This window comes from Mycobacterium cookii (genome assembly GCF_010727945.1).
Classification (GTDB): domain Bacteria; phylum Actinomycetota; class Actinomycetes; order Mycobacteriales; family Mycobacteriaceae; genus Mycobacterium; species Mycobacterium cookii.
The window spans coordinates 172,023-400,505 of sequence record NZ_AP022569.1 but is presented as its reverse complement, the minus strand read 5'-3'; the positions used below and the strand labels follow the sequence as shown (position 1 = coordinate 400,505).

Below are 228,483 nucleotides of genomic sequence, written 5' to 3'. Positions count from 1 at the left end.
GGACCTTTGTCAGCAAACGCGGTGCCTGCCACCTCGGATGATTTCAACCACGCTCCTCCGCCGGAGGGATTGATGCGACTTTTGGCTTCATCGACGATAGCTCGATAAGCAGGATGTAAAGTAGTGTTTTGGTCAAGTTGAGCGATATGCTGCTGGATCTCGTTAATGGCCTGGTCAACAGTGCCGAACGCTCTGGCCATAACCTCTTTGTCGGTGAATGAAGTCTTGCCGGGCTTAAACCACTCTTCGCTGCACGCCCCTTTTCCATCAGCGTAAAGCAGCGCGACTTTTTCCGCGTTATAGAAGTTGGTGTTATAATTGCCATCACCGGCGCTATTCAGCAGCTCGATAATCCTCAGGTATTCTCGCTCGCGGTTATCCATGCCAGCGAGATTCCTGCTCACCACCAAACTCAAGTGCGCAAGTCCAAACGCAGAGGTGCCGCTGTATGTGACACTTCCGTTTAAGTTTATGGTGACCACACCCATGGCCCGTATCGTGGCCCGTCGCTCATCGTAGATAGCATTGATAGACCTGACCCTCTGTGCGTGGTCAGGTCCAAGAGAGGCCAGCCACGATGCATTCATCAGACGCTGCTGTGCCACATAGGGCGCAGGGGTGAGTGCCATAAGTTTGTGCTCCTTGCCTTGAGTGAATTGCGTGTAGCTGTGCCCCGTACCATCACCGCTCGGCTCTGGTGTCCTCTAGTTCTCGTCGCTTTTGCTCAAGATCTTCGAGTTCCGCCTGCTGGCGGGCCTCCCGCTCCGCGAGTGTCTTGGCTTGCTGATCCTCAAGCTTCTGGACCGCGTCATCTCTTATCTTGTCGAATTTCTTCTCAGCCGCGTCTTTTTCCTCCGGGCTCAGATCAGGATGCTTCTCGAAATATTTCTCCTCATTCTTGTCAAGTTTGCTCTCAAGTTTCTGGCGGTCTTCAGCAAAGTTCTGCTTAAGCTTCGCTTCCGCCGCTGGTGCGAAAGCATCCTGCAGCGTCATTTCCTGGTTTATTTCATCGGTCGCTTTCTCGATGGCATTCGCCGCGAGCTCTGCATCCGTCTTGATAGGCTCCTGCGCCTGTTCCGGAGAGGCCAGTTCAGTCATCCGCTCCTTAACATCCTCGATGATCTTCTCGGTGCCCTCTTTGAACTGGTCCCACACACCCGCGAGGCTGGCGCCAATTTCCTCGACCATTTTCTCGACATAAGGAGATTCGATCGAATCGTTAATTTTCTGCAGCACATCAAATGTGTCATTCAAATTTTTGACAACTGTGAAGAGCATGATGACACCCGTTAGGGGATCGTTCGGAAATGCGGCGGAGCCGGAAATCTGGTCGTGCGAATACTCATGGTGCGATGTGCCGACCTGCGTCAGGTGGTGGGTCGTAGTCGCTTCCTGAGAATGACCGGACTCGTTTAGCGCGTCACTGAAATCTTCGATCACGTTGGGGAGAGCATCGGCTACTTGACCGCTACGCCAATGATCTTGACGCTTTTCAAGCTTGCGCAGAAATTGCCCCACCTGCTCCTGGACGCGGAGGAAATCCTGCCGTTCTTCCCGGCGTTCATCTGGCTGGCCAGGGTCGTCAAGGCTGCTCATCGCGAATCCGATCTCCCGCAGTCCGTGCCCGTGTTGCAGCGTTGAGCGTCATCAGTGTCGGCCCGCGCCAGGTCCACGCTAGCCCGACACTCGAAGGGCCGAATTTGGTTCATTCATTGCCTCAACCTTCGGGCCCGTTGCAGCGCGACAGACTGCCCCACTAGCCGTGATGGAAGAGATCCGACGATTCGCGGGATTTCTTAGGTTGCAATTTAGGCCGTGCACGCTCGTCATGGCGCTGTTTGGAGTGCCGACTTTGTCGGACTTGGAGAGCAGCAGGATCAAGTCAAGACAACACGTTGAGCCGATCCCTGGAACAGGCGCTCCATCGGCCGAGTCGGTTAGCTCAGCCCTTTATAACTTGCGTCCCGCCGGCCAGCTGGTCGTGCTTGCCCTGTTTGGTAGGACTCCCTTGGATCGTGGCCGCGATGACGATGATGGCGGTCACCGCCAGCACGCCGCCGATCCACGGAAGGATCGACAGCAAGGTGAAGGCATTGCGGGTAGCGGACTGCTTCGCAGTCGGCTTGATCGCATCCGCCGGACCGTGGACGCTCAGGCCAAGCATCTTCTTGCCCGGCGTCCAGCCAAGGCTTACTTCGAACGCGACGAAATAGGTGAACATCAAGAGACCCGACAGCAGCCCGGTGAAAGCAATATCGGTCGGCCAATCGAACATCCCTATGAGCACACCCCCCACGATCGTTACCAGGACGCCGTCGATAAACCGCGCTACGAACCGCGACCCCAACCCTGCGGGATAACTGACAGATGAGGACGGAACTGGGGAGGAGAAGCCGCCGGGTTGAACGGAGGTGCCGGGCGCCGGCGGTGAGGGAAAGACCCCGGCTTGACCGGACGCGCTGGGCGCCGGCGGTGAGGGAAAGACGCCGGCTTGACCGGACGCGCTGGGCGCCGGCGGTGAGGGAAAGACGCCGGCTTGACCAGAAGGGCTCGGCGGGGGCGGTGAGGGAAAGCTGCCAGGTTGACCCGACGCGTTGGGATCGGAGTCACGTGTGGTCATCTGTTGCTCCTCCGCCGAGGTGGGTGGAGACACTTTACCGCGCCAACCAATCGCTTGGCATCTCCTTGCCAAAAGTCAAGTCATTCGCGGCGGCTCCTATCATTCTCACAGCAGAACTGCAACACTTTGTTACCACGTCAGCAACCGTCGAACGGAGGCGCAGAACAGTTATAGAGAATGCTTTTCAGCTCCACTGGCGGGGATCAGCCTTTACTGTCTGCTAGTGGTGAGCGGTACCAACGGCAACAGCTAAACCTGCGGCGCATAGAGAAAAGGAATGCCAATGAAACGACTATTGTTCGCCTCAGTAATGGCCCTGGGCGCCCTGTTCATCTGTCCGTCTGCTCACGCAGACGGCGACCCGATTTGCCATTCGGAAATATCTCCCGACGGTTCCATGCCGCTGTGCAACTCGTGCCGGAATGCCATCCACAACCCAAACCTCGCCCAACAAGTGGCTTTCGACTGTGGCGTAGGGGGCGGGGTCAACCTGACGGGCGGCAAGCCGCACTGCAAGGTGGGTGGGGTGAGCACGGGCCGCATACCCCCCGCCTGTGACGGCGATCTGCAAGAAAACGGCTCAGTAACCCCAACTCAGTAACACCCATCGATTACAAAGACTGTGAAGAAAATCCTGCTCATCGTTGCGGTGCCCGTATCCGCCCAGGGGCGCCGTTGCAGGACGCCCCACCGCCTGGGCGTCGGCCCGATACCGCCCGTCCGCAGCGGCATCTGCGAGTAGGTGGACACAACGGTGACGCAAGGGATTACACCTCGTGGTGCGGCGACTCCAGAACCCCACGTGCATAGGCGTTAGGGCTGCCATTGACGCCGCGGTGGCGTCGGCCATCCCGCAAAGATAGTTGGTAAGCCGCGACATCAGTACCGACCGCTGGCGAAAGGGAGGTCGTTTGGTTTGATCCCCTTATCCGACGGCATTACGGCACGCAGGTTCCCGGTCGTCGCCAACTTCGCGGTTTTTTGCTCTACGAGTTACCGAACGGAGACGCGGCGATTAATCAGACGTCGTTCTATCCATGTGATGTCACAAGTGCACGCCATTTGGGCTTCCCGTGGGGCGCTGGCTGAATCACGGCGATATTTATACTTGCCAATTGGCATCATACCTTGGGCAACATGCTGTCTTGGCGACCTTCGGCAACAACGTGGAGGACGCTTTCGGGCGGCTTAGTTATGTTGTCACACTCAGCGAACGCACCATGACGCCGAATTTGTTTGGGCGCTTCTGGACGTGGCAGCGGGTCGTCCGGCCGGCAGATGTGTTGGGATTTTGGAGGTTACGGCTGTAGCAGCTGAATACGCGGCCTCCATGCCCGTGGGCTCAGCACAGCGTCGGCGATCCCAGGAAGCAGTGCCAGTGGTGCGCCGCGCTAGCCACGCCTGCGTCGAATGATCGCCCGAAGTCGTTCGAGTCGACTCGCGATCTCCCGCTCGGCCCCGTGGCTGGTCGGCCGGTAGTAGTCGACGCCGACCAGATCGTCCGGCGGATACTGTTGCGGCACAACACCATCCGGATCGTCGTGCGCGTACCGGTAGCCCTGGGCGTTGCCGAGTGCGGCGGCACCCGAGTAGTGGCCGTCGCGCAGGTGCGGCGGGACCAGCCCGGCCTTGCCGGCGCTGATGTCCTGCATCGCCGCGCCGATCGCGGTGGTGACGGCGTTCGACTTCGGCGCGGTGGCCAGGTGGATGGTGGCGTGCGCCAGGGTCAGCTTGGCTTCGGGCATGCCGATCAGCGCGACGGTCTGCGCCGCGGCGACCGCGGTCTGCAGCGCAGTCGGGTCAGCCATCCCGATGTCCTCACTGGCCAGGATCATCAGCCGCCGCGAGATGAATCGCGGATCCTCGCCGGCGACCAGCATCCGGGCCAGGTAGTGCAGCGCGGCGTCCACGTCGGAGCCGCGTACCGACTTGATGAACGCGCTGACCACGTCATAGTGCTGATCGCCGTCACGGTCGTAGCGGACCGCGGCCTTGTCGAGCGATTGCTCGATGACCTCGACGGTGACCTGCTCCCCCGCCTCGGCCGCCACTTCCAGCGCGGTCAACGCGCGACGGGCGTCACCGGCAGCCAGCCGGACCAGCAGGTCGACGGCCTCAGCTGTCACCGTGACCCGGCCGCCCAGGCCGCGCTCGTCGTCGATCGCACGCTGTACCACGGCGCGAATGTCATCGGCCGACAGCGGCTGCAGCTGTAGGATCAATGACCGCGAAAGCAACGGCGCGACAACAGAGAACGACGGATTTTCAGTCGTCGCGGCGACCAGCAACACCACCCGGTTCTCCACAGCAGACAAGAGCGCGTCCTGCTGAGTCTTGGAGAACCGGTGCACCTCGTCGATGAACAACACGGTCTGCTCGCCGTACGCGGCGGCACGACGGGCCACATCGATGACGGCGCGGACTTCTTTGACCCCCGCCGACAACGCCGACAGCGCTTCGAAACGGCGTCCGGTGGCCTGCGAGATCAGCGATGCCAGCGTCGTTTTACCGCTACCGGGCGGGCCGTAGAGGATCGCCGACGCCATGCCTGATCCTTCGACCAGACGCCGCAGCGGCGAGCCGGGCTGCAGCAGGTGGTCCTGACCGACGACCTCGTCGAGACTGGCCGGGCGCATCCGCACGGCCAACGGCGCGGCGGCGGAACCGAATTGCTCACGCACGCCACGGTCGGTCTCATCGGGGACGTCGAACAGACCGTCGGGCACGGTGTCAGGCATACCACGTCGATTCGACACGTCGGCGGGCAGTGTGAGGTCGCAGCGGGGCAGGTGGATACTTGCTAAGTTCGCGGAGCACGCCTGCACAACTCCCCGACGACGACGCAGGAGCGGTCATGAGCCAACCTCCGGAGTATCCCGGCAACCCGAGCGAGCCGTGGAGCGACAACCCGCACCCGGGCAACTACCCGCGACCCGGGTACGGCCCTCCCCCAGGACCGCCGCCGGGCTACGGACCACCGCCGGGGCCGCCGCCGGGTTACGGTCCGCCTCCGGGTCCGCCCCCGGGCTACGGCCCGCCGCCTCAGCCCGGCTACGGACCGCCGCCCGGTTATCCCCCGCCGCCCGGCTACGGGCCGCCGCCCGGCTACGGGCCCCCGGGCTATGGCCCTCCCCCCGGGCAGGGGTTCGACATCGGTCAGGCGTTCAGCTGGGCGTGGAATAAGTTCACTCAGAATCTTGGGCCGCTGATCCTGGCGATGCTGGTCTATGCGGTCGTGGGGATTGTCGTGCACGGCCTGGTATTCGTGCTCCTCGGCGGCGCCACGGCCGAGAACCCTGGTACAGACGGAAATTACGCCGCATCGTTCTCCGCGGGCCTGGGCACCGTCGGCACGCTGGTCCTGTCGATCGTGTCGTTCGTCTTCGGCATTTTCGTCCAGGCGGCGTTCCTGTCCGGAGGGCTCGATCTCGCCGACGGGCGGCCGGTCAGCGTCGGCTCGTTCTTCAAGCCGCGCAATTTCGGCAGCGTGGTCCTGGCTGGCGCACTGCTCAGTGTGATCAGCGCCGTCCTGGACCTGCCCGCACTGCTGCCCAATTTCCTGTTCGCGTTCCTGTCGTTCGTGGCGATCATCGTCTTCACGTTTTTCGCGCTGTTCACCATCGCGTTCGCAACGGACCGTGGTTTGTCGCCCATCGATGCGCTGAAGGCCAGCGTCAGCACGGTCAGATCGCACATCGGCGACACGCTGCTGTCGTTCCTGGTCCAGGGCCTGGTGCTGTTCCTCGGCTTTTTGGCCTGCGGCGTCGGCATCCTGGTCGCCGCGCCGGTGGCGCTGCTCATCCAGGTCTATACCTACCGGAAACTCTCCGGCGGCCCGGTCGCGCCCTAGCCGGTCACGGCCGGGTGACGAAGTCGATCAGCTCTTCCACCCGGCCGATCAACGCGGCGTCCAGGTCGGTCCAGTCGCGGACCCGGCCGCGGATGCGGCGCCAGGCCGCGGCGATATCGGCCTGGTCTGCGTGCGGCCAGCCCAGCGCGTCGCAGATGCCGTGCTTCCACTCGGTTCCGCGCGGAATCACCGGCCACTGCGCCAGGCCGAGGCGGGCCGGTTTGACGGCTTGCCAGATGTCGACGAACGGGTGCCCGACGACGAGCGTGTCCGCGCCGCCCGGGCCCCGGCGCACCGCGTCGGCCAGCCGCGACTCCTTCGACCCGGGCACCAGATGATCGACCAGCACACCCAACCGTCGCTGCGGGCCGGGCCGGAACTGCTCCACAATGCCGACGAGATCGTCGACGCCGCCGAGGTATTCGACCACCACGCCTTCGATCCGCAGATCGTCGCCCCACACCTGCTCGACGAGTTCGGCGTCGTGGCGTCCCTCGACATAGATCCGTCCGGTCCGGGCCACCCGGGCACGGGCGCCGGTCACCGCCACCGAGCCGGATGCGGTGCGAGCGGCGCTTTTCGGCGCTGGACGACGCGGGGCGGTCAGGATCACCGGTTTGCCGTCCACCAGGTACCCGGGCCCGACCGGGAAGGATTTGGTGGCCCCGCGGCGGTCCTCAAGTTGCATCCGGCCGTACTCGACGCGAACCACCGCGCCGACGTAGCCGGTTTGCGCGTCCTCGACGACCATGCCGAGTTCTATTGGCACTTCGACCGATCGGGGCTTGCGCGAGCCGTGCGGGTCGCGTGCCAGTACGTCGGAGCCGTAACGATCGTCCACCCGAGCGATCCTAGGAACAGCAGCCCGCCAAATCCGGTTGCGCCACTCCGCGATATCCGATCGCCGACAGCGTCAATCGCGAAGGGTGCGCCCCTGCGCGTCAGGCATCTTGCCGGTGAGGATCAGGATGGCGTCGATCAACGGCCATATCCACCCGGCAAGTCCCAGGGTGAAAACGGTGATCGCGAGTTGCGCAAAGCCGATCCCGATGTAGCCGAGGTAGAAGCGTCCGATGCCGATGCCTCCGAGGAAAAGCTGCAGGAGACCGGCCACCAGCTTGCTTTTGTCCGACAGCGGCCGCCCGCTCGCATCCACGCCGTGGTAGCCCACTCCGCCGAAGGGCGCGACGGCCGGAGCTGGAACGGGCGGTGCCGCAACCCATTGCCGGCCATCCCAGAACCGTTGTCCTGGCCCGCCGCTCGGATCCGGGTACCAGCCTGCAGCCGGTTGTTGAAACGTCATTTCGCTGGCCCTTTCTAGGCGTTGACAGGGGATCTTGCACGGCGACGGCGTTGGACAGCCGGCGTCATCATCGCATTCGAGCCGGAATTGCGTCACGTGATCCGCCCGCGGAGACCGACCGCGCCGACACTGAGTGTTGCCGCGCTGCGGCACTCAGGCTGGCGTGATGAGATGAGCGGTTATGACCATCAAAGTGGCACTGGAGCACCGCACCAGTTACACCTTTGACCGGCCGGTCCGGGTCTTCCCGCACGTCGTGCGGCTGCGCCCGGCACCTCACTCGCGCACGCCGATCGAGGCCTACTCGCTGCGGGTCGAGCCCGCCGACCACTTCGTCAACTGGCAACAGGACGCGGTCGGCAACTTCGTCTACCGGCTGACCTTCCCGAATCCGACGAGCCAGCTGACCATCACCGTCGGGCTCATCGCCGACCTCAAGGTGATCAACCCCTTCGACTTCTTCATCGAGGACTGGGCCGAGACGTGGCCGTCATCCGGCATATTCAGCTACCCCGAGCCGTTGGCGGAAGACCTCAAGCCATATCTGCGACCCGTCGACGAGGAGGGCCCCGGCTCCGGGCCCGGCGAACTCGTGCAGGCCTGGGTGCGTAACTTCGCGGTGCCGGAGGGCACCCGCACGATCAACTTCCTGGTGGAGCTGAACCGGCGGATCAACCACGACCTCAGCTACAGCGTCCGGATGGAACACGGCGTCCAGACGCCGGACTTCACGCTGCGAACCGGGGTCGGCTCCTGTCGCGACTTCGCCTGGCTGCTGGTGTCGATCGCGCGCCAGATGGGGCTGGCCGCCCGTTTCGTGTCCGGCTACCTGGTCCAGCTGACCTCCGACGTCAAGGCGCTCGACGGGCCCTCGGGTCCGGCGGCCGACTTCACCGACCTGCACGCCTGGGCCGAGGTGTACATCCCCGGTGCGGGCTGGATCGGGCTGGACCCGACGTCGGGGCTGTTCGCCGGCGAGGGCCACATCCCGCTGGCAGCCACCCCGCATCCGTCGGGCGCGGCGCCGATCACCGGCGGGATCGAGCCGTGCGAGTCGGTGCTGGAGTTCTCCAACACGGTCACCCGCATCCACGAAGACCCCCGCGTGACGCTGCCCTACACCGACGAAGCGTGGGCGACCATTCAGGACGTCGCCCGCGGTGTCGACGAGCGACTGACCGCCGCCGACGTGCGGCTCACCGTCGGCGGCGAACCGACGTTCGTCTCGGTGGACAACCAGGTCGACGACGAGTGGACCACCGCCGCCGACGGCCCGCACAAGCGGCAACGCGCATCCGACCTGGCCGCGCGGCTCAAAGCGCAGTGGGCCCCGCACGGGCTGGTGCACCGCGGGCAGGGCCGCTGGTACCCCGGAGAACCGTTGCCGCGCTGGCAGATCGGCCTGTATTGGCGCACCGACGGCCAGCCCCTGTGGCCGGATGCCACGCTGCTCGCCGACCCCTGGGCCGTCGAGGCGGTCGGCCCGCCGGCGGCCGACTCGGCCGCCCACGACTTGCTGGCCGCCATCGCCGACGGGCTGGGCCTGCCGCTGTCGCAGGTGCGGCCCGCTTACGAGGATCCGCTGTCCCGGGTGGCTGCCAAAGCCCGTCTGCCCGAAGGTGACCCGGTGGCGTCGGATGACGACTTGGACCCCGAAACCGGCGGGGACACCGCCGCGACACGCGCCGCGTTGCTGGCGCGCCTCGACGAATCCACCGACGAGCCAGCGGCATTCGTGTTGCCGCTGCACCGCCGCGACGATGGCTCCGGCTGGGCCAGCGCCGACTGGCGGCTGCGTCGCGGCCGCGTCGTGCTGGTGGACGGCGACTCGCCGGCGGGTCTTCGGCTGCCGCTCGACGCGATCAGCTGGAAGCCGCCGCGACCGACCTTTGACACCGACCCGACCACTGTCGGCGACGAACTGCACCCCTCCACGGCGAAGGCCGACGTCGACGATGACGAGACCGCACCGACCACCGCAATGGTCGCCGAGGTCCGCGACGGGCTGCTCTATGTGTTCATGCCGCCGAGCGAGGCGCTGGACCACTTCGTCGACCTGATCGGCCGGGTGCACGACGCGGCGGCGGCGATCGGCTGTCCGGTCGTCATCGAGGGTTACGAGCCGCCGCCCGACCCACGGCTGACGTCGACGACGATCACCCCCGACCCGGGCGTCATCGAAGTCAACGTCGCGCCCACCGCCAGTTTCGCCGAGCAGAGCCGACAGCTCGAAACCCTCTACGAGCAAGCCAGATTAGCGCGGTTGTCCACCGAGTCGTTCGACGTCGACGGCAGCCACGGCGGCACCGGCGGCGGAAACCACATCACGCTGGGCGGCATCACCCCGAAGGATTCGCCGCTGCTGCGCCGGCCGGACCTGCTGGTCTCGCTGCTGACGTATTGGCAGCGACACCCGTCGTTGTCCTACCTGTTCGCCGGCCGCTTCGTCGGCACCACCTCGCAGGCACCGCGGGTGGACGAGGGCCGCGCCGAGGCGCTCTACGAACTCGAGATCGCATTCGCCGAAATCGACCGGCTCACTTCGCTTTCCGAGGACGCCCAGCCCAAGCCATGGTTGACCGACCGGGCACTGCGGCATCTGCTGACCGACATCACCGGCAACACGCACCGCGCCGAATTCTGCATCGACAAGCTCTACAGCCCGGACAGCCCGCGCGGCCGACTCGGCCTGTTGGAGCTGCGTGGCTTCGAGATGCCACCGCATCTGCGGATGGCGATGGTGCAGTCACTGCTGGTGCGTTCACTCGTGGCCTGGTTCTGGGACGAGCCGCTGCGGGCTCCGCTGATCCGGCACGGCTCCAACCTGCACGGGCGATACCTGTTGCCGCACTTCCTGATCCACGACATCGCCGACGTCGCTGCGGACCTGCGCGCGCACGGGATCGCGTTCGAGACCAACTGGCTGGACCCGTTCACCGAATTCCGCTTCCCGCGCATCGGCACCGCGGTGTTCGACGGCGTCGAGATCGAGCTTCGCGGGGCGATCGAGCCGTGGAACACGCTCGGCGAGGAGTCCACCGCCACCGGCACGGCCCGCTATGTCGACTCGTCGGTAGAGCGCCTGCAGGTGCGCGTCATCGGCGCCGACCGCCACCGTTACCTGTTGACCTGCAACGGCTTTCCGGTTCCGCTGCTGGCCACCGACAACCCCGACATCCACGTCGGCGGTGTGCGGTTCCGGGCCTGGCAACCGCCCAGCGCGCTGCACCCCAGCATCACCGTCGACGGCCCGCTGCAGTTCGAGCTCGTCGACCTCACCACGTCGACGTCACGCGGCGGCTGCACCTACCACATCGCCCACCCCGGCGGGCGCGCCTACGACGAGCCGCCCGTCAACGCCGTGGAAGCCGAATCCCGTCGCGCCCGCCGCTTCGAGGCCACCGGTTTCACCTCGGGCAAGCTCGACCTGTCCGACGTCCGTGAAATGCAAGCGCGAATTTCCACAGACATCGGCGCGCCGGGCATCCTCGACCTGCGACGCGTGCGTACCGTCCTGCGGTAATGGCTTCGTCAGAGATGACAGTTCACTCCAGCGAGTCGTCGGCGGTTGCTCACCACCGCACCGACGTCGATCAGCTGCTGGCCGGGTATCGCGCCGCGCGGTCCCAGGAGGCCCTGTTCGATCTGCGACCACCCGGCCTGCGCGGACCGGTCAGCGGTTACGACGAATTCGTCGACCGGGCCGGGAACGTCCAACCCGGGTGGACCGAGTTGGCCGACGTTGTCGGCGACCGCGGGCGGGCCGGGCTCAGCCGGCTCAGCGCCGCGGTGCGCCAACTGGTCGACAACGACGACATCACCTATACCGGCGTCGATCCCGCCAAGGAACCCCATGCCGAGCCGCGGCCGTGGCGCCTGGACCCGCTGCCACTGGTGGTGTCGGCCTCCGACTGGGATGTGCTCGAGGCCGGGCTGGTGCAGCGGTCGCGGGTGCTCAACGCGGTGCTCGCCGATCTGTACGGTGCCCGTCGCGCGCTCACCGAAGGTGTGCTGCCGCCGGAGTTGCTGTTCGCCCACCCCGGTTACGTGCGCGCGGCCAACGGAATCGACGTACCGGGCCACCACCAACTGTTCATGCATGCCTGCGATGTCAGCCGGCTGCCCGACGGTGGATTTCAGGTCAACGCCGACTGGACGCAGGCCCCGTCGGGTGCCGGGTACGCGCTGGCCGACCGCCGCGTTCTGACCCAGGCTCTCCCGGACCTCTACGAGCGGGTGGGGCCGCGGCCCACGACACCGTTCGCGCAGGCGCTGCGGTTGGCGTTGATCGACGCGGCGGCCGACGGCGTCCAGGACCCGGTCGTGGTGGTGCTCAGCCCGGGCATCTACTCCGAGACCGCGTTCGATCAGGCCTATCTCGCGACGCTGCTGGGTTTCCCGCTGGTGGAGAGCGCCGATCTGGTGGTGCGCGACGGCAGGCTGTGGATGCGCTCGCTGGGCACCCTCAAGCGCGTCGACGTGGTGTTCCGTCGGGTCGACGCGACGTACACCGACCCACTGGATCTGCGCGCCGATTCGCGGTTGGGGGTGGCCGGCCTGATCGAGGCGCAGCGCCGCGGGACGGTCACCGTGGTCAACACCGTTGGCAGCGGGATATTGGAAAGTGCTGGGCTGCAACGCTTTCTACCCGAGCTGGCCAAGCGGTTACTCGGCGAGGCGCCGTTACTGGCCGTCGCGCCGAGCTACTGGGGTGGCATCGACAGCGAACGTTCGCATCTACTGGCAAACCTTTCGTCGCTGTTGATCCGGCCCACTATCGGCGGACAAACCCTTGTCGGCCCGACGCTTTCGTCGGCGCGGCTGGCCGAGCTGGCGTCGTGCATCGAGGCGATGCCGTGGCAATGGGTCGGCCAGGAGCTGCCGCAGTTCTCGTCGGCGCCCACCAGCTACGGCGGCGAATTCTCCCCCGGCGGAGTGGGCCTGCGGTTGTTCACGGTGGCCCAGCGCGGCGGCTACGCGCCGATGCTGGGCGGTTTGGGCTACGTACTCGCGTCGGGGCCATCCGCCTACACGTTGAAAACTATTGCGGCCAAAGATGTCTGGGTGCGTCCCACCGAGCGTTCGCGCACCGAGACGGCGACCCTGCCGGCACCCGAGACGCCCGTGAAGACCGGTGCCGGCACGCTGGGCGTCAGCTCTCCGCGCGTGTTGTCCGACCTGTTCTGGATGGGACGTTACGGCGAACGGGCCGAGAACATGGCCCGGTTGTTGATCGTGGCACGCAGGCGTTACTACGAATTCCGGCATCGCCAGGAGACCTCGGAAAGCGATTGCGTGCCGGTGCTGATGGCCGCACTCGGCCGCATCACCGGCACCGACATCCAGGCCGACGACGCGGCCGAGATCATCGCGATCGCGCCGTCGACGCTGTGGTCGCTGACCATGGACCGTGAGCGCCCCGGGTCGTTGGTGCATTCCGTCGACCGCCTGGCGCTGGCCGCCAGGGCGGTGCGTGACCAGTTGTCCAGCGACACCTGGGTGGTGCTGGCCGGGGTCGAACGCGCGCTGGCGCACAAATCCGAACCACCGGACTCGCTGGCCGAGGCCGACGCCGTGCTCGCGACGGCGCAGTCGCAGACCCTGGTCGGGATGCTCACGTTGGCCGGCGTAGCCGGTGAGTCGATGGTGCACGATGTCGGCTGGACCCTGATGGACATCGGCAAGCGCATCGAGCGTGGGCTTGGCCTGACCGCGTTGCTCAACGCCACGCTGACCACCGTGCGGGACCCGGCCGCCGAGCGGACCGTCATCGAATCCGCACTCACCGCAGCCGAATCCGCGGTGATCTACCGCCGCCGCACCGCCGGCATGGTGAGCGTGGCGGCACTGGCCGAATTGATGCTCTTCGACCCGACGAACCCGCGGTCGCTGGTGTACCAGCTGGAGCGGCTGCGGGCCGACCTCGGCGACCTGCCCGGCTCGTCGGGGTCGTCGCGACCGGAACGGATGGTCGCCGAGATGAGCACCCTGCTGCGACGATCGCATCCCGCCGAGCTCGAAGCAGTCGCCGGTGGCCGGCGAAAACAGCTGACCGACCTGTTGACCTCCGTGCATGTCGCGTTGCGCGAGCTGGCCGAGGTGATCGCCGCGACGCAGCTCGCGCTGCCCAGCGACATGCAGCCGCTGTGGGGCCCCGGCGAGAGCCGCGTGCTGCCGTGACCTGCGTCTAGGCGCGCACCGGATCACGCTTGCCGCTGGGCGCGGTCACCTCGTCGACGACGCCGTGGATGAACTTCATCTTCTCCAGCACCGCGACCGGCAGGACGAACGGATAGAGATCGTCGTGACCCATCGACCGGTTCACCATGTTCAGCGACCACGACACCGGCAGCCACATGTCGATGATGGTGGCAAAAGCGCTGGGCCCCAACACCGGCCGGTCGAACGTCGCCGTCGCCGGAGCGAAGCCCGACCACGCCGCGGTGTCCAGAGTGTCGCGGATGTGCAGGTAGTGCGCGAACGTCTCCGCCCAGTCCTCGGCCGGATGCATGGTCGCGTACGACGACACGAAGGTCTTCTCCCAGCCCTCCGGCGCACCTTCGCTGTAATGCCGGTCCAGCGCCTCCTGATAGTCGGCGTTCGCGTCACCGAACAACTCGTTGAACCTGGCCACGTACTCGCTGGACGGGGCGATCAGCCGGTAGTAGTAGTAGTGGCCGATCTCGTGGCGGAAGTGCCCTAGCAAAGTGCGGTACGGCTCGTCCATCTCGACCCGTAATTGCTCGCGGTGCACATCGTCGCCCTCGGCGAGATCGATGGTGATGACGCCGTTCTCGTGTCCGGTCATCACCTTCTCGTGCGCGCTGGACAGCAACCGGAACGCCAGCCCGTAATCGGGATCCTGCTGACGTCCGACGATCGGCAGCTTCAGCTCGCGCAGTTCGACGACCAGGCGGCGCTTGGCCGCCTCGGCGCTCGCGAACTCGGCAAGACCCTCCTTGTCGGCATCGTTGGGCCGTTCGATCGTCAGCTGGCAGGACTCGCACAGCCCGCCGGACATGATCGGCACCAGCCAATTGCATTCGGCGACATAGCGGTTGGCGCACAGCTCGTATTCGCTCGCGCTGACGAAGCCGGCGTGGTCGGCGTCGTCGCCGGTGGTGATCACCAGCAGGGCCATCTGTGCGAGGGAGAAACCCAGCGCACTGCCGCAGACCAGGCAGGTCGAATTCTCGAAGGTGAGGCGCTGACCGCAGTTCGGGCAATGGAAGTCACGCATTGAGTTCGCCACCCTCATCGGGCACGACGTCGACGGCGACATCGATCTTGCTGTCCTTGGCATTGGTGTAGATGATGCCGCGCAACGGCGGCACGTCCGCGTAGTCGCGGCCTCGCCCGACGATGACGTACCGCTCGTCGACCATCTGATCGTTGGTGGGATCCAAGCCGAGCCACTCGAACTGGCCGGGTGGCTGCGGTGTCCACACGGCGGTCCAGGCGTGGGTTGCGTCAATACCGATCATGCGGTCCTTTCCGGGGGGAGGACTGGTGGCCAAGTAGCCGGACACGTAACTGGCCGCCAAACCGTTGGCGCGCAGGCAAGCTATCGCCAGCCGTGCGAAATCCTGACATACCCCTTCGCGGGCCGTCAGAACCTCATTGACGCCGGTGGATACCGTGGTCGATCCGGACCGGTAGGTGAAGTCGGTGTAGATCCGCGTCGTGAGGTCGCGCAGCACCTCGACCAGCGGACGTTCGGGGATGAAGCTCGGCGCCGCGTAATCGCGTACGGCGTCGGTGATCTCGGGTGGATTCAGGTCGAGGGTGAATTCGGTGGCCAGTGCGCCGCGCACTCCGCGCGGCCGGGCGTGTTCCCATGGTGCGAGCGCCGGCCCGGCGCCCCAGCGTTCCGGCGGCGACGGGTACACCTCGACAACCGACTCGCTGGTGACGGTCAGCGTCCGGTGCGGCTCGGTGACATGGAAGTAGGAGCTGGTGTTGCCGTAAGAGTCGCGGCTGGTCGAACTGTCCGCCGGGGCGGGCGAGATTCGCAGCTCGTGGAACAGGCAACGTTGCCGCAGCAGATCGCGCGGGGTCAGGAACCCGCGACCGTAGGAACTGGTGACCACGTCCGAATAGCGGTACTCGGTGCGGTGGGTGATCCGGTAGCGGGCCCCTGTGCCCGGCGGATGCTGATCCGGTGACCGCGGCTCGGGCTCGCTGGCCTGGGTCGACGACGTCACGCTGCAACACTAGTGAGCGGCGACATCGCGCGCAGCGGCGGAGCGCGATCGTCCCCTAAGCCCTTGAACGAAGAGCACAATGAGGCATGGCCACGTGGGACGACGTCGCCAGTGTCGTCGGAGTGCTTCCGCTCGGCGAGGAAAGTTCGCCGCGCGAATGGCGGGTCGGGAAGAAGCTGATCGCCTGGGAACGCCCGCTGCGCAAGTCGGACCACGAGGCGTTCACCGCTCTCGGAATCGACCCTCCCCGGGGCGACATCCTCGGCGTTCGAGTCTCCGACGAGGGCGTCAAGTTCGCGCTGATCGCCGACGAACCCGACGTGTACTTCACCACCCCGCACTTCGACGGCTACCCGGCGGTGCTGGTCAGGCTCGCGGAGATCGGCGAGCCCGAATTACGGGAGCTGATCGTCGATGCCTGGTTGGCGCAGGCCCCAAAACGCCTGGTCCAGGAGTTCCTCGACGACACCAAGTGACATGTCGAGCGCACCCCACCCAGGCATCAGATATCACTTGAGTAACAGAAGTAACACAAGTCACTCTAATCACTCAATCACGACTAGATAACTTTTGTCACTTAATTCACTTCAGTATAAAAATGCATCACTAAGCTAATTTTCTCCCTCTAATTACCTCTAGCAACATAAAACCCTAATTAAACAATAATCTCATTAATTACTAAAACCCCACTCATTGACTCCTTTCACGTGCGTTCGTTAGAACTGTTAAATGAGTCATTTAGGTGGACTACTGAGCACGATGTGCAAGCACCTGGTGATAGCCGCGTTGGTCGTCCTGGGTATGACCCTCGTCGTGTCCCCGACCACTGGCGTGGCATACGCGGACGGTATGGACTGGGACGCCGTCGCGCAGTGCGAATCGGGTGGCAACTGGCACGCCAACACCGGCAACGGGTTCTACGGCGGCCTGCAGTTCAAGCCGTCGACGTGGGCCGCGAACGGCGGAGTCGGCGACCCGGCCACCGCTCCACGCGAAGAGCAGATCGCGGTGGCGAACCGGGTTCTTGCGACCCAAGGCCCGGGTGCCTGGCCTAAGTGCGGCGGTAACGGCCAGCTCTTCCCGATCCAGATCGTCAACATCTTGCTGCACCCGGTCCGCGGGACATTGCAGACGCTCTGGTCGATGGTCCCGCATTAACCACATCGAGGGCTACGAAATCAGCCCGTGATGGGTGACGTGATTGCCCCGTGACCCGGTGCAGCGACCCGCCGGTCGCCGGTCGAGCTAATCCGCCGGCTGCAGCTCGAAGACCGGGATCACCCGGGACGTCTTCGCCTGATACTCGGCGAAGCCTGGAGCAGCCGCGGTGATCTTGCCGAACAGCTCGTCACGTTCGTCCGGCGGCAATTCCCGCGCGGTGACTTCCGAGGGTTCGTTACCGACCTCGATGTGCGCCGACGGGTTGGCGCGCAAGTTGTGCACCCAAGCGGGGTTCACGTCCGCGCCGGCGAACGACCCGATGATGAGCAGCTTCCCGTCGACGCGGAAATAGGCCAGCGGCGAGACGCGCGGCTGACCGGACTTGGCCCCGGTGGTGGTCAGCAGGAGCAGGTCGGCGCCCTCGAACTGGCCGCCTACCTTGCCGTCGTTGGCCCGGAACTCGTCGGTGATGGCCTCGTTGAACGCTTTGAGGGACTCGGTGTCAGGCATCTGTTGCGACATGCCTGGCTCAACCCCGGCGGGTCGGTGCCCTATTCCGTGTCGGCGGGAGCGGGCTTGCGACGTGCGTCCTCGGGCTTCGCGTCGATGCCCGATTCCTTACGCTGCTGGGCGGTGATCGGCGCCGGGGCGTCGGTCAGCGGATCGACGCCGCCGCCGGACTTCGGGAACGCGATCACCTCGCGGATCGAATCCGCGCCGGAAAGCAGCTGGACGATCCGGTCCCAGCCGAACGCGATCCCGCCGTGCGGCGGCGCACCAAATGTGAACGCGTCCAGCAGGAATCCGAATTTAGCCTCGGCTTCATCCTTGTCGATGCCCATCATCGCGAAGACGCGCTCCTGGATGTCGCGGCGATGGATACGGATCGAGCCGCCACCGATTTCGTTGCCGTTGCAGACGATGTCGTAGGCATCGGCCAGCGCCCTGCCCGGGTCGCTGTCAAAGGTGGCTTCCGACTCGGGCTTGGGTGAGGTGAACGCGTGGTGCACCGCGGTCCACGCGCCGCTGCCCACTGCGACGTCGCCGGCGGCGGTGGCCTCGTCAGCCGGCTCGAACAGCGGGAAGTCCACCACCCAGGTGAACGCCCAGGCATCCGGGGCGATCAGGTTGAGCCGCTTTGCGATCTCGTCACGCGCGGCACCCAGCAGCGCGCGCGACGCCTTCGCCGGACCCGCGGAGAAGAAGATGCAGTCGCCGGGCTGCGCACCGACATGTGCGGCAAGCCCGTCGCGTTCGGTGTCGGACAGATTCTTGGCCACCGGGCCACTCAGGGTGCCGTCGTCACCGACCAGCACGTAGGCCAGACCCCGGTGGCCGCGCTGCTTCGCGAACTCCTGCCAGCCGTCCAGCGTTCGACGCGGCTGCGACGCCCCTCCGGCCATCACGACCGCGCCGACGTAGGGTGCCTGGAACACCCGAAACGTGGTGTCGGAGAAGAACTCTGTGCATTCGACGAGTTCGACGCCGAATCGCAGGTCGGGTCGGTCCGTGCCGTAACGCTTCATCGCCTCGGCGTAGGTGATGCGCGGCACCGGGGTGGGGAGGTCGTAGCCGATCAACGCCCACACCGCCTTGAGCACCTGCTCGGAGATCGCGATGACGTCCTCGGCGTCGACGAAGCTCAGCTCCATGTCGAGCTGAGTGAACTCCGGCTGACGGTCGGCGCGGAAATCCTCGTCGCGATAGCAGCGCGCGATCTGGTAGTAGCGTTCCATTCCGGCCACCATCAGCAGCTGTTTGAACAGCTGCGGGCTTTGCGGCAGCGCGTAGAACGAGCCGGGTTGCAGACGGGCCGGCACCAGAAAATCGCGTGCGCCTTCGGGTGTCGACCGCGTCATCGTCGGCGTCTCGATCTCGACGAAGTTGTGTGCGGCCAGCACGCCGCGGGCGGCGGCGTTGACTTTGGAGCGCAACCGGATCGCGCCGCCGGGGCCTTCGCGGCGCAGGTCGAGATAGCGGTATTTGAGGCGGGTCTCCTCGCCGGCGGGCTCGTCGAGCTGGAACGGCAGCGGCGCGCACTCCCCCAGCACCCGCAGCGACGTCGCGTTGACCTCGATCTCGCCGGTGGCGATCTCCGGGTTGGTGTTGCCCTCCGGCCGGATTTCCACCACGCCTTCGACGGCGACACAGAATTCGGAGCGCAGGCGATGGGCCTGAGCCAGCACGTCATCGGCGCGGAACACCACTTGGGACACCCCGGAGGCGTCGCGCAGGTCGATGAAGATCACCCCGCCGTGGTCGCGCCGACGAGCGACCCAGCCGGCCAGCGTCACCTTCTGACCGGCGTCGCCGGCCCGCAACGAACCGGCGGTGTGACTGCGCAGCACGAAATACTCCTCGCAACGGTGGAAACGACAGCCCAGTCTAGAGGCGGTAGTTTCGGAGACCGTCATGGATATTGCAGTGGTCGGTCCCGGAGCTGTCGGTACGACGGCCGCGGCGTACCTGTCCGCCGCCGGCAACCGGGTGCTGGTCTGCGGGCGGACGCCGAGACCGCGCACCGAATTGCGTCCCGACGAGGGCGATCCGATCGTGGTGCCCGGCCCGGTCACCACCGATCCCGCCGTCATCACCAAGCCGGTTGGGGTGGTGTTGCTGGCGGTCAAGACGACCCAGAACGCCGACGCGGCCCGGTGGCTGGCCCGGCTGTGCGACGAACACACCATCGTCGTGGTGCTGCAGAACGGTGTCGAGCAGGTGGAGATGGTGCAGCCACACTGCCCGTCGTCGACCGTCATCCCCGGCATTGTCTGGTTTTCGGCCGAGACCCAGCCCGACGGCTGGGTGCGACTGCGCGGCGAGGCCCGGCTGGCGCTGCCCACCGGGCCTGCGGCAACCACGTTCGCCGACCTGTGGCGCCACGCCGGCGGTACCGCCGACTGCGATCCCGACTTCGTCACGGCCGCGTGGCGCAAGTTGTTGGTCAACGCGGTCGCCGGCCTGATGGTGCTCACCGGACGCCGATCCGGCATGTTCCGCCGCGACGACGTCGCCGAACTCGCAAGGCGGTATGCCGGCGAATGTCTGGAGGTCGCCCGCGCGGAGGGAGCTCAGCTGGGCGACGACGTCGCCGACGGCACCGTGCAGATGTTCCGTTCGGCGCCAACCGATATGGGCACGTCGATGCTGGCCGATCGCGAGGCCGGCCGCCCGCTGGAGTGGGACATCCGCAACGGGGTGATCATCCGAAAAGCGCGCTCGCATGGAATCGCCACGCCGATCAGCGACATCCTCGTGCCACTGCTGGCCGCGGCCGGCGACGGCCCCGGCTGATGAGGATGGCCAGCTCTCTAGACTGCGAGCCCAGGAGGATCGCCGATGACCACGTTGTTTCCCTGCGAACGCGTCGACGTGAGCTTCACCGAGAGCGCGCCGTACCGCTTCACCAACAGCGTCGATCTCGCCATCACGCCCGAGCAGGTGTTCGAAGTACTCGCCGACGCGGGGTCCTGGCCGCGCTGGGCGAGCGTGATCACCAACGTCACCTGGACCAGCCCTGAGCCCCGGGGTGTGGGCACCACAAGGACTGTCGACATGCGCGGCGGCATTGTCGGCGATGAGGAGTATCTTGTCTGGGAACCGTTCACGCGCATGGCTTTTCGGTTCAACAGCTGCTCAACGAAGGCCGTCGGCGCTTTCGCCGAAGACTACCGGGTCGAGGTCATTCCCGGCGGCTGCCGACTGACCTGGACACTGGCGCAAAAACCGTTGGGGCCGGCCAAGATTGCGATGTTCGTGGTCCGGCCGGTGTTGAATCTGGCCTTCCGTCGCTTTCTGGCCAACCTGCGCCGCTACACCGACGAGCGGTTCGCGGTGACGCCGCAGGGTTAGCGTCGGCCTACAGCGCTCCGCCGCCGGCGAAGACGCTGAACATATCGCTGAAGAGACCCGCCGCGGCGTCGAACGGTGGCGGAAGGCTGATGTCACCCAACGGGGTCACCAGTGTCTCGGTGATCACGTTCTGGCCGCCCGCCGAGGCGATATCGGAGTAGAGACTCTCAAATCCGTAGCCGAAGTTGACGATCTCGAACTCCGAGCCCACCGGTAGGACGGCCGGGTCCGATGATTGAGTGACCAATATCGCCTCGGTTTGGTCGTTGAAATCGTCCAACGTGTTGGTGACGTCAGCGGTGAACGTGCCGGAGCCGAGCGTGCCGTCGGTGAAACTGAAGTCCTGGCCGCCCTGAATACCCACGTCCACCGGCGGAAGTCCGTTGATACCAGTGAAATTCAACGCATCGGTCGGGGTAAAGGTCATCCCGTTCGAGAATGAGACCGGCGAATTGCTGATGGTTTCGGCTTTGGCCGCGTCGAAAGCGACGGGGATGATGAAGGTGCCCATGCTGGTCTGAAGGGTGTCCGTGAAGTGGTTCCCACTCGGCGTGACGATGTCGGAATAGATGTTGTCGGAGCCGTAGAAATCGATGGTGTTGTAAATCGATCCGGCCGCCGGGATGTCGGCCCCGGTGGCACCGACTGTGCCGGAGAGGTCGTTTGTCACCAGGACGGCCTCGGTGAAGGTGCCGGCGCCGTCCGACGTCGTCGTGTCGACCGTGCCAACTGTGCCGACCAGTGTCCCGGCCGAGTTGAAGAAGCTGAAATCCTGGGTGCCCTGCAGCGCCGCCGTCAGCGGCGGTATCCCGCTGATCGACGTAACCGTTTGGGAGCCAATGGCTTGCATGGTGCCGCTGTTACCGATGATCACCGGGGCGGCATAGACGGCCGGCCCGTCGGCCGCGTCAAACGTGGTCGGGGCGCTGACGTTCCCGGTGGAGCTGACCAGCGTGTCTGTCACGGTGGCTGTGCCGTGGCCGTCGGGTATCGCGGAGTACACGCTGGTACCGGCGCCGTTGCCGTAGCTGTACGAGTCGAAGACCGACCCGACCGGCGGTGCGTCAGTGCCTCCCGCACCGCTGTAGTAACCCGTCTCGGGCGTCGGTGCGACGTACACCTCGGTGTTGATGTCACCCAACCCATCGTTGGAGACGCTCTCGAATCCGTAGAACGTCCCGGTGGCGTTGGTCGTGGTGTCGGTGTAGCTGAACAGTTGCTCACCCTGAATGCTCCCGGTCACCGCGGGCGGCGCGGTGTCGGCGCCGTCGAATCCGTGTCCGTAGAGGCCGGTGATCGTTTCAACTGAAGTAGCGTCGGGCAAGATTATGTAGTTGTCGGCGTTGGCGACCGCCAACGGCAGCAACGCCAGCCCCAGCAGTCCGCCGGCCGCGGCGCCGATATTGCGCACGGTCCAACGTCGACTCGACGCGGACGTCGCCTGGCCCGCAGCCAAGTGGAGTCGTACGTCGACAGGTGTGGGCGCCAAAGGCGTGTGAGGACTCGTCACTGAGTGCTTACCCATGGTTGGCCCCGCTTTCAGGTCTGCGATTCTGGGATTTCTGTGGTCGATGCCGATACGTGAGGGGATTCATTCGACAAGCCGTAGGCGTCGTATACGAAGGCAAGGTCGGCGCGGATGCGCTCGGGGTCGAGTCCGAATTTGTCCGGCGAGTGCTGGTGACGACTTGTGTAGCCACGCTGCTTTTCCGCCTGTTGGCGCACCTCGTCTTCGAATTCGGCGCTGGGCTTGATTTCGATGAAGTCGAGAATTCGGGCCATTGTGGGCTCGAGATTCTGGAGCAGGTCCTCATAGCGAACCACGCACACGTTCTTCTCCGGGATGCGTCCGGCAACCTCGGCGTCACGAAAGTAGCGAAGCATATCGCCGGACGCCTGGTAGAGGTTTTCCAGCCATTTGTCTTGGTCTTTTTTACTGGTGCGGTTCCAGATGTCGAAACCGTTCTCCAGCACGCTGGCCAGCAGCGACATTCCCGAAGGGATCACCTCGACCGGATCGCGCACAATGTAAACCAGTCGGGCGTCGGGATAGCGCCGCAATAGCGCGTCCAGACGGAACACCAGCATGCTCGACTTCACCAGGATCCGGTTCGCGCCTTTGGCGGTCAGGTTCCTTCGCCAGATCGCCTCGTAATACTTGAAGAAGTGGTTCTCTTCCTTAGCCGACACACCATCGATCCCGAAGTTACGCCGAGAGAACTCGCTCCCCCAGGTGTCGCGCCAAGCCAGAAAATACGCCCACGCGAACGGGCCGTCCATCGTGCGGAAGAACCACGCCACGTCATCGGTTTCGATGCCACGCAAGCTGGTGTCATGAACGTCCGACGGGTGATACTGCGCGGGATTGAGCTTGTCCAGCCGCGGCACGATGCCGCCGAGCAGCTTGCGCGCGGTAATCGCGGGAAACAGCATCTCCCACAATTCCAACGCCGCCATGTCGCCGGCCCCCAACAGGAAGCGATGCAGGAATGTCGTGCCACTCCGCGGGTTGCCGATGATGAAGATCGGGCGGTCGATCGCCTGCTTGCGGTGCCGCGGGAAGAAGATGTGGTCGAGCCCCAGCGTCGTCGCCGAGATGACCTGCCGCACCTGCAGGAGCGTGAACACGCCCAAGGGCTTGAACCACGACCCGAACGTCTTGCCGATCACCGCATAGACGCGCAGGTAACGACCCATTTAGCTCTCCCAGACTGCCGAGGCACACACGATCGTGAAGCCGGATGCTGCACTTGCGATGACAAGTTTGTCACCGTTGTTGACCGTTCCGTGCTTCAGGCGGTGATTGAGGGCGACCGCCCACGAGGTGCTGGCGGTGTTCCCGTACAGGGAGTGGGTGTGCACGCACGCCTCGGGCCGCGCGCCGATCGCACCGAATACGCGCTCCAGGATGGCCTGGCTCGGCTGATGGAAAATGTAGTGGTCGACGTCTTCGGCTGCCCAACCGGCGGACCCGAGAAGGCGCTGAATCTCCCCCGGGACGTGCACCGCAAGTGCGAACAGTTCCTTCGAGCGCGACACGAAGTGGCCGTCGACCGGCGCCGTGCACAGGTCGTAGTACTCGGCCAGCGTCTTGTGCTGGAAGCCCATCAGCCGCGCGCTGCCCGCCGGCAGCGCGTTGCGAGTCACCAGGAATGCGGTGGCGGCGTTGCCCAGTGTCAGGCCGGCAGCCAGGTTGGCCACGTCCTCCAGCGACTGCAGGTCATAGCTGACACGGTCACGCCAGAGTTCGCCGGCGCAAACCAGCGCCGTCTCGATCTCGGGATGTAGAGCGAAGTAACCCGCGACCACGTGCAGCGCCTCGACAAGTCCGGCGCAGGCGCACGTCACGTCGAACGCGTGCAGGGGTGTCGCCCCCAGCCGTCCGGCAACTTCGGACGCAGTCGCCGGTTCGAAGGCCTCGCGGGCGATCCCCCCATAGACCAGAAGGTCGATGTCGGACGCTTCAACGCCGTTCTCGAATAGACAGGCGGTCGCCGCGCGAGACGCAAACTCACCGGGCGAGAGCGTCTGGTCCGGGTCGACGTAGCGGACCTTGGTGTTACACCGCCCGAGTACGTACTCGATGCCCTGTGCGATCGCATCCCACTCCGATGCTGGACCACGGAAGTTCTCCCGGACCCGCGACAGAACCATCTCGTTGTCTAGGGCGGTCTCTGGCATCACGACCGCAGGCCTGGACATGTACATACACGGAAGCTGAGATTCCCCGCTGGATTTCTGAGACATTTCGGCTCCCATCCCCTAGAACCACTCTGATTTTATCTTCGTTAGGGCCCCAAAATACGCCCTGCGACGTGTTTGTTCCACCGGTATTGGCCAAAACGCCTCGTTTCGGCTGCTCTCAGCCGAAACTTAGCTCGAGTCACGAGATTTCGTGCCATGCCGAGCGACGTCCGACGTCCGGATCTGCGCTGAGGACGTCGCCGAAGGACCCGATGACGCGGGTCAACCGCTGCGGGATTTCGTAACGGGGCCAGTCTTTCGACCAAAATGGTTCGTTACACGTATGTGCAGTAGCGAATTTCGACCACGTGCGCTGCATACGGCGACCCACCGATGGCGTCAGCCATGTGCCCAAGGGGTGCAGCCGTCGGCCCAAATGCGAGTCATAGCTATGCAACACGTGAATAATCTCGCTGCCGTGCACCGCGCCTAGACGCGTCGCACGCAGAGTGCAAGACGCGTGATCGAACCGATAGACGTACGTCGGCGCGTGTGCGCTGTAGGCGTCGGCGAACGCCCACATGGGCGCAACAAACATCACGTCGGCGCCAACCGCTTCCCGTGCCCGGCGTCGCGGATAGCCGGGGTAGGCCTGGAGCATCCGGTCCCGCGAATCCCGTTCCACCCGTGCGAAATAGCGGTCGATGGTAGCCGGCGTCGTCGGCAACATCGGGGGCTTGTCTCTGGCGAAGAGCGCGGCCTCGTGCCGATTTGTACCGATTATCAACGGAATTCGGGGCATGGCGCCCAGTTGCGCCGCCTCGATCGGATGCCGCGGCAACAGATCGACCCCGTAGGTCAACCCGTGCGCCAGCGTCGGCGTCGATGCAACACTTGCGAGTTGCAATTCCCCTGCCGCACGTCGCAATTCACGCTGCGGCAGTCCCTTGAGCAGATGCGCCTCCGCCGTGGTCACACCGAGTCGACGCAGAAACTCGTGGGACTGCTCGGCACGCGTAGCGCGGTCAGCGATTAACGGCAGTGCGGGGCTCTGCGCAATCGCTCGGGTGAACAACCCCGCTGCGGCCGGGCTGGCCATCAGTGCCAAAACTGAAGTAGCGCCTGCGGATTCACCGAATACGGTCACCCGGTTGGCATCGCCGCCGAACGCGGCGATGTTGTCACGCACCCAAGTCAGCGCGGCGATCTGGTCGCGCAGGCACAGGTTGTCATCGAAGCCGTCGCCGAGGTCGCCGAGCTCGAAGCCGCCGAACACCCCGACCCGGTAGGTGACGTTGACCACGACGACATTGCCGTTGGCAGCCAACCGCGCGCCGTTGTAGAGCTGGAGTTGGCCCGCGCCGTTGAGAAATGCTCCGCCCGGAATCCATACCATCACCGGCAGCGAGCCGGACACATCCGGCGACCACACCGTCACCGTCAGGCAGGCCTCGTCGCGGACTTTCGGGTCCCTGCGGTCGCCTGCCACCATCGAGCGACTCTGCAGCGGCAACGGCGCGTGTTCGACGGCGTCGCGCACACCCGACCACGGCGACAGCGGCGCCGGCGCCGCGAAACGCCGCTCGCCGACCGGTTGCTCGGCGTATGGCACGCCACGCCACACCGCTACGCCGCCTTCGACCGTGCCCCGCAGATCGCCCCCCACCGTCCGCGCGAGAGCGGGAACTTCGGCAACCCGGGGCACGCCTGAATCGTAGTGTGAAAAGCTGATCTCGCCGGGCCGGCAGCCGCGACAGACACGCAACGGAGAGTGCGATGACCTTCAACGAGGGTATGCAGATCGACACCAGCACGACGTCGGCGTCCGGCGGCGGCGGACGGGGAATCGCCATCGGCGGTGGGCTCGGCGGCCTGCTGTTTCTTGTAGTGGCCCTGCTGCTCGGGGTCGATCCCGGCAAGGTGGTGAATCAGCTGCCGACGAACACCACCCAGGACGTCGCGCCCGGATTCGATCTGAGCAAGTGCAAGACCGGCGCGGACGCCAACCAGTACGCCCAGTGCCGCGTCATCGCCACCGGTAACTCGGTGGACGCGGTATGGAAGCAGCTGATGCGCGGGTACACCCGCCCGCATGTCCGGTTGTTCAGCGGTCAGGTCAACACCGGCTGCGGTCCGGCCAGCACCGAGGTCGGGCCCTTCTACTGCCCGGTGGATCAAACCGCCTACTTCGACACCGGCTTCTTCGATGTGCTGCGTACGCAATTCGGTTCCAGCGGCGGACCATTGGCACAGGAGTACGTGGTCGCCCACGAGTTCGGACACCACGTTCAGGACCTGCAGGGATCACTGGGCCGCGCCCAGCAGGGTGCGCAGGGCGCGGGCGGCAACGGCGTACGCACCGAGCTACAGGCCGACTGCTACGCCGGGGTGTGGGCGCATTACGCCTCGACGACCAAGCAGGAAAGCACCGGGGTGCCCTTCCTGGAACCGCTGAGCGACAAGGACATTGCCGACGCGCTGTCGGCTGCGGCGTCGGTGGGCGATGACCGCATCCAAAAGGCCGCCACCGGCCGCACCAATCCCGAGTCGTGGACGCACGGATCTTCAGAGCAGCGCCAGCACTGGTTTACCGTCGGCTACCAGACCGGTGATCCCAACCAGTGCGATACGTTCCGCGATCCGAATCTGAACTGAGTCAAAACAGCGTCGGCTGATACGTTTCGGCGACTCGCTGAGGTGCAGCGGCGCCGAATCGCCGCTCCCCGCCGGCGAGGCCGTGTTCGGCGATGAGCGGAGCCGCCCTTGCCCTGAGCTCGTCACGATATGACGGCGGCAAATACGCTCCTCGCCGGTACAACTCGCGGTACGGGCCCACCAACCGGGGGTGGACCCGCGTCAGCCACGACATGAACCAGCCTCGCGTCGACCCGCGCAAATGCAGGCCGAACACCGTGACGCCATTTGCTCCGGCCGCTGCGATCTGACGAAGCAGTGCATCGAGTTGCTCCGTGGAATCAGTCAGGTACGGCAGCACCGGCGCCACCATCACGTGACAGCTCAGCCCGGCCTCACGGATCGCGGCGATCAGTCCGAGGCGGGCCTGCGGGCTGGGTGTGCCCGGCTCGACCTGCTTGTGTAGTACTGGATCACCGACAGCGAGCGAGACGGCAAGGCTGATCGGGACCTGGCCGGCAGCGTCGGCGATCAACGGCAGATCGCGGTGTAACAGCGTGCCTTTGGTCAGGATCGACAGCGGTGTGCCCGATTCCGCGAGCGCACCGATAATCCCCGGCATCAAGGCATATCGCCCTTCGGCCCGCTGATAAGGATCGGTATTGGTGCCCAGCGCCACCGTCTGGCGTTGCCACGCCGGTCGGCTCAGTTCGTGGCGCAGCACGTCCACGACATTGGTTTTCACCACCACTTGCGTGTCGAAATCGTTGCCACAGTCCATATTCAGGTATTCGTGGGTTGGCCGAGCGAAACAATATCGGCAGGCGTGCGAGCAACCGCGATAGCCGTTGACGGTGTACTGGAACGGAAGTGTCGCTGCGCGCGGAATCTTGTTCAGCGCGGACTTGCACAGCACCTCGTGAAATGTGATGCCGTCGAACTGCGGCGTGCGCACGCTCCGAACGAGGCCAATGCGCGCCAATCCGGGCAGTGCGCCGTCGTCGAGCTTGACGCTTTGCCCGTCCCACCGCATGTCCACTATTCGAACTCTTGTTCGAAGAAATGTCAAGCCTGTTAAGGGCCTGAGAAATGACCCCGCGACCTATCCTCCCGTCGCCAATATGCCTGCGCTGTCGGGGTTGTCATTTAAGCTGAACCACCGTGACGTCTGACATCGACGCCCCCAGCGATAACAAAACTCTGAAGTGGGCCATGGGTGGGGTGGCTGTGGTGGCAGTGCTGGCGACGATCGTCGCCGCGGTGCTGCTTTTCGGAGGCGGGGGGTCGGGAGGGCCGCAAGGTGCGGGCTCCGACAGCGCCAACCAGGAGGCCGCCGCCGGAGTAGCCAGCGCAAAAGACACCGGGCCCATCAGCGTGATCACCGAAGATCCCAGTTGCGCGGCGTGGACGTCGATTAACAACGATCTCGCCAATAGCGGCCAGGGGCTGTGGAACGACCGCGATCGATCGGTCCCAGCGTCGGCCTGGACCCAAAAACAGAAGGCGCAGTTCGTTGCGGCCGGGCAGTCGATGCGCGGCGCCGCGGCGCAGACGGTCGGTTTGGTCAAGCTGACGCCTCACCGGGTGATGCGCGAGCTCTATCAGCAGTTCATTGCATACGCGCGTGCCTACTCCGACCGCATCCCGAAATACACGCCGGCCGACAACAATTTGGCTGGCGCCGCGAACAGCGCCTCGTCAGCGCTGGGGTCGATCTGCGCTGCCATCACCGACGGGCCTGCCGCGGCCAGGGGGCCGCTGGTACCGCCGTCCGCCCCGCCGTCCGACATCGCGCCGGTAGGCAACCTTGCGAGCCCGCAGCCCTTCCTCACCAGTAGTAATAGCGTTTGCTCCCAATGGAATTCAGCGCTGGACCAGTTCGGCAAGCAGACCGCCGCGTGGCAGCAGATCGACCCCAACATCCCGTCGATCTACTGGAACCGCGAGCAGAAAGCCGTCAACTATCAGGTCGGGCCGATCATGAACTCCTTTGCGACCAAGCTCGAACAGCTTGGGCGACAGAGTGATAACGCCATCTGGCAGGATTTTGCCAATCTTTCGGCGCAATACCGGCGGGCTTTCGTCACCGCCCTTCCTACCTACACCCCGAACGACAACCATCTGGCCAACGCGGCCAACTACGCCTCCACGACCATCCTCGGTGCGTGCGCAGCGGTAGCCGAGTAGGCACTGGTAGCGGCGCCTGATCGCTCACGCTCGATCGACTGGCGTTAAGGCAGCAGCCAGGTGGTATCCGCTAAGGCATTGGGATTGAGCAGATTGTCGCCCGCACATGAAAAACACACCGGGCATTGATGCCCGGTGTGTCTTTACCCCCTGCCCGATGGAAGCGCTCAGGCCCAGCTGGAGCCGACCGCGGAGTCGGTGCTGCTCATGTTGTTGCCGGCGGTCTGCACCTTCTGGCCGTGGGAGTTGGCTTGTTCGTAGATGACCTGGAAGTTGCGACCCAACTGGGTGATGAACTCCTGGCAGGCCACCGAACCCGAGCCACCCCAGAAATCACCGGCAGCCAGCACATCGCGCACGATGGCTTGGTGCTCGGCCTCCAGGGAGGCGGCCTGGGCGCGGATCAGCGCGCCGTGGGCGTCGACATCGCCGAACTGGTAATTGATCGACATAACGTTCTCCTTTTACAAAGTCTGGTCGGTGGTGGGCTAGCTGGACAGGATCTGCTGAGAGGCCTGCTCTTGGCTCTCGTAGTTGTTGGCGTCGCGGATCAGCCCGTCGCGCACCCCGTGCAGCATGTTGACGATGTTGCGGAACGCGGTGTTCATCTGGCCCATGGTGTCGTAGGAGGTGGCCTGAGCGGTACCGCTCCAGCCGGCCCCGGCGATGTTCTGGCTCGATGCCCACATCTTGCGGGCCTCGTCCTCCACCGTTTGGGCGTGCACGTCGAAACGGCCCGCCATCGACCGCATCTCGTGCGGGTCAGTCATAAAACGAGTAGGCATATCTCTCTCCTTAGTTCGATGTCAGTTCGAGTTCGAATGTGTTGTGTAACAAAGGCATCCCCCGCTTCTCATCCGCCGGCCGGCGTACGAGTCTCTACCTTCACGGACGCCGTCTTGGCGGCCTGGGTGCCCATGCCGCGCCCGTTCATCGCGCCCATGAGGGCCTGGGTGTAGGGGCTGTTGGGCAGCGCCGCCGATGGGTTCAACGGCGCGACGCTGTTGGCCGGCAGCACTGGAGCCGCGCGCACCATCTCCGGCGCATTCGATGCCCAGCCGTTCGGTATCGACAACCCACCGAGCCGCTGCGCAGACGCCAGCTGAGCAGTGAGCGACGATCCAAAGCCGCGCATCTGGCCGGAGATGCCGCCCATCAGGGCCTTCAACTTGGCATCGACCAGCGACGACACGTCGGCGAGCATCGCCTGTTGGCCCGCCTGCAACGCCTGGCTCGCGTTCATCGAATTCGCCATGCTCATCAGCATCTTGACCGGCATGCTGGCGAACATGGTCGCGTAATACGCGCCCTGGATTGGAAGCAGGGAGCTCGTCGCCGAGCCCACAGCCGGCGCAGTCGCCGCCGTGCTAGCGCCCGACGTGGCGGCGGCGGAGTGAGCAGTCGAACTGGCACCCGTCAGATTGGTCACTGCGGACGACAGCGCAGACGACAGCCCGTTGGTGGAAGTCGTACCCGCAGTGGAGTTTCCACTCAGCAATCCTTGCAGTGTGGTGCTCAGATTGTTCAGAGCGGTGGTGATCGAGTTCTCGATGGACTGAGCCGCCGCGGCTAGATCGGAGGACAGACCGCCGTCGCTGGTCGCCGGTGCCGGGGTCTGCTGAGGCAACACGACGGCCTGCTCGGAGGCGGCGGCGTAGGTGTCCATCGACAGCCCGTCCTGGAACCACATCTCCATGTAGTGCGCTTCAGTGGCGGCGATCGCCGGGGTGTTCTGGCCGAGGAAGTTGGTGGCGACCAGCGCGGCCAACAACGCCCGGTTGGCCGCGATCACCGCCGGCGGGACGGTTCCCGCAAAAGCGCTCTCGTAGGCGGCGGCAGCCATCCTGGCCTGGATTCCGGTTTGGGCGGCTTGGCCCGCGGTGCCGGCCAGCCAGTCCACATACGGCGTGGTCGCCGAGACCATTCGCATTGAGGACGGCCCCAACCAGGATGATCCGGTCAGCTCCGAGACGATCGCCTGAAAAGAACCAGCGGCGGCCTCCAGATCAGCGGCCAACATGTCCCACGCCGAGGCGGCCGCCATCAGCGGCCCCGAACCCGCCCCGCTGTACATCAACGCGGAGTTCAGCTCCGGCGGGAATATCATGAAACTCATCGGCCCAGGCCCCCCTTAGCCAGCAGCAGCTGCATTCTCCGCCTCTGTCAGCGCATACGCCCCGGACCCGGACCGCAGCGCAGCTACTAGTTGTTGGTGTATTGCTGCCGCATGGGCGGCGATCTGCTGATATGTCACGCCGTGACCGGCGAACTGGGCCGCCGCCATCGCGGACACAATATCTGACGCCGCGGGCGCCAAGCCGGTTGTCGGTGCCGCAGCGGCCGCGTTTCGCGCCACCAGTGCGTCGCCGATGCCCGCCAAGCTGCCCGCTGCGCCGGACAACGCTTCCGGCTGAGCAGTTACGAACGACACCCTCGGATCCTCCTAACGCGACATCGGACCCCGGTGCGACCAGCTGGATAAGTTAATGAGATTAACTTGTCACGAAGAGCCGCTGTCGAGGTCTGACGGTTGCGCAATCTTAAATCACAAACGGACTCGCTGTGCTGAGAAATGGCAAAGAGACAATCCACTTCGGACAATTCTTGAACAGCCGTATACAGCGACTTCCCAGGAAGCCGTGAGGGCCCGAAAGCACCTCGTAGTCGGTACCCTTATTGGATACGAGTCAATAGCCTCCGCGGCCCAAAACCGGGTATGGGCGTCGAGCGGCGGGCGCGGTCGGCAGGCACCGCCGTCGACCGTGTCGCCCAGCGAAGCCCGACACGCTCCGCGACCACCCATCACCACGCTGCCGCGAGTTCGCTGAGCACGGTAATTGTATTGATTACTTAACGATTCGCTCGCCTCGAAGCTCCGCTGCGTGCGCGATGAGCGGGTCTGACGGGCCCAGGCCGCCGACCGGCGCGCCCTCCGTCGGCGGAACCCACCGCGCCGCTCGGGCGGCGACGAGTTGGGCGATAACCCGCGCCCGCCGAAAGGCCGTCGAGAAGTTCGCCGCCATTGTGAGTCGTCGATGGTAGAAAACATCTCCACTCTTTGTGCGGTTTTTATGGGTTCGTCGGTCACCGGACTGCGCTAGATCATGATCGGAATTCAGCAGCCCGCCAATGCTGAGAAAATGCTGAAAAATTTGGTGCACCGAAACCTTGGAATCGTCCGAGGGGTGACGGAAGGGTGAATCGGATGCGAAGTACGTCAGTAGCGAACCGTTGTTCTCCCCAGGGACGCTGCGCCGACGGGAAGTCCAACTTGCCACGTTCGGCTGCACCCTAGGTCTACCGCCGGTTGGCGTTCAGAGGCGCGCCAACCGCCGAACGGTACAAATGAGAAGTGGTCGAGGAGTCGCAATCGGCAGGTGAGGTAGCGCCGCCGTCCGGCATAAGTCGCCGCAAGCTGCTCGCGACCAGCGCTGCGACCACGATCGTCGGCGCCGGCCTGGGCGCCACGGGCATCGCGTTGCTCGGATCACCCGGCCATGGCCCCAGCCTGTGGACCCGACCAACTCAGAGCGGGGCCCAACCGGTCGGCGGACTGCATCTGCAATTCGGTAAGGATGCGTCCAGCGAGGTCGTCGTCTCGTGGCACACCACCGAGGCGGTCGGCAACCCACGAGTCATGCTGGGCACGCCGACCTCCGGCCTGGGCCGCACCGTCGCGGCCGAGACGCGCACCTACCGCGACGCGAAATCGAACACCGACGTCCGCGTCCACCACGCGCGGCTCGACAATCTGATGCCCGACACCGACTACGTGTACGCAGCGATGCACGACGGCGCCGATCCCGAACTGGGGACGGTCCGCACCGCACCGTCAGGGCGGAAGCCGTTGTGCTTCACAAGCTTTGGCGATCAGGCAACGCCGACCCTGGGCCGGCTCGGCAAGGACGGGTACCGCAGCGACAACCTGGGATCACCGGCGGCCGGTGATATCACCACCGCGATCGAACGCATCGGTCCATTGTTCAACCTGGTCAACGGCGACTTGTGCTACGCCAACCTCGCTCACGACCGGATCCGCACCTGGTCGGACTGGTTCGACAACAACACGCGTTCCGCACGCTATCGACCGTGGATGCCCGCCGCAGGAAACCACGAGAACGAATCCGGCAATGGCCCGGTGGGTTACGCCGCCTACCAGACGTATTTCGCGCTGCCCGACTCCGGCGCCGACGGCGAACTGCGCGGCCTGTGGTACTCGTTCACGGCCGGTTCGGTGCGCATCGTCAGCCTTGCCAACGACGACATCTGCTACCAGGACGGCGGCAACACCTACGTGCACGGCTACTCCGGTGGCGCCCAGAAGCGTTGGCTGGAAAGGGAACTCGCCGACGCCCGCGCAGACAATCGGGTCGACTGGGTGGTCGTGTGCATGCACCAGACCGCAGTATCCACCGCTGACCGGACCAACGGCGCCGACCTGGGCATCCGGCAGGAATGGCTGCCGCTGTTCGACCGCTACCAGGTCGACCTGGTGGTGTGCGGCCACGAACACCACTACGAGCGCTCACATCCGATCCGCGGCGCACAGGACAGCGAAACCAGGACGCCCATCCCGGTCGCCGATCACGGCGACGTCATCGACACCACGAAGGGGACGGTGCACGTCGTCATCGGCGGCGGCGGAACCTCGGCGCCGTCGAACACGATGTTCTTTCCGCAGCCACGGTGTCGCGTGGTGACCGGCATCGGCACGTCTCAGGATGCGATCGGCCGCCGAGTTCCCATCTACGTGGTGGAGGACGCGCCGTGGTCGGCTTTCCGCGATAGCCAAAACCCTTATGGCTTCGTCGCTTTCGACGTCGATCCGGGCACGCCGGGCGGGCACACATCGATCAAGGCGACCCATTACGCGGTCACCGGTCCGTACGGAGCGATCAGCGTGGTGGAGCAGTTCACGCTCACTCGGCCTCGCCGCGGCTGAGCCGGCGATCCATCGCTGGTAATGTCATTACCACTTTTGGTCAATGATCCTCTCGGAAGGCGGCATGACGGCTTCTACGCGCACCGCGGAATCGGTCACTGAATTCGCCGAGCGGGCCCGCAAGTGGCTCGCCGACAACATGCCGCGCATCGCGGATCCAGACAATCCGCCCTACGCCGACCGGGGTGAAGAGGACTCCTGGCAGCACGTCCGTCAACTCCAGCGGAAGCTGTACGACGGCGGCTTCGCCGGCATCTGCTTTCCCACCGAGTACGGCGGCCTCGGGCTCGACATCGCCTACCAGAAGGCGTTCGACCTCGAGAGCATCGGCTATGAGTTGCCGCTGATCCTGAACGTCCCGACCTTCACCATCTGCTGCGCGACGATCCTCGACACCGGTAGCGAAGAGCAGAAGCGGCAACACATTTCGGCGGCGCTGCGCGGCGACGAGGTGCTCGTCCAGCTGCTCTCCGAGCCGAGCGGCGGCTCCGACCTGGCCGGCGTGATCACCCGCGCCGAGCGGCGCGGCGACAAGTGGATCGTCAACGGCGCCAAGACGTGGAGCACCGGCGCCTTCGCCGCCGACTACGGCCTGCTGCTGGCCAGAACCAACTGGGATGTGCCGAAGCACGAAGGGCTGACCCTGTTCCTGGTCCGCCTGGACAGCCCCGGCATCACGCTGCGCCGCATCAAACAGGTCAACGGCTCGACGGAGTTCTGTGAAGAGTTCTTCGACGACCTGGAACTCAGCGACGACGACGTGGTCGGCGAAGTCGACAAGGGTTGGGATGTGGCGACGCGCCAACTGCACCACGAGCGACGCGCGGTGGGCGGCGGCTCGGAGTTCGCCAGTGGCAGCGGCGCAGAGAACAACCAGGAACAGCCGCCGGACTATGTCGCGATCCTTCGCGCCGCCGGACTCAGCGACAACGAGCGGGCACTCGAGGCCGCCGGCCGGGCGCTGACGCATCGCGCGGTGTGGGAGCAGTTGATCGACCACGTCTATCGGGGTGTACTGGACGGATCACTGCCCCCGACCGGCGGCACGCTGATTCGGCTCTTCCAGGCTGAGGAGGTGGCGCTCGAGATCGACACCGCGCTGGCGATCGCCGGTGACGCCGGAGTCGTCGACGGGCCGGCCAGTCTGCTCGCGATCGGCGAGCGCTACCTGTCGCGCCAGACCGCGGCACTCGGCGGCGGCACGACCGAGATGGCCCGCAATGTCATCGGCGAACGGATACTCGGCTTCCCGCGCGAGTTCGCCGCCGACCGGGGCGTGCCGTTCAACCAGGTCAAGCACGGCCGCAGCTGACTTGCCAGGGAAGCCGTCGCGGGTAGCACCCAGATCGACGGCAGCGTGGGGCCCTCTCGCGATTTGTCGCGCTCGCGTCGATCTCGGTGCAGCTAAAAGTTGAGCCGCGAAAGCACCTCGGCGACAACGGAATCCGTCGCGACGTTGACCTGCTCCCCCGTCGTCAGGTCTTTCACCCCGATGGTGCCGGCGTCGATATCCCGGTCGCCGGCCACCAGCGCCACCCGCGCTCCTGAGCGGTCGGCGGCCCGCATCGCGCCCTTCAGCCCGCGATCGCCGTAAGCCAAGTCCACCCGCACGCCGCCCGCGCGCAGCTGGCCGGCCAGCACCGCCAGGCGCAGTTTGGCCTGCCCGCCCAGCGGAACCCCGAACACGTCGCAGCGCGCGGCCGGTCCGGCGTCCTTACCCTCGGCCTGCAACGCCAGCAGCGTGCGGTCCACCCCGAGCCCGAACCCAATGCCCGACAGATCCTGGCCGCCGAGCTGATGCATCAGCCCGTCGTATCGCCCACCGCCGCCGATGCCCGATTGCGCGCCCAACCCGTCGTGCACGAATTCGAACGTGGTCTTGGTGTAGTAGTCCAACCCGCGCACCATCCGCGGGTTGATCACATACGGCACACTCAGACCGTCGAGGTGCGCGAGCACGGTCTCGAAGTGCTGCTTGGCGACATCGGAGAGGTGGTCGAGCATCACCGGCGCCTCAGCCGTCATCGCCTTGACGTCCGGGCGCTTGTCGTCGAGCACCCGTAGCGGGTTGATCTCGGCACGCTTGCGGGTCTCCGCATCGAGATCGAGCTGTAACAGGTAGTCCTGCAACAGTTCCCGATACTGCGGACGACAGCTGTCATCGCCCAGCGAGGTGATCTCCAGCCGGAAATCGTCCAACCCCAGCGAGCGGAAGCCGGCGTCGGCAACCGCGATCACCTCGGCATCCAGTGCCGGATCGTCGACGCCGATCGCTTCGACCCCGACCTGCTGCAGTTGGCGATAGCGGCCGGCCTGCGGGCGTTCGTAGCGGAAGAACGGGCCCGCGTAACACAGCTTGACCGGCAGCGCGCCGCGGTCCAGACCGTGCTCGATCACCGCGCGCACCACTCCGGCGGTGCCCTCGGGCCGCAGCGTCACCGAACGGTCGCCGCGGTCGTTGAAGGTGTACATCTCCTTGGACACCACATCGGTGGACTCGCCCACCCCGCGGGCGAACAGCGCAGTGTCCTCGAAGATCGGCAACTCGATGTCGCCGTATCCGGCGCGGCGGGCGGCGTCCAGCAGACCCGACCGCACCGCGACGAAGCCTGCCGAATCCGGCGGGTAGTAGTCCGGCACGCCTTTCGGCGCGGCGAAGGGGCTCACCGGCTCAGCCCTTCGAGGAACGGGTTGGACCGGCGCTCGTCGCCGATGGTGGTGGAGTTGCCGTGCCCGGGCAGGACCACCGTCTTGTCGTCGAGGACCAGCAGCTTGTCGACGATCGAGCGCAGCAGGTCACGCCCGCTGCCGCCGAACAGGTCGGTGCGGCCGATCGAGCGCTCGAACAGCGTGTCGCCGGTGAAGGCCAGGTCTTTGTCGCCTGACACCCGGAACACCACCGAGCCCCGGGTGTGGCCCGGTGTGTGGTCGACGGTGACGCTGATCCCGCCCAGGTCGATCTTGTCGCCGTCCCGGTCGAGTTCCACCACCTGCTTGGGTTCGCGAAAGATCGCCGCCAGCAGCAGCTGACCGATCTTGGGCCCGAAGTCCTTGATCGGATCGGTCAGCATGAACCGGTCCTCGGGGTGGATATAGGTCGGGCAGCCGAAGGTATCGGACACCTTCTGCGCTGACCAGATGTGATCGATGTGGCCGTGCGTGAGCAGCACCGCCGCAGGTGTCAACCGATTCTCGTCCAGGATGCGCCGCAGTTGACCCATCGCGCGTTGGCCGGGATCGACGATGACGGCGTCGGCTCCGGGGTGCGGCGCCAACACGTAGCAGTTGCACTGCAGCAATCCGGCGGGGAATCCGGTGATGAACACGTCCTCCAGTTTCCCATCTGAACAATCGTGGACGGGTCGCGCCACCCTTATCCAGCGTGGGCTGGCACACTCTTCCCCGAGACCCAGCCCGCGAACATGGAGGAATAGCGGCGGTGCCGACCAACGAACAGCGACGAGCGTCAGCCAAGCGCAAACTGGAGCGGCAGCTGGAACGCCGCGCCCAGCAGGCCAAGCGTCGCCGGCTGCTGACCATCATCGGAGGCTCGGTGGCGGCCGTCGCCGTCGTCGCGATCGCGGCGTACAGCATCATCGCGAGCAATCAGAACCACAGCGACAAGCAGGCGTCGTCGAGCGGCAGCTCCTCGGCGAGCAACGGTTCGACCCCCGAAGCCGGGGCGCTGCCGCCCTTCAAGCCGGCGGCCGACCTGGGCGCCAACTGCCAGTACCCGCCCGCGCCGGAGCCCGCCAGCAAGCAGGTCAAGCCGCCCCGGACCGGCAAAGTGCCCACCGACCCCGCACAGGTCAGCGTCAGCATGGTGACCAACCAGGGCCACATCGGCCTGTTGCTCGCAAACAACGAATCCCCCTGCACGGTCAACAGTTTCGCGAGTCTGGCACAGCAGAAGTTCTTCGATGACACCAAATGCCACCGGCTGACGGCCGCCCCGACATCCGCGGTTCTGCAATGCGGCGACCCCGGCGGCGACGGCACTGGCGGGCCGGGCTACCAGTTCGCCAACGAGTACCCGACGGACCAGTACAAGCCGGGCGACCCCGCCATCCACGACCCGGTGACGTATCCGCGGGGAACCCTGGCGATGGCCAACAGCGGGCCGAACACCAACGGCAGCCAGTTCTTCCTGGTCTACAAGGACACCCAATTGCCGCCTCAATACACCATTTTCGGCAAGATTCAGCAGGACGGGCTGGCGACTCTGGACAAGATCGCGAAGGGCGGCGTCGCCGGCGGCGGCGCGGACGGGCCACCCGCCACCGAAGTCACCATCAAGTCCGTGATGCTGGACTGATGACGATGACACGAATCCGACTGCTCGGCCTGCTCGTGCTGGCGATCACCGTGATGTCCTGCAGCCACCACTCGACGGGACCATCGGCCTCGACCACGACGAGCAGCGCCCCGGCGTCGGCAACCTCCACCCGTCCTCCGGTCGCGCCGGTGACGGGCCCGAAACTGCCACCGTTCATTCCGTCGGCCGCGGTGGGCGCCAACTGCCAGTACCCGCCATCCGCCGATGCCGCCAGTAAATCGGCGGCCAAACCGCAGAACGGCAAGATCGCGACCGAGCCTGCCATGGTCGGCCTGACCATCGTCACCAACCAGGGCAGGATCGGTCTACAGCTCGCTAACAACGAATCACCGTGCACCGTAAACAGTTTCGTCACCCTGGCGCAGAAGTCCTTCTTCGACAACACCGAATGCCACCGGCTAACCACGGCACGCGCCTTATCGGTGTTGCAGTGCGGCGACCCCAAGGGTGACGGCACCGGAGGACCGGGCTATCAGTTCGTCAACGAGTTCCCGACCGACCAGTACCCGCCTGGTGAACCTGCGCTGCAGGTACCCGTCGTCTATCCGCGGGGAACGCTGGCGATGGCCAACGCCGGACCGGGCACCAACGGCAGCCAGTTCTTCATGGTGTACCGCGATTCGCTGCTGCCGCCGAATTACACCATCTTCGGCACGATCAACGACGCGGGCCTGGCCGTGATCGACAAGATCGCGGCGGCAGGCGTCGCCGGGGGCAAGGACGACGGTCAGCCCGCTACCGAGGTGACGATCACCTCAGCGCGCCGGGATTGAGCGCTCGACGTAGCTGCGGGCCGCCCGCCGGATGAATTCTTCGGTCGGCGTTGGGTGCCAACCGAGTTCACGGGTGGCCTTGTCGTGGCTGGCCGGCGAGGTCAGTTCGACGAGCTTGGCACTCTGCCTGCTCATCGGGAAGTCTCGCCGCAACAGCGCCCCCATCGCGTCGTTGACCCAACCGATTCCGTACATCACCGCCATCGGGATGCCCACCCGGGGCGGTCGTGCGCCGACGGCCTGCGCGGCGGTGGTGACCAGTTCGCGCTGGCTCATGTAGCGCTCAGAAATGATGTAGCGCTGCCCGATTCGCCCGCGTTCGGCGGCCAACAGCATCGCGTCGGCGACATCGTCGATGCCGACTACTTCGGCACCGACGCCGCGGACATAGAACGGTAGCTTTCCCTGCGCAGCGAACTTGACCAACATCCCCTGCCGCGGTTGCCAATCGGGCGGGCCGTACGGATTCGACACGTTGCACACCACCGCGGGCAGCCCGTGCGCGGACACGTAGGACAGCACCACATCCTCGGCCGCACGCCGCGACGCGATGTAGCCGCCGGCCTCCTCAGCCCAGTTGAACGGGGTGTCCTCGTCGACGGTTTCACCGTTCCGGCCGACGGCGACCGTCCCGATCGTGCTGAGGAAGACGAACCGCCGCAGATTCGCCTGCACCGCCACGTCAAGGACATTGCGAAGTCCCTCAACGTTGGTCTTGAACAGCGGTGCGGGATCTCGCAGCTCGGCCCGGGTGTCGACGACGCAGTAGTAGACGACGTCGCGGTCGGCCATCGCGGCGGCCACCTCGGCGGTGTCGAAGATGTCGCCGTAGTGCCGTTCGACGTTCAGGCCGTCGATGCCCTTGGTGGAACTGGACTTTCGCAGCAGCACCCGCACGTCGGCGCCGGCGGCGACCAGGTGACGGGTCACGCAAGCACCGACGTTGCCGCTGGCGCCCATCACGAGAGCCTTCTGGGGTGTCACGCCGCGGAGGTCACCCGGTACACATCGAAAACGCCTTCGACGTTGCGAACCACATCAAGCAGGTGACCCAGATGCTTGGGATCGCCCATCTCAAAGGTGAAGCGGCTCACCGCCACTCGGTCACCCGAGGTGGTCACCGACGCCGACAGAATGTTCACCCGCTCATCGGCCAGCACCCGGGTGACGTCGGACAGCAGCCGGTGCCTGTCCAGTGCCTCGACCTGAATGGCCACCAGGAACACCGACGACGGCGACGGCGCCCAGTGCACCTCGATGATGCGCTCGGCCTGCTGTTGCAGCGACGTGGCGTTGGTGCAGTCGGTGCGGTGCACGCTGACTCCCCCGCCGCGGGTGACGAAGCCCAAGATCTGATCGCCGGGCACCGGCGTGCAGCACTTGGCCAGCTTGGTCAGCACGCCGGGAGCACCCGGCACCGCCACGCCGACGTCCTCGGTGCTGCGCGGGCGGCGCGGAATCGTCGTCGGGGTGGCTCGCTCGGCCAGATCCTCTTCGGCCTGGTCGATCCCGCCGAGTTCGACCAGTAGCCGTTGCACCACGTGCTTGGCCGAGACGTGGCCCTCGCCGACCGCGGTGTAGAGCCCCGACACGTCGGTGTAGTGCAACTCGTTGGCCACCGCCGCCATCGATCCGCCATTCACCAAGCGCTGCAAGGGAAGTCCGCCACGGCGAACTTCGCGGGTGATCGCGTCCTTGCCGGTCTCCAGCGCCTCCTCACGGCGCTCCTTGGCGAACCACTGCCGGATCTTGGCCTTCGCGCGCGGCGACACCACGAACTGCTGCCAGTCCCGCGACGGGCCGGCGGTCGCCGCCTTGGAGGTGAACACCTCGACGACTTCGCCGTTTTCCAGTTTGCGCTCCAGTGCGACGAGCCGGCCGTTGACTCGTGCACCGATGCAGCGGTGGCCGACCTCGGTGTGCACGGCGTAGGCGAAGTCCACCGGGGTCGAGCCCGCGGGCAGTGTGATCACATCGCCCTTCGGGGTGAACACGAAGATCTCTTGGACTGCAAGGTCATAGCGCAGCGATTCGAGGAATTCACCGGGGTCGGCGGCCTCCCGCTGCCAGTCGAGAAGTTGGCGCATCCAGGCCATGTCATCAATCTCGGCGGAGGTGTGTGAATGTGGCACGCCGTTGCGGCCCTTGGTTTCTTTGTAGCGCCAGTGCGCCGCGATGCCGTACTCCGCGGTGCGGTGCATGTCGCGGGTGCGGATCTGGATCTCCAGCGGTTTGCCTTCCGGGCCGACGACCGTGGTGTGTAGCGACTGGTACACGCTGTAGCGCGGCTGCGCGATGTAGTCCTTGAACCGGCCGGCCATCGGCTGCCACAGTGAATGCACCACGCCCACAGCGGCATAACAGTCGCGGATCTCGTCGCACAGGATGCGGACGCCGACCAGGTCGTGGATGTCGTCGAAGTCGCGGCCCTTGACGATCATCTTCTGGTAGATCGACCAGTAGTGCTTGGGACGTCCCTCGACCACCGCGTTGATCTTCGACGCGTTGAGCGTGGCGATGATCTCGGCGCGGACCTTGGACAGGTAAGTGTCGCGCGACGGCGCCCGGCCGGCGACGAGCCGCACGATCTCCTCGTATTTCTTGGGGTGCAGGATCGCGAAGGACAGATCCTCCAGCTCCCACTTGACGGTCGCCATCCCCAGCCGATGTGCAAGCGGCGCAATCACTTCCAGCGTCTCACGGGCCTTGCGGGCCTGCTTCTCCGGCGGCAGGAAGCGCATGGTGCGCATGTTGTGCAGCCGGTCGGCCACCTTGATCACCAGCACCCGCGGGTCGCGCGCCATCGCGGTGATCATCTTGCGGATGGTCTCGCCCTCGGCGGCGCTGCCCAGCACCACCCGGTCCAGCTTGGTCACCCCGTCGACGAGGTGGCCGACTTCGTCGCCGAAATCGTTCGACAGCTCCTCCAGCGTGTAGCCGGTGTCCTCGACCGTGTCGTGCAGCAGGGCAGCCACCAAGGTTGTGGTGTCCATGCCCAACTCGGCGAGGATGTTGGCCACTGCCAGTGGGTGCGTGATGTAGGGATCGCCCGAATGCCGCATCTGGGTGGCGTGTCGCCGCTCGGCGACTTCGTAGGCCCGCTGCAGCAAAGCCAGGTCGGCCTTGGGGTAGATCTCACGGTGCACCGCCACCAGCGGCTCGAGCACCGGGCTGATGGTGCTGCGCTGCGCGGTCATCCGCCGCGCCAGCCGCGCCCGGACTCGCCGCGAGGCACTGCTGGGCGCCTTGAGGCCGATACCGGGCTCGGACGAGGGAGAAATGTCGGCGAGCTGGAGCGGCTCAGTAGGCGGTTGAACCGCCGTACCCTTGTCTTCCGCCACTCATCTCACCTCCGGAGCCTCAAGGATATCGTCCGCCGGGCCGTGCGCTAGAGAACGACGATGCTGTGCACCGGCAGCGGCGCGACCAGGTCACGGCCGCCCAGCCCGGCCAGCTCGATCACCACCGCGGCGGCGGTCACCCGCGCACCGGCGTGCTCGAGCAGCCGGTGCGCGGCGGCCAGCGTCCCGCCGGTGGCCAGCACGTCGTCCACGACGACAACGTTGCGGCCGTCCACATTGATCCCGTCGGCGGGCAACTCCAGGCTCGCGGTGCCGTACTCGAGTTGGTAGTGCTCAGTGCGCACCGGCGGCGGCAGCTTGCCGCCCTTGCGGATCGCCAGCACGCCGGTGTTCAGCCGGGCGGCGACGGCGCCGCCGATGAGAAAGCCACGCGCATCCAGGCCGGCGATCAAGTCGGCACCAGAGGCGAGTTCCGCAATGGCATCGGTGACCGCGGCCAGCCCCCGCGGGTCGGCGAATACCGGGGTCAGGTCCTTGAACTGGATTCCCGGCGAAGGGAAGTCGGCGACCTGACGGGCCAACGCGGCGATCAGGTCGGCGGCCGATGGGCTGTCATTCACCGCACCAGGACCCATCGGTCCATGTTCCAGCCCGCCCCCCAGCGGCTCGGGTTGGTGCCGACGGCATACATCTTCTTCGACGCCAGCAAGGTCCGCTGCTGGCGGTACAGCGGCAGCGTCGGCATATCGGCCCACAGCACCGGCGCGCTCTCGGCCAGCAGCCGAACCAGGTCTCCCGGATCGGCCGACACCGCCAAAGATCCGATGATCCCGTCGATTTGGCCGTTGCCGTAGCCGGACAGGTTGTTGCCGTTGCCGGTGTGCAGATCGTAGGCGTCCATCGCCGACGACCCCGTCGAACCACTGCCGGCGGCGCCGCCGGTGCTGGCCAGCAGCACGTCGATCTTGCCGTCCTTCAGGGTTTGCGGCCCAATTGAATCGGAGGTGACATCGGACACCGAGATACCGGCCGGACCACAGGCCTTGGCGATCGCGCCGACGATGGCGGCCAACCGGGCGTTGGGCCCGCGGTAGCCGATTCGTACCGCCAGCGGCTTTCCGACCAGCGCCGCGCGCGCGGCCTCGGGGTTCGCCTTGACGTATTGGCCTGCGGCCGGGACGTTTTCGGCTTGCCCGATCGCGTCGTCGGTCGTCGTATGCAGTCGCGCGTTGGCGATCGGCGCCATGGCGTCGCGCGCGATGACGTCACGCGGCGTGCACGCCGCAACCGCTCGGCGGGCCGCGACGTCAGCGAGCGGCCCGTGCGGGGCGAAGATCAGCTGCTCGATGCCATCCGACGGCGCATCGGTACGGCGGTAGTTGTCGGGTGTGGCCAATGCACCTGAGGAGCCGGCGGCGACGTCGACGACGTCGGCGCTCTTGTCGTTCACCCGGTCCTGGATGTCGGCTTTCTGCGGCCACACGGTGACTCGTCTGGTCATCGGCTTGGCGCCCCACCAGCGGTCGTTCGCGACGAGCACCACTCCGCCGCCGTCCAGCACCGATTCGATCTTGTACGGCCCCGACGACGGGAAGTGCTTGGCGACGGTGGCTGAGTCGATGCCGGGCTTGAGGTCCCAGGTGGTGTTCCACGTTTGCGCGATGCGCCCGATCACCGCGGTGTCGTTGCGCAGCAGCGCGCCGGTGGTGTCGACGCCGAGTTCTTCGGCGATGACGTGCGACGGCATCACCGTGGTGGCGGTGAACAGCTGGTTGTAGTCGACGATGTTGCGGTCCGGGACGAACGACACCCTTGCTTTCTTCTGGCCCGGTTGGCAGTCGATGGAGGTGACGTCGACGTAGCCGGCCTGGCTGGCGGCGTTGAAGCCCGGATACCGGCCGGACTGGGCCGCCCACGCCAGGACCAGGTCGTCGCAGGTCACTGGTTTGCCGTCGGAATAGACCGCGTTGTCGGCGATCTGGTAGTCGAGCACCAACGGTGATCCGCCGACGATCGACAGGCTGCCGAAGTCGTGGTCGGCGACGACCTGACCGTCAGGGCCGTGGTAGCCGAAGCCGGTCAGGGTGCGGGCGAAGGCCTGCGCCCCGGCCGAGGCCGCTCCGCTGACAGTGTTGCCGTTGTAGGTGTCCAGCGAGCCGTCGACAACGTAGTCGACCTGCCCTGCAGCGCTGCCGGAGCACGCCGACAAAGAGCCCACGACTATCGCAAGCGTGGCCACCAGCCAGCTGGCGGTAGCACGCCGACGCCAGGCAACCATGGGGCTAGCGTTTGTCCCGCTTGCCGCTCGGGCGCGCGTGACGACCGGCGGATTGCCGCACCGGCCGCGCGCCCGGCGCCGGCTTGCTCGGCGGGGGGTCACCCGCGGCCGCGAACGACGCCCGGGTCTTCGCCGGCGGCTCGGAGTCATCGGAGCCCTCGACGGACTCCTCGGCGGCCGAATCGCCGCGAGCCTGACCCTTGTCCGGGTCCGGGCCGCGGCGTCGGGCCACCCGATGGTTGTGCGTCCGCACCAACTCGGTTCGTTCGCGCAGGGTGACCAGCAGCGGCGTGGCGAAGAAGATCGACGAATAGGTGCCGACGATGATGCCGACCAGCTGTACCAGCGCCAGGTCTTTGAGCGTGCCCACGCCGAGTAGCCAGACGGCCACCACCATCAGTGCCAGCACCGGCAGCACCGAGATCAGGCTGGTGTTGATCGAGCGCATGAAGGTCTGGTTGATCGCGAGGTTGGCCTCCTCGGCGAAGGTCCGCCGGGCGGTGTGCTGGAAGCCATGGGTGTTCTCTTCGACCTTGTCGAAGACGATCACGGTGTCGTAGAGCGAGAAACCCAGGATCGTCAGCAGACCGATCACGGTGGCCGGGGTGACTTCGAATCCCACCAGCGAATAGACCCCGGCGGTGACGGCCAGGTCGAAACACATCGTCGTCAGCGCCGCGACCGCCATGTAGCGCTCATAGCGGACGGTGATGTACAGGCTGACCAGCACCAAGAACACCACCAGGGCGATCACCGCTTTCTTGGTGATCTGGCCGCCCCAAGTCGAGGACACCGCGGAATCGGATATGGCCTTCTTGCTGGCCTGACCGTCGGGACCCTTGGGTTGGAATTTGTCGAAGAGTACGTTGCGCAGCTTCTCGGTCTTGTCGTTGGACAACGCCTCGGAACGGATCTGCACGGTCGCCGCCGAGCCGCTGCCGACGATCACGACCGTCTCCGGGCCATGGCCCAGCGCCTGGCTAAAAGCTTCCTCGACCTGGCTGACGGTGGCGTCTCCACGAGGCATCGACACCGTGGTGCCGCCCTTGAAGTCGATGCCGAATGTGAAGCCGCGCACCAGGATGCTGATGATCGCGATCGCGACGATCACCCCGCTGATCCCGTACCACAACTTGCGCCGGCCAATGACTTCGAAAGCCCCGGTGCCGGTGTAGAGGCGGGACAGGAAACTGTGATGCGGTTGAACGGAGCCGGTCGCGCGAACGACTTTGTCTGTGCCCGTGCCGATTTCGACGGCAGTCGTGTCGTCGGTTCCGGTCGTGTTCGCCTTGGACGCCATTTTCGCTACCCCCGTCCCGTCGAATAGGCCTTGGGCTTCAATGCCGCCCGTTCGCGGGCAACCTGCTGGACCGCACCCAAGCCGTTGAGGGCCGGCTTGGCCATCCTCGACGATCGCGATGCCAGATACACCAGCGGCCAGGTCACCAGGAACACCACGACGATGTCGAGGATTGTGGTGAGGCCCAGCGTGAATGCGAAGCCCTTCACCTGGCCGATCGCCAGGAAGTACAGCACGGCGGCGGCCAGGAACGTCACCGCGTTACCGGACACGATCGTCTTGCGGGCCCGTCCCCAACCACGCGGAACCGCCGAGCGGAACGTCTTACCCTCGCGGATCTCGTCCTTGATGCGTTCGAAGAACACCACGAACGAGTCGGCGGTGGTGCCGATACCGATGATCAAACCGGCGATGCCGGCCAGGTCCAGCGTGTAGTTGATATAGCGGCCAAGCAACACCAGAATGGCGAAAACCATTGCGCCAGAAGCCACCAACGACAGTGCCGTCAGCAATCCCAGCACCCGGTAGTAGAGCAACGAGTACACCAGCACCAACGCCAGCCCGATGGCACCGGCCATTAAACCCGCTCTCAGCGACGTCAAACCCAGTGTCGCAGAAACAGTTTGGGCTTCTGATGACTCGAACGACAACGGCAGCGAGCCGTATTTAAGGACGTTGGCGAGTGCCTTAGCCGAACTCGCGGTGAACGGCGGGTCACCACCGGTGATCTGGGTGCGGCCACCGGGAATGGCCTCGCGGATCTGCGGCGCGCTGACCACCTGCGAGTCCAGTGTGAACGCGGTCTGCGTACCGATGTGCGCGGCGGTGAAGTCCGCCCAGGTGTTCGCTGCCCCACTCTTGAACTGCAGATCGACGGTGTAACCGATGCCGTGCGGATCCATGCTCGACGAGGCGTTGGAAATCTGGTCACCGCTGATGATCGACGGCGCCAGCAGGTATGCCTGCTTGTGCTGCGTGTCGCAGGTCACCAGCGGAAGGTTCGGATCGTCGTTGCCGGCCAGGATGTCTTCCTGCAAGCAGCGGGTTGCCTCGTACTGCAGCGCAAGGAACTGCACACCCTTGTTGGTGCTCTGCCGCCATTCGCGTTCCTTGTAAATGCGCTCGGCGAGGTCCTTGCGCGGATCGGGCGGACCCGGCTGGACCGGAGCGGGAGCAGGAGGCGCGGGTGGCGGCGGCGGGTCCTGCGGGTAGGGCCGGGGCTGCGGCGGCGGCTGGTCGGGGTATGCGGGGAACGCGGGCGCTCCCCCGGCTCCGGGCTGTGGAGCGGACGGAACCTGGCCCGGCTGACCACCGGGCGCAGCGGGTGCACCGGGAGCCCCGCCGGGCGCGGGTTGCCCGGGCTGGCCACCCTGCGGCAGCTTCGGCCGCCCTTGCGGCGGCGCGGGCAGTCGCGGAGCATTCGGCATACCGCTGTTGTCGGCGGGCAGCGCGTTGATCACCGGGCGGATGTACAGCCGGGCGGTCTGCCCCAGGTTGCGCGCCTCGCTGCCGTCGGTGCCGGGGACCGTGATGACCAGATTGTCGCCGTCGACGATGACCTCAGAACCCGAGACGCCCAGACCGTTGACCCTGGCGTTGATGATCTGCTGCGCCTGCGAGAGGGCCTCGCGCGAGGGCTTAGAACCATCGGGAGTCCGCGCGGTCAATGTCACGCGGGTGCCACCCTGCAGGTCGATGCCGAGCTTCGGGTCAGCGTGCTTGTTGCCGGTGAGGAAGACGAGCAGGTAGACCCCGATCAGCAGAGTCAGGAATACCGCCAGATAGCGGGAGGGGTGCTCCGGCGCCGAAGGCGATGCCACGTGATGAATCTCCTATGCTCATGCGCGATCCGCTGTGTGCGGCGCCGATCAGTTCGCCTGCACCCGCAAAGGGTACGTGCCAGGTCGTCGTCCTCAGTCTCTGGGCAGGCGCTCCGGGTCATCGGCGAGATCGTCGGCCTCGTCGGCACCACTGTCCAGGATCTCCGGCTCGACGCGGTCCCGTATCGCCAGCTTCATCCAGGTTGTGACCACACCCGGCGCGATCTCGAGGTCCACGTCGTCGTCGGTGATGCGCGTGATGGTGCCATGTAAGCCGGAGGTGGTGTGCACCCGATCGCCGACCCGCAGCGACTCGTGCAGATCGATGGTGGCTTGCATCGCGCGCTTCTGGCGCCGGGAGGCGAAATACATGAACGCCCCCATGACGACCAGCAGCGGCAAGAAGACGACCGTTTGATTCATGACGGCCAGTGTGCCATCACGCCGTCGCAGTGCTGAATCATTGACCGATGGAACTCATCGAAGCGCTGCGCACCACGGGGGCGGTCCGCGACTTCACCGACCGGGCCGTCGATGACGCCGTGCTGGCCCGGGTGCTCGACACCGCCCGTTTCGCGCCCAGCGGCGCCAACGCTCAAGCCTGGCGGGTGGTTGTCGTCAAAGACTTCGTGAAGCGTCAGCGGCTGCGGGATTGCTACGTCAAAGGCTCACAGGAATACCTGAGCCTGACCGCCGCCGGTTTGCGGCCGTGGTCGCCGACCAGCGACCGCCAAGCCGAGGCGCGCGCATTGGCCGACGGAAAGTCCTCCGCCGTGGGTGATTTCGCGGACAAGTTCGACGAAGTGCCGGCATTGCTCGCGGTGTTCGCCGACCTGTCGATGCTCGCGGCGGTGGATCGCGACGCAGATCGGTACACGTTCGCCGGCGGCGCGTCGCTCTATCCGTTCGCGTGGAACATCCTGTTGGCGGCACGCGACGAGGGCCTGGGCGGCGTCATCACGACGATCGCCATCCGAGAGGAACACGAGGTGAAAGTCATCCTCGGAGCGCCCGACCCGCTTGCCCTGGCTGCGGTGATCGCCCTGGGCTATCCGGTCCGACAGCCGCGCAGACTCCGCCGCCAACCGGTCAGCTCCTTTGCTACGGTCGATTCGCTCGACGGCCCGGTCTTCGGCGTTTAGACAAGGCCGGAACGTGGCAAGGTGAATAATTGCTCTTCAGCGAATTCACATTGGCTATCGAGGAGGTCAGCATGAGAAACCTTATCGGGCGATTGGCAGGTGCCTCGCTGCTCGCGGCCGGGGCCCTAGCGTTCGCGACGCCGTCCGCAAGTTGGGCCGACCCAGCCAACTGCGACCCCGGCCAGTGGTGGGACCCCACGAGCAATGTGTGCCGGCCATTGGGTCAGGGTCCGCAGCCACTTAACTGTCCCGCCGGCCAGTGGTGGGACCCGAACGGAAATGTCTGCCGCGACTTGGGCCACACCGCAGCGGGCTGATTTCGGGGTCGTAGCCGGGGTCAGACACAGCTGGGTCTGATTGGCCCGACTCCTCAGCGAGCCTCGCGGCTCGCATCGTCGCCGGGCTAGGCTGCTTCATGTGTCCGCTGTGGAGCAAAGCCGCCACCTTCTCACCGAAATCCCCGGTCCCGCATCACTGGAGCTGACCAAGCGCCGTGCTGCGGCGGTGTCTGCCGGCGTAGGTAAGACCATGCCGATCTTCGCGGCCCGCGCGGCCGGCGGCATCGTCGAGGACGTCGACGGCAACCGGCTGATCGACCTGGGTTCGGGCATCGCCGTCACCACTATCGGCAGCTCCGCGCCCCGGGTCGTCGACGCGGTTCGTGCCCAGGTCGCGGAGTTCACCCACACCTGCTTCATGGTGACGCCGTATGAGCAGTACGTCGCTGTCGCCGAACAGCTCAACCGGCTGACCCCGGGCTCGGGCGAGAAACGCTCGGTCTTGTTCAACTCTGGCGCCGAAGCCGTCGAGAACGCGGTCAAGATCGCGCGGTCGTATACCCGCAAGCAGGCAGTGGTGGCTTTCGACCACGCCTATCACGGTCGCACCAACATGACCATGGCGCTGACCGCGAAATCCATACCCTACAAAAGCGGATTCGGGCCGTTCGCACCGGAGATCTACCGGGCGCCGCTGTCCTATCCCTACCGGGACGGCCTGATCGACAAGGAGATGGCCACCGACGGCGAGCTCGCTGCCCGCCGCGCGATCGACGTGATCGCCAAGCAGGTCGGCGCGGAAAACCTGGCCGCCGTCATCATCGAGCCCATCCAGGGTGAAGGCGGCTTCATCGTCCCGGCCGAGGGGTTTTTGCCCGCACTGCTGGACTGGTGTCGGCGGAACGACGTGGTCTTCGTCGCCGACGAGGTGCAGACCGGATTCGCCCGAACCGGCGCGATGTTCGCCTGCGAACACGAGGGCATCGAACCCGACCTCATCTGCATCGCGAAGGGCATCGCCGACGGGCTGCCGCTGGCCGCGGTCACCGGTCGCGCCGAGATCATGGACGCGCCGCACCCCAGCGGGATCGGCGGCACGTTCGGTGGCAATCCGGTCGCCTGCGCGGCCGCGCTGGCCACCATCGACACCATCGAAGCCGACGGGCTCATCGAGCGGGCCGGTCAGATAGAACGTCTGATGAAGGACCGGCTGCTGGCGTTGCAGGCTGCTGACGAGCGCATCGGTGACGTGCGAGGCCGCGGTGCGATGATCGCCGTCGAATTCGTCAAACCCGACACCGCCGAGCCCGACGCGGGATTGACCAGCGCGCTGGCCACCGCCGCCCACGCGGCGGGCGTCATCGTGCTGACGGCCGGCACCTTCGGCAACGTGGTGCGCTTCCTGCCGCCGTTGACGATCAGCGACGAACTGCTGACCGAAGGCCTCGACGTGCTTGCCGGTCTGCTGGCCGACCTCTGACGGTTACTCCTCGTCGGCGGGCGGATCGGCGTTGAACACGACCAACGACCCGTCCAGTTGCTCCTCGATGGCCCTGCGAAGCGGCACGAGGTTGACTTCGTCGCGATTGGGCGAAACCAGCAGTACGGAGGCATTCTCGTAGCGCGACAACGCCTCTCGAAGTGGGACCAAGTTAATCGGCATGGAGAGCTGCCGGTCGGTCGTGCCGGCGGTGAACGGGATACGAAGTGTGCCGGGCCTTGACTCCAGCCAGCCGAATTCGACGAGCAGACTCACCCAACCGTTGTCGCCCAACCCGTAGTATTCGGCGACCTGCCGCAGTTCTTCGGAATTCGGGAAGGTGTCGTCGAAGCCGCGGCCGGTGCCGCTCGGCTCGCCGTAGTAACTGGCTCGCGTCAGCCCGCAGGCTTTGCGCATCTCTTCGACGGTCACGTCCCCCCGGGCGATCTCGGCTTGCAGAAACGCTTTGAGGGGCCTGCCACGCCGGTCCGTCCGGGTCATGACGGACAACCGCGTTTCAATTTCATGCCGACGACCGGCCGGTGAGGAGCTGTTTTACCGCTCGAGTCGTCATGAATCGACTCTGTGCGGCTCAGATGTGGTCCAGGTGAACCCCGCATCAAAAACGGGTACCCGGTCTTTCACGGTCCAAGACCACGAGGCGCCCAAATTTCGTGTAATCAATGCCACCTTCCCGCGCTTAGGGGAATATCGTTACCTTTGCTAACGTAGTACCTGTGAGTGCAGCGTCGCACCCCCCAAATTTCCCCAAATTCGCAAGTTGTGAGGTTCGGTTATGTCGACAGACACCCAAGAAGAACGTCAGGAACAACGCACCGCGGAGTTGGCCGCCAACGACCCGGAGTTCGCCGCCGCCGGGCCCGACCAGGCCGTCAGCGACGCCATCGAAGCGGCCGCGCCGCACCTCCCCCAGGTGGTCAAGGCCGTTCTGGAGGGTTACGCCGAACGGCCCGCATTGGCTCAACGCGCCTACGAACTCGTCGAAGATCCGCAAACCGGGCGCACAACCGCCAAGCTGCTGCCCTGGTTCTCTCACGTCACCTACGGCGAGCTTGCCGAGCGTGTCGATGAGTTGTCCCGCGCGCTGACCGACGGGCTGATCGAAGCCGGCGACCGGGTCTGCGTGCTCGGCTTCACCAGCGTCGACTACACCACGATCGACATCGCACTGGGTCTGGCAGGCGCCATCTCCGTGCCGCTGCAGACCAGCGCGGCGATCACCCAGCTGCAGCCCATCGTCCTCGAGACCGAACCCGCCGTCTTCGCCGCCAGTGTCGACTACTTGTCCGACGGCGTGGACGTAATCGTCGCGGCCGCCGAGGCAGGCCACACGCCCGGACGGCTGGTGGTCTTCGACTACCGCGACGAAGTCGACGACAACCGCGAGGCGCTGCAGGCCGCTCGCGAACGCCTGGCCGGCCTTTCGCTGACCGTCGAAACCCTCGACGAGGTTCGCGAGCGCGGCGCCAAACTGCCTGCGGCACAAGCCGTCCAAGCTGGCCAAGCCGACAATGACCCGCTGGCGCTGCTGATCTACACCTCTGGCAGCACCGGAGCACCCAAGGGCGCCATGTACCCGCAGAGCAACGTCGCGAAGATGTGGAACCGCTCGACCAAAAACTGGTTCGGTCCCAGCGCCGCGTCGATCAGCCTGAACTTCATGCCGATGAGCCACGTGATGGGTCGCGGCACCCTTTACGGGACGCTCGGCAACGGCGGCACCGCCTACTTCGCCGCCAGGAGCGACCTGTCGACGCTGCTGGAAGACCTGCGTCTGGTCCGGCCCACCGAGCTGAACTTCGTGCCGCGCATCTGGGAGATGCTCTACAGCGAGTTCCACAATGAGGTCGGTCGTCGGACCGCCGAAGGTGTGGACCGTCAGACCGCCGAGTCGCAGGTGCTGACCGAGTTGCGCAATGAGCAGCTGGGTGGGCGCTTCATCTTCGCAATGACCGGATCGGCCCCGATCTCTCCCGAACTGCGCGCCTGGGTCGAGTCGCTGCTCGACATGCACCTGCTCGACGGCTATGGCTCCACCGAGGCCGGCATGGTCCTGTTCGACGGCGTCATCCAGCGTCCGCCAGTGCTCGACTACAAGCTGGTCGACGTCCCGGATCTGGGCTACTTCAACACCGACCGGCCGTATCCGCGCGGCGAGCTTGTGCTCAAGACCGGCAACATGTTCCCCGGCTACTACAAGCGAGCCGAGACGACTGCCAACGTCTTCGACGATGACGGCTACTACCGCACCGGCGACGTGTTCGCCGAGGTTGCACGCGACACGTTGAAGTACGTCGACCGGCGCAACAACGTGCTGAAGCTGGCGCAGGGCGAATTCGTCACGCTGGCCAAGCTGGAAGCGGAGTTCGGCAACAGCCCGCTGGTCCGCCAGATCTACGTCTACGGAAACAGCTCTCAGCCTTATCTTTTGGCGGTCGTCGTGCCGAGCGATGCGAACGCGTCGAAGTCGGCGATCGCCGAGTCGCTGCAGACCGTTGCACGACAAGCGAATCTGCAGTCCTATGAGGTGCCGCGCGACTTCATCGTCGAGACAACGCCTTTCAGCCTGGAAAACGGTCTGCTGACCGGTATCCGCAAGCTGGCGTGGCCGAAGCTCAAGCAGCACTACGGCGAGCGCCTCGAACAGCTGTACGCCGACTTGGCCGAAGGCCAGGCGAATGAACTGTCCGAGTTGCGGCGCAGCGGCGCCGGTGCGCCGGTGCTACAGACCGTCAGCCGCGCCGCGGCGGCGATGCTCGGCGCAGCGAAGTCCGATCTGACGCCCGACGCGCACTTCACCGATCTTGGCGGAGATTCGTTGTCCGCGTTGACATTCGGCAATCTCCTGCACGAGATCTTCGACGTCGATGTGCCGGTCGGCGTGATCGTCAGCCCCGCCAACGACCTGCAGGCCATCGCCGACTACATCGAGGGCGAGCGCCAGGGCAGCAAGCGGCCGAGCTTCGCCTCGGTGCACGGGCGCGGCGCGGTCGAGGTGCACGCCAGTGACCTGACGCTGGACAAGTTCATCGACGCGGCAACCCTGGCCGCCGCCCCCGAGCTGCCCGGGCCCGCCACCGAGGTGCGCACCGTGCTATTGACCGGATCCACTGGTTTTCTAGGCCGCTACCTGGCGCTGGACTGGCTGGAGCGGATGGACCTGGTCGACGGCAAGGTGATCGCGCTGGTAAGGGCCAAGACTGACGGAGAAGCGCGCGCCCGGTTGGACAGCACGTTCGACAGCGGCGACCCGAAGCTGCTGGAGCACTACCGGGCGCTGGCCGCCGACCACTTGGAGGTCATCGCCGGTGACAAGGGCGAGGCCAACCTCGGCCTGGACGCCACGACCTGGCAGCGGCTGGCCGACACCGTCGACCTGATCGTCGACCCGGCAGCCCTGGTCAACCACGTGCTGCCGTACAGCGAGTTGTTCGGCCCCAACGCGGTGGGCACCGCGGAGCTGCTGCGGATCGCGTTGACCAGCAAGCTGAAGGCGTACACCTACGTGTCGACGATTGGTGTGGGTGACCAGATCCAGCCCGGCGCCTTCATCGAGGACGCCGACATCCGGCAGATCAGCGCCACCCGCAAGATCAACGACGGGTACGCCAACGGATACGGCAACAGCAAGTGGGCCGGCGAGGTGTTGTTGCGCGAAGCGCACGACCTGTGTGGCCTGCCGGTCGCGGTGTTCCGCTGCGACATGATCCTGGCCGACACCACGTACGCGGGCCAGCTCAACCTGCCGGACATGTTCACCCGGATGATGCTCAGCCTGGTCGCCACCGGCGTCGCACCCGGGTCGTTCTACGAACTCGACGCGGACGGCAACCGGCAACGCGCCCACTACGACGGGCTTCCCGTCGAATTCATCGCCGAGGCGGTCTCGACCTTGGGCCCAACGGTGGCCGATGAGGCGGCCGGGTTCCAGACCTACCACGTGATGAACCCCTACGACGACGGCATCGGCCTCGACGAGTACGTCGACTGGCTGATCGACGCCGGGTATTCGATCCAGCGGGTCGGCGACTACGCCGCCTGGCTGCAGCGATTCGAGACGACGCTGCGGGGCCTGCCCGAACGCCAGCGGCAGTACTCGCTGTTGCCGCTGCTGCACAACTACCAGCGGCCGCAGGCTCCGATCAACGGGTCGATGGCACCTACCGATCGGTTCCGCGCCGCGGTGCAAGATGCGAAAATCGGTCCGGACAAAGACATTCCGCATGTCTCGCAGCCGATGATCGTCAAGTACATCACCGATCTGCACTTGCTCGGACTGCTCTGACACGAAACTGAGGCCGATCGTCGGCTGTCCGGCGGCGGTGGGCCTCAGTGTGTCGGGGCCGAAAGTCAGTGGCTGGGCGCCCGACGGAACAGGCTGCCCTTGTTCTCGTGCCGGTGCTTGCTCCGCGCCGACGGGGCGAGCACCGTGGTGGCCGCGTTTTCCCTGAAGGCGTCATACGTATCGGCGCCGGGCAACGGCTCGGCATCGGGAGCGAATTCCAGGTCGCGAACCATTCGGGCCGAGACCCGGGCCAGCACCGCTCCCGCGAGAAAGACGATCAGCGCACCGAGCCCGGAGAAGGACGCGATCTCGATCGCCGCGCGCTTGGCGTCCGTCGCACCGATCGGGTGACCGATGTCGCCGAGCCGCAGCGTCGATGCCAGCGTGCGGCCGACGACGAACCACGCGCCGCTGATCACCGCCAGCCAGCCACCGAACATCGCAATGGCGCGGTTTCCCGACACCAGCAGAAGGAAGCCTCCCACCGCGGTGATCGCGCCGGGGAACACTTCCAGCCACGCACGTGCCGTGCTCCACACCCACACGCCTCCGGGCGTGTACGCGAAGTGGAAGAAAGGCCCGACGAACGGGACGACAGCCCCCCATATGCCGAGAATGATCAACAGCAAACCGCTTACCGCGCCACGGCTGCGCGGCATGTGCAGGGTGCCGAAACCTGACCGCGAGTCATTCATTACGAGTTCTCCTCACACAGTGAAGACCTGGGTGGCGAGCGCATGCTGAGTACTCGTACGCGCTGGCCAAGTAACTCGGGTACCCGTCAACGCCGAGCGACTGTAGCCCGCGATGTTGAGACTTACCTGGGTGCTGGACCGCTCGAGCGCCGATCAGCAACCATGTTCACTGTGCTAGGCGTCGGCTGTTCCGCGACCGATACCGAGACCTGTCCCCCGCAGCAACAGCCGGGAATTATCAGGTTCAGTGGGAGGAGAGACCGATCACCAAGAGCACGACGGCGATCGCCGGAAATGTGCCCTGCGTCAGCGCGGCGCGGGCCTTGTCCGGGGCCGACGCCAGCAACACAACTGCGGCCGCGAGCATGGACCCGACGCCGGCGAAAATAAGCGCTGCACCGACACCGTGATGCCCCAGTTCGCAGGCGCCGATCCCAACGCCGGTGACGATCGCCAGGAAGAGGTTGTAGAAGCCCTGGTTGAAGGCCAGCAGCTTGGTGGTTTCGGCCTCCTCCGGCGTCGTGCCGAATGCGGCGCGAGTGCGCTTGCTGGTCCAGGTCAGCGACTCCATGGTGAAGATGTAGACGTGCAGCAAACCGGCCAGACCGGCGAACACCAATGCGGCGGCGATCATTGCGGCTCCTTTCCCGATGGCGGCGAACCGCTATTCGAACAGTCCCGGCTGCCCTAACCCGCTGGCCCGCGGGGGCGGCGTCATTCCCAGATGCATCCACGCCTGCGGGGTGGCCACCCGGCCGCGCGGCGTGCGCGCGATCATCCCGGCGCGCACCAGGAAAGGCTCGCACACCTCCTCCACGGTGGTGGCCTCTTCGCCGACTGCGACCGCAAGCGTCGACACCCCCACCGGACCGCCGCCGAAGCTGCGGGTCAGCGCCGTCAGCACCGCCCGGTCCAGCCGGTCGAGACCGAGCTCGTCGACGTCGTAGACCTCCAGAGCGGACTTGGCGACGTCGCGGGTGATCACGCCGTCGGCGCGGACCTCGGCGAAGTCACGAACCCGTCGCAACAGCCGGTTGGCGATCCGCGGCGTGCCCCGCGAGCGGCGAGCGATCTCCGCGCCGGCCTCCGCGCCGAGCTCGATGCCCAAAATGCCCGCCGACCGGCCCAGCACCCGCTCCAGTTCGGCGGGCTCGTAGAAATCCATGTGCGCAGTGAACCCGAAGCGGTCGCGCAGCGGTCCGGTCAGAGCCCCGGACCGAGTGGTCGCACCGACCAACGTGAAAGGAGCTACGTCGAGCGGAATCGACGTTGCCCCAGGGCCTTTGCCGACGACGACGTCCACCCGGAAGTCCTCCATCGCCAGATACAGCATCTCCTCGGCGGGCCGGGCGATCCGATGAATCTCGTCGATGAACAACACATCGTGGTCGACGAGGTTGGACAGCATCGCGGCCAGGTCGCCGGCGCGTTCCAACGCCGGACCGGACGTCACTCGGAGCGATGTTCCCAGCTCGGCGGCGATGATCATCGCCAGCGACGTCTTGCCCAGCCCGGGCGGACCGGACAGCAGGATGTGATCCGGTGTGCCGCCACGGTTCTTGGCGCCTTCGAGAACAAGCTGCAGCTGTTCGCGCACCCGCGGCTGGCCGATGAACTCCCGCAACGAACGCGGCCGCAAACTCGCGTCGACATCACCTTCACCGACCGTCAGCGCCGCCGAGACCTCTCGGTCTTCAAGTTCGTCGTCGTCGTGACTCATTGGCGCCACTCCTCAATCCCGGCTACGCCGGAATCATCGTCGTCGGCGTGACTCACTTCGTCTTCCCCAGCAATGACAGTGCGGACCGCAGCGCCGTCGATGTGGTGGCGTGGGCGTCGGCCGCCAGTACCTTATCGGTGGCCTCTTCGGCCTGTTTGGCCGCAAAGCCAAGTCCCACAAGGGCTTCCACCACGGGACCGCGAACGCTGTGGCCGTTCAACGACGGAGCCGCCCCGCCCGTTCCTACCGGGCCGATCTTGTCGCGCAATTCCAGCACCAGCCGCTCGGCGCTGCGCTTGCCGATGCCCGGCACCCGGGTGAGTGCGTTCACGTCGCCGTCCGCGAGCGCTTGCCGCAAGGCCGTGGCGTCATAGACCGCCAAAGTGGCCAGCGCGATCTTCGGTCCGACACCTGACACGCCCAGCAACGTCATGAACAGATCGCGGGCGTCACCGTCGGGAAAGCCGTAGAGCGTCATCGAGTCTTCGCGCACGATCATCGCTGTGATCAGGCGCGCTTCGTTACCGCGGCGAAGCGTCGCCAGCGTGGACGGGGTGGCCATCAGCTTGTAGCCGACGCCCGAGGCCTCGATGACGACGTGGTCGAGCGCGATGTCGAGGACCTCACCGCGAACTGACGAGATCATCTGGCCGCCTTCACTTTTGCGGCGAATTTCATCCGTTGCGCGGCGACCTTGGCCTCGGCTTCGGCCATCCGCGCGATCATCGGCGCACGCCAGCAGTGGCAGATTGCCAGCGCCAATGCATCCGCGGCGTCGGCGGGCGTCGGTTTGGCTTGCAGCCCAAGGATTCTGGTGACCATCGTGGTGACCTGGGCTTTATCGGCACGCCCGTTGCCCGTCACCGCGGCCTTGACCTCGCTGGGGGTGTGGAAATGCACGTCGATGTCGCGTTTGGCGGCCGCGAGCGCGATCACACCGCCGGCCTGCGCGGTCCCCATCGCGGTGTTCGCGTTCTGGTTGGCGAACACCCGCTCGATCGCGATGACGTCCGGCAGATGAGTGTCCATCCAGTGCTCGACGGTGTCGCTGATCGCCAGCAAGCGGCGGTGCAGCGGATCATCGGCCGGGGTCCGGACGACGTCGACGTCCACGGCGATGACCTGCCGGCCCAACCCGTTCTCCACGACCGACAGCCCACATCGCGTCAAACCCGGATCGACGCCCATCACCCGCACGCGCGCCTCCTACTTTTACCGAACGGTTGTTCGATAGCGTAGCGGGGGTCGTTGACCGGATCAGATACGACACGCGGTGAAGTCGACGCACTGCGCGGGAGACTCAGCCGCGATCGTCTCTCGGCTCGTTGTACGCGACGACGACAACCTGGGCGCGCGATTTGCCTACCGCCCGGAGGTCATGGTTGACCGACGCGTCAAAGTAGGCGCTGTCGCCGGCGGCGAGAGTGACGATGTTCTCGCCGTACTGAAGCTCAACTGTTCCCGCATGCACGAACAGGAATTCCTGACCCGGGTGGGCCGGAAAGTGATCGTCTTCACCCTGGAACGGCCGAACGATGAACGGCGACATAGCTTTTCCGAGCATATTGGGAGCCAGTAGTTGGTAGTGACCGGCATCCCGGCTGCGGTCGTCGGCGCGATCGACCTCGATCGTCAACTCTGCCGATTTGTCGCAGAACAATTGCGCGACGTCGACATCGAGGGCACGGGCAACCTTGAGTGCCACCGCGATCGACGGTGTGCTCTGTTGGCGCTCAATTTTCGAAAGGTAGCTCTTCGTCAGTCCGGTCCGCTCGGCGAGGATCGCCAGTGTGAGGCCGCGCTCCCTGCGGACGGCACGCAGCAGCCCCGTCATCGGGTCTTCTCAGCTTTGAGAGGTCTCGCCATCCCGTTGAACCCTTCAAGATCGTATGACACAAGGTGTCCGATATTAATAGGATGTGTCATATAGAGCATGGAGTCTCCGCCATATTAACCACATGAAGCCGACAGATGAGTGCTTAATCTTCTGAACGTTTAAGTTAGCTCGTACCTCGATGTTCGGGTGATCGCCAGGTTGAGCCCGGACAGGCCACCCGAGTGGCAATTATTTACATTGCTAATCAATTCATTGACCTTTAGTTTGGCTTAGCAATTACGTCGGGTGATGTGGCGACCGGTCAGCAGCCTCGCTATATCCGCAGTTCCAGACCATGTTTAATGCGCTCGGTAGCCGTCGGAGGGTGCCAAGGACCAACGCCAATAGACACGGGACTTTAGACCCTAGACCCGGTGCGGGAGCAAGAGTAGCGCCGCACCGAGTGGCGAGACCTGGACGACAAATGGGTGACGGGCACGTCAATACCGGCGGCCTGACTCTGTTAACTGAAGCTGCCCTAATACAGGGTGATGCCCCTCGGAGCGCCCATGAGAAAGCGTGGGAAAAAAAATCGAAGTTTTTTGCGCGTTTCTATTTCGCTTGGGTAACGCAGGAGGTAGCTTAACGGCACCTGAGAGAATCTCAGTTCATGCTTAGCTTACGGAAAGGCCGGGAGATGTCTGGTCAGCACTCTAAGAAGAATCGGCGGGCGGCGAAGAGCAAGGCTCGTCGTGCGGCGTTCGGCCTCGGTGGTTCCGCCGGGGCGTTTTTGGCGTTTGGGTTGAGCCCGTTGGCGGCGGCGCCGCAGGCTCGTGCGGATGGTCTGGATGTGATCATCGACCCGATCATCAACTCCGTCCTGCATTCGGTGACGAGCTTTGACGCCCTGCTCGGCATCGACCCGACCGCCGGTCTGACGTCCGCCACCGATGCGGCATCTGCTGCCCCCGGTGGGTGGGAGACGCTGTTTGCGGACCTGGGCAACAACTTCACCAACCCGGTCAGTGACGCCGGCACGGCGGCCTCGGCGACCGATACTTCTTTGAACTCTTTCTGGCAGGGCCTTGAGCAGGACTGGATCAACTCCTCGTTCGGCTCTCACATCGACGCCTCCCTGAACTCCTACTACGACCAGGTCGACCCGGCGGCATCGTCGGCCTCGGGCGCGTGTGGCCTTATCTGCAACGGCTCCGATGGTGTCGGTGGTGGATCGCTGACCGCGGCCGACGGCCAAGGCGGCGGCATCTTCTTCGGTAACGGCGGTAACGGCGCCACCGACGCCTTGGGCCAGGGTGGTACCGGTGGTGACGCCGGCGCCTGGGGCAACGGCGGTGACGGCGGTGCCGGCGCCAACGGCGGTGACGGCGGCGCCGGCGGTAACGCCGGTACGTTCTTCGGCAACGCCGGTAGCGGCGGCAACGGCGGGGCTGGCGTGGCCGGCGGCATCGGTCAGGTCGGCGGCGACGGCGGCGCCGGTGGTAACGCCGGCACCGTGGGCGCATTGAACTTCTTCGGCCACGGCGGCGACGGCGGCCACGGCGGGGTCGGCGGTGCCGGCGGTGCCGGGGCCACCGGGACGGCCGGGTCCAACGGCGTGGCCGGGATCAGCGACGGCGCCGGCGGCAACGGCGGCCAGGGCGGCATCGGCGAAAACGGTGGCCATGGTGGCGACGGCGGCAACGCAAGCAAGGGCGGCCTGTTCGGCGCCAGCGGGGTCAACGGCAGCGGCGGTAACGGCGGGGCCGGCGGTAACGCCGGAGCCGGCGGTAACGGCGGCAACGGCGCCACCGGCGTCTGGGGCCTCGACGGCGCTAACGGCGTCAACGGCGCCGGCGGCGACGGCGGCAACGGCGGTGCCCCGGGCACCGTGGGCGGCTCCGGCGGAGCTGGCGGTGCTGCCGGCACCGGCGGCACCGGCGGTACTGCCGGCACCACGGGCGGCCACGGCGGCGCCAGCACCATCGGCGGCAACGGCGGCACCGGTGGTGACGGCGCCAAGGGCGACTTCTCGGTGGCGGCCAGCGCCGGCAACGGCGGCAACGGTGGTGACGGCGGCAACGGCGCGGCCGGCTTCACCGACAACGGCGGTAACGCCGGTAACGGCGGCGTCGGCGCCCAAGGCGTGGCAGCCCACCCGAGCGGCGGCAACGGCGGCCAGGGCGGTATCGGCGGTAACGCGGGCGCCAACGGCACCGGCGGCACCGGCGGCAACGGCGGCAACGGCGGCCAGGGCATCAACGGCGTCAACGGGGTCACCGGCGCGACCGGCGACGGCAGTGACGGCACCGGCGGCGGCGACGGCGGCAACGGCGGCAACGCCGGCGTCGGCGGTCTAGGCGGCACGGTCTCCGGTAACGGCGGCGCCGGCGGCAACGGCGGCATCGGCGGCGCCGGTGGCACCGGCGGCACCGGCGGCAACGGTGGTCCCGGCGTGATCGGCAACCCGAACGGCGGCACCGGCGGTGACGGCGGCGTTGCTGGTAACGGCGGCACTGGTGGTAACGGTGCAGCCGGCGGGGCAGCGCTCGGTTCCGGCAGCACCGGCGCCGCGGGCAACGGCGGCCAGGGCGGCAACGCCGGCACCGCGGGCAACGGCGGCAACGGCGGTCAGGGCTTCACCTACACCAGCGGCAACCACGTCGGCGGTGACGGCGGCGACGGCGGCTCTGGTGGTGACGCGGGTGCGGCCGGCAACGGCGGCGCCGCGGGCGGCGCGACCGGCCATGCGGGTGGAACCGGCAACACCGGTACCGGCGGCACCGGCGGTAACGGCGGCGCCGGCGGTAACGCCATCGGCACCAACCTCGTCACCGGTGCGGGCTTGGCCGGCGGCGTCGGCGGTGACGGCGGCTCCGGCGGTGACGGCGGTAGCGCCATCGGCCAAGGTGGCGTCGGCGGCAACGGTGGCCTGGGCGGCAACGCCAGCGCCGGGCTCAACGGCCCCAACATCGCCTTCCCCGGCGGCTACAGCGGCGGCGCCGGCGGTGACGGTGGTTACGGCGGCTCCGGCGGTGACGGCGGCGCGCTCGGCGGCAACGGCGGTCTGGGCGGCAACGGCGCCAACGGTGGTCTGGGCGGCAACGGCGGCAACGCCTTCCAGGTCAGCAGCAACGTCTCCAACCAGCCCGGGGCCGACGGCGGCCACGGTGGCGTCGGTGGTGACGGCGGTGGCGCCGGCTCCGGTGGCGATGCGCTCGGCGGCAACGGCAACGGCGGTGGCGCTGGGACCGCGGGTGTCGGTGGCCAGGGCGGCAACGGCGGAGCGGCGGCCAACGCCAACTCCAACCCGAGTGCCATCATCCTCTCGCCCAACCAGCCCGGCGGCGACGGCGGCGGCGGCGGCACCGGTGGTGCCGGCGGTAGCGGCGGTGACGGCGGTGCCGGCCACGGCACCGGCAACGGCGGCAACGCCAGCGCTGGCGGAGCGGGAGGCCAGGGTGGCACCGGCGCCAACGGCGGGTTCGCCACCGGCACAGGCACCGGCGGTGACGGCGGCAACGCCGGCTGGGGCGGTGCCGGCGGTAGCGGCGGTGACGGCGGCGGCAGCGGCTCGCTTGGCGGCAACGGCGGCACCGGTGGTGCCGGCGGCGTCGGCGGCAACACCGGCACATCGGCGGGCACCGGCGGCTACGGCGCTAATGGCAACGGCGGCACCGGCGGTTACGGCGGCCGGGCCGGCGACGGTGGCTCCGGCGGTGACGGCGGCACGGCAAACGGGCCCACCGGTAACGGCGGCGCCGCGGGCGCGGGTGGCAACGGCGGCAGCAGCGTCGTCGGCGGTAACGGCGGTAACGGCGGGGCAGCCACCGCCAGCCTCTCCGGCGGTGACGGCGGTAACGGCGGAACGGGCGGCGCCGGCGGCGTCGGCGGCTCCGGCGGCACCGGTGGTGACGCCCTCGGCAATGGCAACGGCGGCGCTGGCGGAGCCGGCGGTAACGACGGGTCCAACGCCATCGGCGGCACCGGCGGCACGGGCGGCGCGGCCAGCGCCACCCAAAACGGCGGCGACGGCGGCAACGGCGGTCAAGGCAACTGGAACGGCGGGTTCGTCCACACCGGCAGCGGTGGCGACGGCGGCAACGCGTCCGGTTCGGGCACCGGCGGCAACGGCGGAGCCGGCGGCAACGCCGCCAACCAAAGTGCCGGCGGTAGCGGCGGAGCCGGTGGTGCGGGCAGCAGCGCGGTCGGCGGCGGTAACGGCGGCGACGGCGGTACCGGTGGCAACGGCGGTCTCAGCAGCACTGGCGACTCCACTCCCGGCGGCTCCGGCGGTGACGGCGGCAGCGCCGGACCCGGCGGCCACGGCGGTAACGGCGCCAACGGCGGCACTGCGGGCACCGGCGGCAACGGCGGTAACGGCGGAGCTGCTGGGGCGGCGGGCAACGGTGTCGGGGCCGGCCATGCCGGCACGGCCGGATCCGGCGGCAATGGTTCCGGCGGCAGCGACGGCGGCAGCGGTGGTGACGGCGGCAGCGCCGGCACCGCAGGCACCGGCGGCTCCGGCGGCAACGGCACCAACGGCTCGGTCGGCGGCAACGGCGGGGCAAACGGCGCCGGTGTCCACGGCACCACAGCCCCCGGGCTGGGCACCGCAGGCGGCCCGACGGCTGGCACTCCGGGCAGCCCGAACAGTGGCGAAACCGGCGGCGGAGGCGGCGGCGGCGGAACCGGTGGCACCGCTGGCACGGGTGCGCCCTAGCCGACAGGAGGCAACACAACAGAGAGGCCCGCTACGGCGGGCCTCTCTTTTGTTCGCCGATGCCGGGCCTAACGCTGTCGGCGGGCGATCCGATTGTCAGGCTGAAAAACCGTTGACACGCATCGCAATTCGTCCTGGCCGATTGCCCACGCCCAGCATCTGCGGTCGGCTACTATTTGCCGACACAAGCGGGCTTCATTGCGCAAAAGCCACGAAGCTAACAGGGAGCGTCCATGCCAGCCATCCACTTCATCTCGGGCTTGCCGCGTTCCGGCTCAACTCTGCTGGCCGCGTTGCTGCGACAAAATCCGCGTTTCGAGGCCGGTATGTCTGGCCCGCTGGCCGGTCTGTTCGGCGCCCTGCTGACTGAGATGAGCGCGCGCAACGAGTTTTCGATTTTCATTGACGACGCCAAGCGCGAGCGCATCCTGCACGGGTTGTTCGACAGCTACTACGGCGACTCCGACGCCCAGGTGGTCGTTGACACCAACCGTTTCTGGTGCGCGTGGATGCCCGCGATCGCGAAACTGTTTCCCGAGGCGAAAGTGATTGCCTGCGTGCGCGAAGTGCCGTGGGTGATCGACAGCATCGAGCGGTTGGTTCAGCGCAACGTCTTCAGCCCGTCGTCGATCTTCAACTACAGTTCCGGCGGAACCGTCTACACCCGCGCCAACGGTGTGTCGGGGGCCGATGGAATGGTCGGCGCTCCTTACGACGCGCTCAAACAGGCGTGCTATGGCGCGCAACGGGATCGGCTGCTGCTGGTCCAGTACGAAACCTTGACCACAGACCCTGCCAAGACGATGCACGCTATCTACGCATTCATCGGTGAGCCGGCTTTCGAGCACGATTTCGATCACATCGAGTACGACGTCACCGAATTCGACGACCGGGCCGGCACGCCCGGCCTGCACACCGTGCGCGGCAAGGTCAAGGCCGAACCGCGTGCGAGCTTATTGCCGCCGGACCTGTTCAGCCGCTTCGTCAACGACGCCTTTTGGCGCGACCCGCAGAAAGTTCCCGAGGGATTGCAGGTCGTCTAGAGCCAGTCTGGTCGTGACTGAAGGGTCGGTGGCGTCACGCCCATTCCGCGCTTGCGGCGAAAGCCACTGCAGCACAGCCGATCTCGGCGCAACTGACCTCACACTAGAGATGCGATGGATAAGCTCAGCGTGATTGGCGATGTGCATGAGCGCCTGACTGCAAAGGAGCCCGCGCCGAGTGAACGATGATCCGCGTACCGACGTTGTCTCCCGCCATTACGAGCGTTACCGGTACCCCCAGCCGATACAGGACCTGAAGGCATGGCTCGCCGCCAACTGGCAATGGTTCGACCCCAGCCACGCACACCGAATCTTGTGGCCGGAGCGAGAGTACAAACCCGACCTCGATATTTTGATTGCGGGCTGTGGCACTAACCAGGCGGCAGTTTTCGCGTTCACGAACCCCGACGCCAAAGTGGTGGCAGTCGATGTCAGCCAGCCGTCGCTGGATCATCACCAATACCTCAAGGACAAGTACGGGCTGAACAACTTGGAGTTGCATCGGCTTCCGATCGAGGAATTGCCAACGCTTGGCCTCGATTTCGACCTGATCGTGTCGACCGGCGTACTGCATCACTTGGCCGATCCGCAAGCCGGGATGAATGCTTTGGCTCGTTGTCTGCGGCCTGATGGCGTAGTCGGTGTGATGTTGTATGCGAAGTACGGCCGGTTCGGGATCGAGCTGCTGCAGTCGGTCTTTCGTGACTTGGGGCTGGGTCAAAACGAGTCGTCGATCGCGCTGGTGCGCCAGACGCTTTCGTTACTGCCGGCCGATCACCCGGTGCAACCGTATCTGAGGAGCGCTCGCGAGTTGCAGTTCGATGAGGCACTGGTGGACACGTTTCTACCGGGCCGCGAGCACAGTCACACCGTGGACGACTGCATCGACCTTGTTACCTCGGCCGGACTCGCGTTTCAGGGCTGGTTTCACAAGTCGCCGTACTATCCGCACGAGATTGTCGTAGCACCCAACGACGTGTATCCGGCGATCAATGCTTTGCCAGAGCCGACGCTGTGGTCGGCGAAGGAGCGTCTCCAACCCGTCAACGCGTGCCACTTCTTTATGGCGTGCCGTCCGGACCGGCCGAAAGAGTGCTACACGATTGACTTTTCGACGCGAGATTCCCTGGATTACGTTCCGTTGATGCGGATGCGGTGCGGGGTGTCCGGCGAGGAAATTTTCCGCCCGGACTGGCGAATCCCCCTTGACTCGGCCCAGTTGCCCTTTGTGCAACGGGTCGATGGACAACGCACGATTCGAGAGATTGCCGCGTCGGTGCGCAGCGAGAACAGGTCACGCGGCAGCGTTGCCGACAACGATAAATTCGCTCGCGAGCTGTTCCGGGCGCTGTGGCGCCTGGATTTCGTGGCGATGGCCCTAAACCCGGACACGCACCGTCGCTGAATGCATAATGTCTCCCCAACAGCGCCCTACTCAGCATCTTCCGGCGCTGATCTGCGGCAGACCCGATGCGGCCGAAGTGATTTGAGCAATGCCTTACCAGCGTCACTGATGCGCGATATCCTCGCCCAATGACTGACAGACCTCTCAGTGATTCCACCCAGGAAAGTCCGAAGCAGTCCTCTGCCAGCGAAGTGTCTTCGTCCAGAAGACCAGTGCCCTCGCCGGGCGGGTCGGACGCGTCGCGGTGGCCGGTGTACGCCGCCCTGGCACTCGCCGTGGTCGCCACTGCCCTTGCCGCACTGGCGTATTTCCACCCGGCACACCACCAAGCTTCAGTACCCCAACAAGACGGCGATGCCAAAGCAAACGTCTGTTCGGCCTACAAAAGCGCCCACAAGGCGGTAGTTATCAATACCCACATGCAAAGCCGCGACCCGAATAATGCGGTTGCCGAACTTTCGGTGGCCACCAGCGCACGGTTGTCCCTCGTCGGCAGTGGCGCATACCTGAAAGACCGGCTCGAAGCTAACACCGCTGCTCCAGCTGATCTCGCCAACGCCGCCAACTCGTTCGCAGTCACCATTGAACAGCTCGGTATCAACTACCTGGCGGGGGCGGAGGCCGATGCTCAGGATCCGCTGCGGCACGACCTGGATACCCAAATCGCGCAACTCGATAAGTTGTGCGCCTAGCGACAATCCACCATTTGTCGACCTAAGTTGAGATCGCCGGCGCCGGCTACCACTAGCCGGTGCCGGCCTTTTGGTAGACGAGCCAACGCATCTCGATCGGGGATGTCTCACGCTCGCCGTCGAACGCGTCAAGGCCGCTAACCCAAGCGGCATACCAGCTGGTGGGTGGCCAGGCGCCGTCGGGAAGATGGTCCTTCTCGTAGTCATAAACCGAGTCATCGCCTATGAGCGTGAACGGCAGCAGGCCAGCCGCGGACGCTAGTTCTTGTCTGGTGAAGATCGCGGTATAGACCTGTTGCCCGAGTTCTCGCGCAGCGTCATCGGGGAAGTACCCCGGACGGGCGAGGAAGGCGTTGAACACCAAGCGTCCGCCGGGAACCAAGCACCGGTCAGCGAGTTCGAACACGCCGCGTAGCTGTTGTGTCGTGCGGAAGTCGGACACCACCTCCGAGAGCACGATCAGGCGATAGTCCGAGCGCAGGTCCTCCGTGGTCGCAAAGACGTCGCCCTGGATGACACGGACATTCAGCGCCTGCCGTTCGGCCTCCGCGCGAATGATGTCGGCGAATGTGGAGGTCATCTCGACGGCGTCTACCGGATGCCCGCGTCGCGCCAAGGCCAAGGTGTTACGCCCGGTCCCTGCGCCGATGTCGAGCACCCGATGAGTGCTTGGGTCAGCGGTTTCACCGGCCAGGCCCCACACCCGCGCGTCCGGCTCGGTGCCGAATAGTGGCGGCTGGCGAGTGGCAACCCAATGGTCGTAGGCGCTCTCGATCGTCGACCATTCGGCTTTGACGTGGTAGTTCAGGATTCGGCCCACAGGACAGTCGTACGAGATGACGATTCTCGACCGCGGGGAGGCCTCGAAAGCAACGGCCAACTCACCCTCGAGCACCGTTTTGAGACGAGCAAGCTCCTCGGCAGAAAACCGAACGCCCACTCCGGCAAAGACGGTGTCACACATGTTGACGTATTCGTCGATCATCGCAGGGACCGCCGCCACCGTGATCTGCCCGGTGACCACCGCTCCGCGATACAGCCGCCGAGCCATCCCTTCGCGCAACGTTGCGGGGTCGATCGGCCTGAGGGGCGGAACCTCCATCAGACCCTTTTACACGACCCAACTCCTCGGCACGGCTAATCAGACGGAACATGCTGTGAACAAAGATTTTTGCCGTCGGCAATGCGTGTGGGGCTTTAGGCGATGCTGCGAAAGCCGTTGAATGCGACGCGAACCCCCGGGACCGGCGAGGTCTCCTGAATCGACCAACCGCAACATCCCAATTGAGCTGGCTCAATCCCGATACGCCGCACCGATTTTTACGCATACTGGGACGCATGCGAATTAGCGGGGCGTTCCTGGCCGAGAAGGTCGAAGCGGTAAACAACAAATTGAATGTAAAAGGTGGTGTGATATCGCACTACCAAGTTGGCCGCGACCGAGTAGCGCAATTCGACATCGTGGTCTTGACCCAAGGCGACGACGGCGGTACGGATCGCCTGGTTGTCATCGAAGTTACGCCACCCGATGGTGGCGAGCCCCTGCATATGCACCGCGAGCTGCCGACCAACCTCACGACCGCGGACGTGGGCTTTGCCTGCTGGCAGTTCCGACTCACCCTGAATCTGAACGGTCGCTGGATCATTGCCATGAAAGGCCCGGCGGGAACCGTATCGCTTCCGCTGACCGTGAGTGGTCCGCGCTAGGCGCGTCGGCGTCGAGGCACGAAGGCCGGTTAGCCAAGAACCCTGTGTGAATTCGTGCGTTTGGCAACCCGACCTCGTTTGTGGAACTACGTTGACGGCGACGTAGAGAATTCTTTGCTCAAGCGGAGGTAGACCAATGGCTCAACGCAGCGGTGGCGCACGAGATCGCCGATTACACAAGGCCATTAACGTCGTAAGCCGGGATGCGGCCGGCGCGACTCTGATTGCGGCATTGACCCTTGTCGGCGCCGCCTCTACCGCGTGCAGCCACACCGTCAGCGGAGTAGCCGTCGTGAAGCCCGGTGATACCGGCTTCGCCGCCAACGATCCGAGCGGCAACGGCGGCGACGGCGCGCCGGGTGACAACGGCAACGGCGGCGCGGGCGGTAAAGGCGGGGCCGGCGGTAAAGGCGGGGCCGGCGGTCACGGAGGCCGCGGCGGCAACGGTGGCGCAGGCGGATCTGGTGGGATGCCCGGCCAGGGTGGCCAGGGCGGCGCCGGTGGCGCACCCGGCCCGGGCGGCACCCCCGGCGAGCCCGGGCAGCCCGGGCAGCCGGGCCAACCCGGGCTGCCGGGCCAACCCGGCTGAGAATCGGCAGCGTCAGGCTCGGGCCGGGCTCTGGACGCGCGAGGGATCGTGAGGAAGATGACCAGCCCACTCGACAGTGGAAAGTTTGCCCGCGCGGGCCGCGGCGGATTGCCCGCCAAGGACATCGGCCGACTATTGCTGCGCTGCGCCGACCGGTCCGGGCTGGTGGCAGCGGTCACCACGTTCCTGGCTTCCTCGGGCGCCAACATCATCTCCCTGGACCAGCACTCAACCGAGCAGCACGACGGAATGTTCATGCAACGCACGGTCTTTCACCTGTCGGGCCTGGCCGCCGTGCGTGACGATCTGGCCCGCGACTTCGCTGAGCAGGTGGCCGACAAGTTCGGGATGGACTTCCGGCTCACCGAGGCGGCAAAGCCCAAACGGGTCGCGATCATGGCGTCGAAGGAAGACCACTGCCTGTTGGATCTGCTGTGGCGCAACCGCCGTGGCGATCTCGATATGTCCGTGGTGATGGTGATCGCCAACCATCCCGACCTGGCCGACCAAGTACGCGTATTCGGCACGCCGTTCATCTATATCCCGGCCACCAAAGAGCTCCGCGACGAGGCCGAACAACGCCAGCTTGACTTGTTGCGCGGCAACGTCGACCTGGTGGTGTTGGCGCGCTACATGCAGATTCTCACGCAGAATTTCCTCAGCGAAGTCAGCTGCCCGGTGATCAACATCCACCACTCCTTCCTGCCGGCGTTCATCGGTGCCGCACCATACCGGCGGGCTAAAGAGCGCGGCGTCAAGCTCGTCGGCGCGACCGCGCACTACGTGACCGAAGAGCTCGACGACGGGCCGATCATCGAGCAGGACGTCGTCCGGGTGGACCACCGTCACACCGTCGGGGACCTGGTGCGACTGGGCGCCGACGTCGAACGCGCGACGTTATCCCGTGCCGTGCGTTGGCACTGCGAGGACCGCGTCATCCAATACGGCAACCAGACGGTCGTCTTCTGAGATCTCCCGCCGCTGATACTGCGCCCCGGGCCCGCAAAAGCTGTTACCTTTTAGCGCACCATTGATCAACCATGGCGCTGTCGGCGCGTACGGAAGGGTGTGCGGTGGGTACAGCGCTGCTCGTGGTTGCCGCGGTGCTCTTCATCGCGGCGATCGTGGTTTTCGTCGCCGCGCTGCGCCGACCCAAGAAACCGAGCGAGGGCCGCCAAGATCCCCTCGCATTCACCGCCGCGGCGCCGCAGTTCGGGCCGCGGCAGCTCGGACCCGGCGCAATCGTCAGCCACGGCGGCGTCGACTACGTGGTGCGCGGGTCGGTTACCTACCGCGAGGGCCCCTTCGTCTGGTGGGAACACCTGCTGGAAGGCGGCGACGAGCCGATCTGGTTCAGCGTCGAGGATGACGACGGGCGGCTCAAGCTCGCAATGTGGACGGCCCGCAAGGACTTGCAATTGCAGCCGGGCGGCCAGCACGTCGTCGACGGTGTGACCTACAACGAGTCGGAGCGCGGGCACGCCGGCTACACCACCGAGGGCACCACAGGCCTGCCGGCCGGCGGCGACATGGAGTTCGTCGACTACGCCAACGCCGACGAGACGGCATTGCTTTCCTTCGAGCGCTGGGCGCCGGGCATGCCGTGGGAGGTCTCCACCGGCAAGTCCGTACTGACCGGTGAGCTCACCGTGTATCCGGCCCCGCCGCCGGCATCCGAGTAGGGCCTCCTTCAGTGCCCCTTCATCAGCTGTCGGTGATCCCTGTCGACGTCCGCGGTTCCGAGCTCGGGCTTGCGCTCAACACCCAAGCCCCGCTCCCCCTGGCCACCTGCCGCCTCGACCACCCCGACGGTGGCGCGCTCGTGCTGGGCGTCTTGGGCGCCTCGCACGTCGTCACTGTCGAGCATTCCGATACCGTGTTCTCCGAGCAGGTTTCGTGTGATCTCGACGGCGAGCTCCCCGATCAGACGCGGGCACCCGGTTATCACCTGGAGTCCCAAACCGAGTTTCACAATGAGGCCGCGTTCCGTGGGCTAGCGGATCAGCTACGCGAACGTTGCGCAACCGGGATCGGTTGGCTGGGCGGCACATTCCCCGGCGACAACGCGGCGCTGACCGCTCTGGCCGCCGAGCCGGACGGTCCCGGGTGGCGTTGGCAGACCTGGCACCTATACCCGTCCGCGCCGGGCGGCACGATCGTCTACACCGCCAGCCGGTGGCACCCGTGAGCCGCAAGGGTCTGTTCTGGGTGGCTTTCGCGTTGGCCGCCGCTTCGATGGTCAGCCTGGTGTTCGGAATATCGTTGCAGAGCAAGAATATTCGCTCGTACATCGCTGCGCATTACCAGGAATACTCTCGTGACGCCGGTGGAACACGGTATCTCTGCACGGGAGCGCCCAGCGAGGTCGCCGACACTCTCGCCGACTACCAGAGTCCCGCGGCACAAGCCGACGACGCCGGAACCGAGTACTTGAGATACGACGACGCGATCGTGTCGGTCGGCAAAGACGGCACCCATCCCTGCAGCATCCGGGTCGAGGACCTGGCCGCCGGTTACAACCACGGCGCGTTCGTCTTCCTCGGTCCCGGCTTCTACCCCGGATCCCCCGCAAGCGGCTCGGGCGGCAGCACGGGTGGCCCAGGCGGCACCAAATGACAAGGAGACACTGATGTATCTGGCACTCGAATTGGGCAACATCGATATCAATCCGGTACTCAAAGGCGCTGTCGCCACCATCTCGTATTTCCTGGTGGGCACAGCCGTACTCATCATCGGCTTCTTCGTGGTCGACGTGCTCACTCCGGGTAAGTTGCGCGAGCTGGTATTCATCGATCGGCGCCCCAACGCGGTGATGCTCGCCTGCGCGAACTACATTGCGCTGGCCGCCGTCATCATCAGCGCGATCACCAACAGCTACAGCCAACTCGGCCAGGGTTTGGTGGGTGTCGCAGTCTTCGGCCTGATCGGCGTTGTGCTGCAAGGGATCGCGCTGCTGACGCTGCACATCGTCATCCCGGGTGATTTCCACGAGCACATCGACGAACCCGAGCTGCACCCCGCGGCCTTCGCCACGGCCGTGATGCTGCTGGCGGTGGGAGGTGTGACCGCCGCAGCGCTGTCATGACATCAATCGAACAGGCCCAGGCGACCACACGCTGGCGGGCGGTTCTTCTTGCCGCAGTGGCGGCGTGCGCCGCGTGCGGCATCATCTACGAGCTCGCGCTGCTGACGCTGTCGACCAGCCTCAACGGCGGCGGCATCGTTGCGACATCGCTGATCGTGGCCGGCTACATCGCCGCGCTCGGAGCGGGCGCCCTGATCGTCAAGCCGCTACTCGCCTGGCCTGCAATCACTTTCGTTGCCGTCGAGGCGCTACTCGCCATCGTCGGTGGGTTGTCGTCCGCCACGCTGTACGTGATGTTCTCCTTCGTCGGCGGATCGCTGCTCATGTTGGCATTGGGCACCGCGCTGATCGGCGGACTGGTCGGTGCCGAAGTGCCGCTGCTGATGACCCTGCTGCAGCGGGGCCGGACCTCCGGGGCGACCGACACCGGCCGGACGGTGGCCAACCTGACAGCAGCCGACTACCTCGGTGCGCTGATCGGCGGACTGGTATGGCCCTTCCTGTTGCTGCCGCACCTGGGCATGATCCGTGGCGCCGCGGTGACCGGCATCGTCAACCTGCTCGCCGCGGCAGTCGTGTCGGTCTTCCTGCTCCGGCGTGCGGTCTCTCCACGACAACTGATCACGGCGTTGTGCGCGCTGGCCGCTGCGCTGGGTCTGCTCGCCACCTTGCTGGTGTCGGCTCAGGACATCGAAACATCCAGTCGTCAAAGGCTTTACGCCGATCCGATCATCGCCTACCGCCAGTCGGCCTATCAGGAGATTGTGGTGACGCGCCGCGGCGGCGACATGCGCCTGTACCTCGACGGCGGTTTGCAGTTCTCCACCCGCGACGAGTACCGCTATACCGAGAGCCTCGTCTATCCCGTGCTCGGCGCGGGTGCGCGATCGGTGCTCGTACTGGGCGGCGGCGATGGATTGGCCGCCCGTGAACTATTGCGGATGCCCGGCCTGGAGAAGATCGTCCAAATCGAGCTCGACCCCGCCGTCATCCAATTGGCCCGCACCACAATGCGTTCCGCCAACGGGGGTTCGCTGGACGATCCGCGGGTGCAGATCGTGACCGGCGACGCGATGACCTGGCTCCGGGAGAAGCCGCAGTCGTTCGACGCGGTCATCGTCGACCTGCCCGATCCCGACACGCCGGTGCTCGGTCGGCTCTACTCGACGGAGTTCTATGCGCTGGTCTCCCGCGCGCTGGCCCCGCACGCATTGATGGTGGTGCAATCGGGCAGCCCGTATTCCACCCCGACGGCGTTTTGGCGGACGGTGTCGACCATCAAGTCCGCGGGCTACGCGGTCACGCCGTACCACGTCTACGTCCCGACGTTCGGTGACTGGGGCTTCGCCCTGGCGCGCCGGGGCGACACGGCGCCGCGCCCGGTATTGCCGCGCGACGCGCCTCCGCTGCGTTTTCTCGATCAGTCGGTGCTCGACTCCGCGACCGTCTTCTCCCCCGATGTGCAAACCCGCACACTGGAGCCGTCCACACTGGAAAACCCGCGCGTCGTCGAAGACATGCGCCACGGATACGACTAGGTCTGATGGCGCCGACCCGCTGCGCCCGGCGCCCCGCGCTTGCGATCGACGACTAGCGCTCACGCCGAAATCGACGCCAGCGTGACAAAGCGCGTGAGGGCAGCACGCTGGCGTCGATCTGGGTGCCACCCGCGACGGGTCAGGGCGCGATATACCCGGCTGACGACAACGCGGGGTTGATGCTCGGATACCACCCGAATGACGACCCAGCCCTGCTCCTCGGCGGCACCGATCTTGTCGATGTCCTTGACGAACCGCCTGCGGTCGCTGCGGTGATAGTCGCCGTCGTATTCCACGGCGACCTTGTAGTCCTCCCAACCCAGGTCGAACACCGCGATCAAGCGCCGCCCGCGGATGAGCGGTATTTGCAAGCTGGGCTTGGGCAGACCTGAGTCGAGCAACAACAACCGAAGCCATGTCTCCTTCGGCGACGCGGCACGATCATCCACCAAAGGCAATGCGGCACTCAGGCTTCGGAGTCCGCGGGCACCTTTGTACCGCTGCGCCAACACATTCACGTCGTCAATCGAGAACGGCCGCGCCCGCATCAGCGCATCGAGTCGCGCCACCGCTTGACCGCGGGGCAGGTGGCGGCCGAGATCGAACGCGGTGCGAGCAACCGTCGTCACCGGCAGGCGTCGCACCTGCGTGATCTCGTCAGCGTCAAGTATTTCGTCGCGGACCACGAGGCCACGCTGCGCCCGGGCGCTTTTGCCGATGAGCTCAATAGGTGTGTCCACGTCGACCCACGCCGCTCCGTGCAGTGCTGCGGCGGCAGCGCCGGCGACCACCGCTTTGCGGCGCGACCAGAGCCACGCCCCCACAATGCGATCATCGAAAGACGGCGCAGACTCCCTAGGAACGTAGACGTCACGAAAGATCGGCCGATACCACCGGCGCAGTTCATGTTCGGTCAACGCGCTGTCGCTCAATGCCTCGCTACCGCGGAAGACCTCGCCCATGGACAGATGGTGCTCGCCGTCGACGGTATGGCGAATACGCCGATTCACACCCTCATCGAGATCGACAGCAGCGTGCAAAAGTGCGAGAGGCCGTCTCGCTGGCGTGGATCTCGGCGAATAAGCCGTGACCTAGTCCTCGTCGAGCGCGGCCAACACCTCGTCGGACAGGTCGACGTTGGTCCAGACGTTCTGCACATCGTCGCTGTCCTCGAGCGCATCGACGAGCTTGATCACCTTGCGGGCGCCGTCGACGTCGACGGGCACACTTACTGACGGCTGGAAGCTGGCCTCCGCGGATTCGTAGTCGATGCCGGCATCCTGCAGCGCCGTACGCACCGCGACGAGATCGGTTGGCTCAGAGACGACTTCGAAGCTTTCGCCGAGGTCGCTGACGTCTTCAGCGCCGGCCTCCAGGACAGCCGCCAAGACGTCGTCCTCGCTCAGTCCGTTCTTCTCCAGCGTCACGACTCCCTTGCGGGTGAACAGATAGGACACCGAGCCGGGGTCGGCCATGTTGCCGCCGTTGCGCGTCATCGCGACCCGCACCTCGCCGGCCGCGCGGTTGCGGTTGTCGGTCAGGCACTCGACCAGCACCGCCACGCCATTAGGCCCGTAGCCCTCGTACATGATCGTCTGGTAGTCGGCGCCGCCGGCTTCCTCACCGGCGCCCCGCTTGCGCGCCCGCTCGATGTTGTCGTTGGGCACGGAAGTCTTCTTGGCCTTCTGGATGGCGTCGTAAAGCGTCGGGTTACCGGCCGGATCGCCGCCACCGGTCCGGGCGGCCACCTCGATGTTCTTGATGAGCCGGGCGAACTCTTTGCCACGGCGTGCATCTTTGACGGCCTTCTGGTGCTTGGTGGTGGCCCACTTGGAATGGCCGCTCATCGACTGACTACCTCTTCTGCTGCGCTAGAAAGTTTGCTTGACGAGTCTACGTGGAGCCGACTACGGGATTTCCCGGACAACCCGGCACGGGCTTCCGACCGCCAGCACATGGTCGGGAACATCGCACGTGACGACGCTGCCCGCACCGATAACGGTGTTGTTTCCGATCGTCACGCCGGCACACACGATGACTCCGCCGCCCAGCCAGACGTTGTCGCCGACAGTGATCGGCAACGCCGACTCCCAGCCGCTGCGACGCGCCTCATGGTCGTCGATGGGGTGCAGCGGCGTCAGGAACTGCGCGCGGGGACCGATCGAGACGTGGTCGCCGATCACGATCGGCGCGCAGTCCAGCAGGATCGCGTCGTAGTTGACGAAGGTGTGGGCGCCGATGCTGATCTGCGTGCCGTAGTCGCACAGGAATCGCGGGAGGATCGACGAGCCGTCTCCCAGCGATCCCAGCAGGTCGCGCAGCAGCTGCTGTCGTTCGTCGTCGTCGTCCGTCGAGTTGAGGCGGCCCAGCAGGCGCCGGCACGCCTGGCGGCTCGCGAACAGGTCCGGATCGTCCGCCTGGTACAGCTCACCGCTCAGCATCCGGTCGCGGTGGGTTCGCATGCGAACCGATACTAGGGAAAGCCCTGCCTAGCCCGGTTTGATCCAGCGCCACTGCATCGACTCCCACGAACCCGCAGCGGGCAAGGTGTCACTGACCGCGGACACCACCCCGGGCCACCAATCGGCCTGATAGTCATCGCCGGACAGCCAGCCGCCCGGCATCACCTTGGGCGCCCACGCTTTGATATCGGCGACGACGCTGTCGTAGTCGTGGCGCGCATCGATGTGCACCCATGCCAGGGATCCGTCGGCGAAGAAGTCGGCGGCCGCCACCGAGTCGCTGATCACCAGCTGGATGGCCTCGGTTAGGCCGCAGTCGATGATGTTGCGATGTAACAAGCCTGCGAACGTTCCACCGCCGTGGTCGACGGCCGGCCCGTGGGCGTCGGTGTTGCCGGGGCCCTCCGGCCCGCTGCCCCGCGCGGTGTCGACGCCGACGATCCTGATGTCACGGCCGGCCGTGCGCAGCACTTCGCCCAACGAACAGATGCTGCGCCCCAGATAGCAACCGACCTCGACGAAGCGGCTGCCGTCGGGAAAATGCGCGGCGGCCTCCTCCTGGTGACGACGCCACTGAAACCAGCCCGGAATATCGCGCCAGGTGTGCACCGGACCGTCGAAATTCATGGTCAGGCTTTTCACCTCAACGCCCGACTTCAAACGCTGCGTTACCTTGGAGACGGTGACGGCGAAAAGCACACTGAAGGCGGCACGGGACGCCCTGGGCAGCAGCCTGTTCGAGATGGTCGCCGGGCCTGATGGTCCGAAAGCGCGTGAACGCATCCACCACACCCCGGGACCGCGGTGGTTCGCCGAGGACCGTCCGATCCGTCGAGTCCACGCCGACGCCTCGATGTTCGTCGGCGGATTGCGGGCGTTGCTGTTGCAGTCGCTGCATCCGCTGGCGATGGCCGGCGTTGCTGAGCACTCCAACTATCGCGACGACCCGTGGGGTCGGCTGCAGCGAACCAGCACCTTCCTGGCCGAGACCACGTTCGGGTCCGCGGTGGATGCGCAGCGCGCCGTCGATCGCGTCCGCGGAATTCATCGGCGGGTGCACGGGGTCGCCGCCGACGGACGGTCCTATACCGCCACCGACCCGCACCTGTTGGAGTGGGTGCACATCGCCGAAGCCGACAGCTTTCTGAAGGCCCATCAGCTTTATGGCGCCGCCCCGCTGGACCAGGCCGGTCGCGACGGCTACGTCGCGGACATGGCGGAGATCGCTGCCAGGCTCGGCGTGGTCGACCCGCCACGCACCGAAGAAGAGCTGGCCCAGCGACTTGATGCGTTTCGGCCGGAGTTGCGCAGCACGGCGGCAGCTCGCGACGCCGCCCGATTCCTGTTGCTGACGCCGCCGCTGCCATTGGCGGCCCGGGCGCCCTACGGCGCGCTGACGGCGACCGCAGTGGCGATGCTGCCGTTGTGGGCGCGCATACCGCTGTTGCTGCCGTACTTCCCGCCGGTCGAGCTGACTGTGGTGCGCGGAGTGGGACGCGTCCTGGTCGGCGGCATCAGGTGGGCGTTGCCCGCACCCGAAAGCCCCGTCAGCGCCGGCCGTTGACGATGTCGACGAACAGCCGGTGGATTCGACGGTCGCCGGTGATCTCCGGATGAAATGCCGTGGCCAGCACCGGCCCCTGCCGCACCGCGACGGGGTGGCCGACGGCCGTTGCGAGCACCTGCACACCGTCGCCGACCCGCTCGACCCACGGCGCCCGGATGAAGATGCCGTGCACCGGATCGTCGAACCCGGAAAACGCGACGTCACCTTCAAACGAGTCGACCTGTCGGCCAAAAGCATTGCGCCGCACCGTGATATCGATACCGGCCAGCGGCAGGGCTTCACGGCCGCGGGTGCCGGCGTCGAGAATCTCGCTGGCCAACAAGATCATCCCAGCGCAGGCGCCGTAGGCGGGTAGTCCGCCGGCCAGCCGAGCGCGCAGCGGCTCGAGCAGACCGACCTCGCGCAGCAGATGGCTGATCGTGGTGGACTCGCCACCGGGAAGTACCAGCCCGTCAACGGCGTCCAACTCGGCAGGGCGGCGCACCGGCATCGACTCGGCTCCACAATCGCGCAGCGCCGCCAGGTGTTCGCGGGTGTCGCCCTGCAGCGCCAGCACACCGATGCGCACGGCGCTCACTGGTGCTCGCTCGGGAAGCGAGTCAGCCCCTCCTGCATGACGGCGGCGACCATTTCGCCGTACTGGTTGAAGATCTTGCCCTGGCACAGCGCGCGGCCGCCGCAGGCCGACGGCGAGGACTGGTCGTAGAGCAGCCACTCGTCGGCGCGAAACGCCCGCATGAACCACATCGCGTGGTCAAGCGAGGCGACCTGGAGGTGCTCCCGCTCGTCAAGATGGGTCACCTGCGCCGACCCCAACAGGGTGAGATCGCTCATGTACGCCAGCGCGCAGATGTGCAGCACCGGGTCGTCAGGCAGCGGATCGCGGTGCCGGAACCACACCTGCTGCTGGGCCGCCTTGCCGGGCAGGGTGTGCAGTTGGTCGCGCGGCACGATCCGGATGTCCCACTCGCCGAACTGCTTGAACCCCTCGTCGTCGAACACCTTCATCGACTTCAGCCCGGGCAGGCCGTCCGGCGGCGGCGCAAACGGCATCACATCCTGATGGTGGATGCCCTCCTGATCGGTCTGAAACGACGCCGACATGGAGAAGATCGTCTGGCCGTGCTGGATCGCGTTGACCCGGCGGGTGCAGAACGAACCGCCGTCACGCAGCCGCTCGACGATGAAAATCGTTGGCGCTGAGGAGTCTCCGGGCCGGATGAAGTAGCCGTGCAGCGAGTGCACCAAGAAGTGTGGATCGACGGTGCGTACTGCCGACACCAGCGACTGGCCGGCAACCTGGCCACCGAAGGTGCGCTGAAAGTTGCCCGATTCCGGGCCGAACACGCTGCCGCGGTAGATGTTGATCTCGAGCTGCTCGAGATCGAGGATCTTTTCGATCGACACGGAATGTTCTTACCAGCCGCGTTCGGCCAGCCGATGCGGTGCCGCAAGCTCCTCCACGTTGATGCCGACCATCGGCTCACCGAGCCCGCGAGACACCCGAGCCAACACGTCGGGGTCGTCGTAGAAGGTGGTGGCCTTGACGATCGCCGCCGCGCGCTGCGCCGGGTCGCCGGACTTGAAGATTCCCGAGCCGACGAACACGCCCTCGGCACCCAGCTGCATCATCATCGCCGCGTCGGCCGGGGTGGCGATGCCGCCCGCGGTGAACAGCGTGACCGGCAGCTTTCCCGCCCTGGCGACTTCGACGACCAGCTCGTAGGGTGCCGCGAGTTCCTTTGCCGCGACGTACAATTCGTCGTCCGACAGCGAACCCAGCCGACGGATCTCTCCCCCGATGGCGCGCATGTGGGTGGTGGCGTTGGACACGTCGCCGGTGCCGGCCTCGCCCTTGGAGCGGATCATCGCCGCGCCCTCGTTGATCCGCCGCAGCGCCTCACCGAGATTCGTCGCACCGCAGACGAACGGCACGGTGAACTTCCACTTGTCGATGTGATGGGTGTAGTCGGCGGGTGTCAGCACCTCGGACTCGTCGACGTAGTCGACCCCGAGGCTCTGCAGGATCTGCGCCTCGACGAAGTGCCCGATCCGGGCCTTGGCCATCACCGGGATGGTGACCGCGGAGATGATGCCCTCGATCATGTCGGGGTCGCTCATGCGCGACACCCCGCCCTGAGCGCGAATGTCGGCAGGCACCCGCTCGAGCGCCATCACCGCGACGGCGCCGGCGCCCTCGGCGATGCGGGCCTGCTCCGGCGTGACGACGTCCATGATCACGCCGCCCTTGAGCATTTCGGCCATGCCGCGCTTGACCCGCGCGGTTCCGGTCCGCCCGGTGCCGTTGTGCGCCGCGCTATCCACTGCTCATCTCCTTCAACTGGTGTCCACCGATTCTAGTGGTGGTTACCAAACGGTATTTCCCGCCACCTGCTCTGTCTCAGCGGATGGACTGCAGTTGCCGGGGCTGATCCGGCGACCCGGCCGACAAAACCGCCTCGGTGAGCAGTTCGGAGAGCTGAAGCGGATACACCGTCTCGCCGGCGGCGGCGAGGTCGGCGATGTCAGCAGGGTCACACCAGCGGTGGCCGTGGATATAGCGGCTCTCCAGCTCGGTGCGTCCGGTAATGGACGGCTCGAATCGCCGGGTGCGGTGGACGAAGAAGAACTCCTCGCTGTCGATCGCCGCGCCGTTGAAGTCGAACACCGCATCGCGCCGCCAGATTGGTCCGATCATCTCGGCGGCGTCGACCTGCAGGCCGGTCTCCTCGGCCAGCTCACGCGCGGCGGCTTGGGCCAGCGACTCCCCGTCACCGACCTGCCCGCCCACGGTGAACCACCACCGGGGCTTCCCCGCGGCGGCGTCGTCGTCGGACGTCGCCGGATCCGATCCGCACAACAGCAACACCGCGCCGGTTTCGTCGAGCAGTACCACCCGCGCCGACGTGCGACGGGCGGCTCCGCGGTGATCGGCGTGCCGTTGTGCCTGCGACCGCTCAGCGATCTCGAAATAGCTTGGCAATGCGGCTGTTCCGGCCAGCCTGAACAGCCGGACGAGGCGTCGGTCACGCAGCGCGAGCGTGTCGCGGACAGCGTCGTTGTGGAAGCGGCGGGCCAGCAGCACCCGGGTCTCGGCGTCGGCGAGCTCGGCGATCAGGCCCGCGGGCACCGACCCCGGATCGACCATCGACAGCGCGGCCGACAGCTTGTTCTCGCACGCTTCGCGGGTTCGCCGCGGCGCGCGCTCAGCCGCGTCGGCCAGTCCCACCAACTCGGCGTCAGCGCCGCCGCCGAAGGCGTTCGTCGCGACCGCGCGGGCCACCACCGCCCGTCGCGCCAGCGCGCCATCCAGGGCCTGCCAGGACAGGTCGTAACGCACGTGCAGCCGGTCGAGCCGATTGGCGGTGCGGAATCCCCACACCGCGAACCCGAGGACGACCAGCAGCAACGCAACCAGCCCGAGGACGAGGATGAGCGTCAACTGGCCACCTCGACCTTGCTGCCGGCCACGGCGACCGTCTCGTAGACGCGCATGATCTGGTTGGCCACCACCGACCAGTCGTAGCGGCGCACCGCCTCGGAGCCGGCCGCGGCGTAGCGCTTGGCGAGCGCGTCGTTCTCCAGCACCGCGATCAGCCCGGCGGCCAGCGCGGCGCTGTCGTCGACGGCCACCAGTCGTCCGGCCTCTCCGTCCCGCAGCACCTGCCGGAACGCATGCAGATCGCTGGCCACCACAGGAGTGCCGGCTGCCATCGCCTCGACGAGCACGATGCCGAAGCTTTCCCCGCCGGTGTGCGGCGCGCAGTAGACATCAGCACTGCGCAGCGCCGACGCCTTGGCGGCGTCGTCGACCAGACCCAGGAAACGCAGGTGCCCGGCCAACCTGCCGACCTTGGTCCGCAACTCGTCTTCGCTGCCGCGACCGACGATCAGCACCTGCAGCCCGGGGAAACGCTCGACGAGCACCGGCAGCGCGTCGGCGAGCACGGCCATGCCTTTGCGCGGTTCGTCGTAGCGGCCGAGAAAGAGCACGGTCTTGCCTGGGCGTGGATAGCCCGGCATCAGCGGCGCCGATTCGAAAGACGCCACGTCGACACCGTTGGGAATCTCCACCGCGTCGGAGCCCAGCGCTTCCATCTGCCAGCGTCGGGCCAAGTCGGACACGGCGATGCGGCCGACGATCTTCTCCTGCATGGGCCGCAGTAGGCCCTGAACCACCGAGAGCGTCAGCGATTTGGTGGTCGAGGTGTGAAAGGTGGCCACGATGGGACCCTCGGCGATCCGCAGCGCCCACATCGACACGCTCGGTGCGTTGGGTTCGTGCAGATGCAGCACGTCGAAGTCGCCCTCGGCCAGCCAGCGCCTGACCTTGCCGTGCACGCTCGGGCTGATCTGCAAGCGGGCGACCGAGCCGTTGTAGGGAATCGGCACTGCCCGGCCGGCCGAGACGACGAACTCGGGCAATTTGACATGCGGCGACGACGGCGCCAGCACGCTGACCTCGTTGCCGCGTTCGCGCATTGCCTCGGCGAGTTGTAGCACGTGCGACTGCACGCCGCCGGGTACGTCGAAGGAGTACGGACACACCATCCCGATTCGCATCAGGTCTCCGCCAGTCGCGCGCGTCGCTCCTGCGACAGATCGGCGAGCCACTGCGGCTGGAGCATGTGCCAGTCGGCGGGGTGCTCGGCGATGTTGCGCGCGAACACATCGGCCAGCGCCTGGGTGACGGCACCGACGTCGCCGCTGCTGCAGTCCAGCGGCGGGTAGAACTTGATTCGGCAGTCGTCGCCGTCGTACCAGCAATGCACGGGCACTAGTGCCGCCCCGGTAGTGATCGCCAGCTTCGCCGGACCGGCGGGCATCCTGGTCGGTTCGCCGAAGAAGTCGACCTGTACTCCGGTGCGGCTCAGGTCGCGCTCGGCCATCAGACACACGAGCTTGTTGTCCCGGAGCCGCTGGCCGAGCAATGGAAACGGCGGTTGCTCGCCGCCGGACAGCGGAATCACCTCGAATCCGAGGCTTTCCCGGTATTCGATGAACCGCCGGTACAGCGACTCGGGCTTGAGCCGTTCGGCGACGGTGGTGAATCTGCCGTACGCCTGGACGAACCACACTCCGGCCATGTCCCAATTCCCGCTGTGCGGCAGCGCCATCACCGCGCCGCGGCCGTCTGCCAGCGCCGCGTCGACATGCTCTCGACCTTCGACGAGTTTGGCGAGGCGCTCGCCGAGCCGGCGATGATCCATCGACGGCAGCCGGAACGCCTCCCGCCAGTAGCGGGCGTAGGACTCCAGCGACGCGCGCATCAGACTGCCCGGGACCTCTTTCGGCGCAACGCCGATGACGCGCGCAAGGTTCTTGCGCAGTTGGTCCGGTCCGCCGTTGCGCGACGCATAGAGCGCACCGGCGTCAAAGACGTTGCGCGCGGCGAATTCCGGCATCGCCCGCACCAGTCGCCACCCGGTGGCGTAGCCCCAGTCGGTCATCCGGCCGCCCAGCGAAAGATCACCGACCCCAGGCAGTTTCAGACCGGCCGGCACGATCACGGCTGGCTATCTCCCGGCGAGGCCGGCTTACCGTGCGGCGGCGTTCCTTCCAGGGGGTTGGCCGCGTCCGGTGAATGCCGCACGGTGCGCAGCCGCTGAGCGCAGGTGATGGTGCTGGCCACGGCGAGTAACCACATCGCGCCGGGCAGCGCCAACGGCAACGGATAGAACGGCAGGTCCGACAGCCCCGCCCCGACGAGCACGATGATCAATCGCTCTGGACGCTCGATGAATCCACCGTCGCCGCGCAGTCCGCTGGCTTCGGCGCGTGCCTTGATGTAGGAGATGACCTGTGAGGTGACCAGGCAGATCAGCGTCGCCACCACCAGCGGCCGGCTGCCCAGGCCGAACGCCGCCCACCATGCCAGCCCGCAGAACACCGCGCCGTCACTGACGCGGTCGCAGGTGGCATCGAGCACGGCGCCAAATCGGGTGCCGCCGCCGCTTTCTCGCGCCATCGCCCCGTCGATGAGGTCGAACATCACGAAGAACCAGATCACCAACGTGCCGGCGAACAGTCGGCCGGTCGGAAACAGCGTCAGGGCGCCCAGCACCGCGGCGGCGGTGGCGATGATGGTGACCCCGTCGGCGGTGAAGCCCGCGTGCAGGAATGCCCGCGCCACCGGTCCGGTGACTCGGGCGACGCCCTCGCGGGACAACAGCTTGCTCATGACTGCCGAGCCCACTCGGTGGCCAGCAGGCGACGGGTGTCGCGCAGCAACTGCGGAATGACCTTGGAATCGCCGATGATCGTGATGAAGTTCGCGTCGCCACCCCACCGCGGCACGACATGTACGTGCAGATGCTCGGCCAGCGAGCCACCCGCCGAGTGGCCGAGGTTGACGCCGACGTTGAAGCCGTGCGGGCGTGACACGCTCTTGATGACCCGAATTGCCTTCTGGATGAACGCCATCAGCTCGCTGCTCTCCGCCTCGGTCAGATCCTCGAGTTCGGAGAGCCGGCGGTAGGGCACCACCATCAGATGGCCCGGGTTGTACGGGTAGAGGTTGAGCACGGCGTAGACGAGTTCGCCGCGGGCCACGACCAGCCCGTCTTCATCGGACAGTTGCGGGATGTCGGTGAAGGGCTGGTCTTTGTCGGTGGTGTCCTGCTTCAGCGGCCCTTCGGCGAGGTAGCTCATCCGGTACGGCGTCCACAACCGCTGCAGGTGATCGGCTTCGCCCACTCCTCTGTCTACGATCGACTCGTCGACGATCGACTCGTCGTCAGCCACGGGTGGTCACCTTGATCAAATCGGCAGTGGGCACAGCGTTTTCGCGATCGGCGACCCACTGCGCGATCGCGGCGACCGCCTCGTCGCGCGGAACTCCGTTGATCTGGGTGCGATCACCGAACCGGAAACTCACCGCGCCGGCCTCGACGTCGCGGTCGCCGGCCAGCAGCATGAACGGCACCTTCTGATTGGTGTGGTGCACGATCTTCTTCGCCATCCGGTCGTCACTGCCGTCGACTTCGGATCGTATACCGTGCGACTTGAGCTGCGCGGCAACATCTTCCAGATATCCGATATGTTCGTCGGCGACCGGGATGCCGACCACCTGAACCGGGGCCAGCCAGGCCGGGAATGCCCCGGCGTAGTGCTCGGTGAGAATACCGAAGAACCGCTCGATCGAGCCGAACAGCGCACGGTGAATCAGCACCGGCCGTTGCCGCGAGCCGTCGCCGGCGGTGTATTCCAGCTCGAATCGATCGGGCATGTTGAAATCGACTTGCAACGTAGACATCTGCCAACTGCGGCCCAGCGCATCCTTGACCTGCACCGAGATCTTCGGTCCGTAGAAGGCCGCGCCGCCCGGGTCGGGCACCAGTTGCAAGCCGGAAGCCTCGCCGACTTCTTGCAAGATCTGGGTGGCCTCTTCCCACACCTCGTCGGAGCCGACGTATTTCTCCGGGTCCTTGGTGGACAGCTCCAGGTAGTAGTCGTCGAGGCCGTAGTCGGCCAACAGGTCGAGCACGAACCGCAACACCGAGGTCAACTCGTCGCGCATCTGCTCTCGCGTGCAGTAGATGTGCGCGTCGTCCTGGGTCATGCCGCGCACCCGGGTCAGACCGTGGATCACGCCGGATTTCTCATAGCGATAGACGCTGCCAAATTCGAAGAGCCGCAACGGAAGCTCGCGATACGACCGTCCCCGCGACCGATAGATCAAATGATGCATGGGACAGTTCATCGGCTTGAGGTAGTAGTTCTGGCCGGGTTTGCGCACCGTGCCGTCTTCGTTGAATTCGGCATCGAGATGCATCGGCGGGTACATGCCGTCGGCGTACCACTCCAGGTGGCCGGACGTGACGTACAGCTGTTCTTTGGTGATGTGCGGGGTGTTGACGAACTCGTAGCCCGCCCGCTCGTGTGCGCGCCGCGAGTACTCCTCGAGCTCACGACGGATGATGCCGCCCTTGGGATGGAAAACCGCCAGCCCCGAACCGATCTCGTCGGGGAAGCTGAACAGGTCCAGCTCGACGCCCAGCTTGCGGTGGTCACGACGCTGAGCTTCGGCGATCAGCTCGAGGTGCTTGTCGAGAGCTTCCTGCGTTTCCCATGCGGTGCCGTAGATGCGTTGCAGGCTCGCGTTGTTCTGGTCTCCCCGCCAATAAGCCGCCGAGCTGCGGGTCAACTTGAACGCTGGGATGTGCTTGGTGGTCGGGATGTGCGGCCCGCGGCACAGGTCCCCCCAAACACGTTCGCGGGTGCGGGGATTGAGGTTGTCGTAGGCGGTGAGTTCGTCACCGCCGACCTCCATGATGTCGGCGTCCCCGGATTTGTCGTCGACGAGTTCGAGTTTGTAAGGCTCACTGGCTAACTCGGTACGGGCCTGGTCTTTGGACGCATAGACCCGCCGGTCGAAAAGCTGACCGTCCTTGACGATCTGGCGCATCCGCTTTTCCAGCTTGTCCAAGTCTTCCGGCGTGAACGGCTCCGCCACGTCGAAGTCGTAGTAGAAGCCGTCGGTGATCGGCGGGCCGATGCCGAGCTTGGCGTCCGGGAAGAGGTCCTGCACCGCCTGAGCCAGCACGTGGGCGGCCGAGTGCCGGATGACGCTGCGCCCGTCGTCGGTGTCGGCCGCCACCGGGGTGACGTCGGTGTCCGTGTCGGGAATCCAACTGAGGTCACGCAGTTTCCCGTCGGCGTCGCGGATCACCACGATCGCGTCAGGGGCGCCGCGGCCCGGCAGTCCGGCTTCGCGGATCGCGGCCGCCGCCGTCGTCCCGGCCGGCACCCGGATAGGTGCTGCTGGGGCGGGGTGTGCGGGGGCGGTCATCGACGCGGTCTCCATGCTTTTCGGATGTCAAACAGACCCGACCATGCTATCGGGGCGGGTATGACGCAAGCTTGCAGCCTTAGGGCTGGCCCGGTTTGAGGAGAACGAACAGCGCCTCGGCGTCGGTCAGCACGCTATCCCCGTCGCTCAAGCGGCCGGAGACGAAGATCTTGCGGCCGTCGACCCGGTCCACGGCGGCGTCGATCTGCAGCTTCTTCTCGATCGGCACGATCTGGCGATAGTTGACGTGAAGGTAGGCGGTGCGTTGTCGGGGACCGCCGGTGAGCACCGACGACGTCAGACCCAACACGGTGTCGAACAACATGCCGATCGACCCGCCGTGCACGGCGCCGTTGCGGCCCAGGTGAAAACGCGCGAACCGGGCCCAGCCCTCGATACGACCGTCGTCGGTCTTGCGGGCAGACATCGGGACAGTCAAGATGTTGCCCCGCACCGGCAGATCCATCCGGCGGCCCGACGGAGACGACCATTCGTCGCTGTCGAACGGCGTCAAGAGTGTCGAGACCTTGTCCAGCAGATCGGCGGCCTCGGTGATCACCTCGTCCGGCGCGTCGACGGCGCGGGCGTGGTCCTGCAATCGGCGGACACCGTCGATGAACCGTCCGTAGTCCGGTCCGCCCTTGACCGTCGGTTCGGGCGGGTTGAATCCGCCGCCGGGATGCCGGATGTCTTCGCTTGCCACCAGGACACCGTATGCCCGGGGCACGTCGGCCTAGTTCTGCTGTTGCTCGCCGAGCGCGCTCAGCTTGTCGAACTCGTCGTCGCTGAGCTCGATCTCGGCGGCGGCCACGTTCTCCTCCAGGTGGGCCACACTCGAGGTCCCCGGAATCGGCAGGACGACCGGTGAACGTTTGAGCAGCCACGCCAGCGCCAGCTGTGAGGGCGTCGCGTGGCCGTGCTCGGCGCCGAGCTTGGCCAGCGGGCCGTCAGGAGCCGCGAGCGGACCTGCAGCCAGCGGGAACCAGGGGATGAAACCGATGCCCTGCTCGGTCACGTCGTCCAAGAGCTTTTCCGCGCTGCGGTTGGTCAGGTTGTACAGGTTTTGCACCGACACGATCTGGGTGATCTTTTGTGCCGCGTGCAGCTGGTCGACGTTGACTTCGGACAGACCGATGTGGCGGATCTTGCCTTCCTGCTGCAGCTTCACCAGCTCGCCGATCTGGTCTTCCAGCGGGAATTTGTCGTCGATGCGGTGCAGCTGAAACAGGTCGATGGTGTCGACGCCGAGCCGCCGCAGGCTGAGCTCGGCTTCCTGGCGCAGGTAAGCGGGAAATCCCAGCGGAATCCACACGTCGGGCCCGGTGCGCAGCAGTCCCGCCTTGGTCGCGATGACCAGCCCGTCGTAGGGGTGCAGCGCCTCCCGAATGATCTCCTCGGCGTAATAGGGACCGTAGGAATTGGCGGTATCGATGAAGTTGACGCCGAGGTCGACCGCGCGCCGCAACACCCGAACGGCTTCGTCGCGGTCGGCGGGCGGGCCCCACACACCCTTGCCGGTCAGGCGCATCGCGCCGTAGCCGAGTCGGTTGATTGTGAGATCGCCCCCGAGAGTGAAGGTTCCGGACGCGTGAGCGGGAGCTTGGGTAGTCACAACGCCGACCGTACGCCGGCCCGCGAGAGCCGGCCACATTCGCGTGGCAAGCTGAAACGGTGGATTTGCAAACGATCGCCCTGCTCCCACTGACCTATCCGGAGGTGGGCGCGACAGCAGGCCCGATGCCTCCGGGATACAAGCACATGGGCTACTCGGCACACATCGGTATGGGGCAGCTTCGTTTCGACGAGGCCGCCGACTCGGTGATGCACTGGGGCATGCAGCGCGGCGCCGGACTCGGCGTACAGGCCACCAGCGACGTGGTCACCGTCGGCACGGTTGTCGTGGTGAAGGTCGGCTTCATCAAGGCCCCGTGCCGGGTCGTCTACGTGATCGACGAGCCGCACATGCGGGGATTCGCGTACGGCACGCTGTCCGGCCATCCCGAGTCCGGTGAGGAGCGGTTCGTGGTGCGCCACGACCCGGTCACCTCCGCCGTGTACGCCGAGGTGACCGCGTTCTCTCGGCCCGCGACCTGGTGGAGCAAAGCCGGCGGACCGTTCACCGTGCTGCTCCAGCGGGTGATGGGCAAACGCTACCTGCGGGCTGTCTGACCCCAGCCGGCGAGCAACTCGTGCGCTCCGGTGCAGAGCCGGTCAATGACTTCGCCCACCGGCGCGACGCCGGTCACGCTCCCGACGCCCTGACCCGCGTCGACCGGTGCGGTTCGCCTGTCGTCCGCGGCGTCCGCGGCGTTCAGCTCCGCCTCGGCATCGGCATCGTCGGCCAGCTCGTCTTCATGTCCGCTCCACCGTGCGACGAAGTCATTGCGTAACACGCGCGACGGGAATCGCTCGGCCCACGGTCGACGACGAACGATGTCGAACACCCGGGTGCTGACGGTGTCGGACTCTCGTGCGGCGACCAACGCGCGGCGACCGGCGTCGGTCGTCAACGCCTCCACCGAAGCCGACAAGACCGTGCCGAGCCATGCGCCGCTCGCGCCGGCGGCCAGCACCGCCGCGAGGCTGCGCGGCGAGGCGATACCGCCCGCCGCCAGGACCGGCACCGACACCGCGTCCAGCACCGCGGCCAGCAGCGGCAGGGTACCTATTGTCGCCTCCCCGTGCCCGCCACCTTCGCTGCCGCGGGCAATCAGCAGGTCGACTCCGGCGTCTTGCGCGCGGCGCGCCTCGTCACTGCTGTAAACCTGTGTGGCGGCGGCGATTCCGGCGTCGTGCACGCGGCTCACCCACGACAGGTCGGTACCGAAGCTGACCGAGATCAGCACCGGCCGCGCGGCCAGCGCAGCATCGAACAAGCCGTGCTCCTGCCGGATCACCCAGTCCACCAGGCCGATGCCGAACGTCCCACTGACATAAGGCAATTCAGTGTGCAGCGAGGACGTCGACCCGGCGCTGCCCATGCCCACCATGCCCAGACCACCAGCGGCCGTCACCGCCGCAGCCAACCTTCCGCCCGCGACACCGCCCATCGGGGCGTTGACGACGGGCACCGTCAGGCCCATCGCCCGCGACCATGGGGTCGACAACATCGGGCTAAACCGAAGGGAGGCTTTTGAAGACGGTCAGCAAGACCACCGAATCATCGACTGCTTGCAGGGAGTGCCGTTGCGGAGGGATGACCACGTAGTCGCCGGTCTTGCCATCCCACCCGGCGTCGCCGGCGGTGAGGTGCACATGTCCTTGCAAGACCTGCAACGACGCCTGTCCGGGACTGTCGTGTTCGGAAAGTTCGTGCCCGGCAAGCAACGCCACCACGGTCTGCCGCAGTTCGTGGGTGTGCCCGCCATGCAGGGTGTGCGAGGCGCGGCCACTGTGCGCCGCCCGCGCCGCCTTGAGTTGTTCTTCGGCCAGGCTGGTCAGCGAAACGGATTCCATGATTAGTCCTTTGGTCGGCCCGGAACTCTGTGGAAGTTCCTCAAGTGGATAGTAGAAGGATTCCGGCTGCGGCCAAGGCCAGCACCTTGATCGCCTCGAGTCCGATGTAGACGTAATGGCCCCGCGAGCGTGGTGCATCCAGGCCGGCGAGCACTTGATCCGAACGGCGAGTCAGCCTGGGCCGCACTGCACCGATCTGCAGGGCCAACATCGCGAACGCGACTGCCAGCGCCGCTGCCACGACGGCCGGCGGCGGGCGGGCGATGGTGGCCAGCAGGATGACGACGGCTAGAACGACCTCAACGGCGTTGAGTGCGCGAAAGACCAGACGTCCGATGCCCAGACCGATCTGCAGTGTGACATTGGGGGCGCGGAACTTCAGCGGTGCTTCCAGAAACGATATGGCCAACACCATGCCGAGCCACACGAACACGACCGCGATCGCCACGGCCCGAGCGGGGCTCATCTCAGCGACCCTTCAGGGCGAATCATGCTGTCCGTCAATCTCGTCGAGTGTTCGCTGCACCACGCGGAACGCGGAATTAGCGTCCGGTACGCCGCAGTACACCGCCGCCTGCAGCAGGACTTCTTTGATCTCATCGCGCGTCAGGCCGTTGCGCAGCGCACCGCGAATGTGCAATGCGAGTTCCTCGTGGTGGCCGCGCGCGGTCAGCGCGGTCAGTGTGATCATCGAGCGGCTGCGGCGGTCCAGCCCGGGACGCGTCCACACTGTGCCCCAAGCGAATTCGGTGAGGATCTGCTGGAAGTCTCTGGTGAAGTCGGTGGTCTTGGCGTTCACCTGCTCGACATAGCTGTCGCCGAGCACGTCGCGGCGCACGGCCATGCCCTCGTCGTAACGGCCAGTGGTCATGTGGCTCCCGATCTGCCCTGGTGGTCAGCCGCGACGCGGACCGAGGCGCCGCCCGCCTGCTGTGCCGTCGTTGGCATGACAAAAAGCTACCCCCGGCCGTCACGACTGGTCGCCGCAGCCGCCTGCGAACGGCTCGGGCATCCTTGTGCCATGACGGTGGATGCCCTGTTGCAGTCGGTCCCCCCGCTCGCTGTCTACGGGATGGTCGCTGCCGTCGTGGGCGTGGAGAGCCTGGGCATCCCGCTACCTGGTGAGATCGTCCTCGTCAGTGCCGCGTTGCTGTCGTCGCGCCACGAGTTGGCCGTCCACCCGATCGGTGTCGGTGCGGCCGCGGTGATCGGGGCGGTGATCGGCGACTCGATCGGCTACGCCATCGGCCGCCGCCTGGGCCTGCCGCTGTTCGAAAAGCTCGGCCGGCGTTTCCCGAATCATTTCGGTCCGGCCCACGTCGCGTTCGCCGAGCGGCTCTTCGATCGCTGGGGCGCGCGTGCGGTGTTCTTCGGCCGGTTCATCGCACTGCTGCGGATCTTCGCAGGGCCGCTGGCCGGAGCGTTGAAGATGCGCTACGCAAGGTTCTTGCTCGCGAACGTCTCAGGCGCGCTGTGCTGGGCTGGCGGCACGACGGCGCTGGTGTACTACGCGGGACTGGCCGCCGAACGCTGGCTGACCCGCTTCTCCTGGATTGCGTTGGTAATCGCCGTGATCGGCGGGGTGACCGCCGCAGTCTTGCTGCGCGAGCGGACATCTCGTGCGATCGCCGAGCTCGACGCCGAGCACGCCGACGAATCCGGTCACACCGCCGCATAAACACCACTGGTTACATCCAACAACTCTGGTGTTAGAAACCCGTCGAATAGCGCTGACCAGACGGTGTTTTAGCAAAATATTCCCCCTAGTTTGCAATTTCAGACAAAAAAGTAGCCCGGACGATAATTTCCGTGCCGCGACGTTTGCTGATACGGCCGAGTGCAGCCGATCGCGGACGAGCGTGCTTGCCAAATAATCGTGAAAACTGTTGCGAATAAATGTTTTACAGGGATATACCGCGAGGATTTTGGCCGAGATGGCCCAGCCCGCGTCGCCGCTTGAGTTCGCTCAGTGAGGCCGCGCCCCAGCCCGTCCTCACCGTTTTCTCAGCGACTTCGCATGGACAACGCCGTTGCCTTTCTGTTATAAATATTGAACAACTAAACGAAGTCAGTCTTAAGCACAGTAGGGCGGGCATCCATATCGAGGCGCATCGCGCCTGTGGATCGAGAAACACTATGAGCACGTATGCCCTTGCAGAGCAATCTTTCAATCATGTGATGCTGAGCGGCCGGCTTATTTCCGAGCTGGCGCAGTCCCATAGCACGTTGCGGGCAACCACCGAACGTAGCGGTTCAATCGTGATTGTCAGCGCCGGCGGCGAACTTGACGCATCCAACGAGGCGACGTGGCGACGCCTGCTGAGCGAGGCCGCCGCGGCGGCCGACCGTCCCGGACCACTCGTCATCGACGTCAGCGGCTTGGACTTCATCGCCTGCTGCGCCTACGCGGCACTCGGTGAAGAAGCCGAGCGCTGCCGGGGTCGTGGCATCGAAATGCGTTTGGTGAGTAACCAACCGGCTGTCGCGCGGATCGTGGCAGCCTGCGGTCTGCGCGAACTGCTACCCATCGACGAGAGCGTTGACGCCGCCCTGTCCATGTGGACCCTGGCCGACTGACATCCGACCGCGCCTCAGCGCGGGAATCCGAAGAGTTCAACGACGCCGTGGTCGCGGCCCGCGGTATAGCCGCCGTCGACGGCGATGGCCTGCCCACTGACGAAGGATGCATCCCGCGAGACCAGGAAGGCCGCCATGGCGGCGATCTCCTCCGGTCGTCCCATCCGCTGCAGCGCATGCTCTTCGGTCACTGACGCCTTCGGGCCTTCCATTCCGGGTAAGCCGAAAACGCTTTCGGTCAGCGGTGTTTCGATGAAGCCGGGGCAGATGGCATTGGCGCGGATACCACTCGGCCCGTAGTCGAGCGCGATGTTCTTGGTCAGCATCACCACGCCGCCCTTGGCTGCGTTGTACACGCTGCCACCCGCTGTGCCTTCCAGACCTTCGATGCTGGCAAGCGTCACAATCGATCCGCGCTCGCCGTCGACGCGAGGCTGGTCGATCATTCTGGCCAGCGCCGCTTTGGCGACGAGGAAGGTGCCGGTGAGGTTGATCGCAATCACCCGCTCCCATTCGGCGCGCTCCAGCAGGTGCACCGGGCCGCCGCCGGCGACGCCCGCGGAGTGAATGACGCCGTCGACGCGGTCCGGCACTGCGGCGAACACCGCGGCGATCGCGGCCTCGTCGGTCACGTCAGCCGACACGAACCGGAAGTCGGGGCCGAGATCAGGTGGGGCGGCGAGGTCCGCGCCGACGACGCTGCCGCCTTCGGCCAGTAGACGTTCGGCGGTCGCCAGACCGATACCGGACGCGACGCCTGTGATGACGAACGTGCGGGATCGGGCGCGGTCGATGTTGACCATCAGCGGGTCCTCTCACGAGTTCGATTGCGGGACAATCACAGTCCGAACTGGTCGTCGATGAGGCCGAGCCAGATCTGCGCGACGTCCATTGCGACCTTTTCGCCGATGAACGCATGCTGGGTGCCGGTGTAAATGTCACGAAACGCTCGTTCGAGTCGGCTACCCTCGCGGATCGCGGTGGTGCCGGCCGCCAAGTGGGCCCACTCGGCGGCCGCTCTCGCCGTGTCGGTGGCGTACACCGCGGCCAGCCTCATGTCCGCTCGCAAGCGTGGCGTCAACTCCTCGCCCGACTCGACAGCGGACTCGGCCACTCCGAAGGCGTCGAGCACCAGCAGGCGGGCGGCCCGCCACGCCGCGACGTGGTGGGCAAGCCCCTTCTGGAAGGTCTGACGGCTGGCCAGCGTCGCCATGTCGCTCATCCGCACCTTGGTGGCGGCGAGTTCCTCGACGTCGTCGAGCATGCTCTTGGCGACCCCGAGCGCAAACGAAGCGTGCCCGGCGGCGGTGACAGGCATCAGACCCATCCGACCGGCCGGCGAATTCCCGCGGACAGCGTCACGGGTGAACAGCGGGATGGTTCGGCAGTCCGGCACGAAAACATCGGTGACGTTGTAGTCGTAGGAGCCAGTTCCCTTGAGGCCCTGCACATGCCACCCATCGGTGAAAATGACCTCGGCGCGGGGCAGAAACGCCACACGCATGTCCGGGATGCCCTCGCTGACCCACCGCATCTCGCCGTCGTCCATCGGGAAGAAGCCGGCTCCGATGTAGGCCGAGTGTCCGGTGCCGGAGCCGAAATTCCATGCCCCGGTCAATCGGTAGCCACCGTCGACCGCTGTCCCCTGGCCGTTGGGAAAATATTGGCCGCCGATGGTGACGTGATTGTCGTTCTTGGTGAAGACCTCGGCGAAGCCCTCATCGGGAAGATAGCTGGCCGCCGCAAACGTCGACGGCAGGTTGGCAATCCCGATCCAGCCGAAAGACCCGTCTTGCCAAGCCATTTCGATCCAGGTGTCGATCATCTCCGAAAACGACGGCTCGACGCCGCCGGCAGCTACCGGATTGAACGAGGACATCAGCCCGCTGGCCCACATCGCCTCGACGATGCGCGGTGACAGCGTCCGCAGCCGTTCAGATTCCGCGGCTTCAGCGCGGACCAGCTCGCGCATCCCCCGCGCGCGATCGATCACCCGGTCAAGTACGTCGGCCATGACGGCATCCTCTCGGTCTGCTGCCCTACATCATGGGCGATCACAACCGATTGGCGTCACGAATCTTGCGGCCAAGCCTCACTTGGTGGGAACAATCCCCTGTTGCGCGGCGGCCAGTCCTTCACTCGTGCCTTCTCTGCAGCCTTCTCCTTGGCCGCCCTCTTTTTCCTCGCCTCGAACGTGTCGTCGTCCTCGTCTTCCTCGTCGTCCTCGGGTTTGTCGTCAACTTCGAAGACGACTTCGTACCACCGCTTGTGGGGCTGCACCCGAGTCTCGACGTCGCCGGTCGGAGTTGCCCGCCTGATCTGCACGTTCTCCAGGCTCGGGTCGCGACGAGAAATGAATAATTCGAGCGCTTCGCCCAACGGATGTCCGGTGAGATTGATGTCTGCGAGCGCCCTGCCCTGGTACATAGCCACGCCGACATCTTGCACAAGAATCGCGGCGGATGCATTCTTTTCCGGCCGCGCACGGCGTCGCGCCGCAGTCCCTCACGGACCACGGCGCGACGCCAACCAGCGCAGTCAGATCAGTAGAGCGGAATCCAGGTACCGAAGAACCAGAAGCCCCATCCACCAAAGAGCGGGTTGAACACCGGAATGGCGTTGAAGCCACCGTAATTGAAGGCACCGTAATCGGCCTGCGCCCGAGCTATGTCGCGCGCCGGACCATTCCACGGCGCGTTCCAACCGCCGGGAGGCGGCGGACCGTTCCAACCGCCGGGAGGCGGTGGCCCGTCCCAGTTCTGCGGCGGATGCCCGGGCGGTGGCCCGTCGTTCCAGCCGAACCCACGCTGCGGCGGGGGTGGCGGAGCGCCGTGGTCGGGTGCGCTGAAGCCGTGCGGCGCGTCTTTCGGACCGCCGAATTCCGGGCCACCGTGGTCATAGAAACCGTGCTGAACATAAGGCGGCGGTGGTGGTCCGCCGGGACCGCCCGGTCCATGAGGACCACCGGGGCCACCGGGACCGCCTGGGCCTCCGGGGCCACCAGGTCCACCGGGGCCGCCTGGGCCTCCAGGACCTGCGGGGCCACCAGGTCCACCCGGTCCACCTGGTTCATGAGGACCACCGGGACCACCGGGTCCGCCCGGCCCGTTCGGTCCACCAGGGCTGCCGAGTCCGCCGGGCTCATGAGCTCCGCCCGGTCCCCCCGGGCCACCGGGGCCGTTACCACCTGGACCGCCAGGTCCACCGGGACCAGGAGCACCTGGCCCACCCGGTGCACCACCACCCGGACCACCCGGTGCGCCACCGCCACCCGGTCCCCCGGGTCCAGGTCCGGGCCCTGGGCCGGGTCCGGGCCCGTGCGGATCGTCCGCGAACGGCCCGAGCCCAGGTCCGGTAAGACTTGGTCCGCAGATGACGCACATCGGAGCCGACTTCCACGGAGTTGCGGCAGCAAGACCAACGCCGACCGTCAGTCCCGACATGCCGAGGGCCGCAGCGAATGCCGCGCCCGCCACGTGCTTCACATACATACCTGTCAGCCCCTTCCGAGCTTGACGTTCAACGACGTTGGCAACGCACATCCCCGCATCAAGGGCACGTGGCATCGATCTCGAACGACTTGGTAAGCGTTTGCTGTGGGTTGGCCGCGTTTACCCCGGTCGCGGTGCCCTTAATCGTGTACGAGTTGCCACTCTTGGTGGCTTGGGCGTTGCCCTGGTTCGGTGCGCCGGCCGAGTAGCCGAGCGTGACGCCGGTCAGGTTGCCCAGACCTACGGCCTGCACCACGGGCGGATCGGCGGTCGTCACGACCGCGCCGATACCGGTTGTCGGATCACCGATCCCGATGCTGGTGTTGCCGTTGACCTGGGTGCAGCTGACTTGCCCGGTCACGTTCTGCGCCTGGCCGTCGATGAGGACCTTGGTGCCGCCGGCTGCCGAGCTGCCGCTGGTCGCCGGTGGACTTGTGGTGTTGGATTTGTTGCTCGAACAGCCGGCCAGTCCTGCGGCCACAGTGGCCGCCGCCGCGATTCCGATCAATATTCCGCGATTAGCCACAGGTCTCCTTCGTCTCGTCGAAATGCCCTGCCTTGCGTTCGCGACCATACGCGCTCGTCCTGTGACGCAGCGGCGTCGCAACAAGGTCTGCCGGTTGCGCCGCTTCAGTTTTCGCGTCGTGGCGGAGCGTCTTCGACGTCGGCCAGCTCGGTGAGGCCGCTGACGTCGAACACGCGCAGCAGAAAAGAATGAGCGATCAGCCGGATGTGGTCGGCATGCGGAAAGATCGCGTTGACCGCAGCGCTGTCGAGGTACTCCACGCCGCTGAGGTCGACCGTCAGCATCCCGCCGCCCGCTTCGGTCTCGGCGACGGCTGCGGTGAGCGCGTCGTCGAAGCTGTCAACGTTGCTGAGGTCGATCTCCCCCGTCGCGGTCAATACGAGCCTCCCGTCGCTGGACCGCGCCGTGTCGAGGGTCAGCAATGTGGGCATCAGGTGATCCTCGCGGATAACTGGACGGTGGTTCCGCTGCTTTCGGTGTCGATCGCGACGTCGTGCATCAACGCCCGCATGAGCGTGATGCCGCGACCGCGGTAGGGGTTGGCGGCCGGCTGGGGAGGCCGCCATACGCCGGTGTCCGCGATCGTCAACCGAACCTCGTTTGCCAGCGCGGTCGCGCGCAGGGTGATCACGCCATCCGGCTTGTCCCGGTGACCGTGCTTGATGGCGTTGGCGACAGCCTCCCCGGCGGCGATGAGGACATCGTGAGCTTGCTGCGGCGTCACCTGGGCACGCGTCAGCCAGTTGCGCAACGCGGCACGGCTGCCGGCCAGCTGGCTGACATCGGGCGGGAAATCCAGCTGCAACGGAGCGGGATGACGGTAGAGCAGCAGTGCGACGTCGTCCTGGTAGCCGCCCTGCGGCGCCAGCCCGCACATAATCTGGTTCGCGAGTTCGTCCAGCGGCGACCCTCGGCCGTCCTGTAGCAAGTCACGCACTCGGGCAATGCCGTCGTCGAGTGCATGGCGGCGACGTTCGACCAGACCGTCGGTGTACAGCAACAACATCGCGCGCCCGGGAATGATGGTGCGCGCCTCGGGCCGGGGCCGGTTGGGTCGCAGACCCAGCGGAATGGTGTGGCCGTCGTCGAGCGTCTCGGTAGTGCCATCCGCGCTCGCCAGGATCGGTGGCAGATGACCGGCGCTGGAATACACCAATTCACCTGTCTCGGGGTCCAGCACCGCGCAGACCGCGGTGGTGCACCGGGCGCCGGGGAGCCGTGCGGCGAATCGGTCCAGACCCGCGAGCGCGGTTCGGGGACTGGGGTGTTCGAGCAGCAGCGCGCGACAGGCGCTGCGCAACTGGCCCATGACGGTGGCCGCGGGGAGCCCGTGACCGACGCAGTCGCCGACGATCAGCGCGATGCGTCCGTCCTCCAAGTCCACGACGTCGTACCAGTCACCGCCGACCTGCAGGGGTCGCGTGGCGGCCTGGTAGCGCACCGCGAACCCACGCGGCAGATGAGCCGGGCCAAGGATCGCGTCCTGCAACGCCAGCGCGGTCTCGCGCTGCTGGTCGACCTGATAAACCCGCTGCAAACCCTGGCCGAGACGACCGGCCAGCACGGTGAGCAGGGTCTGATCCTCCAGGGCGAAGGGGCGTTCCGCGGCCAGATCGATCCAGACGACGAGCACGCCTTCGGGATGCTGCAACGCGATGCCCGCCGCGCCGGGCGCTGCCGTGTACGGGTTGAGTAACGCGCCGTCGCGCAACGTTTCGACGATGCGCCTGGTCTGAGGCGGCAGTTCACTCCATTGCGTCGACTCACCGACCGACACCAAATTCGGTTCTTCCGAAAAGGTTTCAGTGACGAGCCGGCGCGTCGGAAAGGTGACCGCCAGGACGCGACGGGCGCGCCACAGACGCCGAAGCTCCTCGGCGGCGGCGTGCAGTGCGTCATCGACCGAGTCGGCTTGAGCCAGTTGCTGGTTGAGCGCATGTTCGCGACCTGCCGCCAGCGCCAACGCAATTGCGGCGTGCCGGGCGAAATCGCTGACCAGTTCCAGATAATCATTGCCGAACGCCGACTGCTGGGGATTCCGGGCGACGGCGATGACACCCAACGGCGCCTCGTCCGCGATCAGCGGGATCACGATCGCCGGGCGTTCGCCGACATCGGTGAACCCCTCGATCGGATACTGGAACGAGTCGGTGATCAGCGGTATCCCGCGTCGGGCGACGCCGCCCGTGGTGGATCGGTCCATCGGAACCTGCTGGCCGATCACCTCCGCTGTGTAGCGTCCTGCCGCGGCGGCGATGACGAGGGTGTCCACCTCGGAAATGGGCAGGTCGGGCTCGCTCGGAACCAGCAGGATCGCCTGCTCGGCTTCGGCCAATTCCAGCGCCCGGTTCACGATCAGCTGCAGCGGCCCCGTCTGCGGGTCGCCGGACAACAGCGCCATTGTGATCTCACGACTGGCCTTGGTCCATTTCGCGGTTTCCCGTTCCCGCTCGAAGAGCCGCGCGTTGTCGATCGCGACCGCCGCCGCCGAGCCCAACGCGCGCACGGTGCCGTCCTCGGAATCCGAGAACACCCGCCCCGGCCGGTCGTCGGCCAGATAGAGGACGCCGAAGTCGGCTGCGCGGACGGTGATCGGGACCGCGAGCAGCGCCCGTATCCGGCTGGCGCGTGCGTTCAACTCGGCGGCCTGGGGATGCGCGCGCAGATCATCGACGCGAAGACCCTCACCGACTGTCAGGCCGCCGAGCAACCGCGCCGTGTCGCCGTCGATGCCGGTGTGGACGAAAGTGGCCGGGCTGCCGTCGGCCCCGCGGATGCCAAGCGCTCCGATGCGCGCCCCGGTGAGCGCCATCGCGCCTTTGACGATGCGGTGCAGCGTGCGGTCCAGGTCTAGGTCGGCACCGATTTCGACGATGACCTGGACCAGCTGTTCGATCTGGTCGCGGGCAGCTTGCAGCTGGTCCGCCTGATCATCGGTTTGACTCACCGTTTGCCGCCGGTCGGGTCGCTGTGACATATGGGCAAACCTTATGCGGCGAGCGGACCGTGTTCGCGTGGATGACGAATATGTTGTGGTGGTCCCGGCTGGGTTCGAACCAGCGACCTCCCGCGTGTGAGGCGGGCGCTCTTCCACTGAGCTACGAGACCGGTGCCGAGAGGCGAACGAGGACGAAGATTAGCACGGGCAGCCATCGCCGCAGAAAGCCCTGCCTCGCAGCAAGAGCGGCTCGGCGTGTCATACCGAGAAATTTGTGCGCTCCCGCTCAGGTGGACTATCGTCGTGCTTCGCACCGGGCGACGATCTCGCCCGTTGCGCGCGGATGTAGCGCAGTTGGTAGCGCATCACCTTGCCAAGGTGAGGGTCGCGGGTTCGAATCCCGTCATCCGCTCGAAGGTGCAACTGGCATCAATCCAGCGGTGGAGTGGCCGAGTGGTGAGGCAACGGCCTGCAAAGCCGTGCACACGGGTTCGATTCCCGTCTCCACCTCCAGTTTTTGACCCCCCCGGCGCGATTAGCTCAGCGGGAGAGCGCTTCCCTGACACGGAAGAGGTCACTGGTTCAATCCCAGTATCGCGCACCATTGTTTGAGCTGCTCAAGTGCTGTATCTAGCCTAGCTAATCCGGTCCCGTGACAATAAACGTGCAATAGCTGGACCGCCACGACGGTCACCGGAAACCGACACGCCGGGCAAGAGACCGCAGGGTGTCGGCAACGTCGGGCACCGTTGAACGCATGAGTGACAAGGTTCCGAACTCTCACCCCGCCTTGGAAAAGTACGTGAAGGGTCGGTACGACGAACCGGAGTTGCCCGGCGACTACGGACGTGTGCATGCCGTGTTCGACGCCGAACCGGATACGCCACCGAAGAAAAAGCCGAGTTATTTTGAGTGCGGATCGACGGACGCGGCCTGCGGTGCCCGTGTTCGCGTCATCCTGCCAATGACGTTCGACCTTTGCGAGGACAACGCCTGTGCACGGTGCGTCGAGCTTGCCCGTATCTGGCAACGCGATCCGGACGAGTGCATGCGCCTGATACAGAGTCGTCACGACAGATGGCGAGCACGTGAAGATCAGCGGCGCGAACGTGACGAAATGCTTGACGCACTCGCAAAGTTTCACAGGGACCAGGAACGGGACTTAGAGCGAAAGACTAAGCCGCAGAGGGACTTTGGAATTTAACCGCTTCCGACCCGCATGTTCTCTTCGAACTTCGCATAGACCGAATCAACCGCCTGTGCCGACGCCGGAACCCCATCGCGGTAAAGCCGGAACACCTCACGCACAGTGCCGTCATTCAGATACGCCGGGTCCACGACATATTCAGACCAGTCCTTGCCGTACATATGACCCAACAGGGCATCGGGCGGAACCTCACAGGCATACACCGCCGTGAGGGGTGAACGGGTGCGTTGCCCCTCCAGTGCGCAACCGTGGGCGATCCATTGCAGATCAGTCCACGACATACCGAACCGACCCTGATAGTCACACCCGCGATACAGGGTCACCTGCTTATCGGAGCGTGGAGTGGGTTTAGGGCAGATGGCACCCGGTAAGTCGCGGGTGTCAGTGAGAAACATATTCGGAGCGGTCGGACGCCAAGCACGGCCCTCGCAATACCCGGCTTGTCGCAGATAGCGAACATAAGTCCCGTTGAACCGGAAGCGCACTACCATAGCGGTCGATCTCGTTTCCTGATCGCCTCAGGTCAGAACATGTTGGTCAAATACAGCTGCAGAGATTCGAATACGCTCTCGAAGAATCCGCTGCTGAAACCCCCATGCTCAATCGTACCAATCAACGCGTCGAAGTTATTGATGTTGTCGGAGATGTCGACATATGTGAGGTCGCCGTTGGTCGACGTGGTCGCGTCAGCGACTTGCGTCGGTGTCAACCCCAGGTAACCCAGGTGGACGAATACGTCCAGCAGCGTGCCAGACAGGCCCTGGGTTGCGAAGTCCCCTTGGAAGTTGGGGACCGGATCGGTGGCCAGACTGTAGATGGTCGCCGGGTACAGATCGTTCGGCGTCACGTTGCCAAGGACGCCGTCAATGCCTAAATCCGTGAGAATAGTGTTCGCCTCAGTCGAGCCGACTACCGAGGCCAGGTCTGGCTCCAGGTTGGACCAAGCGCCGGTGACCGGCAGCGAGGGGTCGCCGATGAACACGAAGTGCAGATCGTCGCTGGGGATGCCGGCTTCTTCGAGTCGAGTCATGGCGATCGACTCGGCGGTGGCGCTCTGCGAGTATCCGAAGATCGTCAGCGGGTGCTCGGCGTTGAAAGCGCCCGGATTGGCGTTGAATTCGTTCTCGACGGCAAGGACGACGTCGTCCGCGCCGGTGAGACTACTGGGACCCTGGTTGATCAGTTCGGGTGTGGTCAGTACCTGAAGCGGCGCGGCGCAGGGGTCGGTGCCGATCATGTCGCACACCGTGGAGTCGATCGCGCCGCCGTCGAAACCCAGCGGGTGAAGATACAGATCCTCGACGGTCTGCGCGACCTCGGTCGACGGCGTCGGCTCGGTGCTTCCGCCGAGGATGAGCGCCGTGTCGCTCCCAGCCAGCGAGTCGTCCGCGTAGGCGCGGGCGGATTGATTGATCATCGCACCAGCCAGGCCAAAGAACATGGCGACGGCGGTAACCTTCGCGAGCAACCTATATCCGTTCACCGCTGCACCCCTGATGCATCGGCTTCGATTGCTATTCATTTCGGCCCTCAATCTTTCTGGCAGTTGCGACTGGCCTGAGGGCGTTGGAGGGTCAATCTACTCTAAGAGTTTCTTAGATACAAGCCTGCTCACAGTCAACACCAAGGCGGACAAGGCTTTCGATGGTCATCACGTCTCGTCACATGCAGATTGTTGACAGCAAACGACGCTAACTTCCGTGCATGAAAACCGCCGCTGCTGCGCTGCTACTCGCCGCATCATTGGTGCTCATCAGAGCGGCTGACGAGGTGGACGGGTGGATTCGATGACCACTACCTACCCCGAATCTGAGCTCTCCGAGGTCCGGGCGCACATCGACTCGATGCTCGAAGTCTTCTCCGTGGCCGGGCGAGTCCCGAAAACTCTCGACGAATCGGGAACCGGACTCGTCCCAGTCCACGTCTGACTAGTTGATCGGGCCGCCCCTACTATCCAAGGGGCGTCCCGATCCTCATTGGAACTGCGCCGCACATTGCCAACTCGAACCGCTGGCGGGCGATCAGACGATTCGATGGTCAAAGACCGCCGAAAAGCCCACCCAGGAGGACAAGGAGCTCAGCGTCCAGCGACCCCAGGCCGCTGGCAAACAACGTGTAATCAAGGCCCACGGCCAAGTCACCAATGGCGGTGTCCGGAAGGCCACCAAGAAACGGGCTGGCGGTAAACGCGCTCGGGTCCAAAGCGTCCGTCAGATCGGTGAACGTGACGGAACCAAATAAATAGTCGGGAAAAAATTGCCCTTCGAAGTGAGTGGCGTTCGCGGCGAAGTCGGCGGCCAGGGTCGGATCGTTGGTGGCCAAATAGGCGTCCGCCGTGGGGGTCCAGGTGTTGATTCCGCTGTCGCCGAAAAGGAGCTGGAACGGATCGGGTTCGTCGGCCCTGGCCGCGGGAGCCAGCCCGATCAGCGCGGCCGCGCACGCGGCGCCGGCAGCCATCACCATGCCAGTAGGTGTTGTCATGATTTTCTTCTCCTTTGGATCGCCCATTCGGGGGTCGGGGCACTGGCTACGGTTCGATGGTGCGGCGTGAGCAATCGAAGATCATCGGATGTAACACGTAGATTCGGGCGCTGGGGGTCGTATCTACCGTTCGATGGTGCGGCGGAGCAGGTGCAACGGCGCCAGTAGTCCGCTACTCAAATTGGTGTCGGTGGTCCGAGGCAGAACGCCGCGGTGGCCGAACCACGGCGTGACGACTTCCCGAACAACTTTGTTGGCGACCTGGCTTACACCGAGCGCGGCTGGCTGCGTGACCCGTCGTGGACGATGCCGCAGATTGAGTCGTCGATCGGGGACAACGCTGGCCGACGACAACCCCGGCTTCGGGCAGTCACTGACCTGCGGGTGGCTCCGACCCGCCGCCGGCTCGCTCTGTACGCCGCTAGAGTCTTTCGCCCCTGTTAATTAAACACTGTTTAATTAAAAAATTGAACGATTCAAATGGGCGCATCTGTGAGCGGTGGGAGGTGGTGGACCTTGTCGCGCAACAATTTGGTTAGCACGTCCGTTACGTATCACGACGGGATCGCGGTTCTCGCGATCGGTGGCGAAATCGATCTCGCCAGCATCCCCGCCGTCGATCGAGCGATCGCTGAGGTTCTGGCCGAGGAACCGCCGGCTCTCATTGTCGACCTACTGGGGGTTCAATTTATAGGCTCGGTCGGGATCAGCGCTCTGGTGACGGCCGCGCTGGAGTTTGGCGACGATCGCTGCTTTTCAGTCGTAGCGCAAGGCCCGATGACCAGCCGCATCATCCAACGCCTCGACCTGGACGACCTGCTCTCACTCAAAGGGACAGTTGAGGAAGCGATCGGCTGGGCGAAGGACGCCAAGCCGCCGATAGCAGCGCCGGATCCTATTCCGAGGGAGCCGACCGGCTGATTGCTCGATGAGGACACTGAAAGCCCTCGCCGACAGGGCCTCACGCGTCGTCGTTGCGCTCAGCCGCTCCAGCGGCCCTGCGCTTGCCACGCGGCGGGATCTCCAGCGCGTTCAACGCTTCTGCGAGCGTCTCGTGGAGTGCGAAGACTTCGTCCAACCTCAGCAGCCGGGTGAGCTGGGCGATTACCGGACGGTCTGCGATCACGGCGAACCGAGCGTCGTCGTTGACCCTTTTGTGCGCCTGGAGCAGGACGCTGACGCCAATTGAGCCGAAGAATTCGACACCGAGCAGGTCGATCACCAGTGCTGCCGGGTTCTTCGCCAGCGCTTCGGCAATCGCGCTCTTGAAGGCTGACGCACTGCCCATGTCGATATCGCCGCGGACCGACAGAACGGCCACACCGTCATGGTCTTCGATGGAAGCCTGAATTGGGTCTTCCACTAGCACAACAAATCACCTTCATTCCGGGCCCACAGCCGACTGCAGTCGCCTTTGCGTCGACACGCTGACTAGACGAGCGGTTGAGAACCGCGTGAACGGTTTACGAGTTTTCAAGATCAAACTGCTTTAATCCCGGCGTTCGCAAGAATACCCAGAATCCGAGTTAACGCTAGTGTTATGCACCGTTTAACTGGCCGCTGGACGCCGACGGGGCCTGGTGCGGGCATTTGCTGTCGTGGCCGGCAACCGGGGCATAGTCTGAGCTGAGCCCGAAGTCGGGCACCGGGTCCCAGCGAGAGGCCTGCAATGCTTGTTCACCGCTTGGCCGCCGTCATCGCGGTCACGTCTATCCCCCTGACTGCTGTGGCCGTCGCCATGTCGCCGGTCAGCTCGGCGGCCTGCGACCCCGCCTGGTCGCGGAATGTGTGGTCCGGCGAGTGCCACCCGCAGCCGGCGCCGCCGGACTGGTATTCCGTCAGGCCGGCCTACGCGCCGCCGTACGCACCCGCCGACGTACCACCGCCTCCTCCTCCACCACCGTGGGCCCAGCAGATGCAGCCGCGGTGGGACGAAGGCGGCCAGCATTGGGTCTGGTCCGGAATCTGACAGCAGCGCAGGCTGTTTCACAACTTGCGAATACCGCGAAAGGCTTTGGCGAACGGGTTACCGGCGGCCAGACCTCGGCGAAGGCTGGGCTGCAGGGTGCTCAGGTTGAGCAGAACCGGATAGCTCAGCCCGTGATCGCGCCATTCTGCGACCTGCTCGACGATCTCGTCCGGCGTGCCTTGCAAGCATGCGTCTTTCAGTAGCGACAGCGGCACATTCGACGTGTACGACAGCACCGACTCCTCGTCGAGGATCTGCGGGATGATGTCCTGGGATCCGGTGAAGTCGTCGCCCAGCGGGTGAGAGACGTTGTGGCGCTTCCACAATTCAGCGGGAGCGTTCAGCGCGAACGTCTTCATCGCGGTCGATTCGAGCGCTTCGTCGATTTCGTCGCGGCTACGGCCGGTCACGGTGAAGAAGAGAATAGCGGCACCGAGAGACGTCGGATCGCGTCCGGCATCCGAAGCGGCGGTGCGCACGGCGGCCAGCCGGCGCGCATACTCGGCAGGCGAGAACACCGCGGCCGGAAACCACGCGTCGGCGTAGCGGCCGGTGGCGCGCAGCATCCTCGGTCCGTGCGACGCAATCCAGATCTCCGGCCACTTACCGCGATACGGCCACAAGTCGAAAACCGCGTTGTGCAAGGGAAAGAACGGCGACTCGCGGGTGACAAGCTCGCCGCGCGAGTCCCACAGCGCACGGATTGTGGCCATGGCCTCTTCGAACCGCGCCACCGGCCTGGACCAGTCGACCCCGTAGGGTTCGTTACCCTCCCGTTCGCCGGTGCCGATACCCAAGATCGCACGGCCGCGGGTAAGCAGGTGCAATGTCGCCGCCGCCTGCGCGGTGACCGCGGGATTGCGGCGGCCGGCGTCGGTCACACCGATCCCAAGTCGCATACGGCCCAACCGATTTCGTGCGGCGAGGTGTCCGAGCACAGTCCACGGTTCGAGATTGGCATCGACCTTCGGGGTCAGCCGGGCTGCGCCGATGTACTTCGGTTTGGCCATCGAACGCGGATACAACGAGTTCAGATGGTCGGCCAGCCAGAACGAATCGGCCCGTGTGGCAACCGCGGAGAGGTAACTACTGCGTGTCACTGCCATCGGCGAATAGCGCATCGGAAGTGCTTGCGCCGCCAGACCGACTTTCACCACTGCCCCCGGCTTGCTCTTGCCTGTTGCCCGATATTCCCACGACTAGTTCTGGCTGCCGCCGGCGCCTTGCAGATGCTGCGGACAGTAGGCGCTGGCCGCGATCGCGGTGAACTTCGCAGCGCTGGTCGTGTCGATCCCCGGATTCTGTTCTGCCACACGGCGAATCACATCGATTTCCGGCTGACCCTGGTTCATCATCGCGCAAGCCGCTTTGGCCGAGTTGACGGCGGTGGCTCCGTTGTTGAACGAGACGCCCGCTCGCTGCAGCGCATCGAGGAAATTGGCATCCAGTTTTGCGTCACTGGCCGGCTCGGCGTGGGCGGGGACGGTGAAGCTCAGGGCCGCGACGATGCCGAGCAATATCGGGAAACGCCTCACGGGTTCGGTCCGCCGGCGGGACCGGCGGCGCGTTGCAGGTACTGCGGGCAGTAGGCACTGGCCGCTATCGCGGTGAACTGCGCCGCCCTGGTCGTGTCCAGACCCGGGTTCTGCCGGGTGACTTGCTGGATGACGTCGAGTTCGGGCTTGCCCTGTTCCATCAGCCCGCAGGCCGATTTGCCCGCTTTGACCGCGCCCGGTCTGCTCTTGATGGTGATGCCCGCTCTGGTCAGCGAATCGAGAAAGCTCGCATCCAGGTCGGCGTCGGGGTCAGCGTGGACCGGCGCGGCGAAGCTCAGTGCTGCGATGATGCCGACCGGCACCAAAAAGCGACGCATCGGTCAATCATCGCTCAGACCCGCACCGCTGTCGCAGCTACGCCCGAAGTGCGACATAGCCACTGGCGCCCTGCCAGAATCGGACGAATGGCCGACATCATCGAAGTCCAGCGCACCATTGCGGCGCCCGCAGCCGACATCTTCGCGGTGCTGTGTGATCCGCAGGGGCACGTAGCCATCGACTCGTCTGGGATGCTGCAGGACGCCGAGGGCTCCCCGGTGGCCGCATCCGGTGACAGCTTCGTCGTCCACATGGACCGCGAGTCTCTCAATGACTTCCCGATGGGCAAGTACGACGTCACGGTCACCATCCGCGATTTCGAGCTCGACCGGCTGATCTCGTGGACGGTTCTTGGTCAGATCCGACCCCAGATCGGCCACGTCTACGGCTACCGGCTCGAACCCGACGAGCAGGGCGAGGGCACGCGCGTGACGTCGTTCTACGACTGGTCGCAAATCGACGAGCACTGGCGAGCAGCCGGGATCTTCCCGGTCATCTCCGAGCTCGCCTTGCGGGCATCGCTGGGCATCCTGGACCGCACGGTGCGACGCGGCTACCCGAAGGCCTAGCGTCAACCCGGCAACGTCGGCCGCGCGGTGTGCCATCATGCGATGATGCGCCGCTGCCTGGTCGTGATGATTACCGTTTTCGCCGCAACGCTGGTCGCGGCTCCGCGCGCATCGGCCGGTGATGCGCCGATCGGTCACCTCGGCGACACCCTGCGAGTCGACACCGGAAAAATGATCGCGGACGTCACCGTCAGCAGCGTCCAACCAGTCGACCCGCCACCGGGCTTCGGCTATAACCGGGTGGGCGTACCGGTCAAGAGTTATCCGAATTCCGCGGTGGTCCGCGCGGACGTGGCGATCCACGCCGTGCGCGTGCCGACCCCGCATCAGATGGTCACCGATTTCACCTTCGATGGAGTGACGCCGTTCGGCGACGCCTACAAGTCGCGCCCTTCCGACGCACCCGATGCCCTGGACGCCGCGCTGGCCAATGCGCCCGCGGGTTCGATCGTCCGCGGCGGCGTGTACTGGGAGGCCTACCGCGATCCGGTCTCCACCGTCGTGCTGCTGGACCGGAAGACGGGTTATCACCTGGCGCAGTGGAATCTGTAGCTCGGCGATGATGCAGACCGGCACGGTCTGAGGAGAAGCCGGGCAATTGACGAAAGTCTGCATCGGCGCTGCCGAATCCATCGACATCGCTGAGCTCGCCGCGGTCGCCGCGCACACTTTTCCGCTGGCGTGTCCCCCGTCCGTCGCGCCACCGGACATCGCGTCGTTCATCGCGGCCAACCTGTCCGACAAGCGGTTCGCCGAATACCTGGCCGACCCGCAGCGAATCGTCCTCGCCGCCAAACGGGACGATCGAATAGTGGGCTACGCAATGCTGATTCGCGACGACGACGGCCGTGTCGAGCTGTCGAAGATGTACGTGCTGCCCGCCCAGCACGGCTCGGGGGTGTCGACGGCGTTGATGGATGCCGCGCTGGCGGCCGCCGCCGGATGGGGTGTCGCCGACATATGGCTCGGCGTCAATCAGAAAAATGAACGCGCGCAACGGTTTTACTCGAAGGCCGGCTTCACCGTCACCGGTACCAGGACCTTTCAGGTCGGCTCCCATATCGAGCACGACTACGTGATGGTTCGGCCGACGCGCTGACCGCCACACTCAGCGCGAGCAACCCCGTGCGTGGGGGCGCCCCGTTGACGTGCTGCAATCAGAGGCATGGCTGACCCTTCAGCTGATGATGCCGGCGGAGCGCAATTGCGGCTGCTCGATGCGGCAGGTGATCTCGACAGCGGCGATCTGCCCGAGCTCTACAGCTATCCCACGGACCATGCCGGAGTCTGGCTTCGCGCGAACTTCATCGCCAGCGTCGACGGCGGCGCCACCTTCGGCGGCAAGTCCGGTCAACTCGGCGGAGCCGGCGACCGGGCGGTGTTCTCTTTGCTGCGTGAACTCGCCGACGTGGTGCTGGTCGGCGCGGGCACCGTGCGCGCCGAGGGCTACGCCGGCGCCCGTCCCACCGTCGGACAGCGGGGACGCCGTCAGGCCCGCGGGCAGAGTGAAGTCCCGCAGTTGGCGATCGTTACCCGCTCCGGCCGTCTGGAGCGCGATATGCCGGTCTTCACCCGTACCGAAGTGGCGCCGCTGGTCTGCACCTGCGCGGCGGCGGCCGACCAGACCCGGCGCACCCTGTCCGGCCTGGCCGACGTGATCGACTGTTCGCTCGGCGACCCCGGTGAGGTCGATTCGGCCGCCGTGTTGACCGCGCTGGGCGAGCGCGGCCTGAACCGGGTGCTGACCGAAGGCGGCCCGATGTTGTTCGGCTCGTTCGTCGAGCGCGATCTGCTCGACGACCTGTGCCTGACCATCGCACCCAGCCTGGTCGGCGGTCAGGCCGGACGGATCGCCACCGGCGCCGGCCAGGTGCTCACCGCGATGCGCCGCGCCCACGTCCTGACCGACGAGGACGGCTACCTGTACACGCGCTACGTGCGTCAGACCTGACCGTCGAAGCCTTGGCTACTGTTGTCGGCATGACCCGGCCCGCCGCAATCGCCACGTCGTTGATCGTGGCGACCGCATTGCTGGCCGGCTGCGCGCCCGGACTGGCCGCTAACCCGCGGTTTGCCACCAACGCCGGCGCCCGGCCGCAGGGAAAGCCGACGACGGCAGCGCCGAGCAACGGTCCGCCCCCGATCGCGAAGCCGAAGAACGACTTGCCCTGGCACGACTGCACGACGCGCGAATTTGGTGACGCCGCGGTCCCCGCACCAGTCGGCGTCAAGCTGGACTGCGCCAGCTACGACGCCGACCTCGATCCCGTCAACGGCGCCGCCGGGACGCTGACCATCGGCGTGGTGCGCGCCCGCTCGGCACAGACCCCGGACAACGCCGGGCCGCTGGTGTTCACCACCGGTACGGACCTGCCGTCGTCGCTGCAGTTGCCGGTCTGGCTGGCCCGCGCCGGCGCCGACGTGCTGAAGAACCACCCGATCGTCGCCGTCGACCGTCGCGGCATGGGCTCATCGAGCCCGGTCGACTGCCTCGACCAGTTCGACCGCCAGGAAATCCACGATCAGGCGCAATTCCAGTCCGGCAACGACCCGGTCGCCAACCTCGCCGACATCGTGCAGAACGCCACCACCAGCTGCACCGACACCATCGCCCCGGGCGACTCCGCCTACGACAACACGCACGCCGCCGCCGACCTCGAGCGACTGCGCAGCACCTGGGATGTGCCGGCGCTGGCCCTGCTCGGGATCGGCAACGGCGCACAGGTGGCGTTGTCCTACGCGGGCTCCCACCCGGATCGGGTCGCCCGGCTGGTCCTCGACTCCCCCGTCGCCCTCGGTGTCGGCGCCGAAGCCGCCGCCGAGCAAAAGGTCAAAGGGCAGCAGGCTGCACTGGACGCGTTCGCGCAGCAGTGCGCCGCGGTGAACTGTCCGCTCGGCCCCGACCCCAAGGCCGCGGTGTCCTCGTTGCTCGACGATGCCCGCGCCGGCCACGGCCCTGCCAGTGCGTCGGTGGCCACCCTCGCCAGCGCCATCAACACCGCATTGGGCTTCCCGACCGGCGACCGGGTCGGCACCACCAACGACCTCGCCACCGCTCTGGCCAACGCCCGGTCGGGCGACACCAACCTGCTGACCAGCTTGATCAATCGGGCTCAGGCCACCAGCGGCACCGACGGTCAATTCGTCAACACCTGCAGCGACGCGCTCAACCGACCGACGCCCGACCGGATCCGCGAACTGGTCGTCGCCTGGGCCAAGCTCTATCCGCAGTTCGGCGCAATCGGCGCTCTCAGCCTGGTCAAGTGCGTCTCCTGGCCAAGCACCCAACCGCCGCCACCGCCGAAAGTGCTCAAGGTCAACGTGCTTCTGATGGGCGTGCAGAACGACCCGATCGTCGGGTCGGAGGGCGTCTCGGCCACGGCTGCCACCATCATCAACGCGACCGCGGCCAGCAAGCGGGTGATGTGGCAAGGCATCGGTCACGGCGCCAGCGTCTATTCGTCGTGCGCGGTGCCGCCATTGGTCGGCTACCTCGACAGTGGCAACTTGCCGTCGACCGATACCTACTGTCCCGCCTGATCCTTCGGGCCTTATAGGGTTCGCTCGTGACACGCGCCAACGACGATGCAGAGCGCAGGGATGAGAAGGAGTGGCGCTCGTGACAGCAGTCGAATCCCCTCGTGGCGGCCCGGTGCACGCCCTGTTCGCGCCCCGCACCGCCGTGCCGAACACCGCGAACGTCCTGCGCGCGGTGCTGTGGCCGATAGCCATCCTGGCGGTTATCCACCGCACCATCGTGGTGACCACCAACGGCAACATCACTGACGACTTCAAGCCGGTCTACCGCGCGGTGCTGAACTTCCGGCGCGGCTGGGACATCTACAACGAGCATTTCGACTACGTCGACCCGCACTACCTGTATCCGCCCGGCGGCACGCTGATGATGGCGCCGTTCGGCTATCTGCCCTTCGCGGAGTCGCGCTACCTGTTCATCGCGATCAACAGCGCCGCGATCGTCCTCGCGGCGTACGTGCTGCTGCGAATGTTCAACTTCACGCTGAACTCCGTCGCGGCACCGGCGCTGCTGCTGGCGATGTTCTGCACCGAATCTGTCACCAACACACTCGTTTTCACCAACATCAATGGCGTGATCCTGCTGCTCGAGGTGCTGTTCCTGCGATGGCTGCTCGACGGCCGGACCAGCCGGCAGTGGTGGGCCGGCATCGCCATCGGTCTGACACTGGTGGTCAAGCCGGCACTGGGCCCACTGCTGCTGTTGCCGCTGTTGAACCGCCAGTGGCGCGCGGTGATACCGGCCTTCCTGGTGCCGGCGGCATTCAACCTGGCGGCGTGGCACCTGGTCGTGCATCCGAGGGACTTCATCACCCGCACCGTGCCCTACATGCTCGGCGTCCGTGACTATTTCAACAGCTCGATCGAAGGCAACGGTGTCTATTTCGGACTGCCGTTCTGGCTGATCCACCTGCTGCGAATTCTGTTCACGCTGTTGGCGATTGGCAGCTTGTGGCTGTTGTACCGCTACTACCGCACCCGCGACCCGCTGTTCTGGTTCACCACATCGTCGGGCGTGCTGCTGCTGTGGTCATGGCTGGTGCTGGCGCTGGCTCAGGGCTACTACTCGATGATGTTGTTCCCGTTCCTGATGACGGTGGTGCTGCCCAATTCGGTGATCCGCAACTGGGTGGCGTGGCTGGGCATATACGGATTCCTGACCATGGACCGCTGGCTGCTGTTCAACTGGATGTACGTCGGGCGTCCGCTGGAATACCTGAAGATCACCTACGGCTGGTCGCTGCTGCTGATCGTGGTCTTCTCGGTGCTGTACTTCCGCTACCGCGACGCCAAAGCCGAGAACCGGCTGGACGGCGGCATCGATCCGTCGTGGCTGACGCACTCGCAACAGCGCGGCGCGGTGATCGCAAGCGCGGCGGAGCCGGGCGCGGCGGGTCACCGCCATCCGAGCTAGCGTGGAGGCATGACTTCCTCTCAGCCCAAGGTGCAGCTCAGCGACGACGAGTGGCGCAAGAAACTCAACCCGCAGGAGTTCGACGTGCTGCGTCGGGCCGGTACCGAGCGGCCGTTCACCGGTGAGTACACCGACACCAAAACCGCTGGCGTCTACCAGTGCCGGGCGTGCGGCGCCGAGCTGTTCCGCAGCACCGAGAAATTCGAATCCCATTGCGGCTGGCCGTCTTTCTTCGACCCGGCCGACTCCGACGCGGTGATCCTGCGACCCGATCATTCGATGGGCGCCATCCGCACCGAGGTGCTGTGCGCCAACTGCCACAGTCATCTGGGCCATGTCTTCGAGGGCGAGGGCTACCCGACGCCGACGGATCAGCGTTACTGCATCAACTCGATCTCGCTGCGCCTGGTGCCCGCGAGCTCCTGAGCGGCGCGAAATCAGTCGACACGGGTGGCATGGACTTCCCAGAACGGCGCGTGCGCCCGGCCGTTGGTCAGCCACGGTTCCATGGTGCGGAACCGTTCGATCATCGGCTTCATCTGTTCCGCCATTTCAGGCGCCCGCTCGAGCATCCGGTCGAAGTTCTCTGAGCTCATGTTGACCTGATACGTGGTCGGCCCCAGATAGGTGATCTGCCAGCCTGCGTCGGGAAACACGTCGCGAAAATCGTTCTCGGACAACGACCGTGGCATCTGGAAGCCGTTGACGTTGCCGACGCCGAATTCGAACATGTACAGTCGGGCGCCCGGTTTGGTAGCGCGGTGCAAAGCTCGGGCATAGGACCGCTGCAACTCGGGTTCGGTCGAAAAGGTGTGGTAGAAGGCGCAGTCCACGACGGTGTCGAAGTGGTTGTCCAGACCGTCGAGCTTCATCGCGTCGGCGAGCTGGAAGTTCACCGACACCCCGGCTTTGCGCGCGTTCTCCCGTGCCCGCTCCAGCGCGGTTTCCGAACCGTCGATCCCGGTGGCCGAGTAGCCTTTCGACGCGTAGTAGATGGCGTGGTGACCCGGTCCGGTGCCGGGATCGAGGACCTCACCTTTGACCGCGCCGAGCGCAACCAGCTGCTGCACGACGGGCTGCGGGCCGCCGATGTCCCACGGTGTGGCGGCCGGAAGGCCGTGGGAGACCCGCTCGTCGCGGTACATCTCCTCGAAGCGGGCGGGATCGGTCGGATCGAACTGAGTCGTCATGAGGTCCCCTCCTCTGCTGCGTCAGGGCAGCGAATTGACCAACTGCTCCACCGCAACTCGTGGCCCGGTGAAAAACGGCGTCTCCTCGCGGGTGTGCCTGCGCGCATCGGTCGCCCGCAACTCCCGCATCAGGTCGACGATGCGATGCAACTCCGGAGCCTCGAACGCCAGCAGCCATTCGTAGTCACCGAGCGCGAACGCCGGCACCGTATTCGCCCGGACGTCCTTGTATTCGCGGGCGGCCATGCCGTGTTCGGCGAGCATCCGGCGGCGCTCCTCGTCGGGCAGCAGGTACCACTCGTAGGACCGCACGAACGGGTAGACGCAGATGTAAGCGCCCGGCTCCTCGCCGGCCAGGAAGGCCGGGATGTGACTCTTGTTGAACTCCGCGGGCCGGTGCAGCGCGACGCTGCTCCAGACCGGTGTCGACGCCCGACCCAGCGCGGTGGTCCGACGGAAGTCCTCGTAGGTGTGCTGTAACGCTTCGATGCGCTCGGCGTGCGTCCAGATCATGAAATCGGCGTCGGCCCGCAGACCCGCGACGTCGTAGAGCCCGCGAACCACCACCCCGTGTTCTTCGCGCTGCTTGAAAAAGGTCGCGGTCTCGTCGATCACCGCGCCCCGATCGTCTCCGAGCACGCCGGGGCGGACCGAGAACACCGAGAACATCAGATACCGAACGGTGGCATTCAGGGCGTCGTAGTCGAGGCGGGCCATGAGACCTATCGTGCCACGGAGGTTTCGACAGCCCGGACGGCGGCGGCAGCCGCACGCCCGGCGGCGCCGATGCACGCCGGCACCCCGATCCCGTCGAGATAGCTGCCCGCCACCGTCAGGGTCGACGGCAGACCGGCGCGCAGTTCGGCGACCAGCTCACGGTGGCCGGGCCCGTACTGCGGCATCGCGTCCGGCCAACGCTGCACGCGAACATCCACCGGCTCGACGGTCAACCCGAACACGGTCGCCAGGTCTTCGATCGACCACGCCAGCAACTCGTCGTCGGAGACGCGGGCGGCGACGTCGTCGCCGAGTCGCCCGAATGACAGCCGCAACAACTCCACATCACCCCGTCCCCACTTTCGTGACGACAGCGTGATCGCCTTGGTGTGCAACGATTCTCCGCTCGCCACCAACACGCCCGAGTTCTGCGGGAAGTCGAGACCGCGGGGCAACGCCATCGCCACGACGACCGAGGACGCGCTGACGATGCGACCGGCAGCGGCTGCGGTTCGCGGAGCGATGCCCTCGACGAGGCCGACGAGGCGGGTGGCGGGCACGGCCAGCACCACCGCGTCGGCGCGCCACACGCCACCGGTGCCGTCGCGCAGCGTCCACCCCGGCCCGGCCGGTTCGATGGTCTGCACCGCCGACTGCACCCATGTTGGCCGGGCGCGACGGACCAGTTCGTCGACCAGCACGGTGTAGCCGCCGCTCACCGCGCCGAATACCGGGCCAGCTGTGACGCTCAGCAGCGCCGCGCGGACCGCATCGGTCAGGTTGGCGGCCCCGCCGTCCAGCACCGTGGTCAGGGTGGGGGTGGCCGAACGCAGCCCGATGGTCGCGGCCGATCCGGCATAGACGCCGCCGAGCATCGGGTCGACCGAGCGGGCCACCACCTGCTCACCGAAGCGGTCCCCGACCACGTCGGCCACGGCCGGATCACTGCCGGGCTCCCAGTGGAACGGGCGAGTCGGCTCCGACGCGATTTGGGCCAGCGTGGCGTCATTCACCAGACCGGCCATCGATTCCGCGGACGACGGGATGCCGTTCAGCGTGGCCGTCGGTAGCGGGTGCAGCCGGTCCTGGCTGTAGATCAGCGGGCGGGCTCCGGTGGTGCCGACTTGCCAATTGGCAAGGCCCAATTCGTCCAGCAGCGCCGGCATCTCGGGGCGGCGTACCACGAACGCCTCGGCGCCGACGTCGGTGGGAACGCCGCCGATCAACTCGGTACGCAGCACACCGCCGAGTCGGTCGCCGGGTTCGAACAGCGTGATGCTCGCCTCGTCACCGGCGGCCAGCCGCAACCGGTAGGCCGCGACCAGACCCGAAATACCGCCGCCGACAACACAATACGATCGCGCACTGGACGTCATAGGGAATGCACCAAAGACACCAGGTCGGTGAGGATGCCGGGATCGGTTTCCGGCAGCACCCCGTGGCCGAGGTTGAAGATGTGTCCGGCTGCGCCGGCGTCGACCGCGCGCCGGCCGTCGTCGACCACTCCCCGCGCCGCCTCTTCGACCGCCGGCCAGCCCGCCATCAGCACCGCCGGATCAAGGTTGCCCTGCAACGCCTTGCCCGCCTCGACCCGGGCGGCCGCGTCGACAAGTGAAGTCCGCCAATCGACTCCGACCACCGTCGCCCCGGCGCTGGACATGGCGCCCAGCAGTTCGGCGGTGCCGACGCCGAAGTGCGTCATCGCAACACCACGGTCGGCGAGAGTGGCGAACACCCGTGCGCTGTGCGGCAGTACGTAGCGACGGTAGTTCGCCAGTGACAGCACGCCGGCCCATGAGTCGAACACCTGAATCGCGTCCACGCCGGCATCGAGCTGAACCCGAAGAAACGAGATGGTGAGATCGGTCAGCTTTTCCATCAGCGCGTGCCAGCATGATGGTTCGGACAGCATCATCGCTTTCGTCCTCGTGTGATTGCGGCTCGGGCCGCCCTCGACCAAGTAGGACGCCAGGGTGAACGGCGCGCCGGCGAACCCGATCAGCGGAACCTGGCCCAACGCCGCCACCAGTAGCGAGACAGCATCCGACACCGGTTGCACACCTTGCGGTTCCAGCGGTTTCACGGCGTCGACGTCGGCGGCGGTGCGCACCGGCGCGGCGATGACCGGGCCGACGTCGGGCACGATGTCCACGTCGATACCGGCGCCACGCAGCGGGACCACGATGTCGGAGAACAGGATTGCCGCGTCGACATCGTGTCGCCGGATCGGCTGCAACGTGATCTCGGTGATCAGTTCGGCGTCGAAGCAGGCCGCCATCATGCTGTTCTGCGCGCGCAGCGCCCGGTATTCCGGCAACGAACGGCCGGCTTGCCGCATGAACCACACCGGCACCCGGCTCGGTTTGCGGCCCGCGGCCGCGGCCAGGTACGGCGATTCGGGAAGCGCGCGATGGTCACTCATCGGGTTCAATGCTGCCACGCCGCAATGAACCCTGAACTGCTGGTCTAAGAGCGCCCCGGCTGCACCGACGAGTGGTGACGGTGACGATGGGAGCCCGGCGGGTAAAACTGCAACGGTCCGTTGAACGCCGGGTCATCGACTGCGTTCTCGTCCGGCAGTGGCATGTCAGGCTCTGGATCTCGCTGCATCAGCCAGGTCGCGTCGCGAGCGAACGTGATAGCCCGTCCCAGCGGCGCGGGACCGAAGGCAACGACGCCGGCGAACACGGCGGCACCGAGCACAGCAACGCTGCCGCGGCGAAAAAATGTGGTGGACTGCCCCATTGCAACCTCCTCGCGACGCAAGTGAACGCCCCCAGATCAACGCGCAGGAGCAAACATGTCCACGCTCCCGTGAACGGATGCTGAACAACACCTTTTGCCTCGCCGTGAGCCCGGGTGCGGACAGGAGTGCACCCACCCGTGCGTAACCTCGTCGTCGACACGTCCGTGAGCCCGATTTCAGGAGCCGGCATGCCCGTGCGCTACCCAGCAGTCAGCTACGACGACTTCCCGAGCCTGCGGGTCGAACGCGCCGACAAACATGGTCAAGAAGGCGTGCTGCACGTCGTCCTCGACGCGCTCGGGCTCAATTCGGTGGGCCCGCAGATGCACCGCGACCTCGCAGACATCTGGCCTGCCATCGGTCGCGACCCCGAGGTGCGCGCAGTGCTGGTCCGCGGCGAGGGCAAGGCATTCTCGTCGGGCGGCAGCTTCGACCTGATCGACGAGACCATGGGCGAGTTCGACGACCGGATGCGGATCATGCGCGAAGCGCGCGACCTGGTGCTGAACATGGTCAACCTGGACAAACCGGTGATCTCGGCAATCCATGGCGCGGCCGTCGGCGCGGGACTGGTGGTGGCGCTGCTGGCCGACGTGTCGGTCGCCGGGCGCAACGCGAAGATCATCGACGGTCACACCAAGCTCGGCGTCGCCGCGGGCGATCACGCCGCCATCTGCTGGCCGCTGTTGGTCGGGATGGCCAAGGCCAAGTACTACCTACTCACCTGCGCGCCGCTGTCGGGCGCGGAAGCCGAACGCATCGGGTTGGTGTTGGTGTCACTGTGCGTCGACGACGACGAGGTCCTCGAAACCGCGACGGGCATCGCGCAAGAACTCGCGCAGGGCGCGCAATCGGCGATCCGCTTCACCAAACACAGCCTCAACCATTGGTACCGGATGTTCGCCCCGGCCTTCGAAACCTCACTTGGCCTGGAGTTTCTGAGCTTCGGCGGGCCCGACGTACGGGAAGGCCTGGCCGCCCACCGGGAGAAGCGGCAAGCCCGTTTCACCCCCGACTAGCCAGCCCCGGCGCATGGCGCCGCCGGCAAAACGGCGCGCCTGTGACCGCGTGTCCGCGGATGGGTCTAGCGTCAGACGTTGTGACCCGCCAGCAACGATGCCGTGCGGAGCGACCAACAGCGACGGCGCCCGTGATCTTGACGCGCGCCATCCATCGAGAGCGGGGGCGGGCCGAGGAGGAGCGGCGCTGATGACGACGACAGCCGAACCGGTCCCGTTCCGCGACGCAGTAGCGGCGATGAGCGGGGCCACCGTCCGATCCGAAATCGAGTTGGGTCCGATCCGCCCTCCGCAGCGTCTCGCGCCGTACAGCTACGCGCTCGGCGCCGAGGTCAAACGTCCCGAGCTGGACATCGTCCCGGAGCGCTCTGACGGCGACGCGTTCGGCCGGCTGATCCTGCTCTACGACCCGGATGGCGCCGACGCGTGGGACGGCACCATGCGGCTGGTGGCCTATATCCAGGCCGACCTGGACTCCAGCGAAGCCGTCGACCCGCTGTTGCCCGAGGTGGCGTGGAGCTGGCTGGTCGAGGCGCTCGACGCGCGCGCCGAGCAGGTCACCGCGCTGGGCGGCACAGTCACAGCCACCACCTCCGTGCGCTACGGGGACATCTCCGGGCCGCCGCGCGCCCACCAGCTGGAGCTGCGCGCGTCGTGGACGGCGCTCACCACGGACATCGGCACTCACGTCGAAGCGTTTTGCGAGGTGCTTGAGCATGCCGCGGGCCTGCCACCGGTCGGGGTAACCGACCTGGGCACGCGGTCCCGCGTCTGACATGACAGATCCGACCACCGATACATCCGACAGCGCCGAACCGGACGTCACACCGCTGCTCCACCCCGCCGACGGCGTGCCCGAGTTGTCCGTGTCGACCAGCGAGATCAAGGCGGCGGCCGCACTGCTGGCCGGCGGCCACGGCCCGTTCGCCGTGGACGCCGAACGTGCTTCGGGTTTTCGGTACTCCAATCGCGCGTACCTGATCCAGATTCGGCGCGCCGGCGCCGGTTCCGTGCTCATCGACCCGGTCAGCCACGGCGGCGAGTCGATGACGGTGCTGGCTCCTGTCGCCGACGTGCTGTCGACGGACGAGTGGATTCTGCACGCCGCCGATCAGGACCTGCCGTGTCTGGCCGAGGTCGGGATGCGTCCGCCTGCCCTCTACGACACCGAGTTGGCCGGCCGACTTGCCGGCTTCGACCGGGTCAACCTCGCCGCGATGGTGCAGCGACTGCTCGGCTTGGGCTTGGCCAAGGGTCATGGCGCCGCCGACTGGTCCAAGCGTCCGCTGCCCGCGGCCTGGCTCAACTACGCAGCGCTCGACGTCGAAGCGCTCATCGACCTGCGCGAGGCGATCGCAGCTGTGCTGGCGGAGCAGGGTAAAACCTCCTGGGCCGCAGAAGAATTCGACTACCTTCGGACATCCGTCGGCGTGGCGCCGCCGTCGACCCGTCGCGACCGCTGGCGTCGCACGTCCGGCATTCACAAAGTTCGCCATCAGCGCGGTCTGGCAGCCGTCCGCGAATTGTGGACCGTGCGCGACGAAATCGCCCAACGCCGTGACATCGCACCGGGGCGCATCCTGCCGGACTCGGCGATCATCGAGGCCGCGACCGCCGACCCGGAGACCCTCGACGACCTGGTCGCGTTGCCGATCTTCGGCGGCCGCAGGCAGCGCCGCAGCGCCTCCACCTGGTTGGCCGCGTTACAGGCAGCGCGCGAAAATCCGGACTCCGCAGAGGAATCCGAACCGCCTAACGGTCCACCGGCGCCGGCTCGGTGGGCCAAGCGCAGACCCGAGGCCGCCGCGCGTCTCGACGCGGCACGGGCCGCACTGCGCGAAGTCTCGGCGCGGGTCTCAGTGCCCACCGAGAATCTGGTGACGCCGGAACTGGTGCGACGGCTGTGCTGGGACTGGGAGCCCACCGGCGACGATGCGAAGGCGATCGACGATTTCCTGACGACCGGACAGGCCCGGCTGTGGCAACGCGAGCTCGTGGTCCCGGCGCTGGCCACCGCGTTGCGGTCGACGCCGGACGACGTCAGTCCAGATGCTCGGTGATCTCGGACTCCCCTTCGGCATCGGCCGTGCCGACGTCTCCGGACAGCGCAGCCACCCACCCGGTGATGCGGCGGGCGACGTCCTGATCGGTCAGGCCGGCGTCGGCGAGCACCTCACCGCGCGACGCGTGATCGAAGAATCGCTGCGGCAACCCGACATCGCGACAAGGCACGTCGATCTCGTTGCGGCGCAACGCAGCTGACACCGCAGAACCGACGCCGCCCGCCACGCCGTTGTCTTCGAGCGTGACGACAACTTTGTGCGTCACCGCCAACTCGACGACCGCCTCCGGCACCGGCAGCACCCACCGCGGGTCGATCGCCGTCACCCCGATGCCCTGGTTGTGCAGCCGCTCAGCGACCTTGAGCGCCATCGACGCAAAAGCTCCGACCGCCACCAGCAGCACGTCGGCACCCAGCCCGTCGGCCGGAACCGCGAGCACATCGACGCCGGCGTGCCGCCGCAGCGCCGAGATTTCTTCGCCGACATCGCCTTTCGGGAAACGGATGGCGGTGGGACCGTCACTGATATCGAGCGCCTCACCGAGCTCCTCGTGCAGGCGGGCGCCGTCGCGAGGCGCCGCCACTCGCATCCCGGGAACGATGCCCAGTATCGACATGTCCCACATGCCGTTGTGGCTGGCGCCATCCGGCCCGGTGACGCCGGCCCGGTCCAGCACCATGGTCACCGGCAGCTTGTGCAGCGCGACGTCCATCATGATCTGGTCGAAGGCCCGGTTCAGGAACGTCGAATAGATCGCCACCACCGGATGCATCCCGCCGATAGCCAATCCGGCCGCCGAGGTCACCGCGTGCTGCTCGGCGATACCGACGTCGAACATCCGATCCGGGAAGCGCTCTCCGAACGCCGTCAACCCGGTGGGCCCGGGCATGGCCGCCGTGATCGCGACGACGTCGCGGCGCTTGGCCGCATACTCGATCAGCGACTCGGTGAACGTCGCGGTCCAACTCGGCCCCGGGATTTTGGTGGCCAGCCCGGTTGCCGGGTCGATCACCCCACAGGCGTGCATCTGGTCGGCCTCGTCATCTTCGGCCGGCCCATAGCCGCGGCCCTTTTGGGTGACGACGTGCACGATGACCGGACCGCCGAATCCGCGGGCACGGCGCAGCGCGGCCTCGACGGCCTGTTCGTCATGGCCATCGACCGGCCCGACGTATTTGAGCCCGAGATCGGTGAACAGCAGCTGCGGCGAAAGTGCGTCCTTCACACCGGCTTTGATGCTGTGCATGAACTGGTAGGCCACATCGCCGAGCAGCGGCATCCCGCGCACCGCCTTGCGGCCGCGTTTGAGCAGATGCTCGTAGCCCGGCTGCAGACGCAGCATCCCGAGGTGGTTGGCCAGGCCGCCGAACGTCGGCGCGTAGCTGCGGCCGTTGTCGTTGACGACGACCACCACCGGCCTGCGGGCTGCCGCGATGTTGTTCAACGCCTCCCAGCACATCCCGCCGGTGAGCGCGCCGTCGCCGACCACGGCCACCACATGCCGGTTGCGGTGTCCGGTCAGCTCGAAAGCCTTGGCCAACCCGTCGGCATACGACAACGCCGCGCTGGCGTGGCTGGACTCGACCCAGTCGTGCTCACTCTCGGCGCGCGACGGATAACCGGACAGGCCACCCTTTTTGCGCAGGGTTTCGAAGTCCGCGGCCCGGCCGGTCAGCATCTTGTGCACGTAGGACTGATGCCCGGTGTCGAAGATGATCGGATCGTGCGGCGAATCGAACACCCGGTGCAACGCCAGGGTCAGCTCGACGACCCCAAGATTGGGCCCCAAGTGGCCGCCGGTCGCGGCGACCTTGTGAATCAGAAAATCGCGAATCTCGTCGGCCAGATCCCGCAAATCCGGTTGCGAAAGGTGCTGCAGATCGGCGGGCCCACGGACCTGTTCTAGCATTCCGACATTCTACGCACGGCCGTCGGCGCAATGCCTAGAGCTGCGGCGATGCTCCCTAACAGGCAGACCGACACCGCTCAGCGGAAGCACAGGCAAGCCTGTTAACGTATGCCGCGGTGAGCCGGGAAGCCTGGTCGGCGTCATGTCGTGCTGTCCGGGTCTTCTTGTCGTCTAGGGCGATTCAGGAGTGCACGATGATTTGGACGGTCGACGCGACCGCACCGAGCAGGCGGAAGTCGATTTGGGCGGCGTGATCGTGGCGTCGCGCCTCGTCGACGCGGCTCCCAAATCTCCAGCGCCCCTTCGCCGCCCATGCTGAGCAAGGGGCGTATTCGACGGCGGGGCAGCCGATGAGTGGCCTCGTTCACGCGATTTTCGCCTCAACGGTGTTTGTGGTGGCCTATCTACTGATCGCCACCGAGCGGTTCAACAAGACGCTGATCGCGCTGGCCGGCGCGACGCTGATGTTCTTCCTGCCGCCGATCAATTCCGACGAGGTCTTCTACGCCCGCGACACCGGGATCAACTGGGACGTTCTGTTCCTGCTCCTCGGCATGATGATCATCGTCAGCGTGGTCAAGCAGACCGGCGCGTTCGAATACGTGGCGATCTGGTCGGCCAAACGCGCCAAGGGTTCCCCGCTGCGGATCTTGATCCTGCTGATGGTTGTCACCGCACTGGGAACGGCGGTCCTCGACAACGTCACCACGGTGTTGTTGATCGCGCCGGTCACCCTGCTGGTGTGCGACCGGCTCGCGATGAACCCGGCACCCTTCCTGGTCATCGAGGCTCTCACCGCCAATATCGCCGGCGCGGCGACCCTGGTCGGCGACCCGACCAGCATCATCATCGGCACCGGCGCGCACCTGAGCTTCATCGAGTTCTCGGCGAATATGGCCCCCGCCGTGTTGCTCGTCCTGGTCGGTTTGGTGGCGATCCTGCCGCGGTTGTACCCGGGCTTCTTCGTCGCCGATCCCGAACGCATCGCCGATGTGATGGCGCTGGATGAAAAAGAAGCGATCCGCGACCGTAAGTTGCTGCTGCAATGCGTCGCTGTGCTCGGCTTGGTGTTCGCCGCGTTCGTCCTGCATCAGGTGATTCACATGGAGCCGTCGCTGATTGCGATGGCCGGCGCCGGCATTCTGATCGTGGTCTCCGGCATGGAGCGCGAGTTCTACCTGTCCAGCGTCGAGTGGGAAACGCTGCTGTTCTTCGCTGGGCTGTTCATCATGGTCGGTGCTCTGGTGAAGACCGGCGTCATCAGCAACTTGGCCAACCATGCCAGCCACATCGCCGGCGGCGACGCATGGCGGGCGACGATTCTGATTCTGACCGTCTCGTTCACCGTGGGCAGCTTCATCAACAACGTTCCCTACGCCGCGGCGATGACACCGATCGTCGGCCAGTTCGCATCCACCATCCCCGGCCACGACAGCAATGGTGTGCTGTGGTGGGCGTTGCTGCTGGGCACCGTCCTGGGCGGCAATCTCACCGCCATCGGCGCGAGCGCCAATGTTGTCGCGGTGGGGATCGCGAAACGCACCGGCCACCCCGTCTCGTTCTGGGACTTCACCAAACGCGGGGCGGTCGTGACGGCGATGTCGTTCGTGCTGTCTCTGGGATATCTGTGGCTGCGCTACTTCGCCTTGGCGTAGTCGACCCCGCTACAGGCGTCGGCCGAGCCGCTCTTCGGACCGCCGGCGGACGTATGGTGACTTAGTGCGGGCAGAGGACCTCGACGAGCAATTCCTGATCGTGCCGGTGGATTCGGATGCCCGCGAGGCGGCGCGGCTGGTTGCCGAGCACAATCTGCCCGGCCTGGTCGTCACCGACAACCACGGCAAGCCGCATGCGATCCTGCTGGCCTCCGAGATGCTCCACCTCGTTCTCCCGCGCTACGTGCAGCACGATGTGACGTTGGCGGGGGTCATGGGCGACGCGCTGGCCGACGGCGCCGGCGAGAACCTGGCCGGCAAATCGGTGCGCGACATCCTGCCAAGAAAGCCGCGCACCGTCCCTTCGGTCGATGTGCGCGACGGCGTCATCAAGGTGGCCGCCGAGATGGCACAGCTACGCACCCCGCTGATCGCCGTCACCCAGAATGGCAAGCTGCACGGCGTCATCACCGCCTCGCGCCTGCTGGCCGCGGCGCTCAAATCGTGAGCGGCGACGGGTAGCAGGCGACTCGAACACAATCTGAGAATTCGTTAACGCCAGACCTATTAACCGAATGCCACAGACGCAAGTATTGTGACGGTGTGCGGGCAGAGGATCTCGACGAGAAGTTTCCGGTTGTAAAGATCGACTCAGCCGCGCTGGACGCGGTGCGCCTGCTCGCGGAGCACCGGCTCAACGGTCTGGTGGTCGTCACCGACACATCGGAGACGCCGTTCGCCGTGTTACCGGCCTCCCAAGTGGTGCGCTTCATCGTGCCCGGCTACGTGCAAGACGACCCCGGGCTGGCCAGCGTGGTGACCGAGTCGATGGCTGACCACGCGGCGGAGAAGCTGAGCGGCAAGACAATTCGCGACATGCTGCCCAAGCAACGCCAGCACATACCGGTGGCTGACGCCGACGACACCATCATCGAAGTGGCGGAGGTCATGGCCCGCCTGCGGAGCCCGCTGGTCGCCGTCGTCAAAGACGGCAAGTTGCACGGCGTGATCACAGCGTCCCGGTTACTGGCCGCAGCCCTCAAGGAATAGCGGGTCGGCAGCACCAAACGGCCACACTCCAAGCGGGCCTGAGTATCTGGTGGCGCTGGGGGCAAGCTCAGCGCAAAATCGACCGGGGCTGTTATAGGCTCAACACGTGCCGAAGACGTGGTGGCGGAGCTCCCGGTCGTGAGCATCGAGGCCGAAGTTCTGGAACATTGATCGGGCGTCGAGGTCGGCGCCGATGACATATTTCGCGATCGCGGTCTTCATCGCCGCCTACGCAGCCATCATCAGCGAGCGATTCAACAACGCCACCGTGGCACTGGTCGGCGCGGGCCTGATGATCCTGCTGCCCGTGATCGAGTCCCGCGACGTGTTTTACTCGCCGGCCAGCGGAATCGACTGGGACGTCATCTTTTTGATGCTGGGCATGATGATCATCGTCAGCGTCCTGCGCCAGACCGGGGTCTTCGAATACACGGCCATCTGGGCCGTCAAGCGCGCCAAGGGCTCGCCGCTACGCATCATGATCCTGCTGACATTGGTCATGGCACTCGCCTCGGCGGTGCTGCCCAACGTGGTCTCGGTGCTGCTCATCGCCCCGGTCACCCTGCTGATCTGCGACCGGTTGGCGATCAACCCGGTCCCGCTGCTGATTGCCGAAGTCTTCGCCTCCAACATCGGCGGTACCGCCACGCTGGTCGGCGACCCACCCAACATCATCATCGGCGCCCGTCAACACCTTTCGTTCAACGCCTTCCTGTTCAACATGGCGCCGATCGTCATCATCATCATGCTCGTCTTCGTGGCGATCCTGCCGCTGATGTTTCGCGGCCTCTCCACAGTCGACCGCGAGCGGATCGCCGACGTCATGGCGGTGGACGAGCGCGACGCCCTGAAGAACCGCGCGCTGCTGATCAAGTGCGGCGCCGTCATGGTCCTCGTCTTCGCCGGTTTCATCGTCTCCGAAGCCATCCACATCCAGCCGTCGCTGGTGGCATTGATGGGCGCCGGCATTCTCATCCTCACGTCGGGATTGGACCAGTCCGACTATCTGGCCAACGTCGAATGGGACACGCTGCTGTTCATAATCGGCCTTTTCGTCATGGTCGGTGCGCTGTTCAAAACCGGCGTGATCAAGACACTCGGTGAGATGGCGGCCGACGCCACCGGCGGCAACGTGCTGGTGACCACGATGCTGATCCTCGGCGTCTCGATGTTGCTGTCCGGCATCATCGACAACGTCCCGTACGTCGCCACCATGACGCCGATCGTCGGCCACCTGTCATCAGCCATTCCAGGTCAGGCGCACCACGATGTGATGTGGTGGTCGCTGGCCCTCGGCGGCGACCTCGGCGGCAACCTCACCGCCGTAGGATCCAGCGCCAACATCGTGATGATCGGCATCGCGCTGAGGTCGGGCAACCCCATCTCGTTCTGGCAATTCACCCGCAAGGGCGCGCTGGTGACCGCGATGTCGACCGTGCTGTGCGCGCTGTATCTGTGGCTGCGCTATTTCGTGCTGAGCTGAACGGCTGACGCCACGACCGCTAAGAGCGCGTAAAGATTTCACCGCACCCGCGCCGACCATCCGCGGCCAATCTGGTGCGAGACCTGCGGCTTTCCTCCGACAGGGGACAGACGAGCCGTCCTAACCCATGCATAGCTTTCCTATAGGCTGCCGTGCGTGCGCGCGGAGGAGATCGTGGACGAGTTCCCGGTCGTCGACATCGATTCGCCTGCGCGCGACGCGGTGAAACTGCTCGCCGACTATCGGCTCAGCGGACTGGTGGTCGGCACGGACACATCCGACAAGCCCTACGCGGTGTTGCCCGCCTCCCAGGTGGTCCGGTTCCTGGTGCCCGCCTACGTGCAAGATGACCCAGGTCTGGCCCGCGTGCTGACCGAATCGATGGCCGACCATGCGGCGGACAAACTGAGCGGCAAGACAATTCGCGACCTGTTGCCGCACAAGGCTCAGCAGGTGCCGATCGTCGACGCCGAAGACACCATCATCGAAGTGGCCGAGGTGATGTCGCGCCTGCACAGTCCGCTGGTGACCGTGGTCAAAGACGGCAAACTCTGCGGCGTGATCACCGCATCGCGCCTGTTAGCCGAGGCCCTGAAACAGTGACCGGGCGTTTGGCGGAGAGGCAGCGATGACACCGGCGACGATCATGATGTATCTGGCCGTCGCGATATTCGTCGTCTCCTACGCTTTCATCATCAGCGAGCGCTTCAACAAGACTACGGTTGCACTGGTCGGCGCTGGCCTGATGATAATCTTGCCGGTCGTCGATTCGCCGGACGTCTTCTACTCCGCAGAGACCGGAATCGACTGGGACGTCATCTTTTTGATGTTCGGCATGATGATGATCGTCAGCATCCTGCGCCAGACCGGAGTCTTCGAATACGCCGCCATCTGGGCCGCGAAGCGCGCCAACGGCTCGCCGCTGCGCATCATGATTTTGCTGATGCTGGTGATGGCCGCGGCCTCGGCACTGCTACCCAACGTGGTCTCGGTGTTGTTGATCGCACCAGTGACCTTGCTGGTATGTGATCGCTTGGAAATCAATCCGGTACCGATGCTGATGGCCGAAGTGTTCGCGTCCAATATCGGCGGCGCGGCAACGCTGGTCGGCGACCCGCCCAACATCATCATCGGCGCGCGCAAAGGCCTGTCGTTCAACGCCTTTCTGTTCAACATGGCGCCCATCGTGATCATCGTCATGCTGGTCTTCGTCGCGATCACGCCGTTGCTATTCCGGAGCTTCTCAGCGGTTTCACCCGAGCGGGTGGCAGATGTCATGGCGCTGGACGAACGCGAGTTGATCCGCGATCGCAAGCTGTTGGTCCGCTGCGGCGCGGTGATGGCGGTAGTCTTCGCCGGATTCATCGTGTCCCCCACCATCCACATTCAGCCGTCGCTGGTCGCGCTGCTGGGTGGCGGACTGCTCATCCTGGTCTCGAAAATGGAGAAGGACGACTACCTGTCCAACGTCGAATGGGACACGCTGCTGTTCATCGTCGGCCTGTTCATCATGGTCGGCGCGTTGCTCAAGACCGGCGTCATCGAACACCTGGGCAATCTAGCGGCCGACGCAACCGGCAGCAGCCCGCTGTTCACGACGATGCTCATTCTGGGTGTGTCCACGCTGGTGTCCGGCATCATCGACAACGTTCCCTACGTGGCCACCATGACACCGATCGTCACGCACCTTGCCAACGCGATGCCGCACCAGGAACACGGCAACGCGTTCTGGTGGTCGTTGGCGCTCGGTGGTGACCTGGGCGGCAACCTCACCGCCGTGGGATCGAGCGCCAACATTGTGATGATCGGCATCGCGTTGCGATCCGGCTATTCGATCTCGTTCTGGGAGTTCACCCGTAAGGGCATTGTGATCACCGCGATCTCCACGGTGCTGTGCGGGCTCTACCTGTGGCTGCGCTACTTCGCCCTGGCCTGAGGCCGGCGCGTCAACGCGTCAACAGGGCGACGCATTCGACGTGATGCGTCAGCGGAAACGAATCGAACACCCGAATCTCGCCGACCGTGTAGCCGTGACGCTGATACAAACCGACATCGCGGGCGAATGACGCTGCCTCGCAGCCGATGTGCACTATTCGCGGCACCTCAGCAGCAGCCAGCAGCTCGATCACCTCACGTCCGGCGCCGGCGCGCGGCGGGTCCAGCACGGCGACATCGGCGGTGCCGTGCTGAGCGGTCAACACCCGTCGCACCGAATCACTGATCGCCCGCACCTGCGGCAGATCGGTCAGCGTGGCGCGTGCCGCCCGGGACGCGGCTCGTGCGCTGTCGACGCTGACGACCTGACCGGATTCCCCCACCGCGTCTCCCAGCGCCGCGGCGAACACCCCGACCCCACCGTAGAGATCCCACGCCGTCATACCCGGACCGAGTTGAGCCCAGTCGCTGACCAATTCGCTGTACGTCTGCGCGGCGTGGCGATGGGCCTGCCAGAACGTTGTCACCGGCACCTGCCAACTGCGCCGGCCGACCCGTTGCAGCCCGTGATAGCTGCCCTCGATCACCTCCGTCGCGTTGCGCTTGCCCTGTCGCACCGTGCGTACCACATGGCGCTGACCGTCGTCGTCGACGACTACATGAACGTGTGCACCCGGGGGCCATTCGGTGGCCGCGAGGCCGTCGATCATCCCGGCCGGCAGCTGACCGCAGCCCAGATCGGAGACCAGCTCGTCGCTGCGGTGCCGATGAAAGCCGGCACGGCCGTCAGCGCCGACGTCCAGCTTGATCCGGGTGCGCCAACCCGTCGCTGCGTCGTCCGACATCGGATGCGCCGCCCCATGCCACTGGTAATCGCCAAGGCGGGCAAGCTGATTGGAGACCACTTCCACTTTCAGTGCGCGGGCCGCCACCGGGTCGACAAACGCCAGATCGCAGCACCCGGCCCCGTCCACACCGGCGATAGGGCACAGCGAAGCCCGGCGGTCATCTGAGGGGTCGAGCACTTCGATTGTCTCGGCGTGCCAGTACGAACCCCGATCCGCGGTGACCCGCACCCGCACTCGCTCGCCGGGCAACGCGTAGCGGACGAACACCACCCGCCCGTCGTGACGTGCCACGCAACTGCCCCCGTTGGCCGGCGGACCAACGGTCAGTGTCAGTTCTGCCAGTACCGGCGCCGCATCGGCGGTCAATCGAAGATCCCCCGCCGAGCGTCGCCGGGAGCCGCACGCGGATGCATGGTCTTGAGTCGCTCCGACGAATTGAGTTGCCAGGGAACCGATGTCACCATCACGCCGGGCATGAACAGCAATCGGCCCTTGAGCCGCAGCGCACTCTGGTTGTGCAACACATGCTCCCACCAATGGCCCACCACATACTCGGGAAGGAAGACCGTCACCACGCTGCGCGGCGACTCCTTGCTGACCCGCTTGACGTAATCGAGTATCGGACGGGTGATCTCTCGGTATGGCGATGCGATGACCTTCAGCGGGACGCTGATTTCGCTGTCTTCCCATCGGCGGACCAACGCTCGCGTTTCCAAGTCGTCGACGCTGACGGTCACGGCCTCGAGCACGTCGGGCCGGGTCGCACGCGCATAGGCCAGCGCACGCAATGTCGGCAGGTGCAGCTTCGACACCAGCACCACCGCGTGGTTGCGGCTGGGCAGCACGACGTCTTCGTCTTCGACAGTCCGCTCCTGCAGCTCTACGGCGACGGTGTCGTAATGCTTGCGAATCAGCTTCATCACCACGAAGAGCAGTGTCATGGCGACAACCGCGATCCATGCTCCGGCAAGGAATTTGGTGACCGCCACGACGAGCAGCACCGCTCCGGTGGCCACGAAGCCGATGGTGTTGACCACCCGGGAGCGCAGCATGGTGCGTCGGACCGCCGGATCGGACTCGTCGCGCAGCAATCGCGTCCAGTGCCGGACCATACCGATCTGGCTGAGCGTAAAGGAGATGAACACCCCGACGATGTAGAGCTGAATCAGCGCGGTGACTTGCGCGCGAAACGCGATGATCGCCGCCAGAGCGGCCACCGCCAGAAACACGATGCCGTTAGAGAATGCCAGCCGGTCGCCGCGAGTGTGCAGCTGCCGGGGCAGGTAACTGTGCTGTGCCAGCACCGAGCCCAAGACCGGGAAGCCGTTGAACGCGGTGTTGGCCGCCAGCACCAGGATGAGCGCCGTCACGACAGCGATCAGCAGGAATCCGATCTGGAAGCCGCCGAAGACGGCTTGGGCGATCTGGGCCATCAACGTCTTCTGCTGGTAGTCGTGCGGGATGCCGGTGAGTTGCGCGGCGGGATTGTCGACGACCTGGACCCCGGTCTCCTTGGCCAGCAAGATGATGCCCATGAAGAGCCCGACGGCGATCGTGCCGAGTAGCAGCAGGGTCGTTGCGGCGTTGCGCGACTTTGGTTTCTGAAAGGCCGGCACCCCGTTGCTGATCGCCTCGACACCGGTGAGCGCCGCGCAGCCCGACGAGAACGACCGAGCCAACAGGAACACCATCGCGAAGCCGGCAATCGAGGTCCGCTCGGCGTGCATCACGAAGCCGGCGGACTCGGCCCGGATCGGCTCACCCAACACGTAAACCCGAAACAAGCCCCACGCCAACATGATCCCCACACCGGCGATGAAGGCGTAGGTCGGAATCGCGAAAGCCAGACCGGATTCACGCACACCACGCAGGTTCAACGCCATTACCAGCGTGATCGCACCGACACAGAACAGCACCTTGTGGTGCTCGACGAACGGGATGGCCGACCCGATGTTCGACATCGCCGATGCCGTCGAAACAGCAACGGTCAGAACATAGTCCACCATGAGCGCGCTGGCCACCGTGAGACCGGCATTGGCGCCGAGGTTGGTGGTGACGACCTCGTAGTCGCCGCCTCCGGACGGATAGGCGTGCACATTCTGCCGGTAGCTGGCCACCACGACGAGCATCACCGCGGCAACGGCGACGCCGATCCACGGGGTCAGCGAGTACGCCGCGAGCCCGGCCACCGACAACGTCAAGAACACCTCTTCGGGCGCGTACGCGACCGACGACAACGCGTCGGAGGCGAACACCGGTAAAGCGATGCGCTTGGGCAGCAGGGTGTGGCTCAGCCGGTCGCTGCGAAACGGCTGGCCCAGAACCAACCGTCGCGCAGCAGTCGAGAGTTTGGACACGAGTGCCAAGAGTAGGCGTAGCCGCGCCTGGCGGTACGGTTTGCTCAACGAGAAAGAGACCTCAAATGCGAGTGGTTGTGATGGGATGCGGCCGGGTCGGTTCGTCCGTCGCCGACGGACTGTCCCGGATCGGCCACGACGTCGCGGTGATCGACAGCGACGAGACGGCGTTCAGCAGGCTGAGCCCTGAATTCGCCGGTCAACGGGTGCACGGTCTCGGTTTCGACCGGGACGTGCTGCTGAAGGCCGGCATCGAAGACGCCGACGCATTCGCCGCGGTGTCCTCCGGCGACAACTCCAACATCATCTCGGCGCGACTGGCCCGCGAAACCTTCGGTGTACGGCGCGTCGTGGCGCGGATCTACGACGCCAAACGCGCCGAGGTCTACGAGCGTCTGGGCATTCCCACCATCGCCACCGTGCCGTGGACCACCGACCGGTTGCTCCACGCCATCACCCGGGACGCCGAGACCGCCAAATGGCGCGACCCGACCGGGACCGTCGCCGTCGCCGAGGCCGTCCTGCACGAGGACTGGGTGGGCCGCCGGGCCACCGACCTCGAAGCCGCGACCGGTGCGCGGGTCGCGTTCCTGATCCGGTTCGGGACCGGGATTCTTCCCGAGCCGAAGACCGTCATCCAGGCCGGTGATCAGGTCTACATCGCGGCCATCTCCGGGCGTGCGTCCGAGGCGTTGGCCATCGCCGCGCTGCCGCCGGGCGAGGACGCTGAGCGATGAGACGCGCCGACGACGATTCAGAGCGCGGCGATGAAGAGGAGCGGCGCCCATGAGAGTCGCGATTGCCGGTGCCGGTGCGGTGGGTCGCTCGCTGGCGCGCGAGCTGATTGACAACAAGCACGACGTCACGCTGATCGAGCGCAAAGCCGATCACATCGATCCCGACGCGATCCCGGCCGCGCACTGGCGGCTCGGCGACGCGTGCGAGGTGAGCGTGCTGGAGTCGATGCAGGCGCACGAGTTCGACGTGGTGGTGGCCGCGACCGGTGACGACAAGGCCAACGTGGTGCTCAGCCTGCTCGCCAAGACCGAGTTCGCGGTCCCGCGGGTGGTGGCCCGAGTCAACGACCCGCGCAACGAGTGGCTGTTCACCGACGCCTGGGGCGTCGACGTCGCGGTGTCCACGCCACGCATGCTGGCGTCGTTGATCGAGGAAGCCGTCGCGGTCGGAGACCTGGTGCGGCTGATGGAGTTCCGGAAGGGTCAGGCCAACCTCGTCGAGATCACGCTGCCGGACAACACCCCGTGGGGCGGCAAGCCGGTGAAGAAGCTGCAACTGCCGCGAGACGTCGCGCTGGTCACGGTTCTGCGCGGACCGCGGGTGATCGTGCCGCAGGGCGACGAGCCGCTCGAGGGCGGTGACGAGCTGCTGTTCGTCTGCGTCACCGAGTCGGAGGAAGAGCTCAGTCGGCTTCTGCTGCCGCCGCAGTGATACCCGCGTCGTCCAGCGCGCGCTGGGCGGATCTGATCGCCAGAACAGTCACCAACGCGGCCAGAGCGGCCAGCGGCCAACCCATCGAGATCCGCGCCACCACCAGCCAGCCCTCGTGGTTGGTGTCGTACAGCACCCGTTGCACCACGAAACGCGCGGCGAACACCAGCACCCAGGTGAGCGTTGCGATGTCGAACGCGTAGACGGCGCGGCGCACGGTCCGCCAGCCCCGGTCGTGGCCGTGCAGCCAGCTCCAGATGTAGCCGACCACCGGCCGGCGGATCAGGATCGACGTCGCGAATATCGACGCGTAGATCAGCGACGTCCAAATGCCCAGCAGGAAATAGCCTTTGGACTCCCCCAGCAGATAAGCGATCAGTGTGCAGACCGCGACACCGATCAGCCCGGACACGGCGGGCTGCAGCGACTCGCGTCGAAAAACCCGCCACAGCAGGATCAGCACCGCGGAGCCGAGGGCCGCGCCCGCTGCCGCGGCCAGGCCCATCAATCGCTCGGTACCGACGAACAGCAGAACCGGGATCGACGAGTAGACGATCCCGGACACGCCGCCCAGCTGTTGCATCATCCGGTCGGCGGGAGTGCGATCGGGGGCGTCGGCCACCTCAGTGGCGTCGCTGGGACGGTTCACGAAGCGCGCCTCACCGCTGAATTTCGTAGTGCGGGTTGTAAATCGCCTTGGCGCCGTTGTCCAGCTTGCCGAGCCGGCCGTGGACCCGCAGCGTGCGGCCTGATTCGATGCCGGGAATCCTGCGCTGTCCCAACCACACCAGCGCGATGGTGTCGGTGCCGTCGAACAGTTCGGCACGAACCCCGTCGGCGCAGCCCTTGCCCTTGCACTCCACGCTGCGCAGCGTTCCGACGACGGTGACCTCCTGGCCGCGCTGACAATCGATGGCCCGCTGCGCGCCGGTGGTCGCCGCCTCGTCGCGCAGTTCCTCGGCGTCACGCTGCTCGGGGTGCTCCGTCAACCGACGAGTCAGCCGGCGCAGATAACCTTCCGCGGCCATGGCCTCTCCTGAGCGTCCTTGCTTGTTGGTTCACCTCGGGACCGGGTGAGCCGATCCTCTCACGACAACGGACACGGTAGACCCGATGGTTCCTCAAACGCCAAATGGCGCGCAGGCAATATCTAGGGGTGGCCTTCGACCTTCGCGGGGTGACAGCCGTGCTGCTGCCCGGAACCGGATCCGACGACGACTACGTCACCCGGGCGTTCGCCGCTCCGCTGCGCGCCGCCGGGGCACGGCTGGTGGCGCCGCCACCGGAGCCCGGCCGCCTGATCGAGGGCTACCTGGCGGCGCTGGACGGTGCGGCGGCCAAAGGTCCGATCGCGGTCGGCGGCGTGTCGATCGGCGCCGCGGTGTCACTGACCTGGGCGCTGGGCCACCCCGAACACTCGGTCGCGGTGCTGGCCGCCTTGCCCGCCTGGACGGGTGAGCCGGCCAGTTCTCCGGCCGCTCTGGCGGCGCGCTATTCGGCGCAACAGTTGCGCGAGCACGGCCTGGCCGCGACCACGGCACAGATGCGCGCGTCCAGCCCGCCGTGGCTCGCCGAGGAGTTGACCCGGTCGTGGCGCGGCCAATGGCCGGATCTGCCCGACGCCATGGACGAGGCGGCGGCCTATGTCGCCCCGAGTCACGCGCAGCTGCGAAGGCTGACGACCCCGATGGGTGTCGTCGCGGCCGTCGACGACACGATTCATCCGCTCCGGGTCGGACGGGAATGGGCGGCGGCCGCGCCGCACGCGGCGTTGCGGACGATCACCTTGGACGAGCTGGGCGCGGACCCGGCCGCACTCGGTGCCGCCTGCCTGGCAGCGCTCGGCGAGGCCTGAGCCGGGCTAGCCGGATTGCCCGCTTCCTCCCCGGGCCGTGCCGGCCCGCATCGTCGGCGGGCTAGCCGGATCGCCCGCTTCCTCCCCGGGCCGTGCCAGCCCGCATCGTCGGCGGGCTAGCCGGATCGCCCGCTTCCTCCCCGGGCCGTGCCGGCCCGCATCGTCGGCGGGCTAGCCGCCGGTGCTCCGCAGCTGCTGCATCGCCGAGCCCGATGCGCTGCGACGCTCGGTCGGCTCGCCTTGTTCGCTTGCGACCTCGGGTTCGGGCTGCGCGATCGGCTGTCCGCCCTGAGCCGCCGCGGCCTCACGCAGCTGGGATGCCATCGGCTCGGGCAGCTGCACCGGCAACGGCGTACGAACCGGCAACGGCGTATCACCGCGTCGAATCACGGTGTCCACCAATGCTTCCCGCGCTTCATCCGTGAGCGCGTCAATGGTCTCGATCGAGCCGTTCACCACGCAGCGGATCATCCAGCGATATCCGTCGACTCCAATGAACCGCACCACACCGGTGGCCGTCCCGACGACTTCACGCCCCCAGCGACCATCCTGAATCGTCACGGTGGCGCCGTCGTTGCGCAGCGACTCGGCCAACTCGCCGGCGACCTCACGCCACAGGCTGCCGGTCTTGGGCGCCGCGTAGGCGGCGATGGTGAACCGGCCGTTGGCGGTCACCACCCACACCGCGCTGGGCACCCCGGTCTCGGTCAGCTCGACCTGCAGCTGGGCCGCGGGCGGCAGCGGCACCAGCACCGAGCCGAGGTCCAGCCGGCCCTCGGCGGCACCCGCGGCGTCGTCGTCGAAGTCCTCGATGTCGAACGGGCCATCCGCCTCGTCGACCACCGGGGCGTCGGCGGTCGCGACTTCCGGCTCGTCGACCGGCTGCTCGTTGGATTTACGTCTACCGAATGCCATTAGAGACTCGCATGTCCGCCGGAGGAGCCGTGGCCGCCGTCGCCACGTGAGGTTTCTGCCATGCCCGCCTCGTCGAACGACGACACTTCGACAAGGTCGACCAACTCGACGCGCTGCACCAGCAACTGGGCGATCCGGTCTCCGCGGTTGACGATGATCGCCGCCGCGGGGTCGAGATTGATCAGCGCAACCTTGATCTCACCACGGTAGCCCGCATCGATGGTGCCCGGGCTGTTGACGATCGAAAGTCCAACCCGCGCAGCCAATCCGGATCGCGGGTGCACCAAGCCGACCATCCCGTGCGGGATGGCGACCGCGATGCCGGTGCCCACCAGCGCGCGGTGGCCGGGCGCCAGCTCGACATCCTCGGCGCTGTAGAGATCCACGCCCGCGTCACCGAGGTGGGCCCGGGCGGGCAGCGGAAGCCCGGGGTCGAGACGAACAACCGCCAGACTGGTCGACACGGGGCCACAGATTACCCTTGACCGAGTGTCAAGTACGCCAGTCACGCCGCAAAGCGTGCGGTACCGCGAGCGGCTGTGGGTTCCATGGTGGTGGTGGCCATTGGCTTTTGCGCTCGCGACGGTCATATCCCTGGAAATCAACAAGGGCGTGCCGAGCATTCCGCGCTGGATTCCGTACGCGACGTTGTTCGTGGTCGCGGCCGGCGCGTTGCTGTGGCTGGGCCGCGTCGAAATCCGGGTGACCGCGGGTGACGGCGGCGCCGAGTTATGGGCCGGCGAGGCGCACCTGCCGGTCACCGTGATCTCGCGATCGGCGGATATTCCGCGCTCAGCCAAGTCCGCGGCGTTGGGACGGCAACTCGATCCGGCTGCTTTCGTGGTGCACCGGGGCTGGGTCGGCCCCCTGGTGCTCGTCGTCCTGAACGACGCCGACGACCCGACGCCGTACTGGTTGGTGAGTTCCCGCCACCCGGAGCAGGTGCTGTCGGCGTTGCGCAGTTAGTCGGCGACCCCCCGACCATCGGAATCAGGCCGCGCAGTCCGTACAGATCATCACGCCGTTCTTCTCGCTCGCGAGACGGCTGCGGTGCTGCACCAGAAAACAGCTGGAGCAGGTGAACTCGTCAGCTTGCTTCGGAATGACGCGAACGGACAATTCCTCGCCGGACAGGTCGGCGCCGGGCAGCTCGAAAGACTCGGCGGATTCGGACTCGTCGACGTCAACTACCGCCGACGCCGCTTCGTTTCGCCGTGCCTTGAGCTCCTCGAGGGAGTCCTCTGAAACGTCGTCGGTCTCGGTACGCCGTGGGGCGTCGTAATCGGTAGCCATCATGTGTCCCCTCGTAACCCTGCAAGCAAAGCTTTGTACCAGCGTCGAACGCATCCACCAAATGATTCGTGCCCGGATACCAGAGAGTTCAAGTGTGATTTACGTCACACCAATTGTTTAGCCTCGCTACCTCGCGCTAAACATCCGGCTGCAGAGTGCCCTAGAGTGCCAACGTGGTCGCGCAAATCACCGAGGGTACCGCTTTCGACAAGCACGGTCGACCCTTTCGTCGTCGCAACGCCAGACCTGCGATCGCCCTGCTCGTGGTCCTGTTGTTGGCCAGCGCGGTGGTGTGGACGATCGCCCTGACCCGTCGGCCCGAAGTCCACGAGGCCACGGTCTGCAATCCGCCACCCGAGCAGCCCGATCCGGCGAAGCCGCGGCTGGGATCCGCGGTGTCGCGCAGCACGATGATCAATGTTGCGCCGGCAAAGCTGGCTGACACCAAGCTGCGGGTGCTGAACGCCAGCGGACGCGGCGGTCAGGCCGCCGAAGTCGCCGGCGCCTTGAAGGATGTCGGCTTCGCCCAGCCGGCCGCCGCAAATGATCCTGTCTACGGCGCGACCCGGCTGGTCTGCCAGGGGCAGATCCGCTTCGGCGAAGCCGGTCAGGCCGCGGCCGCTGCCGTATGGCTGGTCGCGCCCTGCACCGAGCTCTACCGCGACGACCGCACCGACGACTCCGTCGACCTGGTACTCGGCACCGAGTTCGGCGCGCTGGCGCACAGCGACGACATCGCTTCTGTGCTCGCCGGCCTCAAGCGAGGAGACTCCGAGTCGGCCGACCCCGCGCTGCTGGCCAAGATTCACGCGACCACCTGCTGACCGGTCAGCCCGGAATCGGCGCCAGCCCGTCGAACTCCGCCAGCCGGGCCAGCAACTGATCGGCGATTCCGGGCGCCGCGGCGACCGTCACGCGGTCGTTGCGGTCGGGATCCCCCGGCTGCGGCAACAGCACCCGTGCGCCCGCCTCGGCGGCGATCAGCCCCCCGGCCGCGCTGTCCCACACCTTGAGCCCGTGCTCGTAGTAGCCGTCCAGCCGGCCCGCGGCAACCATGCACAAATCCAGTGCCGCCGAGCCAATCCGGCGGACATCCCGCACCCTCGGCAGCATCTTGGACACCAGCGCCGCCTGGGCGGTGCGACGTTGTTCGGAGTACGCGAACCCGGTGCCGACCAACGCCAGCGACAAGTCGGCGACACCGCTACAGCGCAACCCGCGGGCACCCTGGGCGTCGACGACCTGCGCGCCCAAACCGATCGCGGCCGAATACAGCCGATCGCCCGCCACGTCGGCAACCGCGCCGGCCACCGACTCGCCGTTGATCTGCGCGGCCACCGACACCGCATAGGCCGGGATGCCGTAGACGAAGTTGACCGTTCCGTCGATCGGGTCCAGCACCCAGGTCACCGCGCCGTCTGCGGCGGCCTCCGGGTCGGTGGGGCCGCCGATTTCCTCACCGAGAACCGCGTCTCCAGATCGTAAGTGCGCCAACCGATCCCGCAATAACTGTTCGGTCTCGGTGTCAACGATGGTGACCGGGTCGGTCGGGGTCGTCTTGGTCTGCACCGCGGTGCCGTCGCCATCGCCGGACCCGGTCCCGAACACCTCACCCCGGCGACGGCGGACGAACGCGGCCGCCTCCCGCGCCAACGCCTCGGCCACCGACCGCAGCTGTGCAGGATGGTTCGCAGGTGTGCTCACCGAACCATCGCATCACAGTCGGCGACGGGTTCAGCAACGCCCGGGTAACGGGCGGACCAACCGTCGCCGCACGCATTAGGGTTTTGTCGACAACCACGTCTCGCCGAGGAGATTCGATGACCAATGCCGAGCCGACCAACGCCTCATCCGAGACGCCGCAGCGCAGGGGCTTCGGAGTCGACGTCGGCGGTAGCGGGATCAAGGGCGGCATCGTCGACATGGACACCGGCCAGCTCATCGGCGACCGGGTCAAGCTGCCGACACCGCAGCCGGCCACTCCCAAGGCCGTCGCGAAGACGATCGCCGCCGTCGTCAAGGAATTCGACTGGACCGGGCCGCTCGGGGTCACCTATCCGGGTGTCGTCACCCACGGCATCGTCCAGACCGCGGCCAACGTCGACAAGAAATGGATCGGGAGCAACGCGCGCGACATGATCAGCTCGGAGCTGAGCGGCCAGGACGTCACCGTCCTGAACGACGCCGACGCGGCAGGTCTGGCCGAAGAGCGGTACGGCGCAGGCCGGGACGCCACCGGCGTGGTGGTGCTGCTCACATTCGGCACCGGAATCGGCTCGGCGGTCATTCACAACGGGATATTGCTGCCCAACACCGAATTCGGGCACATCGAGGTCGGCGGCAAAGAAGCCGAGCACCGCGCCGCGTCGTCGGTCCGGGACCGGCGCGGCTGGAGCTTCAAGAAGTGGGCCAAGCAAGTCACGAAGGTGCTGATCGCCATCGAGAACGCGATGAGCCCGGAACTCTTCATCGTCGGCGGCGGGGTCAGCCGCAAAGCCGACCAGTGGGTGCCGCTGCTGAAAAACCGCACCCCGGTGGTGGCCGCGGCGCTGCAGAACACCGCCGGCATCGTCGGCGCCGCGATGGCCGCGACGCGCGACGTGACGCACTGATTTGCGTGCTGTGACCGGGGGATAGCCGCGCTGTCGTTACAATGGTCACCGGCAGCCGCCCGAACCGAATAGCGGCGAATATCCACCCTGATATCGACGCCGACATCCGACATAGCAGAGATCTTCCGGTTGAGCATGCCTAGAGCACCGGAAGTGAGTCCTACCGAAGGGGTTTACGTGGCAGCGACCAAAGCACGACCGGCAACCGAGGAGCCGGTGAAGCGCACCGCCGCCAAGACTCCCGCCGGCGCTGCTAAGCGCACACCGACCAAGGCCGCCAACGGCGCCGCCCCCAAGACAGCCACGAAGGCCGCGAAAGCCCCCGCGAAGGCGGCCGCCGCGCCCAAGGCGCGGACCGCGACCAAGAGCGCCGCTGCCAAGTCGGGTCCCGCACGCGGCCGACCCAAGAAAGCGTCCGCCGACGACGCTCCGCACGACGCCGAAGTGACGACTGTGGACCTCGAGACCGAGGATGAGGTCGAGGACCTCGACGGCGAACCGGATATCGATCTCGAGGCTGAGGAACTGGCACTCGAGGATCTCGAGGACGACTCATCCGACGACGAGGCCGACCCCAAGGAAAAGGCAGCAGTGGTAACACCGGCCAAAGCCGCCGACGAGGAGACTGCCGAAGACGAGGAGATCGTCGAGCCCAGCGAAAAGGACAAGGCCTCAGGCGATTTCGTCTGGGACGAGGACGAGTCGGAGGCCTTGCGGCAAGCCCGCAAAGATGCCGAGCTGACCGCGTCCGCGGACTCGGTTCGCGCGTATCTCAAGCAGATCGGCAAGGTGGCGCTGCTCAACGCCGAGGAGGAAGTCGAGCTGGCCAAGCGCATCGAGGCCGGCCTCTACGCCACCCAGCTGATGCTGGAGCTGACCGACCGCGGCGAGAAGCTGCCCGCAGCACAGCGTCGCGACATGGCGTGGATCTGCCGCGACGGCGACCGCGCGAAAAACCATCTGCTGGAAGCCAACCTGCGACTGGTGGTATCGCTGGCCAAGCGTTACACCGGCCGGGGCATGGCGTTCCTCGACCTGATCCAGGAAGGCAACCTGGGTCTGATCCGCGCGGTCGAAAAGTTCGACTACACCAAGGGTTACAAGTTCTCCACTTACGCGACGTGGTGGATCCGTCAGGCGATCACCCGTGCCATGGCCGACCAGGCCCGCACCATCCGTATCCCGGTGCACATGGTCGAGGTGATCAACAAGCTGGGCCGCATCCAGCGTGAGCTGCTGCAGGACCTGGGCCGCGAGCCCACGCCCGAAGAGCTGGCCAAAGAAATGGACATCACTCCGGAGAAGGTGCTGGAGATCCAGCAATACGCCCGGGAGCCGATCTCGCTGGACCAGACCATCGGCGACGAGGGTGACAGCCAGCTCGGAGACTTCATCGAGGACTCCGAGGCCGTGGTGGCCGTCGACGCGGTGTCGTTCACGCTGCTGCAGGATCAGCTCCAGTCGGTGCTGGAGACGCTGTCCGAGCGTGAAGCCGGCGTGGTACGGCTGCGTTTCGGCCTCACCGACGGACAGCCGCGCACTCTCGACGAGATCGGTCAGGTGTACGGCGTGACCCGCGAACGCATCCGGCAGATCGAGTCGAAGACGATGTCAAAGTTGCGCCACCCCAGCCGTTCTCAGGTGCTGCGCGACTACCTGGACTGAGCGACGCCGGTCGGCCTACCCTGACCGAATGTCGGCCAACCGCGTACTCGTCTCGTCCGGATCCGATTTCGAATCGGCCGTCGGCTATTCGCGGGCGGTGCGGGTCGGCCCGCATGTGGCGGTGTCCGGGACGACGGGACCGGGGCCGATCGACGACATCGGCGCCCAGACGCGAGAAGCATTGCGCCGCATCGAGATCGCGCTCAATCAAGCGGGAGCCACGCTGCGCGATGTCGTTCGAACCCGGATCTACGTGACCGACATTGCTCGCTGGCGTGAGGTCGCCGTGGCGCACGCCGAGGTGTTCGGCGAGATCCGGCCCGCCGCCACCATGGTCGAAGTCGCCGCCCTTATCGCCCCCGAATTGTTGGTAGAGATCGAAGCCGACGCCTATTCGCCGGGTGATCCCCCGGCCGCCGGGAACGATCCGTCCGCCGATGGCCGGTAGCTGGTGACATTGATCACAGCGCCAACAGGCAAGGCGCCGTACAGATGCGGGAACAGCATCGACTCCGGATCCGTTGCTACCCCTAGTTCCCAACGAATGGGCGAGTCCAGACGGGACACATCGATGTGCAGCAGCACCAGGTCTTCACGACCGCGAAATAGCCGGTTAGCCGGCAGGTGCACCTGCTCCGGTGTCGACAAATGGACGAACCCCACGCTGGCAAGGGACTCGGGTCGCACTTCGCCACTGACCGTGGCGGCGGTCCAGTCGTCGGTGGGACACAGGTGGACCAGCACCGGCTGCTCTTGAGCCATAGCGTCATCCTGCCCGCAGCGCTGACCAGGCAGGGGTGAGAAACGACACAACGGGTAAACCCGCGGTGAAGACGGCCAAAAGCGCAGACATCTGACAAAGTGTGGAGAAGGCAGAACGGAGTAGCCATGAACGCGACCCTGACTAGTCCTGAGTTGACCCGGGCCGACCGGTGCGACCGGTGCAGCGCCGCTGCGCGTGTGCGCGCCACGTTGCCGTCCGGCGCAGAGCTGCTGTTCTGCCAGCATCACGCCAACGAGCACGAGGCGAAGCTGATCGAGCTGTCTGCGGTGCTGGAAATCAGCGCCGACCCACTGGGGGCTTAAGACACGACTCGCGACCTGCAGTCCTGGCGCCGTCGACGTTCGTCAGGAATCCTGAACTGGTCATGAGCGACCCAGCAGTAAAGCCCTCGCGTCATCACGTCTGGCGTATCACCAAGCGGGCGTTGTCGAAAAGCTGGGACGACTCCATCTTTTCCGAATCTGCGCAAGCGGCGTTCTGGTCGGCGCTATCCCTCCCTCCCTTGCTGTTGGGGATGCTGGGCAGCCTGGCTTACGTCGCTCCCCTCTTCGGCCCGGACGTGATGTCGGTCATCGAGCAGCGTCTGGTGTCGATGTCGAGCAAGGTGTTCTCGTCGAGCGTCGTGCACGAAATCATCGAGCCCACTGTCGCCGACATCAGCCGCGGCGCTCGCGGCGAAGTCGTGTCGCTGGGCTTTGTGATTTCGCTGTGGGCCGGGTCGTCGGCGATCTCGGCATTCGTCGACTCCGTGGTCGAGGCGCACGATCAGACTCCGCTACGCCACCCGGTGCGGCAGCGTCTGTTCGCGCTGCTGCTGTACGTGGTGATGCTGCTCTTCGTCATCGTCACCGCACCGCTGATGGTGCGCGGGCCGCGCAAGCTTGCCCAATTCATTCCTGACGGCCTGCAGGACGTGCTGGCCTATGGCTACTACCCGGCGCTGCTCACGGGCCTGATCGTCACCGTGGTGGTGCTGTACCGCGTCGCTCTACCCGAGCCATTACCCACGCACCGACTGATCTTCGGCGGGGCACTGGCCAGCGTCGCTTTCGTGGTCGCGACGCTCGGGCTGCGCATCTACCTGCGCTACATCACCGGCACCGGCTACACCTACGGTGCGTTGGCCACGCCGATCGCGTTCCTGCTATTCGCCTTCTTCGGTGGGTTCTCGATCATGCTGGGCGCGGAGTTCAACGCCGCGATCCAGGAGGAGTGGCCGGCGCCACGGACACATGCACACCGGATGCGACGGTGGTTGGTCAAGCGCGCCAAAGAGGTCGTCGACGACGCGCCTGAGGAACCCACCGACGTCGGCGCCGACCGGGTCAGCTCTTCTTGAGCGACGCGTAGATCCGTTTGCAGTCCGGGCATACCGGTGAACCCGGCTTGGCCGCCTTCGTCACCGGGAACACTTCGCCGCACAGCGCGACGACATGCGTTCCCATCACGGCGCTTTCAGCGATCTTGTCCTTCTTGACGTAGTGGAAGTGCTTAGGCCTGTCGCTGTCGGTCCCGTCGTCGACGCGTTCGTCGGTGTCGGTGCGTTCGATCGTCTGGGTCTCCATGGCACATATTGTGCCGCAACCGACCGCGTCGCCCTAGCGAAAGTTGTGCAACAGTGGAGACATGAGGCGCAGCCACGAGCTGGGTTTCGACGACGATGGTCGACCGATCCTCATCACCGCCGCCGCACCCTCTTACGAAGTCCAACACCGCCAACGCGTGCGGAAGTATCTGACGATCATGTCGTTCCGGATTCCGGCACTGCTTCTTGCCGCCCTGGCGTACGGCATGTGGCACAACGGTCTTATTTCGCTGGCGATCGTTGCGGCGTCGATCCCGCTGCCCTGGATTGCGGTGCTGATCGCCAACGATCGTCCGCCCCGGCGTGCCGACGAACCGCGGCGATTCGACGTCGTCGAACGGCGGACTCCGCTGTTTCCCACCGCTGAACGGCCGGCGCTGGAGCGTCGCAGTCGCCCGGCGCCGCAACCGGAATCGCCCATCCCGACAGCCGACGGTTCCGAATAACTGGTGCCGCACCGGGTTCTCAGCACATTCTCAGGGCGTCGGGACATTCGCGCACGTCAAGGGGTGTGAGAACGCAATACAGCGGGAACTACTCCCCCGGGTTGGTCGTTGTACCCGATGACAGATCACGCCCTGAGGAGGCCGCCATGGCAAAAGCCAACACAATCCGGGTCGATAGCGACCTGGATTCTCAAAGCCCCGCTGCGGACCTGGTGCGCGTGTACCTGAATGGAATCGGTAAGACGGCATTGCTCACCGCGGCTGACGAGGTCGAACTCGCCAAGCGCATCGAGGCCGGCTTGTACGCCCAGCATCTGCTGGACACCCGTAAGCGCCTCGGCGAGAACCGCAAACGCGACCTGGCCGCGGTCGTCCGCGACGGCCAAGCGGCACGCCGGCACCTGCTGGAGGCAAACCTGCGGTTGGTCGTGTCCCTGGCGAAGCGCTACACGGGGCGCGGCATGCCGCTGCTGGACCTCATCCAGGAAGGCAACCTGGGGCTGATCCGCGCGATGGAAAAGTTCGACTACGCAAAGGGATTCAAGTTCTCCACTTATGCCACGTGGTGGATCCGTCAGGCGATCACCCGCGGCATGGCCGACCAGAGCCGCACGATCCGGCTGCCCGTGCACCTGGTCGAGCAGGTCAACAAGCTGGCGCGGATCAAGCGTGAGCTGCACCAGACTCTCGGCCGCGAGGCCAGCGACGAGGAGCTCGCCGCCGAATCCGGCATCCCCGTCGAGAAGATCAACGATCTGCTCGAGCACAGCCGCGACCCGGTGAGCCTGGATATGCCGGTGGGTTCCGAAGAGGAAGCACCGCTGGGCGATTTCATCGAGGACGCCGAGGCGATGTCGGCGGAGAACGCGGTGATCGCGGAGCTGCTGCACACCGACATCCGTAGCGTGCTCGCCACACTCGACGAGCGCGAGCATCAGGTGATCCGGTTGCGCTTCGGACTCGACGACGGCCAACCCCGCACGCTTGATCAGATCGGCAAGCTGTTCGGTCTGTCCCGCGAGCGAGTCCGCCAGATCGAGCGCGAGGTGATGGCCAAGCTTCGCAACGGCGAGCGGGCCGACCGGCTGCGCTCGTACGCCAGCTGACGCCCCGTACAAGCATCGACCGGTATGCCCGCCGCAGCTGCGGCGGGCATACCGCTGTGCTGGAGTGTTAGCGAACCATTCGCGCAGCTGGGCAAGTAGACTCGGCGGCAATGGAGGGTGCGGAATGAACGACCTGGTTGATACCACCGAGATGTACCTGCGGACCATTTACGACCTCGAGGAAGAGGGCGTCACCCCGCTGCGTGCCCGTATCGCCGAACGTCTTGACCAGAGCGGGCCCACGGTCAGCCAGACTGTGTCGCGCATGGAGCGCGACGGGCTGTTGCATGTCGCGGGTGACCGCCATCTCGAGCTGACCGACAAGGGCCGCGCGCTGGCCGTCTCCGTGATGCGCAAGCACCGGCTGGCCGAACGGTTGCTGGTCGATGTCATCGGGTTGCCGTGGGAGGAAGTCCACGCCGAGGCGTGCCGCTGGGAGCACGTGATGAGCGAGGACGTCGAGCGCCGGCTGGTGCAGGTGCTCGACAACCCGACGACGTCGCCGTTCGGCAACCCCATCCCCGGGCTGCTGGATCTGGGTGTCGGTGACGAGTTCGGTGCTGAGGACGGCAACCTGGTGCGGCTGACGGAGTTGCCTGCGGGCCCGCCGGTCGCTGTCGTGGTGCGTCAACTGACCGAACACGTGCAGGGCGACATCGACCTGATCACCCGGCTCAAGGACGCTGGCGTGGTGCCCAACGCCAGGGTGGCTGTCGAATCCATCCCATCCGGCGGCGTGACGATCGTCATTCCCGGCCACGAGAACGTGAGCCTGCCGCACGAGATGGCGCACGCCGTCAAGGTCGAGAAGGTCTAGCGCCGCGACGATGCGGGCCGGCACGGCCCGAGGAGAAGCGGCGCCATCGATCCAGCCGCGACGATGCGGGCCGGCACGGCCCGAGGAGAAGCGGCGCCATCGATCCAGCCGCGACGATGCGGGCCGGCACGGCCCGAGGAGAAGCGGAGCCATCGATCCAGCCGGACGTCAGACCGCACGCCGGCCGAACGAGCGTCGCGGCGGCAGCCGCACGCCAAGGCGATCGGCCAGCCGGTATCCGGTGACCGCGAGTTCGCGGATGTGCTCGGGCCGCAGACCCGACTGCAAGGCGGTGTCCAGCATCCCGGCCATCCGGTGACCGGGATCGCAACGCAGCGCGGCTTCCAGCGACACCCCCGCCAACGGTCCGTCGCCGCGGGCGTAGGCGCTGAAGGCGAGCAGCACCAGGGCCTCGGCGCGCCACGGCACCGGCAGGCTGCGCGACAACAGCGCCCACAACGACTCGGCGTCGCCCGCGCTATGGCCGACCGCCAAGGCGTACAACGTGTCTCGCACCTCGACGTCGGACAGCGCGCACGCCAGGCCAGCCAGCTCGGGCTCGGCGAGCTCCTGTCCGTCGCCAACGCGCGCCGCCGCGGCCATCGCGTCCTCGAGGTCGCGCCGCACGCACGCCGTCGGGTCGGCGCGGTGCGCCTGAGCGCGCGACGCGGCCTGCTCGGCGATCAGATCGGCGAGCGACGCGTCGCCGGCCCGGTCGTCGGTGGCGACCACCGCCTGCAGGTCGGCGCGCCGCGCGTAGAGCCGTCGGCCGTCGAGCACCGCGGCCACCGCCAGCGGTGACGATCCGGGGTCGTCGACGACACCGCCCGCACCGCAGCCGTCCACGCAGTGCCACCGGCCGCCGACTGCCACCCGGTCCACCACATGGACCGCCCACAACTCGATGTCGTGGCACGCCAACTCGTCAGTGAGCGTTGAACTCAGGTCGCGGTACTCGTCGTTGCACGTCGGACAACCCGCACCGTCGGCGTCGACGATCACCGCGATCGCCGCTTCGGGGCCGGCGCAGGCGGCCACCTCCGCGAGATGACCGATCTGGTCGGCCAACGCGTCGGACAGATCCACCCGCATCACCGCCCCCAGTTCGCCATCGTCGATGGACAACAAGACCAACGATTTCTCCGGCACGAAGCCCAGCACGGCCGGCAGTGCGGCGATCACCGCGCCGGGGCGGTTGAGTTCAAAGTCATGTCGTTGTTTGGTCATGGCACCGACGCTGGCAATCGGCACCGTCAACGCGCCGACGTCGCAGCCTTTGCGGCCCGCGGTTGTGCATCGGGGCGCGGCTGTGGACGGGTCCGCATTGTTCACGCGCATGTAGCCGTTTTCGACGTACACCCGCAACGCTGCCGGAGTAAGAGTGTCAGCCATGGGTTCGATACTCGAATACGAGATGGTCGTCATCGGCTCAGGTCCGGGCGGCCAGAAGGCCGCGATCGCGGCGGCGAAACTGGGCAAATCGGTCGCCGTCATCGAGCAGCGGCCGATGCTGGGCGGCGTCTGCGTCAACACCGGCACGATCCCGTCGAAGACGCTGCGCGAGGCCGTCGTCTACCTGACCGGCATGAACCAGCGTGAGCTCTACGGCGCCAGCTACCGCGTGAAGGACAAAATCACCCCCGCCGACCTGCTGTCACGAACCCAGCACGTCATCGGCAAGCAGGCCGACGTGGTGCGCAACCAATTGATGCGCAACCGGATCGACCTGATCCCGGGCGAGGGGCGATTCAAGGACGAACACACGCTGCTCGTCGAGGACCGCACCCGCGGCGAACGCACCACGGTCAGCGGCGAGAACATCGTCATCGCGACCGGCACCAAACCCGCCCGCCCGCAGGGGGTGGAATTCGACGAGCAGCGGGTGCTGGACTCCGACGGGATCCTCGACCTCAAGACGATCCCGGCGTCGATGGTGGTGGTCGGTGCGGGCGTGATCGGCGTCGAGTACGCATCGATGTTCGCCGCACTGGGCAGCAAGGTGACCATCGTCGAGAAGCGGCAGGACATGCTGGACTTCTGCGATCCCGAGATCATCGAGGCGCTGCGCTTCCACTTACGCGATCTGGCGGTCACGTTCCGCTTCGGCGAAGAGGTGACCGGCGTGCAAGTCGGGTCGGCGGGCACCGTCACCAGCCTGGCCAGCGGCAAGAAGATCGCCGCCGAGACGGTGATGTACTCCGCGGGCCGGCAGGGTCAGACCGAGAACCTCGACCTGGAGAAAGCCGGTCTGGAGGCCGACGCACGCGGCCGCATCTTCGTCGACGAGGCGTTCCAGACCAAGGTCGACCACATCTATGCCGTCGGCGATGTGATCGGCTTCCCCGCCCTGGCGTCGACGTCGATGGATCAGGGCCGGGTCGCGGCCTGCCACGCGTTCGGTGAGCCGGTGCACGGGCTGACCGCGCTGCAGCCGATCGGCATCTACTCGATCCCGGAGATCTCCTACGTCGGCGCCACCGAGGTGGAGCTGACCAAGCAGTCCGTGCCCTACGAGGTCGGGGTGTCGCGCTACCGCGAGCTGGCCCGCGGCCAGATCGCCGGCGACTCCTACGGGATGCTCAAGCTGCTGGTCTCCACCGACGACCTCAAGCTGCTGGGCGTGCACATCTTCGGCAGCAACGCCACCGAGATGGTGCACATCGGCCAGGCCGTGATGGGCTGTGAGGGCACGGTCGAGTATCTGGTCGACGCGGTGTTCAACTACCCGACGTTCTCCGAGGCTTATAAAGTCGCCGCGCTGGACGTGATGAACAAGGTGCGCGCGCTCAGTCAGTTCGACAGCTAACACTCGTCGTCGTAGGTGCGCGGCGGCGCGTCAGCCGGTCCGCCCGCTTCAGCACGTGCGAGGAGCTGGTTGACGTGCTGGTCGAACGGCGACGAGTACGACAGGTTCTCCGCGCAGCCGCCGCCGTGCAAGCCGCCGATCACCCCGGTGACCGTCGAGCCGCTGATCCACGGTGCGCCGCTGGTTCCGTCGGCCAGGCCCGCGCATGGCAGCTCGGGGAAGCCGCCCGCGCTGACTTCGGTCGCGACCCGACATCCGACGGGCAAGCCGCCGACACCGGCGGGGTAGGCGATCACGCTGACCCGGGCGCCTCGCGCCGGCGCGCCACCCACCGACAGCGCTGAGCCGACCACCGCCTCGATCGATCCGCCGGCGGGACGGCCCACCCGCGCAATCGCGAAGTCGGCCAACGGATCTCGGTTGGCCACCCAGCGTGGATCCAGGTACACCGCGTCCACGGTCCACACCGCGTCGGGTGCGGCGGTACGGGCGAAACCGGGCACGAACGTCACCGAGCCACCGGCGCTCAGGCAGTGCGCGGCGGTCAGCACCAGATCGCCCGCCGCGGAATGCAGCACCGAGCCGGTGCAGGCATGCAGCTCGCTGCCGGACAGGAAGAGCGCACCCACCCGCGGATCCGGATCGACGGGCGCTGCGATGACGTGGTTGACGGTGTGGGCGACGTCGCGTCCGGTCTCAGGTGCCGATTGGGCCTGATGTCCGCAGCCGGCCGAGAGCATGGTCAGGGCCGCGGCTGCCGCCAGAATTCGCATCGTCAACGATCATGCCCGATCGAGTCGGGGCGGGCCGCGCGAAACGGGTACCCCGAGGAATGCGGCCAGGGCGGCCCGCGTTTTTGAGACTATTGGGCGCAGCGCGGAGCGGGGTCCGGTATCCGCTGCTCACCGATCTGAGGGACACTATCTGACACGGTGCGGCAGACCGCGCCGTGGCTGAGGAGGCAACATCAATGAGCCACGACCAGACGCCTGACATTCCCGACCAGAACGCCATGTACGAGCTCGAGTTCCCGGCGCCGCAGTTGTCGTCCTCCGATGGCCGCGGCCCCGTCCTGGTCCACGCCCTGGAAGGCTTTTCCGACGCCGGCCACGCGATCCGGCTGGCCTCCCACCACCTGAAAGACAGCCTGGACACCGAGTTGGTGGCCTCCTTTGCCATCGACGAATTACTCGACTACCGGTCGCGGCGGCCGCTGATGACGTTCAAGACCGACCACTTCACCCACTACGACGACCCGGAGCTGAGCCTGTACGCCTTGCATGACAGCGTCGGTACGCCGTTCCTGCTGCTGGCCGGAATGGAGCCGGACCTCAAGTGGGAGCGGTTCATCACCGCGGTGCGGTTGCTCGCCGAGCGGCTCGGTGTCCGGCAGACCATCGGCCTGGGCACCATCCCGATGGCGGTCCCGCACACTCGGCCGGTGACGATGACCGCCCACTCCAACAACCGCGAGCTGATCGCCGACTTCACGCCGTGGATCTCTGAGGTCCAGGTCCCCGGTAGCGCGTCGAACCTGCTGGAGTACCGGATGGCCCAGCACGGGCACGAGGTCGTCGGCTTCACCGTGCACGTCCCGCACTATCTGGCGCAGACCGACTACCCGGCCGCGGCGCAAGCACTCATCGAGCAGTTGGGCAAGACCGGCTCGCTGCAGCTGCCGCTGAACGCCCTTACCGAGGCGGCGGCCGAGATCAAGGTCAAGATCGACGAGCAGGTCGAGGCGAGCGCCGAAGTCGCTCAAGTGGTGGCCGCGCTGGAGCGCCAGTACGATGCCTTCATTGCCGCTCAGGAGAATCGGTCACTGCTGACGCGGGATGAAGATCTACCCAGCGGCGACGAACTCGGCGCTGAGTTCGAGCGTTTTCTTGCGCAGCAAGCGGAGAAGAAGTTCGACGACGACGATCCGACCTGAGCGTCCCGACCCGGCGCCTGACAGCGAAGTTGGCGGATATGAGCGAGCGGAAGCCCAATCTTCGCTCAGTGCGGGAAGTTTCGCCGTCCCTGCAATTCCGCACCATCCACGGGTACCGGCGCGCCTTTCGCATCGCCGGGTCCGGTCCGGTGATCTTGCTGATCCACGGGATCGGCGACAATTCGACGACCTGGACGGCTGTGCAATCCAAACTGGCGCAACGGTTCACCGTCATCGCCGTCGATCTGCTGGGCCATGGACAATCGGACAAACCACGCGCTGACTATTCAATCGCGGCCTACGCCAACGGAATGCGCGATCTACTTTCGGTGCTCGACATCGAACGCGCCACCGTGATCGGCCACTCGCTGGGCGGCGGCGTCGCAATGCAATTCGCCTACCAATTCCCGCAATTGGTCGAGCGTTTGGTTCTCGTCGGAGCCGGCGGGGTGACCAAGGACGTGAACGTCGCATTGCGACTGGCGTCGTTGCCGATGGGCAGCGAGGCGCTGGCATTGCTTCGACTGCCGTTGGTGCTGCCCGCGTTGCAGATCTTCGGGCGCGCCGCCGGGCTGGTGCTGGGCTCTACCGCGGTGGGCCGCGACTTGCCGGATGTGTTGCGGATCTTGGCCGATCTGCCCGAACCGATGGCCTCCTCCGCGTTCACCCGGACGCTGCGCGCTGTGGTGGACTGGCGTGGCCAGAGCGTGACGATGCTGGACCGATGTTATCTGACGCAGTCCGTTCCCGTGCAGATCATCTGGGGCGCAGAGGATGTCGTCGTCCCTGTCAGCCACGCCCGCATGGCACACGCGGCGATGCCGGGCTCCCGCTTGGAGATCTTCGAGAACTCCGGGCACTTCCCCTTTCACGACGACCCCGACAGGTTCATCGAGGTTGTCGAGCGCTTCATCGACACCACTGAGCCCTCCGAATACGATCAGCTTGCGCTACGGGAGCTGCTGCGTAACGGCGGTGGCTCGCAGACCATCTCGGGTCCGGTGGACACTCGCGTCGCCGTGCTGAGCGCGATGGGCGCAGACGAACGCAGCGCCACCTGACCGACACGTCGTGGTGACGTCGTACAGTCGATTTCATGAGCATCGACGTCACGGTGTTACGCGTTTTCACAGATTCGGCGGGCAACTTCGGCAACCCGCTCGGTGCGGTTGACGGCGCCACGGTCGAGGCGGATCAGCGACAGCGCCTGGCTACCCAATTGGGCTACAGCGAAACAGTTTTCATCGATATGCCGGCGCCGGGTTCGGCCAGCGCGCACGCCCGGATCTACACCCCGCTGACCGAGCTGCCATTCGCCGGGCACCCGACGGTCGGAGCGTCGTGGTGGCTGCGGGAACTCGGCACACCGATCCGCACCCTGCAGGTCCCGGCCGGCGTGGTGCAGGTGAGCTACGACAACGACCTCACGTCCATCAGCGCACGCTCAGAGTGGTCGCCGGAGTACGCGATCCACGACGTCGAGTCGCTCGAGGATCTCGCGGCCGCCGACCCGTCCGACTTCCCCGACGACGTGGCGCACTATCTGTGGGCGTGGATCGACGAGTCCGCGGGTGCGCTGAGATCGAGGATGTTCGCCGCGAATCTGGGTGTGCCTGAGGACGAAGCGACCGGATCTGCCGCGGTACGGATCACCGATTATCTCAGTCGCGACCTGTCCATCACCCAAGGAAAGGGCTCGGTCATCGAAACCACGTGGAGCCCGCAGGGGTGGGTTCAAGTGGCCGGTCGGGTCGTCAACGACGGCGTGCGACAGGTCGGCTAGCTCAAATCGCGTCGCGCTGAGCCACCCGGGTCAGCGGTGTACGCCGAGCTCCATCACCTCAGATCGTCAGGCGGTGAGCGAGTCAGTCTCTGCGATGCAAGACCGCCGAAATATGGTGTTGGGTCGGCTGGCCGACCGCGCCCATCTCCAGCGAGTAGGACAACGTGTCGCCGTCGAGCCGGAAGCGCCGGCCCAGCGCGGTCACGTCTTTGGCGGTCGGCGTCGTGCCGATCTGCGTGGCAGTCATCTCCAGTTCGACCGTCGCGCCCTCTGCCGTGTAGCTGCCCACCTCGATCTCGGTGATGCCGCTCGGATGGGCGAGTACGAGTTCGACCTGACCGGGTCGTGGGACACGTAGATAGCCGGTCTCGGCATGCAGCGATGCGCCGTCAGCTGCGTCCTTGGTTTTTTGGCCATAGACCAGAAACGGCTTGCCCACGTGGGAAAACACGACTTCTTCGAGGTACTCGAAGGGCTCGATCGTCGGATATTCACCGGTCCCGCGGCCCTGCCAGGCGCCGAGCAGCGGCGCCAGCGCGCGAAGATGTGGATGGAGCTCGAGCGGCATTTCGACAGCCTAAACCGACGCGTGCTACGCGCTGTGCGCGCCGGACGTCAGCCGGACGCGGGCACCTTGCGGTGGGCACGCAGCGCGGTGATCTCGCGCTCGAAATCGTCTGCGGATTCGAAGGATCGGTACACCGACGCGAATCGCAGATAAGCCACTTCGTCGAGTTCGCGCAGCGGGCCGAGTATCGCGAGCCCGACTTCGTTGCTGGGGATCTCCGGTGACCCGCCGGCGCGCACGGTGTCCTCCACCTGCTGGGCCAACAGGTTCAGCGCATCGTCGTCGACCTGGCGGCCCTGGCATGCTCGCCGCACGCCGCTAATCACCTTCTCGCGACTGAACGGTTCGGTCACCCCGCTGCGCTTGACCACGGCCAGCACCGCGGTTTCCACGGTGGTGAAACGCCGCCCGCACTCCGGGCACGACCTGCGACGTCGAATGGCCTGACCCTCATCGGTCTCACGGGAGTCGACGACTCGCGAATCCGGATTACGGCAGAACGGGCAGTGCATGGCCGCTCCTTCGCCGCGCAGACTTCGGGGTGTCCCAGATCCCCAAGAGCCTACCCGCGCACCAGGTCGCCGGCCTAGCACCGCTCGCACGGTGACGCCGTCAGCCGACCGGTGCGATGAGCGTCTGACCCGCGGCAACCGCCACCGAGTCGAGATCGTTCAGCTCACGGATGCGGGCGGCAACCTGACTGGTCGGGGCGTCCGGCGCGACACGGGCGGCCAAGTGCTGCAACGTCTCCCCTGGCTCGACCCGCACCACAGCGAGCCGATCGGGCATCTGGCGCGCCGCCTGCTCAGGTCCGGCGTGCAGCATGCCGCCGAAGTGCGCGACCAGACCGAGCCACACCGTGATCGCGGCCGCCACCAGGGATAATGCGACTGTGGTCGCCGGGGTGATCGGGCGCGGCCGGTGCGAGGCCGTCGACATCAGCACCCCGGTGCCACGATAGCGGGGCCGCGGGGCGACCGGCCGCGACGGCTGCGGTCCACGGGAACCGGGCCGCCCCTGGCGACCGGATGGACCCACCCAGGCGGGCCGAACGCGGGCCGGCGATGTGGGCGAGATCGTCTCGATGGGCATCATGTGCATTCCTCCAGTCGGCTCGTGGTCGATCACTTGTTCGAAGAGTAATCGATAATGTGTTCGAATACCGAACATGTGATCGAACTGTTGCACATGCCGGAGACGATACGAGGGAGCACCGACAACTTTCGTTTTGCCCTCTCCCGCTTTACAGCCGATCTGACCGAAACGCGGCCAGGAAACACGTCGAACAAGTGTTTGCTTCACCACAAAAAAGAGCTATATTCGTCCGTATGAGCGACAGCGATACCTCGGACGCCGCCTCTGACCGCCCCCTTGCAGCTGTGGATTCTGTGCTGACGCCACGGCAGCGGACCATCCTGGATGTCATCCGCGCCTCGGTGACCAGCCGCGGATACCCGCCCAGCATTCGGGAGATCGGCGATGCCGTCGGCCTGACGTCGACCTCCTCGGTGGCGCACCAACTGCGCACATTGGAGCGCAAGGGCTACCTCCGCCGTGACCCGAACCGCCCGCGCGCAGTGGATGTCCGCGCGTCCGACGACGGCTCGAGGCCTCCGGTGCTCACCGACGTCGCCGGATCAGACGCGTTGCCGGAGCCCGCCTTCGTCCCGGTGCTGGGACGTATTGCCGCCGGTGGACCGATCCTTGCCGAGGAAGCCGTCGAAGATGTCTTCCCGCTACCCCGCGAACTCGTCGGCGAAGGCGCGTTGTTCCTGCTCAAGGTGGTCGGTGAATCCATGGTCGACGCCGCGATCTGCGACGGTGACTGGGTGGTGGTACGTCAGCAGAACGTGGCCGACAACGGCGACATCGTGGCGGCGATGATCGACGGCGAGGCGACCGTGAAGACGTTCAAACGGACCGGCGGCCAGGTGTGGTTGATGCCCCACAACCCGGCTTTCGACCCCATTCCCGGTAACGACGCCGCCGTACTAGGCAAAGTCGTCACGGTCATCCGCAAGGTCTGACCCGCGCCGAACACCTACCCGGCCTTGTGAAACCCGTTGGCCTGCGCGATGTCCTCGCTGGCGAACCAGATTTCGGCCATCGTCTCCTCATACAGGACGCTGTCTGGCATGTAGTACAGGCCTGAGCTGGCGTTCGCCTTGACCGGATATCCCTCCGGCACCTGGTACGGGTCGTCCATCGGAAGATGAATTGCCAACTGTCCGGTCGGGATTCGCGCTGTCGGCACGGCCGTGGTGACCGCGGAATCGTCGTCGCTGCCGTCGGAAGCCGCATGCCGGCCGCCGCGGACCTCGCTCTGCGCCGGAAACCCGGTCGGGTCGGTGTCGACGTCATCGGGATCCTCGTCGAAGCTCTCGTCGAAGTGGTCGTCAACGTCCTCGTCGACCTCGGCGAAGTCAGAAAACTCCTCGGGACTCTCGACTTCTTCGTCGGGCGGCTCGTCGATCAGGTCGGTACGGTCCGGCGGCATCCACGCGCTGACCGGCTGGCTGGGTAGCCGCACGGTCCGCGGCCGCGGCGGCCGATGGTCGTCGTTCAGGCTCGAGGTAGCCAAATCCCGGTCGGCTTCCGGCGACCACTGCGCGACGGATTCGGTGGCGGGCTCGTCGCGAGAATCGGCGCCGCCCCGCTTGCCAACCCTCTTGGCAGCACGCCGCCGACGCCACGACCGCGCCGACGGCACGACCAGAGCGATCAGCAGCAGCGCCGCGATGCCCGCGAGCAGCCACCACCAATGCCACGCCGACGCGTGGACCCCGCCCTTGGACGCCGGGCCGGCCGCCGTCTTCTGGCCCGGTATCTGCAGGCCGGACAACGCCGACGCCAGGTTCGCCGGTTGGGTGGTGAAGGTGTTTGTCTTCGAGTTCCAGGTGATCTGGCCACCGGTGAATCTCTGCGTGATGTCGTCTTTGTCGACGCTCTGGTCCCCAATCGGCGCACCCAATTTGCCGGACGCACCGAGAAGCTTGTCCCATGCGGCGTTGATCGCCCCGCGGACGACGAACGCGCCGTGCTCGGGGGTCCAGAAGATCACTGGTTTGTCGTTGGCGGAGAACTCGCTGACCCGGCTGGACGGTTTGAGACCGCCGTCGGCCTCGTTCGCGATCGGGAAGCCGAGGTTGCCGGCTGGGCCGCCGGCCGCTTCGTACTTGGTCAGGATGTCGGTTTCGACGGCGTTCGCGCCGGTGGCAGGGCTGAAGAAGACCTTGCCGCCGTTGAAGTTCTGGGCCAACCCACCTGTGCCGACCGGTGATTGGTCGCCTTGTTTGGCGCCCAGCGGCCCGGCTGCACCACCCGCCGCACGCCAGGCCATGTTGATCTCAGCAGTCGGATCGACGGGCACCTGTAAGCCTGTGAGCTGGCCCGCCAAGTTCGGCGGCACGGTGGTGAATGCCTTCGTCAGCCGATTCCAGGAGATTTTGCCGGCGCTGAATGCCTGGGTTGCGAGTTGACCGTCGTAGGTTTCGTCGCCGATCGGCACACCAAGTGCGCCGCCCGAGCTACCCAGTTTGTCCCATGCCGCGTTGATCGCTCCGCGCACGACGAACGCGCCGTGGTCGGCTGTCCAGTAGATGAGGGGTTTGTCGCTGGCCGAAAAGGTGCTGACCCGACTGTCGGGCCCCGCCAGCCCACGTGCTTCGTTCATCGTGGGAAATCCCAGATCGCTGGCTGCGGGGCCGCCCAGTGACTCGTATTTGTCCAGGATGGCGCCCATCATCGACCTGGGCCCGGTGGCCGGCGTGAAGAACATCTTGCCGTGCACGAAGTCATGGGCGAAGCCTCCACCGGCGACGTACGTCTCGCCCTGCTTGGGGCCGAGATCCGATGTGTCGCCGCCGGCTTCCTTCCACGCCGCGGTGATCGCATCGTCGGCCTCGCCGAGCGGGGATGCCGTGGCGACGGGCGCCATCAGCGTTATGCAGGCCAGGCCCGCCGCCAATGCCACCAGACCACGCATGACGCGGCCCGACCGCAAGTGCTGCCCTGTCATCCACCCTCCTGGCGGCCGTCCAGTCCAAAGCCTGGGGCCAAGTTTCGACGGTCCGGCGGGCCGCCACAACTCCGTTGCGGCCGACCACACCTAGCAAGTCATACGGAGACACTACGGAAGCAGATACCCATTAACGTCGAAATGATCTCCACCGTCGCGCTGGTGTCGCATTATGCACGTGCGATTTTGCTCCACGACGCCCGGAAATCGGCGACGACGGCGTGCGTCAACGAGGCCCGGCGTAAAGGAGCGACCATGGGCGCCCCAGGACCGATCTGGTCCCGCTCTTGCTGTGATCGCGGGCTGTGGGCGCTCGGCTACCCGGTCAGCGTGTGCCGCATCAGCGACGGCATGCTTCGGCGCCGTGTTTCGACGACGTGTTCTCGTCAAGCTCTGCCACGCGAGTTGCGCGCCAACGGCATTCCCGTCATCGACAGCGCCTGCGGTCTGTCCACCGTGCGGGCCCGCGGCTATACGCCGAGGCTGCGACCGATGATCTCCTTCATGATCTCGGTGGTGCCGCCGTAGATCGTCTGCACGCGAGCATCGAGATACGCACGGGCAACGGGGTATTCGCGCATATAGCCATAGCCGCCGTGCAGCTGCAGGCAGCGGTCGATCAAGTGCACCTGCTTTTCGGTGGCGTACCACTTGGCCATTGCGGCCTGTTCCACGGTGAGCTTTTCCTCGAGGTGCAGGGCGATGAACTCATCCACCATGATCCGCACCACCGTGGCCTCGGTGGCCAGCTCGGCAAGCACGAATCGGCTGTTCTGGAAACTGCCGATCGGCTTCCCAAAAGCCTTGCGCTCCTTGGTGTATTGCAGCGTCTGCTCCAGCACCTCCTCCATGGCAGCGGCGGCCATGATCGCGATGGAGATGCGTTCCTGCGGCAAGTTCTGCATCAGGTAGATGAAACCCTTGCCCTCTTCGCCGAGCAGGTTCTCGGCGGGCACCTCGACGTCAGTGAATGACAGTTCAGCGGTGTCCTGCGCATCGAGGCCGATCTTGTCCAGGTGGCGTCCGCGCTCGAAGCCTTCCATCCCGCGTTCGACGGCCAACAGCGAAAAGCCTTGTGCGCCTTTGTCGGGATCCGTCTGAGCTACCACGATCACCAGATCGGAGTTGATCCCGTTGGTGATGAACGTCTTGGATCCATTGAGCACGTAGTGGTCGCCCTGTTTGACGGCGTGAGTCTTGATGCCTTGCAAGTCGCTGCCGGTGCCCGGTTCGGTCATCGCGATCGCGGTGATCAACTCACCGGTGCAGAACTTGGGTAGCCAGCGTTGCTTCTGCTCCTCGTTGGCAAGGCTGAGCAGATAGGGCGCGACGATGTCGTTGTGCAGGCCGAACCCGATGCCGCTGTAACGGCCGTAGGTCGTCTCCTCGGTGATGATCGTGTTGTAACGGAAGTCCGAATTGCCGCCGCCGCCGTACTCCTCGGGGATCGACATCCCCAGGAACCCCTGCTTCCCCGCCTCCAGCCAGACGCCGCGGTCGACGATCTTCGCCTTCTCCCACTCGTCGTGGTACGGCGCGACATGGCGTTCCAGGAACGACCGGTACGACTCGCGGAACAACTCGTGCTCAGGCTCGAACAGCGTGCGCTGGTACTTGACGGCGCTACCCATGGATTGACCTCCGGCGGGTTGGGAACTGTGAGGCCCAAGATATACCAACCGGATGGTTGGGCGGCTCGGGTATCGCATCCGCGCCTAGAGTCACCGGATGGACGCGACGATTCTGGTGCAGGAACTCGGACAGCTGCTCGAGTTCTCCTATACCGACATGCTGTGCTACGCCGGGCCCTATTCGCCGGCCGGCGTGGCCCTCGCGTTGAAGGTGATGCAACGGGCGTTCGCGGCGCTCACGCCCAACCATCCGCCACAGCGGCGATCGGTCGTCATTCGCACCGCCCTGGTCGAATCGGGAGCTCGCGACGGGTTCGAATCCGTCACCCGGGCGGTGACCGACGGTCGTTACACCGTCGATCCCGCCCTCGCCCGCCCCGACCGCGGACGGCTCTTGCAAAGCTTCGTCTTTCAGGTAGTGGTCAGCGGCCGGACGGCGACACTGCTGCTGCGCCCAGGATTCGTCACCGCCGAGTTCATCGATCTGGCCGGCAGAGCAGAGCGCTCTCAAGCCGAGGAGAGCGACTTCGATCAGATCAAAGCGCACCTGGCGCAACGACTGTTGGCAGCACCCGCCGAAGACGTCTGTGAACTCTTCGCATAGTCCGACGGATCGAACTAAGCGATATTCGAACGCAAATCCGACGCAATTTAGTGGCGAGGAAATTCAAGACTTTGTGAGTAATTCCCTGGACTCGCACAAACCTTAAGCGACAGCTTAAGTCCACCTGAGAAAGTTTCAGGTGTCCTATGTGGGGAAGGACGGGACCTCGGCGGCCTTGGGCCTCGGCAGCCTGAGCGGGCTTGGCCGTGACCTGCGCGCCATCCTGGGTAACCTGACCGGCGGTCTGCGGGAGAAGGCAGTCTGCTACGGCGAGAATGCGGAAGGCGCCAGAGCGGGAGGCTCCGGCGCCTCCCGTATTTCTGATATCAAACGCAGATTCTTATCGACTCCTGCGACCGACTGCCGGTTCGCCACGCTGCGGAATCGGGTAATTTTGCAGCAAATATTCACTTTAAAAAAATTGAGGTTTTCCAGCCAATCCGTTCCCTGAGAGGAGCTCGAAAGCTACCTTAATGCCACCTGAGAAGTGTCGCCCGGAGAAGACGGAGCCATGACGAATCAAACCTCGCTGCCGAAAGTTCAACAACGCCTGCGGCCGCATTGTGTCTTTCAGAATGGCTTCGAAGGTCATTTCGCCGACAGTCCACATCGGTTTCGGAAAAAGGAAATCATGAACGCTGCAACAAAACGAACAGCCCTGGCCGCAGGGGCGGTCGCGGCAGCAGGCCTCTTTGGCACGCTCTCGCACGTCGGAATGCCGCAGGCCCAACAGGGCGTGCCCGTCGAGCACCACGACGTCGCACTGGTGGATGTGACGGACGCGACGCTGCTTCTCGACGAGAGCACCCTCAACACCGCTTTGTTCAACGACGTCCTGGGGCCGACCGGCGCGGAAGCCACGTTGTACAACGACTTGGCCACGGCGCTGGGCGCGACCCAGGCGGGCGCCCTGCTGGACGTCGGGACCGCGAACCCTATCTACAGCGGTGACTTCAACGGGGCCGAAAGCCGAGCTTTCGAGGCGTTGTTCATCGACGCACTTATCACCGAAGACAAAGTGAACCAACTCCTCGGGGTCACCGAGACCGCGTCCCAGACGGCAATTTTGGCGGACTTCGTCGGTAACGCAGGGCCAGGAATTCCCGCCGGCGCCGGCGTCACACTCGGCGATCTCACGGCTGCCTTGGGTACACCGAGCTTTGACACCGACCTGGGATTGATCGGTAACGCGGACTTCAGCCTCGCGGCCACCGATTTGGAGGGATACCTGGCTTCGTTGGCCGGCGACACCGGCGCGCTCGGAGGCTTGACCACCCTTCTGACCGACTTGAGCAGCAGCTTCAGCGATCTGAGTAACCTCAGCACTGATATCTCGACCCTGCTGAGCGACATCGGCAGCCTCGGCGGTCTGGGCGGTCTGCTAGGCGGCTTGGGCGGTCTGCTCTAACAGGAAGCGTAGAAGGCGCCGGAGTGGGGGCTCCGGCGCCTTCTGCCGTCTGCAGCCGTTCAGGTCACCGAGAATTGGCGCAAGCTGGCGGCCAGCGCCACCGGCACCCGCGCCTTGATGCGGGTCCCGGCGCTGCTGTGCTCGGTCTCCTGGACCCGCCCGTCGGCATGCACACGCGACACCAGATCGCCACGGTCGTAAGGGATCACGATGTCGACGGCGGTGTCAGTCGGTGCTGCCAACTCGGCCATTCTGCGACGCAGCGCGTCGACGCCGTCGCCGGTACGGGCCGAGACGAACACTGCACCGGGCAGCGCACGGCGCAGCTTGGCCAGACCCAAACCGCTTGCCGCGTCGGTCTTGTTGACCACGATCAGCTCCGGCGCCGGCCCACTGTCGTAGTCGGCGAAGACTTCGGAGATCACCTGGCGTACCGCGCTGATCTGAGCCAGCGGGTTGACGTTGGAGCCGTCGACAACGTGCACCAGCAGGTCGGCGTCGACAACCTCCTCCAGCGTCGAACGAAACGCCTCGACCAGCTGAGTCGGCAGGTGCCGCACGAAACCGACGGTGTCGCTGACCACAAATGGTCGCCCGTCGTCGAATTGTCCACGGCGAGTAGTGGGTTCCAGCGTCGCGAACAGCGCGTCCTGTACCAGCACCCCGGCTCCGGTCAACGCATTCAACAGGCTGGACTTGCCGGCGTTGGTGTAACCGACGATCGCAATCGACGGCACGTCGCTGCGTACCCGGCGACTGCGTTGGGTGTCGCGAACCTGTTTCATCTCCTTGATGTCGCGGCGCAGCTTGGACATTCGCTCACGGATGCGCCGCCGGTCGGTCTCGATCTTGGTTTCACCGGGACCGCGCAGACCCACACCGCCGCCGCTGCCACCGGCACGGCCACCGGCCTGCCGGGACATCGACTCACCCCAGCCGCGCAACCTGGGCAGCATGTATTCCATCTGCGCCAGCGACACCTGCGCCTTGCCCTCCCGGCTGGTGGCGTGCTGGGCGAAGATGTCCAGGATCAGCGCGGTGCGGTCAATGACTTTCACCTTGACCGCTTTCTCCAACGCGTTGAGCTGCGCCGGCGACAACTCGCCGTCGCAGATCACCGTGTCGGCGCCGGTGGCTGTCACCACGTCACGCAGTTCAGCCGCCTTGCCCGACCCGATGTAGGTCGAGGGGTCGGGCTTGCTGCGCCGCTGGACCATGCCTTCGAGCACCTCGGATCCCGCGGTCTCGGCGAGCGCGGCCAATTCGGCGAGGCTGGCGTCGGCATCGGCGGCGCTGCCGTCGGTCCACACGCCGACCAGTACCACCCGCTCGAGGCGCAGCTGGCGGTACTCCACCTCGGAGACGTCGGCGAGTTCGGTGGACAACCCCGCGACGCGACGCAGCGCAGCGCGATCGTCGAGGGCGAGGTCGCCCGTGCTGGGGATGTTCTGTTCAGGAGTGTCCGGATATGTCATAGGCAACTACAAATGGTGCACGCCGGGACGCCGATATGCATCCGATTTAACGTGACGCCTCCTGCCACCATTGGTCGTTGAGTTCGCCGCGGGCCACCATTACCGACGGTCCGCGCAGATAGCTGGTCGCTTCGGTGATGGTGACGACAACGTCGCCACCGGGTACCCGCACCGTCAAAGTGCCGCCGGTCGCGCCGACATACGACAGCGCAGCGGCGGCTGCGGCGACGGTTCCCGTTCCGCAGGAACGGGTTTCGCCCACTCCCCGCTCGTGCACTCGCATACTCACGGCGCCGTCGGCCGGGGCGGTGAGCACTTCGACGTTCACGCCGTCCGGAAACTGTGTGTGGTCGAAGCTCACCGGCGCCGCGACGTCCAGCGCCGCCAATGCCTCGACCGTCAGCGCCGGGTCGACACAGGCCAGATGCGGGTTACCGACGTCGACCGCCAACCCGTCGAACGCGCGGCCGCCGACGACAGCCCGCCCGGGTCCCAGCAAGTTGATTTTGCCCATGTCGACGCTGACGTCGGCGTGGGTCGCGTCGGCGCCGTGCACCACGACGGGCCGGGGACCGGCCAATGAGCCCACGACGAACTCGTCGCGGGTTTCCAGCCCGCTGGCCCGCAGGTAGTGCGCGAACACCCGCACGCCGTTGCCGCACATCTGCGCGATCGACCCGTCGGCGTTGCGGTAGTCCATGTACCAGTCTTCGACGCTCACACCGTCCGGTACCCGGTCGAACACGCCTGCGGCCAGCGCTGCCCCCGCCGTGGTGACCCGCAAGATTCCGTCGGCGCCCAGCCCGCGGCGCCGGTCGCACAAAGCTGCCACCGCTGTGGGCGTCAGTGTCAGCGCGGCATCCGAATCACCCAGCACGACAAAGTCGTTCTGGGTGCCATGGCCTTTGGCGAAGATCATCAGCGCCGCTCTCCCCCGCACGCCGACACGGCGGAGTCCAGGTCACCGGCGCGAATCACCCGTTCAGGATACGTGCCGACAGCGTCTTCCGACCGCCCTCGCGTGCCCGCCCCGGCTCGATGAGCAGCGGGACTTTGACCTGCACAAACACGCGCCGGAGAAAAATTCCAAAAATCGGACGCGAAAATCCCCGTACTCAGGTTCTGTTCGACAGACGTCTAGTAGCTTGGGCGAAGCTGAAAGCGGACGGCGTCCGCACGATGTGAGCAATGAGGCAGGGCGATGGCAGGTCGGCACGCGAGGCGAACAGCCCGCACGCCTGACCGCAAGGCCCGCCGTCGCGCGGCGATCGGTCTGTCCACCACCGTCGGGGCATTTCTGGCCGCCACAGCGAATCCACTCGGTATCGCGCCGCCGGCAAGAGCCGACTTCGAAGATTTGATCATCGACCTCATCGGCGGGTCCACCGCGGCTGCCGCGGACCCCGGCGCGCTTGCCGCTGCCGTCGACCCCGGCGCGCTTGCCGCTGCCGCTGACCCCAGTGCGCTGTCGGCTGCCGCCGACCCCGGCGCGCTTGCGGCTGCCGCAGACCCCAGCGCGCTGTCTGCTGCCGCCGACCCCGCCGGCAGCTTCGATTTGAGGGGTCTGCTAGCCCTGATCGGCTTGATTGGCAACGGGACCACCGACAGCACTGCTCTCTCGGAAACCTTCCAGCAGACCTTCTACCTGCCGGTGCACGAATTCATCCAAGCCTGGATCACCAGTCCAGATGGCCAGGTTGTCGACAACGAGATCAACAGCTTCTTCGAAACGCCAAGCAACATCTGTGGCGTCATATGCAACGGCGCCGATGGAACAGCGCTAGACCCCAACGGCCAGGACGGCGGGCTGTTGGCTGGTGACGGCGGGGCCGGCTATGACGCCGCCGCCGACCCTGGCATGGCCGGTGGTAACGGCGGGGATGCCTTCGGAATCGGCAACGGCGGTGCTGGAGGTGACGGCGGGCTCGGCGCCGACGGCGGTAACGGCGGCGCCGGCAGTTGGGTTATGGGCAACGGCGGTGACGGCGGTGACGGCGGCGCCGGGGGGCCCGGCGTGGCCGCCGGCAACGGCGGCGCGGGCGGCAGTATCGGCCAAAACCCCACCAATGTCTCCGCGCTCGGCGATGGCGGCAACGGCGGCAAGGGTGGCACCGGCTATATCGGCACCAACGGTGCCGATGCCACTTCCTCGGGCGCGACCGGCTACGCGGGTACCGCCGGTCAGGCCGGCGGCAACGGCGGGGCCGGCGGCGATGGCTCAACACTGATCGGCGTCGGTGGTAGCGGTGGGGCCGGCGGTGCCGGCGGTGCCGGCGGCAACGGCGGTGCGGGCGCGGACGGCATCGCGGCTAACCAAGCCGGCGGGGCCGGCGGCAACGGCGGTGCCGGCGGCAACGGCGGTCTGGGCGGATCCGGCGGAACCAGTGGCGTCGGACAAGCCGACAACGGCGCCCAGGGCAACGGCGGCACCGGCGGTCACGGCGGCCAGGGCGCCAACGGATACGCCGGCGCCAACGCCACGACCGTAGGCGCGAGCGGCGGTAGCGGCTCCGCCGGTGGGGCCGGCGGCAACGGCGGTGCCGGCGGCAACGGGGGCGTCGCGGGCAACGGCGGGGCAGGCGGCAACGGCGGCAACGGCGCCAACGGTGGAAACGGGACCGCCGCGGCAAACGGTGTGTCGGGTGTCAGCAACGGCGTTGGCAGCACAGGTGGTAACGGCGGCGACGGCGGTGGCGGCGGCGCCGGCGGCAACGGCGGTCTGGGCGGCACCGGCGCCGGAACCACCACGGGCACCACCGGTGTCGGCGGGGCCGGCGGTAACGGCGGCGGGGCGGGCACCCCCGGTAACGGCGGTAACGGTGCGGCGGGTGTCAACGGGGTGGCCGGCTCGGGCGGCAATCTGGGTGCCGGCGGCGACGGCGGCGCCGGCGGCAACGTCGGCACCGTCGGATCGGCCGGCACCGGCGGCACCGGCTCCACCCCCGGGGCCAACGGTGTGGCCGGCACGACGCCGACCGGCCCGGTCGGCAACGGCGGCACCGGCGGCAACGGCGCCACCGCAACCACCGCCGGTGCAGCCGGCGGCAACGGCGGGGCCGGCGGCAATGGCGGCACCCTGGGCAACGGCGGCGGCGGTGGCACCGGCGGCAACGGCGCTGCCGGCACCCCGGGCACCAACGCGAGCACCGCCGGTCAGACCGGCGGCAACGGGGTGGCCGGCGGGGCCGGCGGCAACGGCGGGCCGGCGGCACCGGCGGCTCGATCTCGGGCAACGGCGGCACCGGCGGCAACGGCGGCACCGGCGCCAACGGCGGGGCCGGCGGCACCGGCGCCGGCGGCGCGGCCGGAGTATCAGGTGTCAGCAACGGCCTCGGCGGGACGGGTGGTAACGGCGGCAACGGCGCCGGCGGCGGCGCCGGCGGCAACGGCGGCGCCGGCGGCACCGCCGCGCACGGCACCACGGGCACCACCGGCACCGGCGGGGCCGGCGGTAACGGCGGCGGCGCGGGCACCCCCGGTAACGGTGGTAACGGCGCGGCCGGTGTCAACGGGGTGGCCGGCTCGGGCGGCAACCTGGGTGCCGGCGGCAACGGCGGCGCCGGCGGCAACGTCGGCACCGTCGGATCGGCCGGCACCGGCGGCACCGGCTCCACCCCGGGCGCCAACGGTGTGGCCGGCACGACGCCGACCGGCCCGGTCGGCAACGGCGGCACCGGCGGCAACGGCGCCACCGCAACCACCGCCGGTGCAGCCGGCGGCAACGGCGGGGCCGGCGGTAACGGCGGCTCCCTGGGCAACGGCGGCGGCGGCGGCAACGGCGGCAACGGCGCAACGGGCACTACTGGGGTCAACCCGTCGAATGGCCAAGCAGCCAATGGCGGTAACGGCACCAACCAATCCGGCCTCACCGCCCCCACCGTGGGCGGTAACGGCGGTAACGGGACCATTGTCGGGCAGGCCGGTGGGAATGGCGGGACCGGCGGTTCCGGCAGCGGCGTATTAGGACTAATAGGCGCCCAAGGCGCCAACGGAGGCAACGGCGGAACGGGCGACGTCGCCGTCGGCGGAGCCGGCGGGGCTGGCGGCAACGCGACGGCCGTGGCGGGCCTCGGCACCGCCACCGCCGGCAGCGGCGGCACCGGCGGTGCCGCTACTGGCGTCAGCGTGACCGGTGGCACCGGTGGCAACGGCGGGGTCGGCGGCGCCGGCGGGGCTGGCGGGTCGATCTCGGGCAACGGCGGTGCGGGCGGTACCGGTGGGACCGGCGGTACGGGCGGCACCGGTGCTGTCGGACCAAGCGGAGGCGCCGGCGGCAACGGCGGCAACGCGACCATTCCGCTGAACGTCGGAACCGTGACCGGCGGCAACGGCGGTGCGGGCGGGGCCGGCGCGGTCGGTGGTGTCGGCGGCACCGGCGGCAACGGCGGTGCGGGCGGCGCTGGTGGCATCGCCCCGCACGGCACCGTCGGTAGCACCGGTACCGGCGGCACCGCGGGCGCCGGGGGCACCGGTGGCGCGGGCGGTACCGGTGGCACTGGCGGCACGGGTGGTACGGGCACCAATGGTCTCGGCACCATCGTGCAGCACGGCACGAACGGGACCGCCGGCGCCAACGGCGCTCAGGGCGCGACTGGTAGCGCCGGCCAACACGGCTAGGGCATATCCAACGAAGTTTGCCGCCAGGCCCGCACCGCCGCATCGGCGTTGCCGGCAGCGGTCGCGTCCAGCCAGTGGATTCGGTGGTCGCGGCGAAACCACGATCGCTGCCGTCGCACGTAGCGACGGGTTCCGATGAACGTCGGCTCCTGTGCGCCGCCGCCGTCACCGCCCGCGTCGAGGTCGGCGAGCACCTGTGCGTAACCCAGCGCCCGTGCCGCGGTGACGCCGTCGCGTAACCCACGGTCGAGCAACCCGATCACCTCGTCGACCAAGCCCTGACCGAACATCGTCTCGGTTCGTTGCGCCAGGCGTTGGTCGAGAAGCTCAGTGTCGCAATCCAATCCGATGATCGCCGCGTCCCAGCGCGGAGTGCCGATGACGGGCGCCGAGGCGGCGAACGGCTGACCAGTCAACTCCACGACTTCCAGCGCACGGACGATCCGTCGCCCGTCGGTCGGCAGGATCGACGCCGCGGCCGCCGGATCGCGGTGGGTCAGCTCGGTATGCAACCCGCCCGCCCCGACCTCAGCCAGACGCTGCTCCCACTTCGCCCGTACCGCCTGATCGGTCGCCGGGAACGACCAGTCGTCGAGCAGCGATTGGATGTACAGCATCGAACCGCCCACCAAGACGGGGACTTTTCCGCGAGCCGCGATCGCCTCGATGTCGGCGGCGGCGTCGCGCTGAAAGCGCGCGACGGTCGCGGTCTCGGTGACCTCGAGAACGTCCAGTTGGTGATGCGCGATGCCGTGACGCTGCGCGACGGACAGTTTCGCGGTGCCGATGTCCATGCCGCGGTAGAACTGCATCGCGTCGGCGTTGACGATCTCGACGCCTCCCGGTCCGCCGAGCAGTTCCGCGACGTCGAGGGCCAGCTGCGACTTGCCGGTGCCCGTGGGCCCGACGATCGCCAACGGCCTCACGGCTGCCAGATACCGGTGAAGTACCCGACGCCGTAAGGCGCCGCGCGATGGAGCTCCTTGGCCGACCGCGGCACCGGATCGGCCAGCCCCGCCAGTACACCGAATGCCACCCGTCCCCCGACCTGCTCGGGCAGCGCACTGAGCGCGGCAACGTCGCCGCAGGCCAGCGCGTCGTCCACGGCGCGCTGAACCTCGATGTCGTCGGGTTGATAGCCGCCGGGCGCGGCAGGGGTCAGCGTGTTGGCGCCGTCGGCGACGATCAGCACGCCGATCGGCTCGTCCGACTGGTCGAGGTCGCCACGCAGCTGCCGACCAAGCGCGATCGCCGTCTGGGCGTCGTGGTGTGCGGCGTACACCCGAACCTGCGCCTGCGCGTGCGGCTGGGCCTGCGCACGAATCCAGCCGGCCATCAGTCCGCACAGCGGCATATCAACCGGCTCAACGCTTTTCGGGGACAGTCGCACAGGCACGTCGACGCCGAAGCCCGCGAAGGTGCCGACCGCCTGCGGACCGATGACTCCGTCGGCGTCGCCCACCCCAACAGCGATCCAGCGCGGCGGAAGCGCGGAGGCCGCGGCGATCATCGCCGCGCGCAGCTCAGCCACCTCGTCGGCCGCGGTCCCGGCGAGCTCCGGAACCAGAACCGGCGCTGACGGAATGATGGCGATGGCGCTCAGCACGCGATAAAACTAACCCTCCGAGATCGCCAACAATCGTCCGGTGGCCACGTCGTCGGCATGGGCCTGCACGGTTTCGGCTTCACCGCGAGCCAGAGCCGCGGTCGCGATCACGGTCAGCAAAACCGCCACGATCAGGACCACGACCCGCTCCTCGTCCGGCTGGACTGTCTCGCCGAGCACAGCGACGCCCAGCAGCGAGCCCACGACCGGTTTGGCCACCGTCATCGTCGGCATGGACACGTTCAACGGTCCACCGCGATACGCCGACTGCTGGAACACCATCCCGGCGAACGCCGCTCCGACCGACGCGTACAGCTCCGGCGCGGCAAGCAGTGCCCCTATGCCGCCCTCGGCGGCTTCAGTCGCCCCTTTGACCAGCACCGCGAACAGCCCCAGCGACGCGCCGGAGACCGCCGCCAGCAATACCGCGGCGATAGCCCGATGCGGCCATATCCGGGCACCCAGCACGCACAGCGCGAGCAGCGGTCCCATGACCGCGGCGACGATCATCCACGTCGACCACGGCGCTCGCGAATAGCCGGCGACCGGATTGCCGACGGTGAGCACGACGGCCAGCGCGGCGGCCAAGACCGCCGCCCAAATCCATTCCCACAACGTCACCGGATGCCCGTTCATGCGGGCGTAAATCGGGAGTGCGAACAGCAGCGCCGTGACCTGCAATCCGGTGACCAGCATTACCGATCCCAGGCTCAGCGCCCCAGCCTGAAACGCGTAATTGGCGACAGCCGCCACCGCGCCGATGCGCCAGCTTCGATTGCGCCACGACATGATGAACAGCGCCAGGTAGCCCACTGGTTTGTCGGTGACCTCGTGCGCCGACCGCTGACGCTCCACATTGCCGATCGCCGATGCCAAGGCGGCGGCCAAGGCCAGCAGCACAGCAACGTCCGCTTTAGACATGGCTACCTCCCCCCAGTCGTCGAACGGCCCGAACCTGCAGTCTTCCATGCCACGGTACTGACGGCGGTGATGAAAGGCCGGGTGTCACGCGCCGCAGCTAACCGTGAGACGCCGCCACATCAGGAACGACGACGTCGTGTCCGGCGCCTGCGGCGATGGTCGCCGCTTCGCCACGGGCCAGTGCGATCGTCGAGATCACCACCAGAATCGAGGCAGCGACCAGCGCGAGCAGTCGCGGGCCGCTGGCATTGAGCGCCTCCCTCAACACCACGACGCCGAGCAACGTGGCCACCACCGGTTTGGCGACGGTCACCGTGGGCAATGAGGCGGTCAGCGCACCCGCGCGAAATGCCGACTGTTGGAAGATCATTCCGACCAGCGCGGCCGGTATCAGGCAGTACGACTCGGGCGCGCGCAGAAATGCGCCGACGCCGCCGGACGCCGCCCCGACGGCGCTTTTGGTCAGCACCGCGAACAACGCCAGCGCCGAACCCGCCACCACCGCCAACAGCACCGGCGCCACCGGACCGCGCGACCAGACGCGTGCGCCCAGCACACACAACACCATGACCGGACCCATTACCGCGATTACCAACAGCCACGTTCCCAGCGAACCGCGCGTGCTCCCGGCGTCCGGGTGGCCCATCGCGACGAGCACCGCCAGCGCACCGGCCAGCGTCACCGCCCACGTCCACTCCCAGCGCGTCACCCGGTGATGGGCCAACCGCGCATAGATCGGCAGAGCGAACAAGAGCGACGTCACCTGCAACGCGGTCACCAGCATGACCGAGCCCAGAGCCAACGCGGCGGCCTGCAAGCTGTAGTTGGCGACCGCTCCCGCGCCACCCAGCCACCAGCGTGGGTCTCGTACTGACAGCCGGAAGAGCTCGAGATGTCCGACCTGTTTGTCGGTTACCTCCTGAGCCGACCGCTGCCGGATCACATCCCCCACCGCAGACGCCAGCGCGGCGCAGAGCGCGATCAGCGCTGCGAAGTCCGCTTTCGGCATCGTTCACCGCCTGTTCACCGTCGATTACTCCGGCCAGCTTAGGTCGACTACCGGTCGCGCCGCACTGCCGCGCGGTCTTCGGCACCCCTATTCGGCGGCTCGTGTGGCACATTGCGTGCGGCGCAACAGATGATTGCGGCGTACACCACATCCCTTATCGACGCAGGCAAAACCCGCGGCGACATGGCCTGCGCCGCCAACTCGGGACGCTGCGTGCGGCAAGCTGCTTCAATACTGAACAGGTATCTCATATCGACGGCGCCGCTATGCGCGGCAGGTGCGCGGCCAATAACCGCGCGAAGGGTAGGTGACGGCAGTTGATGACGTCTGACGAGCCACACAACGAACCGCGGCCCATCCCGCGGCCAGGACCGCGGCCCGGGCCCAAACCGACACCCCGTCCTCATCCCCACCCGGTCGCGTTACCCCCGGCCAGCGATCCCCACCAGTTCGGTCGCGTCGACGACGACGGAACGGTCTGGCTGGTCAGCGCCGGCGGCGAGCGGATCATCGGATCGTGGCAGGCCGGCGACACCGAAGCGGCGTTCACCCACTTCGGCCGGCGGTTCGACGACCTGAGCACCGAGATCACCTTGCTCGAAGAGCGGCTGGCCGCGGGCACCGGAGATGCCCGCAAGATCAAAGCGACCGCCGCCGGGCTGGCCGAAACGTTACCGACCGCCAATGTGCTCGGCGATATCGATGCGCTGGCCGCGCGCCTCGCCGTCATCGCCGAACACGCCGAAGCCAGCGCGGCCGCGGACCGCTCGCGTCGCGACGAGCACCGCGCGGCGCAGACCGCCCGCAAGGAAGCGTTGGCCGCCGAGGCCGAGGAGTTGGCCAACACCTCCACGCAGTGGAAGGTCGCCGGCGACCGGCTACGCACGATCCTCGATGAGTGGAAGACGATCAACGGCTTGGACCGCAAGACCGATGACGCGCTGTGGAAGCGCTATTCGGCTGCTCGCGAGACGTTCAATCGCCGCCGCGGTTCGCATTTCGCCGAATTGGACCGCGACCGGGCCGGGGCCCGCGAGGTCAAGGAGCGGCTCTGCGTGCAAGCCGAGGAACTCGTTGACTCCACCGACTGGGGAGCGACCAGCGCCGAGTTCCGCAAGCTGCTCGCCGATTGGAAGGCGGCCGGACGTGCCGCCCGCGATGTCGACGACGCACTGTGGCACCGATTCAAAGCCGCTCAGGACACCTTCTTCAAAGCCCGCAACAGCGCGACCGCCGAACGTGACGCCGAATTCCACGCGAACGCCGTCGCCAAGGAAGCATTACTGGCCGAGGCGGAAAAGCTCGACACCAGTAATCACGAAGCAGCCAGGTCGGCGCTGCGGGCCATCGGTGAGAAATGGGACGCGATCGGCAAGGTGCCCCGGGAACGCTCCGCTGATCTCGAGCGGCGGTTGCGCGCGGTGGAAAAGAAGGTGCGCGACGCCGGCGAGTCAGACTGGTCGGATCCGCAGGCTCAGGCTCGCGCCGAGCAGTTCCGGGAACGTGTCGAGCAGTTCGAGCGCCAAGCCCAGAAGGCCGAGGCGGCAGGACGGACCAAGGAAGCCGAGCAGGCCAGGGCTAACGCCGAGCAGTGGCGGCAGTGGGCTGAAGCGGCCGCTGACGCACTGACCAAGAAGCGCTAGCCCGGCGACGATGCGGGCCGCGTCGGCCCGTTGAGGAGCCGGGCAATCAAACCGACCCCGGGGCCGTGCCGTTGGGTTTGGGCGGCTGGGCGCTATTCGGGTCGTCCAGAGTCTCCAGCAGTGTCCGGGCCTGCTCGTGGGCGGCCGCCTTGCGGCGCTGCTCCTCAGCGGCGAGCTGCACGATCGTGCGCGACCAGACGACGCGCGCCCAGTGAAACGTCAGCAGAATGATCGTGATCCAGGCGACCACCAGCCCGACGCCGGGACCCGGATGCCCGTGGGCGACGGTCTGCCGGGACCACACGGCCAGCAGACCGGCCGCGCAGGCCACCGCCGAGCCCGCCAACGCGATCCACGCCAACGCCCAGCGTCGGGTCAACAGCGCCAGCATCGAGAAACCGACACCGAAAACTAAAGCGAGCCAACTGAATACGCGTGACGGCAGCGCGATCGCCGCCTTGCCGGCGCCGTGGGTCGCGAACAAGACATCCCAGCCACGCACGTCGCCGGTGTGCGGCAGGGCGAACGATCCGATCAGCACGAACACCAGCACGGCGACAACCAACGCTCGTGCGCCCGGCTCGATTTCGCGAGCGATTCGGCGTTCCGCAGCTTCGATGTCGTCGCGGAAAGCGTCGAATTCACCCTCGTTGCGGCTCATCGTGGGCACCCCAGTGTTTCCGTTGACGCGGCAGGCTGTCCGATCGCGGGCATGCCGAGAATTAATGAGCCGGTGCCGCGCGGACGCTGACCTGCGGCGTGCGCGTCGCCGGCGCGGGTGCGTCGGTAACTGATGACGTCGCCGTCGGCGATCAGGTGATGTGGCGCCGCGCCGGTGATCGTCGTCGTGACGACGTCACCCGGGCGCACTTGTTGGCCACCGGGCGCGAAATGCACCAGGCGCCCGTCGCGAGCGCGGCCGCTCATCCTGGCGGTGCGCTCGTCCTTGCGGCCTTCACCGGTGGCGACGAGCAACTCGACGGTCCGCCCGACCTGGTTGAGGTTCTCCTCCCAGGCGATCTGGTCCTGCAGCTCGATCAGTCGCTCGTAGCGTTCCTGCACAACGGCTTTCGGCAGTTGTCCGTCGAGGTCGGCGGCGGGAGTGCCCGGCCGCTTGGAGTACTGGAACGTGAATGCGCTGGCGAACCGGGCCTGCCGGACGACGTCGAGTGTGGCGGCGAAGTCGTCTTCGGTCTCGCCGGGGAAGCCGACGATCAGATCGGTGGTGATCGCGGCGTGCGGCATGGCCGCCCGCACCCGGTCGATGATGCCGAGATAACGATCGGCCCGGTAGGAGCGGCGCATGGCGCGCAGCACCCGGTCCGATCCGGACTGCAGAGGCATGTGCAGGGTCGGGCAGACGTTGGGCGTTGTGGCCATGGCCGCGATCACGTCGTCGGTGAATTCGGCCGGATGAGGCGAGGTGAACCGCACCCGCTCAAGGCCGTCGATACGCCCGCATGCGGTCAACAGCTCAGCGAAGGCACCACGGTTGCGCGGCAGTTGCGGGTCGGCGAACGACACGCCATAGGCGTTGACGTTCTGGCCGAGCAGCGTGATTTCCAGTACGCCGTCGTCGACCAGCGATCGCACCTCGGCCAGGATGTCGTCCGGGCTGCGGTCGACCTCCTTGCCGCGCAACGACGGCACGATGCAGAACGTGCAGCTGTTGTTGCATCCCACCGAGATGGAAACCCAAGCGGCGTAAGCGGATTCACGGGCAGCAGGCAACGACGACGGGAATTGCTGCAATGCGTCGGCGATCTCCACCTGGGCGACCCGGTTGTGCCGAGCCCGCTCGAGCAGCGTGGGCAGCGACCCGATGTTGTGCGTGCCGAACACCACGTCGACCCATGGCGCCTTGGCCAGCACCGAGTCTTTGTCCTTCTGCGCCAGGCATCCGCCGACCGCGATCTGCATGTCGGGATTGCTGCGCTTACGCGGGGCCAGGTGGCTGATGTTGCCGTACAGCTTGTTGTCGGCGTTCTCCCGCACCGCGCAGGTGTTGAACACCACCACGTCGGCGTCCGCGCCGTCAGTCGCCCGCCGGTAGCCCGCGGCCTCCAGCAGACCTGCCAGCCGCTCGGAGTCGTGGACGTTCATCTGACATCCGTAGGTGCGGACCTCGTAAGTGCGCACCGGCGCCCCTGGCGTCGGCGAAGGCACAGCCGGCGCAGCGGGCGCTGCGTCCGAGGTCACCATCGAAGTCACTGGGCCATGGTACGGCGACGCGGCACCGCGGCGTTCGGCCGACCTAGACGCGCCGGCGCTCCCGCTCGGCCGCCAACTCGGCGCTGACCACGTCGTAGGCCATCGTCTGGCTGTACCCGCGGCGTGCCAGCATCGCCACCAACCGGCGGCGTAACCGAAGGTCGTCGTCGCTCAGGTCTTCCCGTCGCAGCTTCTTGCGAACCAGCTCTTCGGCGCGTCCGCGCTCGGCCGCGGGGTTGATGTCCCCGAGCACCGAGGTGATCACCTCGTTGTCGATGCCCTTGGTGTGCAGCTCAGCGGCCAATGCACGCTTGCCCTTTCCGGCGTTCGCCCGCCGCGAGTGCACCCACTGTTCGGCGAAGTCCACGTCGTCCACCAGCCCGACATCGGCCAGCCGATCCAGCACCCGGGTGCTGACGTCGTCGGGATACCCTCGCTTGGCCAGCTGACCGGCCAGCTCGGCGCGGGTCCGAGCCCTCGCGGTGAGCAGGCGCAAGCACAGCGCCCGCGCCTGCTCGTCGCGAGACGGCTCAGAAGTCGACCGGGGCGGGCAGTACGTCACCGACTACGCCATCGGTCAAGTCGTCGGTCACCACCGCGCCGATACCGAGCTTTTCTTTGATCTTCTTCTCGATCTCGTTGGCCACTTCGGCGTTTTCCATCAGGAAGTTGCGGGCGTTCTCCTTGCCCTGACCGAGCTGCTCGCCTTCGTAGGTGAACCAGGATCCGGACTTGCGGATGAAGCCCTGGTCCACGCCCATGTCGATCAGCGAGCCTTCCCGGCTGATGCCCTTGCCGTAGAGAATGTCGAACTCGGCCTGCTTGAACGGCGGTGACACCTTGTTCTTGACGACCTTCACCCGGGTGCGGTTACCGACCGCATCGGTGCCGTCCTTGAGTGTCTCGATCCGCCGAACATCCAGACGCACCGACGAATAGAACTTCAAAGCCTTTCCGCCCGTTGTTGTTTCGGGCGAACCGAACATCACGCCGATCTTCTCGCGAAGCTGGTTGATGAAGATCGCGGTGGTGCCCGAATTACTCAGCGCACCGGTGATCTTCCGCAGCGCCTGGCTCATCAGCCGCGCCTGCAGGCCGACGTGGCTATCGCCCATCTCGCCTTCGATCTCTGCGCGCGGCACCAGTGCGGCCACCGAGTCGACAACCAGGATGTCCAGCGCGCCCGAGCGGATCAGCATGTCGGCGATCTCGAGGGCCTGCTCGCCGGTGTCCGGCTGGCTGACCAGCAGCGAATCGGTGTCCACGCCCAACTTGTGGGCGTAGTCGGGATCCAGCGCGTGCTCGGCGTCGATGAACGCCGCGATGCCACCGGCAGCCTGGGCGTTGGCCACCGCGTGCAGTGCGACGGTGGTCTTACCGGAGGATTCCGGACCGTAGATCTCCACGATGCGACCGCGGGGCAGGCCGCCGATGCCCAGGGCCACGTCCAGCGCGATCGACCCGGTCGGGATGACCGAGATCGGTTGGCGTACCTCGTCTCCGAGGCGCATCACCGAACCTTTGCCGTGACTCTTCTCAATCTGGGCCATCGCCAATTCGAGGGCTTTTTCGCGATCTGGGGCTTGTGGCATGGTGCTTACCTCTCGGTGTAGTCGTTGTTCGGTTTGACCGGTCTCGGTCAGTTGGCCGTGACGTTAAAGCAGCCCACCGACAAGTCGGGCTCGTCGAACGATCACCACAGTAGCGAACAGGTGTTCGAATGCAAGCAGGCGCGCCGTCGGCGTGTCCGGGGTCAGATCACCACTGTTCGCGGGGCACGTCGAAGTCCACACAGAGCGCCCGCCAGACATCGCGAGGTTCCACGCCGTCCTCGATCGCCTGCGCCGCGGTACGCCCGTCGAACCCGGTCAGCACATGATCAGCCAGCACCGAAGCGCCGTAGGTCGTGCCGAATCGCAGGGTCACCCGATCGTGGAATTCCGTCAGCCGCACGGGGACCAAGCTACCGAGCCGAGACCAGCGCCTCATGGCACACCCGCACCGGGTCGGCGACCCCGGCGGCACCGGCCGCGGCGCGCCGTGCGGCGTCGCGGTAACTCGGCGTCGCCAGCACCTCGCCGGCAGCCTCGGCCAACGCCTCGCCGGTCAACGGCCGCACCAGCCGCCCACTCCCCTGCCGCGCCACCCGGTTGGCGATCTCCCATTGATCTCCGCCGCCGGGGACCACCACCAGCGGGACACCGGCCAGCAGCGACTTGGCGACCATGCCGTGCCCGCCGCCGCAGATGGCCAGGTCGGCTTCGGCGAGCAGAGCGTCCTGGCGGCCCAACCCGACCACCGCCCACGGCGGCACGGTCAGGTCCGACCCGTTCAGCCGCGACACCACCACCCGCGCACCGAGGGAACCCAGGGCGTCCAGCGCGGTCTCGGCCATCCCCCGCGTCCCGGTCGTCGCCGTCGACGGCGCCACCATCACCACCGGCCCCGAGCCGGGCGGGATCGGCAACACCTGCTCGGTCGGCTCGAAGTGCAGCGGGCCCACCACGATGGCTTCGGCGGGCCAGTCCGGCCGCGGTACCTCAAGGGCGGGCAGCGTCGCGATCAGTCGTCGCAGTGGGCCGGGATCGCTTGCCGGCAAACCGATTCCAACCCGAGCCTCGGATCGCTGCCGAAGCCCGGCGCGCCAGGACCTCGCGGTCAGCGCACGCATCGTGGCGTCCCTCAGCCGGCCCCGGATGCCGGTCCCGGGTGCCAGCCCACTTCCCAACGGCGGCAACCCTTTCGACGGTCGATACAGCGGATGCGGGTTCAGCTCGACCCACGGGATACCCAGCAGCTCGGCCGCCATGCCGCCGCACGCGGTGATGACGTCGGACACCACCAAGTCCAGCGTCATCGCCTGCAGCTGCGGGGCATTCAGCACCGCCATCCGGGCTGCGCGCCGGTGGAGCTTGGCGCCGTCGTCGAGGTCGTCGTCGTCTTCGGTTGCGTCGAGCCCGAGCAGCTCGACGGCGTCGACACCGACGGCGCGCGCGGTGTCGATCCATTCCACGCCGGTCAGCAGAGTCGGTGCGTCGCCGGCGGCCAGAAACCGTTGACAGAGCGCGATCGCCGGAAACGAGTGGCCCGGGTCCGGTCCGGCCACCACCGCGACGCGCATCGCCTTACCCTGCCACAGCGGCTTAGGCTGTTGGTCATGACCGAGCTGACTCTCGAGAACACCCGCACCGTCGAGGTCTTCCTGCATGCGCTGCAGGATGCGGACCTCGACACCGCAGGCGCCGCGCTTGCCGACGATCTCGTCTACCAGAACGTCGGTTTGCCGACGATCCACGGCCGCAGGCGAGCGATGAAGCTCTTCAGCCCGTTGGGCGGTGCCAGCGCGTTCGAGGTGAAGATCCACCGCATCGCCGCCGACGGCGCCGCGGTGCTCACCGAGCGCACCGATGCGCTGATCTTGGGCCGCCTGCGGCTGCAGTTCTGGGTCTGCGGCGTGTTCGAGGTGCACGACGGCCAGATCACGCTCTGGCGGGACTACTTCGACTTCTTCGACATGTTCAAGGCAACGCTGCGCGGCATCGCCGGGCTCGTGGTGCCGTCGCTTCGGGCATCGCTGTAACCGCGATGAGCGACAGCGCCGCCCGCCCCAACGCGGTCCAGTTCGTCCGCTACTGCTGCGGAGCCCGGCTGCCCGACTCGATGCGGGACTGGGTGCGCAACGATCTGGCGGGCAAGGGCGCGACGGGCCGGATGATGCGCCGCGTCGCGGTTCCGGCGGTGTTGGTACTCGCCCCGTTCTGGCTGATCCCGACGACGCTGGACGTGCACCTGAGCATGACGCTGCCGATCCTCATTCCGTTCGTGTACTTCTCGCACGCGCTGAACAAGGTGTGGCGCCGTCACATGTTGCAGGTGCACAACCTGGATCCGAAGCTCGTCGACGCACGCCGCAGCAAGCGCGAGGAGCAGATGCGTCAGTCGTACATCGACCGCTATGGCCCGCGGTCTGATTGACGGCTAGGCCCGGCGCGGCAGTCCGCCGAGTTCGTCGAACGCCTGCGACCAGCCGACCAACCGATCCGTCGCACCGGCCAACTCGGCGCGGTAACGCTGCCGCGACGCCATCAGCGCGGAGCCATGGTCGCCACTCGCCGATGACACCAATTGCGCTGCAGCGGTAACCATTTCGTTGTACTGTCGCACGCCCGCACTCAACTGCGCGGTGAACGCGTTGATCGTGGGTGTCAGATATGACCGCGACTGCGGAGTGCCCGTCGCCGCCCGCTCCATCGAGACCACCTCGGCCGCGGTCGCCGCCATCGCGGCCGAGCTCTGGTTGGCCGCGATGGTCAATTCGTGAATCTCGCTGGCGGGCAGCATGTTTCCACGTTCCATGACGCCGATCAGCGAAAAGAAGCCGCGCTCCGATGCGCCCAGCGCCGACATCGCCGAGCGGGCCGCCGAACTCAGCGGCGGCAGGCGCCGGGAGTTGGTCGGCCGCTGGGCCGGCAGCGGCTCCGATTTCAGCCAGCCGTAGCGAATGAGTAGCAGCGTCGCGATCATCGCTTGCGCCACCGCGACGCCGCCGGTGATCTCCAGCAGCAGCGCGAACCAGCCCCAGGCCGCCAGCACGAGCGTCGTCGCAGCCCAGAACACCGTTCCCGCAACGAAAATCAGGCCCCACCGCAGCGCACGCCGGCGCCGGCGCAACAACTTCTCCCGAGGATCGTTGGCTGCGCTGATCTTTCGCGCCACCGTGTCGGCGAGCCCGTCGGCGAAGTCGAAGCCGCGCAACAGCAACGCCCGCCAGGACGCGCCGTGACCGGAATGGACCGCCATATCGCCCTACTGGCCGATGGGCTTTTCGGTGGGCGCCGTCTGCGGGGCCGCGGCCGGGGTGGCCGCCGGAGCGCTCGTCGACCCGCCTGCCGGCAATGCCTCGCCACGCATGGACGCGCGGATCTGCTCCAACCGCGAGTGGCCGGCCATCTGCACGCCGGCCTGTTCGACCTCGAGCATGCGGCCCTGCACCGAGTTCTGCGCAAGCTCGGCCTGACCCAGCGCGTTGGCGTAGCGGCGTTCGATCTTGTCGCGGACCTCGTCGAGGCTCGGCGTCGTACCGGGTGCGGCGATCTCACTCATCGACCGCAGCGACGCGCTGACCTGCTCCTGCATCTTGGCCTGCTCGAGCTGGCTGAGCAGCTTGGTGCGCTCGGCGATCTTCTGCTGCAGCACCATCGCGTTCTGCTCGACGGCCTTCTTCGCCTGCGCGGCGGCGTTGAGCGCCTGGTCGTGTAGCCCCTTGAGGTCTTCGACGCTCTGCTCGGCCGTCACCAGCTGGGCCGCGAACGCCTCGGCGGCGTTGTTGTATTCGGTGGCTTTGGCGGCGTCACCGGCGGCGGTGGCCTGATCGGCAAGTGTCACCGCCTGCCGGACGTTGACCTGGAGCTTTTCGATGTCCGCCAGTTGCCGGTTGAGCCGCATCTCCAGCTGACGCTGGTTGCCGATCACCGATGCGGCCTGCTGGGTCAGCGCCTGGTGCTGGCGCTGCGCCTCCTCGATAGCCTGCTGGATCTGCACTTTGGGGTCGGCATGTTCGTCGATCTTGGCGTTGAACAGCGCCATGACGTACTTCCAGGCTTTGACGAACGGATTGGCCATCGGTTAGCTCCGCCTTTGCGTGTAGGTGTCTGCGCTCAATTTATCGGTTTCACGCCGATTGCCACACCCTTGCCGGTTTAAGCGACAGCCATTGCGACGACGGGCGGGATGACGACCTTGGTGCTGGCGTCGATATTGGCCGCGCTCGCCGTGGTGTTCGGTGTCGACTCCTGACGTTCCAGCTGTTCGCTGGCGTCGACAAGCAGCTGCGACAGCGGCACATCCAGGGCGTGGCAGATGGCGCTGAGCAGCTCGCTGGAGGCTTCTTTGCGACCGCGCTCGACCTCCGAGAGGTAGCCGAGGCTGACCCGCGCGGTGTCGGAGACCTGACGCAGCGTCCGGCCTTGTGTGATTCGGGCCCGACGCAGCACATCGCCGAGGACCTCGCGCAGCAGTGCGGGCATCACGCTCTCCTTAAGTCCAGTGGGTTCTCCTAGGCCAACGACGGCCACACGGTCTTGGTTCCCGAGGCGGGTTCGATTGCCCGCCTCCTCCTCGGGCCGCTACGCAGCCCGCATCGTCGGCGAGCTCACTGCGCTGTGACGAGCGCACGGAGCCTGCTGATCGACTCCCGCACCGCTGACACGCGGATGTCCCAGCGGCTGCCGTTGAGCTGCAATCGGACCACCTCGGTGTCGACCGGCCCGGCCAGGCCCAGGAACACCGTGCCCACCGCGTGCCCGCCATGCGGCTCGGGCCCGGCGACGCCGGTCAACCCGACACCCCAGGTGGCCTCGCAGCGTTGACGTGCGCCGACGGCGAGCGCCCGCGCCGTGGGCGCCGCGACCGGCCCGACCTCGTCGAGGATCTGCGGCGCCACGCCGGCCAGCAGCACCTTGGTGCGCTCGGTATACGTGATCAGGCCACCACGCAGGACTTCGCTGGCACCGGGCACGCCGGCCAGCGTTGCGGCCAGCAATCCCGCGGTCAGTGACTCGGCAGTGGCAACGCTCTGCTTACGGACGGTCAGGTCGGCGATCAGTCGGCGGGCGTCGTCAACCAGCAGAGGGTCGTCCACGAGCATCCCTCGCGGCCGAGGCGACGTAGTCCAAACCGGTGACCACCGTCAGCACGATCGCAGCCGCCATCACCACCCACGCGACCACCAACCACGTCCCGGACACCGGAAGGACGAACAACCCGATCGCGACGGCCTGGACGAGGGTCTTGAGTTTGCCGCCGCGACTGGCCGGGATGACGCCGTGACGCAGCATCACAAACCGCAGCACGGTGATCCCGACCTCGCGAGCCAGGATGACCACCGTCACCCACCAATGCAGGTCACCGAGCATCGACAGCCCGATCAGCGCCGCGCCCACCAAAGTCTTGTCGGCGATCGGGTCGGCCATCGTGCCGAACTCGGTCACCATCCCGTAGCTGCGGGCCAGCGCACCGTCGAAGCGATCAGTGATAACGGCGACCGCGAACACGACGAAAGCGATGATGCGGCTTGGGGTTTCGTGGCCATTACCGGCGAACAATGCCAGCAGGAAGACGGGAACGAGCACCAAACGCAACAGCGTCAGCACATTCGCCAGGTTGGTGACCCGCACGCGCGGGACCACCGGACCTGTTTGCGGTTGCCCCGACACGGCAACAGAATATCGGTAACCGCGCCGTTGGGCGCCATCGCCCGCGCCACTCGCGCTGAATCATCGTCGCTGTGGCCTCACCCGATAATCTGCAGCAATGGACGCAGCGACCGATCCGTCGGCCTCCGGGCCGGTGATCAGGCGCGCGCGAACCTCCGACGTGCCGATGATCAAACAACTCGTCGACACCTACGCCGGCCGGATCCTGCTGGAAAAGAATCTCGTGACGCTCTACGAAGCCGTCCAGGAATTCTGGGTCGCCGAGGTCGACGGCGACGTGGTCGGGTGCGGCGCGCTGCACGTGTTGTGGGCCGATCTCGGCGAGGTCCGCACGGTGGCGGTGGATCCGTCGATGACGGGGCGCGGCATCGGCCACGCCATCGTCAACCGGCTACTTAAGGTCGCCCGCGACCTGCAGCTGGAGCGCCTGTTCGTGTTGACGTTCGAGACCGAGTTCTTCGGCAGGCACGGGTTCACCGAGATCGAAGGCACCCCGGTCACCGCCGAGGTGTTCGAGGAGATGTGCCGCTCCTACGACATCGGTGTCGCCGAGTTCCTGGACCTCAGCTACGTCAAGCCGAACACGCTGGGCAACTCGCGCATGCTGATGGTGCTCTAGTCCGCCGAGCGCCCGGCCCGCCGAGCGCCCGGAGCCGACTGCCCGGCTGGCGGGGCGCTCGACCCGAGCTAGTCCTCGTCGGAGTCCTCGGCGTCGCCGCCGGCGCCGCGGATGGCCATCAGCGTGGCGGCCAGCTCGTCGGGCTTGACCAACACCTCGCGGGCCTTTGAGCCCTCGCTGGGGCCGACGATGCTGCGCGTCTCCATCAGGTCCATCAGTCGGCCGGCTTTGGCGAAGCCGACCCGAAGCTTGCGCTGCAGCATCGACGTCGAACCGAACTGGCTCGACACCACCAGCTCCACGGCTTGCAGGAACACGTCCATGTCGTCGCCGATGTCGGGGTCGACGTCGGTGCGCTCGCCGGTCGGCTTGGCGGCAGTGACGCCCTCGGTGTACTCAGGCTCGGCCTGCTCTTTGCACGCGGCCACGACGGCCTGGATCTCCTCGTCGGAGATGTAGGCGCCCTGCAGTCGCACCGGCTTGCCGGCGCCCATCGGCAGGAACAGACCGTCGCCCATGCCGATCAGCTTCTCCGCGCCGGCCTGGTCGAGGATCACCCGGCTGTCGGTCAGCGACGACGTCGCGAACGCCAACCGGGACGGCACGTTGGTCTTGATCAGACCGGTGACCACGTCCACCGACGGCCGCTGCGTGGCCAGCACCAGGTGAATGCCTGCGGCACGGGCCTTTTGGGTGATCCGCACGATGGCGTCTTCGACGTCGCGCGGTGCGGTCATCATCAGGTCGGCCAGCTCGTCGACGATCGCCACCACATACGGGTAGGGCCGGTACTCACGCTGGCTGCCCAGCGGGGCCGTGATGGCACCTGAGCGCACCTTGTCGTTGAAGTCGTCGATGTGGCGCACCCGGGACGCCTGCATGTCCTGGTAGCGCTGTTCCATCTCCTCGACCAGCCAGGCCAGCGCCGCCGCTGCCTTCTTCGGCTGAGTGATGATCGGTGTGATCAGGTGCGGAATGCCTTCGTACGGCGTCAGTTCCACCATCTTCGGGTCGATCAGGATCATCCTGACCTCTTCGGGGGTGGAGCGGGTGAGCAGCGAGACCAGCATCGAGTTGACGAAGCTGGACTTACCGGAGCCGGTCGAGCCCGCGACCAGCAGGTGCGGCATCTTGGCCAGGTTGGCCGAGATGAAGTCGCCTTCGATGTCCTTTCCCAGCCCGATCACCAACGGATGGTGGTCACGACGGGTCGACGGCGCGGTGAGAACGTCTGCCAGCCTGACCATTTCGCGGTCGGTGTTGGGCACCTCGATGCCGACAGCCGACTTGCCCGGAATCGGCGCCAGCATCCGGACGCTCTCGGTGGCCACCGCATAGGCGATGTTCTTCTGCAACGCGGTGATCTTCTCGACCTTGACGCCCGGGCCGAGTTCGACCTCATAGCGCGTGACGGTCGGACCCCGGGTGCAGCCGGTGACCGCTGCGTCAACCTTGAACTGGTTGAGCACTTCGCTGATGGCATCGGCCATCACGTTGTTGGCAGCGCTGCGTTTCTTGGGTGGATCGCCGGCCAGCAACAGGTTCAGCGACGGCAGGATATACGGCCCCTCGACCACTCGGTCAAGCACCAAAGTGTCTTGCGTGCCAGCAGGTTTGGGTTCGGACTTGGCGACGCGCTTGCGAGTGCGCGCGGCTGTCGGCTCCGGCACGGTCGGGGTGTCGTCGGCGGCGGGCGCCGCGTCGCCGGTCGGCCACGCCTGGGCGTCATCATCGGCGAAGTCGTCGTAGTAGCCGTCGGAAAAGTCTTCGGCGACAGCACCTTCGGCGTAGTCGTCGTCGTAGTAGTCGCCCTCGTCGTTGTCGAACATCCGGGTGTGGAACATCGACCGCAGCGTCTCGGGCACCTCGCGAATCGTGGTGCCGGTCAACAGCAGCAGGCCGAACAGCGCGCCGATGAACAACAGCGGCGCGCAAATCCACGGGGTCAACCCCTCCGACAGCGGTCCGCCAATCGCGAAGCCGATGAATCCCGCGGCGTGCGCGCGACCGACCGGGGTGTCCGGCGAACCGGCCCACAAGTGCCACAGCCCCAGCACCGGCAGCGCGACCATCGCCGCCCCGAGGACCAGCCTCGGCCGGGCGTCCGGGTTCGGCTCGGTGCGCATCAACAGCACCGCGACGGCGGCGGTGATCAGCGGCAGCAGCACCACCGCCGACCCGACGAAGATCCGGATCACCGAGTCGACCCACGCGCCGACCGGGCGGGCGGCGTCAAACCACGAACTGGCGGCGATGATGACGGCGATACCCAGCAGAGCGAGGGCCAGCCCGTCGCGGCGGTGGCCGGGGTCGATGTCGCGGGCCCGGCCCACCGACCGGGCAGTGCTACCGGTGCCCTTGGCCACCATCAACCACGTCGCGCGCACGGCCCGTCCGCAGGTCAACCCGGCGCTGGTCACAAGCGAACGGTTGCGCCGCCGGGCGGGACGGCGCGGGGCGGGCTTGCGCCGGGCCTGCGCCGACCGGGAACCCCCGCGCGAAGCGGCCTTTGACCTGCTCGTTCGGTTCCCAGACCGGGCGACAGTCTTGCTAGGCATGCGGCAAGCCTAATCGCTAGAACACCATCTGCACCATACGCCACACTGGTTACCTGGCCGTTACCGTCCGACCGGCGGTTCAGCGGCGAAAACAGCTGAGTAGGGTGACAGCCGTCACTTCTCGTCCAGGAGGCCTGCATGCCCGTTGTCGTCGTCGCCACGCTGACCGTCAAACCTGAATCGGTCGACACCGTCCGTGACATCCTCACGACCGCGGCCGAGGAGGTGCACCAGGAGCCTGGTTGCCAGCTGTATTCGGTCAACCAGTCGGGTGAGACCTTCGTCTTCGTCGAGCAGTGGGCCGACGAGGAGGCGCTGAAGACTCACAGCACCGCCCCCGCGGTCGCGAAGATGTTCACCGCGGCCGGCGAGCACCTGGTGGGCGCGCCCGACATCAAGATGCTGCAACCAGTTCCCGCCGGCGACCCGGACAAAGGGCAGATTCGCCCGTGACCGAGGGCCCGCTGGCCGGCAAAGTCGCACTCATCACCGGCGCTGCTCGCGGGCAAGGCCGTGCACACGCGGTGCGCTTGGCATCTGACGGCGCCGACATCATCGGCATCGACATCTGCGCCCCGATCGCCAGCGTGCCGTATGCGCTGGCCACCGCTGACGATCTGGCAGCGACCGTCAAGCTCGTTGAAGACACCGGCGCGCGCATCGTGGCCAAGCAGGCCGACGTCCGCGACCGGGCGTCGTTGTCGACCGCGGTTCAGGCCGGCATCGACGAACTCGGCCGACTCGACATCGTGATCGCTAACGCCGGTATCGCGCCCATGCAATCGGGTGACGACGGCTGGCGCGACGTCATCGACGTCAATCTGACCGGCGTCTACAACACCATCAAGGCCGCGATACCGACCATGGTCAAGCAGGACGAGGGCGGATCGATCGTGCTGATCAGTTCCGCGGCAGGACTGGCCGGAGTCGGCAGCCCCGATGCGGGCTCGGTAGGCTACGCGGCCGCCAAGCACGGTGTGGTCGGGCTGATGCGGGTGTATGCGAATCTTCTTGCCAGGCAGAGCATCCGGGTCAACTCGATTCATCCGACGGGCGTGGAAACCCCGATGATCGACAATGACTTCACCCGGGGCTGGCTGGCCACGATGGCGGCTCAGACCGATTCGCCGGGCACCATGGGCAATGCCATGCCGGTCGAGGTTCTGCAACCGGAGGACATCGCCAACGCGGTGGCGTGGCTGGTGTCCGACCAGGCCCGCTACATCACCGGTGTCACACTTCCGGTGGACGCGGGTTTCTTGAACAAGTAACGCGTGGCGCGAAACCCCGCGGCGCCTACGTCCGCAAGGATTTCATCGACGGCGTCAACCGGTACGGGGCCGAGTCGTTGTATCGCCGATTCCGGCTACGACAACACTTGTGGGACTTCGGGATTGCGCCCGACGAGGTTGCCGTGTTCTTGAGTCAACACGGGTGGCGATTGATCGAGCAGGCCGGACCGGACCTGATTGTGCAGCGCTACGTCGCACCGACCGGTCGCGATCTGTTGGCATCACCGATCGAGTGGTCGGCGTATGCGGAGAAGGTCTAGCCGAGTCTGCAAACTGCTGACGACACGCCGCAATACGCGCGTCCCCAGGTCAGCGTACTAACGGCGTCATACTCACGACATGGCCAGCGACGGGGCTGTCCGTTTCTCAAGTGCACCAGCCGAACCGGCGTGCCGATTTTTGTCTCGGCACCAGGCTGCGGTGCTCGCCGCGGCGATCCGCTGCATCGCCACCAGCCCGGAGTTGAACCCTTCCGGGCACGTCGTCATCTACGTAGACCACCTGCTGTCGGTGTTCGACGTGGCACCCACCGAGCTGCACAAAGTCGGATCGTTGCGGCAGCGGCTCGCCCACCTCCGTGACCGGTACACCCGCGGCATCGCGATGCTCGACGAGCTGGCCGGCGGCGACTTCGCCGCGGCGCCGCTTCTGCACCAGAACCTCATTCTGTCGCGTAGCCAGGTGGCACCCTTCGCGAGCCTGCTGTTCGACCACTGCGTGGAGGCGACGTGTGCCCCGCCACTCAGTGCTCGTCGTGGCGCGGCGGATTGCTCCCACAAAACCGGAAAGCACCTTCGACACGCCGGACACGGGCATCCAGTGGGCAGTCCGTCGTCAGCGTCATAATCGCCTCGTGGCCAGCGACGAGGCCGCCGAAAGCCACGGCTCGTCGGCGCCGGTATCCCGGCGCACGGTCCTCGGCGGGCTGACCCTGCTGCCGCTGGCCGCCGCGCTCAACAACGTCCTGCCGGTGGCGTCCGCCGACGCGGCCTACCAATACCTTTCAGACCACCAAGCCGCGGTGCTCGACGCCGCCACCCGCCGGCTGATCCCCGGACCGGGAGACGACCCGGGCGAGACCAGTCCAGGGGCACACGAAGCAAACGTGGTCCGCTACATCGACGTCATGCTTGCGGCGTTCTCTTTCTCGCCACCGAAGGTGCACGCGGGTGGGCCGTGGAGTAACCGCGCCGGCGGTACGCAGGATTTCATGGCTGACTTCGTCCCGCTCGACCGCGCCCAGAACTACGCCTGGCAGCAGCGGGTCAACGATCTGCGCACCAAGTACACCAACGGCATCGCGCTGCTCGACCAGCTGGCCGGCGGCGACTTCACCTCAGCGTCGACCAGGCAACAGAACAACATCCTGGCGACTGGTCAGGCGCTGTCGTTCACCCAGCTGCTGTTCGGGCACGCCATCGAGGGGATGTATTCCGCGCCGGAGTACGGCGGTAACGCCAACCTTGTTGGCTGGCAGGACATCCAGTGGCCGGGAGACATCCAGCCGCGCGGCTATACCGACGCCGAAGTCGAAGCACCCCAAAAGGACACGCTGGCCCAAAGCGGAATCATCGGGATGCTGGTGCAGGGCGGATGGGCGCAGGCCATCGCCAAAATGGGGGGTAAGGCCGGCGTGAACGCCGGTGGGTAAAGCGATCATCGTCGGCTCAGGCGCGGGCGGGTCGGTCATGGCAATGGAACTCGCGGAATCCGGTTGGGACGTCGTGATTTTCGAGATGGGACCGAACTATTACTCCAACCTCGAAGGACAAGGGCCGTTCCCGACGGTGTTCTCCAACGACGAGCTCAAGTCGCAGTACCGCTACTTCGAGCAGCCGGATCCACTGGCCTACCCGCGCACCTTCCGCCAAACCACCAGCCAGAATGCGGCGACGACCTACGTCGGTGACGTCAACGATCTTCCCAACCAGGTCGGCGGCGCATTCCCGCATTCGGACGTCAAGGTCACCCGGATGTGGGACATCGACTTCAAGGGACTCTCGCTGCTCGGCCCGGTGCCCGGAGCGGACATGGCGGATTGGCCGTTCGAATACAGCGAGCTCGCACCGTACTACGACGAGATCGAGACGTTGATCGGAGTGCAAGGCGATGTCGCGTCGATACCCGCATTCGTCCAGCGGCACCAGCCGCAACTGAAGCCCTTCCCGATGCCGCCGGGGGCGCAGATGCGCTCGTCGACACTGCTTGCGGCGGGAGCGAAACGCCTTGGGCTGCAGCCATTTTACTTCCCGATGGCGGCCAATTCGGTGGAATACAACGGCTCCCCGGCATGCAACAACTGCGGATTCTGCTCGGGCTACGGGTGCCCGATCTCCGCCAAGCCGGGCAACCTGATCATGCTGCGGCGTGCGCTGCACACCGGGCGGGTGCAGTTGCGGCCGCAGACGACCGTCACCCAGGTCAACTACACCGGCCGTCGCGCGACCGGCGTCTCTTTTGTCGACGCAGCGGGCAACGCCGGCGGAGAGAGCGCCGACGTGGTTGTGCTGGCCTGCTCCGCAGTGCTGTCACCGCGCTTGGCGCTGCTATCCAATCTGCCTGACCCCTATAACCGCATCGGCAAGCGCATCATGTTTCAAAACTTCTACGACGGCTTCGCGATCTTCCTCAACCAGCGCGTGCATCCTTACCGCGGTCGCTCGTGCACGCAAGTCGTGTTCGACTTCAACGATCCCGATTTCCGCGGAGCTCGAGTCTTCGCTCGGCTCAGGGGGCTGCCATACATCCGGGCCGGCCTGTGCGAGCTCGGTGGCAGCCAGAACCCGATCGCGGAAGGCAAGTTCTACCAGGAAATCCTCGGGTTTCTGCCGGGCGTGCAGTTTTTCGGCCGACCGTTCAAGGAGCTGATGCGCGCCTCGCTGCTGCGTGACCGGCTCGCCGGCGTCGACTGTTTCGCCACCGACATGCCCTACCTGACGAACAGCGTGAGTCTCGACCCGACGGTCAAAGACCTCAACGGGCAGCCGGCGGCCCGGATCACCTACAAGATCGGGAAATTCGAAAGGGTCTCGCAAGAGTTCTTCATTCCGCTGCTGTCGGCGATGTGCGGGGCATCGGGCGCACAGTTGTATGCCGCCGTACCGCAGAGCACCGCAAATTCCATCGGCGGCACCGCACCACCGACCGGACTGCACACCATGGGCGGGATGCAGATGGGCGCAAACCCGATGACCAGCGTTGTCGACGGGGACGGACGAATGCACCAGATGGACAACGTGTTCTGCTCCGACAGCAGCGTTTTCGCGACCTCAGGCGGCTCCAACCCCACGAACACGATCATGGCGGTCGCGTTGCGCACCGCACGTGGGCTCACCGGCAGGCGAAATCCGGTGCCGAGTCCAATTGGGTGAACCCGCTTGGCAACTCAGATTTCGATGACGGTGGGCACGATCATCGGCTGCCGGCGGTAGGTCTCCCCCACCCACTTGCCGACGGTGCGCCGGACGGCCTGCGCGATTCGGGCCGGCTCGGTGACGTTCTCGGCCGCCAGCGACTCCAGCTCGGCTTCGATTCGCCGGACGGCCGGCTCGAGTGCCTTGGGGTCTTCGGAGAATCCGCGCGAATGCACGTGCGGCGGGGCGGCCGGCTTTCCGGTCCCACGCCGGACGACGACCGTCACCGCGACGAAACCCGAGGACAGGATCAGCCTTTCACCCAACGTCGCGTCGCCGACGTCTCCGGTGATCAATCCGTCGACGAACATCTTGCCGACCGGTACCGCACCGGCGATGCTTGCCCGTCCGCCGACCAGGTCGACGCTGACTCCGTTCTCGGCCAGCACGATCGACTCTTCGGGCACCCCCGCGCTGGCGGCGAGCTTGGCGTTGGCCCGCAGCATCCGCCAGGTGCCGTGCACCGGCATCACGTTGCGGGGACGGATGCCGTTGTAGAGGAACAGCAACTCGCCCGAGTATGCGTGGCCCGAAACATGTACGCGGACTTGCTGATTGGTCACCACCCGAGCGCCAATTTTGGCCAGCTCGTCGATCACCCCAAACACGGCCTCTTCGTTGCCCGGTATCAGCGACGACGACAGGATGATCAGGTCACCGGCAGTCAGCGTGATGCTGCGATGCTCGCCGCGCGACATCCGCGACAACGCCGCCATCGGCTCACCCTGAGTTCCGGTCGTGATCAGCACAACCTGGTCGGGCGCCATCATCTCCGCGGCACCGATCTCTACCAGGTCGGAATCGTCGACCTGCAGAAATCCCAGCTCGCGCGCGATCCCCATGTTGCGCACCATCGAGCGGCCGACGAACGACACGCGCCGGCCCAATGCCGTTGCGGCATCGATGATCTGCTGTACCCGATCCACGTTGGAGGCGAAACAGGCAACGATCACGCGGCCCTGTGCGCCCCGGATCAACCGGTGCAGCGTCGGCCCGACTTCGCTTTCCGACGGTCCCACACCCGGGATCTCGGCGTTGGTGGAGTCGCACAGGAACAGATCCACCCCGGCGTCGCCGAGCCGCGACATGCCCGGCAGGTCGGTGGGCCGACCGTCGAGCGGCAGTTGGTCGAGTTTGATGTCACCGGTGTGCAGGACGGTTCCGGCTCCGGAGCGCACCGCGATCGCCAGCGCGTCGGGAATCGAGTGGTTGACCGCGAAGAACTCGCATTCGAACACGCCGTGCGTGGAGCGCTGCCCTTCGGCCACCTCGATGAACACCGGCTTCACCCGGTGCTCACGACATTTCGCGGCGACCAAGGCCAGGGTGAACTTCGAGCCGACCACTGGAATGTCGGGACGCAGCTTGAGCAGGAACGGAATCGCACCGATGTGGTCTTCGTGGGCGTGAGTCAGCACCAGAGCCTCGACGTCGTCAAGCCGGCCTTCGATGTGTCGCAGGTCGGGCAGGATCAGGTCGACGCCCGGCTCGTCGTGGGTCGGGAACATCACCCCGCAGTCGATGATCAGCAACCGGCCGAGGTGCTCGAAAACCGTCATGTTGCGGCCGATTTCGCTGATTCCGCCCAGCGCGGTGATCCGCAGACCACCTGTGGCGAGCGGACCCGGCGGCTGGAGGTCTACATCCACCGGTTCACCTGAGCACCGAGGCCGCGCGCATGTCAGCGGCCAGTGCGTCGATCTGCTCAGCCGACGCGGCAACCTGCGGCAGCCGCGGCTCGCCTACGTCGAGGCCTTGCAGGCGCAATCCGGCCTTGGACATCGTCACGCCGCCGAGGCGGCTCATCGCATTGCACAGCGGGGCGATCGCCACATTGATCTTGCGGGCGGTACTGACGTCGCCAGAAGCGAAGGCGGACATCAAGTCTCGAAGCTGACCGGCCGCCAGGTGAGAGATCACGCTGATGAATCCGGTCGCGCCCATCGCGAGCCAGGGCAGGTTCAGCGCGTCGTCGCCGGAGTAGTAGGCCAGACCGGCCTCGGCCATCAACTGCGCACCGCCATGCAGATCACCTTTGGCGTCTTTGACGCCGACGATGTTGGGGTGCGCCGACAACGCCCGCAGTGTCTCGAATTCGATCGGCACCACCGACCGCGGCGGGATGTCGTAGAGCAACACCGGCAGCGGCGTCGCGTCGGCGACCGCAGTGAAGTGTGCGAGCAGTCCGGTCTGCGGCGGCCGCGAGTAATACGGTGTGACCACGAGTAGCCCGTGCGCACCTTCGGCGGCGCTGGCCTTGGCCAACTGGATGCTGTGCGCGGTGTCGTAGGTCCCCGCTCCGGCGATGATGCGGGCGCGATCGCCGACCGCCTCGAGCACCGCCCGAAGCAGCGTGAGCTTTTCGGCGTCGGTGGTGGTCGGCGATTCACCGGTGGTGCCCGACACCACCAGGCCGTCGCAGCCGGCGTCGACCAGGTGATTGGCCACTCGCACCGCGGCGGGGATGTCCAGCGACCCGTCCGGGGCGAACGGCGTCACCATGGCGGTCAGCAGCGTGCCCAAGCGCGTATGTACGTCGAATCCGCCCGTGCTCACGAACCCAAGGTTACCTGGCGGTACCAAACCGATTTGGCAAGGCAGCGCGGTTTGCTCAGGCCTCGGTGGCCAGCGGGCTGGTCGCCACCTCGGTCCCGTCGGCCAGCGTCACGATGTCGAAGTCGCTGAATACCGCGGGCGCGACGTCAACCAGCTCACGGAGACATGCGATGGCCAGTCGCCGGATCTCGATATCGGCGTGTTCGCTGGCCCGAACCGCGATGAAATGCCGCCAGGCCCGGTAGTTGCCGGTGACGACAATGCGGGTCTCGGTGGCGTTGGGCAGCACGGCACGCGCGGCCTGACGAGCCTGTTTGCGGCGCAACACCGCATTGGGTTGATCGGCGAATTTGGCTTCCAGCTTGTCCAGCAGCTCGGTATAGGTGGCACGGCTCGCGTCGGCGGCTTCGGTAAGGATGCGACGAAGGTCATCGTCGTCCGCCATGCCGGGCGGCACCACGATATGAGACTCGTGTTCAGGCACATAGCGCTGCGACAGCTGCGAGTAGGAGAAGTGCCGGTGCCGGATCAGCTCGTGGGTGCACGACCGCGATATGCCGGTGATGTAGAACGAGACGCTCGCGTGCTCGAGCACAGACAGATGCCCGACGTCGATGATGTGCCGCAGGTAGGCGGTGTTGGTCGCGGTCTTGGGATTGGGCTTGGACCAGCTCTGGTAGCAGGCCCGGCCGGCGAACTCGACCAGTGCCTGCCCGCCGTCGGCGTCGGCGCTCCACGGCACGTCGGGCGGCGCGACGAAGTCGGTCTTGGCGATCAGTTGCACGTGCAACGGCGCGGTCTCAGCCACGGCGAATACCCTAGCGGTCGGGAACTAGCGGGCCTGCTCGGCCACTACGGCTTGCCCAGGTTGTCTATCGCCGCGGCGACGGCGCAGTGTCACCACCGCTGCGCGGCAGACAAATGAGGGATGCAGCAGGCGAATTGGCGAATCGACAAGGCTGTTGACTCTGAAGAAGCGCACGGCGACAACCGGATCGGACTCAGAGGCCGTCAGCGCCCAATCCACCAGCCGGGTAGCAACGCGCAACCATCGTGACCGTCGCCCCGCCACCGCCGGGAAGGCCAGGTCCAAGCTCGCTACCATCTGCCAGGCCACGCCAATCGGTTTCGCTGCAGCACGGAAATATCGCCCGGGCAGATCGGTGTCGCCGCGATGCAAACACGCCCGCAGCGCGACGGCCTCCAACGCGGCCACCGTCATTCCCTGTCCGTAGATGGGATTGAAGCTGCAGATTGCGTCGCCGCACACCAGCAGACCGTCCGGTAGTCGGGACATTTTGTCGTAGCGTCGCCACTGGCTGGACGGCATGTGGTGATGTGCCGTGTCGCCAATCGGTTCGGCAGCCCGGATCGCCGCATAGAGGTGCGCGGGGCAGTACTCCTCGGCGAATGACAGCATGCCGGCCAGATCGCGGGGCGGCTGGTTTCCCGCCATCCCGAAAACCGTGAACATCCACGTGTCGTTCTCGTAGCCGCTCAGGAACATTCCGGCTGGCCTGTCCGGCGCGGGGCCGATATCGACCAACATCTCGTTCAGCGTGCCCGCGGGGATTTGCAGCAGTTGGCTCACGTAGTTCGTATGCATGATGATGTGGTCCTCGACCGGTCGACCGTAGCCGAGGCTGTCCAGGAAAGCCGGCGTGTGCGCACCGCGACCCATCGCATCCATGACGACGTCGGCAGTCAGCGCCCGTTCAGCGCCGTCGTCGCGGCCGACAACCCGTACCCCGGTGACACGGCGGCGATCCGGTGTCGCCGCCAACTCGACCATCTCGTGTCCGCTGAGAATCGTCACGTTGCTCATCGCCCGGAGGCGCCGCCGCACATGGCATTCCAGAAACGGCCTGCTCGGCAAGTGGATCGCTAACGCCTTGGCCTCTTTCGCGACCTTGCCCGAGCGCAGTATGTCGTGGCCACCGAAAGACAGGCGCAGCTTGGACAGTTCGCCGTCGTCCCACACGGGAGCGCCGTCGGCGACCAGTTCATCGAGAAGCCCAGGGAAGAGCTCATCGAAGATCTGCGCCCCGCGGGCCAGCAGAACATGAACATGCCGGCCCTGCGGCACCCCGCGTCGGACAGCGGGATGATCCGGTAACTCATCACGCTCGACTACCGTGACAGTGTCAAAGAAGTCGGCGAGGACCCGCGCCGCGAGCAGCCCGCCCATGCTCGCCCCGAGAACGACCGCACGCTCACCCAGTCGTGCCATGGCGGAACTCCTGCGTCGAAGTCGAACGTTCGTCAACGAAATTGGCTGACCAAGACTCTTTTCGTGCACCGCCGTAGTTGTCAGACATTCGCTCAGTCACGTTGGGGCACAATCACCGTCGCGTTGGCATCGGCCGTGATAGCGTCGAACCCCGCCGCTGCCGCCTTGGCGCGGTGTTGTTCGGCGAAGTTCCGGTGGCCCTTTTCGTCACCATGCGCCCGCGCAAGCAGTGCCCGCGAACGCAGCAGGGGCAGTTCGTGCAGCACGAAGCCGGGATCGGTTGGTATGGCGGCCAGTCGGTCTATCGCCGTCTCCGCTTCTTGCAGATCTGCAACAGAACCGCGTCGGATCAGCAGTTGCATCAGAACTTCGGTGGCCCTTCCGCGCCAGATCATGTCGCCGCTTTCGTATGCGCCGTCCACCACCGAGCGCGCTAGTTCGACGGCACCATCGAGATCCCCGTTCCGGGCCTTCTCCATCGCGAACTCGGGGTCGACGATAGTCAGCGAACTCAGGGAGAACCGTTCCGCCACAGCCATGTCGCGAGCTTGGGTGAACAGGTCCAGACCCGCCTCGCGTTCTGGGCCCTCGCCGGTAACCAGCACTAGGCCTCGGCTGAGTCGGCCCATTCCGAGAACGAAGTCGTCGCTCGAACTTTCGGCGATGCGCAGCGCCTCGGTGGTCTCGCGCATGGCGGTCGCATCGGCCGGTAGCGCCCCGAATGGGATGGAGGCGACGTACTTCCAGAGCAGGGCGAAAACATAACTCGTCGGGTCCAGCGGAGCCGCCATCGCGATTGACGTGGCGGCGTCGTCCAGCCATCCTCGGATTCCCAGGCACATCTTGACGTGGCCGCGCATCGCGATGGCAGTGCTCAGCGGTGAGCCGAAAATCAAGTTCCCCTTGGTGGGATCCCCGTCGGCCAAGTCGATGAGTCGATCCGCCAATCGCAGGGCCTCGATCATCTCCCCCGCTTGGCATTTGGCGTATATCGCCGCGAACAGTAGTGCCACCGTCAGCGTCGGATCCCCGATCGATTCGAGCAGTTCGCTCTGCTCTGAAGCGACCTGGGCCGCATCGCGGAACCGGTTGTGAAAGGTCAACGCCATGATGTATCCGGTCATGCCGATCGCCAACGAGACCTTGTCGTCTGCCGCAGTGCAGAGATCTCGCAATTCGTCGAAACCCGTGGCGGCGATACTGCCACCGGTCCGCCACAGGGTGCCGCATAACAGGTTGCGAGGCGCGATCTGCAACGATGCCCGATACGGGGTGTCGGCGGGTAGTCGGTCGGCCACCTGACGAGCCCGCTGCCAGTTGGTGCGGGCCGCCCGAATGTCACGGAAGGCCGACCACGCGCCGGCGCGCATGTGCCAGTCGAACGCCGCGCGCAAATCTCCGCCAGCCTCAAGGTTTTCAGCAATCAGGGCGGCGTTCTCATCGGCCGCGCCGGGATCCTGCTGCTCAATCGCGATAGCCGACCGTCGGTGCAATTCGGCCCGCCCGGACTTCAGCTGCGACTCGTAGGCCACCGTCCGGATCAATGGGTGCCGAAACGCATACACGGCGCGCGGAGTGAACATCACCTGATCGATCAACTCCACCTGCAGTAACTCGGCGATCGCGCCGGCTGCGTCGATGTCATCCAGCAAAGCGGCCACCAGCTCGGCCCTGAATCGCGCGCCGACGACCGCAGCGGCGTAAAGGAACTGCTTCGCAGGCCGACCGAGGCGGTCGATGCGAGCGGCGATGGTGGCTTGCAACGTGGCCGGCACACTGACGTCGGCGACGTCCTCTCCGCAGCTATACGCGCCGCGATCGCCGTCGAGTACGCCGCGCTGGGCCAGGTCACGCACCATCTCCTCAGCGAAGAACGGATTCCCGGCGGCCCGGTCGGCAATCCGTGCGCTCAGGGCTCGCACCGACGGGTCAGTACCTAGTAGCTCCGCGGTCAACGCTGAGGTCTGCGCCGAGTTCAACGGCGTCAGCGAGATCGTCTGTGTACCCGGTGTTCGCGACAACGCACCCCGGTATTCGGGGCGGTAGGTGATCAGCACCAGCGAATGGCCCTGCCGCACAACGGTGACCAATTCAGCGAGCATGGCCTCGCTGACCTCGTCGATCCAGTGCACGTCTTCGATGACGTACTGCGCCGGTGTGGTCCGGGTCAGGGCGATGGCCTTCAACAACGCCGCCAACCGGCGCCGCCGGGCATCGGCGGTGATGTCAGGCAGCGCGGCATCGGGGTCGCCGATTCCGAGCAAGTCTTCCAGCAGCGACAGGTCTTCTGGGTTGGCGTCGGGCATGCGGGCCCGCACCCGCGCCCGGCCCGCGTGCTCATCGAGGTTGCTCACCCCGAAAACCCTGCGCAGCAATCGCGCCACCAGATGAAACGGGACCTCGCGGGTATGGGATTCGCACGCGACGGTGAACACCTCGACCCCACGACTGGTAGCAAGCGTGACGGCCTCATTCATGATGCGGCTCTTGCCGATACCGGGTGGTCCCACCACCCCGACCACACATCCGGCACCGCTGATCGCCTGGTCGAGAATGCCGGCGACGGTGTTCATCTCCCAGGCGCGTCCGACCAGGGTTGGTTCACGCCGGCCGATCCGCATGCGCTCAGCAGCGGCCCCCAGCAGCCGACGCGCGGGTAACGGCTCGTCGGCACCCTTGATGTGCACCAACTCGGGCGCGCCCAGCACGGTGGCATATTCGACCAGCCGCGCTGTCGACTCACTCAGCATCACCCCACCGGGCGGGGCGACCGATTCCATCCGCTGCGCTAAACCGACCTCCTCACCAACCGCGGTGTATGCCCTTGCGTCAGAACTGATTTCGCCGGCAATCACCCGGCCAGAGTTCAGTCCGACCCGCAGCTGCAGCACGACGCCGTCGCGGTGCAGCACTTCATCAGCCAGCTGCGCGATCTGCTCTTGAATATCCAAAGCCGCCAGACAAGCCCGGAAAGCGTGATCCTCCAGCGCGACCGGTGCCCCAAACAGTGCCATGATGCCGTCGCCGGTGAACTTGTCGACCGTGCCGCCGTACCGACGGGTAATTGTTGCCGCGCAGCCGAAAACCTCGGCCATTATCTCGCGCAACCGCTCCGCGCCAACCGCCGAGGCGATCGTCAACGAATTCACCACATCAGCGAACAGCACCGTCACCTGCTTGAACTCGGGCTGCTGGTCTGCTTCGGGAGCCTGTACCCCGCATGAGTCGCAGAACCGGGCCCCAACACGCAGTTCGGTGCCGCACGCTCGGCACATCGCGCCTGCTGGCCCCATCTGCCTCTCCTGCCGCCAATCACTTATCCGGGCTGCCGAGTGCACCCACCCCAAAGCTTCGAGCAGCAATAGCTTGATTATTAACCGGCGGCGCTGCCGGGGAAGCCCTTTGGAAGACGTAACACGCGCGGTTAACACTATTGGTCGGCAACGTCCGGCGTGACTGTCCTATCCGGTGTTTTTCACCTGGATGATTAAACAATTGACGATAATCGGCCTTCCCGCTGGTGAATTGCGGGTTTTATTCCGCCTTCTGCGACCGCTTCAAGTACGTTTTAGCTCCGGGGTTGCCACGCAAGGAGCTTCATGTGTCTTACAGAGAGGCGTTGGAGGCCTTGAAAAGGGGCGAATACGAGGACGTCATCAACTGGTTTGAGGGCCTTCCCCCCGAGCAGCGCGATGGCAAGGCGTGTGTGTTGGCGGCGCTGGCCCACTTCAAGCGCGAGGAATATCAGGCCGCAGCGGAGCTTTACGCCGAGGCGGTGAAAGCCGGCGGCACGGACGCCGCCGACTGGGCCAAAATGGAAGCCCTCGCGAAATCCAACTCGGCCGCCGAGATCTACGTCCACGTGCCGGCGCCGCATTACCCCACCAAGACGGACCTTCTCTCGTGGCCTTCCGTGCCTCCCGGCGCCATTCCCGACCCGCCTGCGGCTCGGTCGTGTCGCTGCTGCATCAAGTGGTTTCGGCTCTGGTTAGGCAATGGAGCCGGTGCGGTACTGACGGTGTTGATGGATCTCCTCATCAAAATTGTGGGTCGGGTATTCGGGTACCGCGGCACGGTATGGACCAACTGGTATCGCCACGGGATGGTCGTCGGAGTACTGCTGCTGGCCTACATCCGCGAGCGACTCAGCGCGGAGAACCTCAAAAGCACCTACCCGCCCGGAGAACTCGTCGCCTTCCTCAAGAACGGCCCACCACCGCCCCCCGGAGTCGCTCGTTTCCGCACCGCCGACGGAAGCTGGAATAACCTGTCCGACCCGAAAGAAGGCGCGGCCAACACCCGATTCCTGCGAAACGTCGAGTTCTCCGCCACCCACCCCGAGAAAAGCCCGCGCCTGCTGACGCCAAACCCGCGCGAGATCAGCCTGAAATTGCTTACCCGTCCTGACGACGCTGATGGCCAACCGGACATGGCGCCAGTCTTGTTTCTGAACTTATTGGCCGCATCGTGGATCCAATTCATGACCCATGACTGGATCAGCCACGGCGACGTCGCGCCCAATTCGCTTATCACAGTGCCCCTGCCGGACGACGACCCGGCGATTCAGCGCTATCACCAACACGAACTAGTCATCAGCACTACCGAGCCTGACCCGACGCGCAACGCGGGCATGAGACCGGACCCCGCCGCGACCAGTTTCATCAACGAAGTCACCCACTGGTGGGATGGCTCGCAAATCTATGGCAGCGACCAGGCCACCCAGGACCATCTCCGCAGCCATAAGTCCGGCAAGATGCGGCTCGGCCCTGGCGGGCTGCTGCCGGTAGACCCCAAAACCGGTGTCGAGGAGACCGCTTTCATGCGCAACTGGTGGGTGGGGCTGTCGATGCTGCACACCCTTTTTGTGAGAGAACACAACGCGATCTGCGACATGCTGCATCGGGCCTACCCGAACTGGGACGACAACCTCCTCTTCAATGTGGCGCGCCTAATCAACGCTGCGGTTATGGCGAAGATCCACTCAGTCGAGTGGACCCCTGCGATCTTGCCCAACCAGACGCTCGAGATGGGAATGAACTCGAACTGGTACGGCTTGCTGACCTACCTGCGGCATAAGAGCAAGGACCGCAAGACGGTAGCCGAGATCAACATCGGCAACCCCGAGCTTGGCGGCATTGTCGGTAACCCGATCAACAAGCACGACTGCGTTTTTGGGCTGTCGGAGGAATTCGTTGAGGTATATCGACTGCATTCACTGCTGCCTGAGACACTACAACTGCGGCGACGCGGCATCCCCGGGATATACCCTGAGGCGTTCGCCGCCTCGCGCCAGCGCGGCTCAACCCTGCTCACGCAGCAGTACGCCATGTCTGACCTGTTCTTCTCGTTCGGCAACCAGCACCCGGGCGCCCTGGTGCTCAACAACTTTCCGCGCTTCATGCAAGACCTCAGCGTCCCGGGGAACTCGTTCTTCGACCTGGGAGCGGTGGACATCCTGCGCGCACGCGAACGCGGCGTCCCCCGGTACAACGAGTTCCGTCGCCAACTGGGGCTGAAACCGATTCGCAGCTTCGACGACCTCACCGATGACCCGAAAGCCCTCAATAATCTGAGGTCCGTCTATGGCGGCCCGCCGGACAACGTCGAGGACCTCGACCTGCTGATCGGCACGCTCGCCGAAGCCCAGCGGCCCACCCATTTCGGCTTCGGCGAGACGGTGTTTCAGATCTTCGTCGTCAGCGCGAGCCGGCGGCTACAGGCGGACCGTTTCTACACCGATTGTTACAACGAAGATGTGTACACGCCCGAGGGCCTCCGGTGGATCGACCAAACCGACTTCAAGACCGTGATCCTGCGTCACTACCCGGAACTCGCCGACACCGGTCTTGCCAACATCAAGAACGCGTTCGAGCCTTGGGATGAAGGACCTGTGCTCAGCCGCGATTCCCACCCGCTGCGCGCCTGGGACCGTGACTTGAAGCCCGATCCGTGGCGTGGCGACGCATACCGCAATGCCTAAACATCGTCGGGAGTGCAAATGCTGATGTGGTCTGTGCGCCGCTGGTTTTGGGACATCCTCGCCTGGTTGAAGTTTTTTGCGAGCAGGCCGCTCGTCATCAAACGGCCGTCGACCGCATGGCGCCACATCACCCCGAAGCCGATGATCCAGGCGATTCCGGCAGTGCAGCTGCACAACGTGATGGTCTGCGCACGCGCAGACGTCCCCAAAGATGAACAGAAGTGGGTGCACACCACCTTCTATGACATCCAGGTTTGGCTCTACAAAGCTTTTTCACCCATGCAGCGACGCCTACCGGAGATAGACGCCGATCCGCAGGTAGCGCTGAAAAAAGCGTACAAAGGTCCGCGTCGCAGACTATTCGATGCGCCCCGGATGCCGGCCGAGTTCCTCGGTAGTCCAGACCTTGGTTCGCTGGCAGTACGTGGTCCCTACGCGTGCTACACACAGCGCTCGGCGCGTCGCGCGGCATGGGAATGGGACCTTCGCATGCTCGACAACTACCAGCACCACCGCGGGCTGTTGAAGATCGGTTCGCGTGTGTTGTTCCGCGTTAACAAGGTCCGACGTTCGTTAGAGGCATATGAGATCGACTGCGTGCTGGGCAATTCGATCACACCGAACGACCCAGAGTGGGACCAGGCCACCAAAATAGTGTTGTGCGCAGCCTCGACGCATCTTTCACTCGTACGCCACTACAACTGGGTACACCTGGCAGGTGGAGCCCAGTTAGCCATCGCTACGCGCAATTCCCTGTCAGCCAATCATCCTCTGTTCAGGCTGTTGTGGCCGTACGTCTACGGCACCCAGCAAAGCAACGACATGGTCACCCGCGGGCAGATGGAACGCGGCGGCGACTTCGAGACGACCTTCAGCCTGACCTTCGAGGGGATGTGCAAACTATTCGACGACACCTACCTGCAATATTCCCACGACGTGAACGACCCTGAGGAGTACGGCAAATCACGCAAAGTGCGCGGTGCCGTTTTCGATACGCCGACGCAGGATAACCTCGAAGCGCTGTTCGACGTCCTGCACCGATATGTGCGCAACTACCTGGGAATCTACTATCCGCGAAAAGCCCGCGGCAGCAACAGTATTCACCAAGATCCAGAGACGCTAGCGTGGCTGGGTGAACTCAACACGGTTATTCCCAACGGAGTTGGCGTAAACCCCACCAGCTTTACCTGGGATGAGTTGGCGCGGATGCTGGCGGGTCAACTGTACTCAGTGACAGTGCAGCACGAGATCCTCGGCAGCTGCATGTGGAACTATCAGCTGTGGACGCACCGTCAGCCGGCGCGGATTTATAGCGATTTTCGGCGCGAGCCGTTGGATATCTACCAGCGACTGGTGAACTCAAACTTCAACCTGAATGTGCATCGACGCGCCCTGATGGATGACTTCGACAGTCTCGCGCTTGATTACCGCGCCCAGCTCGTCATGATCCAGTTCCAGGCCGACCTCGCCAAGCTGGAGGCTCAGATGAGAAGCCAGCCGGATGCAGTGTGGCGGCTCTACCCAAGCCAGCTGAAGGTCAACATCAACGCCTAAAAAGCACCGACGAGCGCGCGGCGATATACCCGAGGCAGCCGGCAAGCACTGTGAACTTGGCGAGAGCCGCTGTCCTGGCGCGCCGGGCGTTGGCCGCGACGCGATTTCCGTTGAGCACCTTGAGAAGCGAAACACCTTCTACCGCATCGCCCGCCACCGCAACTACCACCAATACCGGAAGCACAGCGGAGTGCCCGCGTCGGCGGCGCACTCGATCGAGCCAGACGGCAAGCAGCGCGCCGTAACTCGCCATGTAACCGAAATCGAGCCACATTGACAGCCGCGCAAATCGGCGACCCTCCGGCCCCCATGCGTCCAACATGACTTCGGCCCGAGAAGCGGTGCCTGCCAGTTCGAAAGCGATGATTCCTGGGCCACCACCGCGACGAAGTCGTCGCTCGATCGAGAGCATGATAGCCGTGTAGGCGACGAACACCCCCGCCGACTTCGCCAGTAGATCCCCACGTCTGACGTTCTTCACCGTCGCACCAAAGCCTTTCGCAGTTCGCCGGCCAAATCACCACGCTGGCCGGCCGTCACGCCGGCCAGCCCCAACCAGCCCGCCATCGCCTGCAACTCACCGGCCAGCGCTTGGGCGACGTGCGACGGTGAACGATCTGCCTCGACAAATGCCGCCACGACATGCAGCGCGTCCGCGGTTCGATCGGCCTTGAGGTCGACCCGTCCCACCAACTCGCCGTCGAGCAGAAACGGCCATACGTAGTACCCGTACTGTCGCTTGTTCGCCGGCGTATAGATCTCGACGCGATAGTGGAAATTGAACAGCCGCTCGACCCGCGGGCGGAAGAAGATCAGCGGGTCGAACGGGCACAGCAGTGCCGTGCCACGATCACGTCGCGGAATCGATTGTCCCGCAACTAAATACGCTGGTGCTGGCCACCCGTCAACAGTCACCTGCTCCAGCTCGCCGTCGGCTATCAGCTTGGCGATCGCCGGTTTGGCCTGTCCGGCTGCCAGCCGGAAGTAGTCGCGGATGTCGGCCGCGGTAGCCACGCCCAACGCGGTTGCGGCGCGCAGCATGAGCTCACGGACAGCGTCTTCTGCAGCGACCTCCCGGGCCAGCACCTCGGCGGGCAGCACCTTCTCCGTCAGGTCGTAATGCCGGGCGAACCCCACCCGGGTCGACGTCGTCAGCGTGCCTGCGGCGAACAACGCTTCGGCAACCCACTTGGTGTCACTGCGATTCCACCAGGCCCCTTTCGCGCGGCGAGGCACCTCCGCAAGGTGGTTCTCGATCTGGCCGGCAGTCGACGGGCCCAACTCGGCGACGGCGGCCACGATATCGTCGGCCAGTTGGGGGTTGGCCTTGACGATGTGTTTGCCCCACCGCCCGTGCCGGTATTCGCGCATCCGCCAGCGCAGCAGCGGCCAATCGTCGACAGCCATCAGCGCGGCCTCGTGCGCCCAGTACTCCACCAGCAGCCGCGGCGAGCGGGCGCTGTGCGCCCACGCAGCGCGGTCGAGCACGTCGCGGTCGTAAGGCCCGAGCCGGCTGAACACCGGCGCATAGTGCGCGCGTACCGCGACCGACACTGAATCCAGTTGCAGTACCTGGATACGCGAGATCAGCCGACGCAGATGTGCACGGGTGATCTGCCCAGCTGGCCGCGGCTCGCTAAACCCTTGTGCCGCAACAGCTATGCGTCGAGCCTGAGCTACGGTCAGCCTGGAGGACACGCGCTGAGAATACGGCCCTATTCCGACGGATTCTTGAGTTCTTGATACGCCGACTCGAGAGTGGCCGGAACCCCTTCCAGGTCGCGGTAGACGCCCACCAGCTGTTCGAGAACGACGATCCGCTGCTTGCTCGCCTCGTCCGCAGCTCGTTGGGCCTGCTCACGGTAGTGATCAGCCTCGTGCTTCGCGTCGGCGAGGAGTTGTTCGCGCGCTTCTTGCGCGTCGGCGCGCAGGGCGGCCAGTTCGGTCTGAAGGTCTTCCTTGGTCTTCTCGTACTCGGCTTCCAGCGTTTCGCGCCGCCCAGCCAACTCGGCCAAGACCTCTTGCTGCTTTTGCCGCGCCCTCTCGGCCTCGGCTTCGGCCGCCGCGACCATTGCGTCGGCTTCGGCGCGCGCCTCGGCCTGCATCTCGGACACCTCGTCGACCGTCCGTCGCAGCATGTGCGCCATCCGCTTTTGCACCGCGTGGGGCGACGGTGAGGTGTCCGTGAGGAGGCCCACCTCTTTGCGGAGCGCAGCTGCTTCGTCGCCGACGTCCTTGAGTCGCGCCCGCAGGTTCTCGACGTCATCGAGCAACAATTGCTGTTTGGTGGCCAGCATCTCGACGTGGGCATCGACCGCCGCCGGCTGATAGCCCATGAATGTACGAGTGAACGTCTTTGCGGATTCGGGTTCCACTGGTCATTCCTCCTTCGGTCAAGCGTGGCAGGTCGGTCGTGATCAGACCAATTGTGTCAGGCCGTACCAAAGGTGCAGGTCAACTGCGGTGGTAGCGGTGGAACCGGTACCGCAGCCCAGCGTCGCTGGTCTGCCACTCCCCGGGCGTGCCGACCCAGGCTTCGTCGAGCACCGGGGCGATCGCGTCACCGTCGTCGCGAGGTATGTCGATGTCGATCTCGGTGACCTCGCACCGCTCGGCCCGTGGCAGAGCCAGGGTGTAGATCTGTTCGCCGCCGATCACCCAGGTTTCCGGCTCGGTCAGCGCGTCGTCAAGATTTCCCACCACGGTCGCGCCCTGCGCGGTGAAGTCCGATTGGCGGGTCACTACGACATTTCTGCGGCCCGGCAGCGGCCGGAACTTCGCCGGCAGCGAATCCCAGGTGCGACGACCCATCACCACGGTGTGACCGGTGGTGACCTCTTTGAAGTGCGCCAGGTCCTCGGGCAGTTGCCATGGAATGCCGCCGTCGCGGCCGATCACACCGGACGTCGACTGCGCCCAGATCAGGCCCAGTCCAGTCATACGCTCATACTGCGACGGGGGCTTTGATCGCCGGGTGCGGATCGTAGTTCTTCACCACGACATCGTCGTAGGTGTACTCGAAGATCGAATCACGTTGCGCCAGAACTAGTTCGGGGTACGGCCGTGGGTCACGATCGAGCTGGGTTCGGACCTGCTCGACGTGGTTGTCGTAGATGTGGCAGTCGCCGCCGGTCCAGACGAAATCGCCGACGCCCAGGCCCGCCTGGTCCGCCATCATGTGGGTGAGCAAGGCGTAGCTGGCGATGTTGAACGGCACACCGAGAAACAGGTCAGCGCTGCGCTGGTAGAGCTGACAGCTCAGCTTGCCGTCGGCGACGTAGAACTGGAACAGCGCGTGGCACGGCGCCAACGCCATCTGCGGGATCTCGCCGACGTTCCAGGCCGACACGATGATGCGCCGCGAGTCCGGGTCGGTCCGCAGCAGGTTCAGCGCCGAGCTGATCTGGTCGACGTGCTCGCCGGACGGTGTGGGCCACGACCTCCACTGCACACCGTAAACCGGGCCGAGATCGCCTGTTTCGCTTGCCCATTCGTCCCAGATCGTGACGCCGTGCTCATGCAGCCAGCTGACGTTGGAGTCGCCGCGCAAAAACCACAGCAGCTCGTAGACCACCGATTTGAGGTGGACTTTCTTGGTGGTGATCAGCGGGAAACCCGCGGACAGGTCGAATCGCATCTGGTGGCCGAACAGGCTGCGGGTTCCGGTGCCGGTGCGATCGGATTTGGCTGTTCCCTGCTCCAGCACCAGCCGCAGTAAGTCCTCGTAGGGCGTGGGGATCGGCACGCGTTCAGACTAGCGGCGATCGCAAGCGCTGCGAAGCAGGGCGCGGCGGGTCGCCGCCATCGGATCTAGCGGCGATCGCAAGCGCTGCGAAGCAGGGCGCGGCGGGTCGCCGCCATCGGATCTAGCGGCGATCGCAAGCGCTGCGAAGCAGGGCGCGGCGGGTCGACGCCATCGGATCTAGCGGCGATCGCAAGCGCTGCGAAGCAGGGCGCCGCGGGTCGACGCCAAAAAATTCCGTCTATACCCGGGGAGTAGAACGGATCACATGCCGAACATCACCGACACCGTCACCACTGCCGATGGCTCCTGCCCAGTCCGCTTGTTCACTCCCGAGGGACAGGGGCCGTGGCCGGGCGTGGTCATGATTCCCGACGCCGGCGGAGTCCGGCAGACCTTCTTCGATATGGCCGCCAAGCTGGCCGACTTCGGTTACGCCGTGCTGCTGCCCGACGTCTATTACCGCCAGGGCGACTGGGCGCCGTTCGACATGAAGACCGCATTCAGCGACGACAGCGAGCGCAAGCGCCTGTACTCGTTCATCGGCAGCATCACCGCCGAAAAATGGGCGTCCGATGCGAACGCGTACTTCGACTACCTCGCGGCCCGGCCTGAGGTCAGCGGCACCAAGTTCGGCATCACCGGTTACTGCATGGGCGGGCGCGCGTCGTTGATCGTTGCCGGTCGAGTGCCGGACCGGGTTGCGGCCGCGGCGTCCTTCCACGGCGGCGGGCTGGTCACTGACAGCAGCGACAGCCCGCATCTGAAGGCCGACCAGATCCAGGCCACGGTCTATGTCGGCGGCGCGGAGAACGATGCGTCGTTTACCGACGACCACGCCGAACAGCTCGAAAAGGCCCTGACCGCGGCCAACGTCAAGCACAAGATCGAGAAGTATGCGGCCGGCCACGGGTACGCCGTACCGGACAACGGGTCGTATGACCCCGACGCCGAAGAGCGGCACTGGGCCGCGATGCGGGAGGTCTTCGCAGCGAACCTCACCGCCTGATGCACGTCGATGCGATGACGGTTCCGCAGCCGCTCGGACAGGTCGGCGACCTGGCCCGGCGAACGCAGTCTGCGGGATTCTCCGGCCTGCTGTTCACCGAGACGGGCCGCACGGCCTACCTCAACGCCGCGGTGGCGTCGCAGGCCGCCCCGGGCCTCGAGTTGTCCACTGGCGTCGCGGTCGCGTTTCCACGCAGCCCATTCGTCACGGCGGCCGCGGCGTGGGAACTCCAGGAAGCGACCGGCGGCAACTTTCGGCTGGGCCTGGGCACGCAGGTGCGCACACACGTCGTGCGGCGGTACGGCGCGGCCTTCGAGCGGCCCGGGCCACGGTTGCGTGACTACCTGCTCGCGGTCAAGGCCTGCTTCTCGGCGTTCCGCTCCGGGAAGCTCGACCATCACGGTGAGTTCTACGACCTCGACTTCATCACTCCGCAGTGGAGCGCAGGACCGATCGACGCTCCCGATCCCAAAGTCGAAATCGCCGCGGTGAATCCGTGGATGTTGCGGATGGCCGGCGAAGTCGCCGACGGCGTGCACGTCCATCCGATCGGCGAGCCCGGCTACATCGGCCGTCACGTGCTGCCGAAAGTCGCTGAAGGAGCGGCGATTGCGGGCCGGCCAGCCTCCGACGTCGCGATCATCGTGCCGGTCATGACGATCGTCGGCGACACCGACGAAGAACGCGACAAGCAACGTGACGCCGTGCGCGCCAGCATGGCGTTCTACGGCAGCACACCCAATTACGCGTTCATCTGGGACGAGGCCGGCTTCGAGGGCACGACCGCGCGGATTCGCGAGAAGCAGAAGGCCGGTGACTTCGCCGGGATGGCCGCGCAGGTCAGCGACGAGCATGTCGCCGCTTTCGCCACCGAGTCGACATGGGATGCGTTGGCCGGCAAGCTGATCGACAAGTACGGCGCGACCGCGACGCGGCTGGTGCTCTACAACGCCGTCGGTGACCCGGAGCGTTTCGAGCGGTACGGCGAAGTAGCCCGACTGGTCAGCGCCCGATCAGCTTCTGCATGAAGCTGGGATAACGCGCCCCCTGCACCTCGATAGCCGCTGAGGCAGCATCGATTTCGCTGAGGTCATCGGCAGTCAGCTCGACGTCGGCCGCCGCCAGGTTTTCCTCCAGCCGCTCCAATCGCCGGGTGCCAGGGATCGGCGCGATCCAGGGTCGCTGGGCGAGCAACCATGCCAGCGCGATCTGCCCCGGCGTCGCGCCCTTCCGGTCGGCGATCGTCTGAAGCAGGTCGACCACGGCACGGTTCGCGTCACGAACGTCAGCGGCGAACCGCGGAATGCTGCTGCGGATGTCCGAGCTGTCGAATTGGGTGCTCTCGCTGATACTTCCGGTGAGAAAACCCTTGCCGAGCGGGCTGTAGGGCACGAAGCCGATGCCGAGCTCAGCCAGCGTCGGCAATATTTCCGTTTCCGGTTCGCGCCACCACAGCGAATACTCGCTCTGCACCGCGGTCACGGGTTGCACGGCGTGGGCGCGCCGAATCGTCTGCGCCGACGCTTCGGACATGCCGAAATGCTTCACTTTGCCGTTCTGGATCAGTTCTTTGACCGTCCCGGCGACGTCTTCAATCGGGACATCGGGGTCGACGCGGTGCTGGTAGAGCAGGTCGATGCTCTCGACGCCCAACCGGCGCAGCGAATTGTCGGTCACCTCGGAGATGTGTTCGGGTCGGCTGTCGAGTCCGACGATGTTGCCGTCGGCGCCGAACTTGAAGCCGAATTTGGTCGCGATCACAACTTGACCGGCGAACGGCGCTAAGGCTTCGCCGACCAGTATCTCGTTGTCTCCGTACGCTTCTGCGGTGTCGAAGAACGTGACACCGCGCTCGACGGCGGCACGGATTACCGCGATCATCTCTGCGGTGGGCCCGGACGGGCCGAAGCCGCGGCTCATTCCCATGCAGCCCAAACCGATCGCCGAAACCTCGAGGTTCTGGCCGAGAGTCCGCTTGTCCATGTCCGACTCCATTTTTAAGACGGCGGTAGGTTGACCAGTTCGGCCAACCGGGTCCGATGACGGTAGGCGGTGCCGAAGGCCAATTGATCGCTCTTGGCCCGCTTCAGGTAGAGATGCGCCGGGTATTCCCACGTCATCCCGATACCGCCGTGCAACTGAATGCATTCCTCGGCGGCATGTACCGCGGCGCCGCTGCAGTAGGCCTGCGCGACGGCCGCCGCGATCGAGGCGTCTGCGTCGCGCCGGGCACAGGTGTCGGCGGCGTAGCGGGCCGCCGCCGCAACCGAGTTGAGCTCGACCCAGATGTCCGCGAGCCGATGCTTGATGGCCTGGTAGGACCCGATCGCGCGGCCGAATTGCTTGCGCTGCTTGGCATAAGCCAGCGTCGTCTCGAAACACCACTGCGCGGCGCCCAATTGCTCGGACGATAGCAGGGCGGCACCCGTCTCCAGCGCCGCCGCGATGGCGGCGTCGGCCGGGGCGTTGCCGACCCGCGAGGACGGGGCGCCGGACAGGTCGATATTCGCAAGGGGTCTCGTCATGTCCAGGGCGAGTATCGGCGACACGGTGACGCCAGCCGCGTCGCGCACGACGGTGTGCAACTCCAGCCCACCGGCACCGGCGACCGGCACCACCAGCACGTCGGCCTCGGCCGCGCCGGCCACGCTGGTGATCCGTCCGGTCAAAGCGCCGCCGGCGGCGCTGACGCCGGCAATCGCGTCACCGGGCGCGGTGGACAGCGGAACCGCGAGCGCAGCGGTCACCGACCCAGCCGCCAGGCCCTTGATCGTGTCGGTGTCCCCGGCCTGCAACAGCGCGACGGTGGCCAGCACCGCGCTGGACAGGAACGGCACCGGCGCGACGGCCCGGCCGATCTCCTCCATGACGACGGCGGCCTCACGGGCGCTTGCTCCCGCACCGCCGAGATCTTCGGGGACCAACAGGCCGGCCATCCCCAGCTCGGCCGCCAGCGTATGCCACACACCGGAAAAGTCTTGCGACGCATCATCATAGACGCGTGATACCGATTCCGGCGGGCACCGGTCGGCGAACAGCCGGCGCACGCTGTCCCGCAACGCGTCCTCGGTGTCGGAATACAGCAGATCGCTCATCGGTCCAGATCCTTAAAGGCAATGTCCTTGTCCACCCGGTGTTCCGGAGGCAGGCCGAGGATTCGCTCGGCGATCGTGTTGCGCAAGATCTCCGACGTGCCGCCCTCGATCGAGTTGCCCTTGGCTCGCAGGTATCGGTATCCCGGTTCGCGGCCGACGAAGTCAACTCCTTCGGGTTGACGCATCGTCCAATCGTCGTATTGCAGTCCGTCTTCGGGGTGCAACTCGATCTCGAACCCCGAAACCGCTTGCGCCAGTCGGGCAAACGCCACCTTCATTCCGGCGCCCTCGGGCCCGGGCTGGCCAACGGCCATCCGTTGGCGCAGCCGCAGGGCGGTCAGCCGAATCGCCTCGGCGTCCACCCACAGCCGCATCAGCTCGTCGTGCATCGCCGGGTTGCGCAGCTCGGGTTGCGCCCGCCAGACGTCGGTGACCTTGCCGATGATCCCGCCTTCACGGGTGCCGCCGGCCATCGAGCCGATAGCAACCCGTTCGTTGTTCAGGGTGGTCGTCGCGACCTTCCAGCCGCCGCCCTCCGCGCCGAGGCGGTTGGCGTCGGGCACCCGGACATCGGTGAGAAAGACCTCGTTGAACTCGGCTTCGCCGGTGATCTGCCGCAGCGGCCGGACGTCGACACCGGGATCAGTCATGTCCAACACGAAGTAGGTCAAGCCTTGATGTTTGGGAACCGTTGGGTCGGTTCTCGCCACCAGTATCGCCCGCTGGGCTTTCTGCGCACTGGACGTCCAGACCTTCTGCCCGTTAACGATCCAGTCGTCGCCGTCGCGCACCGCGCGGGTGGAAACGCCAGCCAAGTCCGATCCCGCGCCCGGCTCGCTGAACAACTGACAGTAGAAGTGCTCTCCGGTGAACAACGGTCGCAGAAACTCTCGCCGCTGGTCCTCGGTGCCGAAGGCGGCAATCGTCGGTGCCGCCATGCCCATCCCGATGCCGTTGTGCGGTCCGCCTCCCGGCGGTGCACCCGCGGCGGCCAGCTCCTCCTCGACCTGCGCCTGGAAATTGCGCGAAAGTTCAAGCCCGCCTGAGCCGATAGGGAAGTACACCCAGGCCAGTCCGGCGTCGAACCGCGCACCCAGAAATTCCCGTGGGTCGCCAGCCGGGTCGTGCTCCTCGAGCAGCGTCTGCACCCGTGCGTGCAGGTCGTCGGCGCTCACCGGAAACCTGCCGGATCGCCGAGCAGCCGGCCGCCGTCGAGCACCAACGTCTCACCGGTGATCCAGCTCGACTCGTCCGATACCAGGAACGCGACCGCGGCCGCCACGTCGTCGGGCTCGCCGATGCGGCCCAGTGCAGTCCCCCCGGCCACCAGATCTTCGTGGTCTTTCCACAGCGCTTCGGCAAGTTTGGTCCGCACCACGCCCGGAGCGACGGCGTTCACTCGCACCCGTGGCGAAAGTTCCAGTGCCAATTGCTTGGTGACGTGGATCAGCGCGGCCTTGGTCGCGTTGTACATGCCCATATTCGGCGCCTGGTGCATGCCGCCAATCGATGCCGTGTTCACCACCGCCCCGCCGTGCTCACGCATCCATGCCTTCGCCGCCAGCGAGGTCCACAGCAGCGGCGCCCAGAGATTGACGTCGAAGGTCTTGGCGAAGCGGGCGTGATCCTGGTCGATCAGCGGGCCGTACGCCGGGTTGGTGCCGGCATTGTTCACCAGGATGTCGATGCCGCCGAAGCGTTCGAGTGTCAGGTCGACGCAGTGTTTGGCCGCGTCCTCGTCGACGGCGTGCGCGGCCACTCCGATTGCGCCGCTGCCGATCTGCTTGGCCGCGGCGTCCGCACTGTCCTGTTTGCGTGAGGTGACGACCACGTTGGCGCCGGCGGCGGCCAAGCGCTCACCAACGGCCAGACCGATCCCCCGCGACCCGCCGGTGATGATCGCGGTGCGACCTTTCAGATCCGATGACGTCATTGCAGACCCTCCTGTAGTGAGTGCTGATACCGCCGCATTCCCTTGAGCCACCGGTCATAGTCACCGGCCTTCTGCCGATACATCTCCAGCACGGCGGGATGCGGAAGAATCAGGAACCGCTCGTCGGCGATGGCGTCCAGCACCACATCGGCGACGTCCGCGGGCTCCAGCACATCACCCGCGGTGGTGACCGCCCGGTTCGCCAGGCGGGCCAGCATGTCGTCGGAATCCCCTGGCGAATTCAGCAGATTGGTGTTGACGCCCATCGGACACAGACAACTGACCCGCACACCTTGGTCGCCGTAGGTGATGTTCAGCCACTCGGCGAAGCCGACGGCGGCGTGCTTCGTGACCGAGTAGGTCGCCGACCCGAGTTGGGTGAGCAGTCCGGCCGCCGAAGCGGTGCTGACGAAGTAGCCCTCCCCGCGCTCGACCCAACCGGGCACCAGCAGTTGCGCGGCGCGAATGTGGGCCCGCAGGTTGACGTCGATGGAGCGGTCCCACTCGTCCTCGGTGACGTCCAGGCCCGACACGCCCGTGATGCCCGCATTGGCGAAATACAAGTCGACTCGACCGAATTCGCTTTCCGCACGCTGAATCAACTGCTTGATCTGCGCGGTGTCGGAGACATCAGCACCCACACCGACCGCCGCGCCGGACCGCTCGGCGTTGATTCCGTCGGCCACTGCGTGTGCGGCATCGGAGTCCAGATCGGCGACCACGACTCTGGCATCCTGCGCCGCGAGCTTGGCCGCAATCGCGCCACCGATGCCATTGCCGCCGCCGGTGACGATGGCGACCTTGTCGGCAACCTTCACAACCGATTCCTCCTCGCCGCGGAACAAAGATCGCCCGCAGATCACCGATCCGAAAGCGGGCTGTTGGACAGCCCCCACGCTAGTGGGCCTCGGAAGGGGCCGGTAGGTGCCCATCGAGCCCGGCGAACGACAGTCCGTGAACGCCATCGAGGCAGCTGCAGGTTCTCAAAACCAGATGGCGGATCGTGATGCCTCTAGCTGCAGCTTTCAGATTCTCAGCCAATGTCGGAGGCGTTTTATCACCTTGGTGACGAATCTCAGGACCGTACGGTTGTGCGAGATTGGGCCCTGACATTCCCTACCTCGGCGTCGGTCTCTTCAGTGCTCGCGTAAGCAAGACATCCGGCCCGTGATTACTCGCAGACTTGCTCCAGGAATCGGTCCAGCGTCTCGCGGCTGAACCCGCCACCGAATGCAGCAATGTGGCCCAATGGGATCGACGCCGCTACCCGGGCGATGTCCACGCCGAATTCGTTGTCCAACGCGTCGGCCACCGGGGCAATGTTCTGCGCCGCGAGGGAGGCGAATAGCGGTCCGGCGGTCGAATGCGCCATAACTTCCGCGATTGTGGAATCCTCGGTCAGCGGGAGGGTCAGCGTGTCACCGTTGATGTCGACGACTGTGGCGCCGCGGATATCCTTGCTGGAACTGCCGACGTGGATCGTGTACGCGCCGCCCTCGACGATCCAGCCGTCGACACGCTCCTCCCAGTAGGCCAAGTCGTTGCGGGTGATGCGAAGCGTTACCTCCGCGGTTGCTCCGGCGGCAAGGTCGATAGCTTGAAATGCCTTCAGCTCCTTGGGCGCTCGCCGCACGCGCGAGTCCGGCTTGGACACATACACCTGGATGATTTCACGACCATCACGATCACCGGTATTAGTGACAGGAAGCGTGACGACGAGGTCGTCGCGGTCGGATTCGGCGCGAACCGTGCCGTAAGAAAACGTGGTGTAAGACAGGCCGTGACCGAAGCAATAGGTCACGTCGATCTTGCGTGCGTCGTACCAGCGGTAGCCGACGTAGATGCTCTCGCCGTAAAGGACTTGCGAATTCTCCCCGGGAAAGTTCAGAAACGAGGGAACGTCTTCAAGGCGAACCGGCACCGTCTCGGCAAGGCGGCCAGAAGGGTTCACGGCCCCGAACAACACGTCGGCGATCGCTCCACCGCCGGCTTGTCCAAGCAGACCGCCGTCGAGGATGGATTGCGCCAGTCGGTCCACTTCGGCAAGTCTGACTGCGCCCCCGTGAGAGAGCACCACGACGGTGCGGGGCTGAACCGCCACCACTGCCCGCAACACGTTCAGTTGCTGTTCAGGCAGATCGATGTGGCCTCGGTCGAATCCCTCGGATTCTTCGCGGTCGGGGAGGCCTAGGAACATGACCGCGACATCTGCGTCCGCAGCGATCGCGGCAGCATCGTCTCGGAGGCGATCGGCGTCGCCGTCCACACCGAAGCCAGGGGCGTAGGAGACGTCGCCGAGAGCCTGTTTTCGAATCTGCTCCAGCGGGATGTCGAGCCGCGCAGCGTTGACATGAGAACTGCCGCCGCCCTGATAGCGGGGCTGCACGGCGAAAGGCCCGATGACCGCCAAGGCACGACTGGGGTCGAGCGGGAGGAGGCCGTCTTGATTCTTCAGCAGCGCGATGCAGCGCCCTGCGATCTGTCGAGCCAGAGCATGGTGGGCGTCGAGGTCGACGGGACGAGCACTTGCCGCACCGTCGGCGATGCGCTGCAACATGGTCAGGACGTTGCGGGCTGCGGCGTCGACCGTGACTTCGTCCAGTTTTCCCGCCTCAACCGCGGCGACGACCGTTTCATCCAGGGTCAGGTCGCCGCCGGGCATCGCGAGGTCTAGGCCTGCGGCCATCGCCGACACCCGGTCACCGACCGCACCCCAGTCACTGACCACCGCGCCGTCGAATCCCCATTGGCCGCGGAGGATCTCGGTGAGCAGCCATCGGTTCTCCGATGCGTAGACACCGTTTACCTTGTTGTAGGAGCACATCACCGTCCACGGCCTAGACTCGGTGACCACTCGTTCGAAACTCTTGAGATAGATCTCGCGCAGGGCCCGAGCATCGACCTGAGAATCCGAGCGCATCCGGTCGTGCTCCGCGTTGTTGGCCGCGAAGTGCTTGACCGACGCGCCGACGCCGTGGCTTTGCAATCCGCGGACCCACGCAGCGCCGAGCACACCGCTGAGATGCGGGTCCTCGGAGTAGTACTCGAAGTTGCGGCCGGCGCGGGGATCGCGCTTGATGTTCACGCCGGGTCCTAGCAACACGCCGGCACCGTTCGCGCGGGCCTCGTCGGCTAGGGCCGCGCCCACCCGCTCAACGAGTTGCGGATCCCAACTCTGACCCAGCCCGGCAGCCGGTGGGAAACAGGTAGCCGGGGCACTCGGGGAAATGCCGATGTGGTCCTCGGCCCCTACCTGGGCACGGACTCCGTGCGGCCCGTCGGTCAGGATCGCAGCGGGCAATCCGGCGACCGTCTTCGTGCGCCAGAAGGAGGCGCCGCTGCTTAGACTTGCCTTCTGGCGGAGGGTAAGGCCGTCGGGCAAAGGATCATTGGTCATATTGTCTCTCTCGTATTCGGCGGTGCTGTCGGCGCCCAGCGCTCGGCGCAACCATTGAGTCGAGCCATGCGAGAGTTTCCACTTGTCATTGTGGACGAGAAGACAGAGATTAAGTATGGACTATGGAGTTGCGCACCCCGGGCCACGCCGGCCGAGGGCCGGCGCAACCGAATCTGTGCCGGCGCTGTCACGGCAATTGGGCCTATCTCCCGCGTCGGTCATCCAGCAGGCAGATGCCTTGCGCGGGAATACCTTTGTCGCACCGCTAATTCGCGTCCCGGCGCTAGGCCATCCGCAAGCAACTTGGTGCCCATAAACACGTCAGCCATGGGCGAATGGTGTCGGATCGCGCTGACACCTGCGCCGAGACTTAAACCCCTGTGAAAGGGAGCCGCGGCTCGTCGCAACGGTTTACGTGTCGGCACACGCAACTGCGCTGGCGCAGTCACGCTGATGCAGGCTGCTCCTGCGGAACGGGCACGGCGAACAGGTTCAATGTCGCGGACACCGTGTGATAGATGCCGATGAGGATCACCATGTCGGTCAATCCCTTTACGCCGAAATGCCTTTCGGCTTCTCGGTACAGCGTCTCGTCGACACGATGACGGGTTGACAACTCCCGCGTTAGCTGTGCGGCCGTGGTCTCCTCCGCACTGAGGTCGCCGGGTATTCCGCCGGTAACAAGCACCCGGATGGCGTCCTCGGATATGCCGACTTTCCGCGCGGCGGCAGAATGGGCGTACAGCTCGTACTCGGACTGCCAAACGGCACCGACGGCGAGGATGACCACCTCGCGGACCCGCGGGCTCAACGACGTGTGGTCCCGCTCGCCCAGCAACAGCGCGGCAGACGCCGAGGTCATTGCCGGGTTGAGCAGCGCAGCGTTGAACGGGCCGATCAATCGCCCGTCGTCGGTGGTGCTGCGGAAGCCGGTTTCGTCGGCCCACGGGACCACGGCGCTCGTCATCTTGTCGAAGAGTTCCTGTTGCGCCGCATCTAGTTCCGCGGGATCTGCCAGCGGCAGACGTCCGCCCAAGGCGTCGCTGTGATCAGACATGTCGTTGTTCCTGTTCTAGAGAGGTCCTCATGAGGACTGGTGGACGATCGGATCAGCGGCGCCTTGGTACCCGTGAAACTCCGGCACGGCTTGGCAAAGCGCTTCGACCCTGGGGCCGGCTTGCATAACCGTGCGGTCCGGCCGCACGATGGCGGCGCCGGCGCGGCCTTTACGTAACCACGCGTCGAGTTCGGTACCGGGAGCAGCGAGCACCAGGACCGCTCCGCGGTCGCTGAGCTCGTTGCGCAGCTCTTCGGTGAGCGACGACGAGGTGACCAGCGCGAACCGGTTTCCGACCACTTCGTCGAACCGCCGGCCGTCACCCAAAATCGGGTTGGGACACAGCGTTCCGGCCAGCCCACCGGGTCGGCGGGATTTGATCACCAGCTCCGAGCTGCGCAGACCGGGGGTGACACCCTCGACGGCACTGGCCCGGGTGCCAGGCAGCCGCACGCTGTGCATGCGGGGGAACACCACCTGACGGATCAGATCGCCGGCGCGCCCGCCGCCGGTCATGGCGGCACCTACCGACACGGCCATCAAAATCATGGCGGCCACATGCAGCTTGCGCTCCTGCTCGTAGCTCTCGAGTACGCTTGCAGGCAGGCTGTTTTCGAGTACGCCGACCAGTTTCCAGGTCAAGTTCAGCGCGTCGCGCACGCCGGCGGCCATGCCCTGGCCTACGAACGGCGGGGTCAGGTGCGCGGCGTCACCGAGCAGGAACACATTGCGATCACGCCAGGAGTTGGCGACCTGCGCGCGGAAGGTGTAGGAGGTTATACGTACCAGCTGCAACGCGTCGGCGGGCGTGTCGCCCAACCAGGGCCGGATCAGCGGCTCGACGTCGGCGATGGTCTTGAAGTTGGCCGCGGTCTCACCGTCGACCAGCTGGAATTCCCAGCGGTAGCGGGTATCTGAAATGCGCATGTAGGTCCCGGCACGCTTGGGGTTGCACAGCTGATGGCAGCCCTCCCACTGGTTGAGCTCGGCATCGGTGTTGACGTCGATGACCAACCAGTCCTGCGTGAACGGAAGCCCGTACATGTACGCGCCGATCGCCGCACGGGTGGGGCTGTTGGCGCCGTCGCAGCCCAGCACGTAGCGGGCCTGCACGCTCTGCTCGCCGCCGCGCACCCGATCCAGGAATTTCACACCGACCCGGTCGGATTGGGTCTGGGTGACGGCAGTGACCTCGACGTTGCCCCGAAGCGTGACGTTGGAGTACCGCTTGAGGTTGGCGCGCAGCATCGTTTCCAACTCGGGCTGATCGAACATGTTCATCGGCGGGAACCCGTGGGTTGCACTGGGCTGCGGGCTGCGGGGGATCTCGGCGAGCACCCGCATGTCGGGGTCGATCAGCCGAAGGCCCATCGCGGGCCGGCTGTGGGCGGCGAACTCCTCGCCGATGCCAAGCCGGGCCAGCAGGCGATGCACTTCGTCGTCGGCGTGCACCGCCCGCGGCAGCGGATAGACGGTCTCATGGCGGTCGAGCACCAGGCAGTCAACGCCGTACTGGCCCAGCAGCGTGGCCGCCGTAAGGCCGGCCGGGCCGGCACCGATGATGACCACCGGAACGAACTCCGGGACCGACGCCGGGGCGCCGTTTTTCTGCGTGCTCATTTGTACACCACCACATTTCGCTGGACGCCGAGGTTGATGGCGCCGTCGTCGGTTGCGACGGTGGCTTCAATTACGTCACCGTCGTGCAGATAGTTGGGATTGTTTTCGGCTTGCGCGGACAAAAAAGCCCCTAGGTCCATGTCGCCCTTGGGTGCGATGCCGTGCGTGGTAAGCGCGGTACCTACCGGAGTGCCGGTCAACACAAGGTCACCGGCATCGACCTTCTGGAACTTCGCCAGCGCCTGCAGTGCCTGCACGGGTGGGAAGAGGATGTCGCCCTGGACCACCATGTCTTGGCGCACTTCATCGTTCACGGACAACCGCAGGCGCAAGTCACCGAAGCGCTTGAGCTCCTCGGCGTCGACGAGCACCAGCGCCGGCCCAACCGGAGTGAACGTTGGATACGACTTCGATTCGAAGAACTGTGCCTTGGTAATTTGCACATCGCGCGCCGAGACGTCGTTGGTGAGCACCAAGCCGACCACGAAGTCGGCCAGGTTAGCCTCGGTGACCTCGGTGCCCACCGGAAGTTCGCGTCCGACGACCAGGGCGATCTCCACCTCGTAGTCCAGCAGCGTGACGTGGTCGGGCTTGACGATGTCACCGAACGGCCCGGTGACCGATCCGGACGCCTTGCGGAAAAAGGTCAGCGGCGTCTTACTCGGGTCGCGGCCAACGTCTTTGACGTGCGAGGCGAAGTTGGTGGCCTGAGCCACCACGCGGCACGGTGTCGTGATCGGAGACAGCAGGTCAAGGCTGCCCACCGGCACGGTATCGGTGCTTTCCGCGGCGGCGTCGATGGTCGCACGGTCGGCCAGTAGCTCTCGAGTTGTGGCCGCATCGGTGTTGATGCGGGCGGCACCCGAGTCCGTATGCACCCACCACGCGTCGGCGGTGCGCAGGATCGAGACGGTCATAACAGGTCCTTCTTTCTTTTGAGTGGTGGTGCGCAAATTAGGAATTGGCTACGGCGAACAGCCCGCGCAGAGCGGACAAGTCGAACTCGTTGTCGTGGCGCAGGGCATCGACCATCGCGGCAAGTTCAGCCGCGGTCGCGCGCGGTGATCCGACGCCCAAGAAGTCCTTGCTCGGCGCGGGCCCCCACTGGTACAGCCCGGACGCCGCCAACGGAGCCCAGCCGGGCTCCAGGGTGTTGTCGAACATGTCGCCGTCGGCGAAGTGCTCGACCAAGAAACCATCGGGGTCGCGCCAATAGTCGAAGATCTGGCTGCCCTGGATGTGTCGGCCGATGCCCCACGAGCGGAAATACCCTTGGTCACCCAGGTACTCGCCGCCGGCGGCCAGCGCGTCGAGGTCAGCGACCTGATACGCCGAGTGCACGTAACGGTTCACCGGCCCCAGCGCCATCGCCAGGGTGTGGTGGTCGGCGGGCGTGGACCCGCGGTCGCAGCGGATGAAGCTCATAATCGGGCCGCGTTCGCGCTGGCCCGGATAGAAGCAGAAGTCGCTGACGATCAGACCAAACGTCTCGAGGTACCAATTCAGCGCCTCGATGTACTTAGGGGTCTGCACCACGATGTGCCCGAGTCGCTGGACCGTGGTGGGCACCCGCGGCGGCCGCTGGGTGGCGTTCGCGCGGACGACGTCGTGGCCGAAGTTGAACACGTGCGGCGTCTGGGCTGGCAACGCCTCGAGCTGATGAGTGCCCGACACGACCCGCACCGACAATCCACTGGGGTCGAGAAGATCAACGGCGACACCGCCTAGCGACTCCGGCAGCGGGCGCAGGGTGGCTCCGGTCGCATCAGCCAGCCGCACCAGATCCGACTGTTCGGCGGCGACAAAAGCCGGTCCAACGAACCGCTCGCGCGGTCCGCGGCGGATCAGCACACACGGCGCGCCGGCATCGCTGCCGCGCAGGTGCAGCTCATCGTTGGTGCGCAGCACCGTGGAGAAACCAAACGCCTGGGCAAACGCCTCGGCCTTGAGTAGATCGGGCTTTTCGAATTCCAGCCAGATGACGTCCTGCACTTTGATGAGCGGGTTGGCGAATCGGCCGGGGTGTTCTCCCTTGCGGGCGCCCTGCTCGCTGTGCAGGTCGTTGTGGGCGCCGATGAGTTGGTCGGTCATTTCTGTTTCTCCTTAGCTGTTTTGAGGCGGACGGGCATTGACACGGGCGACTTTGGAACCCCAGGAGATGACCTCGGGGCTCGCGTCCTCGTTGGGGACCTGGCATTCGATCAGCACCGGGCCGCCTTTGTGGCCGCGGGCTTTGGCGATCGCGTCGGCCAGTTCTGCCGGCGTGCTGGCGGTCAGTCCCAGCCCCTGGCCGTCTTCGGCGTTGAAGACGTCGATCAGCCCGGCGTAATCCCAGTTCTTGTAGTAGTTGTACGGGCCGTCGTGGATCGCCGACTCGATGACGTATCCGCGGTTGTTGACCAGGTAGATCAGGATCTCTTGGCCGTGCCGGATCATGTTGGACACTTCCTGAGCGGTCAGCTGGAAGGATCCGTCGCCGATGGCCGCGACCAAGCGCCGGTCGGCTTCTAGTCCGACCGAGTAGCCGAAGGCGGCCGGCACGGCCCAGCCGATGGAGCCCCATTGCATCTCGATCTCGAACCGTGCCCCGCCGGGCAGCCGGGTGTACATGCCGTCCCACCAGGAGATACCGGTTTCCACCAGCAGCGTGGTTTTCGAGTCGAGGTCCGCCTCGATCTGGCGCCAAAGCTCGGCGCGGCTCAGCGGGGCCTCGGCGTCGGCCGCCGCGGCTCGTGCCGGCGCGGGCGCTGCTCCCCTGAGCCGGTGGTATTGCCGAAGGGTGGCGTCATTGTGTTGGACCTTCTTTGCCAGGTCGGACAGGAAATCGGCCAGCGCGACGCCGGTGTATTCGGCACCGGCGAACCGCACGACTTGCGGCTCGGCGTTGATCAACCGTTGTGGGGCGGGCTGTGCGGTCCAGCCGACCGTGGTGTAGTCGGAGAACACCGGGCCGCCGGCCACCACCAGGTCCGCCCAGTCAACGATGGCCTGGCACCCCGGGGTGCTCACCTCGCCCCAGTAGATCCCGGCGTATTGCGGGTGGTCTTCCGGGAAAAAGCCCTTCGCGTTGGGCATGACCGCCACCGCGCAGCCCAGCGCCTCGGCCAGCTCCTGGAAGGCCTCGATCGCTCCATAGGAGCGCAGGTGCGCCCCGGCCAGCAGGATCGGCTTTTTCGCCTCCTCCAGAAGTCTGGCGGCCCGGTCGACCGCGGCGGTCAGGGCGCGTGGGTTGGTCGGCTGCCAGGACAGCATCGTCGACGCCAGCAACGTGTCGATCGGCGCCGGCTCGGAGCACGGCGCGGCCGACAGGTTGCACGCGATCTCGATGTAGACGGGCTTGCGCTCGCGCAGCGCGGTGCTGATCGCCTGATCGATCAGGGTCGGCGCGTTGTCGGCGTGCAGGATGCGCACCGCTTCGCACGTCACCTGACGGCACACTTCGTACTGGTCGGAGAAGTCATGCGTGCCCATCGTGTGGTGCATGATGTGATTCGCGACCGGGTCATTGGTGTTCGGGCCCGATGACACGAAGATCACCGGCAGGCGTTCGGCGTACGCGCCGGCCACCCCGTTGAGCGCGGAGTACGCGCCCACGTTGTAGGTGGTCAGCACGGCGCCCGCGCCGTTGACCCGGGCGTAGCCCTCGGCGGCGTAAGCGGCGTTGAGCTCGTTGCAGCAGCCGATCTGCTGCATGTTCTCGTTGGTCAGTAGCTCATCGAGCAGCACTAGGTTGTAGTCGCCGGGGACCATGAAGTAGTGCTTGAGTCCGATCTGCTCGAACCGGGCCGCGAGATACTTGCCCACGGTGAAGTTAGGCATCTTGTTGTTCCTTTCGGTCCAGGGCCTGATCAGGCCGGTGCGTCGATCGGGACGACGTTGATGAGCTTTTTGTTGACGAACTCCTGGATGCCGATGTTGGACAATTCATGTCCGTAGCCCGACAGCTTGACCCCGCCGAAGGGCAGGTCCGGCTTGGTCCAGGTCGGGTGGTTGACGAACACCATCCCGGTCTCGATCCGCTTGGCTACCTCCACTCCGCGCTCGGCGTCCTGCGTGAACACCGAACCGCCGAGCCCGAAGTGCGAGTCGTTGGCCAGTCGCACGGCGTCGTCCTCGCTGCTCGCCCGGAAGAAGAGCGCCACCGGCCCGAAGAACTCCTGGTAGTAGGCGGGGTTGTCCGGGTTGAGGTCGGTCAAGATGGTCGGCTGCACGAACGCGCCCGTGCTGGGCACCGGGTCGCCCAGCGCGATGGCCGTCGCGCCGGCGCTGACCGCGGCCTTGATCTTGTCGTTCAACTCGTCGGCAGCGCCCTGACTGGACATCGGCGGCAGCGTGGTGCCCTCGTCGAAGGGATCGCCGGCTTTGAGCTCGGCAAGTGCGGCCGTGAACTTCTCCAGGAACTCGTCAGCGATCTCCTCGGCGACGATGATCCGCTTGGAGGCCACGCAGCACTGCCCGCCGTTGTTCATCCGGCCCCACAACGCCCAGCGGACGGTCTTGTCCACGTCGGCGTCGTCCAACACGATCAGCGCGTCCGAGCCGCCGAGTTCCATGGTGGACTTCTTGACGTTCTTGCCGGCCCGAGCGGCGACCACCGAGCCCGCACCCTCGCTGCCGGTCAGCGAGACACCGCGCACCCGCGCATCGTCGATCAGCATGTTGATCTGATCCTTGGTCGCAAAGAGGTTGGTGTAGACGCCCTCGGGGGCGCCCGCCTCCAGCAGCAGCCGCTCGAAGGCGGCCGCCGCCTGCGGCACGTTGGACGCATGCTTGACCATGACGACGTTGCCGACCATCAGGTTGGGAGCCGTTACCCGCGCCAGCTGGTAGAGGGGGAAGTTCCACGGCTGGATGCCCAGGATCACCCCGAGCGGCGCGCTGACGAGCATTGCGTTGTCGTTGACGCTGACTGTGTTGACCCGCTCCGGGGCCAAGAACTTCTCGGCGTTGTCTGCGTAGTAGTTGAAGATGTCCGCGCTGAGCGCCACTTCGCCGAGGCTCTCGTTGTAGAGCTTGCCCATTTCCAGGGTCAGCAGCCGGGCGAACTCATCGGGCCGTTCGGTGAGGATGGCTGCGGCTCGCCGGCACACCGCGGCACGCTCGGCGTGCGAGGTCTGGCTCCACGACTCAAAGGTCTTCTGCGCCTGCGCAAGAAGGTTCATCGCCTCCGCGTCGGTCAGGTCGTCGAAGGTAGCCACTAACTCGTTGTTGAACGGGTTGACGGTCTGGTATGCCATCGTGTGTTTCCTTTCGGTTCGCGGCGGCTTGTCGCCACCGTCTTGGCCGTCGTGTCTGTCAGCAGACTTGTTGTCGGTTCGGCATAGCTGTGACCCAGCTGGAAGCAGAGGGCCACGTAGCCATGGCATTTAGATTGCCGTTGCGATCAACCGAAGTCGTCAACGCTGACACCAATCACGGCTTGGTGACAGCTGCAGTGTTGCCATACCTGCTAGCTGCAATGAACTCTGCGGGCAGTGCGATCGCAAACGCCGCTACGGCACGAATTGATCACTCGCGCATGGATTATGGCCGCTGGACATGACACGAGCCCACCGGCCGGGACCTTGCCCCAGCGTCAAGTGCGCTCGGGAGGTCAGCGCGCTTCGAGGAAGGTGATCACCGCTAGCACGCGACGGTGATCGTCGCCGGTTTCCGGCAGGTCCAGCTTCATCAGAATGCTGCGCACGTGCTTTTCGACCGTGCCCTCGGTGACCCAAATACGCTGTGCGATACCAGCATTGGAACGACCCTCCGCCATCAGCTCCAGCACTTCTCGCTCGCGCGTGCTCAGCACAGCCAGCGGATCATCTCGACGACGCGCCGACACCAACTCTTGCACCAGGGCGGGATCCACCACTGACGCGCCGTTGCCGATCCGCTCCAGCGAGTCGATAAAACCGGCCACGTCGGTGACCCGATCCTTGAGCAGATAACCGATACTGCGCCCGCTGGCCAACAACTCCATCGCATGTTCGACGTCCACGTGCGCCGACAGCACCAAAATGGCAACCTCGGGCAGCTCCTCGCGGATCGTTCGCGCCGCATCGAGTCCCTCGGTGGTATGGGTCGGCGGCATCCGAATGTCGGCGACCACCAAGTCGGGAGTCTTCTCCCGGGTCAACGCAAGCAGCTGGTTGGCGTCGCCGGCCTGCCCCACGACGTCGAAACCCGAGCGCTCTAACAGGCTAGCCAAACCCTCCCGAAGCAACACGTCGTCATCGGCGACCACTACTCGCATGGAATCACCACCAGCGCCGTCATCGTCATTAGGTGCCGGGTTGTCGTCGTCGCGCTGACTCCGCTGTGAAACGTGTCCTCCCGGGTCCGACCGAGGGTGCTTGAACCATCTAACACCGATTCAACGACGACAACCGCCGGTTGCCCGGATCGGCGCCTTCCGGCTAGCCGGTAGACGGGAAATGAGGCTGCCAGTGATAGCTGATTAGGGCCAGCCGTGACGACATAGGCGACCCAATAGGCGAGGTTATGAGCATGCCTCGCGGCATCCCAGTCAACGTTTAGTCTGGCTCGATTCGAAAGCTGGTCGGCTGCAATGATCACGACGCGATTCGCCCGAGATGGCGGCCACCAACGCATCCCCGGCGGAGTCATCAGGCTCGACCACGAGCGGACCGGCTGGGTAGTGACTCTCATTGAGGGCGGCAAGGTTTGGTGCCATACGTACCAAACACGTCAGCTGGCAATGACCGTCATCGCGGCTAGTTGCTGAGATCCGCTGGCGGAACCACCCGATGAGTCAAGGCGACGACCCGTTGCCCCGACCCAGAAGGTGCAGAACCGCCTCCGCGGACAATTCCACCTTCGGCACGAATCCCAGCGCGGGACTTGCCGCGATCAAGTCGGTAAAATCCTGCTCGGAATGAGTCGAAGTCATGATCACCGACGACACAGCCGGCCCATCGGCGAGCCGCTGCGCCAGGTCGAATCCGCTTTCGCCGCCCAGATCGATGTCGACGACCGCGACGTCGGGCCGCAGCTGTGCCACACGACGTAGTGCCTCCGCGCTGCTCGATGCCATCCCGACAACCGTAAGACCGTCGCGGCCGAGCATGTTCGCAGCAACCTCAAGAAAGGCGGCGTTGTCGTCGACGATGACGCAGCGCAGCGGCTGAGACCCATAATTCATAACTTCAGTGTGGCCAAGGGACTAACGAGACGAATTGCAGGTACCCGTAATTTAGGCGACCTATGAGCTATTGAGAGGTCCACGCGCCCGCGTCCCGCTAGGACAAGGCGAGCAGCCTAACTGTGCTTCTGACCAAGATCTCGCGGACCGGCGACGTGAACATTCACCTGCATTGCGCGGTATCGCTCATTTCCGGCAGCCGGCAACAGCCGTTGCCCATTTTCCCGTATTAGGTGCCGGTGTAGATCATCGTGATCGGGATCGCGCCGAAGGCCAGCTGGGCCAGCGTGCCGATTGCCTCGACCGTGATTTCGCCAGGGTGCGTCGGGCTGAACACGTTTCGCCGACGATTGGACCGGGACTGCTCGCGTAGTGCTCAGAAACTTAGCGCAATCGCGGCGAACATCACCGCCATCAACAGCAGGGTGAACGTGATGTGGGCAAGCAGGCGGTACCCAGCGCAATCGTCGTCGTAGCAATCGATTGCGAGCGCATGTCGGTAACTGGTGAAAGCGCGGGCTACATCATCGTGAACTGGCAACATAATCATCTCCTCCCTAGCAGGACGCGCTTGGCGCGAATGTGTTCGGCGGCAATGCCTTCGCCGCCGCGACCGACGAGCAGTCGACGGAGATGTCGTCGTCCGCGCGACGCCCGTGACATCACCGTTCCGACCGGAATACCCAAGATTTCGGCGATCTCCTTGTAAGGCAGATTCTCCACATCGGCGTAGTACACCACCGCACGGAATTGTTCGGGCATCGCTCGCACCGCTGCTTGAATCTCGTTATCTGGCAGGGTTGCCAGAGCTTCGTCCTCGGCCGAAGGCAGCCCTTTTGGCTCGCGATGGCCGACGTTCACCAACTGCTGCTCGGTCAGGTGTTCCATCGAGTACTGCGTCGGTTGCCGCTGCCTTTTGCGGTAATCGCTGATGTAGGCATTCGTCAAAATCCGGTACAGCCACGCGTTAAGGTTTGTGTCTGGCTCGAACGAATGGAAGCTGGCGTACGCCTTCACCATCGTGTCCTGCACAAGATCCTGTGCGTCAGCGTGATGCCGACTCATACGCAACGCCCGGCGGTACAGCCGCTCCTGCAGCGGCACGACATCCCTTTCGAACCGAACTCGAAGTTCCGCTTCGTGCGACCGTTTCTCGCAGCGCGGCGGGTGATGCTTGCGGCAATTACCGACAATGGAGGATGCTGCGAAACATTTAGCGCTGCTGGTGGATTGGGGCTTTACTGAGATGTCAGCATCATGGCGCTTGGATGCGTCGGTCAGCAGGCATGCCCTACGGACCGGCGCCGCTGCAGTGCCCGGCACATTCGAGATGGTGTGGGGGGATGCCGGAGCATCGGCCACCGGTTTCCACATGACGTTATCCATGGCTTCCACAATTGCGCTGCGGGCACCGAATGTCGTCACCGCTGCCGCATATTCACCCTTGCGGTTAGCCCCCATCCGTGGATAGCTGCCAGCTACACAAGTGGCTCCGGCAGGGTGCTCTCACTGCCGAGGACTTGGCTCGGCCCGCCAGTCCCGTGCGCGGTGGCCGCAGGGCGTTGGGGTAGTGCTGGGTAGTGAGCACCCCATCGGCAAGTCGGCGCTGCTGCGGTACCGCGCATCCCACGGAAGCGCGAACGCAGACACCACCCGGGTGGGTCTGGTTAGCGCACCCCGGAAGTTCTAGTGGGACTTCAGCGACGAGTTATCTGCGGTCCCTGACCTTGGGCCACATTGGCGCCTGAAGCGTAATGCCTTGCAACCCAATCGCACTGCTGATCGGTCCCAATGCGTTACTAGATGTATTGCGGTCCTGGAAGCATGCTGGGACGCATCAACGTTCGCAGAGTGGTACCTTCAACGCTCCGGGTGAGCCTGCCGTGCATTCCCGTCCCGGCTGCCATGCTTGCCGGGGCGCCCGCGATGCCGACCGGCAGCGGAATACCTGCGACCCCCTCGGCGGCACCTACCCTGCCGACCGTTATCGCCTGGGGAGCGCTGCTGACCGCGGAGGTGAGCGTGCCCCACGTCGACGGCACTGACAGCGCACCAACGCTGGCCGCCCGGCCAATCCCAGCAGATACCGCACCGCCGAATTGAGCTGCGCCAACAGACCCTAGCGTGCTCGCCACCTTAGTCAGCCCGGCGCCCACGTCGCTCAATGCCGCGACTGTTGCGTCGGCCGCGGAGGCAGCGGAACCCGCCGTCCCTTTCGAAAGGCTGGCGAGTGCCGACAGGATGATGGAGGGGACTGTTGCGTAAGCGCTGATCCCCGAGTTGATGACGTCTGGCTCCAGCGCCTTATTTATGTTGGCGAGGATCTGTTGGAGCATCTGTTCGATGGTCGTTTCTATCGATGTCCCGCTCGATGTCCCAATGGAATTGGTGACCACGGCACTTTGGGCCGCCATGGCCGCAGGGTTGGTGTTCTGTTTCGGCAGAGTGAACGGGGTCAGTGTCGCCGCGGCGGCCGAGGACGCGGCATAACCGTACATGGCGGCAGCATCCTGGCCCCACATCGCGGCATAGTCCGCCTCAGTCGCCATGATAGCCGGGGTGTTGATGCCCAAGAAGTTGCTTGCAACCAACATAGTTAAAAGCGCGCGGTTGGCCGCGATAATCGGCGGTGGCACGGTCGCAGCGAACGCTGCCTCGTATGCGGCTGCTGCAGCCCTGGCCTGTTTGGCCGTCTCTTCTGCCTGGCTTGCGGCAGCATTCATCCACGCGAGATATGTTGATGCCGCAGCCGCCATCGACGTCGACGCCGGACCCTGCCAGCTCGCTCCGGTCAGCCCGGATATCACCGAAGATTGAGAGGCCGCTAGCGAGTACAGTTCGCCGGATAGCCGGTCCCAGTTTGCAGCGGCGGCAAGCATTGGTTCCGATCCGGGACCGGAGTACATTCGGCCGCTGTTGATCTCCGGTGGAAGCGCCGCGAAATCCATTGTCATTGCCTACGCCTCAGCGGGTGACGGTCACATTGGCGGCCTCGGTGGCCGCATAGGAACAGGCGG

The 228,483-nt window shown here is 66.0% G+C and carries 223 protein-coding genes, 4 tRNA genes and 4 pseudogenes (2 of these 231 running past the window's edge); 92 read left to right on the top strand and 139 right to left on the bottom strand.

The features are described from left to right. The 4 genes from G6N27_RS01970 to G6N27_RS01955 all read right to left on the bottom strand — a co-directional run. On the bottom strand, positions 1-488 hold the start of the coding sequence (locus tag G6N27_RS01970) for a type IV secretory system conjugative DNA transfer family protein (RefSeq protein ID WP_163774841.1). It extends 1,225 nt beyond the left edge of the window; 488 of the gene's 1,713 nt are visible here — the first part of the coding sequence; its start codon is at positions 486-488; its stop codon lies beyond the left edge, outside the window. 193 nt (positions 489-681) lie between these two features. Next, entirely contained in the window at positions 682-1,596 is a 915-nt protein-coding gene (locus G6N27_RS01965) for a hypothetical protein (RefSeq protein WP_163774840.1), read from the bottom strand. Between the two features lie 346 nt (positions 1,597-1,942). After that, positions 1,943-2,620: an RDD family protein gene (locus tag G6N27_RS25590; RefSeq protein ID WP_163774838.1), complete on the bottom strand. Its 678-nt coding sequence runs from the start codon at positions 2,618-2,620 to the stop codon at positions 1,943-1,945. A 1,391-nt stretch (positions 2,621-4,011) separates the two neighbouring features. Further along, positions 4,012-5,358, bottom strand: coding sequence for a replication-associated recombination protein A (locus tag G6N27_RS01955; protein WP_163774836.1), 1,347 nt, complete (start codon positions 5,356-5,358; stop codon positions 4,012-4,014). Between the two features lie 116 nt (positions 5,359-5,474). On the opposite strand from G6N27_RS01955, the gene G6N27_RS01950 reads away from it, so the two are divergent. Continuing rightward, entirely contained in the window at positions 5,475-6,470 is a 996-nt protein-coding gene (locus G6N27_RS01950) for a DUF2189 domain-containing protein (RefSeq protein ID WP_163774834.1), read from the top strand. Between the two features lie 4 nt (positions 6,471-6,474). Here G6N27_RS01950 and G6N27_RS01945 read toward each other — a convergent pair whose 3' ends face one another. After that, the gene (locus G6N27_RS01945) at positions 6,475-7,311 is read right to left on the bottom strand and encodes a DUF3097 domain-containing protein (RefSeq protein WP_163774832.1); all 837 of its coding nucleotides are present in this window, start codon (positions 7,309-7,311) and stop codon (positions 6,475-6,477) included. Positions 7,312-7,383: 72 nt separating this feature from the next. After that, positions 7,384-7,773, bottom strand: coding sequence for an NINE protein (locus G6N27_RS01940; protein ID WP_163774830.1), 390 nt, complete (start codon positions 7,771-7,773; stop codon positions 7,384-7,386). Between the two features lie 181 nt (positions 7,774-7,954). Between G6N27_RS01940 and G6N27_RS01935 the strand changes: the two genes are divergently transcribed. Both G6N27_RS01935 and G6N27_RS01930 read left to right on the top strand, forming a co-directional pair. Continuing rightward, complete coding sequence (locus G6N27_RS01935; RefSeq protein WP_163774828.1) at positions 7,955-11,296, top strand: transglutaminase family protein; 3,342 nt, start codon at positions 7,955-7,957, stop codon at positions 11,294-11,296. Between the two features lie 14 nt (positions 11,297-11,310). After that, complete coding sequence (locus G6N27_RS01930; protein ID WP_232065214.1) at positions 11,311-13,953, top strand: circularly permuted type 2 ATP-grasp protein; 2,643 nt, start codon at positions 11,311-11,313, stop codon at positions 13,951-13,953. Between the two features lie 7 nt (positions 13,954-13,960). On the opposite strand, the gene G6N27_RS01925 is transcribed toward G6N27_RS01930, so the two are convergent. After that, positions 13,961-15,013 carry a zinc-binding metallopeptidase family protein gene (locus G6N27_RS01925; RefSeq protein ID WP_163774823.1) on the bottom strand — a complete coding sequence of 351 codons (1,053 nt, stop codon included), beginning with the start codon at positions 15,011-15,013 and terminating at the stop codon, positions 13,961-13,963. Continuing rightward, positions 15,006-15,896: a transglutaminase family protein gene (locus tag G6N27_RS01920; protein WP_232065213.1), complete on the bottom strand. Its 891-nt coding sequence runs from the start codon at positions 15,894-15,896 to the stop codon at positions 15,006-15,008. The genes G6N27_RS01925 and G6N27_RS01920 overlap by 8 nt, the downstream gene beginning before the upstream one ends. Before the next feature lie 167 nt (positions 15,897-16,063). Here G6N27_RS01920 and G6N27_RS01915 point away from each other — a divergent pair, with 167 nt between their 5' ends. After that, on the top strand, positions 16,064-16,453 hold the full coding sequence (locus tag G6N27_RS01915) for an MmcQ/YjbR family DNA-binding protein (RefSeq protein WP_163774818.1): 390 nt from the start codon (positions 16,064-16,066) through the stop codon (positions 16,451-16,453). A gap of 283 nt (positions 16,454-16,736) precedes the next feature. Continuing rightward, on the top strand, positions 16,737-17,135 hold the full coding sequence (locus G6N27_RS01910; RefSeq protein ID WP_232065212.1) for a transglycosylase family protein: 399 nt from the start codon (positions 16,737-16,739) through the stop codon (positions 17,133-17,135). An 87-nt stretch (positions 17,136-17,222) separates the two neighbouring features. On the opposite strand, the gene G6N27_RS01905 is transcribed toward G6N27_RS01910, so the two are convergent. Continuing rightward, on the bottom strand, positions 17,223-17,660 hold the full coding sequence (locus G6N27_RS01905) for a nitroreductase family deazaflavin-dependent oxidoreductase (RefSeq protein WP_163774814.1): 438 nt from the start codon (positions 17,658-17,660) through the stop codon (positions 17,223-17,225). Between the two features lie 29 nt (positions 17,661-17,689). Beyond that, on the bottom strand, positions 17,690-19,486 hold the full coding sequence (aspS, locus tag G6N27_RS01900) for an aspartate--tRNA ligase (RefSeq protein ID WP_163774812.1): 1,797 nt from the start codon (positions 19,484-19,486) through the stop codon (positions 17,690-17,692). A 64-nt stretch (positions 19,487-19,550) separates the two neighbouring features. On the opposite strand from aspS, the gene G6N27_RS01895 reads away from it, so the two are divergent. Both G6N27_RS01895 and G6N27_RS01890 read left to right on the top strand, forming a co-directional pair. Beyond that, positions 19,551-20,432, top strand: a complete 882-nt coding sequence (locus G6N27_RS01895) for an oxidoreductase (protein WP_163774811.1) — start codon at positions 19,551-19,553, stop codon at positions 20,430-20,432. A gap of 54 nt (positions 20,433-20,486) precedes the next feature. Continuing rightward, positions 20,487-20,990: an SRPBCC family protein gene (locus tag G6N27_RS01890; RefSeq protein ID WP_163781194.1), complete on the top strand. Its 504-nt coding sequence runs from the start codon at positions 20,487-20,489 to the stop codon at positions 20,988-20,990. Positions 20,991-20,997: 7 nt separating this feature from the next. On the opposite strand, the gene G6N27_RS01885 is transcribed toward G6N27_RS01890, so the two are convergent. The 4 genes from G6N27_RS01885 to G6N27_RS01870 all read right to left on the bottom strand — a co-directional run bounded on the left by G6N27_RS01885 (position 20,998) and on the right by G6N27_RS01870 (position 26,406). Continuing rightward, positions 20,998-22,401 carry a hypothetical protein gene (locus tag G6N27_RS01885; protein WP_163774809.1) on the bottom strand — a complete coding sequence of 468 codons (1,404 nt, stop codon included), beginning with the start codon at positions 22,399-22,401 and terminating at the stop codon, positions 20,998-21,000. A 128-nt stretch (positions 22,402-22,529) separates the two neighbouring features. Next, positions 22,530-23,660 (bottom strand): sulfotransferase family protein, encoded by a 1,131-nt coding sequence (locus G6N27_RS01880; protein ID WP_163774806.1) that lies wholly within the window; start codon positions 23,658-23,660, stop codon positions 22,530-22,532. 27 nt (positions 23,661-23,687) lie between these two features. Next, positions 23,688-24,671 carry a 3-oxoacyl-ACP synthase III family protein gene (locus tag G6N27_RS01875; protein WP_232065211.1) on the bottom strand — a complete coding sequence of 328 codons (984 nt, stop codon included), beginning with the start codon at positions 24,669-24,671 and terminating at the stop codon, positions 23,688-23,690. Positions 24,672-24,873: 202 nt separating this feature from the next. After that, positions 24,874-26,406: a carboxylesterase/lipase family protein gene (locus tag G6N27_RS01870; RefSeq protein ID WP_372513027.1), complete on the bottom strand. Its 1,533-nt coding sequence runs from the start codon at positions 26,404-26,406 to the stop codon at positions 24,874-24,876. Between the two features lie 44 nt (positions 26,407-26,450). On the opposite strand from G6N27_RS01870, the gene ypfJ reads away from it, so the two are divergent. Beyond that, on the top strand, positions 26,451-27,329 hold the full coding sequence (ypfJ, locus tag G6N27_RS01865) for a KPN_02809 family neutral zinc metallopeptidase (RefSeq protein ID WP_163774800.1): 879 nt from the start codon (positions 26,451-26,453) through the stop codon (positions 27,327-27,329). Between the two features lies 1 nt (position 27,330). Here the strand turns inward: ypfJ and G6N27_RS01860 are convergent, their stop codons facing one another. Then, the gene (locus tag G6N27_RS01860) at positions 27,331-28,341 is read right to left on the bottom strand and encodes an Rv2578c family radical SAM protein (protein WP_163781191.1); all 1,011 of its coding nucleotides are present in this window, start codon (positions 28,339-28,341) and stop codon (positions 27,331-27,333) included. Between the two features lie 128 nt (positions 28,342-28,469). Between G6N27_RS01860 and G6N27_RS01855 the strand changes: the two genes are divergently transcribed. Then, entirely contained in the window at positions 28,470-29,495 is a 1,026-nt protein-coding gene (locus G6N27_RS01855) for a hypothetical protein (RefSeq protein WP_163774797.1), read from the top strand. 167 nt (positions 29,496-29,662) lie between these two features. On the opposite strand, the gene G6N27_RS01850 is transcribed toward G6N27_RS01855, so the two are convergent. The 4 genes from G6N27_RS01850 to G6N27_RS01835 all read right to left on the bottom strand — a co-directional run bounded on the left by G6N27_RS01850 (position 29,663) and on the right by G6N27_RS01835 (position 31,926). After that, entirely contained in the window at positions 29,663-29,947 is a 285-nt protein-coding gene (locus G6N27_RS01850) for a WXG100 family type VII secretion target (RefSeq protein WP_163774795.1), read from the bottom strand. Positions 29,948-29,983: 36 nt separating this feature from the next. Continuing rightward, positions 29,984-30,280 (bottom strand): WXG100 family type VII secretion target, encoded by a 297-nt coding sequence (locus tag G6N27_RS01845; RefSeq protein WP_163774793.1) that lies wholly within the window; start codon positions 30,278-30,280, stop codon positions 29,984-29,986. A 68-nt stretch (positions 30,281-30,348) separates the two neighbouring features. Then, the gene (locus G6N27_RS01840) at positions 30,349-31,611 is read right to left on the bottom strand and encodes a PPE family protein (RefSeq protein WP_163774789.1); all 1,263 of its coding nucleotides are present in this window, start codon (positions 31,609-31,611) and stop codon (positions 30,349-30,351) included. A 15-nt stretch (positions 31,612-31,626) separates the two neighbouring features. Next, positions 31,627-31,926: a PE family protein gene (locus tag G6N27_RS01835; protein ID WP_163774787.1), complete on the bottom strand. Its 300-nt coding sequence runs from the start codon at positions 31,924-31,926 to the stop codon at positions 31,627-31,629. A 921-nt stretch (positions 31,927-32,847) separates the two neighbouring features. On the opposite strand from G6N27_RS01835, the gene G6N27_RS01830 reads away from it, so the two are divergent. Next, a complete protein-coding gene (locus tag G6N27_RS01830; protein ID WP_163774785.1) occupies positions 32,848-34,437 on the top strand; it encodes a purple acid phosphatase family protein in 1,590 nt (529 codons plus the stop codon). Positions 34,438-34,501: 64 nt separating this feature from the next. Next, positions 34,502-35,749 (top strand): acyl-CoA dehydrogenase family protein, encoded by a 1,248-nt coding sequence (locus G6N27_RS01825; protein ID WP_163774783.1) that lies wholly within the window; start codon positions 34,502-34,504, stop codon positions 35,747-35,749. Between the two features lie 92 nt (positions 35,750-35,841). On the opposite strand, the gene hisS is transcribed toward G6N27_RS01825, so the two are convergent. Both hisS and G6N27_RS01815 read right to left on the bottom strand, forming a co-directional pair. Further along, entirely contained in the window at positions 35,842-37,104 is a 1,263-nt protein-coding gene (hisS, locus tag G6N27_RS01820; RefSeq protein WP_163774781.1) for a histidine--tRNA ligase, read from the bottom strand. Further along, a complete protein-coding gene (locus tag G6N27_RS01815; protein ID WP_163774779.1) occupies positions 37,101-37,763 on the bottom strand; it encodes an MBL fold metallo-hydrolase in 663 nt (220 codons plus the stop codon). Before G6N27_RS01815 ends, hisS begins: the two co-directional genes overlap by 4 nt. A 113-nt stretch (positions 37,764-37,876) precedes the next feature. On the opposite strand from G6N27_RS01815, the gene G6N27_RS01810 reads away from it, so the two are divergent. Together G6N27_RS01810 and G6N27_RS01805 are read left to right on the top strand one after the other, a co-directional pair. Beyond that, on the top strand, positions 37,877-38,752 hold the full coding sequence (locus G6N27_RS01810; RefSeq protein ID WP_163774777.1) for a peptidylprolyl isomerase: 876 nt from the start codon (positions 37,877-37,879) through the stop codon (positions 38,750-38,752). Positions 38,753-38,781: 29 nt separating this feature from the next. After that, positions 38,782-39,546: pseudogene (locus G6N27_RS01805) on the top strand (peptidylprolyl isomerase); the annotation flags it as partial. On the opposite strand, the gene G6N27_RS01800 reads toward G6N27_RS01805, so the two are convergent. The 7 genes from G6N27_RS01800 to yajC all read right to left on the bottom strand — a co-directional run bounded on the left by G6N27_RS01800 (position 39,529) and on the right by yajC (position 48,669). Then, entirely contained in the window at positions 39,529-40,506 is a 978-nt protein-coding gene (locus G6N27_RS01800; protein WP_163781189.1) for an NAD-dependent epimerase/dehydratase family protein, read from the bottom strand. The pseudogene G6N27_RS01805 and the gene G6N27_RS01800 sit on opposite strands and share 18 nt — an antisense overlap. A 20-nt stretch (positions 40,507-40,526) precedes the next feature. Beyond that, a complete protein-coding gene (locus tag G6N27_RS01795; RefSeq protein ID WP_163774773.1) occupies positions 40,527-42,887 on the bottom strand; it encodes a RelA/SpoT family protein in 2,361 nt (786 codons plus the stop codon). A gap of 47 nt (positions 42,888-42,934) precedes the next feature. Further along, on the bottom strand, positions 42,935-43,483 hold the full coding sequence (locus G6N27_RS01790) for an adenine phosphoribosyltransferase (protein ID WP_163774771.1): 549 nt from the start codon (positions 43,481-43,483) through the stop codon (positions 42,935-42,937). Further along, positions 43,465-45,126 (bottom strand): ABC transporter substrate-binding protein, encoded by a 1,662-nt coding sequence (locus G6N27_RS01785; RefSeq protein ID WP_163774769.1) that lies wholly within the window; start codon positions 45,124-45,126, stop codon positions 43,465-43,467. The genes G6N27_RS01790 and G6N27_RS01785 overlap by 19 nt, the downstream gene beginning before the upstream one ends. A 4-nt stretch (positions 45,127-45,130) precedes the next feature. Next, positions 45,131-46,426: a protein translocase subunit SecF gene (secF, locus tag G6N27_RS01780; protein ID WP_163774766.1), complete on the bottom strand. Its 1,296-nt coding sequence runs from the start codon at positions 46,424-46,426 to the stop codon at positions 45,131-45,133. A gap of 5 nt (positions 46,427-46,431) precedes the next feature. Further along, the gene (gene secD, locus G6N27_RS01775) at positions 46,432-48,246 is read right to left on the bottom strand and encodes a protein translocase subunit SecD (RefSeq protein ID WP_163774763.1); all 1,815 of its coding nucleotides are present in this window, start codon (positions 48,244-48,246) and stop codon (positions 46,432-46,434) included. Positions 48,247-48,339: 93 nt separating this feature from the next. After that, positions 48,340-48,669 (bottom strand): preprotein translocase subunit YajC, encoded by a 330-nt coding sequence (yajC, locus tag G6N27_RS01770; protein ID WP_163774761.1) that lies wholly within the window; start codon positions 48,667-48,669, stop codon positions 48,340-48,342. Positions 48,670-48,716: 47 nt separating this feature from the next. On the opposite strand from yajC, the gene G6N27_RS01765 reads away from it, so the two are divergent. Together G6N27_RS01765 and gabT are read left to right on the top strand one after the other, a co-directional pair. Then, complete coding sequence (locus G6N27_RS01765; RefSeq protein WP_163774759.1) at positions 48,717-49,388, top strand: nitroreductase family protein; 672 nt, start codon at positions 48,717-48,719, stop codon at positions 49,386-49,388. Between the two features lie 417 nt (positions 49,389-49,805). After that, positions 49,806-51,146, top strand: coding sequence for a 4-aminobutyrate--2-oxoglutarate transaminase (gabT, locus tag G6N27_RS01760; protein WP_163774756.1), 1,341 nt, complete (start codon positions 49,806-49,808; stop codon positions 51,144-51,146). A 3-nt stretch (positions 51,147-51,149) separates the two neighbouring features. Here gabT and G6N27_RS01755 read toward each other — a convergent pair whose 3' ends face one another. Beyond that, complete coding sequence (locus G6N27_RS01755) at positions 51,150-51,647, bottom strand: hypothetical protein (RefSeq protein WP_163774753.1); 498 nt, start codon at positions 51,645-51,647, stop codon at positions 51,150-51,152. A gap of 295 nt (positions 51,648-51,942) precedes the next feature. Here G6N27_RS01755 and car point away from each other — a divergent pair, with 295 nt between their 5' ends. Next, entirely contained in the window at positions 51,943-55,452 is a 3,510-nt protein-coding gene (gene car, locus G6N27_RS01750; RefSeq protein ID WP_163774751.1) for a carboxylic acid reductase, read from the top strand. A gap of 65 nt (positions 55,453-55,517) precedes the next feature. On the opposite strand, the gene G6N27_RS01745 is transcribed toward car, so the two are convergent. The 6 genes from G6N27_RS01745 to G6N27_RS01720 form a co-directional block, all read right to left on the bottom strand. Continuing rightward, on the bottom strand, positions 55,518-56,147 hold the full coding sequence (locus tag G6N27_RS01745; RefSeq protein WP_163774749.1) for a hypothetical protein: 630 nt from the start codon (positions 56,145-56,147) through the stop codon (positions 55,518-55,520). A 244-nt stretch (positions 56,148-56,391) separates the two neighbouring features. Then, positions 56,392-56,781 carry a DUF1304 domain-containing protein gene (locus G6N27_RS01740; protein WP_163774747.1) on the bottom strand — a complete coding sequence of 130 codons (390 nt, stop codon included), beginning with the start codon at positions 56,779-56,781 and terminating at the stop codon, positions 56,392-56,394. Positions 56,782-56,811: 30 nt separating this feature from the next. Further along, positions 56,812-57,867: a Holliday junction branch migration DNA helicase RuvB gene (gene ruvB, locus G6N27_RS01735; RefSeq protein WP_163774745.1), complete on the bottom strand. Its 1,056-nt coding sequence runs from the start codon at positions 57,865-57,867 to the stop codon at positions 56,812-56,814. 52 nt (positions 57,868-57,919) lie between these two features. Beyond that, positions 57,920-58,513, bottom strand: coding sequence for a Holliday junction branch migration protein RuvA (gene ruvA / locus G6N27_RS01730; protein WP_163774743.1), 594 nt, complete (start codon positions 58,511-58,513; stop codon positions 57,920-57,922). Beyond that, entirely contained in the window at positions 58,510-59,064 is a 555-nt protein-coding gene (gene ruvC, locus G6N27_RS01725; RefSeq protein WP_163774741.1) for a crossover junction endodeoxyribonuclease RuvC, read from the bottom strand. Before ruvC ends, ruvA begins: the two co-directional genes overlap by 4 nt. 103 nt (positions 59,065-59,167) lie before the next feature. Beyond that, complete coding sequence (locus G6N27_RS01720; protein WP_163774739.1) at positions 59,168-59,701, bottom strand: helix-turn-helix domain-containing protein; 534 nt, start codon at positions 59,699-59,701, stop codon at positions 59,168-59,170. Between the two features lie 679 nt (positions 59,702-60,380). Here G6N27_RS01720 and G6N27_RS01715 point away from each other — a divergent pair. The 4 genes from G6N27_RS01715 (at position 60,381) to G6N27_RS01700 (ending at position 67,543) form a co-directional block, all read left to right on the top strand. Further along, positions 60,381-64,403, top strand: coding sequence for a PE family protein (locus tag G6N27_RS01715; protein ID WP_163774737.1), 4,023 nt, complete (start codon positions 60,381-60,383; stop codon positions 64,401-64,403). A gap of 233 nt (positions 64,404-64,636) precedes the next feature. Then, positions 64,637-65,446, top strand: coding sequence for a sulfotransferase family protein (locus G6N27_RS01710; protein ID WP_163774735.1), 810 nt, complete (start codon positions 64,637-64,639; stop codon positions 65,444-65,446). Positions 65,447-65,624: 178 nt separating this feature from the next. Further along, a complete protein-coding gene (locus G6N27_RS01705) occupies positions 65,625-66,851 on the top strand; it encodes a class I SAM-dependent methyltransferase (RefSeq protein ID WP_163774733.1) in 1,227 nt (408 codons plus the stop codon). Positions 66,852-67,102: 251 nt separating this feature from the next. Continuing rightward, the gene (locus G6N27_RS01700) at positions 67,103-67,543 is read left to right on the top strand and encodes a hypothetical protein (protein WP_163774731.1); all 441 of its coding nucleotides are present in this window, start codon (positions 67,103-67,105) and stop codon (positions 67,541-67,543) included. Between the two features lie 52 nt (positions 67,544-67,595). On the opposite strand, the gene G6N27_RS01695 is transcribed toward G6N27_RS01700, so the two are convergent. Continuing rightward, a complete protein-coding gene (locus G6N27_RS01695) occupies positions 67,596-68,645 on the bottom strand; it encodes a class I SAM-dependent methyltransferase (RefSeq protein WP_163774729.1) in 1,050 nt (349 codons plus the stop codon). A gap of 236 nt (positions 68,646-68,881) precedes the next feature. On the opposite strand from G6N27_RS01695, the gene G6N27_RS01690 reads away from it, so the two are divergent. From G6N27_RS01690 to G6N27_RS01655, 8 genes are all read left to right on the top strand, one after another. Continuing rightward, positions 68,882-69,250 carry a hypothetical protein gene (locus G6N27_RS01690; RefSeq protein ID WP_163774727.1) on the top strand — a complete coding sequence of 123 codons (369 nt, stop codon included), beginning with the start codon at positions 68,882-68,884 and terminating at the stop codon, positions 69,248-69,250. A 292-nt stretch (positions 69,251-69,542) separates the two neighbouring features. Next, positions 69,543-69,839, top strand: coding sequence for a hypothetical protein (locus G6N27_RS01685; protein WP_179963335.1), 297 nt, complete (start codon positions 69,543-69,545; stop codon positions 69,837-69,839). 57 nt (positions 69,840-69,896) lie between these two features. Continuing rightward, complete coding sequence (purU, locus tag G6N27_RS01680; protein ID WP_163774725.1) at positions 69,897-70,808, top strand: formyltetrahydrofolate deformylase; 912 nt, start codon at positions 69,897-69,899, stop codon at positions 70,806-70,808. A gap of 104 nt (positions 70,809-70,912) precedes the next feature. Further along, complete coding sequence (locus G6N27_RS01675) at positions 70,913-71,521, top strand: DUF4178 domain-containing protein (protein WP_163774723.1); 609 nt, start codon at positions 70,913-70,915, stop codon at positions 71,519-71,521. Between the two features lie 11 nt (positions 71,522-71,532). After that, complete coding sequence (locus tag G6N27_RS01670) at positions 71,533-72,027, top strand: DUF2617 family protein (protein ID WP_163774721.1); 495 nt, start codon at positions 71,533-71,535, stop codon at positions 72,025-72,027. Next, positions 72,024-72,455 carry a DUF4247 domain-containing protein gene (locus G6N27_RS01665; RefSeq protein ID WP_163774719.1) on the top strand — a complete coding sequence of 144 codons (432 nt, stop codon included), beginning with the start codon at positions 72,024-72,026 and terminating at the stop codon, positions 72,453-72,455. Before G6N27_RS01670 ends, G6N27_RS01665 begins: the two co-directional genes overlap by 4 nt. 13 nt (positions 72,456-72,468) lie before the next feature. Next, positions 72,469-72,924: a DUF350 domain-containing protein gene (locus tag G6N27_RS01660; RefSeq protein WP_163774718.1), complete on the top strand. Its 456-nt coding sequence runs from the start codon at positions 72,469-72,471 to the stop codon at positions 72,922-72,924. After that, complete coding sequence (locus G6N27_RS01655) at positions 72,921-74,462, top strand: polyamine aminopropyltransferase (RefSeq protein WP_163774716.1); 1,542 nt, start codon at positions 72,921-72,923, stop codon at positions 74,460-74,462. The genes G6N27_RS01660 and G6N27_RS01655 overlap by 4 nt, the downstream gene beginning before the upstream one ends. Before the next feature lie 59 nt (positions 74,463-74,521). On the opposite strand, the gene G6N27_RS01650 is transcribed toward G6N27_RS01655, so the two are convergent. The 4 genes from G6N27_RS01650 to G6N27_RS01635 form a co-directional block, all read right to left on the bottom strand. Then, positions 74,522-75,424, bottom strand: coding sequence for a hypothetical protein (locus G6N27_RS01650; protein WP_163781188.1), 903 nt, complete (start codon positions 75,422-75,424; stop codon positions 74,522-74,524). 129 nt (positions 75,425-75,553) lie between these two features. After that, positions 75,554-76,309: a YebC/PmpR family DNA-binding transcriptional regulator gene (locus G6N27_RS01645; RefSeq protein WP_163774714.1), complete on the bottom strand. Its 756-nt coding sequence runs from the start codon at positions 76,307-76,309 to the stop codon at positions 75,554-75,556. A 60-nt stretch (positions 76,310-76,369) separates the two neighbouring features. Next, complete coding sequence (locus G6N27_RS01640; RefSeq protein WP_163774712.1) at positions 76,370-76,924, bottom strand: sugar O-acetyltransferase; 555 nt, start codon at positions 76,922-76,924, stop codon at positions 76,370-76,372. A gap of 27 nt (positions 76,925-76,951) precedes the next feature. Beyond that, positions 76,952-77,584, bottom strand: coding sequence for a class I SAM-dependent methyltransferase (locus G6N27_RS01635; protein ID WP_232064834.1), 633 nt, complete (start codon positions 77,582-77,584; stop codon positions 76,952-76,954). Between the two features lie 82 nt (positions 77,585-77,666). Here G6N27_RS01635 and G6N27_RS01630 point away from each other — a divergent pair, with 82 nt between their 5' ends. Continuing rightward, the gene (locus G6N27_RS01630; protein ID WP_232065210.1) at positions 77,667-78,488 is read left to right on the top strand and encodes an oxygenase MpaB family protein; all 822 of its coding nucleotides are present in this window, start codon (positions 77,667-77,669) and stop codon (positions 78,486-78,488) included. Here G6N27_RS01630 and pdxT read toward each other — a convergent pair. The 11 genes from pdxT to G6N27_RS01575 all read right to left on the bottom strand — a co-directional run bounded on the left by pdxT (position 78,472) and on the right by G6N27_RS01575 (position 88,933). Next, positions 78,472-79,068 (bottom strand): pyridoxal 5'-phosphate synthase glutaminase subunit PdxT, encoded by a 597-nt coding sequence (pdxT, locus tag G6N27_RS01625; protein WP_163774707.1) that lies wholly within the window; start codon positions 79,066-79,068, stop codon positions 78,472-78,474. The genes G6N27_RS01630 and pdxT overlap by 17 nt on opposite strands. Beyond that, complete coding sequence (gene tesB, locus G6N27_RS01620) at positions 79,065-79,898, bottom strand: acyl-CoA thioesterase II (protein ID WP_163774705.1); 834 nt, start codon at positions 79,896-79,898, stop codon at positions 79,065-79,067. The genes pdxT and tesB overlap by 4 nt, the downstream gene beginning before the upstream one ends. Before the next feature lie 9 nt (positions 79,899-79,907). Beyond that, positions 79,908-80,816, bottom strand: a complete 909-nt coding sequence (gene pdxS / locus G6N27_RS01615) for a pyridoxal 5'-phosphate synthase lyase subunit PdxS (protein WP_163774703.1) — start codon at positions 80,814-80,816, stop codon at positions 79,908-79,910. Between the two features lie 76 nt (positions 80,817-80,892). Next, positions 80,893-81,933 carry an NUDIX hydrolase gene (locus tag G6N27_RS01610; RefSeq protein WP_163774701.1) on the bottom strand — a complete coding sequence of 347 codons (1,041 nt, stop codon included), beginning with the start codon at positions 81,931-81,933 and terminating at the stop codon, positions 80,893-80,895. After that, positions 81,930-83,054, bottom strand: a complete 1,125-nt coding sequence (locus G6N27_RS01605; protein ID WP_163774699.1) for a glycosyltransferase family 4 protein — start codon at positions 83,052-83,054, stop codon at positions 81,930-81,932. Before G6N27_RS01605 ends, G6N27_RS01610 begins: the two co-directional genes overlap by 4 nt. Then, positions 83,054-83,941 (bottom strand): phosphatidylinositol mannoside acyltransferase, encoded by an 888-nt coding sequence (locus G6N27_RS01600; RefSeq protein WP_163781186.1) that lies wholly within the window; start codon positions 83,939-83,941, stop codon positions 83,054-83,056. Before G6N27_RS01600 ends, G6N27_RS01605 begins: the two co-directional genes overlap by 1 nt. A gap of 56 nt (positions 83,942-83,997) precedes the next feature. Further along, on the bottom strand, positions 83,998-84,672 hold the full coding sequence (gene pgsA, locus G6N27_RS01595; protein WP_163774697.1) for a phosphatidylinositol phosphate synthase: 675 nt from the start codon (positions 84,670-84,672) through the stop codon (positions 83,998-84,000). Beyond that, positions 84,669-85,235 carry an HIT family protein gene (locus tag G6N27_RS01590; protein ID WP_163774696.1) on the bottom strand — a complete coding sequence of 189 codons (567 nt, stop codon included), beginning with the start codon at positions 85,233-85,235 and terminating at the stop codon, positions 84,669-84,671. Before G6N27_RS01590 ends, pgsA (G6N27_RS01595) begins: the two co-directional genes overlap by 4 nt. Further along, positions 85,228-87,282 carry a threonine--tRNA ligase gene (gene thrS, locus G6N27_RS01585; protein ID WP_163774694.1) on the bottom strand — a complete coding sequence of 685 codons (2,055 nt, stop codon included), beginning with the start codon at positions 87,280-87,282 and terminating at the stop codon, positions 85,228-85,230. Before thrS ends, G6N27_RS01590 begins: the two co-directional genes overlap by 8 nt. Before the next feature lie 79 nt (positions 87,283-87,361). Then, positions 87,362-87,985, bottom strand: coding sequence for a PaaI family thioesterase (locus G6N27_RS01580; RefSeq protein ID WP_372512971.1), 624 nt, complete (start codon positions 87,983-87,985; stop codon positions 87,362-87,364). Positions 87,986-88,015: 30 nt separating this feature from the next. Then, positions 88,016-88,933, bottom strand: coding sequence for an aldo/keto reductase (locus G6N27_RS01575; RefSeq protein ID WP_163774692.1), 918 nt, complete (start codon positions 88,931-88,933; stop codon positions 88,016-88,018). Positions 88,934-88,953: 20 nt separating this feature from the next. Between G6N27_RS01575 and G6N27_RS01570 the strand changes: the two genes are divergently transcribed. Continuing rightward, on the top strand, positions 88,954-89,451 hold the full coding sequence (locus G6N27_RS01570; RefSeq protein WP_163774690.1) for a DUF1990 domain-containing protein: 498 nt from the start codon (positions 88,954-88,956) through the stop codon (positions 89,449-89,451). Here the strand turns inward: G6N27_RS01570 and G6N27_RS01565 are convergent. Genes G6N27_RS01565 through pcaC form a run of 4 tightly spaced genes read right to left on the bottom strand, consistent with a single transcriptional unit; the run spans position 89,433 to position 91,609 of the window. Continuing rightward, entirely contained in the window at positions 89,433-90,392 is a 960-nt protein-coding gene (locus G6N27_RS01565) for an NAD(P)H-dependent flavin oxidoreductase (protein WP_163774688.1), read from the bottom strand. The genes G6N27_RS01570 and G6N27_RS01565 overlap by 19 nt on opposite strands. A 4-nt stretch (positions 90,393-90,396) precedes the next feature. Further along, positions 90,397-90,738, bottom strand: coding sequence for a cupin domain-containing protein (locus G6N27_RS01560; protein WP_163774686.1), 342 nt, complete (start codon positions 90,736-90,738; stop codon positions 90,397-90,399). Between the two features lie 40 nt (positions 90,739-90,778). Next, positions 90,779-91,204 carry a hypothetical protein gene (locus G6N27_RS01555; protein WP_163774684.1) on the bottom strand — a complete coding sequence of 142 codons (426 nt, stop codon included), beginning with the start codon at positions 91,202-91,204 and terminating at the stop codon, positions 90,779-90,781. 12 nt (positions 91,205-91,216) lie between these two features. Then, positions 91,217-91,609 (bottom strand): 4-carboxymuconolactone decarboxylase, encoded by a 393-nt coding sequence (gene pcaC, locus G6N27_RS01550; RefSeq protein ID WP_163774682.1) that lies wholly within the window; start codon positions 91,607-91,609, stop codon positions 91,217-91,219. Between the two features lie 150 nt (positions 91,610-91,759). On the opposite strand from pcaC, the gene G6N27_RS01545 reads away from it, so the two are divergent. Both G6N27_RS01545 and G6N27_RS01540 read left to right on the top strand, forming a co-directional pair. Next, a complete protein-coding gene (locus G6N27_RS01545; protein ID WP_163774680.1) occupies positions 91,760-92,416 on the top strand; it encodes a DedA family protein in 657 nt (218 codons plus the stop codon). 500 nt (positions 92,417-92,916) lie between these two features. Then, positions 92,917-93,315 (top strand): anti-sigma factor antagonist, encoded by a 399-nt coding sequence (locus G6N27_RS01540; RefSeq protein WP_163774679.1) that lies wholly within the window; start codon positions 92,917-92,919, stop codon positions 93,313-93,315. Positions 93,316-93,329: 14 nt separating this feature from the next. On the opposite strand, the gene G6N27_RS01535 is transcribed toward G6N27_RS01540, so the two are convergent. From G6N27_RS01535 to G6N27_RS01500, 8 genes are all read right to left on the bottom strand, one after another. Next, positions 93,330-94,118, bottom strand: coding sequence for an SDR family NAD(P)-dependent oxidoreductase (locus tag G6N27_RS01535; RefSeq protein ID WP_163774678.1), 789 nt, complete (start codon positions 94,116-94,118; stop codon positions 93,330-93,332). A gap of 35 nt (positions 94,119-94,153) precedes the next feature. After that, positions 94,154-95,329, bottom strand: coding sequence for an acyl-CoA dehydrogenase family protein (locus G6N27_RS01530; protein ID WP_163774677.1), 1,176 nt, complete (start codon positions 95,327-95,329; stop codon positions 94,154-94,156). Between the two features lie 56 nt (positions 95,330-95,385). After that, positions 95,386-95,748, bottom strand: a complete 363-nt coding sequence (locus G6N27_RS01525) for a hypothetical protein (RefSeq protein ID WP_163774676.1) — start codon at positions 95,746-95,748, stop codon at positions 95,386-95,388. A gap of 110 nt (positions 95,749-95,858) precedes the next feature. Then, entirely contained in the window at positions 95,859-96,698 is an 840-nt protein-coding gene (locus G6N27_RS25165; RefSeq protein WP_332103101.1) for an MAP_0585 family protein, read from the bottom strand. 166 nt (positions 96,699-96,864) lie between these two features. Further along, on the bottom strand, positions 96,865-97,332 hold the full coding sequence (locus tag G6N27_RS01515) for a lipoprotein LpqH (RefSeq protein WP_232064830.1): 468 nt from the start codon (positions 97,330-97,332) through the stop codon (positions 96,865-96,867). A gap of 104 nt (positions 97,333-97,436) precedes the next feature. Next, entirely contained in the window at positions 97,437-97,763 is a 327-nt protein-coding gene (locus G6N27_RS01510; RefSeq protein WP_163774675.1) for an STAS domain-containing protein, read from the bottom strand. After that, positions 97,763-100,309 carry a SpoIIE family protein phosphatase gene (locus G6N27_RS01505; protein WP_163774674.1) on the bottom strand — a complete coding sequence of 849 codons (2,547 nt, stop codon included), beginning with the start codon at positions 100,307-100,309 and terminating at the stop codon, positions 97,763-97,765. The genes G6N27_RS01510 and G6N27_RS01505 overlap by 1 nt, the downstream gene beginning before the upstream one ends. Before the next feature lie 56 nt (positions 100,310-100,365). After that, positions 100,366-100,440 (bottom strand) — tRNA-Val (locus G6N27_RS01500). A 169-nt stretch (positions 100,441-100,609) separates the two neighbouring features. On the opposite strand from G6N27_RS01500, the gene G6N27_RS01495 reads away from it, so the two are divergent. The 4 genes from G6N27_RS01495 (at position 100,610) to G6N27_RS01480 (ending at position 101,474) form a co-directional block, all read left to right on the top strand. Further along, positions 100,610-100,682 (top strand) — tRNA-Gly (locus G6N27_RS01495). 27 nt (positions 100,683-100,709) lie between these two features. Beyond that, a tRNA-Cys gene (locus G6N27_RS01490) sits at positions 100,710-100,783 on the top strand. 16 nt (positions 100,784-100,799) lie between these two features. Next, positions 100,800-100,874: transfer RNA gene (locus G6N27_RS01485), tRNA-Val, on the top strand. A gap of 153 nt (positions 100,875-101,027) precedes the next feature. Continuing rightward, positions 101,028-101,474: a hypothetical protein gene (locus G6N27_RS01480; RefSeq protein ID WP_163774673.1), complete on the top strand. Its 447-nt coding sequence runs from the start codon at positions 101,028-101,030 to the stop codon at positions 101,472-101,474. On the opposite strand, the gene G6N27_RS01475 is transcribed toward G6N27_RS01480, so the two are convergent. Then, entirely contained in the window at positions 101,471-101,800 is a 330-nt protein-coding gene (locus tag G6N27_RS01475; protein WP_163774671.1) for a hypothetical protein, read from the bottom strand. The genes G6N27_RS01480 and G6N27_RS01475 overlap by 4 nt on opposite strands. A 200-nt stretch (positions 101,801-102,000) precedes the next feature. Beyond that, positions 102,001-102,945, bottom strand: a complete 945-nt coding sequence (locus G6N27_RS01470; RefSeq protein ID WP_232064828.1) for a PE-PPE domain-containing protein — start codon at positions 102,943-102,945, stop codon at positions 102,001-102,003. A gap of 319 nt (positions 102,946-103,264) precedes the next feature. On the opposite strand from G6N27_RS01470, the gene G6N27_RS01465 reads away from it, so the two are divergent. Then, entirely contained in the window at positions 103,265-103,405 is a 141-nt protein-coding gene (locus G6N27_RS01465; protein ID WP_163774669.1) for a hypothetical protein, read from the top strand. Positions 103,406-103,514: 109 nt separating this feature from the next. On the opposite strand, the gene G6N27_RS01460 is transcribed toward G6N27_RS01465, so the two are convergent. Beyond that, on the bottom strand, positions 103,515-103,985 hold the full coding sequence (locus G6N27_RS01460; protein WP_163774667.1) for a hypothetical protein: 471 nt from the start codon (positions 103,983-103,985) through the stop codon (positions 103,515-103,517). 489 nt (positions 103,986-104,474) lie between these two features. Here G6N27_RS01460 and G6N27_RS01455 point away from each other — a divergent pair, with 489 nt between their 5' ends. Then, positions 104,475-104,879, top strand: a complete 405-nt coding sequence (locus tag G6N27_RS01455) for an STAS domain-containing protein (RefSeq protein ID WP_163774665.1) — start codon at positions 104,475-104,477, stop codon at positions 104,877-104,879. Between the two features lie 40 nt (positions 104,880-104,919). On the opposite strand, the gene G6N27_RS01450 is transcribed toward G6N27_RS01455, so the two are convergent. Further along, the gene (locus G6N27_RS01450; protein WP_163774663.1) at positions 104,920-105,279 is read right to left on the bottom strand and encodes an STAS domain-containing protein; all 360 of its coding nucleotides are present in this window, start codon (positions 105,277-105,279) and stop codon (positions 104,920-104,922) included. Positions 105,280-105,627: 348 nt separating this feature from the next. On the opposite strand from G6N27_RS01450, the gene G6N27_RS01445 reads away from it, so the two are divergent. Next, positions 105,628-105,927, top strand: a complete 300-nt coding sequence (locus G6N27_RS01445; RefSeq protein WP_163774661.1) for a hypothetical protein — start codon at positions 105,628-105,630, stop codon at positions 105,925-105,927. Positions 105,928-105,944: 17 nt separating this feature from the next. On the opposite strand, the gene G6N27_RS01440 is transcribed toward G6N27_RS01445, so the two are convergent. From G6N27_RS01440 to G6N27_RS01430, 3 genes are all read right to left on the bottom strand, one after another. Then, positions 105,945-107,048: an LLM class flavin-dependent oxidoreductase gene (locus tag G6N27_RS01440; protein ID WP_163781178.1), complete on the bottom strand. Its 1,104-nt coding sequence runs from the start codon at positions 107,046-107,048 to the stop codon at positions 105,945-105,947. A gap of 78 nt (positions 107,049-107,126) precedes the next feature. After that, the gene (locus G6N27_RS01435; RefSeq protein WP_232064827.1) at positions 107,127-107,444 is read right to left on the bottom strand and encodes a DUF732 domain-containing protein; all 318 of its coding nucleotides are present in this window, start codon (positions 107,442-107,444) and stop codon (positions 107,127-107,129) included. 14 nt (positions 107,445-107,458) lie between these two features. Then, positions 107,459-107,800: a DUF732 domain-containing protein gene (locus G6N27_RS01430; RefSeq protein ID WP_163774659.1), complete on the bottom strand. Its 342-nt coding sequence runs from the start codon at positions 107,798-107,800 to the stop codon at positions 107,459-107,461. 87 nt (positions 107,801-107,887) lie between these two features. Here G6N27_RS01430 and G6N27_RS01425 point away from each other — a divergent pair, with 87 nt between their 5' ends. From G6N27_RS01425 to msrB, 7 genes are all read left to right on the top strand, one after another. Further along, positions 107,888-108,370: an SRPBCC family protein gene (locus tag G6N27_RS01425; protein ID WP_163774657.1), complete on the top strand. Its 483-nt coding sequence runs from the start codon at positions 107,888-107,890 to the stop codon at positions 108,368-108,370. Between the two features lie 45 nt (positions 108,371-108,415). Next, the gene (locus tag G6N27_RS01420) at positions 108,416-108,922 is read left to right on the top strand and encodes a hypothetical protein (protein WP_163774655.1); all 507 of its coding nucleotides are present in this window, start codon (positions 108,416-108,418) and stop codon (positions 108,920-108,922) included. A gap of 46 nt (positions 108,923-108,968) precedes the next feature. Next, on the top strand, positions 108,969-109,469 hold the full coding sequence (locus G6N27_RS01415) for a GNAT family N-acetyltransferase (protein ID WP_163774653.1): 501 nt from the start codon (positions 108,969-108,971) through the stop codon (positions 109,467-109,469). 66 nt (positions 109,470-109,535) lie between these two features. Then, on the top strand, positions 109,536-110,321 hold the full coding sequence (locus G6N27_RS01410; RefSeq protein WP_163774651.1) for a pyrimidine reductase family protein: 786 nt from the start codon (positions 109,536-109,538) through the stop codon (positions 110,319-110,321). A 29-nt stretch (positions 110,322-110,350) separates the two neighbouring features. Further along, complete coding sequence (locus tag G6N27_RS01405) at positions 110,351-111,910, top strand: alpha/beta hydrolase (protein WP_163774649.1); 1,560 nt, start codon at positions 110,351-110,353, stop codon at positions 111,908-111,910. Positions 111,911-111,980: 70 nt separating this feature from the next. Next, entirely contained in the window at positions 111,981-113,318 is a 1,338-nt protein-coding gene (gene aftC, locus G6N27_RS01400) for an arabinofuranan 3-O-arabinosyltransferase (protein ID WP_163774647.1), read from the top strand. Between the two features lie 9 nt (positions 113,319-113,327). After that, a complete protein-coding gene (gene msrB / locus G6N27_RS01395; RefSeq protein ID WP_163774645.1) occupies positions 113,328-113,744 on the top strand; it encodes a peptide-methionine (R)-S-oxide reductase MsrB in 417 nt (138 codons plus the stop codon). A gap of 11 nt (positions 113,745-113,755) precedes the next feature. On the opposite strand, the gene G6N27_RS01390 is transcribed toward msrB, so the two are convergent. Genes G6N27_RS01390 through G6N27_RS01370 form a run of 5 tightly spaced genes read right to left on the bottom strand, consistent with a single transcriptional unit; the run spans position 113,756 to position 117,970 of the window. Beyond that, positions 113,756-114,508, bottom strand: coding sequence for a class I SAM-dependent methyltransferase (locus tag G6N27_RS01390; protein ID WP_163774643.1), 753 nt, complete (start codon positions 114,506-114,508; stop codon positions 113,756-113,758). 21 nt (positions 114,509-114,529) lie between these two features. Beyond that, positions 114,530-115,225: a hydrogen peroxide-dependent heme synthase gene (gene hemQ / locus G6N27_RS01385; RefSeq protein WP_163774641.1), complete on the bottom strand. Its 696-nt coding sequence runs from the start codon at positions 115,223-115,225 to the stop codon at positions 114,530-114,532. A gap of 5 nt (positions 115,226-115,230) precedes the next feature. Next, positions 115,231-116,601: a protoporphyrinogen oxidase gene (locus tag G6N27_RS01380; protein WP_163774639.1), complete on the bottom strand. Its 1,371-nt coding sequence runs from the start codon at positions 116,599-116,601 to the stop codon at positions 115,231-115,233. Next, on the bottom strand, positions 116,598-117,647 hold the full coding sequence (gene hemE / locus G6N27_RS01375) for a uroporphyrinogen decarboxylase (protein ID WP_163774637.1): 1,050 nt from the start codon (positions 117,645-117,647) through the stop codon (positions 116,598-116,600). Before hemE ends, G6N27_RS01380 begins: the two co-directional genes overlap by 4 nt. Before the next feature lie 44 nt (positions 117,648-117,691). Then, positions 117,692-117,970, bottom strand: coding sequence for a hypothetical protein (locus tag G6N27_RS01370; protein ID WP_163774634.1), 279 nt, complete (start codon positions 117,968-117,970; stop codon positions 117,692-117,694). Between the two features lie 189 nt (positions 117,971-118,159). Between G6N27_RS01370 and G6N27_RS01365 the strand changes: the two genes are divergently transcribed. The 3 genes from G6N27_RS01365 (at position 118,160) to G6N27_RS01355 (ending at position 121,050) form a co-directional block, all read left to right on the top strand. Then, a complete protein-coding gene (locus G6N27_RS01365) occupies positions 118,160-118,990 on the top strand; it encodes an enoyl-CoA hydratase/isomerase family protein (protein WP_163774632.1) in 831 nt (276 codons plus the stop codon). 190 nt (positions 118,991-119,180) lie between these two features. Further along, a complete protein-coding gene (locus tag G6N27_RS01360; protein WP_163774630.1) occupies positions 119,181-119,765 on the top strand; it encodes a DUF3000 domain-containing protein in 585 nt (194 codons plus the stop codon). Position 119,766: 1 nt separating this feature from the next. Then, a complete protein-coding gene (locus G6N27_RS01355) occupies positions 119,767-121,050 on the top strand; it encodes a ribonuclease D (RefSeq protein WP_163774628.1) in 1,284 nt (427 codons plus the stop codon). On the opposite strand, the gene dxs is transcribed toward G6N27_RS01355, so the two are convergent. Beyond that, on the bottom strand, positions 121,031-122,962 hold the full coding sequence (gene dxs, locus G6N27_RS01350; RefSeq protein WP_163774626.1) for a 1-deoxy-D-xylulose-5-phosphate synthase: 1,932 nt from the start codon (positions 122,960-122,962) through the stop codon (positions 121,031-121,033). The two genes, G6N27_RS01355 and dxs, sit on opposite strands and share 20 nt — an antisense overlap. A 350-nt stretch (positions 122,963-123,312) precedes the next feature. On the opposite strand from dxs, the gene G6N27_RS01345 reads away from it, so the two are divergent. From G6N27_RS01345 to G6N27_RS01320, 6 genes are all read left to right on the top strand, one after another. Continuing rightward, positions 123,313-124,617, top strand: a complete 1,305-nt coding sequence (locus tag G6N27_RS01345) for an ArsB/NhaD family transporter (RefSeq protein ID WP_163774625.1) — start codon at positions 123,313-123,315, stop codon at positions 124,615-124,617. Positions 124,618-124,681: 64 nt separating this feature from the next. Continuing rightward, entirely contained in the window at positions 124,682-125,125 is a 444-nt protein-coding gene (locus G6N27_RS01340) for a CBS domain-containing protein (protein WP_163774623.1), read from the top strand. Between the two features lie 95 nt (positions 125,126-125,220). Further along, on the top strand, positions 125,221-125,667 hold the full coding sequence (locus G6N27_RS01335) for a CBS domain-containing protein (protein WP_163774621.1): 447 nt from the start codon (positions 125,221-125,223) through the stop codon (positions 125,665-125,667). Positions 125,668-125,860: 193 nt separating this feature from the next. Then, positions 125,861-127,150 carry an ArsB/NhaD family transporter gene (locus G6N27_RS01330; RefSeq protein WP_163774619.1) on the top strand — a complete coding sequence of 430 codons (1,290 nt, stop codon included), beginning with the start codon at positions 125,861-125,863 and terminating at the stop codon, positions 127,148-127,150. 156 nt (positions 127,151-127,306) lie between these two features. Next, the gene (locus tag G6N27_RS01325) at positions 127,307-127,753 is read left to right on the top strand and encodes a CBS domain-containing protein (protein WP_163774617.1); all 447 of its coding nucleotides are present in this window, start codon (positions 127,307-127,309) and stop codon (positions 127,751-127,753) included. A gap of 43 nt (positions 127,754-127,796) precedes the next feature. Then, the gene (locus tag G6N27_RS01320; RefSeq protein WP_232065204.1) at positions 127,797-129,086 is read left to right on the top strand and encodes an ArsB/NhaD family transporter; all 1,290 of its coding nucleotides are present in this window, start codon (positions 127,797-127,799) and stop codon (positions 129,084-129,086) included. Positions 129,087-129,096: 10 nt separating this feature from the next. On the opposite strand, the gene G6N27_RS01315 is transcribed toward G6N27_RS01320, so the two are convergent. Together G6N27_RS01315 and G6N27_RS01310 are read right to left on the bottom strand one after the other, a co-directional pair. Continuing rightward, entirely contained in the window at positions 129,097-130,275 is a 1,179-nt protein-coding gene (locus G6N27_RS01315) for a class I SAM-dependent RNA methyltransferase (RefSeq protein WP_163781174.1), read from the bottom strand. Between the two features lie 20 nt (positions 130,276-130,295). Next, positions 130,296-132,290 carry an APC family permease gene (locus G6N27_RS01310; protein WP_163774613.1) on the bottom strand — a complete coding sequence of 665 codons (1,995 nt, stop codon included), beginning with the start codon at positions 132,288-132,290 and terminating at the stop codon, positions 130,296-130,298. Between the two features lie 65 nt (positions 132,291-132,355). Here G6N27_RS01310 and G6N27_RS01305 point away from each other — a divergent pair, with 65 nt between their 5' ends. After that, positions 132,356-133,027 (top strand): potassium channel family protein, encoded by a 672-nt coding sequence (locus tag G6N27_RS01305; RefSeq protein ID WP_163774612.1) that lies wholly within the window; start codon positions 132,356-132,358, stop codon positions 133,025-133,027. 49 nt (positions 133,028-133,076) lie between these two features. Further along, positions 133,077-133,739, top strand: a complete 663-nt coding sequence (locus tag G6N27_RS01300) for a potassium channel family protein (RefSeq protein ID WP_163774610.1) — start codon at positions 133,077-133,079, stop codon at positions 133,737-133,739. Here G6N27_RS01300 and G6N27_RS01295 read toward each other — a convergent pair. Next, complete coding sequence (locus G6N27_RS01295; protein ID WP_163781172.1) at positions 133,711-134,325, bottom strand: DUF3159 domain-containing protein; 615 nt, start codon at positions 134,323-134,325, stop codon at positions 133,711-133,713. The two genes, G6N27_RS01300 and G6N27_RS01295, sit on opposite strands and share 29 nt — an antisense overlap. A gap of 73 nt (positions 134,326-134,398) precedes the next feature. Then, a complete protein-coding gene (locus G6N27_RS01290; RefSeq protein ID WP_163774608.1) occupies positions 134,399-134,767 on the bottom strand; it encodes an OB-fold nucleic acid binding domain-containing protein in 369 nt (122 codons plus the stop codon). 128 nt (positions 134,768-134,895) lie between these two features. Between G6N27_RS01290 and G6N27_RS01285 the strand changes: the two genes are divergently transcribed. Next, complete coding sequence (locus tag G6N27_RS01285) at positions 134,896-135,594, top strand: alpha/beta hydrolase (RefSeq protein ID WP_163774606.1); 699 nt, start codon at positions 134,896-134,898, stop codon at positions 135,592-135,594. A gap of 171 nt (positions 135,595-135,765) precedes the next feature. Here the strand turns inward: G6N27_RS01285 and G6N27_RS01280 are convergent, their stop codons facing one another. Then, positions 135,766-136,509: a DUF3710 domain-containing protein gene (locus G6N27_RS01280; RefSeq protein ID WP_163774604.1), complete on the bottom strand. Its 744-nt coding sequence runs from the start codon at positions 136,507-136,509 to the stop codon at positions 135,766-135,768. Then, complete coding sequence (gene dut / locus G6N27_RS01275) at positions 136,509-136,973, bottom strand: dUTP diphosphatase (protein ID WP_163774603.1); 465 nt, start codon at positions 136,971-136,973, stop codon at positions 136,509-136,511. The genes G6N27_RS01280 and dut overlap by 1 nt, the downstream gene beginning before the upstream one ends. 25 nt (positions 136,974-136,998) lie before the next feature. Between dut and G6N27_RS01270 the strand changes: the two genes are divergently transcribed. Beyond that, positions 136,999-137,475 carry a DUF3093 domain-containing protein gene (locus G6N27_RS01270; RefSeq protein WP_163774601.1) on the top strand — a complete coding sequence of 159 codons (477 nt, stop codon included), beginning with the start codon at positions 136,999-137,001 and terminating at the stop codon, positions 137,473-137,475. Positions 137,476-137,499: 24 nt separating this feature from the next. Here G6N27_RS01270 and G6N27_RS01265 read toward each other — a convergent pair whose 3' ends face one another. After that, positions 137,500-137,802 carry a DUF4193 domain-containing protein gene (locus G6N27_RS01265; RefSeq protein WP_069396609.1) on the bottom strand — a complete coding sequence of 101 codons (303 nt, stop codon included), beginning with the start codon at positions 137,800-137,802 and terminating at the stop codon, positions 137,500-137,502. Between the two features lie 173 nt (positions 137,803-137,975). On the opposite strand from G6N27_RS01265, the gene cei reads away from it, so the two are divergent. Then, positions 137,976-138,626: an envelope integrity protein Cei gene (gene cei, locus G6N27_RS01260; protein ID WP_163774599.1), complete on the top strand. Its 651-nt coding sequence runs from the start codon at positions 137,976-137,978 to the stop codon at positions 138,624-138,626. A 4-nt stretch (positions 138,627-138,630) separates the two neighbouring features. On the opposite strand, the gene G6N27_RS01255 is transcribed toward cei, so the two are convergent. After that, the gene (locus G6N27_RS01255; RefSeq protein WP_163774597.1) at positions 138,631-139,506 is read right to left on the bottom strand and encodes an inositol monophosphatase family protein; all 876 of its coding nucleotides are present in this window, start codon (positions 139,504-139,506) and stop codon (positions 138,631-138,633) included. Positions 139,507-139,622: 116 nt separating this feature from the next. Between G6N27_RS01255 and ppgK the strand changes: the two genes are divergently transcribed. The 3 genes from ppgK to G6N27_RS01240 all read left to right on the top strand — a co-directional run bounded on the left by ppgK (position 139,623) and on the right by G6N27_RS01240 (position 142,527). After that, the gene (ppgK, locus tag G6N27_RS01250; protein WP_163774595.1) at positions 139,623-140,414 is read left to right on the top strand and encodes a polyphosphate--glucose phosphotransferase; all 792 of its coding nucleotides are present in this window, start codon (positions 139,623-139,625) and stop codon (positions 140,412-140,414) included. 177 nt (positions 140,415-140,591) lie between these two features. After that, positions 140,592-142,079, top strand: a complete 1,488-nt coding sequence (locus G6N27_RS01245; protein WP_163774593.1) for an RNA polymerase sigma factor — start codon at positions 140,592-140,594, stop codon at positions 142,077-142,079. A gap of 28 nt (positions 142,080-142,107) precedes the next feature. After that, positions 142,108-142,527 (top strand): RidA family protein, encoded by a 420-nt coding sequence (locus G6N27_RS01240; RefSeq protein ID WP_163774591.1) that lies wholly within the window; start codon positions 142,108-142,110, stop codon positions 142,525-142,527. Here G6N27_RS01240 and G6N27_RS01235 read toward each other — a convergent pair. After that, positions 142,470-142,841: a DUF952 domain-containing protein gene (locus tag G6N27_RS01235; RefSeq protein ID WP_163774589.1), complete on the bottom strand. Its 372-nt coding sequence runs from the start codon at positions 142,839-142,841 to the stop codon at positions 142,470-142,472. The two genes, G6N27_RS01240 and G6N27_RS01235, sit on opposite strands and share 58 nt — an antisense overlap. A gap of 126 nt (positions 142,842-142,967) precedes the next feature. Here G6N27_RS01235 and G6N27_RS01230 point away from each other — a divergent pair, with 126 nt between their 5' ends. Then, positions 142,968-143,165 (top strand): DUF7455 domain-containing protein, encoded by a 198-nt coding sequence (locus tag G6N27_RS01230; protein WP_163774588.1) that lies wholly within the window; start codon positions 142,968-142,970, stop codon positions 143,163-143,165. Positions 143,166-143,227: 62 nt separating this feature from the next. Beyond that, positions 143,228-144,202 carry a YihY/virulence factor BrkB family protein gene (locus tag G6N27_RS01225; protein WP_163774586.1) on the top strand — a complete coding sequence of 325 codons (975 nt, stop codon included), beginning with the start codon at positions 143,228-143,230 and terminating at the stop codon, positions 144,200-144,202. On the opposite strand, the gene G6N27_RS01220 is transcribed toward G6N27_RS01225, so the two are convergent. After that, positions 144,189-144,428, bottom strand: a complete 240-nt coding sequence (locus tag G6N27_RS01220) for a DUF3039 domain-containing protein (protein ID WP_163774584.1) — start codon at positions 144,426-144,428, stop codon at positions 144,189-144,191. The genes G6N27_RS01225 and G6N27_RS01220 overlap by 14 nt on opposite strands. 61 nt (positions 144,429-144,489) lie before the next feature. On the opposite strand from G6N27_RS01220, the gene G6N27_RS01215 reads away from it, so the two are divergent. The 3 genes from G6N27_RS01215 (at position 144,490) to G6N27_RS01205 (ending at position 146,817) form a co-directional block, all read left to right on the top strand. Further along, complete coding sequence (locus G6N27_RS01215; RefSeq protein ID WP_163774581.1) at positions 144,490-144,894, top strand: DUF3099 domain-containing protein; 405 nt, start codon at positions 144,490-144,492, stop codon at positions 144,892-144,894. A gap of 146 nt (positions 144,895-145,040) precedes the next feature. Further along, positions 145,041-146,000 carry a sigma-70 family RNA polymerase sigma factor SigB gene (gene sigB / locus G6N27_RS01210; RefSeq protein ID WP_163774579.1) on the top strand — a complete coding sequence of 320 codons (960 nt, stop codon included), beginning with the start codon at positions 145,041-145,043 and terminating at the stop codon, positions 145,998-146,000. A gap of 124 nt (positions 146,001-146,124) precedes the next feature. Beyond that, positions 146,125-146,817, top strand: coding sequence for a metal-dependent transcriptional regulator (locus tag G6N27_RS01205; protein WP_163774577.1), 693 nt, complete (start codon positions 146,125-146,127; stop codon positions 146,815-146,817). A 168-nt stretch (positions 146,818-146,985) separates the two neighbouring features. Here the strand turns inward: G6N27_RS01205 and G6N27_RS01200 are convergent, their stop codons facing one another. Further along, positions 146,986-148,044: a DUF4192 domain-containing protein gene (locus G6N27_RS01200; protein ID WP_163781170.1), complete on the bottom strand. Its 1,059-nt coding sequence runs from the start codon at positions 148,042-148,044 to the stop codon at positions 146,986-146,988. Positions 148,045-148,207: 163 nt separating this feature from the next. Here G6N27_RS01200 and sthA point away from each other — a divergent pair, with 163 nt between their 5' ends. Then, entirely contained in the window at positions 148,208-149,623 is a 1,416-nt protein-coding gene (sthA, locus tag G6N27_RS01195; RefSeq protein WP_276044593.1) for a Si-specific NAD(P)(+) transhydrogenase, read from the top strand. Here sthA and G6N27_RS01190 read toward each other — a convergent pair. Continuing rightward, positions 149,620-150,396, bottom strand: coding sequence for a trypsin-like serine peptidase (locus tag G6N27_RS01190; RefSeq protein WP_163774575.1), 777 nt, complete (start codon positions 150,394-150,396; stop codon positions 149,620-149,622). The genes sthA and G6N27_RS01190 overlap by 4 nt on opposite strands. Before the next feature lie 197 nt (positions 150,397-150,593). Between G6N27_RS01190 and G6N27_RS01185 the strand changes: the two genes are divergently transcribed. The 3 genes from G6N27_RS01185 to G6N27_RS01175 are packed head-to-tail and all read left to right on the top strand — an operon-like array spanning position 150,594 to position 153,339. After that, positions 150,594-151,556 (top strand): proteasome assembly chaperone family protein, encoded by a 963-nt coding sequence (locus G6N27_RS01185; RefSeq protein WP_163774573.1) that lies wholly within the window; start codon positions 150,594-150,596, stop codon positions 151,554-151,556. Between the two features lie 38 nt (positions 151,557-151,594). After that, positions 151,595-152,617, top strand: a complete 1,023-nt coding sequence (locus G6N27_RS01180; protein WP_163774571.1) for an alpha/beta fold hydrolase — start codon at positions 151,595-151,597, stop codon at positions 152,615-152,617. Positions 152,618-152,652: 35 nt separating this feature from the next. Next, positions 152,653-153,339: a PhzF family phenazine biosynthesis protein gene (locus G6N27_RS01175; RefSeq protein ID WP_163774569.1), complete on the top strand. Its 687-nt coding sequence runs from the start codon at positions 152,653-152,655 to the stop codon at positions 153,337-153,339. An 82-nt stretch (positions 153,340-153,421) separates the two neighbouring features. Here the strand turns inward: G6N27_RS01175 and G6N27_RS01170 are convergent, their stop codons facing one another. From G6N27_RS01170 to G6N27_RS01160, 3 genes are all read right to left on the bottom strand, one after another. After that, the gene (locus tag G6N27_RS01170; RefSeq protein ID WP_163774567.1) at positions 153,422-153,907 is read right to left on the bottom strand and encodes a peroxynitrite isomerase; all 486 of its coding nucleotides are present in this window, start codon (positions 153,905-153,907) and stop codon (positions 153,422-153,424) included. A gap of 47 nt (positions 153,908-153,954) precedes the next feature. Then, complete coding sequence (nrdR, locus tag G6N27_RS01165) at positions 153,955-154,419, bottom strand: transcriptional regulator NrdR (RefSeq protein WP_163774565.1); 465 nt, start codon at positions 154,417-154,419, stop codon at positions 153,955-153,957. 100 nt (positions 154,420-154,519) lie between these two features. After that, a complete protein-coding gene (locus G6N27_RS01160; protein WP_163774563.1) occupies positions 154,520-155,002 on the bottom strand; it encodes a LysM peptidoglycan-binding domain-containing protein in 483 nt (160 codons plus the stop codon). 233 nt (positions 155,003-155,235) lie between these two features. Between G6N27_RS01160 and lexA the strand changes: the two genes are divergently transcribed. Beyond that, positions 155,236-155,934, top strand: a complete 699-nt coding sequence (gene lexA, locus G6N27_RS01155; protein ID WP_163774561.1) for a transcriptional repressor LexA — start codon at positions 155,236-155,238, stop codon at positions 155,932-155,934. Between the two features lie 14 nt (positions 155,935-155,948). On the opposite strand, the gene G6N27_RS01150 is transcribed toward lexA, so the two are convergent. Further along, positions 155,949-157,925 carry an LGFP repeat-containing protein gene (locus tag G6N27_RS01150; RefSeq protein ID WP_163774559.1) on the bottom strand — a complete coding sequence of 659 codons (1,977 nt, stop codon included), beginning with the start codon at positions 157,923-157,925 and terminating at the stop codon, positions 155,949-155,951. A 255-nt stretch (positions 157,926-158,180) separates the two neighbouring features. Between G6N27_RS01150 and G6N27_RS01145 the strand changes: the two genes are divergently transcribed. Continuing rightward, complete coding sequence (locus tag G6N27_RS01145) at positions 158,181-158,453, top strand: hypothetical protein (protein ID WP_163774557.1); 273 nt, start codon at positions 158,181-158,183, stop codon at positions 158,451-158,453. Here the strand turns inward: G6N27_RS01145 and G6N27_RS01140 are convergent. Further along, positions 158,396-159,556, bottom strand: a complete 1,161-nt coding sequence (locus G6N27_RS01140) for an acyl-CoA dehydrogenase family protein (protein ID WP_163774555.1) — start codon at positions 159,554-159,556, stop codon at positions 158,396-158,398. The genes G6N27_RS01145 and G6N27_RS01140 overlap by 58 nt on opposite strands. 97 nt (positions 159,557-159,653) lie before the next feature. Here G6N27_RS01140 and G6N27_RS01135 point away from each other — a divergent pair, with 97 nt between their 5' ends. From G6N27_RS01135 to G6N27_RS01125, 3 genes are all read left to right on the top strand, one after another. Then, positions 159,654-160,160, top strand: a complete 507-nt coding sequence (locus G6N27_RS01135; protein ID WP_163774554.1) for a hypothetical protein — start codon at positions 159,654-159,656, stop codon at positions 160,158-160,160. Positions 160,161-160,299: 139 nt separating this feature from the next. Continuing rightward, complete coding sequence (locus G6N27_RS01130; RefSeq protein WP_163774552.1) at positions 160,300-160,611, top strand: hypothetical protein; 312 nt, start codon at positions 160,300-160,302, stop codon at positions 160,609-160,611. 180 nt (positions 160,612-160,791) lie between these two features. Then, entirely contained in the window at positions 160,792-161,568 is a 777-nt protein-coding gene (locus tag G6N27_RS01125; protein WP_163774550.1) for a hypothetical protein, read from the top strand. 59 nt (positions 161,569-161,627) lie between these two features. On the opposite strand, the gene hflX is transcribed toward G6N27_RS01125, so the two are convergent. Both hflX and dapF read right to left on the bottom strand, forming a co-directional pair. Beyond that, on the bottom strand, positions 161,628-163,043 hold the full coding sequence (gene hflX, locus G6N27_RS01120; protein WP_163781166.1) for a GTPase HflX: 1,416 nt from the start codon (positions 163,041-163,043) through the stop codon (positions 161,628-161,630). A gap of 46 nt (positions 163,044-163,089) precedes the next feature. Further along, positions 163,090-163,962, bottom strand: a complete 873-nt coding sequence (gene dapF, locus G6N27_RS01115) for a diaminopimelate epimerase (protein WP_163781163.1) — start codon at positions 163,960-163,962, stop codon at positions 163,090-163,092. A gap of 792 nt (positions 163,963-164,754) precedes the next feature. Between dapF and G6N27_RS25125 the strand changes: the two are divergent. Then, positions 164,755-167,660: pseudogene (locus tag G6N27_RS25125) on the top strand (PGRS repeat-containing protein). Here the strand turns inward: G6N27_RS25125 and miaA are convergent. The 4 genes from miaA to G6N27_RS01085 all read right to left on the bottom strand — a co-directional run bounded on the left by miaA (position 167,657) and on the right by G6N27_RS01085 (position 171,196). Continuing rightward, on the bottom strand, positions 167,657-168,586 hold the full coding sequence (miaA, locus tag G6N27_RS01100; RefSeq protein ID WP_163774537.1) for a tRNA (adenosine(37)-N6)-dimethylallyltransferase MiaA: 930 nt from the start codon (positions 168,584-168,586) through the stop codon (positions 167,657-167,659). The pseudogene G6N27_RS25125 and the gene miaA sit on opposite strands and share 4 nt — an antisense overlap. Next, positions 168,583-169,266, bottom strand: coding sequence for a class III extradiol ring-cleavage dioxygenase family protein (locus tag G6N27_RS01095; protein WP_163774536.1), 684 nt, complete (start codon positions 169,264-169,266; stop codon positions 168,583-168,585). The genes miaA and G6N27_RS01095 overlap by 4 nt, the downstream gene beginning before the upstream one ends. A 9-nt stretch (positions 169,267-169,275) precedes the next feature. Then, entirely contained in the window at positions 169,276-170,187 is a 912-nt protein-coding gene (locus G6N27_RS01090) for a DMT family transporter (protein WP_163774534.1), read from the bottom strand. 97 nt (positions 170,188-170,284) lie between these two features. Then, positions 170,285-171,196, bottom strand: coding sequence for a DMT family transporter (locus G6N27_RS01085; protein WP_163774532.1), 912 nt, complete (start codon positions 171,194-171,196; stop codon positions 170,285-170,287). Between the two features lie 320 nt (positions 171,197-171,516). Between G6N27_RS01085 and G6N27_RS01080 the strand changes: the two genes are divergently transcribed. Then, entirely contained in the window at positions 171,517-172,839 is a 1,323-nt protein-coding gene (locus G6N27_RS01080; protein ID WP_163774530.1) for a DUF349 domain-containing protein, read from the top strand. A 46-nt stretch (positions 172,840-172,885) separates the two neighbouring features. Here the strand turns inward: G6N27_RS01080 and G6N27_RS01075 are convergent, their stop codons facing one another. From G6N27_RS01075 to G6N27_RS01050, 6 genes are all read right to left on the bottom strand, one after another. Then, positions 172,886-173,500, bottom strand: coding sequence for an Rv2732c family membrane protein (locus G6N27_RS01075; RefSeq protein ID WP_163774528.1), 615 nt, complete (start codon positions 173,498-173,500; stop codon positions 172,886-172,888). Beyond that, positions 173,497-175,041, bottom strand: coding sequence for a tRNA (N6-isopentenyl adenosine(37)-C2)-methylthiotransferase MiaB (miaB, locus tag G6N27_RS01070; protein WP_163781161.1), 1,545 nt, complete (start codon positions 175,039-175,041; stop codon positions 173,497-173,499). The genes G6N27_RS01075 and miaB overlap by 4 nt, the downstream gene beginning before the upstream one ends. Positions 175,042-175,093: 52 nt before the next feature. Continuing rightward, positions 175,094-175,612: a recombination regulator RecX gene (recX, locus tag G6N27_RS01065; protein WP_163774526.1), complete on the bottom strand. Its 519-nt coding sequence runs from the start codon at positions 175,610-175,612 to the stop codon at positions 175,094-175,096. After that, positions 175,581-176,642 (bottom strand): recombinase RecA, encoded by a 1,062-nt coding sequence (gene recA, locus G6N27_RS01060; RefSeq protein WP_163774524.1) that lies wholly within the window; start codon positions 176,640-176,642, stop codon positions 175,581-175,583. The genes recX and recA overlap by 32 nt, the downstream gene beginning before the upstream one ends. 166 nt (positions 176,643-176,808) lie before the next feature. Then, positions 176,809-177,003, bottom strand: coding sequence for a DUF3046 domain-containing protein (locus G6N27_RS01055; RefSeq protein ID WP_408632611.1), 195 nt, complete (start codon positions 177,001-177,003; stop codon positions 176,809-176,811). A 10-nt stretch (positions 177,004-177,013) separates the two neighbouring features. Then, positions 177,014-178,171, bottom strand: a complete 1,158-nt coding sequence (locus tag G6N27_RS01050; protein ID WP_163774519.1) for a glycosyltransferase — start codon at positions 178,169-178,171, stop codon at positions 177,014-177,016. A 36-nt stretch (positions 178,172-178,207) separates the two neighbouring features. Between G6N27_RS01050 and G6N27_RS01045 the strand changes: the two genes are divergently transcribed. Both G6N27_RS01045 and G6N27_RS01040 read left to right on the top strand, forming a co-directional pair. Continuing rightward, positions 178,208-178,630, top strand: coding sequence for a limonene-1,2-epoxide hydrolase (locus G6N27_RS01045; RefSeq protein WP_163774517.1), 423 nt, complete (start codon positions 178,208-178,210; stop codon positions 178,628-178,630). Positions 178,631-178,635: 5 nt separating this feature from the next. Next, positions 178,636-179,025 (top strand): DUF5313 domain-containing protein, encoded by a 390-nt coding sequence (locus G6N27_RS01040; RefSeq protein ID WP_163774515.1) that lies wholly within the window; start codon positions 178,636-178,638, stop codon positions 179,023-179,025. A 3-nt stretch (positions 179,026-179,028) separates the two neighbouring features. On the opposite strand, the gene pspM is transcribed toward G6N27_RS01040, so the two are convergent. The 5 genes from pspM to pgsA (G6N27_RS01015) form a co-directional block, all read right to left on the bottom strand. After that, complete coding sequence (gene pspM, locus G6N27_RS01035; protein ID WP_163774513.1) at positions 179,029-179,850, bottom strand: phage shock envelope stress response protein PspM; 822 nt, start codon at positions 179,848-179,850, stop codon at positions 179,029-179,031. A gap of 6 nt (positions 179,851-179,856) precedes the next feature. Further along, complete coding sequence (gene pspA / locus G6N27_RS01030) at positions 179,857-180,672, bottom strand: phage shock protein PspA (RefSeq protein WP_163774511.1); 816 nt, start codon at positions 180,670-180,672, stop codon at positions 179,857-179,859. Positions 180,673-180,749: 77 nt separating this feature from the next. Further along, positions 180,750-181,076, bottom strand: coding sequence for a transcriptional regulator ClgR (gene clgR / locus G6N27_RS01025; protein WP_163774509.1), 327 nt, complete (start codon positions 181,074-181,076; stop codon positions 180,750-180,752). A gap of 125 nt (positions 181,077-181,201) precedes the next feature. Continuing rightward, the gene (locus G6N27_RS01020; protein WP_163774507.1) at positions 181,202-181,690 is read right to left on the bottom strand and encodes a CinA family protein; all 489 of its coding nucleotides are present in this window, start codon (positions 181,688-181,690) and stop codon (positions 181,202-181,204) included. Continuing rightward, positions 181,668-182,264 (bottom strand): CDP-diacylglycerol--glycerol-3-phosphate 3-phosphatidyltransferase, encoded by a 597-nt coding sequence (pgsA, locus tag G6N27_RS01015; protein WP_163774505.1) that lies wholly within the window; start codon positions 182,262-182,264, stop codon positions 181,668-181,670. Before pgsA (G6N27_RS01015) ends, G6N27_RS01020 begins: the two co-directional genes overlap by 23 nt. 97 nt (positions 182,265-182,361) lie before the next feature. Here pgsA (G6N27_RS01015) and G6N27_RS01010 point away from each other — a divergent pair, with 97 nt between their 5' ends. Continuing rightward, on the top strand, positions 182,362-182,883 hold the full coding sequence (locus G6N27_RS01010) for an amino-acid N-acetyltransferase (RefSeq protein ID WP_163774503.1): 522 nt from the start codon (positions 182,362-182,364) through the stop codon (positions 182,881-182,883). 68 nt (positions 182,884-182,951) lie between these two features. Here the strand turns inward: G6N27_RS01010 and G6N27_RS01005 are convergent. Next, a pseudogene (locus G6N27_RS01005) lies at positions 182,952-185,494 on the bottom strand (DNA translocase FtsK 4TM domain-containing protein); the annotation flags it as partial. 85 nt (positions 185,495-185,579) lie between these two features. On the opposite strand from G6N27_RS01005, the gene G6N27_RS01000 reads away from it, so the two are divergent. The 6 genes and pseudogenes from G6N27_RS01000 (at position 185,580) to G6N27_RS00975 (ending at position 190,104) form a co-directional block, all read left to right on the top strand. After that, positions 185,580-185,894 carry a putative quinol monooxygenase gene (locus G6N27_RS01000; protein ID WP_163774498.1) on the top strand — a complete coding sequence of 105 codons (315 nt, stop codon included), beginning with the start codon at positions 185,580-185,582 and terminating at the stop codon, positions 185,892-185,894. Then, entirely contained in the window at positions 185,891-186,712 is an 822-nt protein-coding gene (locus G6N27_RS00995; RefSeq protein WP_163774496.1) for a mycofactocin-coupled SDR family oxidoreductase, read from the top strand. Before G6N27_RS01000 ends, G6N27_RS00995 begins: the two co-directional genes overlap by 4 nt. Further along, a pseudogene (locus G6N27_RS00990) lies at positions 186,700-186,993 on the top strand (SAM-dependent methyltransferase); the annotation flags it as partial. The gene G6N27_RS00995 and the pseudogene G6N27_RS00990, both read left to right, overlap by 13 nt. A gap of 139 nt (positions 186,994-187,132) precedes the next feature. Further along, the gene (locus G6N27_RS00985; protein WP_163774493.1) at positions 187,133-187,579 is read left to right on the top strand and encodes a hypothetical protein; all 447 of its coding nucleotides are present in this window, start codon (positions 187,133-187,135) and stop codon (positions 187,577-187,579) included. A gap of 7 nt (positions 187,580-187,586) precedes the next feature. After that, entirely contained in the window at positions 187,587-188,384 is a 798-nt protein-coding gene (locus tag G6N27_RS00980) for a gluconate 2-dehydrogenase subunit 3 family protein (RefSeq protein ID WP_163774492.1), read from the top strand. After that, complete coding sequence (locus tag G6N27_RS00975) at positions 188,377-190,104, top strand: GMC oxidoreductase (RefSeq protein ID WP_163774491.1); 1,728 nt, start codon at positions 188,377-188,379, stop codon at positions 190,102-190,104. The genes G6N27_RS00980 and G6N27_RS00975 overlap by 8 nt, the downstream gene beginning before the upstream one ends. Positions 190,105-190,118: 14 nt before the next feature. Here G6N27_RS00975 and G6N27_RS00970 read toward each other — a convergent pair whose 3' ends face one another. The 5 genes from G6N27_RS00970 to G6N27_RS00950 all read right to left on the bottom strand — a co-directional run bounded on the left by G6N27_RS00970 (position 190,119) and on the right by G6N27_RS00950 (position 198,363). Then, a complete protein-coding gene (locus tag G6N27_RS00970; RefSeq protein ID WP_163774489.1) occupies positions 190,119-191,795 on the bottom strand; it encodes a ribonuclease J in 1,677 nt (558 codons plus the stop codon). A 4-nt stretch (positions 191,796-191,799) separates the two neighbouring features. Then, positions 191,800-192,702 (bottom strand): 4-hydroxy-tetrahydrodipicolinate synthase, encoded by a 903-nt coding sequence (gene dapA, locus G6N27_RS00965; protein WP_163774487.1) that lies wholly within the window; start codon positions 192,700-192,702, stop codon positions 191,800-191,802. A 55-nt stretch (positions 192,703-192,757) separates the two neighbouring features. Beyond that, positions 192,758-193,510 (bottom strand): FAD-dependent thymidylate synthase, encoded by a 753-nt coding sequence (thyX, locus tag G6N27_RS00960; protein ID WP_163774486.1) that lies wholly within the window; start codon positions 193,508-193,510, stop codon positions 192,758-192,760. A gap of 24 nt (positions 193,511-193,534) precedes the next feature. After that, a complete protein-coding gene (locus G6N27_RS00955; protein ID WP_163774484.1) occupies positions 193,535-194,932 on the bottom strand; it encodes an FAD-dependent oxidoreductase in 1,398 nt (465 codons plus the stop codon). A gap of 92 nt (positions 194,933-195,024) precedes the next feature. Continuing rightward, positions 195,025-198,363 carry an ATP-binding protein gene (locus G6N27_RS00950; protein ID WP_332103087.1) on the bottom strand — a complete coding sequence of 1,113 codons (3,339 nt, stop codon included), beginning with the start codon at positions 198,361-198,363 and terminating at the stop codon, positions 195,025-195,027. 170 nt (positions 198,364-198,533) lie between these two features. Here G6N27_RS00950 and G6N27_RS00945 point away from each other — a divergent pair, with 170 nt between their 5' ends. Both G6N27_RS00945 and G6N27_RS00940 read left to right on the top strand, forming a co-directional pair. After that, positions 198,534-200,912 (top strand): peroxidase family protein, encoded by a 2,379-nt coding sequence (locus tag G6N27_RS00945; protein ID WP_163774482.1) that lies wholly within the window; start codon positions 198,534-198,536, stop codon positions 200,910-200,912. An 18-nt stretch (positions 200,913-200,930) separates the two neighbouring features. After that, the gene (locus G6N27_RS00940; protein ID WP_163774481.1) at positions 200,931-202,466 is read left to right on the top strand and encodes a lipoxygenase family protein; all 1,536 of its coding nucleotides are present in this window, start codon (positions 200,931-200,933) and stop codon (positions 202,464-202,466) included. On the opposite strand, the gene G6N27_RS00935 is transcribed toward G6N27_RS00940, so the two are convergent. From G6N27_RS00935 to G6N27_RS00915, 5 genes are all read right to left on the bottom strand, one after another. Continuing rightward, positions 202,456-202,902 carry a hypothetical protein gene (locus G6N27_RS00935; RefSeq protein ID WP_163774479.1) on the bottom strand — a complete coding sequence of 149 codons (447 nt, stop codon included), beginning with the start codon at positions 202,900-202,902 and terminating at the stop codon, positions 202,456-202,458. The two genes, G6N27_RS00940 and G6N27_RS00935, sit on opposite strands and share 11 nt — an antisense overlap. A gap of 41 nt (positions 202,903-202,943) precedes the next feature. Beyond that, on the bottom strand, positions 202,944-204,164 hold the full coding sequence (locus tag G6N27_RS00930) for a winged helix-turn-helix domain-containing protein (protein ID WP_163774477.1): 1,221 nt from the start codon (positions 204,162-204,164) through the stop codon (positions 202,944-202,946). Between the two features lie 17 nt (positions 204,165-204,181). Continuing rightward, positions 204,182-204,841: a cell division protein DivIVA gene (locus tag G6N27_RS00925; RefSeq protein WP_372513030.1), complete on the bottom strand. Its 660-nt coding sequence runs from the start codon at positions 204,839-204,841 to the stop codon at positions 204,182-204,184. Positions 204,842-204,920: 79 nt separating this feature from the next. Then, positions 204,921-205,406 carry a dihydrofolate reductase gene (locus tag G6N27_RS00920; RefSeq protein ID WP_163774475.1) on the bottom strand — a complete coding sequence of 162 codons (486 nt, stop codon included), beginning with the start codon at positions 205,404-205,406 and terminating at the stop codon, positions 204,921-204,923. Between the two features lie 4 nt (positions 205,407-205,410). Continuing rightward, positions 205,411-206,211, bottom strand: a complete 801-nt coding sequence (locus G6N27_RS00915; protein ID WP_163774473.1) for a thymidylate synthase — start codon at positions 206,209-206,211, stop codon at positions 205,411-205,413. Positions 206,212-206,476: 265 nt separating this feature from the next. Between G6N27_RS00915 and G6N27_RS00905 the strand changes: the two genes are divergently transcribed. Together G6N27_RS00905 and G6N27_RS00900 are read left to right on the top strand one after the other, a co-directional pair. Then, the gene (locus tag G6N27_RS00905) at positions 206,477-207,217 is read left to right on the top strand and encodes a dienelactone hydrolase family protein (RefSeq protein ID WP_163774471.1); all 741 of its coding nucleotides are present in this window, start codon (positions 206,477-206,479) and stop codon (positions 207,215-207,217) included. Further along, complete coding sequence (locus tag G6N27_RS00900; RefSeq protein ID WP_163774469.1) at positions 207,217-208,245, top strand: TIGR03617 family F420-dependent LLM class oxidoreductase; 1,029 nt, start codon at positions 207,217-207,219, stop codon at positions 208,243-208,245. The genes G6N27_RS00905 and G6N27_RS00900 overlap by 1 nt, the downstream gene beginning before the upstream one ends. On the opposite strand, the gene G6N27_RS00895 is transcribed toward G6N27_RS00900, so the two are convergent. The 18 genes from G6N27_RS00895 to G6N27_RS00810 all read right to left on the bottom strand — a co-directional run. Further along, complete coding sequence (locus G6N27_RS00895) at positions 208,220-209,200, bottom strand: aldo/keto reductase (RefSeq protein ID WP_163774467.1); 981 nt, start codon at positions 209,198-209,200, stop codon at positions 208,220-208,222. The two genes, G6N27_RS00900 and G6N27_RS00895, sit on opposite strands and share 26 nt — an antisense overlap. Positions 209,201-209,214: 14 nt before the next feature. After that, a complete protein-coding gene (locus G6N27_RS00890) occupies positions 209,215-210,312 on the bottom strand; it encodes an acyl-CoA dehydrogenase family protein (RefSeq protein WP_163774465.1) in 1,098 nt (365 codons plus the stop codon). Continuing rightward, the gene (locus tag G6N27_RS00885) at positions 210,309-211,487 is read right to left on the bottom strand and encodes an acyl-CoA dehydrogenase family protein (protein ID WP_163774464.1); all 1,179 of its coding nucleotides are present in this window, start codon (positions 211,485-211,487) and stop codon (positions 210,309-210,311) included. Before G6N27_RS00885 ends, G6N27_RS00890 begins: the two co-directional genes overlap by 4 nt. Beyond that, entirely contained in the window at positions 211,484-212,245 is a 762-nt protein-coding gene (locus G6N27_RS00880) for an SDR family oxidoreductase (RefSeq protein WP_163774463.1), read from the bottom strand. Before G6N27_RS00880 ends, G6N27_RS00885 begins: the two co-directional genes overlap by 4 nt. Further along, complete coding sequence (locus tag G6N27_RS00875) at positions 212,242-213,063, bottom strand: SDR family oxidoreductase (RefSeq protein ID WP_163774462.1); 822 nt, start codon at positions 213,061-213,063, stop codon at positions 212,242-212,244. Before G6N27_RS00875 ends, G6N27_RS00880 begins: the two co-directional genes overlap by 4 nt. 353 nt (positions 213,064-213,416) lie before the next feature. Then, positions 213,417-215,642, bottom strand: coding sequence for a glycoside hydrolase family 3 C-terminal domain-containing protein (locus tag G6N27_RS00870; protein ID WP_163774461.1), 2,226 nt, complete (start codon positions 215,640-215,642; stop codon positions 213,417-213,419). A gap of 445 nt (positions 215,643-216,087) precedes the next feature. Beyond that, positions 216,088-216,699 carry a carboxymuconolactone decarboxylase family protein gene (locus tag G6N27_RS00865; RefSeq protein ID WP_232064824.1) on the bottom strand — a complete coding sequence of 204 codons (612 nt, stop codon included), beginning with the start codon at positions 216,697-216,699 and terminating at the stop codon, positions 216,088-216,090. Positions 216,700-216,726: 27 nt separating this feature from the next. Beyond that, a complete protein-coding gene (gene mhpA, locus G6N27_RS00860) occupies positions 216,727-218,319 on the bottom strand; it encodes a bifunctional 3-(3-hydroxy-phenyl)propionate/3-hydroxycinnamic acid hydroxylase MhpA (protein ID WP_163774460.1) in 1,593 nt (530 codons plus the stop codon). Continuing rightward, positions 218,316-219,236, bottom strand: coding sequence for a fumarylacetoacetate hydrolase family protein (locus tag G6N27_RS00855; RefSeq protein ID WP_163774459.1), 921 nt, complete (start codon positions 219,234-219,236; stop codon positions 218,316-218,318). The genes mhpA and G6N27_RS00855 overlap by 4 nt, the downstream gene beginning before the upstream one ends. A 37-nt stretch (positions 219,237-219,273) precedes the next feature. Then, complete coding sequence (locus G6N27_RS00850) at positions 219,274-220,410, bottom strand: VOC family protein (protein ID WP_163774457.1); 1,137 nt, start codon at positions 220,408-220,410, stop codon at positions 219,274-219,276. A gap of 12 nt (positions 220,411-220,422) precedes the next feature. After that, positions 220,423-222,138 (bottom strand): alpha-keto acid decarboxylase family protein, encoded by a 1,716-nt coding sequence (locus G6N27_RS00845; protein WP_163774455.1) that lies wholly within the window; start codon positions 222,136-222,138, stop codon positions 220,423-220,425. A gap of 29 nt (positions 222,139-222,167) precedes the next feature. Next, on the bottom strand, positions 222,168-223,556 hold the full coding sequence (locus G6N27_RS00840; RefSeq protein WP_163774453.1) for an NAD-dependent succinate-semialdehyde dehydrogenase: 1,389 nt from the start codon (positions 223,554-223,556) through the stop codon (positions 222,168-222,170). Positions 223,557-223,912: 356 nt separating this feature from the next. Continuing rightward, a complete protein-coding gene (locus G6N27_RS00835) occupies positions 223,913-224,557 on the bottom strand; it encodes a response regulator (RefSeq protein WP_163774451.1) in 645 nt (214 codons plus the stop codon). 519 nt (positions 224,558-225,076) lie between these two features. After that, on the bottom strand, positions 225,077-225,466 hold the full coding sequence (locus G6N27_RS00830; protein WP_163774449.1) for a LytR/AlgR family response regulator transcription factor: 390 nt from the start codon (positions 225,464-225,466) through the stop codon (positions 225,077-225,079). Between the two features lie 376 nt (positions 225,467-225,842). Continuing rightward, complete coding sequence (locus G6N27_RS00825; RefSeq protein ID WP_163774447.1) at positions 225,843-226,010, bottom strand: hypothetical protein; 168 nt, start codon at positions 226,008-226,010, stop codon at positions 225,843-225,845. 2 nt (positions 226,011-226,012) lie between these two features. Continuing rightward, entirely contained in the window at positions 226,013-226,927 is a 915-nt protein-coding gene (locus G6N27_RS00820) for a sigma-70 family RNA polymerase sigma factor (protein WP_276044948.1), read from the bottom strand. A gap of 338 nt (positions 226,928-227,265) precedes the next feature. Continuing rightward, positions 227,266-228,414, bottom strand: a complete 1,149-nt coding sequence (locus tag G6N27_RS00815; RefSeq protein WP_163781152.1) for a PPE family protein — start codon at positions 228,412-228,414, stop codon at positions 227,266-227,268. 16 nt (positions 228,415-228,430) lie between these two features. Next, on the bottom strand, positions 228,431-228,483 hold the final stretch of the coding sequence (locus G6N27_RS00810; RefSeq protein WP_163774445.1) for a PE family protein. Its footprint extends 247 nt past the window's final position; only the last 53 of its 300 coding nucleotides appear in the window; its start codon lies off the right edge, out of view — the gene reads right to left on this strand; its stop codon occupies positions 228,431-228,433.

Excerpts from the sequence above, each read along its gene's own strand:
- G6N27_RS01630 (WP_232065210.1), top strand. The coding sequence starts at position 77,667 with ATGGTCGCCGGGCCTGATGGTCCGAAAGCGCGTGAACGCATCCACCAC.
- G6N27_RS01040 (WP_163774515.1), top strand. The coding sequence starts at position 178,636 with ATGAGCGACAGCGCCGCCCGCCCCAACGCGGTCCAGTTCGTCCGCTAC.
- G6N27_RS00830 (WP_163774449.1), bottom strand. The coding sequence starts at position 225,466 with ATGAATTATGGGTCTCAGCCGCTGCGCTGCGTCATCGTCGACGACAAC.
- G6N27_RS00835 (WP_163774451.1), bottom strand. The coding sequence starts at position 224,557 with ATGCGAGTAGTGGTCGCCGATGACGACGTGTTGCTTCGGGAGGGTTTG.
- G6N27_RS01600 (WP_163781186.1), bottom strand. The coding sequence starts at position 83,941 with ATGACCGACTGGGGCTACGCCACCGGGTGGCGACTGGTGCGGGCGATG.
- G6N27_RS00825 (WP_163774447.1), bottom strand. The coding sequence starts at position 226,010 with ATGTTGCCAGTTCACGATGATGTAGCCCGCGCTTTCACCAGTTACCGA.
- ppgK (WP_163774595.1), top strand. The coding sequence starts at position 139,623 with ATGACCAATGCCGAGCCGACCAACGCCTCATCCGAGACGCCGCAGCGC.
- yajC (WP_163774761.1), bottom strand. The coding sequence starts at position 48,669 with ATGAATCAAACGGTCGTCTTCTTGCCGCTGCTGGTCGTCATGGGGGCG.
- G6N27_RS01135 (WP_163774554.1), top strand. The coding sequence starts at position 159,654 with ATGGACGCGACGATTCTGGTGCAGGAACTCGGACAGCTGCTCGAGTTC.
- G6N27_RS00900 (WP_163774469.1), top strand. The coding sequence starts at position 207,217 with ATGCACGTCGATGCGATGACGGTTCCGCAGCCGCTCGGACAGGTCGGC.
- sigB (WP_163774579.1), top strand. The coding sequence starts at position 145,041 with ATGGCAAAAGCCAACACAATCCGGGTCGATAGCGACCTGGATTCTCAA.
- car (WP_163774751.1), top strand. The coding sequence starts at position 51,943 with ATGTCGACAGACACCCAAGAAGAACGTCAGGAACAACGCACCGCGGAG.
- G6N27_RS01205 (WP_163774577.1), top strand. The coding sequence starts at position 146,125 with ATGAACGACCTGGTTGATACCACCGAGATGTACCTGCGGACCATTTAC.
- G6N27_RS01860 (WP_163781191.1), bottom strand. The coding sequence starts at position 28,341 with ATGCGGTGGGACGGGCAAAGCGTCAAGCTCGACGACGGCGCACTGCCC.
- G6N27_RS01460 (WP_163774667.1), bottom strand. The coding sequence starts at position 103,985 with ATGGGCGATCCAAAGGAGAAGAAAATCATGACAACACCTACTGGCATG.
- G6N27_RS01125 (WP_163774550.1), top strand. The coding sequence starts at position 160,792 with ATGAACGCTGCAACAAAACGAACAGCCCTGGCCGCAGGGGCGGTCGCG.
- G6N27_RS25590 (WP_163774838.1), bottom strand. The coding sequence starts at position 2,620 with ATGACCACACGTGACTCCGATCCCAACGCGTCGGGTCAACCTGGCAGC.
- G6N27_RS01765 (WP_163774759.1), top strand. The coding sequence starts at position 48,717 with ATGGAACTCATCGAAGCGCTGCGCACCACGGGGGCGGTCCGCGACTTC.
- G6N27_RS01935 (WP_163774828.1), top strand. The coding sequence starts at position 7,955 with ATGACCATCAAAGTGGCACTGGAGCACCGCACCAGTTACACCTTTGAC.
- G6N27_RS00845 (WP_163774455.1), bottom strand. The coding sequence starts at position 222,138 with ATGCCTAACTTCACCGTGGGCAAGTATCTCGCGGCCCGGTTCGAGCAG.
- G6N27_RS01425 (WP_163774657.1), top strand. The coding sequence starts at position 107,888 with ATGGCCGACATCATCGAAGTCCAGCGCACCATTGCGGCGCCCGCAGCC.
- G6N27_RS00920 (WP_163774475.1), bottom strand. The coding sequence starts at position 205,406 with ATGACTGGACTGGGCCTGATCTGGGCGCAGTCGACGTCCGGTGTGATC.
- G6N27_RS01535 (WP_163774678.1), bottom strand. The coding sequence starts at position 94,118 with ATGGTCAACATCGACCGCGCCCGATCCCGCACGTTCGTCATCACAGGC.
- ypfJ (WP_163774800.1), top strand. The coding sequence starts at position 26,451 with ATGACCTTCAACGAGGGTATGCAGATCGACACCAGCACGACGTCGGCG.
- G6N27_RS01150 (WP_163774559.1), bottom strand. The coding sequence starts at position 157,925 with ATGACAGGGCAGCACTTGCGGTCGGGCCGCGTCATGCGTGGTCTGGTG.
- G6N27_RS01390 (WP_163774643.1), bottom strand. The coding sequence starts at position 114,508 with ATGACGACTCAGTTCGATCCGACCGATCCCGCCCGCTTCGAGGAGATG.
- G6N27_RS01190 (WP_163774575.1), bottom strand. The coding sequence starts at position 150,396 with ATGCGAATTCTGGCGGCAGCCGCGGCCCTGACCATGCTCTCGGCCGGC.
- G6N27_RS01085 (WP_163774532.1), bottom strand. The coding sequence starts at position 171,196 with ATGCCGAAAGCGGACTTCGCAGCGCTGATCGCGCTCTGCGCCGCGCTG.
- G6N27_RS01465 (WP_163774669.1), top strand. The coding sequence starts at position 103,265 with ATGACCACTACCTACCCCGAATCTGAGCTCTCCGAGGTCCGGGCGCAC.
- G6N27_RS01695 (WP_163774729.1), bottom strand. The coding sequence starts at position 68,645 with ATGGAGGTTCCGCCCCTCAGGCCGATCGACCCCGCAACGTTGCGCGAA.
- G6N27_RS01410 (WP_163774651.1), top strand. The coding sequence starts at position 109,536 with ATGGCTGACCCTTCAGCTGATGATGCCGGCGGAGCGCAATTGCGGCTG.
- G6N27_RS00905 (WP_163774471.1), top strand. The coding sequence starts at position 206,477 with ATGCCGAACATCACCGACACCGTCACCACTGCCGATGGCTCCTGCCCA.
- G6N27_RS01965 (WP_163774840.1), bottom strand. The coding sequence starts at position 1,596 with ATGAGCAGCCTTGACGACCCTGGCCAGCCAGATGAACGCCGGGAAGAA.
- clgR (WP_163774509.1), bottom strand. The coding sequence starts at position 181,076 with ATGCCCGCACTGCTGCGCGAGGTCCTCGGCGATGTGCTGCGTCGGGCC.
- G6N27_RS01185 (WP_163774573.1), top strand. The coding sequence starts at position 150,594 with ATGAGCCACGACCAGACGCCTGACATTCCCGACCAGAACGCCATGTAC.
- mhpA (WP_163774460.1), bottom strand. The coding sequence starts at position 218,319 with ATGAGCACGCAGAAAAACGGCGCCCCGGCGTCGGTCCCGGAGTTCGTT.
- G6N27_RS01230 (WP_163774588.1), top strand. The coding sequence starts at position 142,968 with ATGAACGCGACCCTGACTAGTCCTGAGTTGACCCGGGCCGACCGGTGC.
- G6N27_RS01320 (WP_232065204.1), top strand. The coding sequence starts at position 127,797 with ATGATGTATCTGGCCGTCGCGATATTCGTCGTCTCCTACGCTTTCATC.
- G6N27_RS01640 (WP_163774712.1), bottom strand. The coding sequence starts at position 76,924 with ATGCGAACCCACCGCGACCGGATGCTGAGCGGTGAGCTGTACCAGGCG.
- G6N27_RS01825 (WP_163774783.1), top strand. The coding sequence starts at position 34,502 with ATGACGGCTTCTACGCGCACCGCGGAATCGGTCACTGAATTCGCCGAG.
- dxs (WP_163774626.1), bottom strand. The coding sequence starts at position 122,962 with ATGCTAGAACAGGTCCGTGGGCCCGCCGATCTGCAGCACCTTTCGCAA.
- G6N27_RS01850 (WP_163774795.1), bottom strand. The coding sequence starts at position 29,947 with ATGTCGATCAATTACCAGTTCGGCGATGTCGACGCCCACGGCGCGCTG.
- hemE (WP_163774637.1), bottom strand. The coding sequence starts at position 117,647 with ATGAGTGACCATCGCGCGCTTCCCGAATCGCCGTACCTGGCCGCGGCC.
- hflX (WP_163781166.1), bottom strand. The coding sequence starts at position 163,043 with ATGACATATCCGGACACTCCTGAACAGAACATCCCCAGCACGGGCGAC.
- G6N27_RS00890 (WP_163774465.1), bottom strand. The coding sequence starts at position 210,312 with ATGAGCGATCTGCTGTATTCCGACACCGAGGACGCGTTGCGGGACAGC.
- lexA (WP_163774561.1), top strand. The coding sequence starts at position 155,236 with ATGAGCGACAGCGATACCTCGGACGCCGCCTCTGACCGCCCCCTTGCA.
- G6N27_RS00855 (WP_163774459.1), bottom strand. The coding sequence starts at position 219,236 with ATGACCGTCTCGATCCTGCGCACCGCCGACGCGTGGTGGGTGCATACG.
- G6N27_RS01000 (WP_163774498.1), top strand. The coding sequence starts at position 185,580 with ATGCCCGTTGTCGTCGTCGCCACGCTGACCGTCAAACCTGAATCGGTC.
- G6N27_RS01710 (WP_163774735.1), top strand. The coding sequence starts at position 64,637 with ATGCCAGCCATCCACTTCATCTCGGGCTTGCCGCGTTCCGGCTCAACT.
- G6N27_RS00895 (WP_163774467.1), bottom strand. The coding sequence starts at position 209,200 with ATGGACAAGCGGACTCTCGGCCAGAACCTCGAGGTTTCGGCGATCGGT.
- G6N27_RS01955 (WP_163774836.1), bottom strand. The coding sequence starts at position 5,358 with ATGCCTGACACCGTGCCCGACGGTCTGTTCGACGTCCCCGATGAGACC.
- G6N27_RS01010 (WP_163774503.1), top strand. The coding sequence starts at position 182,362 with ATGGACGCAGCGACCGATCCGTCGGCCTCCGGGCCGGTGATCAGGCGC.
- G6N27_RS01160 (WP_163774563.1), bottom strand. The coding sequence starts at position 155,002 with ATGATGCCCATCGAGACGATCTCGCCCACATCGCCGGCCCGCGTTCGG.
- G6N27_RS01290 (WP_163774608.1), bottom strand. The coding sequence starts at position 134,767 with ATGGCCGCGGAAGGTTATCTGCGCCGGCTGACTCGTCGGTTGACGGAG.
- thrS (WP_163774694.1), bottom strand. The coding sequence starts at position 87,282 with ATGACCGCCCCCGCACACCCCGCCCCAGCAGCACCTATCCGGGTGCCG.
- G6N27_RS01240 (WP_163774591.1), top strand. The coding sequence starts at position 142,108 with ATGTCGGCCAACCGCGTACTCGTCTCGTCCGGATCCGATTTCGAATCG.
- G6N27_RS01745 (WP_163774749.1), bottom strand. The coding sequence starts at position 56,147 with ATGAATGACTCGCGGTCAGGTTTCGGCACCCTGCACATGCCGCGCAGC.
- G6N27_RS01300 (WP_163774610.1), top strand. The coding sequence starts at position 133,077 with ATGAGAGTCGCGATTGCCGGTGCCGGTGCGGTGGGTCGCTCGCTGGCG.
- G6N27_RS01655 (WP_163774716.1), top strand. The coding sequence starts at position 72,921 with ATGACATCAATCGAACAGGCCCAGGCGACCACACGCTGGCGGGCGGTT.
- hemQ (WP_163774641.1), bottom strand. The coding sequence starts at position 115,225 with ATGGCCCGCCTCGACTACGACGCCCTGAATGCCACCGTTCGGTATCTG.
- G6N27_RS01645 (WP_163774714.1), bottom strand. The coding sequence starts at position 76,309 with ATGAGCGGCCATTCCAAGTGGGCCACCACCAAGCACCAGAAGGCCGTC.
- G6N27_RS01365 (WP_163774632.1), top strand. The coding sequence starts at position 118,160 with ATGCCCGTGCGCTACCCAGCAGTCAGCTACGACGACTTCCCGAGCCTG.
- G6N27_RS01555 (WP_163774684.1), bottom strand. The coding sequence starts at position 91,204 with ATGAGCCCCGCTCGGGCCGTGGCGATCGCGGTCGTGTTCGTGTGGCTC.
- pspA (WP_163774511.1), bottom strand. The coding sequence starts at position 180,672 with ATGGCCAATCCGTTCGTCAAAGCCTGGAAGTACGTCATGGCGCTGTTC.
- G6N27_RS01575 (WP_163774692.1), bottom strand. The coding sequence starts at position 88,933 with ATGTGGCCGGCTCTCGCGGGCCGGCGTACGGTCGGCGTTGTGACTACC.
- G6N27_RS00955 (WP_163774484.1), bottom strand. The coding sequence starts at position 194,932 with ATGGCACGACTGGGTGAGCGTGCGGTCGTTCTCGGGGCGAGCATGGGC.
- G6N27_RS00865 (WP_232064824.1), bottom strand. The coding sequence starts at position 216,699 with ATGTCTGATCACAGCGACGCCTTGGGCGGACGTCTGCCGCTGGCAGAT.
- G6N27_RS01215 (WP_163774581.1), top strand. The coding sequence starts at position 144,490 with ATGAGGCGCAGCCACGAGCTGGGTTTCGACGACGATGGTCGACCGATC.
- G6N27_RS01445 (WP_163774661.1), top strand. The coding sequence starts at position 105,628 with ATGCTTGTTCACCGCTTGGCCGCCGTCATCGCGGTCACGTCTATCCCC.
- miaB (WP_163781161.1), bottom strand. The coding sequence starts at position 175,041 with ATGGTGACCTCGGACGCAGCGCCCGCTGCGCCGGCTGTGCCTTCGCCG.
- G6N27_RS01905 (WP_163774814.1), bottom strand. The coding sequence starts at position 17,660 with ATGTCGCAACAGATGCCTGACACCGAGTCCCTCAAAGCGTTCAACGAG.
- G6N27_RS01305 (WP_163774612.1), top strand. The coding sequence starts at position 132,356 with ATGCGAGTGGTTGTGATGGGATGCGGCCGGGTCGGTTCGTCCGTCGCC.
- G6N27_RS01690 (WP_163774727.1), top strand. The coding sequence starts at position 68,882 with ATGCGAATTAGCGGGGCGTTCCTGGCCGAGAAGGTCGAAGCGGTAAAC.
- G6N27_RS01420 (WP_163774655.1), top strand. The coding sequence starts at position 108,416 with ATGCGCCGCTGCCTGGTCGTGATGATTACCGTTTTCGCCGCAACGCTG.
- G6N27_RS01480 (WP_163774673.1), top strand. The coding sequence starts at position 101,028 with ATGAGTGACAAGGTTCCGAACTCTCACCCCGCCTTGGAAAAGTACGTG.
- G6N27_RS01505 (WP_163774674.1), bottom strand. The coding sequence starts at position 100,309 with ATGTCACAGCGACCCGACCGGCGGCAAACGGTGAGTCAAACCGATGAT.
- G6N27_RS01090 (WP_163774534.1), bottom strand. The coding sequence starts at position 170,187 with ATGTCTAAAGCGGACGTTGCTGTGCTGCTGGCCTTGGCCGCCGCCTTG.
- G6N27_RS01930 (WP_232065214.1), top strand. The coding sequence starts at position 11,311 with ATGACAGTTCACTCCAGCGAGTCGTCGGCGGTTGCTCACCACCGCACC.
- G6N27_RS01940 (WP_163774830.1), bottom strand. The coding sequence starts at position 7,773 with ATGACGTTTCAACAACCGGCTGCAGGCTGGTACCCGGATCCGAGCGGC.
- G6N27_RS01370 (WP_163774634.1), bottom strand. The coding sequence starts at position 117,970 with ATGGGGCAGTCCACCACATTTTTTCGCCGCGGCAGCGTTGCTGTGCTC.
- G6N27_RS01430 (WP_163774659.1), bottom strand. The coding sequence starts at position 107,800 with ATGCGTCGCTTTTTGGTGCCGGTCGGCATCATCGCAGCACTGAGCTTC.
- G6N27_RS01050 (WP_163774519.1), bottom strand. The coding sequence starts at position 178,171 with ATGCGCGTCGCGGTGGTGGCCGGACCGGACCCGGGCCACTCGTTTCCG.
- G6N27_RS01845 (WP_163774793.1), bottom strand. The coding sequence starts at position 30,280 with ATGCCTACTCGTTTTATGACTGACCCGCACGAGATGCGGTCGATGGCG.
- ruvB (WP_163774745.1), bottom strand. The coding sequence starts at position 57,867 with ATGAGTCACGACGACGACGAACTTGAAGACCGAGAGGTCTCGGCGGCG.
- nrdR (WP_163774565.1), bottom strand. The coding sequence starts at position 154,419 with ATGCACTGCCCGTTCTGCCGTAATCCGGATTCGCGAGTCGTCGACTCC.
- G6N27_RS01405 (WP_163774649.1), top strand. The coding sequence starts at position 110,351 with ATGACCCGGCCCGCCGCAATCGCCACGTCGTTGATCGTGGCGACCGCA.
- G6N27_RS01200 (WP_163781170.1), bottom strand. The coding sequence starts at position 148,044 with ATGACCAAACAACGACATGACTTTGAACTCAACCGCCCCGGCGCGGTG.
- G6N27_RS25165 (WP_332103101.1), bottom strand. The coding sequence starts at position 96,698 with ATGTGCGTCATCTGCGGACCAAGTCTTACCGGACCTGGGCTCGGGCCG.
- G6N27_RS01915 (WP_163774818.1), top strand. The coding sequence starts at position 16,064 with ATGGCCACGTGGGACGACGTCGCCAGTGTCGTCGGAGTGCTTCCGCTC.
- G6N27_RS01740 (WP_163774747.1), bottom strand. The coding sequence starts at position 56,781 with ATGATCGCCGCCGCATTGGTGTTCGCCGGTCTGGCCGGTTTGCTGCAC.
- G6N27_RS01660 (WP_163774718.1), top strand. The coding sequence starts at position 72,469 with ATGTATCTGGCACTCGAATTGGGCAACATCGATATCAATCCGGTACTC.
- G6N27_RS01265 (WP_069396609.1), bottom strand. The coding sequence starts at position 137,802 with ATGGCTACCGATTACGACGCCCCACGGCGTACCGAGACCGACGACGTT.
- G6N27_RS00940 (WP_163774481.1), top strand. The coding sequence starts at position 200,931 with ATGCTGATGTGGTCTGTGCGCCGCTGGTTTTGGGACATCCTCGCCTGG.
- G6N27_RS01140 (WP_163774555.1), bottom strand. The coding sequence starts at position 159,556 with ATGGGTAGCGCCGTCAAGTACCAGCGCACGCTGTTCGAGCCTGAGCAC.
- G6N27_RS01530 (WP_163774677.1), bottom strand. The coding sequence starts at position 95,329 with ATGGCCGACGTACTTGACCGGGTGATCGATCGCGCGCGGGGGATGCGC.
- G6N27_RS01785 (WP_163774769.1), bottom strand. The coding sequence starts at position 45,126 with ATGGTTGCCTGGCGTCGGCGTGCTACCGCCAGCTGGCTGGTGGCCACG.
- purU (WP_163774725.1), top strand. The coding sequence starts at position 69,897 with ATGACCAGCCCACTCGACAGTGGAAAGTTTGCCCGCGCGGGCCGCGGC.
- G6N27_RS01170 (WP_163774567.1), bottom strand. The coding sequence starts at position 153,907 with ATGCCGCTCGAGCTCCATCCACATCTTCGCGCGCTGGCGCCGCTGCTC.
- recA (WP_163774524.1), bottom strand. The coding sequence starts at position 176,642 with ATGCCACAAGCCCCAGATCGCGAAAAAGCCCTCGAATTGGCGATGGCC.
- G6N27_RS01220 (WP_163774584.1), bottom strand. The coding sequence starts at position 144,428 with ATGGAGACCCAGACGATCGAACGCACCGACACCGACGAACGCGTCGAC.
- G6N27_RS00850 (WP_163774457.1), bottom strand. The coding sequence starts at position 220,410 with ATGACCGACCAACTCATCGGCGCCCACAACGACCTGCACAGCGAGCAG.
- G6N27_RS01145 (WP_163774557.1), top strand. The coding sequence starts at position 158,181 with ATGGGCGCCCCAGGACCGATCTGGTCCCGCTCTTGCTGTGATCGCGGG.
- G6N27_RS01875 (WP_232065211.1), bottom strand. The coding sequence starts at position 24,671 with ATGCCAGAGACCGCCCTAGACAACGAGATGGTTCTGTCGCGGGTCCGG.
- G6N27_RS00820 (WP_276044948.1), bottom strand. The coding sequence starts at position 226,927 with ATGGGGGCTAACCGCAAGGGTGAATATGCGGCAGCGGTGACGACATTC.
- G6N27_RS01560 (WP_163774686.1), bottom strand. The coding sequence starts at position 90,738 with ATGGAATCCGTTTCGCTGACCAGCCTGGCCGAAGAACAACTCAAGGCG.
- G6N27_RS01235 (WP_163774589.1), bottom strand. The coding sequence starts at position 142,841 with ATGGCTCAAGAGCAGCCGGTGCTGGTCCACCTGTGTCCCACCGACGAC.
- msrB (WP_163774645.1), top strand. The coding sequence starts at position 113,328 with ATGACTTCCTCTCAGCCCAAGGTGCAGCTCAGCGACGACGAGTGGCGC.
- G6N27_RS01080 (WP_163774530.1), top strand. The coding sequence starts at position 171,517 with ATGACGTCTGACGAGCCACACAACGAACCGCGGCCCATCCCGCGGCCA.
- G6N27_RS01605 (WP_163774699.1), bottom strand. The coding sequence starts at position 83,054 with ATGCGAATCGGGATGGTGTGTCCGTACTCCTTCGACGTACCCGGCGGC.
- G6N27_RS01510 (WP_163774675.1), bottom strand. The coding sequence starts at position 97,763 with ATGCCCACATTGCTGACCCTCGACACGGCGCGGTCCAGCGACGGGAGG.
- G6N27_RS00880 (WP_163774463.1), bottom strand. The coding sequence starts at position 212,245 with ATGACGTCATCGGATCTGAAAGGTCGCACCGCGATCATCACCGGCGGG.
- G6N27_RS00870 (WP_163774461.1), bottom strand. The coding sequence starts at position 215,642 with ATGACCAATGATCCTTTGCCCGACGGCCTTACCCTCCGCCAGAAGGCA.
- G6N27_RS01440 (WP_163781178.1), bottom strand. The coding sequence starts at position 107,048 with ATGCGCTATTCGCCGATGGCAGTGACACGCAGTAGTTACCTCTCCGCG.
- G6N27_RS01950 (WP_163774834.1), top strand. The coding sequence starts at position 5,475 with ATGAGCCAACCTCCGGAGTATCCCGGCAACCCGAGCGAGCCGTGGAGC.
- G6N27_RS01565 (WP_163774688.1), bottom strand. The coding sequence starts at position 90,392 with ATGTTGTCGACCCCATGGTCGCGGGCGATGGGCCTGACGGTGCCCGTC.
- G6N27_RS01925 (WP_163774823.1), bottom strand. The coding sequence starts at position 15,013 with ATGCGTGACTTCCATTGCCCGAACTGCGGTCAGCGCCTCACCTTCGAG.
- G6N27_RS01330 (WP_163774619.1), top strand. The coding sequence starts at position 125,861 with ATGACATATTTCGCGATCGCGGTCTTCATCGCCGCCTACGCAGCCATC.
- G6N27_RS01540 (WP_163774679.1), top strand. The coding sequence starts at position 92,917 with ATGCTGAGCGGCCGGCTTATTTCCGAGCTGGCGCAGTCCCATAGCACG.
- G6N27_RS01355 (WP_163774628.1), top strand. The coding sequence starts at position 119,767 with ATGACAGATCCGACCACCGATACATCCGACAGCGCCGAACCGGACGTC.
- G6N27_RS01345 (WP_163774625.1), top strand. The coding sequence starts at position 123,313 with ATGAGTGGCCTCGTTCACGCGATTTTCGCCTCAACGGTGTTTGTGGTG.
- G6N27_RS01280 (WP_163774604.1), bottom strand. The coding sequence starts at position 136,509 with ATGGCATTCGGTAGACGTAAATCCAACGAGCAGCCGGTCGACGAGCCG.
- G6N27_RS01715 (WP_163774737.1), top strand. The coding sequence starts at position 60,381 with ATGTCTGGTCAGCACTCTAAGAAGAATCGGCGGGCGGCGAAGAGCAAG.
- G6N27_RS01650 (WP_163781188.1), bottom strand. The coding sequence starts at position 75,424 with ATGGGCGAGGTCTTCCGCGGTAGCGAGGCATTGAGCGACAGCGCGTTG.
- G6N27_RS00815 (WP_163781152.1), bottom strand. The coding sequence starts at position 228,414 with ATGGATTTCGCGGCGCTTCCACCGGAGATCAACAGCGGCCGAATGTAC.
- pgsA (WP_163774697.1), bottom strand. The coding sequence starts at position 84,672 with ATGAGCAAGCTGTTGTCCCGCGAGGGCGTCGCCCGAGTCACCGGACCG.
- G6N27_RS01045 (WP_163774517.1), top strand. The coding sequence starts at position 178,208 with ATGACCGAGCTGACTCTCGAGAACACCCGCACCGTCGAGGTCTTCCTG.
- G6N27_RS01755 (WP_163774753.1), bottom strand. The coding sequence starts at position 51,647 with ATGACCCGGACGGACCGGCGTGGCAGGCCCCTCAAAGCGTTTCTGCAA.
- G6N27_RS01720 (WP_163774739.1), bottom strand. The coding sequence starts at position 59,701 with ATGACGGGGCTGCTGCGTGCCGTCCGCAGGGAGCGCGGCCTCACACTG.
- G6N27_RS01360 (WP_163774630.1), top strand. The coding sequence starts at position 119,181 with ATGACGACGACAGCCGAACCGGTCCCGTTCCGCGACGCAGTAGCGGCG.
- dapF (WP_163781163.1), bottom strand. The coding sequence starts at position 163,962 with ATGATCTTCGCCAAAGGCCATGGCACCCAGAACGACTTTGTCGTGCTG.
- G6N27_RS01790 (WP_163774771.1), bottom strand. The coding sequence starts at position 43,483 with ATGGGTCCTGGTGCGGTGAATGACAGCCCATCGGCCGCCGACCTGATC.
- G6N27_RS01895 (WP_163774811.1), top strand. The coding sequence starts at position 19,551 with ATGGATATTGCAGTGGTCGGTCCCGGAGCTGTCGGTACGACGGCCGCG.
- G6N27_RS01295 (WP_163781172.1), bottom strand. The coding sequence starts at position 134,325 with ATGATGCAACAGCTGGGCGGCGTGTCCGGGATCGTCTACTCGTCGATC.
- G6N27_RS00840 (WP_163774453.1), bottom strand. The coding sequence starts at position 223,556 with ATGGCATACCAGACCGTCAACCCGTTCAACAACGAGTTAGTGGCTACC.
- G6N27_RS01225 (WP_163774586.1), top strand. The coding sequence starts at position 143,228 with ATGAGCGACCCAGCAGTAAAGCCCTCGCGTCATCACGTCTGGCGTATC.
- sthA (WP_276044593.1), top strand. The coding sequence starts at position 148,208 with ATGGGTTCGATACTCGAATACGAGATGGTCGTCATCGGCTCAGGTCCG.
- G6N27_RS01545 (WP_163774680.1), top strand. The coding sequence starts at position 91,760 with ATGACGGTGGATGCCCTGTTGCAGTCGGTCCCCCCGCTCGCTGTCTAC.
- secF (WP_163774766.1), bottom strand. The coding sequence starts at position 46,426 with ATGGCGTCCAAGGCGAACACGACCGGAACCGACGACACGACTGCCGTC.
- pspM (WP_163774513.1), bottom strand. The coding sequence starts at position 179,850 with ATGGCGGTCCATTCCGGTCACGGCGCGTCCTGGCGGGCGTTGCTGTTG.
- G6N27_RS01800 (WP_163781189.1), bottom strand. The coding sequence starts at position 40,506 with ATGGGCGCCAGCGGCAACGTCGGTGCTTGCGTGACCCGTCACCTGGTC.
- G6N27_RS01175 (WP_163774569.1), top strand. The coding sequence starts at position 152,653 with ATGAGCATCGACGTCACGGTGTTACGCGTTTTCACAGATTCGGCGGGC.
- ruvA (WP_163774743.1), bottom strand. The coding sequence starts at position 58,513 with ATGATCTCGTCAGTTCGCGGTGAGGTCCTCGACATCGCGCTCGACCAC.
- G6N27_RS01075 (WP_163774528.1), bottom strand. The coding sequence starts at position 173,500 with ATGAGCCGCAACGAGGGTGAATTCGACGCTTTCCGCGACGACATCGAA.
- G6N27_RS01910 (WP_232065212.1), top strand. The coding sequence starts at position 16,737 with ATGTGCAAGCACCTGGTGATAGCCGCGTTGGTCGTCCTGGGTATGACC.
- G6N27_RS01380 (WP_163774639.1), bottom strand. The coding sequence starts at position 116,601 with ATGACGTCCAGTGCGCGATCGTATTGTGTTGTCGGCGGCGGTATTTCG.
- G6N27_RS01180 (WP_163774571.1), top strand. The coding sequence starts at position 151,595 with ATGAGCGAGCGGAAGCCCAATCTTCGCTCAGTGCGGGAAGTTTCGCCG.
- G6N27_RS01840 (WP_163774789.1), bottom strand. The coding sequence starts at position 31,611 with ATGAGTTTCATGATATTCCCGCCGGAGCTGAACTCCGCGTTGATGTAC.
- pcaC (WP_163774682.1), bottom strand. The coding sequence starts at position 91,609 with ATGACCACTGGCCGTTACGACGAGGGCATGGCCGTGCGCCGCGACGTG.